General features: G+C 55.9%; 235 protein-coding genes, 1 tRNA gene and 1 pseudogene. 130 read left to right on the forward strand and 107 right to left on the reverse strand.

The features are described from left to right. Window positions 1-184: 184 nt before the first annotated feature. The gene (locus tag RA28_RS00005; protein ID WP_039522281.1) at window positions 185-1,003 is read right to left on the reverse strand and encodes a sulfotransferase family protein; all 819 of its coding nucleotides are present in this window, start codon (window positions 1,001-1,003) and stop codon (window positions 185-187) included. 143 nt (window positions 1,004-1,146) lie between these two features. Here RA28_RS00005 and RA28_RS00010 point away from each other — a divergent pair, with 143 nt between their 5' ends. Then, a complete protein-coding gene (locus RA28_RS00010) occupies window positions 1,147-2,724 on the forward strand; it encodes a DUF5928 domain-containing protein (protein WP_039522283.1) in 1,578 nt (525 codons plus the stop codon). Window positions 2,725-2,730: 6 nt separating this feature from the next. Here RA28_RS00010 and amaB read toward each other — a convergent pair whose 3' ends face one another. From amaB to ilvD, 3 genes are all read right to left on the reverse strand, one after another. Further along, window positions 2,731-4,227, reverse strand: a complete 1,497-nt coding sequence (gene amaB, locus RA28_RS00015; RefSeq protein ID WP_052261328.1) for an L-piperidine-6-carboxylate dehydrogenase — start codon at window positions 4,225-4,227, stop codon at window positions 2,731-2,733. 18 nt (window positions 4,228-4,245) lie between these two features. Beyond that, window positions 4,246-5,352 carry a saccharopine dehydrogenase family protein gene (locus RA28_RS00020; RefSeq protein WP_039522285.1) on the reverse strand — a complete coding sequence of 369 codons (1,107 nt, stop codon included), beginning with the start codon at window positions 5,350-5,352 and terminating at the stop codon, window positions 4,246-4,248. A gap of 310 nt (window positions 5,353-5,662) precedes the next feature. After that, a complete protein-coding gene (ilvD, locus tag RA28_RS00025; protein ID WP_039522287.1) occupies window positions 5,663-7,495 on the reverse strand; it encodes a dihydroxy-acid dehydratase in 1,833 nt (610 codons plus the stop codon). Between the two features lie 106 nt (window positions 7,496-7,601). On the opposite strand from ilvD, the gene RA28_RS00030 reads away from it, so the two are divergent. From RA28_RS00030 to RA28_RS00050, 5 genes are all read left to right on the forward strand, one after another. Then, entirely contained in the window at window positions 7,602-8,156 is a 555-nt protein-coding gene (locus RA28_RS00030) for a helix-turn-helix domain-containing protein (protein ID WP_039525368.1), read from the forward strand. Between the two features lie 27 nt (window positions 8,157-8,183). Then, the gene (locus RA28_RS00035; RefSeq protein ID WP_039522291.1) at window positions 8,184-8,456 is read left to right on the forward strand and encodes a CBU_0592 family membrane protein; all 273 of its coding nucleotides are present in this window, start codon (window positions 8,184-8,186) and stop codon (window positions 8,454-8,456) included. A 67-nt stretch (window positions 8,457-8,523) separates the two neighbouring features. Further along, window positions 8,524-9,378 (forward strand): 3-mercaptopyruvate sulfurtransferase, encoded by an 855-nt coding sequence (sseA, locus tag RA28_RS00040; protein WP_039522295.1) that lies wholly within the window; start codon window positions 8,524-8,526, stop codon window positions 9,376-9,378. Continuing rightward, window positions 9,378-10,562: an amino acid aminotransferase gene (locus RA28_RS00045; RefSeq protein WP_039522298.1), complete on the forward strand. Its 1,185-nt coding sequence runs from the start codon at window positions 9,378-9,380 to the stop codon at window positions 10,560-10,562. Before sseA ends, RA28_RS00045 begins: the two co-directional genes overlap by 1 nt. Window positions 10,563-10,711: 149 nt before the next feature. Beyond that, on the forward strand, window positions 10,712-11,008 hold the full coding sequence (locus tag RA28_RS00050) for a YciI family protein (RefSeq protein ID WP_039522302.1): 297 nt from the start codon (window positions 10,712-10,714) through the stop codon (window positions 11,006-11,008). A 57-nt stretch (window positions 11,009-11,065) separates the two neighbouring features. Here the strand turns inward: RA28_RS00050 and RA28_RS00055 are convergent, their stop codons facing one another. Together RA28_RS00055 and RA28_RS00060 are read right to left on the reverse strand one after the other, a co-directional pair. After that, window positions 11,066-12,391, reverse strand: coding sequence for an ammonium transporter (locus RA28_RS00055; RefSeq protein ID WP_039522305.1), 1,326 nt, complete (start codon window positions 12,389-12,391; stop codon window positions 11,066-11,068). 33 nt (window positions 12,392-12,424) lie between these two features. Beyond that, window positions 12,425-12,763 (reverse strand): P-II family nitrogen regulator, encoded by a 339-nt coding sequence (locus RA28_RS00060; protein WP_039525370.1) that lies wholly within the window; start codon window positions 12,761-12,763, stop codon window positions 12,425-12,427. 259 nt (window positions 12,764-13,022) lie between these two features. Here RA28_RS00060 and RA28_RS00065 point away from each other — a divergent pair, with 259 nt between their 5' ends. Next, the gene (locus RA28_RS00065; RefSeq protein ID WP_039522308.1) at window positions 13,023-15,209 is read left to right on the forward strand and encodes a transglycosylase domain-containing protein; all 2,187 of its coding nucleotides are present in this window, start codon (window positions 13,023-13,025) and stop codon (window positions 15,207-15,209) included. A gap of 50 nt (window positions 15,210-15,259) precedes the next feature. Here the strand turns inward: RA28_RS00065 and leuB are convergent, their stop codons facing one another. The 7 genes from leuB to RA28_RS22590 all read right to left on the reverse strand — a co-directional run bounded on the left by leuB (window position 15,260) and on the right by RA28_RS22590 (window position 21,482). Beyond that, window positions 15,260-16,363 carry a 3-isopropylmalate dehydrogenase gene (gene leuB / locus RA28_RS00070; protein WP_039522311.1) on the reverse strand — a complete coding sequence of 368 codons (1,104 nt, stop codon included), beginning with the start codon at window positions 16,361-16,363 and terminating at the stop codon, window positions 15,260-15,262. A gap of 144 nt (window positions 16,364-16,507) precedes the next feature. After that, window positions 16,508-17,530: an endonuclease/exonuclease/phosphatase family protein gene (locus RA28_RS00075; protein ID WP_039522314.1), complete on the reverse strand. Its 1,023-nt coding sequence runs from the start codon at window positions 17,528-17,530 to the stop codon at window positions 16,508-16,510. Beyond that, window positions 17,527-18,357: a hypothetical protein gene (locus tag RA28_RS00080; protein WP_039522316.1), complete on the reverse strand. Its 831-nt coding sequence runs from the start codon at window positions 18,355-18,357 to the stop codon at window positions 17,527-17,529. The genes RA28_RS00075 and RA28_RS00080 overlap by 4 nt, the downstream gene beginning before the upstream one ends. Window positions 18,358-18,687: 330 nt before the next feature. Continuing rightward, a complete protein-coding gene (gene leuD / locus RA28_RS00085) occupies window positions 18,688-19,293 on the reverse strand; it encodes a 3-isopropylmalate dehydratase small subunit (protein ID WP_039522318.1) in 606 nt (201 codons plus the stop codon). Window positions 19,294-19,335: 42 nt separating this feature from the next. Further along, window positions 19,336-19,890, reverse strand: coding sequence for an HdeD family acid-resistance protein (locus tag RA28_RS00090; RefSeq protein WP_039522321.1), 555 nt, complete (start codon window positions 19,888-19,890; stop codon window positions 19,336-19,338). 37 nt (window positions 19,891-19,927) lie between these two features. Then, window positions 19,928-21,331, reverse strand: a complete 1,404-nt coding sequence (gene leuC, locus RA28_RS00095; RefSeq protein ID WP_039522323.1) for a 3-isopropylmalate dehydratase large subunit — start codon at window positions 21,329-21,331, stop codon at window positions 19,928-19,930. Between the two features lie 43 nt (window positions 21,332-21,374). After that, the gene (locus tag RA28_RS22590) at window positions 21,375-21,482 is read right to left on the reverse strand and encodes an isopropylmalate isomerase (protein WP_152611973.1); all 108 of its coding nucleotides are present in this window, start codon (window positions 21,480-21,482) and stop codon (window positions 21,375-21,377) included. A gap of 232 nt (window positions 21,483-21,714) precedes the next feature. Here RA28_RS22590 and rsfS point away from each other — a divergent pair, with 232 nt between their 5' ends. The 3 genes from rsfS to RA28_RS00110 are packed head-to-tail and all read left to right on the forward strand — an operon-like array spanning window position 21,715 to window position 23,076. Then, complete coding sequence (gene rsfS / locus RA28_RS00100; RefSeq protein WP_039525373.1) at window positions 21,715-22,074, forward strand: ribosome silencing factor; 360 nt, start codon at window positions 21,715-21,717, stop codon at window positions 22,072-22,074. 44 nt (window positions 22,075-22,118) lie between these two features. Further along, complete coding sequence (rlmH, locus tag RA28_RS00105; protein WP_039522326.1) at window positions 22,119-22,589, forward strand: 23S rRNA (pseudouridine(1915)-N(3))-methyltransferase RlmH; 471 nt, start codon at window positions 22,119-22,121, stop codon at window positions 22,587-22,589. A 1-nt stretch (window position 22,590) separates the two neighbouring features. Further along, window positions 22,591-23,076, forward strand: coding sequence for a flavodoxin family protein (locus tag RA28_RS00110; protein ID WP_039522330.1), 486 nt, complete (start codon window positions 22,591-22,593; stop codon window positions 23,074-23,076). A gap of 3 nt (window positions 23,077-23,079) precedes the next feature. On the opposite strand, the gene RA28_RS00115 is transcribed toward RA28_RS00110, so the two are convergent. Together RA28_RS00115 and RA28_RS00120 are read right to left on the reverse strand one after the other, a co-directional pair. Further along, window positions 23,080-23,427 (reverse strand): hypothetical protein, encoded by a 348-nt coding sequence (locus RA28_RS00115; protein WP_039522332.1) that lies wholly within the window; start codon window positions 23,425-23,427, stop codon window positions 23,080-23,082. Between the two features lie 35 nt (window positions 23,428-23,462). After that, a complete protein-coding gene (locus tag RA28_RS00120) occupies window positions 23,463-24,173 on the reverse strand; it encodes a DUF599 domain-containing protein (RefSeq protein ID WP_039522335.1) in 711 nt (236 codons plus the stop codon). An 82-nt stretch (window positions 24,174-24,255) separates the two neighbouring features. Between RA28_RS00120 and RA28_RS00125 the strand changes: the two genes are divergently transcribed. The 6 genes from RA28_RS00125 (at window position 24,256) to RA28_RS00150 (ending at window position 30,493) form a co-directional block, all read left to right on the forward strand. Further along, window positions 24,256-25,692 (forward strand): FAD-linked oxidase C-terminal domain-containing protein, encoded by a 1,437-nt coding sequence (locus RA28_RS00125; RefSeq protein ID WP_039522338.1) that lies wholly within the window; start codon window positions 24,256-24,258, stop codon window positions 25,690-25,692. 63 nt (window positions 25,693-25,755) lie between these two features. Then, the gene (locus RA28_RS00130; protein WP_039522341.1) at window positions 25,756-26,856 is read left to right on the forward strand and encodes an FAD-binding protein; all 1,101 of its coding nucleotides are present in this window, start codon (window positions 25,756-25,758) and stop codon (window positions 26,854-26,856) included. A gap of 4 nt (window positions 26,857-26,860) precedes the next feature. Then, the gene (gene glcF, locus RA28_RS00135; RefSeq protein WP_039522342.1) at window positions 26,861-28,183 is read left to right on the forward strand and encodes a glycolate oxidase subunit GlcF; all 1,323 of its coding nucleotides are present in this window, start codon (window positions 26,861-26,863) and stop codon (window positions 28,181-28,183) included. Between the two features lie 118 nt (window positions 28,184-28,301). Then, window positions 28,302-29,087 (forward strand): trypsin-like serine peptidase, encoded by a 786-nt coding sequence (locus RA28_RS00140; protein ID WP_039522345.1) that lies wholly within the window; start codon window positions 28,302-28,304, stop codon window positions 29,085-29,087. Between the two features lie 29 nt (window positions 29,088-29,116). Beyond that, window positions 29,117-29,902, forward strand: a complete 786-nt coding sequence (locus RA28_RS00145) for a trypsin-like serine peptidase (protein ID WP_241481032.1) — start codon at window positions 29,117-29,119, stop codon at window positions 29,900-29,902. A gap of 123 nt (window positions 29,903-30,025) precedes the next feature. Continuing rightward, on the forward strand, window positions 30,026-30,493 hold the full coding sequence (locus RA28_RS00150; RefSeq protein ID WP_039522351.1) for an Hsp20 family protein: 468 nt from the start codon (window positions 30,026-30,028) through the stop codon (window positions 30,491-30,493). 132 nt (window positions 30,494-30,625) lie between these two features. On the opposite strand, the gene RA28_RS22110 is transcribed toward RA28_RS00150, so the two are convergent. Further along, window positions 30,626-31,324 carry a TetR/AcrR family transcriptional regulator gene (locus RA28_RS22110; protein ID WP_082029681.1) on the reverse strand — a complete coding sequence of 233 codons (699 nt, stop codon included), beginning with the start codon at window positions 31,322-31,324 and terminating at the stop codon, window positions 30,626-30,628. Between RA28_RS22110 and RA28_RS00160 the strand changes: the two genes are divergently transcribed. Next, window positions 31,295-31,771: a cupin domain-containing protein gene (locus tag RA28_RS00160; protein ID WP_039522353.1), complete on the forward strand. Its 477-nt coding sequence runs from the start codon at window positions 31,295-31,297 to the stop codon at window positions 31,769-31,771. The two genes, RA28_RS22110 and RA28_RS00160, sit on opposite strands and share 30 nt — an antisense overlap. A 118-nt stretch (window positions 31,772-31,889) precedes the next feature. Here the strand turns inward: RA28_RS00160 and RA28_RS00165 are convergent, their stop codons facing one another. Continuing rightward, a complete protein-coding gene (locus RA28_RS00165) occupies window positions 31,890-34,073 on the reverse strand; it encodes an esterase-like activity of phytase family protein (protein ID WP_039522356.1) in 2,184 nt (727 codons plus the stop codon). 270 nt (window positions 34,074-34,343) lie between these two features. Between RA28_RS00165 and RA28_RS00170 the strand changes: the two genes are divergently transcribed. From RA28_RS00170 to RA28_RS00205, 8 genes are all read left to right on the forward strand, one after another. Next, a complete protein-coding gene (locus RA28_RS00170; RefSeq protein WP_039522358.1) occupies window positions 34,344-35,423 on the forward strand; it encodes a hypothetical protein in 1,080 nt (359 codons plus the stop codon). Continuing rightward, window positions 35,420-35,701: a hypothetical protein gene (locus RA28_RS22720; protein ID WP_039522360.1), complete on the forward strand. Its 282-nt coding sequence runs from the start codon at window positions 35,420-35,422 to the stop codon at window positions 35,699-35,701. Before RA28_RS00170 ends, RA28_RS22720 begins: the two co-directional genes overlap by 4 nt. After that, entirely contained in the window at window positions 35,694-36,812 is a 1,119-nt protein-coding gene (locus tag RA28_RS00180; RefSeq protein WP_039522362.1) for a hypothetical protein, read from the forward strand. Before RA28_RS22720 ends, RA28_RS00180 begins: the two co-directional genes overlap by 8 nt. An 80-nt stretch (window positions 36,813-36,892) precedes the next feature. Further along, a complete protein-coding gene (locus RA28_RS00185) occupies window positions 36,893-38,821 on the forward strand; it encodes an AAA family ATPase (RefSeq protein ID WP_039522364.1) in 1,929 nt (642 codons plus the stop codon). A 6-nt stretch (window positions 38,822-38,827) separates the two neighbouring features. Continuing rightward, a complete protein-coding gene (locus RA28_RS22725; protein WP_039522366.1) occupies window positions 38,828-39,850 on the forward strand; it encodes an AbiJ-NTD4 domain-containing protein in 1,023 nt (340 codons plus the stop codon). Next, complete coding sequence (locus RA28_RS00195) at window positions 39,847-41,184, forward strand: DUF6638 family protein (RefSeq protein WP_039522368.1); 1,338 nt, start codon at window positions 39,847-39,849, stop codon at window positions 41,182-41,184. The genes RA28_RS22725 and RA28_RS00195 overlap by 4 nt, the downstream gene beginning before the upstream one ends. A gap of 1 nt (window position 41,185) precedes the next feature. Further along, window positions 41,186-41,452, forward strand: a complete 267-nt coding sequence (locus RA28_RS00200; RefSeq protein ID WP_039522369.1) for a hypothetical protein — start codon at window positions 41,186-41,188, stop codon at window positions 41,450-41,452. A gap of 10 nt (window positions 41,453-41,462) precedes the next feature. Further along, window positions 41,463-42,107: a DUF1523 family protein gene (locus RA28_RS00205; RefSeq protein WP_039522372.1), complete on the forward strand. Its 645-nt coding sequence runs from the start codon at window positions 41,463-41,465 to the stop codon at window positions 42,105-42,107. 43 nt (window positions 42,108-42,150) lie between these two features. Here the strand turns inward: RA28_RS00205 and RA28_RS00210 are convergent, their stop codons facing one another. The 6 genes from RA28_RS00210 to RA28_RS00235 form a co-directional block, all read right to left on the reverse strand. Further along, window positions 42,151-43,245 carry a flagellar basal body P-ring protein FlgI gene (locus RA28_RS00210; RefSeq protein ID WP_082029682.1) on the reverse strand — a complete coding sequence of 365 codons (1,095 nt, stop codon included), beginning with the start codon at window positions 43,243-43,245 and terminating at the stop codon, window positions 42,151-42,153. Next, the gene (locus tag RA28_RS00215) at window positions 43,245-44,249 is read right to left on the reverse strand and encodes a flagellin (protein ID WP_039522378.1); all 1,005 of its coding nucleotides are present in this window, start codon (window positions 44,247-44,249) and stop codon (window positions 43,245-43,247) included. The genes RA28_RS00210 and RA28_RS00215 overlap by 1 nt, the downstream gene beginning before the upstream one ends. 2 nt (window positions 44,250-44,251) lie before the next feature. Next, window positions 44,252-45,703: a flagellar hook-associated protein FlgK gene (gene flgK, locus RA28_RS00220; protein ID WP_039522381.1), complete on the reverse strand. Its 1,452-nt coding sequence runs from the start codon at window positions 45,701-45,703 to the stop codon at window positions 44,252-44,254. 32 nt (window positions 45,704-45,735) lie between these two features. After that, complete coding sequence (locus RA28_RS00225) at window positions 45,736-47,031, reverse strand: flagellar hook protein FlgE (protein ID WP_039525379.1); 1,296 nt, start codon at window positions 47,029-47,031, stop codon at window positions 45,736-45,738. Window positions 47,032-47,127: 96 nt separating this feature from the next. Continuing rightward, a complete protein-coding gene (locus RA28_RS00230) occupies window positions 47,128-47,967 on the reverse strand; it encodes an OmpA/MotB family protein (protein WP_039522384.1) in 840 nt (279 codons plus the stop codon). Window positions 47,968-48,055: 88 nt separating this feature from the next. Beyond that, entirely contained in the window at window positions 48,056-49,393 is a 1,338-nt protein-coding gene (locus tag RA28_RS00235; protein ID WP_052261209.1) for a FliI/YscN family ATPase, read from the reverse strand. Between the two features lie 88 nt (window positions 49,394-49,481). On the opposite strand from RA28_RS00235, the gene RA28_RS00240 reads away from it, so the two are divergent. The 9 genes from RA28_RS00240 to RA28_RS00280 are packed head-to-tail and all read left to right on the forward strand — an operon-like array spanning window position 49,482 to window position 54,024. Continuing rightward, a complete protein-coding gene (locus tag RA28_RS00240) occupies window positions 49,482-49,871 on the forward strand; it encodes a FlgB family protein (RefSeq protein WP_039522388.1) in 390 nt (129 codons plus the stop codon). Between the two features lie 11 nt (window positions 49,872-49,882). Then, a complete protein-coding gene (gene flgC, locus RA28_RS00245; RefSeq protein WP_039522390.1) occupies window positions 49,883-50,269 on the forward strand; it encodes a flagellar basal body rod protein FlgC in 387 nt (128 codons plus the stop codon). An 11-nt stretch (window positions 50,270-50,280) separates the two neighbouring features. Continuing rightward, the gene (gene fliE, locus RA28_RS00250; RefSeq protein ID WP_039522394.1) at window positions 50,281-50,571 is read left to right on the forward strand and encodes a flagellar hook-basal body complex protein FliE; all 291 of its coding nucleotides are present in this window, start codon (window positions 50,281-50,283) and stop codon (window positions 50,569-50,571) included. 4 nt (window positions 50,572-50,575) lie between these two features. Next, entirely contained in the window at window positions 50,576-50,848 is a 273-nt protein-coding gene (locus tag RA28_RS00255; protein ID WP_039522399.1) for a flagellar biosynthetic protein FliQ, read from the forward strand. Next, window positions 50,848-51,558 (forward strand): flagellar hook-basal body complex protein, encoded by a 711-nt coding sequence (locus RA28_RS00260; protein ID WP_039522401.1) that lies wholly within the window; start codon window positions 50,848-50,850, stop codon window positions 51,556-51,558. Before RA28_RS00255 ends, RA28_RS00260 begins: the two co-directional genes overlap by 1 nt. Before the next feature lie 20 nt (window positions 51,559-51,578). Beyond that, window positions 51,579-52,364 carry a flagellar basal-body rod protein FlgG gene (gene flgG, locus RA28_RS00265; protein ID WP_039522403.1) on the forward strand — a complete coding sequence of 262 codons (786 nt, stop codon included), beginning with the start codon at window positions 51,579-51,581 and terminating at the stop codon, window positions 52,362-52,364. After that, window positions 52,364-52,777 (forward strand): flagellar basal body P-ring formation chaperone FlgA, encoded by a 414-nt coding sequence (flgA, locus tag RA28_RS00270; RefSeq protein ID WP_039522406.1) that lies wholly within the window; start codon window positions 52,364-52,366, stop codon window positions 52,775-52,777. The genes flgG and flgA overlap by 1 nt, the downstream gene beginning before the upstream one ends. Further along, complete coding sequence (gene flgH, locus RA28_RS00275) at window positions 52,777-53,508, forward strand: flagellar basal body L-ring protein FlgH (protein ID WP_052261210.1); 732 nt, start codon at window positions 52,777-52,779, stop codon at window positions 53,506-53,508. Before flgA ends, flgH begins: the two co-directional genes overlap by 1 nt. A gap of 18 nt (window positions 53,509-53,526) precedes the next feature. Further along, a complete protein-coding gene (locus RA28_RS00280; protein ID WP_342585409.1) occupies window positions 53,527-54,024 on the forward strand; it encodes a flagellar basal body-associated protein FliL in 498 nt (165 codons plus the stop codon). Window positions 54,025-54,042: 18 nt separating this feature from the next. Here the strand turns inward: RA28_RS00280 and RA28_RS00285 are convergent, their stop codons facing one another. From RA28_RS00285 to RA28_RS00320, 8 genes are all read right to left on the reverse strand, one after another. Next, on the reverse strand, window positions 54,043-54,330 hold the full coding sequence (locus tag RA28_RS00285) for a hypothetical protein (protein WP_241481033.1): 288 nt from the start codon (window positions 54,328-54,330) through the stop codon (window positions 54,043-54,045). A 77-nt stretch (window positions 54,331-54,407) separates the two neighbouring features. Continuing rightward, window positions 54,408-55,496, reverse strand: coding sequence for a flagellar type III secretion system protein FlhB (gene flhB / locus RA28_RS00290; protein WP_039522415.1), 1,089 nt, complete (start codon window positions 55,494-55,496; stop codon window positions 54,408-54,410). Beyond that, complete coding sequence (locus RA28_RS00295) at window positions 55,493-56,266, reverse strand: flagellar biosynthetic protein FliR (RefSeq protein ID WP_039522417.1); 774 nt, start codon at window positions 56,264-56,266, stop codon at window positions 55,493-55,495. The genes flhB and RA28_RS00295 overlap by 4 nt, the downstream gene beginning before the upstream one ends. Beyond that, window positions 56,263-58,350, reverse strand: a complete 2,088-nt coding sequence (flhA, locus tag RA28_RS00300; protein WP_039522420.1) for a flagellar biosynthesis protein FlhA — start codon at window positions 58,348-58,350, stop codon at window positions 56,263-56,265. Before flhA ends, RA28_RS00295 begins: the two co-directional genes overlap by 4 nt. 9 nt (window positions 58,351-58,359) lie before the next feature. Continuing rightward, entirely contained in the window at window positions 58,360-58,971 is a 612-nt protein-coding gene (locus tag RA28_RS00305) for a transglycosylase SLT domain-containing protein (protein WP_052261211.1), read from the reverse strand. 133 nt (window positions 58,972-59,104) lie between these two features. After that, window positions 59,105-59,533, reverse strand: a complete 429-nt coding sequence (locus RA28_RS00310; RefSeq protein WP_039522426.1) for an Lrp/AsnC family transcriptional regulator — start codon at window positions 59,531-59,533, stop codon at window positions 59,105-59,107. Between the two features lie 35 nt (window positions 59,534-59,568). Then, window positions 59,569-60,792 carry an MFS transporter gene (locus tag RA28_RS00315; RefSeq protein WP_082029683.1) on the reverse strand — a complete coding sequence of 408 codons (1,224 nt, stop codon included), beginning with the start codon at window positions 60,790-60,792 and terminating at the stop codon, window positions 59,569-59,571. A gap of 3 nt (window positions 60,793-60,795) precedes the next feature. Further along, entirely contained in the window at window positions 60,796-61,059 is a 264-nt protein-coding gene (locus RA28_RS00320; protein WP_039522429.1) for a metal-sensing transcriptional repressor, read from the reverse strand. Between the two features lie 133 nt (window positions 61,060-61,192). On the opposite strand from RA28_RS00320, the gene RA28_RS00325 reads away from it, so the two are divergent. The 8 genes from RA28_RS00325 (at window position 61,193) to RA28_RS00360 (ending at window position 67,279) form a co-directional block, all read left to right on the forward strand. Further along, window positions 61,193-61,807, forward strand: coding sequence for a ribonuclease D (locus RA28_RS00325; RefSeq protein WP_039522432.1), 615 nt, complete (start codon window positions 61,193-61,195; stop codon window positions 61,805-61,807). After that, entirely contained in the window at window positions 61,804-62,772 is a 969-nt protein-coding gene (locus tag RA28_RS00330; protein ID WP_039522435.1) for a KpsF/GutQ family sugar-phosphate isomerase, read from the forward strand. Before RA28_RS00325 ends, RA28_RS00330 begins: the two co-directional genes overlap by 4 nt. An 11-nt stretch (window positions 62,773-62,783) precedes the next feature. After that, complete coding sequence (gene lptC / locus RA28_RS00335) at window positions 62,784-63,383, forward strand: LPS export ABC transporter periplasmic protein LptC (RefSeq protein WP_039525385.1); 600 nt, start codon at window positions 62,784-62,786, stop codon at window positions 63,381-63,383. 3 nt (window positions 63,384-63,386) lie between these two features. Beyond that, window positions 63,387-63,878, forward strand: coding sequence for an LptA/OstA family protein (locus tag RA28_RS00340; protein WP_039522438.1), 492 nt, complete (start codon window positions 63,387-63,389; stop codon window positions 63,876-63,878). After that, complete coding sequence (gene lptB, locus RA28_RS00345) at window positions 63,878-64,636, forward strand: LPS export ABC transporter ATP-binding protein (protein WP_039522441.1); 759 nt, start codon at window positions 63,878-63,880, stop codon at window positions 64,634-64,636. Before RA28_RS00340 ends, lptB begins: the two co-directional genes overlap by 1 nt. A 253-nt stretch (window positions 64,637-64,889) precedes the next feature. Continuing rightward, window positions 64,890-65,453 (forward strand): ribosome hibernation-promoting factor, HPF/YfiA family, encoded by a 564-nt coding sequence (gene hpf / locus RA28_RS00350; RefSeq protein ID WP_039525387.1) that lies wholly within the window; start codon window positions 64,890-64,892, stop codon window positions 65,451-65,453. 58 nt (window positions 65,454-65,511) lie between these two features. Beyond that, window positions 65,512-65,976 carry a PTS sugar transporter subunit IIA gene (locus RA28_RS00355; RefSeq protein WP_039525389.1) on the forward strand — a complete coding sequence of 155 codons (465 nt, stop codon included), beginning with the start codon at window positions 65,512-65,514 and terminating at the stop codon, window positions 65,974-65,976. A 271-nt stretch (window positions 65,977-66,247) separates the two neighbouring features. Then, entirely contained in the window at window positions 66,248-67,279 is a 1,032-nt protein-coding gene (locus RA28_RS00360; RefSeq protein WP_039522444.1) for a hypothetical protein, read from the forward strand. Here RA28_RS00360 and RA28_RS00365 read toward each other — a convergent pair. Continuing rightward, window positions 67,276-67,791 (reverse strand): CAP domain-containing protein, encoded by a 516-nt coding sequence (locus tag RA28_RS00365; RefSeq protein ID WP_039525392.1) that lies wholly within the window; start codon window positions 67,789-67,791, stop codon window positions 67,276-67,278. The genes RA28_RS00360 and RA28_RS00365 overlap by 4 nt on opposite strands. Before the next feature lie 168 nt (window positions 67,792-67,959). On the opposite strand from RA28_RS00365, the gene RA28_RS00370 reads away from it, so the two are divergent. Together RA28_RS00370 and RA28_RS00375 are read left to right on the forward strand one after the other, a co-directional pair. Then, entirely contained in the window at window positions 67,960-68,559 is a 600-nt protein-coding gene (locus RA28_RS00370) for a L,D-transpeptidase (protein WP_039522447.1), read from the forward strand. Between the two features lie 140 nt (window positions 68,560-68,699). Beyond that, the gene (locus RA28_RS00375; RefSeq protein ID WP_010442520.1) at window positions 68,700-68,882 is read left to right on the forward strand and encodes a hypothetical protein; all 183 of its coding nucleotides are present in this window, start codon (window positions 68,700-68,702) and stop codon (window positions 68,880-68,882) included. An 80-nt stretch (window positions 68,883-68,962) separates the two neighbouring features. Here RA28_RS00375 and hemH read toward each other — a convergent pair whose 3' ends face one another. Together hemH and RA28_RS00385 are read right to left on the reverse strand one after the other, a co-directional pair. After that, window positions 68,963-70,012: a ferrochelatase gene (hemH, locus tag RA28_RS00380; protein ID WP_039522452.1), complete on the reverse strand. Its 1,050-nt coding sequence runs from the start codon at window positions 70,010-70,012 to the stop codon at window positions 68,963-68,965. 54 nt (window positions 70,013-70,066) lie between these two features. Further along, window positions 70,067-70,897: a methyltransferase domain-containing protein gene (locus tag RA28_RS00385; protein ID WP_039522455.1), complete on the reverse strand. Its 831-nt coding sequence runs from the start codon at window positions 70,895-70,897 to the stop codon at window positions 70,067-70,069. Between RA28_RS00385 and RA28_RS00390 the strand changes: the two genes are divergently transcribed. The 4 genes from RA28_RS00390 to RA28_RS00405 are packed head-to-tail and all read left to right on the forward strand — an operon-like array spanning window position 70,878 to window position 73,222. Next, window positions 70,878-71,642, forward strand: coding sequence for a ComF family protein (locus RA28_RS00390; protein ID WP_275041360.1), 765 nt, complete (start codon window positions 70,878-70,880; stop codon window positions 71,640-71,642). The genes RA28_RS00385 and RA28_RS00390 overlap by 20 nt on opposite strands. A 37-nt stretch (window positions 71,643-71,679) precedes the next feature. Next, the gene (grxC, locus tag RA28_RS00395) at window positions 71,680-71,937 is read left to right on the forward strand and encodes a glutaredoxin 3 (RefSeq protein ID WP_039525397.1); all 258 of its coding nucleotides are present in this window, start codon (window positions 71,680-71,682) and stop codon (window positions 71,935-71,937) included. Then, entirely contained in the window at window positions 71,937-72,767 is an 831-nt protein-coding gene (locus RA28_RS00400) for a carbon-nitrogen hydrolase family protein (protein ID WP_039522459.1), read from the forward strand. Before grxC ends, RA28_RS00400 begins: the two co-directional genes overlap by 1 nt. Window positions 72,768-72,781: 14 nt before the next feature. Continuing rightward, the gene (locus RA28_RS00405) at window positions 72,782-73,222 is read left to right on the forward strand and encodes a MarR family winged helix-turn-helix transcriptional regulator (protein WP_037313149.1); all 441 of its coding nucleotides are present in this window, start codon (window positions 72,782-72,784) and stop codon (window positions 73,220-73,222) included. Between the two features lie 59 nt (window positions 73,223-73,281). Here the strand turns inward: RA28_RS00405 and RA28_RS00410 are convergent, their stop codons facing one another. Both RA28_RS00410 and ubiG read right to left on the reverse strand, forming a co-directional pair. Further along, complete coding sequence (locus RA28_RS00410; protein WP_039522473.1) at window positions 73,282-73,644, reverse strand: hypothetical protein; 363 nt, start codon at window positions 73,642-73,644, stop codon at window positions 73,282-73,284. Window positions 73,645-73,751: 107 nt separating this feature from the next. Further along, entirely contained in the window at window positions 73,752-74,498 is a 747-nt protein-coding gene (ubiG, locus tag RA28_RS00415) for a bifunctional 2-polyprenyl-6-hydroxyphenol methylase/3-demethylubiquinol 3-O-methyltransferase UbiG (RefSeq protein ID WP_039522476.1), read from the reverse strand. A 48-nt stretch (window positions 74,499-74,546) separates the two neighbouring features. Here ubiG and pip point away from each other — a divergent pair, with 48 nt between their 5' ends. From pip to RA28_RS00450, 7 genes are all read left to right on the forward strand, one after another. Next, entirely contained in the window at window positions 74,547-75,524 is a 978-nt protein-coding gene (pip, locus tag RA28_RS00420) for a prolyl aminopeptidase (RefSeq protein ID WP_039522477.1), read from the forward strand. After that, the gene (locus tag RA28_RS00425; RefSeq protein WP_039522480.1) at window positions 75,521-76,342 is read left to right on the forward strand and encodes an ABC transporter substrate-binding protein; all 822 of its coding nucleotides are present in this window, start codon (window positions 75,521-75,523) and stop codon (window positions 76,340-76,342) included. Before pip ends, RA28_RS00425 begins: the two co-directional genes overlap by 4 nt. A 159-nt stretch (window positions 76,343-76,501) precedes the next feature. Beyond that, window positions 76,502-77,092 carry a ribosome maturation factor RimP gene (gene rimP, locus RA28_RS00430; RefSeq protein WP_039522483.1) on the forward strand — a complete coding sequence of 197 codons (591 nt, stop codon included), beginning with the start codon at window positions 76,502-76,504 and terminating at the stop codon, window positions 77,090-77,092. Beyond that, window positions 77,092-78,702, forward strand: coding sequence for a transcription termination factor NusA (nusA, locus tag RA28_RS00435; protein ID WP_039522486.1), 1,611 nt, complete (start codon window positions 77,092-77,094; stop codon window positions 78,700-78,702). Before rimP ends, nusA begins: the two co-directional genes overlap by 1 nt. 22 nt (window positions 78,703-78,724) lie before the next feature. After that, window positions 78,725-79,348, forward strand: a complete 624-nt coding sequence (locus RA28_RS00440) for an RNA-binding protein (RefSeq protein ID WP_039525398.1) — start codon at window positions 78,725-78,727, stop codon at window positions 79,346-79,348. An 8-nt stretch (window positions 79,349-79,356) separates the two neighbouring features. Further along, window positions 79,357-81,831 (forward strand): translation initiation factor IF-2, encoded by a 2,475-nt coding sequence (gene infB, locus RA28_RS00445; RefSeq protein WP_039522489.1) that lies wholly within the window; start codon window positions 79,357-79,359, stop codon window positions 81,829-81,831. Window positions 81,832-82,089: 258 nt separating this feature from the next. Further along, window positions 82,090-82,800: a hypothetical protein gene (locus RA28_RS00450; RefSeq protein ID WP_039522493.1), complete on the forward strand. Its 711-nt coding sequence runs from the start codon at window positions 82,090-82,092 to the stop codon at window positions 82,798-82,800. Between the two features lie 358 nt (window positions 82,801-83,158). Here the strand turns inward: RA28_RS00450 and RA28_RS00460 are convergent, their stop codons facing one another. The 6 genes from RA28_RS00460 to RA28_RS00485 all read right to left on the reverse strand — a co-directional run bounded on the left by RA28_RS00460 (window position 83,159) and on the right by RA28_RS00485 (window position 89,047). Beyond that, window positions 83,159-84,097: a hypothetical protein gene (locus RA28_RS00460; RefSeq protein ID WP_152611975.1), complete on the reverse strand. Its 939-nt coding sequence runs from the start codon at window positions 84,095-84,097 to the stop codon at window positions 83,159-83,161. A 274-nt stretch (window positions 84,098-84,371) separates the two neighbouring features. Continuing rightward, window positions 84,372-85,199, reverse strand: a complete 828-nt coding sequence (locus RA28_RS00465) for an alpha/beta hydrolase (RefSeq protein WP_039522502.1) — start codon at window positions 85,197-85,199, stop codon at window positions 84,372-84,374. Between the two features lie 2 nt (window positions 85,200-85,201). Then, a complete protein-coding gene (locus RA28_RS00470) occupies window positions 85,202-86,083 on the reverse strand; it encodes a tryptophan 2,3-dioxygenase (RefSeq protein WP_039522503.1) in 882 nt (293 codons plus the stop codon). Window positions 86,084-86,145: 62 nt separating this feature from the next. Beyond that, window positions 86,146-87,174, reverse strand: coding sequence for an L-threonine 3-dehydrogenase (tdh, locus tag RA28_RS00475; protein ID WP_039525401.1), 1,029 nt, complete (start codon window positions 87,172-87,174; stop codon window positions 86,146-86,148). Window positions 87,175-87,188: 14 nt separating this feature from the next. Beyond that, window positions 87,189-88,373: a glycine C-acetyltransferase gene (locus tag RA28_RS00480; protein ID WP_039525403.1), complete on the reverse strand. Its 1,185-nt coding sequence runs from the start codon at window positions 88,371-88,373 to the stop codon at window positions 87,189-87,191. A 110-nt stretch (window positions 88,374-88,483) separates the two neighbouring features. Next, a complete protein-coding gene (locus tag RA28_RS00485; protein ID WP_039522505.1) occupies window positions 88,484-89,047 on the reverse strand; it encodes a helix-turn-helix domain-containing protein in 564 nt (187 codons plus the stop codon). 118 nt (window positions 89,048-89,165) lie between these two features. Here RA28_RS00485 and RA28_RS00490 point away from each other — a divergent pair, with 118 nt between their 5' ends. After that, on the forward strand, window positions 89,166-90,341 hold the full coding sequence (locus RA28_RS00490; RefSeq protein ID WP_039522508.1) for an acetyl-CoA C-acyltransferase family protein: 1,176 nt from the start codon (window positions 89,166-89,168) through the stop codon (window positions 90,339-90,341). A gap of 97 nt (window positions 90,342-90,438) precedes the next feature. Here RA28_RS00490 and ubiB read toward each other — a convergent pair whose 3' ends face one another. Together ubiB and ubiE are read right to left on the reverse strand one after the other, a co-directional pair. After that, window positions 90,439-91,968 carry a 2-polyprenylphenol 6-hydroxylase gene (ubiB, locus tag RA28_RS00495; RefSeq protein ID WP_039522511.1) on the reverse strand — a complete coding sequence of 510 codons (1,530 nt, stop codon included), beginning with the start codon at window positions 91,966-91,968 and terminating at the stop codon, window positions 90,439-90,441. After that, window positions 91,969-92,721: a bifunctional demethylmenaquinone methyltransferase/2-methoxy-6-polyprenyl-1,4-benzoquinol methylase UbiE gene (gene ubiE / locus RA28_RS00500; RefSeq protein ID WP_039522513.1), complete on the reverse strand. Its 753-nt coding sequence runs from the start codon at window positions 92,719-92,721 to the stop codon at window positions 91,969-91,971. It abuts the gene before it with no gap. An 86-nt stretch (window positions 92,722-92,807) separates the two neighbouring features. Here ubiE and mutM point away from each other — a divergent pair, with 86 nt between their 5' ends. The 6 genes from mutM (at window position 92,808) to recF (ending at window position 99,472) form a co-directional block, all read left to right on the forward strand. Beyond that, entirely contained in the window at window positions 92,808-93,659 is an 852-nt protein-coding gene (gene mutM, locus RA28_RS00505; protein WP_039522516.1) for a bifunctional DNA-formamidopyrimidine glycosylase/DNA-(apurinic or apyrimidinic site) lyase, read from the forward strand. A gap of 66 nt (window positions 93,660-93,725) precedes the next feature. Further along, window positions 93,726-94,502: an enoyl-CoA hydratase gene (locus RA28_RS00510; protein ID WP_039522519.1), complete on the forward strand. Its 777-nt coding sequence runs from the start codon at window positions 93,726-93,728 to the stop codon at window positions 94,500-94,502. A gap of 227 nt (window positions 94,503-94,729) precedes the next feature. Continuing rightward, window positions 94,730-94,993, forward strand: coding sequence for a 30S ribosomal protein S20 (gene rpsT / locus RA28_RS00515; RefSeq protein WP_039522521.1), 264 nt, complete (start codon window positions 94,730-94,732; stop codon window positions 94,991-94,993). A gap of 557 nt (window positions 94,994-95,550) precedes the next feature. Next, window positions 95,551-96,933 (forward strand): chromosomal replication initiator protein DnaA, encoded by a 1,383-nt coding sequence (gene dnaA, locus RA28_RS00525; RefSeq protein WP_039522526.1) that lies wholly within the window; start codon window positions 95,551-95,553, stop codon window positions 96,931-96,933. 226 nt (window positions 96,934-97,159) lie between these two features. After that, entirely contained in the window at window positions 97,160-98,281 is a 1,122-nt protein-coding gene (dnaN, locus tag RA28_RS00530) for a DNA polymerase III subunit beta (protein ID WP_039522529.1), read from the forward strand. Between the two features lie 93 nt (window positions 98,282-98,374). Continuing rightward, a complete protein-coding gene (recF, locus tag RA28_RS00535; RefSeq protein ID WP_193747326.1) occupies window positions 98,375-99,472 on the forward strand; it encodes a DNA replication/repair protein RecF in 1,098 nt (365 codons plus the stop codon). On the opposite strand, the gene RA28_RS00540 is transcribed toward recF, so the two are convergent. Then, the gene (locus tag RA28_RS00540; protein ID WP_039522534.1) at window positions 99,469-100,035 is read right to left on the reverse strand and encodes a carboxymuconolactone decarboxylase family protein; all 567 of its coding nucleotides are present in this window, start codon (window positions 100,033-100,035) and stop codon (window positions 99,469-99,471) included. The genes recF and RA28_RS00540 overlap by 4 nt on opposite strands. 100 nt (window positions 100,036-100,135) lie before the next feature. Between RA28_RS00540 and RA28_RS00545 the strand changes: the two genes are divergently transcribed. Both RA28_RS00545 and gyrB read left to right on the forward strand, forming a co-directional pair. Further along, window positions 100,136-100,708 (forward strand): TetR/AcrR family transcriptional regulator, encoded by a 573-nt coding sequence (locus RA28_RS00545; RefSeq protein ID WP_039522537.1) that lies wholly within the window; start codon window positions 100,136-100,138, stop codon window positions 100,706-100,708. A 102-nt stretch (window positions 100,709-100,810) separates the two neighbouring features. Further along, window positions 100,811-103,228: a DNA topoisomerase (ATP-hydrolyzing) subunit B gene (gene gyrB / locus RA28_RS00550; protein ID WP_039522539.1), complete on the forward strand. Its 2,418-nt coding sequence runs from the start codon at window positions 100,811-100,813 to the stop codon at window positions 103,226-103,228. 335 nt (window positions 103,229-103,563) lie between these two features. Here gyrB and RA28_RS00555 read toward each other — a convergent pair. Further along, window positions 103,564-103,875: pseudogene (locus tag RA28_RS00555) on the reverse strand (integrase core domain-containing protein); the annotation flags it as partial. Window positions 103,876-103,947: 72 nt separating this feature from the next. Between RA28_RS00555 and RA28_RS00560 the strand changes: the two are divergent. After that, the gene (locus RA28_RS00560) at window positions 103,948-104,580 is read left to right on the forward strand and encodes a hypothetical protein (protein WP_039522540.1); all 633 of its coding nucleotides are present in this window, start codon (window positions 103,948-103,950) and stop codon (window positions 104,578-104,580) included. 79 nt (window positions 104,581-104,659) lie between these two features. On the opposite strand, the gene RA28_RS00565 is transcribed toward RA28_RS00560, so the two are convergent. After that, window positions 104,660-105,913, reverse strand: coding sequence for a serine hydrolase domain-containing protein (locus RA28_RS00565; RefSeq protein WP_193747327.1), 1,254 nt, complete (start codon window positions 105,911-105,913; stop codon window positions 104,660-104,662). Between the two features lie 407 nt (window positions 105,914-106,320). Here RA28_RS00565 and RA28_RS00570 point away from each other — a divergent pair, with 407 nt between their 5' ends. Next, complete coding sequence (locus RA28_RS00570) at window positions 106,321-106,614, forward strand: putative quinol monooxygenase (protein WP_039522545.1); 294 nt, start codon at window positions 106,321-106,323, stop codon at window positions 106,612-106,614. Window positions 106,615-106,653: 39 nt separating this feature from the next. Then, a complete protein-coding gene (locus RA28_RS00575; RefSeq protein ID WP_039522548.1) occupies window positions 106,654-107,112 on the forward strand; it encodes a GFA family protein in 459 nt (152 codons plus the stop codon). A 268-nt stretch (window positions 107,113-107,380) separates the two neighbouring features. Here RA28_RS00575 and RA28_RS00580 read toward each other — a convergent pair whose 3' ends face one another. The 10 genes from RA28_RS00580 to RA28_RS00615 all read right to left on the reverse strand — a co-directional run bounded on the left by RA28_RS00580 (window position 107,381) and on the right by RA28_RS00615 (window position 112,533). Then, window positions 107,381-107,977 (reverse strand): hypothetical protein, encoded by a 597-nt coding sequence (locus RA28_RS00580; RefSeq protein WP_039522551.1) that lies wholly within the window; start codon window positions 107,975-107,977, stop codon window positions 107,381-107,383. Window positions 107,978-107,981: 4 nt separating this feature from the next. Further along, window positions 107,982-108,149 (reverse strand): hypothetical protein, encoded by a 168-nt coding sequence (locus tag RA28_RS22730; RefSeq protein ID WP_193747328.1) that lies wholly within the window; start codon window positions 108,147-108,149, stop codon window positions 107,982-107,984. Window positions 108,150-108,261: 112 nt separating this feature from the next. Further along, window positions 108,262-108,657, reverse strand: coding sequence for a hypothetical protein (locus RA28_RS00590; protein ID WP_039522560.1), 396 nt, complete (start codon window positions 108,655-108,657; stop codon window positions 108,262-108,264). Then, window positions 108,650-108,814 carry a hypothetical protein gene (locus RA28_RS22735; RefSeq protein ID WP_193747329.1) on the reverse strand — a complete coding sequence of 55 codons (165 nt, stop codon included), beginning with the start codon at window positions 108,812-108,814 and terminating at the stop codon, window positions 108,650-108,652. Before RA28_RS22735 ends, RA28_RS00590 begins: the two co-directional genes overlap by 8 nt. Then, entirely contained in the window at window positions 108,804-109,865 is a 1,062-nt protein-coding gene (locus RA28_RS00595) for a hypothetical protein (RefSeq protein ID WP_039522561.1), read from the reverse strand. The genes RA28_RS22735 and RA28_RS00595 overlap by 11 nt, the downstream gene beginning before the upstream one ends. Window positions 109,866-109,868: 3 nt before the next feature. Continuing rightward, window positions 109,869-110,048 (reverse strand): hypothetical protein, encoded by a 180-nt coding sequence (locus RA28_RS00600; protein WP_039522562.1) that lies wholly within the window; start codon window positions 110,046-110,048, stop codon window positions 109,869-109,871. After that, on the reverse strand, window positions 110,048-110,554 hold the full coding sequence (locus RA28_RS00605) for a hypothetical protein (RefSeq protein ID WP_039522563.1): 507 nt from the start codon (window positions 110,552-110,554) through the stop codon (window positions 110,048-110,050). Before RA28_RS00605 ends, RA28_RS00600 begins: the two co-directional genes overlap by 1 nt. Before the next feature lie 19 nt (window positions 110,555-110,573). Continuing rightward, window positions 110,574-110,667, reverse strand: a tRNA-OTHER gene (locus RA28_RS22600). A 556-nt stretch (window positions 110,668-111,223) separates the two neighbouring features. Next, a complete protein-coding gene (locus RA28_RS00610; protein WP_241481035.1) occupies window positions 111,224-111,658 on the reverse strand; it encodes a methylglyoxal synthase in 435 nt (144 codons plus the stop codon). Continuing rightward, window positions 111,613-112,533, reverse strand: coding sequence for a GntR family transcriptional regulator (locus RA28_RS00615; RefSeq protein WP_052261214.1), 921 nt, complete (start codon window positions 112,531-112,533; stop codon window positions 111,613-111,615). Before RA28_RS00615 ends, RA28_RS00610 begins: the two co-directional genes overlap by 46 nt. Window positions 112,534-112,676: 143 nt before the next feature. Between RA28_RS00615 and RA28_RS00620 the strand changes: the two genes are divergently transcribed. The 9 genes from RA28_RS00620 (at window position 112,677) to RA28_RS00660 (ending at window position 121,305) form a co-directional block, all read left to right on the forward strand. Next, the gene (locus tag RA28_RS00620) at window positions 112,677-113,903 is read left to right on the forward strand and encodes a Bug family tripartite tricarboxylate transporter substrate binding protein (RefSeq protein WP_241481036.1); all 1,227 of its coding nucleotides are present in this window, start codon (window positions 112,677-112,679) and stop codon (window positions 113,901-113,903) included. Between the two features lie 72 nt (window positions 113,904-113,975). Then, a complete protein-coding gene (locus RA28_RS00625) occupies window positions 113,976-114,407 on the forward strand; it encodes a tripartite tricarboxylate transporter TctB family protein (RefSeq protein WP_039522583.1) in 432 nt (143 codons plus the stop codon). A 9-nt stretch (window positions 114,408-114,416) separates the two neighbouring features. Continuing rightward, complete coding sequence (locus RA28_RS00630) at window positions 114,417-115,961, forward strand: tripartite tricarboxylate transporter permease (protein WP_039522586.1); 1,545 nt, start codon at window positions 114,417-114,419, stop codon at window positions 115,959-115,961. 50 nt (window positions 115,962-116,011) lie between these two features. Continuing rightward, complete coding sequence (locus RA28_RS00635; RefSeq protein WP_039522588.1) at window positions 116,012-117,097, forward strand: isocitrate/isopropylmalate dehydrogenase family protein; 1,086 nt, start codon at window positions 116,012-116,014, stop codon at window positions 117,095-117,097. Between the two features lie 84 nt (window positions 117,098-117,181). Continuing rightward, window positions 117,182-117,847 (forward strand): aspartate/glutamate racemase family protein, encoded by a 666-nt coding sequence (locus RA28_RS00640; protein WP_039522591.1) that lies wholly within the window; start codon window positions 117,182-117,184, stop codon window positions 117,845-117,847. A 10-nt stretch (window positions 117,848-117,857) separates the two neighbouring features. Then, window positions 117,858-119,135 (forward strand): 3-oxo-tetronate kinase, encoded by a 1,278-nt coding sequence (gene otnK, locus RA28_RS00645; RefSeq protein WP_039522595.1) that lies wholly within the window; start codon window positions 117,858-117,860, stop codon window positions 119,133-119,135. Next, on the forward strand, window positions 119,132-119,773 hold the full coding sequence (gene otnC / locus RA28_RS00650; protein ID WP_039522598.1) for a 3-oxo-tetronate 4-phosphate decarboxylase: 642 nt from the start codon (window positions 119,132-119,134) through the stop codon (window positions 119,771-119,773). The genes otnK (RA28_RS00645) and otnC (RA28_RS00650) overlap by 4 nt, the downstream gene beginning before the upstream one ends. Before the next feature lie 6 nt (window positions 119,774-119,779). Continuing rightward, window positions 119,780-120,253, forward strand: coding sequence for a ribonuclease E activity regulator RraA (rraA, locus tag RA28_RS00655; protein ID WP_039522600.1), 474 nt, complete (start codon window positions 119,780-119,782; stop codon window positions 120,251-120,253). Beyond that, the gene (locus RA28_RS00660; RefSeq protein WP_082029685.1) at window positions 120,199-121,305 is read left to right on the forward strand and encodes an AbrB family transcriptional regulator; all 1,107 of its coding nucleotides are present in this window, start codon (window positions 120,199-120,201) and stop codon (window positions 121,303-121,305) included. Before rraA ends, RA28_RS00660 begins: the two co-directional genes overlap by 55 nt. Window positions 121,306-121,908: 603 nt before the next feature. Here RA28_RS00660 and RA28_RS00665 read toward each other — a convergent pair. Together RA28_RS00665 and RA28_RS00670 are read right to left on the reverse strand one after the other, a co-directional pair. Beyond that, the gene (locus RA28_RS00665; protein ID WP_052261216.1) at window positions 121,909-123,639 is read right to left on the reverse strand and encodes an adenylate/guanylate cyclase domain-containing protein; all 1,731 of its coding nucleotides are present in this window, start codon (window positions 123,637-123,639) and stop codon (window positions 121,909-121,911) included. A 323-nt stretch (window positions 123,640-123,962) separates the two neighbouring features. Beyond that, window positions 123,963-124,775 carry a helix-turn-helix domain-containing protein gene (locus RA28_RS00670; protein WP_193747331.1) on the reverse strand — a complete coding sequence of 271 codons (813 nt, stop codon included), beginning with the start codon at window positions 124,773-124,775 and terminating at the stop codon, window positions 123,963-123,965. A gap of 63 nt (window positions 124,776-124,838) precedes the next feature. On the opposite strand from RA28_RS00670, the gene RA28_RS00675 reads away from it, so the two are divergent. The 3 genes from RA28_RS00675 (at window position 124,839) to RA28_RS00685 (ending at window position 128,462) form a co-directional block, all read left to right on the forward strand. Beyond that, window positions 124,839-125,861 (forward strand): NAD-dependent epimerase/dehydratase family protein, encoded by a 1,023-nt coding sequence (locus RA28_RS00675; RefSeq protein ID WP_039522608.1) that lies wholly within the window; start codon window positions 124,839-124,841, stop codon window positions 125,859-125,861. Window positions 125,862-125,865: 4 nt separating this feature from the next. Further along, window positions 125,866-127,371: an FAD-dependent oxidoreductase gene (locus RA28_RS00680; protein WP_039522611.1), complete on the forward strand. Its 1,506-nt coding sequence runs from the start codon at window positions 125,866-125,868 to the stop codon at window positions 127,369-127,371. 287 nt (window positions 127,372-127,658) lie between these two features. Beyond that, window positions 127,659-128,462, forward strand: coding sequence for a DUF1194 domain-containing protein (locus RA28_RS00685; RefSeq protein ID WP_039522614.1), 804 nt, complete (start codon window positions 127,659-127,661; stop codon window positions 128,460-128,462). Here RA28_RS00685 and RA28_RS23100 read toward each other — a convergent pair. The 5 genes from RA28_RS23100 to RA28_RS00705 form a co-directional block, all read right to left on the reverse strand. Further along, a complete protein-coding gene (locus RA28_RS23100) occupies window positions 128,368-128,658 on the reverse strand; it encodes a VTT domain-containing protein (RefSeq protein ID WP_082029689.1) in 291 nt (96 codons plus the stop codon). The genes RA28_RS00685 and RA28_RS23100 overlap by 95 nt on opposite strands. 400 nt (window positions 128,659-129,058) lie before the next feature. Further along, window positions 129,059-132,187: an efflux RND transporter permease subunit gene (locus RA28_RS00690; RefSeq protein WP_039522615.1), complete on the reverse strand. Its 3,129-nt coding sequence runs from the start codon at window positions 132,185-132,187 to the stop codon at window positions 129,059-129,061. 8 nt (window positions 132,188-132,195) lie between these two features. Continuing rightward, complete coding sequence (locus RA28_RS00695; RefSeq protein ID WP_193747332.1) at window positions 132,196-133,242, reverse strand: efflux RND transporter periplasmic adaptor subunit; 1,047 nt, start codon at window positions 133,240-133,242, stop codon at window positions 132,196-132,198. A gap of 273 nt (window positions 133,243-133,515) precedes the next feature. Continuing rightward, window positions 133,516-134,319, reverse strand: a complete 804-nt coding sequence (locus RA28_RS00700; protein WP_039522617.1) for an alpha/beta fold hydrolase — start codon at window positions 134,317-134,319, stop codon at window positions 133,516-133,518. A 154-nt stretch (window positions 134,320-134,473) separates the two neighbouring features. Next, on the reverse strand, window positions 134,474-134,818 hold the full coding sequence (locus RA28_RS00705) for a hypothetical protein (protein ID WP_152611981.1): 345 nt from the start codon (window positions 134,816-134,818) through the stop codon (window positions 134,474-134,476). 178 nt (window positions 134,819-134,996) lie between these two features. Here RA28_RS00705 and RA28_RS00710 point away from each other — a divergent pair, with 178 nt between their 5' ends. The 4 genes from RA28_RS00710 to RA28_RS22115 all read left to right on the forward strand — a co-directional run bounded on the left by RA28_RS00710 (window position 134,997) and on the right by RA28_RS22115 (window position 140,372). After that, window positions 134,997-137,633 (forward strand): AsmA family protein, encoded by a 2,637-nt coding sequence (locus RA28_RS00710; protein WP_193747333.1) that lies wholly within the window; start codon window positions 134,997-134,999, stop codon window positions 137,631-137,633. Between the two features lie 113 nt (window positions 137,634-137,746). After that, window positions 137,747-138,325 (forward strand): copper resistance D family protein, encoded by a 579-nt coding sequence (locus RA28_RS00715; protein ID WP_193747334.1) that lies wholly within the window; start codon window positions 137,747-137,749, stop codon window positions 138,323-138,325. A 13-nt stretch (window positions 138,326-138,338) separates the two neighbouring features. Continuing rightward, a complete protein-coding gene (locus tag RA28_RS00720; RefSeq protein WP_039522635.1) occupies window positions 138,339-139,766 on the forward strand; it encodes a multicopper oxidase family protein in 1,428 nt (475 codons plus the stop codon). Between the two features lie 156 nt (window positions 139,767-139,922). Beyond that, window positions 139,923-140,372, forward strand: a complete 450-nt coding sequence (locus RA28_RS22115) for a MerR family transcriptional regulator (protein WP_052261219.1) — start codon at window positions 139,923-139,925, stop codon at window positions 140,370-140,372. On the opposite strand, the gene RA28_RS00730 is transcribed toward RA28_RS22115, so the two are convergent. After that, entirely contained in the window at window positions 140,373-141,050 is a 678-nt protein-coding gene (locus RA28_RS00730) for a class I SAM-dependent methyltransferase (RefSeq protein WP_039522636.1), read from the reverse strand. A 3-nt stretch (window positions 141,051-141,053) separates the two neighbouring features. Beyond that, window positions 141,054-141,896 (reverse strand): 3-methyl-2-oxobutanoate hydroxymethyltransferase, encoded by an 843-nt coding sequence (locus RA28_RS00735; protein ID WP_039522639.1) that lies wholly within the window; start codon window positions 141,894-141,896, stop codon window positions 141,054-141,056. 282 nt (window positions 141,897-142,178) lie between these two features. Here RA28_RS00735 and RA28_RS00740 point away from each other — a divergent pair, with 282 nt between their 5' ends. Further along, complete coding sequence (locus tag RA28_RS00740; RefSeq protein ID WP_039522642.1) at window positions 142,179-143,045, forward strand: alpha/beta fold hydrolase; 867 nt, start codon at window positions 142,179-142,181, stop codon at window positions 143,043-143,045. A gap of 133 nt (window positions 143,046-143,178) precedes the next feature. Here the strand turns inward: RA28_RS00740 and RA28_RS00745 are convergent, their stop codons facing one another. Together RA28_RS00745 and RA28_RS00750 are read right to left on the reverse strand one after the other, a co-directional pair. Beyond that, window positions 143,179-143,895: a hypothetical protein gene (locus RA28_RS00745; RefSeq protein ID WP_039522645.1), complete on the reverse strand. Its 717-nt coding sequence runs from the start codon at window positions 143,893-143,895 to the stop codon at window positions 143,179-143,181. Between the two features lie 299 nt (window positions 143,896-144,194). Further along, entirely contained in the window at window positions 144,195-145,847 is a 1,653-nt protein-coding gene (locus RA28_RS00750) for an ABC transporter substrate-binding protein (RefSeq protein ID WP_039522648.1), read from the reverse strand. A 136-nt stretch (window positions 145,848-145,983) separates the two neighbouring features. On the opposite strand from RA28_RS00750, the gene RA28_RS00755 reads away from it, so the two are divergent. The 4 genes from RA28_RS00755 (at window position 145,984) to RA28_RS00770 (ending at window position 149,465) form a co-directional block, all read left to right on the forward strand. Beyond that, window positions 145,984-146,871: a LysR family transcriptional regulator gene (locus tag RA28_RS00755; protein ID WP_193747335.1), complete on the forward strand. Its 888-nt coding sequence runs from the start codon at window positions 145,984-145,986 to the stop codon at window positions 146,869-146,871. A 368-nt stretch (window positions 146,872-147,239) separates the two neighbouring features. Further along, window positions 147,240-147,785, forward strand: coding sequence for a YdeI/OmpD-associated family protein (locus RA28_RS00760; RefSeq protein WP_039522651.1), 546 nt, complete (start codon window positions 147,240-147,242; stop codon window positions 147,783-147,785). A 226-nt stretch (window positions 147,786-148,011) separates the two neighbouring features. Continuing rightward, window positions 148,012-148,470: a YdeI/OmpD-associated family protein gene (locus RA28_RS00765; protein ID WP_152611983.1), complete on the forward strand. Its 459-nt coding sequence runs from the start codon at window positions 148,012-148,014 to the stop codon at window positions 148,468-148,470. Window positions 148,471-148,736: 266 nt separating this feature from the next. Then, window positions 148,737-149,465, forward strand: a complete 729-nt coding sequence (locus RA28_RS00770; RefSeq protein ID WP_039522657.1) for an SDR family NAD(P)-dependent oxidoreductase — start codon at window positions 148,737-148,739, stop codon at window positions 149,463-149,465. A 48-nt stretch (window positions 149,466-149,513) separates the two neighbouring features. Here the strand turns inward: RA28_RS00770 and RA28_RS00775 are convergent, their stop codons facing one another. After that, a complete protein-coding gene (locus RA28_RS00775; RefSeq protein WP_039522660.1) occupies window positions 149,514-150,269 on the reverse strand; it encodes an N-acyl homoserine lactonase family protein in 756 nt (251 codons plus the stop codon). A gap of 41 nt (window positions 150,270-150,310) precedes the next feature. On the opposite strand from RA28_RS00775, the gene RA28_RS00780 reads away from it, so the two are divergent. The 3 genes from RA28_RS00780 (at window position 150,311) to RA28_RS00790 (ending at window position 153,417) form a co-directional block, all read left to right on the forward strand. Continuing rightward, a complete protein-coding gene (locus tag RA28_RS00780) occupies window positions 150,311-151,429 on the forward strand; it encodes a pyridoxal phosphate-dependent aminotransferase (protein WP_039522668.1) in 1,119 nt (372 codons plus the stop codon). Between the two features lie 188 nt (window positions 151,430-151,617). After that, entirely contained in the window at window positions 151,618-152,091 is a 474-nt protein-coding gene (locus RA28_RS00785) for a DUF427 domain-containing protein (RefSeq protein ID WP_039522677.1), read from the forward strand. A gap of 84 nt (window positions 152,092-152,175) precedes the next feature. Beyond that, on the forward strand, window positions 152,176-153,417 hold the full coding sequence (locus tag RA28_RS00790) for an ABC1 kinase family protein (RefSeq protein ID WP_241481038.1): 1,242 nt from the start codon (window positions 152,176-152,178) through the stop codon (window positions 153,415-153,417). Between the two features lie 11 nt (window positions 153,418-153,428). Here RA28_RS00790 and RA28_RS00795 read toward each other — a convergent pair whose 3' ends face one another. The 3 genes from RA28_RS00795 to RA28_RS22355 are packed head-to-tail and all read right to left on the reverse strand — an operon-like array spanning window position 153,429 to window position 155,139. After that, the gene (locus RA28_RS00795) at window positions 153,429-153,827 is read right to left on the reverse strand and encodes a DUF4149 domain-containing protein (RefSeq protein ID WP_039522683.1); all 399 of its coding nucleotides are present in this window, start codon (window positions 153,825-153,827) and stop codon (window positions 153,429-153,431) included. Window positions 153,828-153,844: 17 nt separating this feature from the next. Next, entirely contained in the window at window positions 153,845-154,696 is an 852-nt protein-coding gene (locus tag RA28_RS00800) for a methyltransferase family protein (RefSeq protein ID WP_039522686.1), read from the reverse strand. Next, complete coding sequence (locus tag RA28_RS22355) at window positions 154,693-155,139, reverse strand: DCC1-like thiol-disulfide oxidoreductase family protein (RefSeq protein ID WP_206539606.1); 447 nt, start codon at window positions 155,137-155,139, stop codon at window positions 154,693-154,695. The genes RA28_RS00800 and RA28_RS22355 overlap by 4 nt, the downstream gene beginning before the upstream one ends. Before the next feature lie 364 nt (window positions 155,140-155,503). On the opposite strand from RA28_RS22355, the gene RA28_RS23105 reads away from it, so the two are divergent. Then, on the forward strand, window positions 155,504-155,713 hold the full coding sequence (locus RA28_RS23105; RefSeq protein ID WP_039522688.1) for an AbrB family transcriptional regulator: 210 nt from the start codon (window positions 155,504-155,506) through the stop codon (window positions 155,711-155,713). A gap of 655 nt (window positions 155,714-156,368) precedes the next feature. Here the strand turns inward: RA28_RS23105 and RA28_RS00810 are convergent. Next, the gene (locus tag RA28_RS00810) at window positions 156,369-157,397 is read right to left on the reverse strand and encodes a GlxA family transcriptional regulator (protein ID WP_039522690.1); all 1,029 of its coding nucleotides are present in this window, start codon (window positions 157,395-157,397) and stop codon (window positions 156,369-156,371) included. A 114-nt stretch (window positions 157,398-157,511) separates the two neighbouring features. Here RA28_RS00810 and RA28_RS00815 point away from each other — a divergent pair, with 114 nt between their 5' ends. From RA28_RS00815 to RA28_RS00825, 3 genes are all read left to right on the forward strand, one after another. Then, on the forward strand, window positions 157,512-158,594 hold the full coding sequence (locus RA28_RS00815) for a class I SAM-dependent methyltransferase (RefSeq protein ID WP_052261221.1): 1,083 nt from the start codon (window positions 157,512-157,514) through the stop codon (window positions 158,592-158,594). A gap of 174 nt (window positions 158,595-158,768) precedes the next feature. Continuing rightward, window positions 158,769-159,950 (forward strand): flavin-containing monooxygenase, encoded by a 1,182-nt coding sequence (locus RA28_RS00820; protein WP_039522691.1) that lies wholly within the window; start codon window positions 158,769-158,771, stop codon window positions 159,948-159,950. A 112-nt stretch (window positions 159,951-160,062) separates the two neighbouring features. Next, window positions 160,063-160,518, forward strand: coding sequence for a DUF6653 family protein (locus tag RA28_RS00825; protein WP_241481039.1), 456 nt, complete (start codon window positions 160,063-160,065; stop codon window positions 160,516-160,518). Here RA28_RS00825 and RA28_RS00830 read toward each other — a convergent pair whose 3' ends face one another. The 3 genes from RA28_RS00830 to RA28_RS00840 all read right to left on the reverse strand — a co-directional run bounded on the left by RA28_RS00830 (window position 160,519) and on the right by RA28_RS00840 (window position 163,649). Further along, window positions 160,519-161,043: a GNAT family N-acetyltransferase gene (locus RA28_RS00830; RefSeq protein WP_039522695.1), complete on the reverse strand. Its 525-nt coding sequence runs from the start codon at window positions 161,041-161,043 to the stop codon at window positions 160,519-160,521. 65 nt (window positions 161,044-161,108) lie between these two features. Beyond that, window positions 161,109-162,302, reverse strand: a complete 1,194-nt coding sequence (locus tag RA28_RS00835; RefSeq protein ID WP_342585410.1) for an oxidoreductase — start codon at window positions 162,300-162,302, stop codon at window positions 161,109-161,111. 435 nt (window positions 162,303-162,737) lie between these two features. After that, window positions 162,738-163,649, reverse strand: coding sequence for a LysR family transcriptional regulator (locus RA28_RS00840; protein ID WP_039522696.1), 912 nt, complete (start codon window positions 163,647-163,649; stop codon window positions 162,738-162,740). A gap of 104 nt (window positions 163,650-163,753) precedes the next feature. Here RA28_RS00840 and RA28_RS00845 point away from each other — a divergent pair, with 104 nt between their 5' ends. The 3 genes from RA28_RS00845 to RA28_RS00855 are packed head-to-tail and all read left to right on the forward strand — an operon-like array spanning window position 163,754 to window position 165,223. Then, window positions 163,754-164,521, forward strand: coding sequence for an aldo/keto reductase (locus tag RA28_RS00845; protein ID WP_152611984.1), 768 nt, complete (start codon window positions 163,754-163,756; stop codon window positions 164,519-164,521). Between the two features lie 25 nt (window positions 164,522-164,546). Next, window positions 164,547-165,017, forward strand: a complete 471-nt coding sequence (locus tag RA28_RS00850; RefSeq protein WP_039522700.1) for a VOC family protein — start codon at window positions 164,547-164,549, stop codon at window positions 165,015-165,017. Then, a complete protein-coding gene (locus tag RA28_RS00855) occupies window positions 165,014-165,223 on the forward strand; it encodes a hypothetical protein (protein ID WP_039522702.1) in 210 nt (69 codons plus the stop codon). Before RA28_RS00850 ends, RA28_RS00855 begins: the two co-directional genes overlap by 4 nt. 276 nt (window positions 165,224-165,499) lie before the next feature. On the opposite strand, the gene RA28_RS00860 is transcribed toward RA28_RS00855, so the two are convergent. The 4 genes from RA28_RS00860 to RA28_RS00875 all read right to left on the reverse strand — a co-directional run bounded on the left by RA28_RS00860 (window position 165,500) and on the right by RA28_RS00875 (window position 168,085). Then, on the reverse strand, window positions 165,500-165,766 hold the full coding sequence (locus tag RA28_RS00860) for a hypothetical protein (RefSeq protein WP_039522705.1): 267 nt from the start codon (window positions 165,764-165,766) through the stop codon (window positions 165,500-165,502). A 226-nt stretch (window positions 165,767-165,992) separates the two neighbouring features. After that, window positions 165,993-166,235 (reverse strand): glycine zipper 2TM domain-containing protein, encoded by a 243-nt coding sequence (locus RA28_RS23030; protein ID WP_039525435.1) that lies wholly within the window; start codon window positions 166,233-166,235, stop codon window positions 165,993-165,995. A gap of 44 nt (window positions 166,236-166,279) precedes the next feature. Continuing rightward, a complete protein-coding gene (locus RA28_RS00870) occupies window positions 166,280-166,504 on the reverse strand; it encodes a hypothetical protein (RefSeq protein WP_039522708.1) in 225 nt (74 codons plus the stop codon). A gap of 693 nt (window positions 166,505-167,197) precedes the next feature. After that, window positions 167,198-168,085, reverse strand: a complete 888-nt coding sequence (locus tag RA28_RS00875; RefSeq protein ID WP_039522710.1) for a LysR family transcriptional regulator — start codon at window positions 168,083-168,085, stop codon at window positions 167,198-167,200. A gap of 104 nt (window positions 168,086-168,189) precedes the next feature. Here RA28_RS00875 and RA28_RS00880 point away from each other — a divergent pair, with 104 nt between their 5' ends. From RA28_RS00880 to RA28_RS00890, 3 genes are read left to right on the forward strand one after another with little or no spacing between them, the layout of a single operon-like run. Beyond that, entirely contained in the window at window positions 168,190-168,480 is a 291-nt protein-coding gene (locus RA28_RS00880) for a putative quinol monooxygenase (protein ID WP_039522712.1), read from the forward strand. 25 nt (window positions 168,481-168,505) lie between these two features. Next, window positions 168,506-169,519: a zinc-binding alcohol dehydrogenase family protein gene (locus tag RA28_RS00885; RefSeq protein WP_039522714.1), complete on the forward strand. Its 1,014-nt coding sequence runs from the start codon at window positions 168,506-168,508 to the stop codon at window positions 169,517-169,519. Further along, on the forward strand, window positions 169,520-169,900 hold the full coding sequence (locus RA28_RS00890) for a VOC family protein (protein WP_039522716.1): 381 nt from the start codon (window positions 169,520-169,522) through the stop codon (window positions 169,898-169,900). Window positions 169,901-170,192: 292 nt separating this feature from the next. Here RA28_RS00890 and RA28_RS00895 read toward each other — a convergent pair whose 3' ends face one another. Beyond that, on the reverse strand, window positions 170,193-170,969 hold the full coding sequence (locus tag RA28_RS00895) for an alpha/beta hydrolase (protein ID WP_039522718.1): 777 nt from the start codon (window positions 170,967-170,969) through the stop codon (window positions 170,193-170,195). A 254-nt stretch (window positions 170,970-171,223) separates the two neighbouring features. Here RA28_RS00895 and RA28_RS00900 point away from each other — a divergent pair, with 254 nt between their 5' ends. From RA28_RS00900 to RA28_RS00910, 3 genes are all read left to right on the forward strand, one after another. Continuing rightward, window positions 171,224-172,129, forward strand: a complete 906-nt coding sequence (locus tag RA28_RS00900; protein WP_039522721.1) for a haloalkane dehalogenase — start codon at window positions 171,224-171,226, stop codon at window positions 172,127-172,129. 187 nt (window positions 172,130-172,316) lie between these two features. Further along, window positions 172,317-173,240: an MBL fold metallo-hydrolase gene (locus tag RA28_RS00905; RefSeq protein ID WP_241481041.1), complete on the forward strand. Its 924-nt coding sequence runs from the start codon at window positions 172,317-172,319 to the stop codon at window positions 173,238-173,240. Between the two features lie 303 nt (window positions 173,241-173,543). Beyond that, a complete protein-coding gene (locus RA28_RS00910) occupies window positions 173,544-174,818 on the forward strand; it encodes a TAXI family TRAP transporter solute-binding subunit (protein WP_082029691.1) in 1,275 nt (424 codons plus the stop codon). 144 nt (window positions 174,819-174,962) lie between these two features. On the opposite strand, the gene RA28_RS00915 is transcribed toward RA28_RS00910, so the two are convergent. After that, complete coding sequence (locus RA28_RS00915; protein ID WP_039522726.1) at window positions 174,963-175,739, reverse strand: SDR family NAD(P)-dependent oxidoreductase; 777 nt, start codon at window positions 175,737-175,739, stop codon at window positions 174,963-174,965. 118 nt (window positions 175,740-175,857) lie between these two features. Further along, on the reverse strand, window positions 175,858-176,514 hold the full coding sequence (locus tag RA28_RS23110; protein ID WP_446737309.1) for a GNAT family N-acetyltransferase: 657 nt from the start codon (window positions 176,512-176,514) through the stop codon (window positions 175,858-175,860). On the opposite strand from RA28_RS23110, the gene RA28_RS00925 reads away from it, so the two are divergent. Beyond that, window positions 176,499-178,388 (forward strand): SLC13 family permease, encoded by a 1,890-nt coding sequence (locus tag RA28_RS00925; RefSeq protein WP_039522730.1) that lies wholly within the window; start codon window positions 176,499-176,501, stop codon window positions 178,386-178,388. The genes RA28_RS23110 and RA28_RS00925 overlap by 16 nt on opposite strands. Before the next feature lie 248 nt (window positions 178,389-178,636). Further along, a complete protein-coding gene (locus RA28_RS00930) occupies window positions 178,637-179,026 on the forward strand; it encodes an SHOCT domain-containing protein (RefSeq protein ID WP_039522735.1) in 390 nt (129 codons plus the stop codon). 86 nt (window positions 179,027-179,112) lie between these two features. Here RA28_RS00930 and RA28_RS00935 read toward each other — a convergent pair whose 3' ends face one another. Then, complete coding sequence (locus RA28_RS00935; protein ID WP_039525439.1) at window positions 179,113-179,427, reverse strand: bactofilin family protein; 315 nt, start codon at window positions 179,425-179,427, stop codon at window positions 179,113-179,115. Window positions 179,428-179,755: 328 nt separating this feature from the next. Here RA28_RS00935 and RA28_RS00945 point away from each other — a divergent pair, with 328 nt between their 5' ends. Then, window positions 179,756-180,382, forward strand: coding sequence for a LysE family translocator (locus RA28_RS00945; RefSeq protein WP_039522738.1), 627 nt, complete (start codon window positions 179,756-179,758; stop codon window positions 180,380-180,382). 7 nt (window positions 180,383-180,389) lie between these two features. Here the strand turns inward: RA28_RS00945 and RA28_RS00950 are convergent, their stop codons facing one another. Beyond that, a complete protein-coding gene (locus RA28_RS00950; protein ID WP_039522740.1) occupies window positions 180,390-181,376 on the reverse strand; it encodes a DMT family transporter in 987 nt (328 codons plus the stop codon). 188 nt (window positions 181,377-181,564) lie between these two features. Next, on the reverse strand, window positions 181,565-182,224 hold the full coding sequence (locus RA28_RS00955; protein WP_052261223.1) for a TetR/AcrR family transcriptional regulator: 660 nt from the start codon (window positions 182,222-182,224) through the stop codon (window positions 181,565-181,567). 74 nt (window positions 182,225-182,298) lie between these two features. Between RA28_RS00955 and RA28_RS00960 the strand changes: the two genes are divergently transcribed. Beyond that, window positions 182,299-183,216 (forward strand): haloalkane dehalogenase, encoded by a 918-nt coding sequence (locus tag RA28_RS00960; protein ID WP_039522742.1) that lies wholly within the window; start codon window positions 182,299-182,301, stop codon window positions 183,214-183,216. 123 nt (window positions 183,217-183,339) lie between these two features. Further along, complete coding sequence (locus tag RA28_RS00965) at window positions 183,340-184,041, forward strand: vWA domain-containing protein (protein ID WP_039522743.1); 702 nt, start codon at window positions 183,340-183,342, stop codon at window positions 184,039-184,041. A gap of 227 nt (window positions 184,042-184,268) precedes the next feature. On the opposite strand, the gene RA28_RS00970 is transcribed toward RA28_RS00965, so the two are convergent. Both RA28_RS00970 and RA28_RS00975 read right to left on the reverse strand, forming a co-directional pair. Continuing rightward, on the reverse strand, window positions 184,269-184,736 hold the full coding sequence (locus RA28_RS00970) for a lytic transglycosylase domain-containing protein (RefSeq protein WP_039522745.1): 468 nt from the start codon (window positions 184,734-184,736) through the stop codon (window positions 184,269-184,271). 87 nt (window positions 184,737-184,823) lie between these two features. Further along, window positions 184,824-185,300, reverse strand: a complete 477-nt coding sequence (locus tag RA28_RS00975; protein ID WP_052261224.1) for an Lrp/AsnC family transcriptional regulator — start codon at window positions 185,298-185,300, stop codon at window positions 184,824-184,826. 82 nt (window positions 185,301-185,382) lie between these two features. Here RA28_RS00975 and RA28_RS00980 point away from each other — a divergent pair, with 82 nt between their 5' ends. The 3 genes from RA28_RS00980 to RA28_RS00990 are packed head-to-tail and all read left to right on the forward strand — an operon-like array spanning window position 185,383 to window position 187,183. Beyond that, the gene (locus RA28_RS00980; RefSeq protein ID WP_039522747.1) at window positions 185,383-186,186 is read left to right on the forward strand and encodes an alpha/beta fold hydrolase; all 804 of its coding nucleotides are present in this window, start codon (window positions 185,383-185,385) and stop codon (window positions 186,184-186,186) included. Beyond that, a complete protein-coding gene (locus RA28_RS00985; RefSeq protein WP_039522748.1) occupies window positions 186,183-186,785 on the forward strand; it encodes an RraA family protein in 603 nt (200 codons plus the stop codon). The genes RA28_RS00980 and RA28_RS00985 overlap by 4 nt, the downstream gene beginning before the upstream one ends. 26 nt (window positions 186,786-186,811) lie before the next feature. Further along, on the forward strand, window positions 186,812-187,183 hold the full coding sequence (locus RA28_RS00990; RefSeq protein WP_039522750.1) for a cupin domain-containing protein: 372 nt from the start codon (window positions 186,812-186,814) through the stop codon (window positions 187,181-187,183). A gap of 87 nt (window positions 187,184-187,270) precedes the next feature. Here RA28_RS00990 and RA28_RS00995 read toward each other — a convergent pair whose 3' ends face one another. The 3 genes from RA28_RS00995 to RA28_RS01005 form a co-directional block, all read right to left on the reverse strand. Next, complete coding sequence (locus RA28_RS00995) at window positions 187,271-188,251, reverse strand: hypothetical protein (protein WP_039522752.1); 981 nt, start codon at window positions 188,249-188,251, stop codon at window positions 187,271-187,273. Between the two features lie 71 nt (window positions 188,252-188,322). Then, window positions 188,323-188,772 (reverse strand): MarR family winged helix-turn-helix transcriptional regulator, encoded by a 450-nt coding sequence (locus RA28_RS01000; protein WP_039522753.1) that lies wholly within the window; start codon window positions 188,770-188,772, stop codon window positions 188,323-188,325. Then, complete coding sequence (locus RA28_RS01005; RefSeq protein ID WP_039522755.1) at window positions 188,762-189,862, reverse strand: Acg family FMN-binding oxidoreductase; 1,101 nt, start codon at window positions 189,860-189,862, stop codon at window positions 188,762-188,764. The genes RA28_RS01000 and RA28_RS01005 overlap by 11 nt, the downstream gene beginning before the upstream one ends. A 219-nt stretch (window positions 189,863-190,081) precedes the next feature. On the opposite strand from RA28_RS01005, the gene RA28_RS01010 reads away from it, so the two are divergent. Then, window positions 190,082-192,583, forward strand: coding sequence for a cation:proton antiporter (locus RA28_RS01010; protein ID WP_039522758.1), 2,502 nt, complete (start codon window positions 190,082-190,084; stop codon window positions 192,581-192,583). Between the two features lie 19 nt (window positions 192,584-192,602). Here the strand turns inward: RA28_RS01010 and RA28_RS01015 are convergent, their stop codons facing one another. From RA28_RS01015 to RA28_RS01025, 3 genes are all read right to left on the reverse strand, one after another. After that, window positions 192,603-193,097, reverse strand: a complete 495-nt coding sequence (locus tag RA28_RS01015) for an AAA family ATPase (RefSeq protein WP_039525449.1) — start codon at window positions 193,095-193,097, stop codon at window positions 192,603-192,605. A gap of 121 nt (window positions 193,098-193,218) precedes the next feature. Next, window positions 193,219-193,638 carry an antitoxin Xre/MbcA/ParS toxin-binding domain-containing protein gene (locus RA28_RS01020; protein ID WP_039522761.1) on the reverse strand — a complete coding sequence of 140 codons (420 nt, stop codon included), beginning with the start codon at window positions 193,636-193,638 and terminating at the stop codon, window positions 193,219-193,221. Window positions 193,639-193,872: 234 nt separating this feature from the next. Beyond that, window positions 193,873-195,405, reverse strand: coding sequence for a phospholipase D family protein (locus RA28_RS01025; protein ID WP_039522764.1), 1,533 nt, complete (start codon window positions 195,403-195,405; stop codon window positions 193,873-193,875). A 179-nt stretch (window positions 195,406-195,584) separates the two neighbouring features. Here RA28_RS01025 and RA28_RS01030 point away from each other — a divergent pair, with 179 nt between their 5' ends. The 3 genes from RA28_RS01030 (at window position 195,585) to RA28_RS01040 (ending at window position 198,985) form a co-directional block, all read left to right on the forward strand. Next, entirely contained in the window at window positions 195,585-196,766 is a 1,182-nt protein-coding gene (locus RA28_RS01030; protein ID WP_052261225.1) for an adenylate/guanylate cyclase domain-containing protein, read from the forward strand. 92 nt (window positions 196,767-196,858) lie between these two features. Further along, window positions 196,859-197,626, forward strand: coding sequence for a hypothetical protein (locus RA28_RS01035; RefSeq protein WP_039522767.1), 768 nt, complete (start codon window positions 196,859-196,861; stop codon window positions 197,624-197,626). Window positions 197,627-197,818: 192 nt separating this feature from the next. Continuing rightward, window positions 197,819-198,985, forward strand: coding sequence for an iron-containing alcohol dehydrogenase (locus RA28_RS01040; protein WP_039522769.1), 1,167 nt, complete (start codon window positions 197,819-197,821; stop codon window positions 198,983-198,985). Window positions 198,986-199,153: 168 nt separating this feature from the next. On the opposite strand, the gene RA28_RS01045 is transcribed toward RA28_RS01040, so the two are convergent. The 7 genes from RA28_RS01045 to RA28_RS01075 form a co-directional block, all read right to left on the reverse strand. Then, window positions 199,154-200,320, reverse strand: coding sequence for an adenylate/guanylate cyclase domain-containing protein (locus tag RA28_RS01045; RefSeq protein ID WP_039522772.1), 1,167 nt, complete (start codon window positions 200,318-200,320; stop codon window positions 199,154-199,156). A 124-nt stretch (window positions 200,321-200,444) separates the two neighbouring features. Next, the gene (locus tag RA28_RS01050; protein ID WP_039522775.1) at window positions 200,445-201,047 is read right to left on the reverse strand and encodes an NAD(P)H-dependent oxidoreductase; all 603 of its coding nucleotides are present in this window, start codon (window positions 201,045-201,047) and stop codon (window positions 200,445-200,447) included. Between the two features lie 26 nt (window positions 201,048-201,073). Continuing rightward, complete coding sequence (locus RA28_RS01055; RefSeq protein ID WP_039522778.1) at window positions 201,074-201,322, reverse strand: hypothetical protein; 249 nt, start codon at window positions 201,320-201,322, stop codon at window positions 201,074-201,076. A 119-nt stretch (window positions 201,323-201,441) separates the two neighbouring features. Further along, window positions 201,442-202,098: an SDR family NAD(P)-dependent oxidoreductase gene (locus RA28_RS01060; protein ID WP_039522781.1), complete on the reverse strand. Its 657-nt coding sequence runs from the start codon at window positions 202,096-202,098 to the stop codon at window positions 201,442-201,444. A gap of 25 nt (window positions 202,099-202,123) precedes the next feature. Then, complete coding sequence (locus RA28_RS22120) at window positions 202,124-202,666, reverse strand: nuclear transport factor 2 family protein (protein ID WP_052261227.1); 543 nt, start codon at window positions 202,664-202,666, stop codon at window positions 202,124-202,126. 35 nt (window positions 202,667-202,701) lie between these two features. Next, entirely contained in the window at window positions 202,702-203,196 is a 495-nt protein-coding gene (locus RA28_RS01070) for a nuclear transport factor 2 family protein (protein WP_039522784.1), read from the reverse strand. A gap of 11 nt (window positions 203,197-203,207) precedes the next feature. Further along, on the reverse strand, window positions 203,208-204,122 hold the full coding sequence (locus RA28_RS01075) for an alpha/beta hydrolase (protein WP_206539608.1): 915 nt from the start codon (window positions 204,120-204,122) through the stop codon (window positions 203,208-203,210). 133 nt (window positions 204,123-204,255) lie between these two features. Here RA28_RS01075 and RA28_RS01080 point away from each other — a divergent pair, with 133 nt between their 5' ends. Continuing rightward, window positions 204,256-205,158 (forward strand): LysR family transcriptional regulator, encoded by a 903-nt coding sequence (locus tag RA28_RS01080; RefSeq protein ID WP_039522786.1) that lies wholly within the window; start codon window positions 204,256-204,258, stop codon window positions 205,156-205,158. 44 nt (window positions 205,159-205,202) lie between these two features. On the opposite strand, the gene RA28_RS01085 is transcribed toward RA28_RS01080, so the two are convergent. Both RA28_RS01085 and RA28_RS01090 read right to left on the reverse strand, forming a co-directional pair. After that, complete coding sequence (locus RA28_RS01085; RefSeq protein ID WP_039522788.1) at window positions 205,203-206,513, reverse strand: GH1 family beta-glucosidase; 1,311 nt, start codon at window positions 206,511-206,513, stop codon at window positions 205,203-205,205. A 1-nt stretch (window position 206,514) separates the two neighbouring features. Further along, complete coding sequence (locus tag RA28_RS01090) at window positions 206,515-207,546, reverse strand: LacI family DNA-binding transcriptional regulator (RefSeq protein ID WP_039522790.1); 1,032 nt, start codon at window positions 207,544-207,546, stop codon at window positions 206,515-206,517. A 218-nt stretch (window positions 207,547-207,764) separates the two neighbouring features. Between RA28_RS01090 and RA28_RS01095 the strand changes: the two genes are divergently transcribed. Genes RA28_RS01095 through RA28_RS01115 form a run of 5 tightly spaced genes read left to right on the forward strand, consistent with a single transcriptional unit; the run spans window position 207,765 to window position 214,096 of the window. Further along, window positions 207,765-209,123: an ABC transporter substrate-binding protein gene (locus RA28_RS01095; protein WP_039525461.1), complete on the forward strand. Its 1,359-nt coding sequence runs from the start codon at window positions 207,765-207,767 to the stop codon at window positions 209,121-209,123. Window positions 209,124-209,177: 54 nt separating this feature from the next. Beyond that, on the forward strand, window positions 209,178-210,185 hold the full coding sequence (locus tag RA28_RS01100; RefSeq protein WP_039522792.1) for a carbohydrate ABC transporter permease: 1,008 nt from the start codon (window positions 209,178-209,180) through the stop codon (window positions 210,183-210,185). A 5-nt stretch (window positions 210,186-210,190) separates the two neighbouring features. Further along, the gene (locus RA28_RS01105) at window positions 210,191-211,339 is read left to right on the forward strand and encodes a carbohydrate ABC transporter permease (protein ID WP_039522794.1); all 1,149 of its coding nucleotides are present in this window, start codon (window positions 210,191-210,193) and stop codon (window positions 211,337-211,339) included. Between the two features lie 9 nt (window positions 211,340-211,348). Further along, the gene (locus RA28_RS01110) at window positions 211,349-213,004 is read left to right on the forward strand and encodes an alpha-glucosidase (RefSeq protein WP_039522803.1); all 1,656 of its coding nucleotides are present in this window, start codon (window positions 211,349-211,351) and stop codon (window positions 213,002-213,004) included. A 3-nt stretch (window positions 213,005-213,007) separates the two neighbouring features. Further along, the gene (locus tag RA28_RS01115; RefSeq protein ID WP_039522807.1) at window positions 213,008-214,096 is read left to right on the forward strand and encodes an ABC transporter ATP-binding protein; all 1,089 of its coding nucleotides are present in this window, start codon (window positions 213,008-213,010) and stop codon (window positions 214,094-214,096) included. Between the two features lie 85 nt (window positions 214,097-214,181). Here the strand turns inward: RA28_RS01115 and RA28_RS01120 are convergent, their stop codons facing one another. Beyond that, window positions 214,182-215,159 carry a serine hydrolase domain-containing protein gene (locus tag RA28_RS01120; RefSeq protein ID WP_039525464.1) on the reverse strand — a complete coding sequence of 326 codons (978 nt, stop codon included), beginning with the start codon at window positions 215,157-215,159 and terminating at the stop codon, window positions 214,182-214,184. Between the two features lie 245 nt (window positions 215,160-215,404). Here RA28_RS01120 and RA28_RS01125 point away from each other — a divergent pair, with 245 nt between their 5' ends. Beyond that, window positions 215,405-216,349: a murein L,D-transpeptidase catalytic domain family protein gene (locus RA28_RS01125; protein WP_039522810.1), complete on the forward strand. Its 945-nt coding sequence runs from the start codon at window positions 215,405-215,407 to the stop codon at window positions 216,347-216,349. Window positions 216,350-216,424: 75 nt separating this feature from the next. On the opposite strand, the gene RA28_RS01130 is transcribed toward RA28_RS01125, so the two are convergent. The 3 genes from RA28_RS01130 to RA28_RS01140 are packed head-to-tail and all read right to left on the reverse strand — an operon-like array spanning window position 216,425 to window position 219,215. Beyond that, window positions 216,425-217,102, reverse strand: a complete 678-nt coding sequence (locus tag RA28_RS01130; protein WP_039522812.1) for a GntR family transcriptional regulator — start codon at window positions 217,100-217,102, stop codon at window positions 216,425-216,427. Then, window positions 217,099-218,130, reverse strand: a complete 1,032-nt coding sequence (locus RA28_RS01135) for a Gfo/Idh/MocA family protein (protein ID WP_039522815.1) — start codon at window positions 218,128-218,130, stop codon at window positions 217,099-217,101. The genes RA28_RS01130 and RA28_RS01135 overlap by 4 nt, the downstream gene beginning before the upstream one ends. Continuing rightward, complete coding sequence (locus tag RA28_RS01140; RefSeq protein ID WP_039525468.1) at window positions 218,127-219,215, reverse strand: isocitrate/isopropylmalate dehydrogenase family protein; 1,089 nt, start codon at window positions 219,213-219,215, stop codon at window positions 218,127-218,129. The genes RA28_RS01135 and RA28_RS01140 overlap by 4 nt, the downstream gene beginning before the upstream one ends. A 136-nt stretch (window positions 219,216-219,351) precedes the next feature. On the opposite strand from RA28_RS01140, the gene RA28_RS01145 reads away from it, so the two are divergent. Genes RA28_RS01145 through otnC (RA28_RS01175) form a run of 7 tightly spaced genes read left to right on the forward strand, consistent with a single transcriptional unit; the run spans window position 219,352 to window position 225,618 of the window. Next, window positions 219,352-220,359 carry a Bug family tripartite tricarboxylate transporter substrate binding protein gene (locus RA28_RS01145; protein ID WP_039522817.1) on the forward strand — a complete coding sequence of 336 codons (1,008 nt, stop codon included), beginning with the start codon at window positions 219,352-219,354 and terminating at the stop codon, window positions 220,357-220,359. 57 nt (window positions 220,360-220,416) lie between these two features. Then, window positions 220,417-221,166, forward strand: a complete 750-nt coding sequence (locus tag RA28_RS01150; protein ID WP_039522820.1) for a hypothetical protein — start codon at window positions 220,417-220,419, stop codon at window positions 221,164-221,166. Between the two features lie 4 nt (window positions 221,167-221,170). Then, window positions 221,171-222,682 carry a tripartite tricarboxylate transporter permease gene (locus tag RA28_RS01155; RefSeq protein WP_039522823.1) on the forward strand — a complete coding sequence of 504 codons (1,512 nt, stop codon included), beginning with the start codon at window positions 221,171-221,173 and terminating at the stop codon, window positions 222,680-222,682. Next, entirely contained in the window at window positions 222,682-222,969 is a 288-nt protein-coding gene (locus RA28_RS01160) for a putative quinol monooxygenase (protein WP_039522825.1), read from the forward strand. The genes RA28_RS01155 and RA28_RS01160 overlap by 1 nt, the downstream gene beginning before the upstream one ends. Further along, window positions 222,966-223,763, forward strand: a complete 798-nt coding sequence (locus tag RA28_RS01165; RefSeq protein WP_039522828.1) for an N-acyl homoserine lactonase family protein — start codon at window positions 222,966-222,968, stop codon at window positions 223,761-223,763. Before RA28_RS01160 ends, RA28_RS01165 begins: the two co-directional genes overlap by 4 nt. Next, on the forward strand, window positions 223,760-224,989 hold the full coding sequence (otnK, locus tag RA28_RS01170; protein ID WP_039522830.1) for a 3-oxo-tetronate kinase: 1,230 nt from the start codon (window positions 223,760-223,762) through the stop codon (window positions 224,987-224,989). The genes RA28_RS01165 and otnK (RA28_RS01170) overlap by 4 nt, the downstream gene beginning before the upstream one ends. Beyond that, a complete protein-coding gene (gene otnC, locus RA28_RS01175; protein ID WP_039522833.1) occupies window positions 224,986-225,618 on the forward strand; it encodes a 3-oxo-tetronate 4-phosphate decarboxylase in 633 nt (210 codons plus the stop codon). The genes otnK (RA28_RS01170) and otnC (RA28_RS01175) overlap by 4 nt, the downstream gene beginning before the upstream one ends.

A 225,618-nucleotide genomic window follows, 5' to 3' on the forward strand; every position in this document is an offset into this window, starting at 1 on the left:
CTCTCCCCGCAACCAAAATCCAAACAGCCCGTTCGATCTACAAACAATCCACCGGACTGTTTGCTTAACGATCAAACCTCGTCAGGCTCATTACCTGATGGTCACAGGCTCAAATCATCCCCACGTAAACAAAATCACAAAAACGCCCAAGTCAGCCCGTCAAATCTACAAACGATCCCGCGGATCAATCGCCCAGCTTTGCGTGTACCTCGTCCAGGTCGATCTCTCCGATCGGCATCTTGTTGGAAGGGTTTTCAAAGTCGTATTTGAAAAGCTCGAAATCCTGTTTGTAGATTTCATAAACCAAGTGCATTGAAAGATCGTCGAAATAGTCTTCTACCGGATGCGCCCGTTTCGGCCCATGCCCTTCGGATTCGTTGAAGCGTGGAATTTGGGACAGCGTCACGGGATGCTTTGTCTCGAGACTGTCCAGAACACCCTGCATGCCGTCGTTGAACTTTTCGGTCCAGAAAATACGGTCATAGCGACCGCCATTGACGATCAGGGTCGAAACATGCCCGGACATTGCGGACCAGTGAATATCCGGGTCCATTGGCCGGCGCCAGCGGATCGTATCGCGCGCAAACAACAGGAATCGTCGAAAGCTGGCGATCTGGTCGAACTCGCCCTTGCCGTCGTTGCCGCCAACCTCGATCCCGTAGTTGTAGACCAATGTCGGAACAAGGTTGCCGCGATAGCGTTTTCCATTCCGTTGAATGCCGCAAATCTTGTCGAAAAACGAACTGAGGATACGCGTATAGGGATTGCGGACACAGGTGAAAGTGTATGAGGCGTGCGACTGAACATTCGCCGAGATTTCGCCCTTGCTTTGATCAAAGGCCCATTTGTGCATTCCATTGGTGGCGTCATGAATGTCGCCATCAAAAAAAGCGCCGTGATCAGAATAGTACATGATCTGGCCAATGGTGGAGCAGGCGCATTTCGGAACGACACGATACACCATGCTTTGGCTCTCGGTCATCCATGTACCAGGAAAACCCATTTACAACACCTCCTACGCTGGTTTCGCTCCATCCCGACACCCCAGCGTTTGAAATCAAAGAACCAAAAATATTCTGTTTATTCAATCGTTCATCCTCAGTATCACGGATGCAAACGGGCAGAAACGGGAATTAGGGACCAGATATGGCAAGGATTGCCTTTATCCTATTGTGTCACAAAGACCCCGACGCCATCATCGCCCAGGCGCAGCAACTGACGGCTGCCGGCGATTGCATGGCAATCCATTTCGATGCCCGGGCACATTCCGAAGACTACGCGCGTATTCAGCAAGCTCTGGCCGACAATCCTAACGTGACCTTTGCCGCGAAACGGATCAAATGCGGCTGGGGAGAATGGTCCTTGGTGCAGGCGACGCTGCACGCGCTAGATGCCGCGACCGAGGCGTTTCCGCGCGCGACTCATTTCTACATGCTGTCCGGCGACTGCATGGCCATAAAGACCGCCGAATACGCTCATCACTTCCTGGATGAAAACGACGTCGATTTCATCGAAAGCCATGATTTCTTTGAAAGCGACTGGATCAAAACCGGGATGAAGGAAGACCGTTTGATCTATCGGCATTACTTCAATGAACGCACTCAGGCCAGTCGGTTTTACACAAGTTACGAGGTTCAAAAGAAGCTTCGCCTGACCCGAGAGATTCCACATGACATACAGGTCATGATCGGCAGCCAATGGTGGTGCCTGCGCCGGCGGACGGTCGAATTGATACAGGTCTTCCTGCGCGAACGGCGCGATGTGATCCGGTTTTTTTCGACCACATGGATCCCGGATGAGACATTCTTTCAAACGCTCGTGCGTCATCTTATCCGGAAGGAAGAGATTGAAAGCCGTACCCTGACCTTTCTGATGTTTTCGGATTATGGGATGCCGGTCACGTTCTACAACGACCATTACGATATGTTGCTGGGACAGGACTATCTGTTTGCCCGAAAAATCAGCCCCGAAGCGCATGAGTTGAAGAAACGGCTGGGGCACCTCTATGCCAGCGAGGGGGTGGTCTTTCACATTTCGAATGAGGGGCGCAATCTGCATCGGTTCCTAACCGGTCGCGGGCGCGTCGGAAGGCGATTTGCACAACGGTTTTGGGAAGCATCAAACACCCTTGGACCGGACCGCGACCTTCTGCTGATAACCTGCAAAAAATGGCATGTCGCCAAGCGGTTGGTGGACCAGATCGTGTCGGAAACCCAGCTGCCATGTATCGAGTATCTGTTCAATGAAGAGGACACGCGATTCCCCGACTTGGGCGGCATCGAAACAACTCTTTTGAAGCGCTCGCGCCATCGTCGCGCGATTGTCGGGATGCTTTATGACGAGTTCGGGTCTGACAAGCTGGTGCTATGCATCGATCCCGGCAGCACCGATATCATTCGCGATTTTCAGGCCGATCAGGTTCGCCTGCGGGTATTGGATATCGAATGCCGCTATTCCGACGCGTATCTGGCCGGGCACGCACAGCGAGTCGGCCTAGTCGGCCAAAACAGTCCATCAGAGTCGGTGGACCGATTGCTGCCGACGCTGCGCAGCGAGATTGCGCATGAATCCGAACTGATAAGGACGGCCGCGGGCGAAGGTTATTATCGTATTCGAGAAACGGCAGACAGGACCCAGAACGCGGCAGAGTTGGCTCGGTTTCTGTCTGTCTCGTTACAAAAGGCTGCGGACATTCTGCAGCTTGATTACCTGTTCACGGACTGACCTTTATCAGATGTCAAATTTCACACCTTGCGCCAGCGGCAGCGCGTCTGAGTAGTTCACGGTATTGGTCTGGCGGCGCATATAGGATTTCCACGCGTCAGAGCCGCTTTCGCGCCCTCCGCCGGTTTCTTTTTCGCCACCAAAAGCACCACCGATTTCTGCGCCTGAGGGGCCGATGTTGACGTTGGCGATTCCGCAATCGGACCCTGCTGCGGCCAGGAATTGTTCGGCCTCGCGCATGTTCAAAGTGAAAACGCACGAAGACAGTCCCTGCGGAACATCATTCTGGATCTGGATCGCCTGGTCAAAGTCATCATAACCCATCACATACAAGATTGGCGCGAAGGTCTCGGCCTTGACCGTGCCGGTTTGACCCGGCATCTCGACAATCGCGGGCTGCATGTAAACACCTTCCGGTACGCCTTCGGTCACCCGCGTTCCGCCAAAGACGACCCCTCCTTCGGCCTCGGCCGCTTGCAAGGCAGTCGTCATCGCTGCGCCTGCCGCTTCGTCAACCAGAGGTCCGACCAAAGTTCCTTCGGCCAAAGGGTTTCCGATTGGCAGACCGGCATAGGCTTTCTTCAATCGAGTGACCAGTTCGTCTTTGATCGAAGTGTGTACGATCAGACGCCGCAGCGTGGTGCACCGCTGGCCCGCTGTGCCGACGGCTGAGAACACAATGGCCCGTACCGCCATTTCCAGATCGGCAGAGGCGCCCACGATCATGGCGTTGTTGCCGCCAAGTTCCAGAATACACTTGCCAAACCGTTGCGCCACTATGGGCGCGACAGCGCGCCCCATACGCGTTGATCCTGTGGCCGAGATGACGGGTACGGCTTCGCTGGCGACCAACGCCTCTCCGATGTCGGACCCGCCGATCAGGGTTTGCAAGAGACCATCTGGGGCGTCCCCGAACCGGGCAAGCGCCCGCTCGAATACCTTCTGACACGCCATCGCCGTCAGCGGCGTCTTCTCGGACGGTTTCCAGATCACCGGGTCGCCGCACACCAGCGCCAGCGCCGCGTTCCATGACCAAACGGCAACCGGAAAGTTGAACGCCGAAATGACACCGACCGGACCCGCCGGGTGCCAGGTTTCCATCATCCTGTGACCCGGTCGTTCTGATGCGATGGTCAAACCGTAAAGCTGGCGCGACAGTCCAACGGCAAAGTCGCAGATGTCGATCATCTCTTGCACTTCGCCCAGACCTTCGGACGTGATCTTGCCTGCCTCCCAACTGACCAGAGCCCCCAGATCGTCCTTGGCGGCACGCAGCTCTTCGCACAGAAGGCGGATCAACTCGCCACGACGGGGCGCCGGAATCACACGCCATGCCTTGAACGCCTTTTGGGCGCGGTCAAAGACAGCGTCCATCTCGGTCAACGGCGTCTCATGCACTTCGGCCAGAAGGCTGCCGTCAATTGGCGATGTCACTTTAAGCGTTCCGCCTGTCAGTTCCGCCGCACGCAGGTCCAAGTTTTCAAGCGTGGTTTGCGCGGTCATTAGAATGTCTTTCATGTCTCAGGCTGCCTTGTTCTGTTCGGTAACGTCCCCGGCGCGATAAAGCCGGCCAAATTCGGTGTTCAGAAAATCGGACAGGCTGACCTGTTCCTGACGAACAAACCCGCGACCCGGCAGGGCACCCTGCCGCATCAAATCGACGACGCCCAGAACCCCGGCGGCTGTCGTGACCTGTATCGCGCTCCAAACCTGGCCGCCAATCGTGCGGGCAAAGGACTTGTTGATCAGCGACCTTTCACGCAACTCGCCACCGATTGATCCGCGTGCGGTGCAATACACCAACACAACGTCCTGATCCGTGCGTGGCAGAGCGGTTTCAAAGATCTCTTTCAAAAGATCGCGCCGCCGTTCCAGCCCGAGATCGTTCAGCAGCAGTCGAAGAATGTCACGATGCCCCGGATAGCGAATGGACCGGTACGACACCGCCTGTGCTTTACCCTCAAGTGTCTCGGGCAGCGTTCCAAGACCGCCGGACGTGTTGAAGCACTCGTATTCGACACCGTCGTGACCGATGACCTCATAATCCTCAAGCGGTGCCGTTTTGACCCGTTCGCCGTTCACGATTGCATCGCAAGGATTGCAATACTCGTTGATCAACCCATCGGTCGACCAGGTGAGGTTGTATTTCAGCGCGTTTGTCGGAAACAACGGAAGCGCACCAACTCGCATGTGCAGACTGTCGATCCGATCGAATTCCGCCGCCAGGGACGCACCGGCAATGCCGACAAATCCCGGTGCCAGCCCACATTGTGGCATGAACGCGGTCTGGCCGCCCTTCGCCAGTTCGCGCACCGCCTCGGTGGCTGCGACATCCTCGGTCAGGTCGAAATAGTGTGCACCGGCTTTCTGTGCCGCTTCGGCAATCACCGGTGTCAGAAAAAACGGTGCTGCCGAGATCACGGCGTCGAAGCCGTTCAGGCCCTTGGACAGGGCAATGACGTCCGTGGCATCAATCTGCCGGGTCGCGACGCCCAGTGCTTTGAGGTCAGCCAGGGCGGACAGGTCGTGATCTGCCACCGTCACAGAATAATGGGCTGACGTCTTTAGCAAAGCCGCGATCATGCGACCAATCTTTCCAGCCCCAACCACACAAACATTCCAGTTCAAAACGTGCCTCCATTGCCTGCTACTTTCAGTATGGAAGGCGGATTGTCTGTGCGGCAGACCGTATCTTGACGAAAATGACGGTATTCCCGTCAAAAAGACGGGAAAATCGTTATATTGACGGGCCGCTGCAGATTGGCAGCGACCTAAAGGAATAGCGGAATAAAGGAGAATTATATGTCAGAAGGGGTTTGTCGCGAAACGGAGCACTCAGTGCGGCATAGCCCGGTGAAAGCAAACCAGACCCGCTCGCAACCATCCGACCTAGTGTGCGTCGGGTTGGCCAGCGCCACGCACCAGCCAACCTGCGGACTTAAACCTGACGCACGGCGCCCTTTGCCGCGCTGGTCGTCAGCTTTGCATAAGCCTTGAGCGCGGTCGAAACTTTCCGCTTGCGCGGTGCGACCGGTGCCCAACCCTTTTCGTCCTGCGCCTCGCGCCGTGCTGCAAGCTCTTCGTCCGAGACAGCCAAGTGAATGGTGCGGTTCGGGATATCGATTTCGATCTTGTCGCCGTTCTGGACCAAACCGATTTCGCCACCCTCAGCAGCCTCGGGCGAGACGTGCCCGATGGAAAGGCCCGACGTGCCGCCCGAGAAGCGGCCATCGGTCAGCAAAGCGCAGGCTTTGCCCAGACCTTTGGATTTGAGGTACGAGGTCGGATACAGCATTTCCTGCATCCCCGGTCCACCGCGCGGACCTTCATAGCGGATCACGACAACATCACCTGCAATGACTTTGCCGGTCAGAATGTCATTTACCGCCTGATCCTGACTTTCGCAGACATAGGCCGAGCCGGTGAACTTAAGAATGTTCTCATCCACACCCGCCGTTTTCACGATGCAACCATCCCGGGCGATGTTGCCGAACAGTACGGCCAGACCGCCATCCTGGCTGAATGCGTGTTCCTTGGACCGGATCACGCCGCCTTCGCGGTCGGTATCCAGCTCTTTGTAGCGGTTGGACTGGCTGAACGCCTGCGTCGTGCGCACGCCGCCCGGCGCGGCTTTGAAAAGGTCTTGCGCTGCCGGGTTGTTGGCAATCTTGATGTCCCAGTTTGCAATCGCTTCGCCCATCGTGGCCGAATGAACCGTGTTGCAATGTTCGTGGAGCAGCCCGGCGCGGCTGAGTTCGCCAAGGATCGAGAAAATCCCGCCGGCCCGATGCACGTCTTCCATATGGACGTTTTCGGTGTTGGGCGCGACCTTGCACAGACAGGGCACCTGGCGACTGAGACGATCCATGTCGGACATGGTGAAATGCACTTCGCCTTCGTGTGCGATGGCCAGCAGATGCAGAACGGTGTTTGTTGATCCGCCCATCGCGATATCCAGGCTCATCGCATTCTCGAACGCGTCGAATGTCGCAATCTCGCGCGGCAGAAAGCCCTTTTCGTTCAGATCGTAATGCCGCTTGGTGATCTCGACGATCCGGCGACCTGCTTCGAGAAACAGCTGTTTGCGGTCGGCATGAGTGGCCAGTGTCGAGCCATTGCCCGGCAATGCCAGCCCCAAAGCCTCGGCCAGACAATTCATCGAGTTCGCCGTGAACATGCCCGAGCAGGACCCGCAGGTCGGGCAGGCGTTTTCTTCGATGTGCTGGACCTGCTCGTCGGTGTAGTTTTCGTTGGCCGCGGCGACCATCGCATCCACGAGGTCGATTTTCTTGACGTCCAGATCGGCGATGTCGATTTTTCCCGCTTCCATCGGGCCGCCCGAAACGAAGATGGCCGGAATGTTCAGCCGCATCGCGGCCATCAGCATACCCGGAGTGATTTTGTCACAATTCGAGATACAGACCATCGCATCAGCACAATGCGCGTTGACCATGTATTCGACCGAATCCGCAATCACTTCGCGCGACGGGAGCGAATACAGCATCCCGTCATGACCCATGGCGATGCCGTCATCCACGGCGATGGTATTGAACTCTTTGGCGACGCCGCCCGCGGCTTCGACTTCGCGTGCAACCATCTGGCCCAGGTCTTTGAGGTGTACGTGGCCCGGCACAAACTGGGTGAACGAGTTGACGATTGCGATGATCGGTTTGCCGAAGTCATCGTCGCCCATACCGGTGGCGCGCCAAAGGCCGCGGGCACCGGCCATGTTGCGGCCATGGGTAGAGGTTCTGGATCGGTACATTGGCATGATGCTGTTTCCCTTTTGCCCCGGTTGCGATAATCAGGGTGCGTGCGTTATAGCGTACGTATCATATGTGCGTTATAACGTACAAGGCAAATCGCAGGGCGCGGAAATGGAATCGGACGAAATCACCCTGAAACTAAAGGACGTGCGGGCGGCGTCGGGCTTGAGCCTGTCCAAAGTTGCCGATTTGACCGGTGTCAGCAAGGCCATGTTGGGCCAAATCGAACGCGGCGAATCAAGTCCGACCATTGCGACTCTGTGGAAAATCGCCAAGGGGTTTCAGGTTCCGCTTAGCGCGTTGATCGGCACGGACGACCTGCGCAAACCGGGCGTATTTCGCACGGTGACGTTTCCGGGCAGCATTCAGGTGAAGATCGTGTTCCCTTTTGATCCCGCGATCGGCGCTGAAACCTTCCATGTTGAACTGTCTTCGAACCAAAGCCACGAATCTCCGGCCCATGCTGCTGGCGTAACCGAAGAGGTTTTTGTGCTGAACGGCCCGCTGGACGTATTGCAGAATGGCGAATGGGTCTCGCTTGAGGCCGGTGAGGGGCTGCGCTTTCCCGCGGATGTGCCGCATGGCTATCGCGCCGGTGCCGGAGGAGCCACGTTCCTGAACATGCACCACTATATGCAGCCGACCGCCCTGGCCTCGGTCGGATAAAGGCCTCCGGAAAAAGGATGTAGAACCATGGCGGCTTTCATCAGCAGTCTTACAGTTGCGGATGCAATTGGATCATTCGGCGCGTTGCTGGTCGTTGCGGCGTATTTCGCAACTCAGATGCGAATGATGAATTCGGACGATCTGGCCTTTCCGGTGATCAACCTGCTGGGATCGGCGCTGATCGTCTATTCGCTGCTGCAAAACTTCAATCTGGCGTCGATGCTGATCGAAGGGTTCTGGATCATCATCAGCCTGATCGGGATAATTCAGCACATCCGGCTGCGCCGCAGCCCGGAATAGGCGCATCCAGCCTTGAACCCGTACTTTGCCGCGTATAGGGAATTCCTGCGCGTTAAAGGAGGCTTTGATGCAGGACGATCCGAAAACACTCGTTTCCACCGAATGGCTTGAAACCCATATCAAGGACCCGGATCTGCGGATTTTGGACGGGTCGTGGTATCTGCCGCAGCAGGGGCGGGACGCACAGGCAGAATATGATGCAGGGCATATCCCCGGCGCGCGGTTCTTCGATATTGACGACATTTCGGACCATCGGTCTGATCTGCCGCATATGGCACCCCCGGTCGAGAAATTCATGTCGCGCCTGCGCGCGATGGGGGTGGGCGATGGCCATCAGGTCGTGGTTTACGATGGCGCCGGCCTGATGTCGGCCGCCCGGGTCTGGTGGTTGTTCCGGCTGATGGGACAAGAAAACATCGCCGTTCTGGATGGCGGCCTGCCCAAGTGGCAAGCCGAAGGGCGCGAGATTGAGGATCTGCCGCCCGTGATCCGTGATCGCCATATGACCGTGCGCGTGCAAAACCACCTGGTGCGGGATGTGACCCAAGTTTCTGCCGCCGCCAAGTTGGCGGATCACGAAATCATAGACGCGCGTTCGGCAGGGCGTTTTGCGGGGACCGAGGCCGAGCCCCGCGAAGGATTGCGCGCGGGTCGGATACCGGGGTCGCGCAACGTGCCGTTCGGAACGCTGCTGAACAAGAACGGAACGATGAAATCACCCGAAGAGTGTCGTGCCGTATTCCAGGCCGCAGGCGTCGACCTGGCGAAGCCGGCCATCACCTCATGCGGTTCGGGCGTCACGGCTGCGATCCTCAGCCTTGCACTGGAACGCATGGGCAAGAAAGACCATGCGCTTTATGACGGCTCCTGGGCTGAATGGGGTGCCTTCCCAACCCTGCCCGTCGCAACCGGAGAGACCTGATGTTCGAAAACCTCAAACCGCAGCCTGCCGACAAGATTTTGGCTCTGATGCAGATGTACCGCGAGGACCCGCGCGATCAGAAAATCGACCTTGGTGTCGGCGTCTATAAGAACGCCGACGGTGTGACCCCGGTCATGCGCGCGGTGAAAGCCGCCGAAAAGCGTATTCTGGAAGAACAGGAAAGCAAGGCCTACACCGGCTTGGCAGGCGACCCCGCTTTTGCCGATGCGATGATCGGCTTGGTGCTGGGCACGTCGGTTCCGCGCGACAACATCGCCGCTGTGGCCACGCCCGGTGGCACCGGCGCCTGCCGCCAGGCGTTCGAGATGATCCGGATGGCGAACCCTTCGGCCCGTGTTTTCGTGTCCAACCCGACATGGCCGAACCACCTGTCGATCCTGAACTACCTTGGCATCGAGACGGTCCAATACCGTTACTTCGACGGCGAAACCCGTGGCGTCGATTTCGGCGGCATGATCGAAGACCTGAAATCCGCCAACGCGGGCGACGTGGTATTGCTGCATGGTTGCTGCCACAACCCGACCGGGGCCAACCTGAACATGGTTCAGTGGCAAGAGGTCGTGAATCTGATCAATGAGCGTGGCCTCGTTGCAATGATCGACATTGCCTATCAGGGTTTTGGTGATGGGTTGGAGGAGGACGCGCAGGCAACGCGTTTGGTTGCGTCATCGGTAAAACGCTGCCTGATTGCGGCGTCCTGCTCGAAGAACTTCGGCGTCTACCGTGAGCGCACCGGGCTGCTGATGGCGATCAGTGATGACGCGGCGCAAACGGCTTTGAATCAAGCCACCTTGGCGTTTTTGAACCGCCAGAACTACTCCTTCCCGCCGGATCATGGTGCGCGGGTCGTGACCACGATCCTGAACGACGATGCGCTGCGGGCGGACTGGGCTGCTGAACTGGAAGAGGTTCGCCTGTCCATGCTGGGCCTGCGCCAACATCTGGCGGACGAGCTACAGCGCCTGAGCGGGTCCGACCGGTTCGGATTTGTTGCGCAGCACCGCGGTATGTTCTCGCGTTTGGGTGCGGCACCGGAACTGGTCGAACAGCTTCGCAATGACCACGGTATCTACATGATCGGGGACAGCCGTCTGAACATCGCCGGGCTGAACGCGACGACGGTGCCAATTCTGGCGCAGGCAATTGTAGATGTCGGTGTCTGAACCCTAGCTGATCGAGCTCCCAGGGCCGCGCGTCACCGCGCGGCTTTTTTGTGCCTGCAGCCTTGGACACCATGTTTTGCCAATCTGGCCCTAAGGCTTGTCCGATACCGTTCGTAGCGTGATCGGTAAGCTACAACAGGGAAACGTGCATGCGTTGGGTGGTCATTTTCAAAGACACCGAAGAAATGCTTCGGGTTCGAGCGAGACGCGATTTGCGGGACGCGCATGTGGCCTATGCGAAGGCTCATCCGGAACTGTTGATCGGCGGAGGGCTGAAACCTGATCCGGATGGCACATTTTGTGGCGCATTGTGGATCGTGGAGGCTGAGAGCAAGGCTGCTGTGATTGATTTGATCTCGAAAGACCCGTTCTACGTCCCCGAGCATCGTCGTTTCGAAATATACACATGGGGCAAGTTGCTGGAGGATCAAACAGCGATACTTTGACCGGACAAAGAAAAAGCCGGGCGCGTACGCCCGGCTTTTGGTTTTTTCCCTCAAGCTTTAGCCTTTGGAGAACTCGGGATACGCTTCCATACCCAGTTCGCCCATGTCGAGGCCATTGATCTCTTCTTCCTCGCCAACCCGCAGGCCAACAGTTGCCTTCAGGATCGAGAAGACGATGAAGCTGACCACGAAGACGAAGATGCCGATGGCAGCAAAGCCGATGATCTGGGTGACAAAGTTCGCGTCACCGTTGGTCCATGCCACGATGAATGTACCCCAGAAGCCCGCGATCAGGTGAACCGGGATGGCGCCGACGACGTCGTCGATCTTCATCTTGTCCAGCATTGGGACGGTGAAGACAACGATCACGCCACCGATTGCACCGATGATCAGCGCCTGGAACAGCGACGGAGCCAGGGGTTCAGCGGTGATCGACACCAGACCAGCCAGTGCGCCGTTGAGAACCATGGTCAGGTCGGCCTTGCCGAACATCACCTGCGTCAGGATCAGGGCAGCAACGGCACCGGCTGCAGCGGCCATGTTGGTGTTGGCGAAGATGCGGCTGATGTCGGCGACGTCACCAATGGTGCCCATTGCCAGCTGAGAACCACCGTTGAAGCCGAACCAACCCAGCCACAGGATGAACGTACCCAGAGTGGCAAGCGCCAGGTTCGAGCCGGGGATCGGAACAACCTTGCCGTCCTTGTTGTACTTGCCGATACGCGGGCCAAGCACGATGGCACCAGCCAGCGCCGCAAAACCACCAGCGGCGTGGACAAGGGTCGAACCGGCAAAGTCGCTGAAGCCCATCTCGGACAACCAGCCGCCGCCCCACTGCCATGAGGCTTCGATGGGGTAAATGACGCCGGTCAGGACGATGACGAAGATGAAGAAGGGCCAAAGCTTGATACGCTCGGCCACTGTGCCCGAGACGATCGAAGCGGTCGTGGCGCAGAACATCAGCTGGAAGAAGAAGTCCGAACCAACAGAGGCATAGGACAGATCGGTTTCAACGCCGGCCAAACCAACAGGTTCCAGCGATGTGGGCGCGATCGAGCCTATGAGACCGGGAATGATCCACCCGTCACCCGGGTACATCAGGTTAAAGCCGATCAGCCAATACATGATGGCGGCGAACGAAAACAGGCCCATGTTCTTGACCAGCTGCATGGCGACGTTCTTGGAACGCACCAGTCCGGCCTCAAGCATGGCAAAGCCTGCGGCCATCCAGAATACAAGAAAGCCGCCGATCAGAAACAGCAAAGTCGTCAGGATATATTGCGTATGCTGCGCGGTTTCGCCGGCAGCGGCATCCTGCGCAAAGCCCATCTGCGGCAGCGCGACGATCGCAGCAGCAGGGATGAGAGATTTCATCAGGTTCATTGTCAGTCCTCGAATGTTTGTGAGTGTGGACGCTCAGAGCGCCTCTTCGTTCGTTTCCCCGGTCCGCACGCGCAGGGCCTGCTCGACATCGAGAACGAAAATCTTGCCGTCGCCGATCTTGCCGGTTTTGGCGGTGTTGGTGATCGTCTCTACGATCTGGTCGGCCATCGTGGCGGGCACCACGATCTCCAGCTTGATCTTGGGTACGAAATTCACGGCATATTCGGCACCGCGGTAAATCTCCGTGTGACCGGATTGCGAACCGAAGCCTTTGATTTCCGTCACCATCATTCCGCGCACGCCCGCTTCGGTCAGTGCTTCTCGCACCTCCTCGAGCTTGAACGGCTTGATTGTCGCAATGATAAGTTTCACGTTTGTCCCCTCTACTACTCCGGACCTTGCCGGCTTTTTGCACCTGCAGAAAAAGAGCGTGACCAAGCGCGAGAAGGAACGTTTTTCAGGCGGATTCCCGGGTTTGAAGCGCCTAAAGTTGCACATTTTTTGCACATTTTGGGTAGATTGGCTAAAAAATAGGCGGAATCAGAAGGCGAAATTCGGGAATTTCAGACCTCAACATAGGCGCAGCATCAAGGTAAGGTGACGCAAAAGTATAATCGGGCAGAGTTTGAGCATGACTGAGTCCAAGCGCCGCAAACCAACATTGGTTGCAGATAAAAGGTATCCGTCGAAGGGTCGAAAACCTGCGGCGTCGAAGCGCGCGGCGAAACCTGCGGGCAAGAAATCCGCGGCCCGCAAAACGACGGCGCGTAAGACCGCGCGGCGTAAAACCCGGAAAACCGGCGGCGGAAAAGGTGGCGGTGTCTTTCGTCGCATGTTCCGCTGGGTGTTCCGCCTGATCTGGGGCCTGACGTGGCGGATGGGGGCGGTCGCGGCGCTGCTTTTGGCCTTGGCCGTCGGCGTTGTCTATTCGACGCTTCCGGATGTTGACGCGTTACTTGATGGGCGGGCACGCGGGTCCGTTACCCTGCTGGATCGCGATGGCAAGGTCTTTGCTTGGCGCGGGGACCAGTTCGGCGGCGTGATCACGGCGGACACCGTTTCTCCGCATCTGAAGCACGCGGTAATCGCAACCGAGGACAAACGATTTTACCGTCATTTTGGCGTCAGCCCGCGCGGTATCGCCAGCGCCGTCCGCATCAACCTGAGCGAAGGACGCGGCCCCCTGTCCGGTCACGGCGGTTCGACGATTACTCAGCAGACAGCGAAGCTGTTGTGCCTTGGCGTGCCCTATGTACCAGAAGACTGGGACTCCGAGGCGGCCTATGAAGCGGATTGTCGTCAGGGGTCTTTGTGGCGCAAGGCGAAAGAGGCGATCTATGCCATCGCGATGGAGGTCAAGTATTCCAAGGACGAGATCCTGACGATCTATCTGAACCGGGCGTTTCTGGGTGCAGGAGCCCGGGGTTTTGAGGCCGCCAGTCAGCGCTATTTCGGGATTTCCGCGGCCGAGGTCAGCCCGTCAGAAGCGGCCATGCTTGCGGGCCTGCTGGTCGCGCCCTCGCGATATGCGCCAACCAACAACCTGAAACGCTCTCAAGATCGCGCGCGACTGGTTGTGGGGCTGATGGAAACCCAAGGTTATCTTTCGTCCGCCCAAGCCAGCGAAGCCCGAAGCAGACCCGCAGAATTGTCCGAGGCTGCCGCGGCCCGCGCTGGCGGTTATTTCGCCGATTGGGTCATGGCCAGCGGGCCTGAATTCTTTACCCGCAACACCACCGAAGATGTTGTGATCCGCACCACGCTGGATCAGCGCATTCAGCAATCCGCTGAAGAGGCGCTGAAATTCATCTTTCAGGAAAAAGTGCGCGAAGGCTCCAAGGCTCAGGCAGCAATCGTCGTGATGTCGGCTGATGGTGCCGTGCGGGGCATGGTCGGCGGACGCAAGACGCGGGTGTCCGGCGCGTTCAACCGGGCCACGCAGGCATTGCGGCAGACAGGATCATCCTTCAAGCCCTTTGTCTACGCCACCGCGCTGGAACTGGGCTATTCGCCGTTGGATACGGTCATGGATGAACCCACCTGCTGGAGCATTCCGGGATCGGGCCAGTGGTGCCCCAAAAACTATACGAACAAGTACTATGGTCGCGTGACACTTGCGGATGCACTGAAAAACTCGCTGAATATTCCGGCTGTAAAAGTCGCTGAAATTGCCGGGCTGGACAACGTACGCACAGTTGCAAGCGGTTTTGGTATCGAAAGCGACCTCGCTCAAGGTCCTGCGCTGGCGCTGGGGGCTTCTGAAAGCACCTTGATCGAAATGACTGGGGCATATGCGGGCATCCTGAACGGAGGTTCAGCCGTCGAACCCTATGGGTTGACCGAGTTGAAGTTGCTGGGCGACGACACGCCGGTAATGGTGACAACAACCGGGATCGGGGAACGGGTGATCAACGACAAGGCGGCCAAACAGCTGACCTGGATGATGGAACGCGTGGTGTCCGAGGGCACCGGCGGGCGTGCCAAACTGCCGGGCTGGCAGGTTGCAGGTAAAACCGGAACGACCCAGGCCGCGCGGGATGCGTGGTTCATCGGGTTCACCGCAGATTACGTGGCGGGCGTCTGGATGGGCTATGACGACAACACCCCGCTGTCTGGGGTGACGGGCGGCGGTCTGCCTGCCGAGATCTGGAAAGAAACAATGCTGCGGGTGACCGACGGTATGACGCCAACGCCGCTGCCGCTGATGGCGCCGGAGCCGCCGGTTCAGGTCGCACAACCACAGCGCCAACCGCGCCGACAACAGAACGGCTTTGAGCGCGCCGTGAACAAGTTGTTGAGTGACATTTTCGGCAATTAATTGATGCCGGGAAAAGCGGGCGGCGTCCGTGACGCCGCCCTAACGGCCCTTTAAAGGCTCGCGTCCAGCGCGGCGACGATCTTGTCGCCCATTTCACTGGTCGAAACAGGCTCGACACCTTCTTCCGACAGCAGGTCCGCCGTACGTACACCGTCGGCCAATACCTTTTCGATTGCGGCCTCAAGGCGGTCCGCCTCTGCGCCTTGATCAAAGCTGTAGCGCAGCGCCATCGCGAAGCTGAGGATACAGGCAATCGGGTTGGCTTTGCCGTGTCCAGTGATGTCCGGTGCCGAGCCGTGCACGGGCTCATACATCGCTTTCGGGCGACCATTGGCCATCGGCGCACCCAAGCTGGCCGAGGGCAGCATGCCCAGCGATCCGGTCAGCATGGCGGCGGTATCGGACAGTATGTCGCCAAACAGGTTGTCTGTCAGGATCACATCGAACTGCTTTGGCGCGCGCACCAGCTGCATGGACCCGTTGTCGGCATACATGTGGGTCAGTTCGACTTCGGGGTAATCCTTGGCCACGCGGTCAACGACCTCGCGCCACAGGATACCCGATTCCATCACGTTGGCCTTCTCCATCGAGCAGAGTTTCTTGTTCCGGCGCATCGCCAGCTCAAAGGCGGAACGCGCGGCCCGTTCGATCTCGGACTCGGTATAGCGCTGCGTATTGATACCGACACGCTCGTTGCCTTCCTCGAAGATGCCGCGCGGCTCACCAAAATAGACACCCGAGGTCAGTTCGCGCACGATCATGATGTCGAGCCCGGCAACAACGTCTTTTTTCAGCGACGAGAAGTCAGCCAGCGCGTCAAAGCACTGCGCCGGACGCAGATTGGAATACAGGTCCATCTCTTTGCGCAGTCGCAGCAAGCCGCGCTCGGGCTTCAGGCTGAAGTCCAGATCGTCATACTTCGGACCACCAACCGCGCCCAGCAGAACCGCATCAACCTCAAGCGCTTTCGCCATCGTCTCATCTGATAGTGGCTTGCCATGCGCGTCATACGCCGCGCCGCCGACCAGATCCTCGCTCACGTCGAATTCCAGGCCGCGATTGGCACCAAACCAATCAATGATCTTGCGCACTTCGGTCATGACTTCGGGGCCAATTCCATCTCCGGGCAAAATGAGGAGCGAGGGTTTGGACATGAAGGATCTCCTTGCGTTTCGTCGCAATGGCCCTATCGCCTGCGCCGCAGCGGGTCAATGAGACGATCACGTCAAATCAACGCGAAAGCGGCAGCCCCATTGGAAAACCTTGCTTCATGGACGGGCCCGAGGGAGATTGACTGCCTATTCCACGTCCAGATCGACCCAAACCAAGCGATGACGGCTGGCCATCGCCGCAACGTCGTTCAAAGGATGATTTGGCCAATGGACACCAGAACCCACGACGGACCAATCCGCAGAGGGCAGAACATAGTCCACTCGTCTGTCGCCAACGCCTTTCCAAGATACGGTTGTCGTCGCCCCGTTTTCGTCGCGGGGCTTGGTGTCTTGCAGCCTGGGGTCGGACAGAAGAGAGCGGATCGCAACGTTCAACCCCTCGCCTTGGGTTGGGTCCAGATTTGCATCGCCTGCAATGATGAACCGATCTTTGGGCGCAGGGCCAAGCTCGCCGTCCATAAGCAGTTGCCAAAGCCGTATCTCATCGCGGTTTCGCAGCCCATTGCGATCCTCTGGGCCGTCGAACACCGGTGGTGTCGCGTGAAACGTCATCAGGTTCAGCCGTTCGCCCGGTAAATCAATCGGGATCATCCAATGCGCGGTCGAGGAAAGCCGCTGAATGGAGTGCGCCTCTGCCGACGGGAACGGGGTCTCGTCAAACTTCGGCAGTTCAGCGCCGGGCAGGTCCCGCCAAAGGAGCTTTGAGTAACTGACAACGCTTTGCGTCACGATGGGATAGCGCGACAACACTGCCAGGCCATTATGACCCGTGAACCTGCCCCAACCTTGTGCGTCGGCAGGATCGTTGGTTTTCCCGTTTCCATCCAGATCAAGATGCGTTTCCATTCCGGAATTCGGTTGTTCCGAAAACCAATAGGGATAGTCCACGCCTGCTTCGCTCAGCGCTTGCACCAGGGCCGACAGGGCAAGCCCGTCCAGATCCCAGTCGATGCTTTGCAACGCGACAATGTCCGGGTTGACGGACGAAATCACATCGACGACCGCCAAGACTTGCGGATCACCGCGCTGAATATCGCGTAACAAAAGGCCGGGACCATCGCGGCTGAGCTCGGTGTTGTATGTGGCCACACGAATCGAATCCGCCTGCGCCGCGAACGGCAGCAGCAACAACACTAACGCGCGGATCATGCGGCCTGGGTTGTCTCGGATGTTGAGTAAGCGCGGCGTTTTTCGACGATCAATCCCGCAATGCGCAGCGTGGCCATCCCGCGCATGATCATACTGGCGGGCAGAAAGGCCCAAGCGCTAAGCGTCCAGATCAGGGTTTGCGGATTGCTGAGTGCGATGGGGTCAATGACCGCCGCCAACAGCTTGATCAAGGCCGGGATCAGGAAAGGCAAAAGGACGCCGATGCAGATGTTCAAACGCCCGTCGCGCTGAAGACGCGACACGACATCTCCGCCTTTCGTCGGGTCGAACAAGGGCAAATTGGTCCATACATTGAAAGCACCGTTGCCGGTCGGCCAGCCGCGCCACTTCACCGCATAGGCGAAGCTTGCGATTGTCACCAGCGCAACGACATAGGCCACACCTGCTGCAATGCGCACCAATTCCACCAGCGGCGCCGCCGCGTCTGACGGCAGCATCAAGACCACAAGGCGCACGGGCGAATATGGGAAATCGGCAACGTTGGCGATCATCAGGCCCATCGAATAGACCAGACCGGACACCTCGGTCGGCGCATAGGCGTTCTTGCAGATCAGGGTCAGGAACATCACCATCGACATCAAGCCGACAAAGCGCAGCCGGTTCACCGGTGGTGCGTCACGAAATTCGATCAGGCTGGGAAAGGCTGAGTTGTATTCAGAAAAGGTCAGAATGAACGCAAGGATCGCCAGAAAAACGACGATCTCTGTTCCATTTTGAGTGGATGCTGGCAGATACAGTGCAGGGGTGAGCACCAGAAGTGCCACCAATAGTCCACGTATCGCCGCCCCCGTTGTGCGTGCAATCACTATCCGAACCCTTTTCCAAACCGGACCAGTCGATTCTTTGCCGACTTAGTTCCAACTTGTGCCCGCCGCTCTTTTTTTGACGGATGCCTCTCGTCCATCAACAGTGGCGACATTGAACTGACTGCTCAAGCCAAGGTGCAGAAAACACTGTGTTTCGGGCAAAAAGATGGCAAAACTGGTGCGGCATTGCATCATTTCCGACGCAAATCCGACGTGTATTAAAATCAGTGCCCTACATGTTGTGGTTGCGGAGGTTTTGACCCCAAGAATGCGAACGGGGCCGCCAAGGCGACCCCGTATGGTTGAGTGTCCACAGAATCATCCCCAGGTTCATACCCAAGGGCGCGCCTGACCTGCGTGATTCTCGAATTTGTCGATGTGATGGTCTTTCTCCATCGTCAGGCCGATATCGTCCAATCCGTTCAACAGGCAGTGCTTGCGATGCGGGTCGATGTCAAACTCGATTACCACGCCGTCCGAGGTGGTGATCTGCTGATCTTCCAGGTGCACAGTCATGCGCGCGTTCTCGCCCTTGTGCGCATCCTCCATCAGGATCACATGATGCTCTTCCTCGACCACGATCGGCAGGATGCCGTTCTTGAAGCAGTTGTTGAAGAAGATGTCGGCGAAGCTGGTCGAAATCACGACCTTGATGCCGAAATCCTTGATCGCCCAGGGCGCGTGCTCGCGGGATGAGCCGCAGCCAAAGTTGTCACCCGCGACAAGAATCTCCGCCTCGCGATAGGCGGGCTTGTTCAAAACGAAATCCTCGTTCTCCTGCCCGTCATCGTGGTAGCGCATCTCGTCGAACAGCACGACGCCAAGGCCGGACCGTTTGATCGTTTTCAGGTGCACTTTAGGGATGATCATATCTGTGTCGATATTGATCAGTGGCATTGGGGCGGCCACGCCGTGGACTTTGTCAAACTTTTCCATGTTCACACTCCTGCGGAATAGGGCCGCGCCCGAATCCCGCGCTTAAGCTTCTTTCGCTTCCGTTGTTTCGTCTTTGGGTGCGTTCTTGACGAAGAACGCCATGAAGACCAATCCGAACCCATTGAACAGCATCTCGATGCCCAGCAGGATGCCCAGCAGGCTCAGCAAGGCCGCCGGTTCTGCTGCCGCATAAGACCAGATGATACCGGCCAGTACGATCGACAAGATGCCCGAGATCAGCGTGGGCCAGAAGAACTGCGTTCCGCGCATCTGGAACGACAGGATGACCCGCGCGATGCCACCTGCCATGAACAGGATCAGCATCACGGTCGCCAGGGTGACCGTTCCCTGCAGCGGATGATCCAGGAAGGACCAGCCCAGGAACAGCATGACGACGCCCATGATAAGTGACAGAATCTTGTTGCCCGTGCCTTCGACCGTAAAGCCGCCGACCACCTGCACTGCGCCGGCAATCAGCAGCAAAACACCCGTCACGACCGTTACGGCAACCGAAGCCGCAATGGCATTGCCCAGCGCAAAGATGCCGAACGCAATGGACAGAAGCCCCAGCAGGAGCCATTTGATCCAGTCACTCATGTCTTCAATCCCTCAAATATCTAGATATGAGGGCAGCTTACATCAATTCGCGGACGTCTGTCAGCCGTCCTGTGATTGCCGCTGCGGCAGCCATTGCCGGGCTCAGCAGATGGGTGCGACCACCCCGTCCCTGACGGCCTTCGAAGTTGCGGTTCGAGGTCGCGGCACAGCGTTCGCCCGGTTGCAATTGGTCCGGGTTCATCGCGAGGCACATCGAACATCCGGCCAGACGCCATTCGAAACCGGCGTCTTTGAAGATATCGGCCAGGCCTTCTTCCTCGGCCTGCGCCCGAACCAGACCCGAGCCCGGCACGACCATGGCGCGCATACCATCCTTGATCTTCTTGCCTTTCAGGATCTCGGCCGCCGCGCGAAGATCTTCGATCCGCCCGTTGGTGCACGAACCGATAAAGACCGTATCGATCTCAACGTCGCTCAGCTTCTGACCGGCTTCCAGACCCATATACTCGATCGAACGGCGCGCCGCGTCGACCTTGCCGCCTTCGAAGTCGTTCGGATGGGGGACGGTCGCGGTAATCGGCAAAACGTCCTCGGGGCTGGTGCCCCAGGTGACAACCGGCGCGATGTCTTCGCCGCGCAGCGTGATGACCTTGTCGAAATGCGCACCTTCATCGGTATAAAGCGTCTTCCACCAATCCATCGCGGCTTCCCACTGGGCACCTTTTGGTGCATGGGGTCGGCCTTTGACATATTCAAATGTGGTGTCATCCGGCGCGATCAAGCCCGCGCGCGCGCCACCCTCGATCGCCATGTTGCAGACGGTCATGCGGCCCTCCATCGACAGGTTGCGGATCGCTTCGCCGCAATATTCGATGACATAGCCGGTGCCGCCTGCGGTTCCGGTCTCGCCGATCACGGCCAGCGTGATGTCCTTGGCGGTCACACCCGGCTGCAACTTACCAGTGATCTCGACTTTCATGTTTTTGGACTTCTTCTGAATCAGCGTCTGCGTGGCCAGAACGTGTTCAACTTCGGACGTGCCGATACCATGGGCCAGCGCTCCAAAGGCCCCATGCGTGGCGGTGTGGCTGTCGCCACAAACGACGGTCATGCCGGGCAGGGTCCACCCCTGTTCCGGGCCGACGATATGAACGATGCCTTGGCGAACATCATGCACGGGGTAGTAGTGAATGCCGAAGTCTTTGGCGTTCTTGTCCAGTGCTTCGACCTGAATGCGCGATTCCGGGTTTTCGATTCCGTGCACGCGGTCCGGCGTGGTTGGTACGTTATGGTCGGGCACGGCGATGGTCTTTTCAGGCGCACGCACATTGCGACCTGCCATGCGCAGCCCCTCAAAGGCCTGCGGGCTGGTCACTTCGTGCACCAGGTGGCGGTCGATATAGAGCAGGCAGGTGCCATCATCGGCTTCGTGCGCGACATGGGCATCCCAGATCTTGTCATAGAGTGTTTTGGGGGACATCGGTCCTCTCCCGTATGTAATGAGAAATAGCTGGCGAGTTGGCTCAGGCCGCGGATAGGCGGGCCAGGACCGTGCGGGCAGCCCCGTAGAACCGTTCACGCAGGCGTGCGCGATCTTCGAGGTTCTGAAGTTGGGCCACATTGAGTCTCATGACGGGTCAGATATAGATACTGGCCGAGTCTATCAAGGTCCTGAATGACCCCGCAGATGCCGCGGGGGCACAATCCTGCGAGCGATCCAGGGGCCTTCATTGAAATGTCATGGGGTGCTTGTTACCTTATATGCACCCCAGCGCCGGGGATTTGCGGCGCGTTGCAAAGGAGGACTATGTCCTGTCTCTACATACTCAGGCGGGTTTGCCCGCCGATGAAGGGGCCAGCGTGATGGCCCACTCTCAGTCAATCAGCGACAAGCTGCTTGAACGTATCCTTTCCTCACTTTCCGATGACAAGGCCGAAGACGTCGTGCAGATCAACCTGCAAGGCAAGTCTTCTGTAGCGGATCACATGGTGATTGCCTCGGGTCGGTCGACCCGTCAGGTCTCGGCCATGGCGGAAAAGCTGACGGATCGCATCAAGCAGGAATTCGGTTTCACCTCGAAGGTCGAAGGCAAGGATGCCGGCGACTGGGTGTTGATCGATACGGGCGACGTGATCGTCCATATCTTCCGCCCCGAAGTGCGCGAATTCTATCAGCTGGAAAAGATGTGGCTGCCTGCGGGCGGCAGCGCCTCGGCGAACTGAGGCGCCATCCCGGCCTGTATTGAGGGGCCGGAGGCGAGAGAGACATGCGTATCAGCATCGTTGCGGTCGGGCGATTGCGTGCCGGACCGGAGAAGACCCTGCTTGACGATTACCTGACCCGATTTGACCGAACCGGCCGTGCGCTGGGCCTTGGCCCCGCACGTGTGATCGAGGTTGAAGACAAGAAAAACGCAGGTCAGGGGGCTGAGGCGGCGCTGCTGCGCAAAGCGCTGCCAAAGGGCGCTATTATCTGCGCGCTGGACGAGCGAGGGCGGGTGATGTCCTCGCCCGATTTTGCTGAGAAGCTAGGCAGTTGGCGCGATGCCGGGCGGCAGGACCTGGCCCTGATCATCGGCGGCGCGGACGGAATAGACCCTGATCTGCGCGCCGAGGCCGATTTTTCCATTTCCTTCGGGTCGATGGTCTGGCCTCATATGCTGGTCCGTGTGATGTTGGCTGAGCAACTTTACCGGGCCGCGACCATTCTGTCGGGCGGCCCCTACCACCGGGTCTGACATGGCGCAGCTATTAATCGTTTTTCATTCCCGCACGGGCGGGGCCCGGCAAATGGCAGAGGCCGCAGCAGAGGCCGGACGGGATGAGGCGGATGTTGTTCTGAAATTCGCTGACCAAGCCGGGCCTGACGATCTGTTGGCCGCTGATGGCTATATCTTCTGCGCACCCGAGAATCTGGCGGCGATGTCGGGTCTGATGAAAGAGTTCTTTGATCGTTGTTATTATCCGGTGCTGGGTAAGATCGAAGGCCGACCCTATGCTCAGATGGTTTGTGCGGGGTCCGACGGAGAAAACGCCGCCCGCCAAACCGCGCGCATCGCCACCGGCTGGCGTCTGAAAGAGGTGCAGCCGCCGTTGATCCTTTGTACGCACGCACAGACGCCAGAGGCGATCCTGGCAGAAAAAACCATCCCGGAAGAACAGCTGGATCAATGCCGTGAGATCGGCGCGGCCATGGCGGCGGGTCTGAGCCTGGGAGTGTTTTGAGCCTCAGTTCAGGTCTATGACCGTGGTGTCTTTGGCCCAACCACCGACATTGTCGCGCGGCTGAATCTGCACCTGCGTCACGCCTTCGGGTATCGCCACGCCACTCAGCGAACGGGTAAAGGGCTGCTCATCCACATGCGGATGATGCAACACGCGCAGTCCCAGTTCGTTTCCGTCCATATCCAGCACGCGCCAACCGTCGGCGTAGTCATCCCAACCGGTGTCGGGATGCCGGATCGTCACGTCAAAGCGCCACGTGTCGCCGTTTTGGCTGGCTGAAACTTTCTCGACCGTTGGCGGATCGGCCAGCGCAGGGCTGGCAAGCAGCAGGCTGAGAATCAGGTATCGCATGGATCGACTGTAAGGTCTGTTGTGCGGCATTTGGTTCACGTCTCTGTGTTGGGTGGCCGGGTCATGAGTACCGCGCGGGAGTGTGATGCGAACTCGCGGCGGTAAAGAACGCCCAAAGTTATCAGCGAACTCAGGATGAGTGCGACAGGCCCAAGTATCCAGGCGACTGCGGCCAGTGCAAAATACGTTGCACGCAATCCCCGATTGAAGCTGCGCGCGGCGGTGACGCATATTTCAGCAGCCTGCGCCGCGCGTGGGTAGGCCTGCACGTCTTCTGGCTCGTTGGGCACGGCGGCCATCAGAACCGCGCAATAGCCGAACAAGCGATGGGCCCAGACGTATTTCAGAAACGCATTCGCCAGCAAAACGATCACGATCAATATCTTGATCTCCCACACCAGCGCCGGGGCGCTGCCAATGGCAAGATCGTTTGCGACACCGGCCAACCGTTCGGTGTTTCCCAGCAAGGCAAGCCCGCCACCGATGGCAATCATTGTTGTCGAGGCGAAAAACGTGCTGCCCTGGCGCATGGCCGCCACGACCTGTGCATCGAACATTCGCGGTTGCCGCGTTACCATCTCGCGCATCCAGGCCCGGCGGTAATCGTCCATCATCATCGCGACCGAAGGTTTCGTGTGCGCCGGATTCTCAATCCGCCATCCAATCCAGAGCCATACCGTCAGCAAGAGCAGGATGGCGGCGTAGTCCAATGGTGAAAACAAAAGTGCTCGGTCGATCCACGTCATGTCCGCGACAGTACGTCCAGCAATGAAAACTTGCCAGATCACAAAATTGGTAATATTATTTTACCAAATTGGAGGATCAGCGATGGAAATGCCCCGGCCAAATCCCGATGTACTGGCGCGCAAGCAAAGCGTGATGTCTCGGTTGCTTCAGGTGTTGCCGGCAGATGCCGTCATTCATGATCCCGCCGAAACCCGGGCCTATGAATGCGACGCACTGACCGCTTACAGGTGCCCGCCCATGCTGGCGGTTCTTCCCGCCAGCACACAGGAAGTCTCGGACGTTCTACGCATTTGCCGCGAGGAAGGCGTGCCGGTCGTGCCCCGCGGATCAGGAACCTCGTTGGCTGGCGGCGCATTGCCGACGGCCGATTGCGTGATCCTTGGCGTCGCGCGCATGACAGAGGTTCTGGAGACGGATTACGACAATCGGTTCATCCGGGTGCAGACAGGACGCACCAATCTGAGCGTAACAGGCGCAGTCGAAGAGGAAGATTTCTTCTACGCACCCGACCCTTCGTCGCAATTGGCCTGCGCAATTGCCGGGAATATTGCGATGAACTCGGGCGGGGCGCATTGCCTGAAATACGGTGTGACGACCAACAATCTGTTGGGGGTCACGATGGTCCTGATGGACGGCACCGTGGTCGAGGTCGGTGGCGCGCATCTGGATTCCGGCGGGCTGGACCTGTTGGGTGTCATCTGCGGCTCAGAGGGGCAACTGGGTGTCGTGACCGAGGCCACATTGCGTATTCTGCGCAAACCCGAAGGCGCACGGCCCGTGTTGTTGGGGTTTGATGACACAGCTGTCGCAGGGCGCTGTGTGTCCGACATCATCAAGTCCGGCATTTTGCCGGTGGCCATCGAGTTCATGGATGCGCTGTGCATCCAGGTTTGCGAGAACTTTGCGCATGCGGGCTATCCCGATTGCGCGGCCCTGCTGATAGTCGAGGTCGAAGGCTCGGAGGCTGAGATTGACCATCAACTGTCGAAGATCATCGAGATTGCCAAACGCCACAAGCCGGTTGAAATCCGTGAAAGCCAATCCGCTGAAGAGAGCGCGAAAATCTGGCTGGGCCGGAAATCGGCTTTTGGCGCGATGGGTCAGGTCAACGACTATATGTGTCTGGACGGAACGATCCCGGTCTCGTCCCTGCCAGATGTGTTGCGCCGAATTGGCGAGTTGAGCGAAGATTACGGCCTGCCCGTAGGCAACGTGTTTCATGCGGGCGACGGCAATATGCATCCGCTGATCCTGTTTGATGCAAACAAACCGGGTGACCTTGAAAAATGCGAGGCGTTTGGGGCCGATATCCTGAAGCTTTGCGTGGATGCAGGCGGTTGTCTGACCGGCGAGCATGGGGTCGGTATCGAAAAACGGGACCTGATGACCCATCAATATGCACCACAGGACCTTGAGGCGCAGATGGCGATCAAGGATGTGTTCGACCCCGATTGGTTGCTGAACCCGGCCAAGGTCTTTCCGCTGGACGTATCCGAGGCGCGACGGGCCGCTGCATGAAGAGATGTACCGCGTGGCATGACGCGTGGTCTTCTGTGAGTATTTCCAAAAAGATGAAGTGTTATGAGACCTGAAACAGAAGCCGAGCTTGCCGAGATTGTAGTTGGGTTGAACGGGCCGGTCCGAGTTTCGGGCGGCAGTACACGGGGTGTGACTGGCCCTGAGGACGTTCTGGAAACCACAGGCCTTTCCGGGATAACGTTGTACGAGCCGGGCGCGTTGACGTTGGTAGCCAAAGCCGGAACGCCGGTTGCAGAGATCGAAGCGGCATTGGAAGCAGAGGGCCAGCAACTGGCTTTTGAGCCATCTGATTACCGCGAATTGCTCGGCACAACCGGAGAGCCCACAATAGGCGGCGTCGTTGCCGCCAACATCTCGGGACCGCGCAGGATACAGGCCGGTGCATGCCGGGACTTTCTTTTGGGCGTGCGCTATGTCGACGGCCATGGGCATGTCATCAAGAATGGTGGCCGCGTCATGAAGAATGTCACCGGCTATGATCTGGTCAAACTGATGGCCGGGTCCTGGGGCACTCTTGGTGTTCTGACCGAAGTGTCGTTGAAGGTTTTGCCAAAGCCTGAGACAAGCACAACCTTGTCCGTATCGGTGCCGGATGCCGATGTTGCCGTCCAAGTGCTGTCGAAAGCGTTGCAGTCGCCTTACGAGGTCACCGGTGCCGCCTATGATCCCCAGAAAGGGTCAGCGTATCTGAGGCTTGAGGGGTTCGCGGGCTCGGTCAAGTACCGTAGCCGCAAATTGAAATCCGAACTGGCCCCGTTTGGCGCGCTGTCTGACCACGGCACAACCGATGGGCTGTGGCAAGGCATTCGTGATGCGCATTCGCTTGCAGATCAAACCGGCGACGTGTGGCGGATTTCGGTCAAACCAGGCGACGCGCCAAGGGTTGCCGAAAAAGTTGGCGCAAAACAGTATGTACTGGATTGGGGCGGAGGCCTGATCTGGGCGCTGGTGCCCGAAGGCGCAGATGCGCGCGCAAATCTGGATATTTTCACGGGACATGCCACAATCGTAAGGGCGGGTACCGACACGGTTGAGGCGCTGGGCAGGTTCCAGCCGGTAAATGCGGCTCTTTCGGCTCTGTCAAACGGGATTCGGCGGCAATTCGATCCGCGCGACGTTTTTAATCCGGGACTGATGGGGTAAGCCGATGCAGACGACATTTACCGACAGACAGTTGCAGGATCCGGCCATTCAGCGGTCAAATGAAATTCTGCGCAGTTGCGTGCATTGCGGGTTCTGCACCGCGACATGCCCGACCTATCAGGTGCTAGGCGATGAACTCGACAGCCCGCGCGGCCGCATCTACCTGATCAAGGATATGCTGGAAAACGAGCGTGTGCCCGACGAGAAAACCGTCAAACATATCGATCGGTGTCTGTCCTGTCTGGCTTGCATGACGACTTGTCCATCCGGCGTACACTACATGCATCTGGTTGATCACGCGCGTGAGTACATTGAACAGACATACAAACGCGCGTGGTCGGATCGTGCGCTGCGTTGGATCCTTGCGCGCATTCTGCCCTATCCAATGCGGTTCCGGTGGGCATTGATCGGTGCCAAACTGGGTCGCCCTTTTCGGCATCTGATGCCCGATGCGCGACTGCGCGCGATGTTGGACATGGCCCCCAAGCATATCCCGCCGGTCAGTCGCAACGACGACCCGCAGAGCTTTGCTGCGACAAGCCCACGTCGAAAGCGGGTCGCGTTGATGACGGGCTGTGCGCAAAAGGCTCTGAATACAGATATCAACGACGCAACAATCCGCCTGTTAACGCGGCTGGGGTGCGAAGTTGTCGTGGCCGAGGGCGCCGGGTGTTGTGGCGCGCTGACACATCACATGGGTAAAACGCAGGAAAGTCATGCGGCAGCCGCTGCCAACATCCGGGCCTGGGCCCGGGAAATGGATGGAAACGGACTGGACGCGATTGTTATCAATACGTCCGGTTGCGGAACGACCATCAAGGATTATGGTCACATGTTTCGCAATGATCCGCTGGCCAACGATGCCGCGCGGGTCGCAGCGGCGGCGATGGATATCAGCGAACTGTTGGTGCAGTTGGATATCCCGCAAGGCGACGACAAAGGATTGAACGTCGCCTATCACGCCGCGTGTTCCTTGCAACATGGGCAGCAGATCAAAACTCACCCGAAGAGCCTGTTAAAACAGGCCGGATTCACTGTGTTAGAGCCTGCTGACAGCCATTTGTGCTGCGGCTCTGCCGGAACCTACAACCTGATGCAGCCACAGATTTCGGCCAAGCTCAAACAGCGCAAGGTTCAATCGCTGGAAGCCAAGGCACCGGACGTGATTGCCGCAGGAAATATCGGATGCATGATGCAGATCGGGTCCGGAACAGACATTCCGATCGTACATACGGTCCAATTGCTGGACTGGGCCACCGGGGGGCCAAAGCCGGGTGCATTGCAGGCCGGTCGCACGCAATCGAACCCCATTCCGATCTTAAGGTAACGCGCAGTGCGGCTCTGTTGCATCGACCTCCGCCAAATCCTGTGGATGCTGATCCTGCCCTATTTTCGCCCCACGGGCCAGCTATGACCGTTCTTCGAAAATTCGACCGGAGACGCGCGTGCGCAAATGGATCACAGCCATCGCCCTAGGGATGCTGCCACTGGCAGCTGTCGCGCAGGATTCCGGGCTCAAGAGCCTGAACACAACCGATTCAGGCCGACAATGGATGGCTGTCGGTCGTCTGAACATCGACGGGACGGGGTTTTGCACCGGGGCTTTGATTTCACCCACTCTGGTCCTGACAGCGGCGCATTGTCTTTATGACAAGGTCTCGCGCCAGCGTGTTGATCCTGCGCGGATCGAGTTTTTGGCCGGTTGGCGCTTGGGTCATGCGTCGGCATACCGCGCGGCGCGTCAAACGGTGATCCACCCGAATTACGACTTTGACGCAGGCACGACGGCGGATCGCGTGCGCCATGACATCGCCCTGATCGAACTGTGGCAACCCATCAGAAACACATCGGTCATTCCGTTCGAAACGGGGGACCGACCATCACAGGGTGAAGACGTTGGCGTCGTTTCCTACGCCGAGGATCGCGCCGAAGCGCCGTCTTTGCAGGAAGTCTGTTCCATCGTTGCCCGTCAATCAGGTGTGCTTGTCATGTCCTGTAATGTCGATTTCGGCGCATCCGGTGCGCCGGTCTTTTCATTCGCATATGAACGGCCGCGCATTGTCTCGGTCGTGGCGGCAAAGGCTGAGATGGGCGGCAGCCGCGTGGCTTTGGGCACAGCATTGGAGGAGTCTCTGGAGCTGCTTCATGCGGAACTGGCCGAGGGGCGCGGACATGCGTCCTCATCCAGAGATATTGGTAAGAATATTGGTGCGAGGTTTCTGAAACCATGATGCGGAATTTGTTTAAATTATCGGTTTGTTTGGCTTTTCTTTGCACGGCGGCGCAGGCTCAACTCAGCAACCAGCGCCGTTTGACCGACCGCGATGACCTTTATGGATGGGAGGCCATCGGGCGCCTGGATATCGGGGATCAAGGGTTTTGCACCGGAACACTGATCGCGCGGGATTTGGTGCTGACTGCGGCCCATTGCGCGTTGGACAAGGCCACCGGAAAGCACTATCCGCCCGGAAAGGTAACTTTTCGGGCCGGACTGAGCGACGGAGAGTCCCTTGCCGACCGCAAGGTTATTCAGATCGCGTCTCATCCGGATTTCGTGGCCAACGCACCGGTTTCCGCGCCGCGCGTTCGGGTCGATGTCGCGCTGATGCGCCTGGAAGAGCCGATACCTTATTCAATTGCCGATCCCTTTGCCCTGTACAACGGTCGGGTTTCGGGCAGCGAGATCAGTGTTGCCTCTTATGGCCGGGGACGGGCCGATGCAATCACGCGTCAGCGGTCCTGTCGTATCCTGCAGCGCGGTCAGGGTTTGATCAGCTTCGACTGCGATGTGACCTTTGGGTCCTCTGGATCGGCCATCCTGGCGAAGAAAGGCCCGCGCTGGCAGATCTTTTCCGTTGTGTCCGCCGGGGTTTCGGATGGTCGCAGAACAATCGGATATGGTATGGAATTGCCTGAGATCGTGTCAGAACTCAAAGCAATCCTGCATCGGGACGCGCCAAGGCCAACGGCGACAATACGGCGGCTGCAGCCCGGCACGGACAGGTCCAGTTCGGGCGCCAAATTCATCAGCGCCGGCGGGTCTTGAACTCCAGCCAACTGCTACCCATGTCAACTGTATCGGGTCGCCGCGAGCGGGGCCCGACACACTCCACCGCCCGTCCGAACGGAGGGCAAATTTGTAGATCGCTCTGACATGAGGATACGACACATGCGAACATTTGACTTTGCACCGCTGCATCGCGCGACCATTGGCTTTGACCAAATCGCCGACATGATGGACCGGGTTCTGACCAACGATGGTGCCCAGCCCACCTATCCACCGTACAACATTGAAAAAACAGATGCCGACACCTATCGGATTTCGGTTGCTGTTGCTGGTTTTTCTGACGCCGACCTGTCGGTCGAAGTAAAGGAAAACGCGCTGATCGTTGCCGGCAAAAAAGCGACTGAGGACAAGGACCGCAGCTATCTGCATCGCGGTATTGCCACGCGCGCGTTCGAGCGTCGTTTTGCCCTGGCTGATCACGTTCGCGTCACCGGCGCGAGCCATGAAAACGGCATGCTGAACATCGACCTGAAACGTGAAGTCCCCGAGGCGCTGAAGCCGCGCCGGATCGAGATTGCCTCGGCCAATGCTATCGAAAAAGACGTGGTTGACGCCAAGGCCGTAAACTAAGGCAATTGGTCACCACGACGCGATAATCGTTCCTCTCTGGATTATCGCACCATACGCCCCGCGATCCTCCAGACGCGGGGCGTTTCGCGTTTTGCGTCCGTTTCAGATGCCACCGGTTGAGACACTTCTGTATCAGAGTGTTGGCAAGTACCGATCCAACAGCGCATCGACCAGGCCATCCTGCAGGTGGTTTCCGGTGGGTTGATCCACCCTCAGTATGTCCTTGAGAATGACGAGTTGCTCCATCCCTGTTGTCATGGACAGTCGGTGCGCCAAGTCTTCGATATCTGCCGGTCTCATGGATGAACGCACAGGTTCGAGTGCTTCGGCGAATGCCGCGACCCTTCTGCCGCCTCTCATGCTTGTTGTTCCGGCTTCCAGCGAAGCCTTGAGCGACTCGGCCAGGAATTGGCGGAAGAAAGCCTCGTGATCGCGCGAGAAATCCAGATAGTAACGCGCTATCGCATGAACCCTTAGCCGGACGTCGTCTATGCCTTCCAGCAATTCAGATGTGGGCGTGACGTCAAGGTCCAATGTGGCGTCGAGTGCAAGGACGGTTGGGTCGGAGAAGTAGCGATACACCGTCGCACGGCTGGTTTTTGCACGCTCGGCCACCTGCGCAAGCGTAACTTCTTTGCCTTCCGACATGAGGTCACGCGTTGCTGACAACAGCGCTTCGCGGGTGCGGTTTTTTTGATTCGTGCGGGGCGCCAATTCACTGCCTTTTTGTGATACACTTGTCTCATAAAGAGATTTCTGTATTATAAAGATGTGTTCTTTTGAGTAAAGGGAGTCAGGAAAATGGCCCAACCGCGCCCTCGAATTTATCATCTTCTCGGGAACTTGTTGACCTTCCACGCTTTTCCAGCTGAAACCGGCGACCGGTATACGATCGTTGAAATCAAAACGGCACCCGGGGCGGGCGCGCCCCCAAACCACCACGCTGGTGAAGACGAGAGCTTTTTCGTGCTTGATGGCGAGTTTGAGTTCTTTGTCGGGGGAGAGACGGTTTCAGCCAAAACAGGCGAATTTGTCAAAATACCGGATGGTGCGGTTCACGCGTTCACCTGCACAGGAGATCAGCCCGGTCGGTTGCTGTGCATTAATTCACCGGGCGCGATGCACGATACATTTTTTACTGAAGCGGGCCAAGCAATGCCCGATGGAACAACAGAAATTCCCGTCCCGGATGGACCACCGGATATTCCTGCGATCATGGCGGTTGCGGACAAGGCCGGAATGACAATTCTGGCGCCAGCTGACGCCACTGCAGATTGAAGTGGATCTTCAGCGGCGACGCTGCGCCCAGACTGTTTTGGTTGCTATTGCTACGGCCGGTATTCGCGAAAAAGCCCCGCGCGTTTCCGCGCGAGGCCTTTTTCTGTGTGAATTGATCTCAGTTGCCGGCCGTTACCGACCCGATAGACCAGAACATCGTCTCGCCCGAGGCATCGTCGACACCGTCATTGTCGGTCATCACAAAAGCCTCGCCCGAGGGCAGGATCGCCAGGCCTTCGATCTTGTCCAGAACATATCCGCCGGTCGATGTCAGGTCGGGCAGCAAGTCACGGACTTCTTCTTTGCTGACCACGGGCAGCGTGCCGCCCAGCGGAGCCGGGGACATTTCTGACAGCGGGATGCGATAGACCTTTTTGGTCACAGCGCGATGGTCGTGTTGATTGTCGCGTTCGATGACATAGACATGATCGCCGAAGGCCACAATCTCGGACAGTCCCACCCAGCCTGTTTCGGGCTGCGCTTTGGGATAGTGAACCGCGCCCCATTCCTCTGTCTCCAGATTATAGGCGACGAGTTTGACATGATTATCAGGGTCGTCCTTCCACTCGCGCTGAACGGCCATCCACAGGGTGTCGCCAACTTTGGTGATGCCCTCAAAGCCAAACCGCTTTTCGACGGCCATCAATTCCGGCGGCAGGCCGATTTCGCCGCTGTTGGTCTTGATCAGACCTTCCGCGTTGACGTGATAGATCGCATGGGGAATGACCCGATCGGTCCGGCCTTCCGAGGCGACATAGAAACCACCCTCACCGTCCAGCGTGATGCCTTCCAGATCCAGTTTCTGCGCCGGTTGGCCATTTGCCCGGTGAATGCGGATCACGTCGACAATTCGGGCAGGCTGCTGGCTTGGGTCGATCTTGAAAATCGAAGGCTGGAAGCCGTAAAAGCTGTCATTGACCGCATAGATCATGCCGTCTTGGTCAGCCACCAGACCGGACAGGGCACCCCATCCGATCAGCTCATCGGCACCTGCCGAGGTCAAATGCGGATAAGCGGCGGGCGCGTCTTGGTATTCGAAGATCATGACATGCGCGCGCGGGCCACCATCTTCGATCAGGTCCTTTTCGTTGGCCGAGATCAGCAAGTTGCGTTCCGGGATCGCGACATAGCCTTCCGGGCCAACGCCCGAGGGCAGCAACTGTTTCAGAACCGGGTTCGCCGGATCGGTGGCGTCATAGACACCCACGACCGACGCACGCTCGGCCCCCACGAAGATCATAGGCGTGCCGCCAAAGGTGGCCGCAGTCACGCTTTCCGGCTCAACGCCCTTGGCGTCAGAGCGTTTGTCGGGGTAGTGGCCGATCTGGATGATCGCCTTTTCGAATTCGGTGCCGTTCTCGTAAACGACCGTGCCGTCCTTGTTGAAGATCGTCCAACCGCGCGAACCGCCATTGTAATCGCCTTCGTTGGCGGTGGCGAAGTGGTTCTCGTCGATCCATTTCACCGCATCCGGCTCGCGCAGGCGGCCCGGCTGGCTTTCGGTGAAGATCAGTGCGCCGCGTTCGTCGGTGGCGTCGATGCCTTCCAGATCAACTGCACCTGCCGAGAAATGGCTGACCACGTTGCCATCCTTATCAACAACAGCGATGTGGTTGTTTTCCTGTAAGGTAACGACGGTTTCACCCAAAGCGTTGATGTCGACGAACTCAGGCTCGGGATCGGTCGGTGCGACTTCCGCCAGACCGGTCAGTGTGGCCATTTTCATACCCGCGCAATCCAACGCGCCGTCTTTCAGCGGCACCAGAGCCAGCGACCCGGCAGGCAATTGCGGGATGATGCCGTCGTTGAGGTCTTCGTCCCGTTCGTTCTCGATCGCCACGGCGACAAAGCTGCCATCGAGGGCAACCGCGACGCTGTCGGGCTGACCACCCAGATCACAGGCGCCTGTCTCTGACTTGCCCGCGATATCGACCGAGATCAGCTTGCCCGACGGAGCGGTATAGCTTTCGGATGTGTTCACCCCAACAAAAGCCGTCGTGCCGACGATTCCAACTGCCGTCGGCTCACCACCCACTTCCATCGCGCCCAGCGGGGAAGGGTTTGTAGGGTCTGTGATATCGACCATACCGATCATGCCCAGCGGGCTGTCAGTATAGACCAGCGTCATGCCGTCCGCCGTCGCCGCGATAATCTCGGGCGAAGTTTCGCGGGTCGTATCAGCCCCCTCGGCCATGTTCTTGACCACAGGGAAGGACGCAATTCGGTTGAAATTCATCTCTGCCACGGCCTGACCGGCAGTCAGGGCAAGGGCAGATGTCAGGCAGACAAAGCGCAATGACATCGTTTGGTATCCTCTCTCGCTTGGATGCGGGTGGGATGACCGGGGTTTGTTTCGGGACTGTGACGGTTTTGATTCAGTTTGATGACAACATGGACCAGAGCGTTGCATCGGTGTCGTTTAACGCTGCTTGCAATCATCCCAGAGTTGTCGCACCTATCTTTTCCCGTTTGAATTTGCCAATCTTTGCGGGATTTTAGCGTCCTGAGGGATGTAAATAGGCGTAACATTACCTATCTTATTGGGTAGATAAGAAAAACAGGGATAGCACAGATGTCGAACCAGCAATTTGAAGCGTTGATTCAAGAGACCCAGCAGAAAGTGCGCGAAAGCCAGTCGCAGATCGAAGGGCTTACCTCGCGCATCGAAGCGGCCCGCGCCAAGATCGGCACCGCCGAGGCCGATATCGACATCGAAAACGCCACGCTTGAGGATGTGCATGCCCATACCGAGGTGATGAATGCCAACATTGCCGAGCTGATCATGGGGCTGGACGATGTCACCAGCGCCTTTTCCAAAGATTTCGACGAAATGCGCTCGAAAACCGGATGGGAATCGTTTGTGGGCATCTTCTCGAAAGGCAAATCCGAGTCGATGCGGCAGGAACGCATGCGCACAGCCAATATCGACGACAAGCTGCAGGATCTGATTGCCAAATCCGACGTGATCGTGAAGCTGCTGGAAGGGCAGCTCTCTGTACTGGAAGAACAGCGCGTGAAGGTCGAAGAAAACCTGACCGTCACGCTGGACGACCGTGAGGCCACCGTAGCCGAGCTGGAATCCCTGCGTACCGAAATTCAGGGCATGGACCCGACGATTATCACGTTGGAAAACAAGATCAGCGTCGAACAGGACGCCGCCGCGCGCACCCAGTTGGAAACCGAACTGGCCGAGCTGAATAAGCAGTACAACGCCAAGGTTCAGGAAGAGCAGGTCAAGCTGGCCAAGTCGCAAACGCTCGAACGCTATATCGAAAAGGGCAAGACCTGGGTCGATTCACTGCAAAACCAGGCAGCGACGCAGATGGTGCTGATCAACAAGCTGCGGACAGACACCCAGCAGCGCGTGGTGCTGTATGACGCCCTGACCAAATCGCTGAAAACCGCGCAGCAGCAGGACGTGGCCCACCGCATCAACGAGATCGGTGTGCAAACGGATCAAGAGGCGCAAACCGCCATGGCCGCCATCGGCACAGCGACCAACCAGAAAATGGCTGACATGCTTGAGGCGCATGAGGACCACATGGTCTTTGCCCGCGACGTGCTGGAGAAAAAGGCCAAGGCGGATGAACGCTTTGCCCGCCGGTTCGCCTCAATTGTCGAGAAGCATGATAAGAATTTGTATGGCGGATGAAGTGGTTTAGCCAAAAAGATGTACGGCTGCTCAGGGTTGGCCTCGTTCTCGTAGTTTGGCCTATCCCGATTTTTGGTCTGCTTGCTGTACTGAACGAATTAAGTGCAGAAGGTGGGGCCTACAAACTGTTGGGCTTCATCGCACTTTATGTCGGGCCGGGTAGCGTAGTCTTCGGGCTTATCACCTTCGCCCTATATCTGATTTCAGAAGTTTTTCTTCTGCCTTGGCGGATTAGTCACTGTCGAGGAACTGGTTATAGAAATTCCCAGAATGACTGACCCCACCCAAGACCATGTCGGCCTGACCGACACCTTCGCCTCGCGCCGCTATTTCCGCAAATTCGAGGTGATCACCGTCCACCTCCTGCGCGTGGCCGCGACGATGGAGGCGGAGGGCGCGATCAGCAAGCAAGAGGTGCGGATCGTGTCGCGGTATCTCTCGGGGCTGCTCTACACCTTCCGCGCGCTGAGCATGAAATATCTGTTGGTCGGGCGCGATACGGGGCGGTTCTTTGGCAGTCTCGCCATGGACAAGCGCGACAGCGGATTTCCGGTGGCGGCCGAGTTGCTGACCATGGCCAATGACGCGCAGCAGGCGCAGGTGCATCTGGCGAACATGCCCTCGGAAGACGACCTGAAAACCGAGATGGTACGGACAATCATTGGCGATCAGGACATCCCCACCAAACTGCAATTCGCGCTGTCCCAAAGGCTCTATTACGAGGAATTGCTGAAGGGTCAGCTGTTCTGGTCGCGCAACGATCCTGAATGCCACTGGATCGGGAATGAGGGCGAGCGGCGCAAATTCATGATCCACTGGGCGGTTTATGACAGCCAGATCAACCTGCCGGTCATCTACCTGATGCAGTTGGAGGATAGCGGCAAGACGGCGTTGCCAAAGGATCAGCGCCGATGGCCAGAGGTTCAGGCCCATCTGATGGCGCAGGCTTTGGGCGGATTGAAGCTGGTGACAATTGCCAAAGGCTTTGATCAGGATTTCGATGATCTGCATCCCAAGCATATGCGCCGCATCCATGTGGGGCCGATGTATTCCTCGGCCTATACCGAGCAATCTGGCCCTCTGCGGCAGGTACTGGAGAATGCGCAGGCACCGGAAGGTCAGGACTGGGCCTTGGCCTGGACGACGGAAGAGCTGGAGAGCGAACATGTGATCGAGGAACGCGCGGGCTGGTTTTCGACGGTCGAGCGTGAGGTTTTTGCCTTGGATCCGTTCGGTGGGCAGGGGGCGGAGACCGGAGCAACGCGCACCCAACGGTCGATCATCCTGCCCCAGCGTCCGTTTCAGGTGTTGGCCGAGCGCAACCCGCCGGGGTTTGCCGATGTGCGCAAGTTTGTGGTCAGCAAGACGGGGCAAGTGTTGCGGTATTAGTTTCGCCTTCCCTAACGGACGCTTTCAGGGTTCAGACGGGACGAGAGTATTTAGAAAAGATGAAGCAAGGGCGGTTTTAGATGAGTTTGACGTCAGATCAGATGGAATTGCGAGAAGCGGATATTCGTAAGCATTATCCGGCGGCGACCGCCTTGCTGAACGGGTTTGAACATGCGCCGCGGATTGCGAAGGCGGTTGAAGCAGCGGTCGAACGCTCGCCGGGGGTATCAACCGGGCGGCGGTTTCGGTCGACGACTCCGGGGCTGGTGACACGGCGCACCGCCCGTGCCGACGGCGTTCATCTGGTCGAGCGGATCGAAGCCGCGGACGATGGCGATGCACTGGTCTCGCCGTCTCAAGCCACCACGCAACAGGCGATCCGGAGGGCGATTGCCATCGCTTTGGCCGTGGCAGAAGCCTACGCGGAGCAGACCCCACTGGCCGATCTGAAACGCGCCAATTTGGCCGGGGATTTGCCTGCTGCGCGCAAAGCTGAGTTCTCAGAATTGCTGACGGCTGAGGCGCTGATTACCTTGCACAGTTTCGGCAATGCGTTGGCCTATCTGATGTCGTCGCATCTGGGTGAAACCACCGTTGATATTGGTGAGATCGAAGAGGTCCTGACCGACAATGGCCAGCTTGCCCTGCATGGTGCGCTGTGGGAGCTGGACCAAACGTTCGCCAAGCACGCGGCAGAAGACGCGCACCTGATCGCAGCGGCCAGTGCCTATGCTGAACAACTGATGGATAAGGCCGCATTGCGCGCCCAGTCGGCGAACCATTTGGCGCCATTCCAGAATGCGGCTTGGCATATTGAAGCTGACGATCTGACGATACGGGGGTTTGAGCCGGCCTCAAGGGCCAAATCCACCACCCTGACCATGACGTTCAAGAAGCCGAACGAGGTGGTCGGCAACCATATCGCCAAATATCAGGCGATGAAGCTGGCCAAGATGTTGATGGCCTATGACTTTGACCGCCGCCTGAACCCCTTTGCGGAACTTGGTGGGTTCATCTTTACCTTCATGGGCGACGGCAAGCCGGGCACCGGCAAGACCACCCTGATCCAGATGATGGCCGGGCTGATCAATGATTATTGCCAGAACGCGGGCTACCCGTTCCGTTATCAGAACCTGAGCACCGACAATATTGACAGCTATCAGGGCAAATCCGGCCAGAACGCCAAGGCGTTTATCAACACGATCATTGACCCCTCGGTCATCGGCTTTGGCACCATTGACGATATCGACCAACTGGCGGGCAAGCGCGGTGACCGGCAGTCCTCAGCCGGGCAGCTGGAAATCACTGCTGTTCTGATGGAGAGCTTTGCCGGTGCCAACACCGTCGTGCGCGGCAACTGCACCTTTGGCATGTTCTCGAACTACCCCGAGAATGTGGACGACGCCCTTCGCCAGCGTGCGGGAGCGCGGTTTCTGGTGGACGGCCCGCAGACGTGCGAGGATTACATTGACATCCTGCACCTGCTGATGGGCCGCAACCACGACATCCCGCTGGGTGAACACGAAGCCTATGCCGCGCAAGAGATCAAGAAAGCCGTCGCCGCCAGTTTCGAAAGCCATTCCCGCCCGCATGAGGACGCTCTGCTGCAGGTCTATGACCGGGTGTCCGGCGAGATCGGCCAGATGGACACGATCGCCAAGCTGGGTACCTACCTCAAGGCGATCCAAGCCGCAGATGAGAGCTTCACCGGTCGCGCGATCAAGAACATCACCGACGCGGTCAAGGTTCGCGCGATGGATTTCGAGTTGCCCGACGAGTGGATGGAAAACCCCGACCTGTTCCTGTTCCGCGACTACGACACCAAGAAGGCCATGATCCAGGACCTGCGCCAGCCGATCACGGTGGACATGGTGGTGCAAGAGATCAACCGCTACGCCGACAGCGAGTTCCGCTATGCCGACAAGAGCGACGAGGTCGCCATCGAGAACGCCGTCCGCGAGATGGGCCGGATGGAAGAGGCCAAGCGGCGGTATCTGGAGGGGAAGTAGAAGCAAGTGCTAACGGACGTATTTTTTGTCAGATACGAAGAAACCCCGCTATTCAGGAGCTTCCTTAGGCGGGAAAAACGAGCTCTTCATCAGTGCTTTACTGTCCTCGAAGAATTCCACCCCTATTGGGGCGAAACTGACGATGCTCAAAAAGCGAGTGGCAAGTTTTGGGAAGAGATCCACAAAAGGCTAGCAAATGAACTCGGTGTTCGTTGGCTGTCTGACGCATGGTACGAAACCCACGTTGGACTAGGGGAGTACAGGCGCAAAGAACATAGAAAGAGAGCGTTTATCGAAATCTGCCGAAACTGGTATAATAATCACGCACTTCAAAGTGCCGATATTGATGAGTTTCTGAAAGAACGGCTTAGCCTTATCGAAGTCGGGTTACGCATAAAGTACGATAGAGCGGATTCTTGCAGAAAGTCTCTAGAAGCTAGCAGGCCTTCAAGTTCTTTGCTGGCTAAGGCATATAAGAAAACGGTCGACGAATACGAAACCGCGTCGGCAGAAATAAACGAGAGATTTCGCTCGGCAAGGTTTCCGCTCAACTATCACAATGGTTTTTTCCAGATTGAAGCTGATCTTTTGGTTTCAAATGAAATCGAGCAACCTTTTTGGAGCCTTGTATCCGAACCTGTTTGGCAAAACGTGGACCTCGACATGAAGGAAGCGGTTGACCAACGCGACAATGGTGGCAAAGACCCAGCACTTTTTGCGGCAAAAGCGCTCGAAAGTACGGTTAAAATAATATCTGACAAACTCGGTGTTACGCACGGCGGCGAGAAGGGAGCGCATAACTACATCGATAACCTTTCGAAGAAATCAGTAGTTTTCTTGGGTGATTGGGAAAAGGAACTGTTGAAGGCCTACTTTACTAAGGTGCGCAACCAATTGGGTCACGGCCCCGGAAGTGAACCCATGCCACAGCTTTCGCCAGATCAGACTTCATGGGCAATTGAAAATGCTATGTCATGGATAAAGTTGCTCATTCTCAAGTTTGAAACTCAAAAGGCGAAGGCCCCATGATTCGCCTCATCGAAAAAGGCCTGATGTTTGGCAACCTCGTCCACATCTCCAGCCCGGCCTTAGTCGAGCGGTATAACCGCGCGCTGCAGCACCTGGCGGGCAAGACCACGGCGCTGACGGATTTCCATGTCGATATCTCGGGCTATTCGCCCGAGGTGGGGATTGAGCTGGAGGACGAGCTTTACCTCAATCCCAACGGCGTGAACCGGCAGTTCATCCTGCTGACGACCGAGCAGAAACGCGCGCCTTTGCTGAACGTCAAATTCTCGACCTCGCGCGATATCCTGCGTGAATTCATCGAGATGAACGAGGCGCAGTTGTTTGCCCTGACCGCCACCGATGCGGTGGCCGGAGAGCTGGTGAACTCGGTCATCAAACTCACCACGCCGCGCGATCTGTTCAATATCAAGACGATCGAGATTGAGGCCGATACCGCCGGTGGCACTCTGCGCAAGTCTGAACAGCTCGCGGGCATGGTCGAGCGGTTCAAAACCGAAGAGGATGCGTGGTTCGACGATGTGTTGATCGCCCGGATGATCGAAACGGCGAAAGAAACCGGCGACGTCACGCGCAACCCGGTTCGCCTGCGCCACACGGCGTTCGAGCAGCGCAATTTCTGGACGTCGCATTTCGGGGGTCTCTACCTGTTTCCGGATGTGGACCATCCGGCGGCGATCTGCATGGCGGACAGACCCCACGATCTGCCGGTCGATTTTGTTTTTGATCTCGGCCAGCGCAACCAGATCGCAAAATTCCTTGGCCTGAACGGGCTGGTCGAGACCATCATCGAAGCGCGCGGCGTGGATTCTGCGGGCATCCTGCAACAAAAGATGGATTTCCTGACCATCGCGGCCGCAGCGGAATCCGATATCGACCTGACCGGTCTTGACCGCCGTGACATGCGGCGGCTGGCGCGCAATCACGCGGACCAATTGCCCGAGGCGTATCACGGTTTGGCGCAACTGCTGCGCTGGGCAACGGATGGCGGGCCTTGGCCGCGCATCACCTCGGACCATCCGGCGTATTTCTACACGCTGCGTGCGACCGACACGCCGAACCGCGATCTGGTCAATATGTTGTTGACCGAACTGGCCCCGCTGGACCCGCGCCAGATGTTCATCTGCAATAAAGAGCTGTTCTATCGCACCTATGCGACCTGGCCCGAGGCCAAGAAGGCGTATGTTGCCGACTTCCTTGCGCGCGAGTATCAGGTGGACAAGGCCGGTGCCCGCGCCGCGCTGTTTGGACATGAGCCGGATATGAGCGGCGAGGATCGGGTCAGCGATGCGGTGATCGCGCGGGTTGGTCCTTGGGGTTCGGTCAGGAGGGATTGAGATGTTCGGAGCGATGCGCCTGTTTCTGATCCTGCTGGTTCTGCAGACGGTTGCCTACTTTGTGTTGTCCATCTATTCGCGCGGGGTTCGCCGCCGAAAGCTCGAGACCTGGTGGGATGAAAAGGGCAAGAAGGGAAACAAAGAGGCTTTTGTCGAACGTGGGCTGCACGTCTATGACAACTCATTCCGGCGCAGACTGATCCTGGGTGTTTACGTTGTACCTTGGGTGGCGATTGGTGCGCTGATCTATATTGTGAACTACATGTGAGGGTTAAGGCATGGCCTATGTGAAATGGGCGTTCATCATCATCTTTTGGGGCACGATTGCCACAATCCTGCAGTATTCGCTGCCGCAACATGATGTGGTGCGGATCGTCAACACCTATGAAGAACGGCAGGACCTGAATGACTGGACGCGGATTTTCTGGTCCGAGCCGGAAGACCAGTCTGCCAGCCTGTCCAATCGCGATGTTCAGTTCATTCAGGCGGTCCGCGCCAACGGTAAGCCCATTGTCTACCGGAACGAAGATACCGGCTGGGGCTGGCCCCCCTATTTCAAGTTCGACACGGCCAATTTGTATACCGAGGCAAATGACGCGAAATCGACCAAGGAGAACCCTGATTGGGTGGTGGTGACCCACTATGGGTGGCGGAACGAGTTCATGTCGATTTTCCCCAACGCGATTTTCATCCGGCATGTGGAAGGCCCCGACACCCGCATTATTCCCTGGTTCAACATCATTTTCCTGACCGTGTTTGCCGCTGTTGTCTGGGCGCTTTGGGTGCGCTGGCGTCGGTTTCGGCAGCGCCGGATTGATCCGATGTTGGAAAGCGTCGAAGACGGCATTTACGCGGCGGGCGACGCCATTGAAGAAAAGCGTGGCAGTTTCCGACGCTGGCTCGATAGCTGGAAGTCGAAGTAGCGGGGTTGGGGGCGGCGTGAATACCCGTCTTTGATGCCAACACCTACCGCACGACAAACTCGGCATGCAGGGCGCCGGCTGCCTTGATGGTTTTCAATATGTCGATCATGTCGCGCGGAGACACGCCTAGGGCGTTCAAGCCTGCGACGACTTCTGACAGTGTGGCCGCTTCGGGCAGTTCGGCGAGGCCGGTGCCTTCTTCCTCTTCTATTCCGGCGACCGTTCTGGGGACTACTACGGTTTCGCCGCGTGCAAAAGGATTGGGCTGCACCACGATTGGGGCCTCTTCGACGGTCAGGGTCAGGTTGCCTTGCGAGACAGCGACTCGTGATATCCGGACGTCCTGCCCCATCACGATGGTGCCTGATCTTTGGTCCACAACCACCCGCGCCTTGGTTTCCGGCTGTACAAGAATGTTTTCGATGCGGCCAATGGCATGCGCCGTCGAAACCGACCGTGTGGCGGCGACGTTCAACTCGACTGTGCCGGAATCCCGCATGATCGCGACCGCCTGATTGAATTCGGTGTTGATCGCCGATTCGATGCGGCCCGCGGTTGTAAAATCGGGTTCACGAAGAGCCAGACGCAACTGTGTCAGCGCCGAAAGTTCAAAGTCGATTTCCCGTTCGACCCGCGCCCCCGCTGGTATGACGCCCGACGTTGGCACGCCGGTCACGACCGAGGCGGCCTCTCCTTCTGCCACCGCACCGCCCGCCAGGACTGTCCCTTGAGCGACTGCATAGATCTGACCATCCGCTGCATTCAGCGGTGTCATGATCAGAGTTCCGCCCAGCAGGCTTTTGCTGTCGCCGATTGCGGAAACCGTGATGTCGATTTGACTGCCCACACGTGAAAACGGCGGCAGGCTGGCTGTGACCAGTACGGCAGCGACGTTCTTCGGGCGAAAATCCTCTCCCGTGACGTTCACGCCCAGGCGTTCAAGAATATTCGACATGATTTCTTCGGTGAATGGCGAGTTTCGCAATCCATCACCTGTGCCATTCAGCCCAACGACAAGGCCGTAGCCCACCAAATCGTTGCCGCGTACGCCATCAAAATCCACCAGATCTTTCAGGCGAATTGCCCCCGCTCTGGTCAATCCGGGCAGCAGGATAAGGAGGAGTGCAAGCAGCTTCATCACAGGAAATTCACCAACGATAAGGACGAGTTGCGAACCGTTACGGAATAAAGGCTTTCCAATTGAAACTGAACGGCATTCAATTGCGTTGCCGTTTCGGTCGGATCGGCCGCGATCAGGTTGTTCCGGCTGATTTCCAGGCTGGTCCGCGCAGCGGCATCGCGGGTTGTGGCCTGTTCAATGCGGGCTTCGGCTGCGCCGACCTTGGCCCTGAGCGCAACAATATCGCTGTCGTTATTCGCCAAATCCAACCCGAGCTGCCCAAACAATGCGGTTCTGGCACCGGGTTCGAGGCTCAATGCCGTGTCCGACGCAAGAGCAGCCACCGCGACATCGCGCAATGCGGCCCGAAACTCTGGATCGTTTGCCTTTATCGGGACGTCGATCCGTTCGTTTTCTGAGATTTGCATTGGGGACAAGTCGGTATCAGACCCTTGATAGATCACAGCATCAAACCCAGCGGGGTCGTTGAACCAGTCCTCGGCAGCCTGGCGGATGTCGATGATTGTGGTCAATCCCGTAAGCTCTGTCGCTAGCGCGCTGAGCAACGTTTCCGACGAAGGCAGCGGCGAGACATCCGTGGCGGTACCCGAAAAAAGACTTCGGCCGCCCGCGCGGGTGTTCAGGGCCGAAATCATCGTATCAAGCTCGTTGCGCGCCAGTTCCGAGGCATGCTCGTGGGTTGTGGTCTGATTTGCCGTCGCAAAGGACAACAAAGACGCCGACACTTCGCTGATGGACTCGTTAAACGTGCCCAAACTCAACTGCATCGCGTCTGTAAACAACCGCGCCTCGGATGTGGCTATCCGGAACGCGTCCAACCTTTCGAGGTTCCGTTCAAGATCCAGCAATTGCGAATAGTCACCGCCCAACCGTTGGGCGACGTTCTTGACCTTCCCGGATGACAGTTCATAGGTCAGGGTATCAAGCTGATTTCTTATGTCTGCACTGCGCGTGCGCAAGGTCATGTTGCGGGCCAGATCGCCAATGGAATTCAGTGTCATAATCACAACCTCAGCAGTGTTTCCATCAATTCGTCGACAACCGAGATGACACGGGCATTTGCCGCGTAGACGTTTTGAATCTGCATCATGTTTTGCAGTTCGGTGTCGGTGTCGACGCCTTGTTCGGCTTCGATCCGCGCCATCTCGGATTGTGCATTGCGCGCAAAGATGCGGCGCGTCTCGGCGCTGTGAGCGTCTGCACCGGCGCTGGACATCAACGCCTCGGTGACTTCCGCCGCCCGCATGTCGCTGGTGCCAAACACGGTCGACGCCATCGGGCGAGCGGTGTCCAATATCGCACCAAACGCTTGCAATTGCGCTGCGTTTCCGGGGTCGCCCGGAGCGGCCGCCCCTAATCCCCCGCGCAAGCGCCAACTGGCGCCGCCGGCGTCGGGGTCAACCGTTGAATTCAGACTGATCCGCGCCGCCAGACCAACCTCAGCCAACGCGTCAAAGCGGTTCCCGTCGTCGGTAAATAGCCCGGGGTCAGTCGGGACGGCAGTCGGATCGAGACCTGGCGTTTCGAATCGTTCAATCAGATCACGGGCCACGGCATCCAGTTGAACCTGCGCCTCAACCGCAAGATTATCGCGGATCTCAAATTGAGCGGCCAGCGCGCCGTCGCGAATCTGTGCAGTGCCGCCTTGCGTGCGAACGGGGTTTCCGTTCATTTCAAGGCCGGACAGCAAGCCGTTTGCCACGGTCATACGAGGTTGGGTATCGCCGGTGGTCGTAAAGCTGAATTGAGCCGCCGACCCTTCCAGCAGAATCAACCCGCCTTCTGCGTAGAGCGAAACGCGATCGTTTTCGCGGGCAACGACGTTCACCGGTATAAGTTCGTTGACGCGATCAATCAGCACCTGCCGCTGGTCCAGAAAGGCGCCGATGTCCCCACCGCCGTTTCGTATTGCAGGAAGCTTGCCGTTCAGGTCTTCGATATCCTGAAGGGTCTGGTTAAGCGTCTCTACATACGATCCAATTTTTCGGTCGGCGTCCGACCGCACCTGTCGCAGGTTTTCCGACGCCGTGTTCAACCCGTCTGACAATGCCCGCGCGCTGCTTGCCGCCTGATCCAACCGTTCTGCCGAATCGGGCAGGCTGGATGCAGTTATCAGGCTGTTCTCAAAATCCGAGAGCCGGGCAGCCAGGGATGTGGCCTCGCCGGGTGGCCCGACAAATCGCTCAAACTGTGAATAGAACTCTGCAATGGCCGTCCGCTGCGCAAATTCCGCATCAGTTGCACGGCGGTTCGCTGTCAAAACCGGATCTTGATGCCGAGTGATTCCTGCGATCCGAACGCCATTGCCCGATATCTGGCTTGTGGTCAGTTCCAGCGACCGACGGGCAAAGCCGGGCGTCAACGCGTTGGCGATATTGCCGGACACAACGGCGGCCCCGCGGCTGGCCGCGGTCAGGCCACCCAAGGCATTGTTCAAAGCGGTCGACATGTTCATGAGACAGGTCCCTTCCCGTGGTCAGTCCCGGATCAGCGTTTGATGTTCGTGGTTTCCTGCAGCATTTCATCAACGGTCTGAATGACCTTGGCGCTGGAGGAATAGGCGCGTTGTGTCTGGATCATCGAGGTCAATTCGGTGGCCACATCCGTGGTCGACTCCTCGCGTGCGAATGAAACGAGATCACCGGTTGGTCCTTCGCCCGCGTTCCAAAGAAAGAACGTGCCGCTTTCCCGGGATGGCGCGTAGGTTTGACTGTCCAAGGCTGTCAGCCCATTCGGATTAGGGACGTCCACCAATGGGATTTGGAACATTCGACGACTGACGCCGGTGTCGTAGAACGCATAAACGTACCCGTTTTCGTCAACCTGCACACTGGTCATTGTGCCAACGGCGGAGCCATCCCGCGTGATCGAAACTGGGGCGAACGTGTCCGACAATTGGGTGATACCGTCTGCATCGCCAATTTGGCCGATGTTGATCTCCATCGGGCCGCCGGCCACGTTCACAACGAAGCTGCCGGTTGCAGGGTCATAGGGACCACCTGAAATGGTTGTGACACTGGCCAGTGTTCCGCCGGCGGTGCGGCTGTCTGTAAATGTCAAAGTGTATTCGCCAATGACCGCGCCGCCGGATGCGGAATCGCGCAACGTCAAAGTCCATTCATTGCTGGATCCGGCGGCGGGAACCGTCGGCACAAGTTCGATGTCAACGCTTTCGGACTTACCAAGATTGTCGAAGTATTCGACGGAAAGAGGTTGCGTGTCTCCGGGGGCGCCCGCGTCGGTCGCGGTGGCGGGCAGGTTCATGCGCAGGTTCATCTCTGTTGTCGGTGCGCCGGACAATTGGTTGACGCTCAATTGAATGGGCTCCAAAGCCGCAGGTGTATCACGCGGAACGCTGGGAATCGTTCCGTCGGGCGCGGCTCGCCAGCCAAGCAGGACGAGGCCGGATTTCGTGACAAGATACCCCTCATCATTGGTGCGGAACGAACCGGTTGTCGTCAGCAGCATCTCATTCGAGCCCGCAGCGATCTGAGAACTTGGGCGCACCGGCAGCATGCCGCGCCCCCGCACGGCAAGGTCGGTCGAGTTGTCCGTTGTGACCAGCGGTCCCCTCTGATCAATAAGACGCTGGCTGGTGGTTCTGACGCCGCCGGCAGAGTAGCTGCCGCCTTGGCCTGAGGTGACCATCGAATGAAAGTCCGTCTCAACGCGCTTGTAGCCGAAAGTCGAGGCATTCGAGATATTGTCGGAAATGGTCGCCAACTTGCTGGCATTGGCTTTCAATGCTGCCACACCGGCATTCAGCGAGGAGGAAATGGTCATCGGCACGCCCTTCTGTTGCGTCTGTCGTTGAAGCAACAGGTAACGCACACCCCCTTAACAGCGCGCTAACAGATAAAATGCGCCCTATCCTTGAGGTCAGGGCCTACGCAGAAATATGATCTCGATTCGGTTGTTGCGCACGGCCATGGGGTTGTCGTCGGTAAGATTTCGGTCGGCGTGGCCTGTGACGCGTTCAAGCCGCTCGGGGTCAACTCCGTTGTTCTGCAACAGTCGACGAACGATCTGGGCCCTGGATGTCGACAGATCCCAGACCGGGTTTTGGGCGAGAACCAGTGGGGCCGATCGCACATGACCTTCAACCGCGATCGAATTGGTCACAAGGTCAGATGACCGGGCCACCAAAAGCGCAAGTGCCCGCATCATGTCGGTTGGCTTGTCGGTTTCGGGCTCGAACAAAGCTTGCGATTCGGTGTCGAACAGTTCGACAACCAGCCCTTCGTCCGTGACGCGCGTGACGATGTGCTGCAATTGCTTGCGCGAGACCATGCTTTCGCCCGTACGCCCCAGCAATTGGGCTTCGAGCGTCGAAAAATCCTCGAACGCGCCTTTTCCCCCGCCTTGCGCATCGACGCCGGTAGAGCCGCGCGCCTGTTTCGCTTCGGTCGGGTTGCGATTGCTGGCACCGGAGCCATCCATCACCAAGGTCTTTTCCGAAAACATGTTATCACCGCCAAAGGCGCCGTCACCGCCGCCGGACACCGGGTTCACCGGGATCGTGGGCGAGAAGTAATCCGCCAAACCTTTGCGTTGCTTTTCAGTCGTTGCGTTTAGCAGCCACATCAACATGAAGAAGGCCATCATGGCCGTGACAAAGTCGGCATATGCGACTTTCCATGCGCCGCCATGGTGGCCACCGCCGCCGGACACGCGCTTCTTCTTGATGATGATTGGCACCGCATTTGATTGCGCACCCATCTCCACCACCTTTTTCACCCAATGACCGGGGTAGCAGCGCCAGTCTTAAGGTGGCCTTAATACATAAAAATTTCAGGAAATGACCGGTCTACCTTGGACCCCCGACAGTGGCACGCCGTAGAATCAACGACAGGCGATTAAAGCTGTTTTCGATACCTTCCGGGTCGGATAAAGCAAAAAACCTGTCCAGTTCCTCGTGGACCCGTACCGCCTGATCCAGCAGCGGGTCCGCGCCTTCGGAATAAAGGCCTGCCTTGATCATGACCTCGGACTGCTCGTAACTGCCGACCAGCTTGCGCGTTTCTGAAATCATACGATTTTCATCATCGCTGGCGGCGCCGGGCAGACTGCGCGACACCGAGCGGCTGAGGTCTATGGCAGGGAACCTTCCACGCTCTGCAATTTCTCGGCTGAGAACGATATGCCCGTCCAGCACGCCGCGCAGAATGTCGGCTATCGGCTCGTCCATGTCCGAACCGGCGACCAGAACGCTGAAAACTGCCGTGATGTCGCCTTGATCCAAATCGCCGGGTCCCGCCCGTTCACAAAGATTGGCGATCAGGGGTGTGACCGACGGTGGGAACCCGCGCAGGGTCGGCGCCTCTCCCATTGCGACGGCAATCTCGCGGTGCGCCTCGGCGAACCGTGTTACTGAATCCGCCAGAAACAGCACGTTCAGGCCTTGGTCGCGCAGATATTCGGCCACAGACATAGCTGACCAGGCGCAACGCCGTCGGGCCAAAGCCGATTGATCCGACGTGGCAGCAACAACAACCGCACGCTTCATCCCTTCAGTTCCGAGTGTTGTGGCGACAAACTCGTTCACCTCGCGCCCGCGTTCGCCAATCAAAGCGACCACAACCGCGTCGGCGTTCATTGCGCGCGCCAGTGTTGCCAGCAGCGTCGATTTGCCGACGCCGGACCCTGCAAACAGACCAACGCGTTGTCCGCGCACGATGGGAAGCACCGTGTTCAACATCGCCAGCCCGGTTGCCAGCCGACCACCCAGTGGTTTGCGACTGACAGCTGGGGGCGGGGCCTGCATTATGTCGCGTTCCTGTAGACCGCCCAGCAGAGGTTTGCCGTCCAAAGGATTGCCGAACGGATCCACGACGCGTCCCAGCCAATACATACCGGGTGTAAACGCGCGCGAATCCTCCAGAACGACGTCATCGCCGAGGCTGACACCATCTGACGTTGCGCCCGGCAGCATATGGATTTGATCCGTGTCGACATGCAGCACCTCGCCCAGCAGAACCGGGCCAAAGCGGCGCTGCAGGGTCAGATGATCGCCGATTCGGGCGGTGTCGCTAAGACCGCCGACCATGACCACCCCGTTTGCAACACCAGTGACCTTACCCACATGGCGCTGGGCTGACAGCCGATCGAACTCATGTTTCAGAAGCATCGGGTCCAGTTCGGTCATTGCGGCGTCTCCAACTTGTGCGTCGAAAACGGTTTCTAAACGAATCGGGGTTAAGCCTTGATTGAAATTGATCGAGGGAGAAACCCCGATGTTCTCTGATTTGAACGTCTTTAAGACAGCGTACGCAATGGCAACCCATGCCGGGCAACGGCAGGCGGTCATCGCGCGCAACATGGCAAATGCCGATACACCGGGATACCAGGCCCGCGATATTCAGACCTTTCAGACCGCTTTCGAAAACACTGGTCCGCGCACTCGGATGGTTGCGACGCGCCCAGCGCATATTCAGAGTGCCGAAGCCGGGGATCAGCCATGGACCGAACGGACGTCGCGCGCGGTGGGCGATCCAAACGGTAACGGTGTTTCGCTGGAAGAAGAGATGCTGAAAGCCGTGGAGGTCAAGCGCCAACATGATCGCGCACTGGCGATCTATCGCTCTTCCATTGGCATCCTGCGAACCAGTCTCGGCAAGGCATAAGGGGCAAACGCATGAGTGATTTTTCCCATTCCTTAAGCGCCTCGGCCAGTGCGCTGCGGGCGCAGGCTGTGCGGTTGCGGCACGTGTCCGAGAATATCTCAAACGCGGACACGCCTGGCTACCGACGCAAAACAGTGCCTTTTGAAACCGTCGAAAACGCGGGTCGGGATGTCGTACAGGCCGGACGTGTCAAACTCGACCGCCGCGCCTTGAGCAGGATTTACGACCCCGGACATCCCTTGGCGGACGAGACTGGGCACTATCGCGGGTCAAACGTCGATCTGATGATCGAAATCGCCGACGCGCGCGAGGCGCAACGCAGCTATGAGGCCAACCTGAAGATGTTCGACCAGACACGACAGATGTCGTCGTCGCTAATGGATTTACTTCGCAAATAAGGACACCCAGAATGGATATCCGATCCCTGACCGCCGCACAGAACTATGCAGGTGCACGCCCGGCCACGCAGGCCGACCCCGATCACGCAGGTCTTGCACAAGGACTGCAATCCAGTTTTCGCGACTTTGCAGCAACGCTGAAACACAGCGAGCATGTGGCGCAATCTGCAATGGTCGGACAGGCCGACCCGCATGCGCTTGTCCAAGCCCTGGCCCAAACAGAGTTGGCAGTCGAAACAGCGGTGATCGTTCGCAACAAAGTCGTTGAAGCCTATCAGGAAATCCTGCGGATGCCGGTCTGATACCATGCTGAGCGAGGGTTTGTTCTATGACATCGTGCGTCAATCGCTCTGGGTCGCGGTCATCACATCGGTGCCGATTTTGGCGGTTGCGCTGATCTCGGGACTGGCCGTTGGCTTGTTTCAGGCTTTGACCTCGGTGCAGGAGATGACGCTGACCTTCGTTCCCAAACTGATCGCCATCGTCGTCGTTTACTGGATCTCGATGGGGTTCATGACCCAGACGCTGGTCACTTTCTTTACCGGAACGCTTGTTCCGCTGATCGCAGGAGGTCGTTGATGGACACTGCCTATGTCACCCTATCCCGGCAATCCGGTTTGATGAACGAGATGCGATTGGTTGCGAACAATATCGCCAACGCGAACACGACGGGATACCGCCAGCAAGGTCTGGTTTTCTCCGAGTTCATTCACGACGCGCGCGACGCGCGGTCCCTGTCCATGAGCCGGGCCGAGGTGCGCAATACGGCGCTGCACCAAGGCGTGCTGACCGAGACCGGAGGTCAGTTCGACTTTGCCATCGAAGGCGATGGGTTTTTTCTGATCGAATCGCCGGACGGCAATCGCCTGACCCGAGCGGGCAGTTTTTCACCCAACGCCGATGGCGATTTGGTGACGCCGGACGGATTCCGGGTTTTGGACAGCAATGGTGCGCCGGTCTTTGTTCCGCCCGATGCCGCAACAATTGATGTTGGCGGGGACGGAACGCTGAGCGTGGACGGGCAATTGCTTGGGCAAATTGGCGTCTTTCGCGTCGATGATCCTCAGAACCTGGAGCGGGAAGGCAGCACACTGTTCCGACCGGCCGGAGTTACTGAACCGGTCGAGAATCCGGTCGTCCTGCACCGGTTTCTGGAAGGTTCGAACGTCAACGCCATCGAACAGGTAACGCGTCTGGTTGAAATTCAACGCGCGTACGAGCTGGGGCAGAGCTTTCTGGATTCGGAAGACGAGCGTGTTCGAAGTGCGCTCAAAGCCTTGATGCGCTGAACAGAGCAAGGAGAAACGAAATGCGTGCACTCAAGATTGCGGCCACCGGTATGACGGCGCAGCAGATGCGGGTCGAGACGATCTCGAACAACCTCGCGAACATGAACACCACAGGCTACAACGCGCGCCGCGCCGAGTTTGCGGATTTGCATTATCAACAGATGGCGCGCGCGGGCACGGTGAATGCCTCCGACGGCACTGTGCTGCCCACAGGCGTTCAACTGGGGCTGGGGGTGCGTCCATCGGCAGTTACCGTGCAGCTGGAGCAGGGTGCATTGTCCCAAACCGGTGGCAATCTTGACGTGGCCATCGAAGGGCGCGGATACCTGGAAGTGACCCTGCCCAACGGTCAGTCCGCGTTTACGCGAGACGGAAGCCTGAAACGATCGGCTGAAGGGCTCATCGTGACTTCGGACGGGTTCGCCGTGGCGCCCGAAATCACGATCCCGGATGACGCCAGATCCATCTCGATCAATGCGGATGGCGAGGTCTATGCCTATTTCGACAACACCCCGGAGGGTCAGCTTTTGGGCGAGTTCACGCTGGCCAGTTTCTCCAACGCCAAAGGGTTGGAGGCGATCGGGAGCAACCTGTTCAAGGAGACCGAAGCCTCCGGCGCGCCAGTGGTCGGCGAGCCAGGTGAAGATGGCCTGGGGACCTTGCGACAGGGCTATCTGGAAGACAGCTCGGTCGACGCTGTGCGTGAAGTCACGGAATTGATCGAGGCGCAGCGCGGGTATGAAATGAACGCCAAGGTCATCTCGGCTGTTGACCAGATGATGGGCGCGACGACGCAGGTTCGGTGATGCGCGTATTGCTCATAGTGTTGGCCTTCTGGCCTCTGGCGGCTGTGGCTGAAATCATAGTGCCGACCCGTACGATCAGCGCCAAAGAGGTCATCGTCGCCGAAGACCTTGAGATCAAGGCATCGAACATGGCAGGCGCGGTTACAAGCGCTGCCGCCCTGATAGGGCAGGAGGCTCGGGTCGCGTTGTATCCCGGCCGACCAATTCGGCAAACCGATGTTGGCCCGCCTGCAATCGTCGATCGCAACGATCTGGTGACGCTGGTTTTTGGCCGTACGTTTCTATTGATCACGACTGAAGGCCGCGCTTTAGGTCGCGGCGCTGTGGGTGAACGCATTCGCGTCATGAACCTGTCGTCGCGTACAACGGTGTCCGGCGTAGTCCGTCCGGACGGAACAATTGAGGTGAATTGATGTCGCGCTTAACCAAACCCCTTCTGATGGTTGCACTGACCGTTGCGGCCTGTGGTCGGTTGGATCACTTGGGCAAACCACCAAGCCTGACGCCAACAAACGAGTCCCCGGAACACGTGGCAATGCTATGGCCCGGGCTTCCGCTGCACACTCAGCCGCAAAGAACGGTTGACCAGTCATCACTGTGGAGCGGGGGGCAGCATTCCTTGTTGGGAGATCAGAGGGCCATGAAGAAGGGTGATATCCTGACGGTCGTGATCGAACTTGACGAAAAGGCAGAGATTTCCAACGACACCAACCGCTCGCGTGCGGGCAAAGAAAGCCTGGCCGTGCCGGGCCTGTTGGGTTTCCCTCAACGTGCGACGCGAAACTGGCCCGAGGGTGCCTCGTTGGATGAGGTTGTCGAGATTGACTCGTCTTCGTCCTCCAAAGGCAAAGGGGCCGTCAAGCGGAAGGAGAAGTTGACTTTGCGTGTCGCGGCGACGGTGGTGGACGTTCTGCCCAACGGGGTTTTGTCGATTTCGGGCACGCAAGAGCTGCGGGTGAATTTTGAACTGCGCGAACTGTTGGTCTCGGGCTACGTTCGCCCCGAGGACATCTCGCGCCAGAACGAGATCACGTATGACAAGATCGCGTCGGCGCGCGTTTCCTACGGTGGTCGCGGACAAATTACTGACGTCCAGCAGCCGCGATACGGTCAGCAAGTCCTAGATACGCTTTTGCCGTTCTGAGGTGCCAAAGTGATCAGAATGCTGCTGCCGATTGTCTTTTTGCTTGTTGGTTTGGCTGGAGGTATTGGGGCCAGCCTTTTGCTGACACCGTCCACCGAAAGTACGGAACAAACGAAAGCTGAGGCCGAAACTGAATACGTCCAGGACAGCAAGTCGAAGACATCAAAAGAGGCCAAGAACAAAGGTTCCGACGCGTACGAATACCTCAAACTGACAAAGCAATTCGTGGTTCCCGTTGTCGCAGACGACGAGATTACGGCGTTGGTGACAATGTCCCTGAGCCTGGAAACCAATCCGGGGATTACAGAAGTGTTTTATGACATGGAACCCAAACTGCGGGATGGGTTCCTGCAAGTGCTGTTCGATCACGCGAACACCGGTGGGTTCGATGGCGCGTTTACGACCTCGGATAACCTTTTGACGCTGCGCAGGTCCCTGTTGGAAGTCGCTCGCAAAGAGCTGGGCCAAGATGTCTCAGCCGTATTGATCATGAGCGTCAGCCGGCAAGATACATGACGAGGCTTGTTTCGCAGCCTACTCGGCCCGTCGCCGCGCCTGGTTCAGCAATTGTGCCTTCAATTCCCCGACCGCCTGCTTTCGGCCGAAAGCTGTACGAAGGTCTTTCATCGCGTCCATTTTTTGTGCGCGCAGCCTTGCAAGTTCCAAGTTCAGTTGGCGCCGCGTGGTCGATTCCCATCGGTGCCACAAGACATCCGTTCCGGTAACGCGGTACCCTTCCGATTCAGAGCTGTCTGTTCGCGCCTCGGCAAGCTGATTGTCCAATCGGGCCAATTGCTGCAGGATCCGTGCCTCCGCTTGCAACAGGGGGCGAAGCCGCTGATTTTCTTTTTGAAAGATAGCTTCAGATACGGCGGATAAATCAGAAATTTGTGCGGGCTTCATCGAATTTGCCCCTTGGCGCGTTTTCGCATGGCCTCGGCAAATCGTATTGCAGCAGCGACTGGGTGGTAGTGTTCCTGGGCAATCTCTTGCCCGACTTTTACCGTTGCATGGATTGCGCGGGCCGTGGGCGGGTCGGAATGGATCGGAACCGCGGCGTCGGTCGCTGCAGAGCGGATCGCGGCTGCCACCTCATCCACACCCTTGGCCACGCAGACCGGAGCGGACCCCGCGGCCCGCGACCATTTCAAGGCAACCGCATAGTGCGTTGGATTGACGATGACCACGTCTGCTTTGGGCACGTCGGCCATCATCTGATTGGTGGCAATGTCCTGCGCTCTTTGCCGGCGGTGCTGTTTGACGTGCGGGTCGCCTTCGGCATCCTTGGTTTCGTCCTCCAACTCCTTGCGCGACATGCGGTTCTTGCGGATGTGTTCAGCGTGCTGCCACAGAAAATCGACCACCCCGATCGCCAGGGCGACCATGACGACGATGGATAGAAACCGGACCAGCAGGTTCATCATCAACTGGACTGATGCCCGCGCAGGGGCGGCGCTGGCGGCCAGTATCTCATCCAAATTCACGTGCAGAAACACCGCCAGGCAAGTGCTGTAGATCACCAGTTTGACAAAGCTTTTGGCGAACTCGAACAAACCGCCGCGCCCGAATTTGTTTTTGGCATTGGAAACCAGGGAAACTCGAGACAACTTGGGTCGCAGCTTGTCAGGCGCAAAAACAAGCGCGCGCTGGGCAATCAGGTTGAGCAAAACCGCTGCAGCGGGCAACAAGAACAGCATCGCAACCGGCGCGATGCCGGACTTTAGCAAACCGGCAACCGGGGCCGTCGCCGGGCCAGCCGTGATCAGGTCGGCAATCTGATCCGGTTGATCGATCAAGACGACCAACGCTGTGCCGAGATGGTCTGCGACATACTGGCCCGTGGTCAACATTGCGATCAGCAGGCCGATGTATGCGGATACAACAGACAGATCGTTGGACTTGGCAACCTCACCTTTTTCCCGAGCCTTTTGGAGCTTTTGTGGCGTCGGCTCGTAGGACTTGTCGCTGTCGTCGCTCTGCCCGCTCATGGCTGGTTGCCAAGCGGATCATGCAGGAATGCGAACAACGCGTCTGACCAAACCCCTTGGATCAGCGGCGCGCCTGCAAAAAGCAGAAACAAGCCCGCGAATGTGATCGCGGGCGCCCCGACAAAGGCGACCATCAGCTGGGGCATCGCCCGGTTGATCACGCCCAACGCCAGATTGTAGACCAACGAGGCAATGACAAAAGGTGTCGCCAGCGCGAAAGCCAACCCGAAACTGCGCGAGACCTGAGCAACGCCCCACTGCGACAGATCCGGGGCCGACAGCGGGGTATTCACAGGAAACAGAGTGTAGCTCTGGATCATGAATTGGGCCGCGCGGACATGCAGCCCAAGTAGAACCGCAAGCGTCAAACTGGCCAGGGTCAGAAAAAAACCCATCGCCGGGACAGGCTCGATAGCGGCCCCTCCCAAAATCTGTGACAGAGAGGTGGCCTGCGCGGCAATCGACCCTGCCGTTTGGATCGCCAACACAAAAAGCCGCAACCCGATCCCGAGTGCCAGCCCGATCAGAACTTCGGTCCAAACAAGCACCGTCAGGTCCAATAACCCGGACCCTGCCGGGAACTCGGGAATGGCGGGTGAGACGATCAAGGTGAACGCGACGGCTATTCCCAACTTCATTCGTACCGGGATGCTGCGTTCGCCAAATGCAGGCAGCAGCGAAACCAGAGCCGAAACGCGCAGGAACACGGCAAAGACATGCCACAGGTTGTCCCCAAATGAGGACAGAACGTCAGGCGGCAAGGCGATCATGCGGGCACGGTTCCAACAAGGGCTGGACGGGCTTCGAGACCGATCTCCTCGAACGAAAACACCGGGTTCGCGATCCCGCGCGCCTGCATGATTGTGCGCAGCAGTCGACGGCGGCGTGTCGAGGTCACAAGTGCGGGGAACAAACCATGCTCAGTCGTTTTTGAGACGGTTTGGGTCACGCCATCCGCCAGTTTGTTGAACAGATTGGGTGGCAATGCCACATCTGGCCCCGCCCCCGGCGCGTCGATCTGATAGCTTGCAAAGGTGTCTTCCCACTCGGGGGCCAGTTGGATCAGCGGGATTGAACCGTCCTCGCGTTTCATATCTGCAACCAGTTGAAACCCAAGCTGTTGGCGAACAAACTCGCAGATACCTTCGGGCTGCGTCGTGGTCAGGCGCGCCTCGGCAATGCTCTCCAGGATCAAAGCCATATTGCGAATAGAAACGCGCTCGTCCAAAAGCAGCCGCAGAACCGAATGCAGTGTGTCCATCGGCACCTTGTCGGGGATAAGGTCATCCAGCAGTTTTCGGTTAGCTTCCGCGCGAACCGGGTCGCTGAGGCGCGTCATCTCCGACAACAAACGCCGCAAGGACTTGAGCGTCAAAAGGCGCGGGAAGTTCTGCTTGATGATTTCCAGCAGATGCGTCGCAAGAATTTCGGGCGGTGTAACGATGGTGGCACCGCTAAGGGCCGCAGTCTCTTGATCCTTTGGAAGAATCCAGCGGGCGGGGGCACCGTAAACCGGTTCGGTTACGTCGGTGCCGTCCGGCAAAAGATCTGCGCCGTCCTGAACGAGCGCCAGCACCAGATCCGAATTCAGCACCCCGCGTGCCTGTTCGACGCCGTGCACCTTGATTACATAGGTTCCGGTCGGCAGATCCGCCCGGTCGGTCAGGCGAATTTCGGGCAGGATCAGGCCGAAACTGGACGCGACATAGGTCCGCATGTTGGCAATACGCGCATCCAGGCCCGTGCCGGGATTCAGAACCATGCTGACAAGATCCGCGGCAAACTCCAGATGCAGGTCGTCGAGGTCGAGAATATCGCCGATGGCCTGCGAAACCGGGGCCTCGGGTCCGACGGGCTGAGGTTGGGACGCCTCGGCTAGGGCTGATTGGGACTTGAAAACGGTATAAGCTGCAAACCCCAATACGCCTGCTCCGAGGATGAAGGGCAGGAACGGAAGGCCGGGAACCAACGCGAATAGCACCATCAATACGGCGACGGTTCCCAGGGCGGCCGGATGCCGCCCCAGCTGAGAAAAAATCGCGTTGTCCGTGGCGCCTTGTGTGCCACCGCGGGCCAGCAACAGGGCGGACGCGATGGATATGATCACCGCAGGTATCTGCGATACCAGCCCATCGCCAACAGTGAGTATTGCGTAGGTTTCAAAAGCGGCAGCAACCGGCATTCCGTGGACGATCACGCCCATTACCAGACCCATGACAAGGTTCAACAACGTGATAAGCAGGCCAGCAATAGCGTCACCCTTGACGAACTTCGATGCGCCATCGAGCGAGCCGAAAAACGTTGTCTCCTGCTGCTCTCTCTCACGTCTTTCTTTGGCTTGCTGGTGGTCGATAGCCCCGGCGGACATGTCACTGTCGATGGCCAATTGCTTGCCCGGCATTCCGTCCAATGCAAAACGCGCACCCACTTCCGCCATGCGGGCCGCGCCTTTGGTGATGACCATGAAATTCACGATCAGCAGCACACCAAAAACCACGAGCCCCAGAAATATGCTGCCGCTCATGACGAATTGTGCGAACCCCTCGATCACATCGCCTGCAGCGTTTGTGCCGGTGTGCCCCTGACCGATGATCAGCTTTGTCGATGAAACGTTCAGCGACAGCCTCAGCATGAGCGATGCCAGAAGAATCGTGGGGAAGGATGAGAAATCCAGCGGACGCTCGATGAAAAGTGTGAGCGTGAAGATCAGGATTGCCAATGCGAAGGATGCGGCCAATCCGACATCCAAGACCCAGGCCGGCATTGGAAGGATCATCATGACAATCACCGTCATGAGTGCCAAGGCCAGTAGGACAGTCGGAGAGAACAGGGCGCGAATGTCGATCCGAGGCATGGCTTTCCCCTAGTTGAACGCGATAAATGCCACATCGGCGTCGGATGCGGGCATCAAGGACCCCAGAACGCCTGGTCGTTCGTCGCCGTGCGCGCGCGGGATCAGAGGTCCGTTTGCGCTGGCGAAGGGATTAACCGGTCTGTCTTGGTTTGGTTCACCGAGGTCCGCCAGTACGGCCTGAAACCGTTCTTGATAAGCGTGCGCCAGGTCCGGTGTCCGCGAGTGATAGGCGCCTGCCGCGGCTTGCCACGAGCCAAGCTCAGCGTGCAGTTTTCTCAGAAAACCTGCTGCATAACGGGCATTTTCATCCGGGTCGAACATGGCATCAATCGACCGGAAGGCTTTGCCATGCCACCGGTAGTTGATCTGGAAGCATCCAATGTCGAAACTGCGACGGCCCGCCTTGAAGATATTGAAAACATAGGATTTCGCCTCACGCTCGGTGGCAAACCAATACCCTTGCCCTTCAACGTTGATGGTCCATGGCCAGGGCTCGATCCGTCCTTTGTGGCGGCGACCGGTTTCCACCCGTGAAATCGCCTTCAGCACATTAATTGGAACGTCTTCGCTTTGCGCGGCTCGCTGGGCCGCCCGGTCGCATGCGTTCGTGAAACCAGCCATGGCTTCGGTCGCAAGTACAGATGCGAAAATGAGGAAAACTGCAATTGTCGGTTGGGGCATTCTGCCTGTTCGCGATTCTGTTCGATCGCGGGCACGCTAGCAGGTTGCAAGTTTACAGAGCGTTATCGACTATTCAATTTCGATCAATTCGCCGGCCGAAAACCACACTGGTATTGGTTCGCAAAACGCCGGGAACCTTCGCCAGCTCGTCCACCAGAATATCCAGATCCTCTATCCTTGGCGCTTCGGCGGACAACAGCAGATCGAACTCGCCATTGATCGAGAGGCAGAGTTTGACTTCGGGATACGCTTCCAGGCGTTTGATGATGCGGGTCGTTTCCTTTTGCTGGACCTCCAGCAAAACTATGACCTGAACCTTGGGCGCGTCTTCTGCGTGATGCAGGATGACAGAATAACCGGTAATGACACCGCGTTCCTGCATTCGATTGATGCGTTCGTGGACCGTTGTGCGCGCCACGCCCAGTTTCGCGGCAATGCGCGAGGTCGAATCCCGGGCATTGTGTTGAAGGGCGGCGATAATGCGACGGTCAAGCTGGTCCATGGTTCTATTGGTCTAGTGCAGAAGGCGACCCAATCTCAAGTCGTGTCGGTCTGGACGACCGCCTGGCCTTCACGCGGCCATAACACAAAGGCCAGACCAAGGCCGAAAACAGCCGCAGTCGCCATATAGGACAAGGCCGCTGTTGCACCGAGCCGTGTCATCAGCCAACCAGCCAGCGGATAGAGAAACAGCCAGCACGCATGAGACAGCGTGAACTGCGCGGCAAACACCGCCGGGCGATCCTCGGGCCGTGCCGAGCGGGTCAGCAATCGCCCGGATGGGGTCAGGGTCGCTGAATAGCCAAAACCGACGCAGGCCCAGAAGCAGGTCAAAAGACCCAGCGACAAAGGGGCAAATCCCGACAATATGGCCAGAATCGCCATGGCTGATGTGCCCATAAAGGCCCCGCTCAGCATGACCGTTCGGTCCGCAAAACGGTTCAGAATTGACGGTAACAGAAACGCGGCGACCATTGATCCGCCACCAAATCCGCCCAACGCAATCGCAACCGCATTCTCAGGAAGGCCGAGGTCCGCGCGGACGATGACCACAGTGTTTACGATGACCATCGAGCTGAGCGCAGCGGCATTCCAACTCAGAGCCAGCAGCCCGCGCAGGCGTGGGGTTCTCAGATAGATTCTGATGCCACGAGTCGTGCGATCATAGATGCCGCGGCGACCAGATGGTTTTGGAGAGGGCAAAACCACCGAAACAACCAGCAACGCTGACGCCATGAAGCCAAGGCTTGTGCCCCAAAACAGGGTGTCGAAAGTTATGAAGGTCAGCAATAGCGCCGCCAGCATCGGGCTGAGCAGGCTTTCCATGTCAACGGCGAGGCGCGACAAGGACAGGGCGTTCGTATAGTCTTTTTCGTCGGTCAGAACGTCCGGGATTGTCGCCTGAAAGGCAGGGGTAAACCCGGCCGAGGCGGATTGAAGGACGAAAATCAGCACGTAGACCTGCCAAACTTCGGTGACGAAAGGCAGGCCGATGGCGACAGTTGCGCGAACAAGATCCAGAACCACCAGCATCCTGCGGCGATCAACCTGCTCGGCGAATGCCGCGGCCAAAGGCGCAACGACGACATAGGCCACCATCTTGATGGTCAGTGCCGCACCCAAGACCAACCCGGCCTCGTCCCCGGCCAGATCGTAGGCCAGTAGGCCAAGCGCGATTGTCGCCAAACCGGTTCCGGTCAGCGCGACGATCTGCGCTGCGAACAGATGACGGTAGACCCGGTTTCGAAGGACACCCAGCATTTTCTAGAGGTACTTGGTTATGGTTTTGAAGTCTTCGACATTGGACTGTGCGCTGTTCTGATCCGCGGATAGGCAATGGTCGATGTGATCGTGGATCAGAACCCGTTTTGCGTTGGTGATCGCCTTTTCCACGGCAAACAATTGCTGCGCAATATCTGCGCAGGGGGCGTGGTCATCCATCATGGCAATTACCTTGGCAAGATGCCCGTGCGCCCGCTTCAGCCGCGCCTTTATGTCGGGGTGGGATTCGTGCATGTGATTGGACATGATGTATCCCTATCCCCCCCATGAGGATAAAGTCAACACATCGACCCCGTACATTGGGCTCTCGAACCGAGAGCGTTGAGTTTGCCTGACAAACCTCCTATCTCGGGGACGATACGAGACAAAGGAACACCGCGTGGCGAACCACTTGTACAAAAACGACCTGCCGGATGGGTTGGACCTGGGCCCCGTTGTGGCCATTGATTGCGAAACAATGGGCCTGAACCCCCATCGCGACCGCCTGTGCGTAATCCAAATGTCAGGTGGCGACGGCAACAGCCATATCATTCAGGTCGAACAGGGCCAGACAGAGGCCCCGAACCTGTGCGCTATGCTGGAAAACCCGGACATTCTGAAACTGTTCCATTTCGGGCGGTTCGATATTGCAGCCATGTACCATACATTTGGCGCACTGGCCGCACCTGTGTACTGCACCAAGATCGCCAGCCGCCTTGTGCGCACCTACACGGATCGCCACGGGTTGAAAAACCTGTGTCAGGAGCTGATCGGCGTCGATATCTCAAAACAACAGCAGATGAGCGACTGGGGCGCGGAAACGCTGACCGAGGCACAACTGGAGTATGCCGCGTCAGACGTTCTTTATCTGCACCAGTTGCGCGACGCGTTGGATGGCCGTTTGTTGCGCGAAGGGCGGACCGAGATGGCCCAGGCCTGTTTTGATTTTCTGCCGATGCGTGCGAAACTCGATCTCGCAGGCTGGCCCGAAACGGATATCTTTGCGCACTCATGACCGATAACGAGTCCTTTCTTGAAACCGCGCGACAGGTCGTGACGGACGAGGCACGGGCGTTGGACGTTCTGTCAGAAGGTCTGAATGATGACTTCGCCGAAGCGGTGCAGTTGATTCTGAACGCCACGGGTCGGATCATTGTCAGCGGCATCGGCAAGTCAGGCCATATCGGGCACAAGATTGCAGCAACTCTGGCCAGCACAGGTACGCCAGCCTATTTCGTCCACCCCGCCGAGGCCAGCCACGGCGATTTGGGTATGGTGTCGAAAGGTGATGTGGTTCTTGCAATTTCGAACTCGGGCGAGGCGCCGGAGTTGGCAAACCTTCTGACATTTACCCGGCGCTTTGGTATTCCGTTGATCGGACTTTCCAGCAAACCGGAAAGCACGTTGATGAAGCAAGCGGATGTGCACCTTCTGATCCCGTCTTTGGGCGAGGCCTGCGGCTTTGGCATGGTCCCCTCAATTTCGACGACGCTGACGCTGGCGATGGGGGACGCGCTGGCCATCGCCCTGATGAAATACAGGGATTTCCGGCCCGAACACTTTCGTGATTTCCATCCGGGCGGCAAACTGGGTGCGCAGCTGAGCAAGGTCAGCGACCTGATGCATACGGATACGCCGATTGTCGCCTCGGGCACAGCGATGAGCGAAGCACTGCTTGTGATGAGCCAAAAGGGCTTTGGCGTTGTCGGCGTTGTCGATGCGGACAGCCGCCTTCTTGGGATTGTGACAGACGGGGACCTGCGGCGACATATGAAAGGTCTGCTGGAACTGACCGTCGATGAGGTCATGACGGCGAACCCACGCACCATCGGGCCGGATGAACTGGCCGAAAGTGCGGTGGCGTTGATGACGATGCAAAAGCCCAAGATCACCTGTCTGTTTGTTGTCGACCCGCAAACCGAAGGCCGCGCACAAGGCATCCTGCACATTCATGACTGTTTGCGTGTCGGGCTGGGCTAAGGAGGCTTGTGGTGGATCGCTATTCCCAAATGGTACAGTTCTTCAAAGTGCTGTTGCCGTTGGCGGCGATCTTTCTGTTGGCGACCGTTTTCCTGCTGTCGCGCAGTATCGAAACCAACGGAACCGGGCCTTTCAGTGACGACGCCATCGACCAACGGATGTCGGACCAGGTGGTCACCTTGCCGGACTACAAGGGCGTGACGCGCAAAGGCGAAGAAGTTCGGATCGAAGCGCGCCAAGCCAGACAGGGCCAACCCGGCGACGATCCGACCGCGTCCGAAATTCATGGGCAATATGACCTGAGCAACGGGCGCGAGATAACGATGGTGTCCAACGAAGGCACGATCCGCCCCGACAAGGGCACAGCCACTTTTGTGGGTGACGTCGTGATTACCACAGCGGATGGTATCCAGGTGACCACTGACCTGTTGAACACATCACTGGACGAAATTCGCGGGAATACGCCGGGACAGGTTGATGGAACCGGCCCGATCGGTGACTTTACGGCAGGGCGCATGACGTTTGGAACGGAAAAAAAGGACGGACCTGTCCATATTCTTTTTACAGATGGCGTGAAGCTGATATACGAGCCACAAAAAGCCGAAAGATAACCTGTGTTTGATTTACGCGTAGTCTCTGTTTCCCTTGTCGTGACGTTAGGTGGTTTGCCGGCGTGGGCACAGGAGGCACAGGTCGCTTTCGGATCTCCGAACGCAGACCCGACCTTACCGGTCGAGGTTACGTCCGAAACGCTGAATGTGAATCAGGAAAACGGGTCGGCAGAGTTTCTGGGAAACGTTATCGTCATTCAGGGCGAAATGCGCCTGACCGCCGAACGCGTTCTGGTCATCTACAACGAAGCGCAATCCGCCATCGAACGGATGGAAGCCACGGAAAATGTGGTTCTTGTCAGCCCGCCGGACGCGGCTGAAGGGGATTGGGCGGAATACACCATCGACTCAGGCGTGATCGAAATGAAGGGCAACGTGCTGCTGACGCAGGGGCCAAGTGTCATCAGCGGCGACGAGATGATTGCAAATCTGAACACAGGGCTGGCCACGATGACGGGCCGGGTCAAAACCATCCTGCAGCCGAGTGGAAACTGATGAACAGCCCTAAGTTGTCCGTTGCCGAGGGCTCTTCCGGTCTGAAGATCGAAAAGCTGCGCAAGTCTTATCGAAAAAAGACGGTGATCCGGGATGTGTCCATGACACTGAACCGGTCCGAAGTTGTCGCGTTGCTGGGGCCAAACGGGTCTGGCAAGACAACAACCTTTTATTCGGTGGCCGGGCTGGTGTTTCCCGAGGCCGGCACCGTCACGATTGATGGCCAAAATGTCACGACCTTGCCGATGTACCGACGCGCACGGCTGGGGATCGGGTATCTTCCGCAGGAAATGTCGATTTTTCGGGGCATGAGCGTCGAGGACAACATCTCGGCCGTTCTCGACATCACCGTTGAACATGCTCATCGCCGAAAAGAGCGTTTGGAAGAACTGCTTTCGGACTTCTCGATTGAACATCTGCGGCGTGCGCCGGCGCTTGCGCTATCCGGCGGTGAGCGTCGCCGGGTCGAGATTGCCCGTTGTTTGGCGGCCGATCCAAAGTACCTGCTGCTGGATGAGCCCTTTGCTGGCGTTGACCCCATCAGCGTGGGCGATATCCGCCATCTGGTCGCTGATCTGAAGAAACGCGGCATCGGCGTTTTGATCACGGATCATAACGTTCGGGAAACGCTGGAGATCGTGGACCGAGCCTACATCCTTCATGACGGGCAGGTGCTGATGTCCGGCACGCCAGACGAAGTTGTCGAGAATGAAAACGTCCGACGCGTCTACTTGGGTGAAAACTTCCGAATTTCATGATGTTGCGTGAAAAAAGCACCGGAAGGTGATCAGAAATCGCGTATATACACGCCTGTTTTGATTGACTCTTCCTTCGTCTCTTGCCTCAATTGGTTTATGGCATTTATTCGGTTCCAGACTGGATCTCGGTCTCCCTTCGTCGAAGGGCCGGGCCAGCGGCAACCGCAGAAAATGCCGATACCCCCCACCCGATAAAAACAAGTTCGTTGCGTTACGTTACGTCAGAATGGGTGTGAATTGCGAAGGAGATCACATGCGTTACCAAATTAGCGGAAAACAGATCGACATCGGTGCGGCCCTGCAAACTCATGTGCAGACCGAACTGGGCGAGGTTGTGGGCAAATATGCCCAGCGACCAACCGACGCCAACGTCGTCTTTTCCCGTTCAGCGCATGAATATGTATGCGAAACGACAGTACATTTATCCACCGGCCTGACGGCGCAGGCCAAGGCCCATGCAACCGAGATTTACGCAGCGTTCGAGGCGTGCTGCGACAAGATGGAGACCCAGCTTCGCCGCTATAAACGTCGCCTCAAGGACCATCACAAGGATCGGTCTGAACCGGTTGAACTCTTTGGCGCGTCCTCCTATATCCTCGCTTCTGACGAATCGGAGACGGCCGCGGAGCCAGAATCGCTGCAGCCCATGATTGTGGCTGAGATGGAAACCAAGATCCCATCGCTGAGTGTAGGTGAGGCCGTAATGCAGATGGAACTCGCCGGTGCACCGGTGCTGGTGTTCCGCAATGAGAACAAGGACGGGTTGAACGTCGTGTATCGCCGGGATGACGGCAACATCGGCTGGATCGATCCGTAACAGGCAAGGATAGTGAGGTGCCCCCTGCTCGCACAGGGGGTCGCCATGGAGCATGATCATGGAGCTTTCGAGCATTCTGAAGCCCGAAGCAGTACGCGTGTTGTCGTCTGCTTCCAGTAAGAAGCGACTGTTTCAGGAAATCGGCGACGTTGCCGCCGGCACGCTTGGGCTGGACGCGCAGGCAATTGTCGAGAATTTGCTGGAACGTGAGAGTCTGGGACCGACAGGTGTTGGCCATGGGGTCGCTTTGCCTCATGCCCGTCTGACCGAAATCGAGGCGGTCGCTGGTGTTTTTGTTTTGCTGGAAAAGCCGATCGATTTTGGCTCGGTCGATCGTCAGCCCGTCGATTTGGCCTTTTCGTTGTTCGCGCCGGAAGAAGCGGGCGTTGAGCATCTGAAGGCGCTTGCCCTGGTATCACGAACGCTGCGAGAGCCGACGGTCTGTGCCAAACTTCGGGCCAATCCCGATCCGGTCAAACTATACGCCATCCTGACCGAAGCGCAGTCGATGCAGGCCGCCTAAGGCAAAAGCGTGCGCCCAAAGCTCGGGCGGTGCTTGAGCAACGCAAGTGTGGAAGCGCTGGCCTCGCCGAAATTTTGACTGCGAAGCAGACGAAGAATCCGCTGACTGGCCTTGGGGCGACTGAGCGTCGGCGCCATGTGTTTCGCGTTGTTTTGCGGCAAAGTTGTATTAATCGTTGTGCGTTTGACGGTCCGGTGCCTTTCAAATCCAGCGTCGATGTGCGTCGCATCCGATCTTGTGGTATGAGTTCGATTGATTATCGAATGAATTCATGAGGATTGTTGTGGCCGAACGCCGAGTAGATCTGCGCTATTTCGCCATTGCCTTCGTTCCAATTACTATTTTCAGCCTGAATGCGGTCATTACCGGTCACTTGATTGCAGCGGATTTGAACGTGCCGGTCGACATTCTGCAGACGGATCGCCCCTGGCTGGAGGCCGTTGGGCGATATCGGTTCCTCGCTGCGACGTGGTTTTTCGTAGCGCTGGCGGTGTTACCGGTCGCCTTGCTTGCACGCAACCTTTCGCGCCCGATGGCCCGCGAAACGCGGATGGTGTCAATCGCCACGGTGATCGTGATCTCGCTGCTGGCGCTCACGCCCGTGCTGCAACAAAACGCGGATCCCGAAGCAACCCGTATCTACCACCGGCTTGGCGCTGATGTGTTTGAGGCTGCCCTGTCCATGGGCACGCTACCGGGATGCGCCGGGCCGGAACGTATTTGGTTGATGGGCGCATGTGGAGATGTGCCTGTTGTAACCCTGTTCCACCGCACTTTGGACATCGTGACCGTCGTCGCCGGGCTTGCTGTGGGTGCTTTGATTGTCGGAATGATCTTGTGTCTCGAGGCGCGGGACAGCGAAGATGTCGAGGACGTGGCCGCCCAGCTGGCCAGGAACTTCCAGCAGATGCGGCAGCAGCTTTATCTGTCCAGCCTGATACTCACCTTTGGGATGTTCTTCGCCACCAGTTGGATGCACTGGCCGTTGCCTTTGATCACGGAAACGGAAAAACCGGCTTACAGCGCTCTTGTGCTGGCCTCGGCGTTATTCACTGGCACCTATTTCAGCTTGCTGCTGCTTAGTTTTTACCTGCCCGTCGCCCTGATCCTGGATGGTCGGGTCAAACAACTTGCGGATGCTGCCGCCCGAGCCCCGCAATCCGGCGAAGCGCTGGACATCAACGATTGGAAAACGTCACATGGGCTGAAAGAGGGGGCCAGCGATTACATCCGCGCGGGATTTGCACTGACCGCGCCGATCCTGGCGGCGTTCACGGGCGGTATATCACCGATCGCGTTCTAACCGCCGCTTCCCATTTCCAGGGTCCACCAGATTTTCCCGCCACCTTCCTGATGCCAGGCGAAACCCATTTGCGTGGCTTTGGGGTCCATGATGACCGCCCGCGGACCGGGCTCTTGCATCCACGCGGCGAGAGTTTCCGTCTCCGTCTCGTACGTCTCGGAAATCGCTTCGCCCAGGAATGTGCCAAAGTACCCCGCCCGTGATGCGCGGTCGATCGGTGAAGAGCCGTCCGAGCCGAAGTGCCACGGGCGATTCTGGCGCGCCATGTCCTTTGAGTGCGTCGCGGCTGCGGCGTTCAGGCTCGAGTTCAGTTGAACGGGTTGCAGCCCTTGTGCCTGTCGCAGCGCGTTTACCGAATCCAGCATGCGGAACTGCAGCTTTTCCGGGTTCCCCCGAATCTTGTAGACCGTCGGTAAGGGCCTGCCGTCCGCACCGATGGCAGTCGTGCCCGAATCGGTACAGGCCGCCAATGCGACCAAACAAATCACAAGAAAGGAAAGAATACGCGTCATGATGGGCCCGGTTTTTGTGTCGAACACGGAAATAGCCTGCCTGAAGCCTTGGGGCAAATGCACAATGCCATTGGCCTGCATGATTCTGCCGGTTTGATTTGCGACTGAAGCATTCTGGCCATAGAATGCGTCAGATTTTCTGCATTCCTGTACAGAAGGGCCGCCATCATGGTCAAAAAGAACATTTCAAAAACCTCGCGCCGCGCCTTCATCGCCGGTGCCGCTGCCGGCATCGCGTCGCCTGCGATTGCGCAGTATATTCCCGGCGATCCTTTGCGTCCGGCGCCCGAGCCGGAACCGTCCGTCCGTCGAAACGTATCGGGTTTCCGGGCGTTGGACTGGCAACCCTATTTTTCCAACACCAATAACGGCGCGATTCTGGTCGACACGGTCTCACGCGCCTTGCACTACTGGTCGGATGATCAGACCGTCTACAAACTATACCCTTCCTCCGTACCGCTGACCGAGGAATTGACCCGGCGCGGGCGTACCAGCGTAATCCGGAAAGTCGAAGGCCCCAGCTGGTCACCCACACCTTCGATGAAAAAGCGCAACCCGGAATGGCCGGATTATATCCCGCCGGGTCCCGATAACCCGTTGGGAACGCACGCTTTGTACCTGAGCTGGAAATATTACCGCATTCACGGTACACACGACACGCGTAAAATCGGACGACGCTCGTCGAATGGTTGTATCGGCCTGTTCAACGAGGACATCGCCGAGCTGTTTGGAATGGCGAAGGTTGGCACGCAAGTGTTGCTAATTTGACGACATTTTGGCGCACGAACCCGCTTGTCTGGTAAGTTGCAATTGCAATCCATCTGCATTGCTGATTAGAAAAAACCACGAGGTAAGTCTTGGATGCGCGGTCCAGATCAATGGATTCGCGCAAATTCTGGAGGTTAATTATGAAGAAACTCGTTCTCGCTGCTGCACTGACCGCTGCTGCTTCGACCGCATATGCCGGTAACCTGGAAGAGCCGGTTGTTGAAGCACCTGTAGTTGTCGAAGAAACCCAGGGTTCGTCGCAGGGCATCATCCTGCCTCTGATCCTGCTGGTTGTTGTTGCCGCAGCGGTTGCAGCAAGCTAAGTCGACGAGACTCATCAATCTAAAAGGCGGTGGAGTATTCCACCGCCTTTTTTCGTTGTCAGATCATCAGTGTCAGACCATCAGTCCAGCCAACCGCGCAGATTGTCCTGGATCACCTTGCTCAGGGCCCTAATGTGCGTGTCATCGTCGTTGAGGCAGGGAATGTAGGTGAATTGTTCGCCACCGGCCTCTTCAAAGCTTTCCTTGATCTCTTCGTTAATCTCTTCCAGCGTTTCGATGCAGTCGGCGGAAAAGGCGGGCGCAATTACGGCGATTTTCTTTTTGCCCTGCCGTGCCAGATCTGCAACGTGATCAACTGTGTAGGGTTTCAACCACTCTTCGGGACCAAAGCGGGACTGGAACGTTGAAATCAACTGGTCGTCCGACCAACCCAGGCGCTCTTTCAGCAGTCTTGAGGTTTTGACGCACTGACAGTGATAGGGATCGCCTTGCTGTAGGTAGCGTTCGGGCATGCCGTGGTACGAGCACACCAGAATGTCCGGCTTGGTTTCCATTGCCGCATAGGCGTTTTCCACGGATACAGCCAACGCATCTATGTAGGCGGGTTCGTCGTAGTAGGATGGGACCGTGCGGCTGGCCGGTTGCCAGGTTTCTTCCATCAATGCGCGAAAGAACTGGTCGTTTGCCGTCGCGGTCGTTGCTCCGGCGTAGTGCGGGTAAAGCGGGAAAAACAGAATACGATCGCATCCTTCGGACACCATCTGCCGCATCTTGGACTTGGTCGACGGGTTTCCGTAGCGCATGCAGAAGTCGACCATCACCTGATCGCCATATCTATCCTGCATGGCTTGCTTAATTTTGGCGGTCTGGTCCTTTGTGATCGTCATAAGCGGGCTTTCGCCCTTATCGTGGTTCCAGATCGATTTATATGCTTCACCGGAGCTGAAAGGGCGCTTGGACAGAATGATACCTTGCAAGATCGGCTGCCATTTCCATGCAGGGTAATCAATGACCCGGCGGTCCGACAGGAACTCGTTCAGGTACCGCCTCATCGGCCAATACGTGTAGTCGTCCGGCGTGCCCAGATTGGCCAGCAGAACGCCAACACGGCCCATTTTGACCTTCGGGTGATCCGCGGGTGCATGCGCGGGGCGAGTGGCATCAAACATCTGAGGCTTCCTGATTTGGTGTTCCGGCCTGAGATAAAGGGAAAAACCCGGTCGTCAATCAGGCAGTTTGCGTTCTTCTGTCCTTAGTGCCTCGGCCAAACGTGTTTTGGCTGATCCGGGGCGCAGGGGTTTGGGCTGGCTGTCATCCGGCGACCACGCCGTCAGGCAGATCAATTCAAAGGTGGCCTTCAAACGACCCGACGGACTAGAGAAATGCTTTGCATAGAGCTTTTGGGCGGCATCAAACACTGCACGGCGCGTCGGATTCTTCAGCCGCTCCGTAAGGGCATTGGTTTCGCCCATCGCCCGCAAATCCTGCATCAGGTGATAGATGTCCCGGTATTCCGCCTGCAACGGCAAACTGTCTGCCACAGGCAGTGTCAACCCGGCCCTTTGAAGAAGACTGCCCAAATCGCGCAGTTCCGGCATCGGAATCACACGGGGGCTGAGGCCCTGAGTCACAGCAATTTCCGACTGTCCCAATGCGGCACGCAATTCTGTCAGGGTCTCTCCGCCCAGGCAAATGGCCAGCAACAGCCCGTCGGGCCGCAAGGCTCGGCGGCACTGAATCAACTGTCCGACCGGGTCATTGGCCCAGTGAAGCGCCATCGCGTGAATTACCAGATCATGCGCCTCGGGCGCCAGCGCCAGAACCTCATCATCGGCCACAATTTTCGCATTTGGCAGGCGATTGGCCCACACGGATGCAAACGGGGTAACGATCGCCGGGTCTGTAAAGGTTCTATTAACCATCGAGAGGCGATCCTGAACCTCGTCCACGGAGGCGTGGTGCAGGAACAAAGCGTCATCTCGCGCGCGGGCGCGGTGCAGGGCAAGAGCCCGCCGGTCGAACAATGAGGGTGTGTTGGACTCTGGCAGTTTCATAAAGCGCAGGTATCGCATCCGGCGGAGGATTCAAACCGTTGTCGAGTTGGTTTACCCGCCACGCTGCATGGGATGCGGCGTCCTTACCGAAGCGGATTTCGGTCTTTGTGGTGCGTGTTGGCGTGATACGCCGTTTATCGGCGGTGCAGTCTGTGAAAGCTGCGGTGTCCCTGTGCCGGGGGCAACAGACGGGTTTCGCATCGAGTGCGACGATTGCCTGACGTCACCGCGCCCTTGGAGCGATGGGCGCGCTGCGCTGATGTACCAGGGCAAGGCTCGATCATTGGTCTTGGCGCTAAAACACGGCGACCGCCCCGAACTGGCACGTCCTGCCGCGGGTTGGATGGCCCGGGCGGGACGTGACCTGGTAAAGTCGAACATGCTGATCGCGCCGGTTCCGCTGCATTGGACGCGTCTGATCAAACGGCGATACAACCAGTCAGCCCTTTTGGCACAGCATCTGGGCCGCGAGGTTGGCCTTGAATGTTGCCCGGATCTGCTGATCCGAAACCGACGCACGCCGGTTCTGGACGGGAAAACAGCCCGGGAACGGGACGAGACGCTGATGGGTGCTATCGATGTCCACCCCCGGCGATCTGAACGTCTGCGCGGGCGCGACGTGTTGTTGATCGACGATGTAATGACGTCAGGGGCGACCCTATCGGCCTGTGCCCGCGCTTGCCTTGCATCAGGGGCAAATCATATTTTCGTGTTGGTACTGGCGCGCGTTGCCAAGGATGCCTAATTCGCCCAAGATTGCGCGAAACCCGAAGGAACGGAATATGAAACCGGTTGAAATCTATACCTCGCCCTTGTGCGGCTACTGCCACGCAGCCAAGCGCCTGCTGAAACAGAAAGGCGTCGAATTTCAAGAGGTCGATGTGCTGATGCATCCCAAACGCAAGCCCGAGATGATCAAGCGAGCCGGCGGAAAGCGCACCGTTCCGCAGATTTTCATTGGCACACAGCATGTGGGCGGATGCGACGACCTTTATGAACTGGATCGTCAGGGCAAGCTGGATCAACTGCTGGCGGCTTGATGAAGACCGCGCTTCTACAAATCACATCTTCGGATGATCCGGTCAGCAACCTCGAAATGCTGCGATCCATGATGATTGATGCCGCCGGTCAGGGGGCTAAGTTCATCCTGACGCCGGAAGTCTCGAACTGTGTCTCGACCAGTAACACGCGGCAGCGCGAGGTTTTGCAGCATGAAGAAGATGACCAGACCCTGACCGGCCTGCAAGAGCAGGCCGCTGCATTGGGTGTCTGGTTGCTGATCGGGTCGCTGGCGATCAGGACCCACGACTCGGACGGGAGATTTGCCAATCGGTCGTTCATGATTGACCCACAAGGTCAGATCGTGGCGCGATATGACAAGATCCACATGTTTGACGTGCAGGTCACCGAGACTGAGACGTTCCACGAATCAAAAAACTACCGTCCCGGAACGAAGGCAGTCATCGCAGAAACCGATTTCGGAAAAGTCGGTCTGACAATCTGCTATGACATCCGCTTTCCGCATCTTTATGCCACGCTGGCGCAGGCCGGCGCGCGCATTCTGACGGTGCCCGCCGCGTTTTCCCCGGTCACCGGGGCGGCGCACTGGGAATCGTTGCTGCGCGCCCGCGCCATTGAAACCGGTTGTTGGGTGCTGGCCCCGGCGCAAACGGGCGAGCATCCGAAAACGCGCGGAAAAACCCGTTACACCCATGGCCACAGCATGGTCGTGGCCCCATGGGGAGAGGTGCTGATCGACGCAGGGACCGATCCGGGCATTCACATTTTCGATTTGGATGATAGTTCTGTGACAGAGGCACGCCGCCGCGTGCCCTCTTTGTCTCACGTGCGGCCCTTCGACGGGCCCTGATCCAGAACCGGACCATGACTGACGAACATAATGCCCTGGCGGTCACGCTGTTCAGCGAGATTTTGACTGCAGATCAATTGTTGCGCAATCGGCTGAGCCGGGTGCTGCCCAAGGGCATGGAAATCTCGCATTTCTCGGTTCTGAATCATCTGGTCTTTGTCGGGGATGAGCGCAGCCCGGCCCAGTTGGCCAATACGTTTCACGTCACCCGTGGCGCGATGACGAACACGCTCGCCAAGCTGGAATGGGCCGGCTATATCCACATCCGCCCCGACTGGGACGACGCCCGCCGCAAGATGGTCGCGATCAGCCCCGCAGGCCGCCGCGCGCGGGATCAGGCGATTTCTTCGATTGCGCCCCTGATCAATCGGGTCGTAGGGGAATTGGGGTTGGAGCGTGTCCGCAGCACCCTGCCCGTGCTGCGGGATTTGCGGTTGCAGTTGGAGGGTGAGTGAGTCAACCACAACTGTTCCAAAATTTCAAAGTTCTTAAAACCAAACGGATGCACGACAGGTCAATCCTCCCTAGATTGCAGTAGGATGCGATTGACAAATGCGCAGTTGTTAGTCTCGGACTTTACCATGCAGTTCAGCTTGGCCGCTTCCGAGCCTGAGATTTCTTCGCTGTCACGCAAAACGGCGAATTCACTCTCTGCGGAGCCGTCCTGAAGGACGCGAACATGAAATACCCAACGTGTGTTTTCGGCGTCGTATTCCTGCATTTCATAGCTAGCGTTGCCACAAATCCGTATGAGAGATGCATCCTTGCAATTGCCTTCCACACATAATGAAATTTTGCGCTGAGCATTCGCAAAGGTCGGATTACCCAAGTCAATGCATGCTGCATTTGCTGGTAGCGAAAACGCAAACATCGACATTGATATAGCAATTCATGTGCGTTTCAATGCGGGCGATAGCAATGTGCTTACTCGTGCTTACACCAATAGGAGCTTATGCCTGAGGTTGGTTACGGTAAACACCGATTCTACCCCGGCTTCACACTCGCCGTCACGTAATTCACGCTCAGATCCCGGTCCGAGATCGACCAGCTCCACAGGATCGGGTTAAAGACAAAGCCCTTGCGGTCCACCGGCTCGAGCCCAGCCTGCCGCAACAGGTCGAACAACTCATCCGGGGTGATGAACTTGTTCCACTCATGTGTGCCGCGGGGTAGCCAGCGCATCACAACCTCGGCCCCGAAAATGGCCATGGCGTAGGATTTCGGGTTGCGGTTGATGGTCGAACAAACCTGCAACCCGCCGGGTTTCAACAACTGCTGTGTTGCGGTCAGATAGCCAAGCGGGTCCGCCACGTGTTCAACGACTTCCATGTTCAGAACCACGTCGAACTGTTCACCGGCGGCGGCCATATCCTCGGCAGTGGTGTGGCGATAGTCGATCTCAAGCCCGGATTGCTCGGCATGAATACGTGCGACCGGCAGGTTACGCTCTGCCGCGTCCGCGCCGACCACTTCGGCGCCAAGGCGGGCCATGGGCTCGCTCAGCAATCCACCACCGCAGCCAATATCCAGCAGGCGCAGGCCTGCGAAGGGTTTGGGTGACGCGAGGTTGCGATCGAATTCGCCCGCAATCTGCTGTGTGATATAGTCCAGACGACACGGATTCAGCATGTGCAGGGGTTTGAATTTTCCATGGGGATCCCACCATTCCGCAGCCATCGCCTCGAATTTTGCGATCTCGGACGGGTCGACCGTGTTCGGATGCGCTTGCATTCCTGTCTCCGTGTGCTCTTTTACGCTTAAGGACTATATAGGGCCATAATGGACAAGTACCCGGACCAAAAGCGCGCAGTTCAATATCTGTACCCGCCGATCGACCCGTTTGATCAGCGCATGGTCGATGTGGGCGATGGGCATCGCATCTATGTTGAACAATCGGGCAATCCCAATGGTATCCCGGTTGTCGTGCTGCACGGTGGCCCCGGTGGTGGATGCAGCCCCGCGATGCGGCGGTATTTCGACCCGAATTCCTATCGGGTGATTCTGTTTGATCAGCGCGGATGTGGACGCTCGCGACCTATTGCTTCGGTTCAGGACAACACCACGTGGCATTTGGTGAAGGATATCGAGCGTCTGCGCGTGCTGTTCGACATTGATGACTGGATCGCGTTTGGCGGCAGCTGGGGTGCGACACTGGCGCTTGCCTATGCGCAAACCCATCCGGATCGCGTCAATCGGTTGGTTCTGCGCGGCGTATTCCTGATGACGCAGGCCGAGCTTGATTGGTTCTATGGCGGCGGTGCCGGGAAATTCTGGCCCGAGCAATGGGCCAAATTCACCTCTCTGCTGTCCGAGGCTGAACAAAAAGACGCGATCAAAGCCTATAACAAACGTCTGTTTTCCGGGGATCGCGCGACGGAAATTCTGTACGCCCGCGCGTGGTCACATTGGGAAAACGCGCTGGCCTCGATCCACACCAACGGATCGGTTGGTGAAAGCCCGGGGGAATACGCGCGCACCTTTGCACGGCTCGAGAACCACTATTTCATCAATGGTGGGTTCATGGAATTTGACGGCCAGATCCTTGCCAATATGGACCGGATCAAGCACATCCCCGGCCATATCGTGCAGGGCCGGTATGATATGATCTGCCCGCCCCAGGCCGCCTGGAACCTGTCCGAGCGCTGGCCCAATGCAGAGCTTCGGATGGTGCGCAACGCCGGTCATGCCTTGTCAGAACCCGGCATCAGCGCCGAGCTTGTCCGGATCATGGACCGCGTGGCAGAGGGGGTGACATGACCCGGATCGACCGTCGTGCATTATTCGCATCAGGTGCAGCCGCTGCGTTGTTGGCGGCCACAGGTGCGTCTTTGGCCAGCACGCCCAAAAAGGGCGGAACACTGCGGTTGGCCGTACCGCGCGACGACAGCCTCGAACGCGTGGCCCGCGGCGCAGTGTTCGACACGCTGACCGAGATTGCGCCGGACGGAACGCTGCGCGCAGAGCTGGCGACGGGATGGCAGACGGACGCCGATGCCCGCATCTGGACGTTTGATCTGCGAGAAGATGCGGTGTTCCACGATGGCGATCCGTTGCGGGCGGAGGATGTGCTTGCCTCGCTGGGCGACGTTGCCCGGGCCGAGGCCATGTCTGGAAACAAGGTGCGGCTGGAGCTATCGGAGGCAAACCCTGGCCTGCCGTTCCTTTTGGCAGACAGCAGGTTTGTCATCACGCGCAACGGGCAGGCTGTGACGCCCTTGAACGCCGCAAACGGCACCGGGTGTTATCGGGTGGAGCGGGCGGACGATGATCGTCATTTTCTGGGCCGCCGGGTGGCCGGGCATTACAAGGATGATGTGGCGGGCTGGGCCGACGCCATCGAGATCATCGTTGTGCCGGACGCAAATGTGCGCGCCGAAGCGTTGCGCGATGGTTATGTCGACGTCGCGGTCTTGCCGGAACGCGATCTGCTGAAGGACCAGCGCGGCTTGCGGTTCCACCCCGACCAGACAGATATGGCGCTGGCTGTGGCTGGGCATGTCGGCCTCCCCCGAACGATCGGGCAGGGCGGTGCTTTGGATGATGGCCGCATCGCTGAACGGTGGTGGTTGGCGTAATTCCGACTTCCTGCGCACCGGGGGGTTGCAGACTCGGTCATCCCTGCGTATATGCAGTTTCAACAGCGGCGTGTCGGGCTAAGGTCCGGGGCTCCACCGGAAAATTCGACGGGCCGCGCGCCCGTTTTTTTGTGCCCGACTGACAGGGTAGAGAACCAGATGACAAACGACCTGATAGCCAAAGCAGCCATCGACCGGCGACTGGCCGAGATCATCACGCCCGTGATCGAGGATCTGGGCTACGAGTTGGTGCGCGTGCGCCTGATGAGCGGCAAGCAGACGACGCTGCAGATCATGGCTGACAAGCCCGATGGTGGTATTGAGGTGGATGACTGCGCCGAGATTTCAAACGCGGTCAGCGCCACGCTGGATGTTGAGGATCCCATCCTTGACGCATATACGCTCGAGGTTTCCAGCCCCGGCATCGACCGCCCTCTGACCCGTCTCAAGGATTTTGAGATGTTCGAGGGGTATGAGGCCAAGATCGAAACCGCCGAACTGATCGACGGACGTCGTCGCTTCAAGGGTGAGCTGGCCGGGATCGAAGGCGACGAGGTTCTGATCAACATCCCCGAAGGCGGCGAGACCATCACCATCGGCCTGCAATTCGATTGGCTGAGCGATGCGAAGCTGGTTCTGACTGATGATCTGATCAAGGAAATGCTGCGCCAGCGCAAAGACGCCGGTGCCCTGAACGAAAACGCTTTCGACGAGATTGAGACCGAAGGGTCCGAAGAGGAGACGAACTGATGGCAATCACCTCAGCCAACCAGCTGGAGCTGCTGCAGACCGCCGAGGCCGTGGCCCGCGAAAAGATGATCGACCCCGGTCTGGTTGTCGAAGCGATGGAGGAATCGCTCGCCCGTGCCGCCAAGAGCCGCTACGGTGCCGAGATGGACATTCGCGTGTCGATCGACCGCAAAACCGGTAAGGCGACCTTTACTCGGGTTCGTACAGTCGTCGAGGATGAAGAGCTTGAGAATTATCAGGCTGAGATGACCGTCGAGCAGGCCAAGCAATACATGGAAAACCCCGAAGTCGGTGACGTCTTTGTCGAAGAAGTACCGCCGGTTGAAATGGGCCGGATCGCGGCGCAATCCGCCAAGCAGGTGATCTTGCAGAAGGTCCGCGAAGCCGAGCGTGATCGTCAGTACGAAGAATTCAAGGATCGTGCGGGCACCATCATCAACGGTGCGGTCAAGCGCGAGGAATTTGGCAATGTCATCGTCGATCTGGGCGGGGCCGAGGCTGTTCTGCGCCGCAACGACAAGATCGGCCGCGAAAGCTATCGCCCGAATGACCGGGTGCGCGCCTATATCAAGGAAGTGCGCCGCGAAGTGCGCGGCCACCAGATCTTCCTGTCGCGCACCGCGCCGGAGTTCATGGCCGAGCTGTTCAAGATGGAAGTGCCGGAAATCTATGACGGCATCATCGAGGTCAAGGCCGTGGCCCGTGACCCCGGCTCGCGGGCCAAGATTGCCGTGATTTCGTATGATGGCTCGATCGATCCCGTCGGGGCTTGTGTTGGTATGCGCGGCAGCCGTGTGCAGGCCGTTGTAAACGAACTGCAGGGTGAAAAGATCGACATCATCCCGTGGAACGAAGACCAGCCGACCTTCCTCGTGAACGCGCTGCAGCCCGCCGAGGTTTCCAAGGTGGTTCTGGATGAAGAAGCGGGCAAGATCGAGGTTGTGGTTCCCGAGGAACAACTGTCCCTCGCCATCGGTCGTCGCGGTCAGAACGTGCGTCTGGCCAGCCAACTGACCGGTCTGGACATCGACATCATGACCGAGGCTGAGGAATCCGCGCGTCGCCAGAAGGAATTCGAGGCACGGACCCAGCTGTTCATGGAAACGCTCGATCTGGACGAGTTCTTCGCCCAGTTGCTGGTCTCGGAAGGCTTTACCAACCTCGAAGAGGTGGCCTATGTCGAGATCGAAGAACTGCTGGTCATCGACGGTGTTGACGAAGGCACCGCGCAGGAATTGCAGACCCGCGCCCGCGAGTTCCTCGAAGCCCAGGCCAAGGCTGCGTTGGATGCAGCCCGCGCGCTGGGTGCCGAGGACAGCCTTATTGAATTCGAAGGCCTGACACCCCAGATGGTAGAGGCGCTGGCCAAGGACGATGTGAAGACGCTGGAAGACTTCGCAACCTGTGCCGACTGGGAACTTGCCGGTGGCTGGACCACTGTCGACGGCGAGCGCATCAAGGATGATGGTGTTCTGGAGCCCTTCGGTGTCACGCTGGAAGAAGCGCAGGATATGGTCATGACGGCGCGCATCATGCTGGGCTGGGTTGATCCGGCCGAGCTTGAGCAAGCCGAGGAAGAAGCCGAAGTTGCTGAGGAGGCCGAGGCCTGATCTCAGGCCTCGGATGGCGCACATGGGTCGCGGTGGCGTCCATAAGGATCGGTCGGAAGGCCCCGAGCGCAAGTGCATCGCCACGGGCGAGGTTCAGCCAAAATATGGCTTGATCCGCTTTGTGACGGGGCCGGATGGCCAGGTCTTTCCGGACGTTGCGGCAAAGCTGCCGGGGCGCGGCGTCTATGTGGCGGCAGATCGCAGCGCGCTGGATATGGCGGTGAGCAAAAAGTTGTTCTCACGCGGGTTCAAGGCGCAGGTGAAGGCGACCAAAGAGCTGACCGACGAGGTCGAAAAGCAGGTGGCGCGGCGCGTGATCGAGTTGATCAGCCTCGCGCGCAAGTCCGGCGATGCGGTCGCCGGGTACGAAAAGGTCAAGTCGTGGCTGGACCGGGAAGAGGCGAGTGTGCTGATTCAGGCCTCGGACGGATCGGGGCGCGGCAAGTCGAAACTCAGCACGCCGCACTTTGGAAAATACATCGGTTGGCTGACCGCAGACGAGCTTGGGGCGGCATTTGGGCGCCAAACCGTGATTCATGCGGCCTTGGCCTCTGGCGGACTCGCCAAACGTGTTGTAGAGGAAGCGCAGCGCCTGCGTGGCTTGCGCGAAACGGATGACGGCGGCAGGGGCCGCGCGGAAGGGTAAGAAGCTTTATGAGCGAGAATGACGGCAAAAAGACATTGGGTCTTCGTGGCGGGGCGCGCCCCGGAAACGTGAAACAGAGTTTCAGCCACGGACGGACCAAGAATGTCGTGGTGGAAACCAAGCGCAAGCGCGTTGTGGTTCCCAAGCCGGGTGCCAGCAAGCCGGGTGGCAGCGCTGCGCCATCGGGTGATCCTTCGCGTCGTCCTGCGGGAATTTCCGACGCCGAAATGGCAAGACGGATGAAGGCATTGCAGGCCGCCAAGGCCCGCGAAGCCGAAGAGACCGCTGCCCGCGAGGCCGAAGAAAAAGCTCGCGAGGAAGAGCGCGCCCGCCGCCGTGCCGAGCAAGAGGCCAAGGAACGCGAACAGCGCGAAGCCGAAGAAAAAGCGCGCGCCAAAGCCGAGGAAGAAGAACGCAAGCGTCAGGAGGCAGAAGAAGCGGCCAAACGCGCGGCGTCCGCCCCGGCACCGGAAGAACCGAAAGCGGCACGTGGCCCGGCCAGCAAGCCTGCGCCTGCGGCGACACCGCGCAAACAGGATCGCGAACGCGAACAACGCGGGTCGCGCAAGGGTCGTGATGACAACCGCCGCTCGGGCAAGCTGACACTGGGTCAGGCCACCGGGGGCGAGGGCAACCGACAGCGCTCGATGGCATCCATGAAGCGCAAGCAAGAGCGTGCGCGCCAAAAGGCGATGGGTGCCCCGGTCGAACGCGAAAAGGTAATCCGCGACGTGCAGTTGCCCGAGGCGATCATGGTCTCGGAACTGGCCAACCGGATGGCGGAACGTGTCGCTGATGTGGTCAAGTCGTTGATGCAAATGGGCATGATGGTCACGCAGAATCAGACCATTGATGCCGATACCGCTGAACTGATCATCGAAGAGTTTGGCCACAAGGTCACGCGCGTATCCGACTCGGATGTCGAGGACGTCATCAAAGAGGCGGAAGACAGCGAAGACGATCTGCAGCCGCGCCCACCCGTGATCACGATCATGGGTCACGTCGACCACGGCAAAACCTCGTTGCTGGATGCGATCCGCGACGCGCGGGTTGTGGCAGGCGAGGCCGGTGGCATCACCCAGCATATCGGTGCCTATCAGGTGAAAACCGATGGCGGCACGACGCTGACGTTCCTGGATACACCGGGCCACGCGGCCTTTACCTCGATGCGGTCACGCGGGGCGCAGGTCACGGATATCGTGGTTCTTGTTGTTGCCGCCGACGATGCGGTGATGCCGCAGACGATTGAGGCGATCAACCACGCCAAGGCGGCCGGAGTGCCGATGATCGTGGCGATCAACAAGGTCGACAAGCCCGAGGCAAACCCGGACAAGGTCCGCACCGATCTCCTTCAGCACGAGGTGATCGTCGAGAAGATGTCTGGTGAAGTACAGGACGTCGAGGTTTCGGCCATGACCGGTCAGGGTCTGGACGAACTGCTGGAAGCCATCGCGCTGCAGGCCGAGATTCTGGAACTGAAAGCCAACCCCGACCGCGCCGCCCAAGGTGCCGTGATCGAGGCGCAGCTTGACGTGGGCCGTGGTCCCGTGGCCACTGTTCTGGTTCAGAACGGCACGCTGCATCAGGGTGATATCTTTGTTGTGGGTGAGCAATACGGTAAGGTCCGCGCGCTGATCAACGACAAGGGCGAGCGCGTCAAGGAAGCTGGTCCTTCGGTTCCGGTCGAGGTTCTGGGCCTGAACGGTACGCCTGAGGCCGGTGACGTTCTGAACGTCACCGAGACCGAAGCGCAGGCCCGTGAGATCGCCGCCTATCGTGAGCAAGCCGCCAAGGACAAACGCGCCGCCGCTGGTGCCGCGACCACCCTTGAGCAGCTGATGCAGAAGGCCAAGGAAGACGAGAACGTGGCCGAGCTGCCGATCCTCGTCAAAGCTGACGTGCAGGGGTCTGCCGAAGCCATCGTTCAGGCGATGGAGAAAATCGGGAACGACGAAGTGCGCGTACGTGTTCTGCACTCGGGCGTTGGCGCGATTACCGAGACGGATATCGGCCTCGCCGAAGCGTCTGGTGCGCCAGTCATGGGCTTCAACGTCCGTGCCAACGCATCGGCGCGGAACACCGCGAACCAGAAGGGTGTCGAGATCCGCTATTACTCGGTGATCTACGACCTTGTGGACGACGTGAAAGCCGCCGCATCCGGCCTGCTGAGCGCCGAGATCCGCGAGAAGTTCATCGGTTACGCTGAGATCCGCGAAGTCTTCAAGGTTACCGGCGTCGGCAAGGTTGCAGGCTGTCTGGTGACCGAAGGCGTTGCCCGCCGTTCGGCAGGCGTGCGCCTGCTGCGCGACAACGTGGTGATCCACGAAGGCACGCTGAAAACGCTCAAGCGCTTCAAGGACGAGGTGGCCGAGGTCCAGTCGGGTCAGGAATGCGGTATGGCGTTCGAGAACTACGACGATATCCGGCAGGGCGACGTGATCGAAATCTTCGAGCGTGAAGAGGTTACTCGGACGCTGGATTGATCCAGGTTTGAAGTGAAATATTTAGCGGCGACCTTTTGGGTCGCCGTTTTTTTGTCCTGCCAGAAGTTCTTCGACCCCATGGACAATCGCGGTTGGTTTAATCGGTTTCCGGCTTCAAAAGAAAATTACCGAACGTCTGCTCTGCGGGACAAAGTTGTCATCTAGCTCTTTTTGTTAAACGTCCGCAATCTGACTTCAGAAGTATCTCTCTGCGAGATAAACATCGTTGGGTTAGTAAATTTTCTTGGAGACATCACGATGGGTACAGGAGATCTGGACAAAAAATTCTGGCTAGGAATCATACTTTCAACCGCCGCGACTTTCGTTGGGGTATTTCTTGCCCTGTTCGCAAGCAACGTTAACGAAGACTGGCAGGCAACAGAAAATTTTGAAGCTCTCAGAACAATTGCAATTGACGAGTGTTACCAAACGCGGGATTTGGCGGAAAACCTTATCTTTTTTTGGGAAGATGATGGGCCGAATTTCTCGTCATCACCTGAAGAGTTTTCCTTTCTACTTCAGGGATTACCCCATCCCGGCATCTTGTATGATGCTATCGAAAAAGATTTGAATTTTGCGACGAAGCTTGAACCTGAAACGTATAGACTATTGTTGAATTCTCGACATGAAGTCGGAGGCTCGATCCATGAATACAATAGATTGGTTAGCGAAACCGCTTCAATGCTGAAATTTGCAAAATTTTCAGGTCTTTCTGGAGATGACAAGCGACGATTAGATAGCACGTTAAGTGATGTTTCTAAGCAGGCGAATGAAGTTCTAATATCCTCATCACGCAGTATCTTCTTTAGCTGCATTGCATTGGTTATCGATCAGTGCGGGGCGACAATCGAGTTTAAGAAGTTTCATGCGGCTTGGGAGGATTTCAATACTATAGATCTAGGGGACCTTGACGACCGAAAGTCATGCTCTGATATTTACTCGACAGTAAAATACGAAACTGCTGAGTGACATGTCGATCTCCGTCTCTGGACGATTTGGCCGTAGAACTGACGTTCGATCAGGTCGCAGCATTTGACGCTCTGGGCTCAAAGCGGACATTCTTGACGCCGCAGAAAATACCGTTGCTTATTTCGATCCCGCCAAAAACGTCCCCGGATGCATGATGATATCGAAATGCTGCATGCCCTATTGCAATTCGAAATTGACCGAATGCCCACCTTTGCGAAGCAATTCAGCATAGTCGCGGCTCTGGCGGATAAACTCGGGCGTGTCATTTTCGGCCACTGTGACGTGACCGACTTTGCCAGGGCGCGAAGTTCTAATTTGTTTAACGCTGCTCTCCAATTCTGATTTCGAACGAAACTCGCTAGGTATTCACCGTAGTTGTTGGAATGCAGATTTCTGCATCGAGGATTGACGCGAAGGGTACCATCTCAAGTGAATGGTTTCCCTCTTTCCCTTGCGGCGAGACATCCCGCCGAACCGGGCTGGAAGTAACCGCCCGAGTAAGAGCAGACGCATCGACAGGCGAACAAGATACAGCTTGAGGTGCTCTACTATCTTGAGAAAACCATTCAGCATACACCTCTCTGAATTCTTCAAAAAGAAGGACGTCCACCTTCGGCCTCTTACGACGAAACCAGCCTGCGGAGGGTGCGGTCTCGTTTCGATAGGCCACAACGATATCGACTTGTGGACAAATCATCGGGACACCGTCACCCCAAACGACGCCTGTCTTCAACTCACCATCAAATTGAAAGAAGTCAATCTTCGGGACGAATAAATCTTCGTCCAAATCGAAGGTGAATTCGTCTCGATTGAAATTCCACTTCCATGCGGCATCAAGGACGTGTTTGGGAAGACTCTCCGGCTTTGAAAGAACCGCATCAGAGTTCAGGAGCGCAGATACGGCCTTTTGCGCATGCTCGCGGTAGGGAAGCGTAAGTTGGTCTGCCGCGGAGAATTTTTCGTAGACCAATTGTTGCTGAGGGTCAAAAAACTGGACAGGCAGTTCATCTGACAAGGCCATCAGCTCAGTCGCGGCTTCATTCGCGAAAGCGGTCGGACGACAAAAATTCAAGCGGAGAAAGCCAATTTGACTTGGCTGAACCGGCGGATCTTCAACAGCTATTTCGTCTGATCCAGGAGGCATAAAGCTCCACTGAAAATGAACTCCGGTTTCGGAATTTTCGTACATGACATCGTCGCCAGAAGATTCGTAATTTGGACGGGTCGCAAGGAAGTCGCAGACTTGCTTGCGCATCTCGTCACCAAAATCTGACGTTAGGAATAAATCGTAGCTCAATTTCTGTCTTTCACTGTTTAGGGTTGGAACCACGGTTACTTCATAGATTTCAATGCAATGAGAGAACAGATGCGTATCATCAAAAGTAGAAGTAAATCGGATTCGACCGGTATGTGTGGTAATCAGCGAAAGCCATCGCTGGCCGCAAGACGCATTGGAATCAGATTTCGGCCTCGAATTAGGCGTTCGAGGCGTTGCCCTACAATCCAGTCTGTCTTTTTAGCATTGGTTTGCGATGCAAAGTTCGAATCTGCCGGATGCTTGGTACCCTTGACTACCGAAGCACAGGCAAAAACGTCCCCGGATGCATGATGATATCGAAATGCTGCATGCCCATTTGCAATTCGAAATTTACCGAATGCCCGCTTTTGCGAAGCAATTCGGCATAGTCACGGCTCTGGCGGATAAACTCGGGCGTGTCATTTTCGGCCACTGTGACGTGATAGCGCGGACCGGGTCGGGGCAGGTGCCGGATCGGGGACAGGTCGTTCACCTCAACCGGGGTCAGTTGCAACGGGTCATTCGCCGTCGTCAGGCTAATCGGTTCAAGATCGTAAACGCCGCTGATCAGGATCACGTCCCGCACCCGCAGTCTTGCCCGTGCCAGCGCATCGGCCGAGGTCGCCATAATCATGCTGGCCAGATGTGCGCCAGCGCTGTGCCCCGACAGCGTAACGCGGGACGGGTCGAACCCAAGGCTATGCGCGTTGGCGGAAAGCCACAAAAGGGCATTGCGGCATTCCGCGACCATATCGCCAATCCGCGCATCGGGCGCGAGCGTGTAGTTCAACGTCGCAAAAGACTGCTCGGCTTCGATCAATGCCGGAGCCATCATGGCCGATTCGCGCTGGCTCAGCGCTTGCCAATAGCCACCGTGAATAAAGACATGCAGCGGCGCACCCGCGCCCTTGGCCGGAAAGAAATCCAGAACCTGTGCCGCGCCATCGCCGTAGGAGAGGTTCTCATTCACCACCATCTTCGCGCGATGCTGTGCGCTCAGCGCGGCATAGCTGTCGATGTAGGGTGTCAGATCTCCGCCGATCATTGAACTGGGCGAATATTCCTGCTCCAGTTCTTGCTGAGAAAAACCCCGGTACAGCACGTCTACTCCTGCCCTGTGTACATCAGTTCCGTTCGCACGTCGTAGAGATCATGAAAAAAGCGCAGGTCCAAGGCCTTGCGCAGAAATGAAACACCGCTTGACCCACCCGTTCCCGGTTGGTTTCCGATCACCCTTTCGACGGCCGTGACATGGTCGAACCGCCAACGTTGGAACAACGACTCCACATCCATCAATTTTTCGGCCAACGCGTAGAGATCCCAGTGATTTTCGGGGTCGCGAAACACCTGGTACCAGATTTTCACCACGCGGGCATCGCCGGAATAGGGCTTTGTGTAGTCGCGATCCAACAGGTCCCTTGGCACGTCAAAACCCTGACGCGCCAACATATGCAGCACTTCGTCATAGAGAGATGGTTTTGTCAGGGCCGCATTGAGCATCTCCATCACGTCTTGATCATGGGCATGCACCTTCAACGTCGAAGCGTCCTTGTTGCCCAGAATGAACTCGATTTGACGGTAGCCATAGCTTTGGAAGCCGGAGGAGCTGCCCAAGGCCTGCCGAAACGTCATGTAGTCTGAAGGGGTCATTGTCAGCAGGGTTTCCCATGCCGCAATCAGTTGCCGTTGAATTGCTTTTACCCGATCGAGGTTCTTCATCGCCGGCCCGAACTGGTCCTGCTGAAGGAAACGGCGCACTTCGACCAATTGGTGGTGCATCAGTTTCAGCCACAACTCGCTGACCTGATGAATGATGATGAACAGCATTTCGTCCGGTTGTGCCGGATCCTGAAAGGTCTTTTGGAGGTTCAGCAGGGTTTTTAGTTGCAGGAAGTCGCCATAGCTTTTCCGATGGGTTCGCGCGAAGTCTGTGACCAGCGTGTCCTCGACCCCGCGCTCAAGATAACGATCATCCTTATCGCCCATTTGCTCCTCCAAACGCTCAAGTCCCCCTTGTTTAGGGTTTGAACTCGCCAAGCGCCAGAGGATCAGGTCCAGTCCAGAACCACCTTGCCCGACCGGCCTGATTTCATCGCGGCAAACCCTTCGGCGAAATCATCCACGCCAAAGTGGTGCGTGATCACCCGGCTGACGTCCAATCCGTTTTGTAACATGGCGATCATCTTGTACCATGTCTCGAACATCTCGCGCCCGTAGACGCCCTTGATTGTTATGGCCTTGAACACGATGCGCGACCAGTCGACCGGAGATTTTCCCGGCGGTATGCCCAACAGCGCGATCTTGCCGCCCATCACAAGCGCCTCGACCATCTGGTCCAGTGCAATCTGCGAGCCGGACATTTCCAGCCCTACGTCAAAGCCCTCTTTCATACCAAGTTCTGAAATGACGTCCTGCAGATCCTCTTTCGACACATCGACGGTGCGGATGGTCGGAACCACATGCTCGGCCAGTTGCAGCCGGTCGGGGTTGATGTCCGTAATGACCACATTCCGCGCACCGGCATGTCTTGCAACTGCGGCGGCCATGATGCCGATGGGACCTGCGCCAGTGATCAAGACATCCTCGCCCAGCAGATCAAAGCTGAGCGCCGTGTGAACGGCATTTCCAAGCGGGTCGAGGATCGCGCCGATTTCATCCGGAACATCCTCGGGCAAGGGAACCACGTTGAAGGCGGGCAGTTTCAGGTATTGCGCAAAGGCCCCCTGTTCATTCACGCCGATTCCCCGAGTGCCGGGATCAAGGTGGAACTTGCCTGCGCGGCTTTGACGGCTGTCGGTCGTGATCAGATGGCCCTCGCCCGAGCAGCGTTGACCGATTTCAAGGCCGGTGACGTTGCGACCCATCTCGACAATCTCGCCCGCGAATTCGTGACCCGTAATCATCGGGATCGGCACGGTTGCCGCGGCCCAGTCGTCCCAGTTCCAGATATGGATGTCGGTTCCGCAGATACCGGTTTTATTCACCCGGATCAGAACCTCTTCCGGTCCGATTTCGGGCACTGGCGCCTGCACCATCCAAAGCCCTTCCTCGGGCTTTGATTTCTCCAAAGCTTTCATCGTATTGGGCCGCATCAGATCACTCCCAACTCTTTGCCAACCTTGCCGAAGGCCGCCAAGGCGCGATCCAGTTCATCTTTTGTCAGGGCCGCATTCATCTGCGTTCTGATCCTGGCTTGGCCGCGCGGGACAACCGGGAAGAAGAAGCCGGTGACAAAGACGCCTTCCTCGAACAGTCGCGATGCCATCTGTTGCGCCAGCGTCGCCTCGCCCAGCATGACGGGGACGATGGGATGTTCCCCGGGCAGAAGATCAAAGCCGAGCTTTTCCAACCCGGCGCGCCAGTACTTGGTATTGCCGAACAGTTGCGCCCGCAGCATGTCGCCGTCTTCGACCAGTCGGATGGATTCGAGCCCGGCCGCGACAATGGATGGGGGCAGCGAGTTCGAGAACAAGTATGGACGTGCGCGCTGCCGCAACAGGTCGATCACAGGCTGCGGTCCGGCAATATAGCCGCCGATTGCCCCGCCAAGGGCTTTGCCCAGCGTTCCTGTCAGGATGTCTACATCAACGTCGAAGTGATCAGGCGTTCCGGCCCCGTTTGGCCCCATGAACCCGGTGGCGTGGCAATCATCGACCATCACGATTGCGTCGTACTTGTCTGCCAGTTCGCGGATCTCGGGAAGGTTCGCCAGGTATCCGTCCATTGAGAACACGCCATCCGTGGCGATCATGATATGCCGAGCGCCATCCGCCCGCGCCTGTTGCAATCGGGCTTCCAGATCGGCCAAGTCGTTGTTCTGATAGCGATAGCGCTTCGCCTTGCACAGCCGGACACCATCGATGATCGAGGCATGATTCAAACTGTCCGAGACGATGGCGTCCTCGGGCCCCAGAAGGGGTTCGAACAGGCCGCCATTGGCATCGAAACACGCGGCGAACAGGATCGCGTCATCCTTGTTCAGAAATTCTGCCAGCTTCTGTTCCAACTCTCGGTGAATGTCCTGTGTTCCGCAAATGAACCGGACCGAGGCCATACCGTACCCTTTAGGGTCCATCGCGCCCTTGGCGGCGTCGATCAGCGCGGGATGATCAGCGAGACCCAGATAGTTGTTGGCGCACAGATTGATCACCTGTTTGTCGCCAACTGTAATCTCACCGCCCTGCGGCGAGGTGATCATGCGCTCGCGTTTATACAGACCTTCGGATTCGATCTGGGCGAGGGTATCGGTTACGTGGGACAGGAATGCGTCTGCCATGGCGGTCTCCGTTTCAGCGAGTCGCGTATCTAACATAACGGATGTAGTTCCCAAATGGGGGAATTACAATATAAAAGACAAAAATCCGTAAAGATGGATTTTGATCAGAGTCAGGCGTTCTTGACGATCAGGAACACGCGGGCTGGTCCGTCCGCGACAATCGAATGCACCACATCCGCCGCGTAGCGGGCGGTGTCGCCCTTTTGCAGGTCGCGCGACGCTGCACCGGAAGTAACACGGATTGCGCCTTCAAGCACGGTCAGCTGTTCGCGAGCGCCACGGGCATGGGGTTGGCTGGTCAGGCTGCCATCGGCATCAAAATCGATATCATAAACCTCGTGTCCGCCAGCCTCTTCCGGAGGCGACAGGATGCGGATACGACAGTTTTGGCCCATATTGTCGATGCTGGGCACTTCGGCTTTGCGCAGCACTTCCACCTGATCCGATGTGTTCGCCTCTTCCAGAAGACCGGCAAAATCCACCTGCAAAGCACGGGTCAGATTCCAAAGGGTCGAGATCGTCGGGCTGGATTCACCCCGTTCGATCTGGCTGACCATCGAGCGGGACACACCGCTGAGATTGGCCACCGCCTCAAGCGACAGTCCCTTGGCCCGTCGCGCCTCTTTCAAGCGGGCGGGCAGGCGTGTCAGGATATCGTCTGTTTTGTCCGTCATCACGGAATTTGATGGGCCCTGAGCAGGCTTTTGTCAATCGCACCTGTGACGGGACGTCCCAGGGGACAGGTCCGCCCGGCGGGTGCATACTGTGGCCAAATTCAGGAGGAACACGCCCATGAGTGAGATCGTAATTCTGGACGGCGCCCGCACCGCAATCGGCACGTTTGGCGGCGCACTGGCATCAACCGCACCGATTGATCTGGCGACCGTGGCCACCGAAGCCGCGCTGGAGCGGTCTGGGGTCGAGGGCGCACAGATAGGCCATGTGGTCTTTGGTCACGTGATCAACACCGAGCCGCGCGACATGTACCTGTCGCGCGTTGCGGCGATGCAGGCAGGTATCCCGAACGGAACGCCCGCGATGAACGTGAATCGGCTTTGCGGCTCCGGGGCGCAGGCGATTGTTTCCGCGGTTCAGTCTCTGATGCTGGGGGATGCGGATTTCGCCGTCGCGGGTGGCGCGGAAAGCATGTCGCGCAGCCCCTACATTGTACCGCAGGCCCGGTGGGGCGCGAAGATGGGCGATGTCACGTCCTTGGACATGATGCTGGGCGCCCTGAACTGCCCCTTTGGAACAGGGCATATGGGGGTGACGGCCGAGAATGTAGCCGACGAACACCAGATCAGTCGCGAGCAGATGGACGGCTTTGCGATGGCCAGCCAGACCCGCGCGGCTGCGGCCATCGAATCGGGTTTTTTCGACAGTCAGATCACGCCGGTTCAGATCAAAGTGAAACGCGAGATGGTGGACTTTAAGGTCGACGAACACCCCAAGGCAACGACGACCGAAGCGCTGGCGGGTTTGCGACCGGTCTTCAAGAAAGACGGTCGGGTCACGGCGGGCAATGCCTCGGGCATCAATGACGGGGCGGCGGCGATGGTTCTGGCAACAGCGGATGCGGCAGAGAAGGCCGGGCTTAAGCCCAAGGCGCGCATACTTGGGTATGCCCATGCCGGTGTCAGGCCCGAAGTCATGGGAATCGGTCCGGTGCCTGTAGTGCGAAACCTGATGGACAGGACCGGCTTGGCGGTAAGTGACTTCGATGTGATCGAAAGCAATGAAGCTTTTGCCGCGCAGGCGCTGGCGGTGAACCAGGAACTGGGGCTGGATGCGTCGAAGGTGAACCCAAACGGTGGCGCAATTGCCCTGGGGCATCCGGTCGGGGCAACCGGGGCGATCATAACGCTGAAGGCGCTTTATGAACTGGAACGCACAGGCGGGACCAAAGGCCTGATCACCATGTGTATCGGTGGCGGCCAGGGAATCGCCATCGCCATCGAACGGCTTTGATCCGAGAGACAGAAGGGGGGGCTGTCTGCCCCCCATCGCGCAGCAGGCGCGATTCCCCCCGAGGATATTTATGGCCAGATGAAGGGGCGGATCGGCGTCAGCTGAGCGCGTTGATCAGCAGAACCAATGCTGCGCCTGCCGCGGCACCGAGTGTGGCCGGCAAGACAGCGGACCATAGCGGCGATTTCTGCGGGTCGTCCTTTTGTGTCTGTGCTATCAGCGCGTTTTCGACCAGCCCCGGAAGGCGCGGACCGAACCGGGCCAGAACCAGCGCGGTTTTGCCCAGATCGCGCAATGCCGCGCGGGGACCAATGGATTGTTTGATGTAATCCTCGACCACAGGGCGCGCGACCTCCCATATGTTCATATGCGGGTCCAACGAACGCGCCACCCCTTCGACCACGACCATGGTGCGTTGCAACAGGATCAGCTCGGTCCGGGTTTCCATGCCGAACCGTTCGGTGACTTCGAACAGGTAATTCAGCAGGCGACCCATCGAGATATGCGAAGCATCCATGCCAAAAATCGGCTCGCCCACGGCACGCAGCGCGCGGGCGAATTCATCGACATCCCGATCGGCGGGGACGTATCCGGCCTCGAAGTGAACTTCGGCCACACGCTTGTAGTCGCGACGAATGAAGCCGAAGAGGATCTCGGCATAGACCCGGCGGGTGTATTCGTCGATATGGCCCATGATGCCGTAATCATAGGCGATGATGTCTCCGTTCGCGGCGACCTTGAGGTTGCCTTGATGCATGTCTGCGTGAAAGTAGCCGTCCCGAAGGGCGTGCAAAAGGAACATGCGCAGGACGCGTTCGGCCAGATCGCGGCGGTTATGGCCCGCAGAATCCAGCGCGTCGTTGTCCCCCAGCGGTATTCCGTCGGCCCAACTGAGGGTCATCACGCGGCGGGCGGACAGCGACCAGACAACGGGCGGCAACCAGAACCCGGCGTCGTTCTTGGTATTGGCTGCATATTCGGATGCCGCAGCACTTTCCAACCGCAAATCCAGCTCGCCGCGGACCACCCCGTCGAAGTGTTCGATCACTTCCATGGGGCGCAACCGACGCGCACCGGGGGCGCACAGCTGAACAATTCGGGCGGCGAAATAGAAGGCATCGACATCTTTGCGAAAGGCGCGTTCGATACCCGGGCGCAGGACTTTGACGGCAACATCCTCTCCGGTGCTGACGAGTTTGGCCTTGTGGACCTGTGCGATAGAGGCAGCCGCAATCGGATCGCTGAATTCACTGAAAATCTCGGCCACCGGCTGGCCGAGTTCCTTTTCGACTTCCGCGAGCGCCTCGTCCTGCGAAAAGGGTGGCAGTTTGTCTTGCAGGACACGCAGCTGCTCGGCCAGTTCGTTGCCGACCACGTCCGGACGTGTCGACAACACTTGGCCAAATTTGATGTAAGCTGGGCCGAGCGCCGTCAGCGCGCGGGTTGCGGGCGGCATGTCGGGGTCGCCTTTGTACCCGAGCCATTGGAATGGTTTGCCCAGCGCGTGCGCAACAATCCTCAGAGTGCGGGGGGCTTCGAAGGCGTCCAGCACCACGCTCATTGCGCCGGTGCGTTCCAGCGTGGCGCCTGTACGGATCAGGCGGATGATGTTGTGCGGGCCGCGCATCTAGATTTTCCAGCCGGAATGCAGCGCGGCGATGCCCATGCTCAGGTTGCGGTACTTGGCATTCTCAAAGCCAGCGGTGCGCACCATGCCCAGAAATGTCTCCTGATCGGGGAACTTGCGGATCGATTCCACCAGGTATTGATAGCTGTCGTGATCATTGGCGATCAGCTTGCCCATCCGGGGGATCACGTTGAAGCTGTAGAGGTCATAAAGCTTTTGCAGCCCGTCATTGGGCAACTGGCTGAATTCCAGCACCATAAGGCGGCCGCCGGGTTTCAGAACGCGGAACGCCTCGCTCAGAGCGTCCTGTGGGCGGGTGACGTTCCGGATGCCGAACGAGATCGTGTAGACGTCGAAACTGTTATCCTCGAAGGGCAGGGCCATCGCGTCGCCGACCAACCAGTTCAGGCTGTCAGCCATCTGCGCGGCCTCGGCACGTTGGCGGCCTTCGATCAGCATCGGCTCGGTCAGGTCAAGAACGGTCGCATGGCCGTGGCCCGCGCGTTTGAGGAAGCGGAAAGAAATGTCTCCGGTACCACCCGCCACATCCAGTAGCCGCTGACCGGGACGCGGGGCCAGCCAATCCATCATCGCGTCTTTCCACAGGCGGTGGATGCCCATCGACATGACATCATTCATCACGTCATACTTCGATGCGACCGAGTTGAACACGCCCTGTACGCGCCCGGCTTTTTCGGCCTCGGGGACGGTTTCAAACCCGAAATGAGTGGTCTTGTCGCTGCTGTCGGACATTTGCCTTGCCGTTTGTCGAATTTCGTCTCTGTTATAGGGCCATAAGAGGCGGGCACAATGCGGCCCATTGGAATAGGAGCCATCTAATGCCCGAATTGCCCGAGGTCGAGACAGTAAGACGCGGCCTCGCCCCAGCGATGGAGGGGGTTACGATCGCGCAGGCCGATGTAAATCGCCCCGATCTGCGCTGGCCCTTTCCTGACCGAATGGCGCAAAGGCTGATGGGACAGCGCGTGGACAGGTTGCGGCGGCGGTCAAAATACATTCTGGCGGATCTGAGCAGCGGTGAGACGCTGCTGATCCATCTCGGCATGTCCGGGCGCATGACGGTGTCGGGCGATCCTTTGGGGCATTTTCTGCACGACCATCCAATGCCCGAGAAACATGATCACGTCGTTTTTCATATGGCCAACGGTGCGCGCATCACTTTCAACGATCCGCGCCGGTTCGGGGCGATGGATCTGTTGCCGACCGCGACGGCCGAGGACCACAAGCTGTTGTCGGTGCTGGGGCCAGAGCCGTTGGGCAACGATTTTCACGAACAGCACCTGATCGATGCCTTCAAGGGCAAGAACACGCCGGTGAAATCCGCGCTGCTGGATCAGGGAATCGTTGCCGGATTAGGCAATATCTACGTCTGCGAGGCGCTTTTTCGCGGTCGAGTGTCGCCACGTCGCAAAGCTGGACAGATTTCTGCGCCCCGGGTTGCGGCGCTGGTGCCGATCATCCGGCAGGTGCTGCAAGAAGCCATAGACGCTGGCGGATCATCCCTGCGCGATTTTCGCCAAGCCGATGGAGAACTTGGATATTTTCAGCATAACTTTGATGTTTATGGCCGCGAAGGTGACCCCTGTCGCACCGCCGGATGCGCCGCGCCGATCAAGAGAATCACCCAGTCCGGTCGCTCATCCTTCTACTGTGCGCAATGCCAAAGATAACTTGATCCAGCGAAATCGCGTGATAAGGAATCGTATCTGAACGGAACAACCGGAAGCTTACACCTCATGGCTTTTGAGACGATCATCGTCGAAATCGAAGACCACGTCGCCCTAATCAAACTCGACAGACCCGATGCTTTGAACGCACTGAACACCCAGTTGCTGGATGAGCTGTGTGCTGCGCTGGAGGAGGCGGACAGAAACGACAAGGTGCGCTGCATCGTCATCACAGGCTCGGACAAGGCGTTTGCCGCGGGCGCGGATATCAAAGAGATGTCCGGCATGAGCTATGTCGACGTGTTCAATGTGAACCTCTTTGCGGATGCGAATGACCGGATCACAAGCATACGCAAACCGATCATAGCGGCGGTTGCAGGCTATGCGCTGGGCGGCGGTTGCGAACTGGCGATGGCATGCGATTTCATCATTGCGGCAGACAATGCAAAGTTCGGTCAGCCTGAAATCAACCTTGGCGTCATCGCGGGCCTTGGCGGCACACAACGCCTGACGCGCTTTGTCGGCAAATCGAAATCGATGGATATGAATCTGACAGGCCGCTTCATGGATGCCGAAGAGGCCGAACGTGCCGGTCTGGTCAGCCGGGTTGTTCCGGCCAAAAAACTGATCGAAGAAGCGACCGGCATCGCCCAGAAGATAGCCGAGAAGTCTCTGGTAACGGCGATTGCGGCCAAAGAGGCGGTAAACCGCAGCTATGAGCTGCCGCTGAGTGAAGGCATGCTGTTCGAACGGCGGGTATTTCATTCGATGTTCGCGACAGAAGACCAGAAAGAGGGCATGGCAGCGTTTCTTGAAAAACGTGCGGCCCAATTCCGCGACAAGTAGCTTCCGGCGGAGCGACTTGAAACGGGCGGGCCAGCGGCCCGCCTTTTTTGTTGAAAGTTGGGGAAAAGAATCAGCTTGGCAATACTGTGAAACTTGGCTATTGACCGCCGTCATACATGCGCGTGCGGCCCGCTTGGCCCGACTCACACTCGTGATCGATGACCCGGTGCGGAATTTTCCGTGACGCGCAAACTTGGAAAACCGTACCGAACAAAGGTCAAAGACACATGGCAAATTCGCCCCAGGCAAAGAAACGCGCCCGTCAGAACGAAAAGCGTTTCGCCGTAAATAAAGCGCGTCGTTCGCGTATCCGCACCTATCTGCGCAAAGTTGAAGAAGCAATCGAATCCGGTGACAAGGAAGCTGCGGCAGCGGCACTGCGCGCGGCACAGCCTGAACTGATGCGCGGCGTGACCAAAGGCGTCTTTCACAAGAACACCGCGTCCCGCAAAATGTCGCGCCTGTCTGCCCGCGTCAACGCGCTGGGTTAATGGCTGTATTGACCTAGGGTCACGTCAGTATTGCTGATACAGTTTGAAAGGCGTCGCGGGTTGCGACGCCTTTCGTGCTGTTGCCAGAATACCGCGCCTTCACAAATCTGAGAGATTCTTTCCGTCCGAACCCCGAGTCAATATCAGAGTTTCATTGCCGCGACCCGTACCCTCTTGCTACCACTGATACAGCGATTCACTCGCTTGGGGGGACAGGCTGCTCCGGCGATCGACCTGACGGGCATCAGGACGATCAATGGGGCGAATGTTCGAAAACCGGCCTCGGTCGGACGGACGATCTGCTGCGGATCTCGGTGTTGCCAAAGATCCTGGCCCTGTCGAAAATTTGAGGTGTGATGCGCCACCCGGAAACCGGGTGCGGCTCCGATATGGGGTTGGCTGAAATAATGGCCGCACTGATCATCGAATTGACTACCCGCCAAACCGTTTCGGTTTGGCGCAGCGGTAGCCTTGTGCGTGAACGCAATAAACCGGGAAACCGGTCCATAGTAATAAGGCCGACAGGCCAATAAAGAATGGGATGCGTGAGGCGCCGTATGACACAAGAGAAATGGGGGCAGCTGCGTAGCAAGTTGCTCAAGGCCGTTGGTCGGAACAATTTCACCACCTGGATCGAACCGCTCGAGTTTCAGGAGTTGCAAGATGGTGTGGCCATCTTTTCCGTGCCGACCAATTTTATGGGCAATTATGTCAGCCAGAATTTCGCCGACCTGATTCTGTATGAATTGAATACGTCGGGCGAAACCGTTCAAAGGCTTGCATTTCAAACGGCCGCCAATTCTTCGACCCGTCCGGTGCAAACAACAGACACTCAGCCCAAAGCAGAAGCGCCGGTCGCCGCCCCCATCGCCGGTCCGTCCGGCGAGGCCTTGGAAGCCTTGCAGGCCGCGCCGCTGGACGCGCGCTTTACTTTCGACAGTTTTGTTGTTGGCAAGCCGAACGAACTGGCCCACGCCGCCGCGCGTCGCGTGTCCGAGGGCGGGCCGGTTACGTTCAATCCGCTGGTTTTGTACGGTGGCGTAGGCCTTGGTAAAACGCACCTGATGCATGCAATCGCGTGGGAGCTGAAAACCCGCCATCCCGAACTCAACGTGCTGTATCTGTCCGCTGAACAGTTCATGTACCGGTTTGTTCAGGCACTGCGTGAACGTCGGATGATGGATTTCAAGCATCTGTTCCGCTCGGTCGATGTGCTGATGGTCGATGACGTGCAGTTTATTGCCGGCAAGGATTCGACGCAGGAAGAGTTTTTTCACACGTTCAACGCGCTGGTGGACCAGAACAAGCAGATCATCATCTCGGCCGACCGCGCGCCGGGTGAGATCAAGGATCTTGAGGATCGTGTGAAGTCCCGTCTGCAATGCGGGCTGGTTGTCGACCTGCACCCCACCGATTATGAATTGCGGCTGGGCATTTTGCAGAACAAGGTGCAGCAATACAGCAGCACCTATCCTGATCTGACCATCTCGGACGGGGTGCTGGAGTTTCTGGCGCACCGGATTTCGACCAATGTGCGTGTGCTTGAGGGGGCTTTGACCCGTCTCTTCGCCTTCGCCTCGCTGGTGGGGCGTGAGATTGACATGGAGCTGACTCAGGATTGTCTGGCAGATGTTCTGCGCGCGTCCGAGCGCAAAATCACCGTCGAGGAGATTCAGCGCAAAGTATCCGAGTACTACAACATTCGCATGTCGGACATTATCGGACCGAAACGTTTGCGGTCTTATGCACGGCCCCGCCAGGTCGCAATGTACCTGTGCAAACAATTGACCAGCCGGTCCCTTCCGGAAATCGGGCGTCGGTTTGGGGGCCGGGATCACACCACGGTCATGCACGGCGTCAAGCGCATTGAAGAGCTGAAGCTGACCGATGGGCAGATTGCCGAAGACGTCGAAATGCTGCGTCGATCGCTCGAAGCCTGAGACCTTACAGAATTTCAGAAAGCGCCCCGGAGACTTTCGTCCGGGGCGTTTTCTTGTGAGGTATTGTCCACGGTCAAACCTGAACTGTGCTTCGCTGGGCACGGCCCCCTTGACGGTTTGGGTATTCCGACCCAGAAATCCGTAAAAAATCCTTGTGCCTCAGGGCTGAGACGCTAACGTGCCAGTCCCGCCTGTTTTCGGCACGCAAGTCAAAGGAACCGAGGGTATGAAGATCAGCATCGAACGCGGCACCCTTCTCAAGGCCGTTTCGCAGGCTCAATCTGTTGTCGAACGGCGCAACACTATTCCGATACTCGCCAATGTGCTGATCGAAGCCGAAGGGGATCAGGTTTTGTTCCGCGCCACCGATCTGGATATCGAAGTTGTCGACAAGGCCCCGGCGCAGGTGGAAAAGGCGGGCGCAACAACGGTCGCGGCGACCACTTTGCATGAAATCGTGCGCAAACTGCCCGATGGCGCACTGGTGACGCTGACGGCGGACAGCGCAGCGGGCCGTCTGACGGTTGACGCGGGGCGGTCTAACTTCTCTCTGGCGACGCTGCCGAAAGAGGATTTTCCGGTTATGGCGTCCTCGGAATACGCGTCGAACTTCACCGCCTCGGCGGCTCTGCTGCGGCGGTTGTTCGACAAATCCAAGTTCGCGATTTCCACCGAAGAAACCCGGTATTACCTGAACGGCGTGTATATGCATGTGGCAGAGGGTTCGGACGGCGGCAAGGTGCTGCGCTGCGTTGCCACGGATGGCCACCGTCTGGCCCGGATCGACGCGGATCTGCCCGACGGCGCGGCAGATATGCCCGGGGTGATTGTGCCGCGCAAAACCGTTGGCGAATTGCGCAAGCTGCTGGAAGATGACGAGATGGATATCGCCGTGTCGGTCAGCGAAACCAAGGTGCGCTTCGCTACGCCCGATATCACCCTGACCTCGAAAGTGATCGACGGCACGTTCCCCGACTACACGCGGGTCATTCCGCAAGGCAACACCCGCAAGCTTGAGGTGGATGCCGCCGAGTTCGCGCAAGCCGTGGATCGTGTGGCAACTGTGTCGTCCGAGCGGTCTCGCGCCGTCAAGCTACAGCTGGACGGTGATAAACTGGTGTTGTCGGTCAACGCGCCGGACAGCGGGGCCGCCGAAGAAGAGCTGGCCGTGGCCTATGGCGACGAGCGGCTGGAGATCGGGTTCAACGCCAAGTATCTGCTGGAAATTGCGTCACAGGTGGATCGCGAGAACGCGGTATTCATGTTCAACTCGGCCGGTGATCCGACCCTGATGCGCGAGGGAAATGACCAAAGCGCGGTCTATGTTGTCATGCCGATGCGCGTCTGATCGCGCTTGCGCGCGATGCCTCCCCTCACGGCGGCAAAGCCGCCTGTCGGGCAGAGGGACGGGAGTATTTTTGAAAAGATGAAGGGAGGGGTCATGGGATTGGCCCTGACCGAGCTTACGGTCTCGCATTTTCGGTCTCATAAGCTGGCGCGGCTGGCGCTGGATGGGCGTCCAGTGGCAATTCATGGACCGAACGGGGCGGGCAAGACCAACATTCTGGAAGCGGTCTCCCTGTTTTCACCCGGCCGCGGGATGCGGCGGGCAAGTGCAGCTGAGATGACGCGGCGACCCGAGTCGCTGGGGTGGAAGCTGTCCGGTGTTCTGAATGTGCAGGGCCGGAACCATGAGATCGAGACATGGTCCGAGGGTGGCGCGGCGCGGCTGGTGCGGATTGACGGTAAGGCCGGCAGCCAAATTGAACTGGGAAAACTGGCGCGGGTGGTCTGGTTGATCCCTTCAATGGACCGGCTGTGGATCGAAGGGGCCGAGGGGCGGCGGCGGTTTTTGGATCGGATCGCGTTGAGCTTTGATCCGGCCCATGCCGAGGCATCTCTGACCTATGAAAAGGCAATGCGCGAGCGGAACCGGCTGTTGAAGGAACAGGTGCGAGATGCCCATTGGTACGCGGCGCTAGAGGGGCAGATGGCGGAGACTGGACATCGCATCCATACGGCGCGCTTGATGGCGCTGGACCATCTGCGGGCCGCGCAGGATCAGGCGGAAACGGCGTTTCCTTCAGCCGATCTGGAGTTGGTACAGACCGAGGGTGCGATGCCCGCGACGGCGGAAGACATGCGAGACGCCCTGAACGAAAGCCGGTTTCGCGATCTGGCCGCAGGTCGTACACTGGTCGGGCCGCATCGGTCGGACCTTTATGGTGTCTTTGCAGCGAAGGGCGTGCCCGCCAAGGATTGTTCCACCGGTGAGCAAAAGGCGCTGCTGGTCTCGCTGATCCTGTCGAACGCGCGGGCCTTGGCAGGGATGGTTGGGGCGCCCCCGATCGTTTTGCTGGATGAAGTGGCGGCGCATCTGGACGCAGCCCGACGCGCGGCGCTTTATGATGAGATTTGTGCGCTGGGCGCTCAGGCCTGGATGACGGGCACCGGGCCTGAGCTGTTCTCGGAATTGGGCGACCGGGCCCAGACGCTGATCGTCAGCGAGAGTGACGAGGGCTCGGTCGTGAGCGCTTAGGCTGGTTCGCCGACCTTACGCTCCCAAAGGAAACCACGCATGACTTCGTCAACCGGCGTTTTGGCCATGTGGTTGACGTAGTTCGACATGGTTTTCTGCGCCAGACCCAGCACAACATCCAGCACCGCGCGGTGGGAATAGCCTGCGTCAAAGAATGCCTGTAGCTGCGCCTCGGTCGGGTTGCCGCGGGTTTCCATGACTTGCAGGGTGAAGGTGCGCAGCGCCTCAAGTTTGGGCGAGGGCAGCGGCGTTTCGTTGCGCAGTGCCTCGGTGATGTCGTCCGAGACCTTCATCATCTTTGCGATGCCGGTATGGGCGGGCACGCAGTAATGGCATTCGTTTTCGACGTTGATGGTCTGCCAGACAACGGTTTTTTCATCATTGTCGAAATCGGTCTGCAGGAAAAGACCGTGAAGAACCTGATAGCCTTCCAGATGCTGCGGACTTTCTGCCATTACCTTGTGCAGGCCGGGCAGGCGGCCAAACGCGGCCTGAGATTTCTCGAGCAGCGGTTTGGACCCTTCAGGGGCGGATTCGAGGTCATGAGAGGGGAAGTTTGCCATGTCAAAACTCCTGTTTCTGGCGCGATGAGTCGTATTTAGGCTTTATTGAGCGATCACTCAAGTATATATTTGAGCGAACGTTCAAGAATTGGTGATCACGATGCCACGCAAACCCTCATATGATCGCGACGCGCTGATCGCACAGGCCCGGGATATATTCTGGCGTCAGGGTTGGGCGGGAACGTCATTGAAAGATCTGGAACGTGAACTGAAGCTGAAGCCAGGCAGCTTTTATGCGGCTTTTGGCTCCAAGGATGCGCTCTATGCACTGGCGTTACAGCGTTATGCGCAGGACGGGGTCAGCAACATGATGGCTCTGGCGCAAGAGCTGGGGCCGCTGGGTGCGCTCAAGGCGCAACCGCGTCGCGTGATCGAGGCATCGGAACTGCCGACCAAAGCTTGCATGCTGTCCAAAACCTATGCTGAGTTGCAGGCCAAGGATCATGATCTGGCCGATCAGGCCCGGACGCATATGATCGTGATGAAAACCTGTTTTGCAGACCTGTTTCGGCAGGCGCAGAACGCCGGAGAGATCGGCGCAGACCACGATCCCGACCGTCTTGCAGCACGGTATCAATCCGATCTTTTGGGGCTGCGCCTGTCAGCGGAACGCGACGACATAAATGCGGTGGAAATTGCCGAAGACATCGCAACCGATCTCGACCGGCTTTGAGCCCAAGATAAAGTGCATTCAGACCACAAAATGTTGGGGGATCGCGTGACATTCCCCACCAGAAAACGTATAAGTTACCAAAATAATATAGGTACTAACGGCATGTCCGAAGACGCACAGGCACCCCAGGAATACGGCGCGGATTCCATCAAAGTTCTCAAAGGGTTAGAAGCAGTACGCAAACGTCCCGGTATGTATATCGGTGACACGGACGATGGCTCGGGCCTGCACCATATGGTGTATGAGGTCGTGGATAACGGAATTGACGAGGCGCTGGCCGGACATGCCGACCATGTGACCGTCAAAATTCACGCGGATTCCAGCGTATCGGTCAGCGACAACGGGCGCGGAATTCCGGTGGATATCCACCCGGAAGAAGGCGTTTCAGCGGCTGAGGTCATCATGACACAACTGCATGCGGGCGGTAAGTTCGACAGCAACTCGTACAAAGTGTCAGGTGGTCTGCACGGCGTGGGTGTTTCGGTCGTAAACGCGCTTTCGGATTGGTTGGAACTGCGTATCTGGCGCAATGGCAATGAGCATGTGGCGCGGTTTGAAGGCGGCGAGACGGCAGAACACCTGAAAACCGTCGGCGAATGCGGGGATCGCACCGGAACCGAGGTCCGCTTCCTTGCCTCGACCAATACGTTTTCGAACCTCGAATACTCGTTTGAGACGCTGGAAAAACGTCTGCGCGAGCTGGCCTTCCTGAACTCGGGCGTGCGGATCATTCTGATTGACGAGCGCCCTGCCGAACGGCTTGAGACCGAGTTGTTCTATGAAGGTGGCGTCAAGGAATTCGTCAAGTATCTCGACCGGTCCAAGACCCCGGCCATGCCGGAGCCGATCTATATCAAGGGGGAACGCGACGATATCGGTGTCGAAATCGCGATGTGGTGGAATGACAGCTATCACGAAACGGTGCTGCCCTTCACCAACAACATCCCCCAGCGCGATGGCGGGACCCATGTGGCCGGATTCCGGGGCGCCCTGACCCGCACGATCAACAATTACGCCCAGTCCAGCGGGATCGCGAAAAAGGAAAAGGTCAGCTTCACGGGTGATGACGCGCGCGAAGGTCTGACCTGCGTTCTGTCGGTGAAAGTGCCCGATCCGAAATTCTCATCCCAGACCAAGGACAAACTGGTGTCGTCCGAGGTGCGTCCGGCGGTCGAAAGCCTGATGAACGAGAAACTGGCCGAGTGGTTTGAAGAGAACCCGAACGAGGCCAAGACCATCGTTGGCAAGATCATTGAGGCCGCGCTGGCCCGCGAGGCCGCCCGCAAGGCGCGTGAACTGACGCGGCGCAAAACGGCGATGGACGTGAATTATCTGGCGGGCAAGCTGAAAGACTGTTCCGAAAAAGACCCGTCCAAGACCGAGGTTTTCCTGGTCGAGGGAGACTCGGCCGGTGGCTCTGCCCAGACCGGGCGGGATCGCCTGACCCAAGCGGTGCTGCCCCTGCGCGGCAAAATCCTGAACGTCGAACGGGCGCGGTTTGACCGGATGCTGTCCTCGCAGGAAATCGGCAACCTCGTGATGGCGCTGGGTACCGGTATTGGCCGGGATGAGTTCAACATCGAAAAGCTGCGCTACCACAAGATCGTTATCATGACCGATGCGGATGTGGACGGTGCGCATATCCGTACGTTGCTGCTCACCTTCTTCTATCGGCAGATGCCGGAGCTGATCGAGGGCGGGTATCTCTATATCGCGCAGCCGCCGCTGTACAAAGTGTCGCGCGGCAAGTCCGAAGTCTATTTGAAAGATCAGGCGGCGCTGGATGATTACCTGATCAATCAGGGTGTCGAAGGCGCGGTGCTGAAACTGGGCTCGGGCGAGGAAATCATCGGGCAGGACCTGACCCGCGTGGTCGACGAGGCGCGTCAGCTCAAGCGCGTGCTTGACGCGTTCCCGACGCATTATCCGCGTCACATTCTGGAACAGGCCGCCGTTGCCGGGGCTTTTGTGCCGGGCGCGGTCGATGCCGACCTGCAAGGCGTCGCCGACAAGGTCGCGGCGCGCCTCGACCTGATCGCCTTGGAGTACGAGCGCGGCTGGCAGGGCCGGATCACCCAGGATCACGGCATCCGTCTGGCTCGCATCCTGCGCGGGGTCGAGGAGGTGCGCACTCTGGATGGTCCGATGCTGCGCTCGGGCGAAGCCCGCAAAACCGGTAGCTTCACCCAAAGCCTGCAAGAGGTTTACAACACGCCCGCGACACTGGTGCGGCGCGATCGCATGCAGGTCATCCACGGCCCGCTGGACCTGTTGCGCGCCATTCTGGAAGAAGGCGAAAAAGGCCTGTCTTTGCAACGCTATAAGGGATTGGGCGAGATGAACCCGGACCAGCTGTGGGAAACCACGCTGGACCCCGATGCACGCACCTTGCTTCAGGTCCGCGTCGACGACATGGTGGAGGCCGACGATTTGTTCACCAAGCTGATGGGCGACGTGGTAGAACCCCGCCGCGAGTTCATCCAGCAAAATGCGCTGAGCGTGGAGAATCTGGATTTTTGAGGGGCTGTAGGGACGCGCACAAACCTACACGCGCCGCATAAGTTTGCAGGATTCCCCCATAAGCCTGCATGCTTTCCTGCATTTTGAGAAATATCTGGGCGATTTCCATTTAAAGTTGATTAAGGATAGTGTGTCAAAGGCGCGCTATTGCTTTAGCGACCCAATGAGGCAACCATCGGTAAGCGTTTGGCGCCTAGCCGTACGTATTTCGGCTAGGCTTCTCTTCTGTTATTCGATCTTTTTGTCAATGAAACCTAACGTATTCGCATTTTCTAAAAGCGTTCGAACCTTTGCGCGATCCTGGGTAGCCTGATCTGACTGGTCCGATGTGATTGTTAGTGCATGATTGGCCTGTTTTCCACCGAGACGATGGTTTCCGGTGCCGGCGGGCGGTAGCCCAATGCACTGTGCGGTCGCTTCGTGTTGTAGTGTTTCCTCCACCCTTCGATGATGATCTGTGCCTCTCTCAGGGAGTAGAAGATTTCCCGGTTCAGCAGTTCGTCCCGGAACCGCGCGTTGAAGCTCTCGACATAGCCGTTCTCCCAAGGCGATCCTGGCTCAATGTAAGCCGTCTCGGCCCCGACAGCTGCGATCCAGTCTCTGACCGCCTGAGCGACGAACTCGGGACCGTTGTCACTACGCACATAGCCGTGTTCGACGCGTCGACATACCTCGCGATAACATCGATTGCAGTCATCGGCACTGTTCACGTCTTCTGCGTGTCTTTTTACCGGAGTTTCCCCGCCCTGGCAGGCTGGCTTTCTGATTTTTCATCTGGGATCGGACTTGGCTATGCTTTCCTTTTCTTACTACCAAAAATCGGTGAATTGTCGGCCGATTTGGCTGCAAATGGGAAATGGGAAAACTCGCTGTTCGGTTATTCGCTCCTAGGATTTCTCATTTACTACTTGCTGGAAGCCAGTCGCGACACGGGGGCTGACAACAGGTTGTCGCTTGGCTTGGACACAGTGGCACTTGGAACCTATAACTGCTTGCTGGCCATTACAGTCATGCAAACGGCGGGAACATCGCCTGAGCTGTACGCTGTTGGAACGTTGGCCTATTCATTGCATTTGTTTGGGGTGAATATCTTTCTCTATAAGACCCACCCCGGACACATGTCTGGATGGCTACGCGCATACTTTGTCGCGTCTCTTGCAGTCGGCATATTGATCGGCCTCCACGCGGACAAAAGTAGCATGATCTATTCAGTTGCGACTGGGTTGACAGGGGGCGTGATCATAGCCCTGTCTCTTCGGGTCAAACTGCCCAGCCTTTCGGCAGTGAATACAAAAGCTCTGTTGATTGGTGTGGTGTTTGCTGCGGTCGCAGTCGAGGTCACCCGGTACTAACCCGACGACACGGTTAAGTCTTTCCGTAGTATAAGCCGAGCCATTTGGCTCAGCTTACTAGATTAAGATAATCTGAAATTCATTTACTCAAAGTCTCTGCAATGCCTTTCATCGCAACCATAGAGTCCAGGTACATAGGTGTGTTCTGAACTTCTGGCTGGCTTGATAGCTTCACCATAACCACATTGGCTTTCTGGTTCACATACAATAGCTGCCCATAGACACCAATGCCGTAGAACGCACCATTTTCTATATCTTTGACCCAGACTTGGTTACGGTAGTGGAATCCTTCAAACACCTCTGCATATGCGCTTTTCTCATAAGCTGCGATAACGTCATCATTTGCCTGAATCGTGTCAGCTATCCAATCTGGAGGAATAACTTGAGTGTCGTTAACTTTACCGTTGTCCAGCATCATTATGCCAAATCGCAATAGGTCACGAGAGCTGGTGAACATCCCACCACTGGTTTGCACAATCCTTTTGGGCCCTAGTTCGCTATATGCAGGGTCCTGAGCACCGATGCCCTGCCATAATTCGGCTAGTACATCCAAATAGCTCTCGCCAGTTGCCGACTCGATAACCATACCAAGTAGTGCAGATAGAACTGAACGGTAACTATATACCTCACCGTCCTCTACCAATGTCTCGCGATCACTCAGAGAGATCATGTACTCTTTGACGCCAGACTCGGTATCGCAAATTTCAACTTTTTCTGAGAGGTCCTGACCAAACGCACAGAACAGATCACCAGCATCGTCTAAGTAGCCACTGGACGCATCTTTCCAATCAACAGCAGCGGTCATATCAAGTAGATGTCTAACCGTTGTATTTTTGAATGCTGGGCCTTCCAACTCTGGCAGGTATTCGGTGATCAGCTTTTTAGGATCTAATTCTCCCGCCTCAACCGCCAGCCCTGCTGCCATACCCAACACTGTCTTGGTGATCGAGTGAATGCGGTGAGGCGTATCAGCTCTCATGCCATTGAAGTACTTTTCAGCGACCAATTTGCCATCGTGATAAATCAAAAAGCTATCGGTATGCGTTTGATGCAACCAGTCGTTGATGTTCTGTTCTTCATTATTGCTAGCTGTGAAAACAAAAGTCTCAAGCTCAGTTGGGTATGCCGCTTTTTCCAAAGTACGTACCCAATCTGACGGTGGAACTCGTGCTAATTCGCCAAATACATTTGTGCCTTCAAATATCCATGGGCTTCTATCTACAGACTCAACGGTTTCGTCCCAGAAATAACCAGCCTCTGCGCTTGCTGGTTGTGTAGAAGCAGTAAATACCGCACCGGAGGCCAAAAGAGCGATAGCAATAGCGGAAGTCACTAACAGCTTGTTTGCATTTCTTTTCAATTTTGGGGATCTCCGTCCGACTAGACAATCTCTAAGCAATCCAGCCACGCTTCAGCTCTGGTGTCTAGCCCCTTGTGTTTGGGCCAAAGGCTGTCAAACGACTGCGAACTAGTTTCTGGAAGGACAGCTTAGTAGTCGCAAGCGACGGATGGCAGATACTGTGCATTAGTCGCCTTGGGCAATGCCCGCTTCGTACGCATCACGGAAGTTGCAAAGTCCAGTTTTGAAGGTCTGCTTTGGGCTGCGACCAGCTATTCATGCAGGCAGCGGAGAATGGCCACGTCGGAGCCCAAAGCAGACACACCCGTAGCAAAATGATATGATCATAGAACCAGAGGCGCTCATACATTCAGGAACCGTACTTTACGGAGGTCGGATGAATGATCATGCGCATCTTTCAGGTCGTGACTCGGCCAGGCAAAGAGGAAGAGTTCAGCAAGTTCTTCCATGAAACAGCTATACCCTTGATGAGAGGTACTAAGGGCATCGTTCAAGTGTTTCCTGGTGCCGCACGTGCTGACACACCACGAGAATTCAGCTTTGTCATGGTGTGGGAAAACCTAGAGGCACTAAAGGCTTTTGTCGGCGAAAACTACCAGAGCCCGCATATCGATCCGGCGGAGGCGGAATTGGTCGAGTCGCGTTCTATCAAGCATTATGAGCTGGTCCAATAAGGGCCATGGCTGAACACAAGGAAACAACTCGGGGGAAAAATGATCAAAGGGAAATGCGGCTGCGGAGCCGTAACGTATCAGATGACATCACAACCCATGTTCGTGCATTGCTGCCACTGTAGCGAATGTCAGCGACAAACCGGAGCAGCCTACGTCTTGAACGCCATCATTGAGGCTGATCGCGTGACGTGCAAAGGGCCGATCACCGAAAATGAGCTCTCCACTCCAAGCGGGAAAGGTCAGATTATTACGCGCTGTGGGGATTGCGGCGTCGCCGTTTTTAGCAGCTACATGATCCGCCTTGGAAAGCTAAGGTACGTGCGCGTCGGAACACTGGACAACCCGGATCAATGTCCTCCGGATGCACAGATTTTCACGAGCAGCAAACAGGCCTGGGTGCCACTCAGCGAGGACATTCCTATCTTCGAGGAATTTTACAAGTTCGATGAGGTGTGGCCGCAGAATTCGTTGGAACGTTTGGAGACTGCTTTATCCTGACGGATCAGTCGCTGAGGCTGAATGGCGGCGTTTGTCCGCAAATAGGCGTTTGCAAAGCCCGACGAGCAAGGTCCGTTTTGGGCTGGTTGGTTTTGCTCTGATTTGGTGGACACCTATAATAGACGCAGAGCAGTGTTGGGGAAATGCTTATCCGGGGCGCTATGGTTCCTAGCAGGCGAGGCGCTTATAAGAAGCGCGCACTACTACAGCGACAGTCGCCATAGCCTTCTTATGTTTAATTTTGGGTAATGGCGGCAGGTAATTTGTACTAGCGGTCTGGGTCTGTATCGAGTTTGCCCCAGAGATCATCAACCATATCTGAGAAGCCATCATTCGAGGCCTCCTTGGGCATTAGACCAGCTCTTCGCCGGCGTTCGACCTCGGCCATTAGTTCTTCCTCTGTGGCTGTCTCAAACACATCGCATCGGAGAGCTTCAATCTCGTCCGCTGTCCACGACTCAAATTTGTCAGCGTAGAAGCCCAGAGAACACGGCTCGTCATCAGAAATCTGTTTAACCACCGCATTCCAATCATCACTCTGATTCGGTTCATTTTCGACCCTCTCATCTAGTTCGCGGATAGACTTGCGGATCATCGGCAGCAGCTCTGCCTGAACGCTTTCTTCACCTACACCAGTCCCTGCAAGCCAAAGGTTCGCAATCTTGCGGACGAGCGCCCAAGCCGTCAAATTTCGAGGGTGACCTTTAATCCGGCCGCCAAGGCCTTTTTCTTTAATGCCCAGCTGTTTAGCGGCCCGTTCGTTCATTCGGATATTGTAATCGGACACGTCCGCGAGTTCTGAATCGTTCTCAGCAATGGCTCGAGCGACCTCGTTTTCGCCGACATAGACAACCACCTTCAACATCCCGCTACCCCTTCCTTCGCCGGTTCATCACTCGGTCCAGGTGGCTGTAGTCCAGATCTCGCATGATCCTTTGCACTTGCTCTGGATCGACTTTGCGATCTTTTCCAGCGGTGTAGACGATGTGTCTGACGTAGATCGCCAACGCGACAATGATCACGGCGGATAAGATCAAGCTGAAATGCTCCGCCCCCATCACTAAGTCTTCTTCCTTGGGTCTTCGATCCCGAGGTCGTCGAACACGTTGCCGCTACCATCAGTGATCTCGACATCATCGTCGTCAGTCACTAGGTCCCAGGTGTTCTCTTTGACCCATTCATCCCGCCATTTGGGCGCATCGGCCGACGCTGTGCAAAATCGGCGATTTGCTCGAGAATCATCTTGCGCAATGCTAGCCAGACTTCCGGACCCTCTTTGCGACGAGCTTGAAGCTCTGCGATCAAGTCATTCAGAGGAACATCCTGCAACGGGCGCCCGAAGATTTCTTTTACTGAATAAACTTCGCCTCTTTTGTTCTCAGCGATCCACTCGTCTGTCCACTCCGGAACCTCGTCGGGCTTTGGCACGACTTCCACCACGTACTCTTGTACAACCTCCAGCAATGCTGGCCAAAACTCTTCATCCGCTTTCAAGCGCGCTCGAACCTTGGTAATCAGGTCATCGCTAGAAAGTTCGTCACTCATCTGTCTTGTCCTTCGGCACAGTAACCTTTCGCGCCCGGATCTCATCCGCTGAGATCGGCTTGGTTAGTTTTGCTCGACCAGCCGCAATTTCAGCTTCCACGAGCCGAAGCAAACGCATCGTCTCATCGTCCACCTCAACGTCGTCATCATCGCCCATCAGACTTCTCCCGGGAACAATAACAGTGCGCAAAGAGCACTTGAGACCTATCGGCTGTCCGAACGATGTCACCAACGTGGCCACACTCTTCACACGTCACACCGCATCGAAATTCCATCCAGTCAGCGTACTCCTGAATGAGATCGTGGTATCGACTGAAACCGATGGAAATCTTGCCATCCTGGCCTTTCTCAATATCCGAGATCTGAATAGTTCCAGGGTCCAGTGCCCTGAAATCCTGACTGAAGGAAAGCTTGTGGAGTGCTTGCGAAATCATGACGAGCCAGCCCTTTCCGACAGCAGGAACAAGAGATGCGCAATCCGGAGAAACGAGGTCTGGATAGTTTTCCACAATGTCCAGTCTCAGGCCGTCGGGCCAGGATTCTTCGGCGCCCTCAAATCGCCGCCGCAGAGCATCATTGTAGCACCAGCTGCAAAGCGTCGTCACAAACCCAAGGATGCTCTGGCGTTGGGCAGAATTAGAACAACCTTCACAGGTTTGCTCAATCTGATCGACACGCCATTGAATCTCTTCACTCGTAGCCTGGTTGCAGCCCGGGCCCTCATAGACGCGCAAGCCTCCCCATTTCTGTTTGATCTGAACGATGGACGGGCGTTCATCACCAAACAGGTCGGGCTGCTCGTCGATCAACCTCTTCACTTTCTCAAGTGCAAGCGTAAGCTGCTTCGCCCACCCGGCACGATGCTCACCAAGCTGCTTGAAGACGCTTCCATGAATATCGTTCCAGTCGACAACGCTGCTCATCACTGACCTCCGGGCGCGCGCCTCTTCGAGATCGTTTGAAACCTCCGCCATAGCAGTCATCATGGGGTCGACCACTTCGCGGTCATCACACTCGACATGCAGACCCTCGGTCGACCATGTGACATTAGAGACATGCGGAGCTGGGTAGTTGTACGCCATCACCAAACGCATCTCTTCGGCGTACCAGGCGTCAAATGAGCGGAGATCATCTGGAGCTCCATGGTCCTCGATCACACCTCGAACCTTTTCCCGGAATTCCTCCCAGCTCTTTTCGACATCATCCATCAGTCACATTCTCCAGAACTTGGTCTTGATGAGATGGAAGACCCCTGCCGAGATCTGACAAAGGGCAATCGGCGGGACATGACCGGTGGCCAGCGAGCCCGTATTCATGGGCTTCCGGGCGTAGTCCTCATCATCGTAGTCTTCCATAATCTTATTAAAGATCACTTGTTGTTCGGCGGTCATCACCAGTCCTTCTTCACGCACGCGGGGCACCGATTACGGTCATCCGTTCGGTCAATCTGGCCGTAGTATCCGCAGACACCGCACGTCATTTGATCTCGGACAGGCTTCTTCCGAACGCCAAAAAGCCTCTTCCTTTTAGGGTGGCGCTTGCTCGCGACGTCATGCGCGCACCAGCAACAAAGTGTCGTGTACCAGCCGTCCAGAAGTTGGGTCTCGGCAGCGTTTGAGCATCGCTCACAAGTACGGTTTGCTCGTGCAATTGTGGCGGTGATCATCGACTGGATGTGTCGATCATCACACCTGTGGTAGATGCGGAGTTTTCCCAGCTTCTCCTTGATCTGGACGACAAAGGGGTAGGTGGCACGCTTCTGATCGCAGTATTCCTTAACCTCTGTGAAGAGCTTTGTGGTCAAGCCGGACCAGCCTTCGGGTGTGCGTCCGAGGCTCTTCTCGACCGATTGCTTGATGTCGTCGAAATCAATTGCGTTCGAAACGTCGTCCGCCATGTCGGACACCTCCTGAAGATGGTAGGAGGCGTCGGAATCGAACCGACTCGTGCACTCTAATCTGGAGCAATTACAAGGATATAAGCCTCGCCCGCATACCAATGCTGCCTCCCACGGATTTCGCGTGGGTTATCGACCTCAGGTCGATATTCGATGGCAGTGGATGCGTGTATACGTCATGACCAGAAGCTGAACCAGTTAGGGCCACCGTGTCAAGTCGGAGTGCGCGGCAGCCCGAGATGCACCGCGTAGTTCTGGGAACCTTCTAGCATAACGTGTGCCCAAATGACTGAAGCAACATATTTGGAGGGTTGGTCAACATGCTGTAGGCCTCACATAGTGAAGCGATTCGACACTCAATGTTCAGGGTTCGAACTTAGAAACTACGCTGAAGATGAAACTACGACAGATCAAATCTCGCGAAAGTGACCGAGTCTCTCGGGCTAGCTCAAACACTGCGGCTGGGCTGTATCCGACTGCCTGACGCTGGTCCAATACAGGATTCCATTCAGCTGCCATGGGTTGATGGTTCGCATCAACCCCTCCACGGTCTCCGGGTTTAGCGTTCTGTTTCGACTGCCATGTTTACGGCGAGACCCACCAGCCGAATGCATCTGCCGGTATGAAGAAACGATACGGCGAACGAGCTATCGTTACGCTTTGACCAAACTAAGCCTCGCTTAATACTTTCGACGCAGTCGCTTCATTGATAGCCAGAACAGTGTTGTACAGCGTAGCTAGCCGAAGAAGTGATTTTACGTCGACGTCGTGTGGCAACGCCGATAGTGGATCAATGAAAAAGATCAGTGCGTCGAGCTTCCCTTCGGCAATCATAGCGCCGATTTGAGCGTCGCCTCCCAACGGGCCACTTTTGAGACTCTTGATAGGCACGCCAACTTCATCCGCAATTCGCCCGCCGGTTGTGCCAGTCCCAAAAAGCTCCATTTTGCTCAGTGCGGTTTTGTGGGATTTGGCCCATTCGACCATTGTGTCTTTCATCTGATCATGCGCCACAAGCGCGACTCGTTTGCGGCCGTTTAGGACGTCGCTCCCATTGCTCATGGTGCTTTCCTCGGTGTTGAAGTGTCCGTAGCCCAACTCCATGCCAGCGGAGACTTACGCTTAAGTGCGCCACTCAAATGCTGTCGCATTCTGTAGGAGGCATCCACGGTATTGCCGGATTCCAGGAGTGTAAGGATCTCAAGATGCTCAGTACATTGCTCTATCAATCGTTGATGGTTCACCTCGGCTCGGTACTCCATGAGGCGTCGCATTCTATTCACGCGTTGGAGTGCCATGAGAAAGAACGGGTTTCCGGACAACTTGATGAGCTCCTCATGGAACAAAGCCCCACTTTCTAGCAGCGCTTCTCCATTCACGGCGTCCATATCCATATCAAGCATTCCCTGCTGAATACGCCGCTGTTCATCCAGGACTTTGTGATCGAGTTCAAACGAGGGCTCCAGCATGGCGGCTGGCTCTATCGCCATTCTAAACCGGTAAATCTCATCAAATGCCTCGGGTGTTTTTGCAACCGGAAGAAATCGCCAGCCGTAGCCTTCTTTGCGCTCAGCCCAACCCTCTCGAGAAGCGCGGATCAACAGTTCTCCGACCTTAGCTTTAGTCCAGCCGTATTTCTGCTTTAAGAACTGCTCAGTAACTTCTTCCGGAATTTCATTTGTTAGCCAATCGTTTGCAAGCAGTTGGTATTCGTCTAGCTCGCTCGGGTCGACAGTATCCAGGTTTTCTTTAATGGCTGGAGGCAACTTGTCGGCCACAAAGTACCCGCGGTTTTCCAGGCGGATGAGAACATCTTTTTCCTCTAAGGATATCAGCGCCTCGCGCACTGGGGTTCTGGATACGCCATACCTGTCGGCGACTTGCTGAGCGCTAATATGCTGGCCACCTTCAAGTGAACCCGCAACGATATCATGCAAGAGACGATTTGATATCTTCTTTGACAATTCGCTGGCTCGCATCGGTATGCCTGACTCCTCTTGCCGCTCTCACCTACGTAGATTGCATCTGACGGCCAGCATACAACCAAATTTTAGGTTTTCTATACGTAAAAAGCCAAAGATGGGTGGATTTTACACTGCTGAGACGATGATGTTCGCGTAAATTGGATTGGTTTTTTGGCTATTTCAGTGAAGTTCTTTCATTTCAGGTGAGTGTCAATTCTTCGAAAACACATAAAAAAACAAATATTTGTAAGGTCTGGGGAAATAGCCGTTCGATCATTTTGGTTTTTGCGATTAAAAAAAGCAAAATAAGATTGGCTTTTAGCGCGTCAATATGCAATCAAAATAGCCAGTGCGGGATTCGCGCTGAAAAACACTTGGAAAACTGGGGAGGATTACCCGTGTTCATGAAATTTACTCGCATCGGCGCCATTGCTGCTGCGGCAGCCGTTGCCGGCGTGACTGGCGCGTCCGCCGAATTCAAAGCTGAAAGCCCGCAATGCATTGCGCCCTCAAATCCCGGTGGTGGATGGGACTTCATCTGTCGCACAACGGCAAAGTATCTTTTCGATCTCGGGATTATCGAAGACTCGATGCAGGTTACCAATATGAGTGGTGGCGGCGGCGGAGTTGCGTTCGCGCATGTCACGAAAGAGCGCAACGAAGACAACAACCTTATCGTTGCGGCTTCTATGAGTACCAGCGCTCGAATTGCGCAGGGCATTTACGAAGGCGCCCAACAAGATGACGTGCACTTTCTTGCCACTTTCGGAGCTGAATATGGAGCCATCGCTGTTCCCGCAGACTCCAAGTACACCTCTCTGTCTCAGATGATGGAGGACATTGTCGCTGATCCAAAATCAGTTGGGATCGCGGGTGGTTCGTCTGTGGGCAGTTTTGACCACATCAAGCCTATGTTGGTCGCCCGCGAAGCTGGCCTCGAAGATGTTACCCAGATGAAATATGTATCGTTCGATGGTGGCGGTGAAGCCATGACCGGCCTGCTTTCTGGTTCGGTCGAGGCGCTGTCTGGAGATTTCTCCGAGATGCTGGGCTTCCTGGAGTCGGGTGATATCCGGGTAATCTCGATCCTGGCTCCTGAGCGTCTGAAGAATTATCCGGATATTCCTACTGCAAAGGAGGAAGGCTTCGACGTCGTTGGCGCGAACTGGCGCGGCCTTTACATGCCGGCTGGTGCAACTGACGAAGCTAAAGAGTTCTGGAAGAACGCGATCATTACGCTGACCGAGGATCCTGGCTTTCAGGCAGAGCTCGAAGCAGCTGCTATTGAGCCGTTCAACAACTTTGGCGACGACATGTACACCTTTGTTGAGGGCAGTATTGCGGACGTGACCAAGCTCTCGAAAGAGATCGGTATCATCCAATAAATGTCATGCGTGCCCAACCGGTCGCATCTGGTTGGGCACCTAAAATAAATTCTGGAAATCTGGGAGGAAACTATGAGTGACCGCATCTTCGGCGGTTTCGGGCTGGCCCTTGCGATATTCTATATTTGGGCCGCATCGATCATCAAAGACAGTTTCATGGTCGATGTCGTGGGTCCGCGCGCCTTTCCTTACATCGTGGGCACCGTGTTAGGCCTTACGTCGCTCTACTTCATAATCCGCCCGGATGAAGAGCCAAAATGGCCGGGGTTGCGCGACTTTGCCGAGATATTGTTCGCCACTGCTGTGATGTTTCTGTACGCATGGTCTCTTTCCGAGATTGGGTTTGTTATCGCGACAACCTTTGCAACTGCCTACCTAACCTGGCGACTGGGAACCACTCCGCTTTGGTCGCTCGTCGTAGGCCTCCTGACAGCCATCGGTATCTACGTCGTTTTTCACCTAATCCTAGGCCTTGCTTTGGCCGAAGGACCATTGGGGTTCTGAGGGGTCGCTATGGAAACGCTTGCACTTCTTGTTGATGGATTCTCGGTTGCGTTGTCACCGCAAAATCTGTTCCTTGCTGTCGTTGGATGCTTCCTCGGCACTTTGATGGGAGCATTGCCTGGCTTGGGCCCGGCAAATGGGGTTGCTATCCTTATTCCGATTGCCTTCTCGCTCGGGCTTGGGCCCATCCCATCTCTCATCCTTCTTACAAGTGTCTACTACGGCGCCATGTACGGAGGCCGAATTAGTTCGATCTTGCTAAACATCCCGGGCGATGAACCCGCGATGATGACGTGCCTCGATGGATATCCGATGGCAAAGAACGGTCAGGCCGGCGAAGCCCTGTCTTTAGGTGGCATCGCATCTTTCTTTGGGGCGTTTGTCGCTACAATTGGCCTGGTGATTTTGGCACCGCAGTTGGTCAAAATCGCGCTGCTTTTCGGACCAGCAGAGTACTTTGTCCTCTTTACAGTCGCATTTGCGACACTGGGTGGTGTGTCCTCTACGAACCAAGCCAAATCTGCTTTCGCAGCTGCACTAGGGCTGGGTATCGCGATGATTGGCAGTGATAGTCAAACAGGGTCGCAGCGCTTCACCTTTGGTGAAATCCACCTCTTCGATGGCATCGACTTCTTGATCGCTATCGTTGGCTTGTTCGCCTTGAGTGAAGTGTTGATTTTTCTCGAACATCATCGTGGCGGTGCCGTTGGATCAGCTGGCGCGACGAAAGTTGGGCGCATCTTGCCAGACTTCGGCATGATCAAGCGCTGCTTGCCTTCAATCGCTCGCGGCACTGGTCTTGGTTTCTTCTCAGGCGTCTTGCCAGGTGCCGGCGCATCGTTGGGGTCATTTCTTGCGTACTCACTGGAGAAACAAAGCGTCGACCGAGATGGGAAATCCTTTGGAAAGGGCGATCCACGCGGTGTTGCGGCTCCGGAGGCAGGCAATAATGCGGCCGCTGGAGGCGCGTTGGTGCCGATGCTTTCGTTGGGCGTACCGGGCTCGGGGACGACCGCCGTTCTGCTGGCTGTTTTGCTGCAACTTAACATTACCCCGGGACCACTGCTCTTCACAAAGAATCCGGACGTGGTTTGGGGGCTGATCGCAGCCTTGTTCATCGGCAACATCATTCTGCTTTTGATGAACGTTCCGTTGGTCGGGTTGTTCACGCGCGTGTTGCTGGTGCCGACGCGCATTCTGATGCCTGTCGTCGCCATGATCTCGTTCGTTGGGATTTACTCGATAACGGGCTCCACCTTCGATGTAATGCTCATGGTTGGTTTCGGCTTTGCAGGCTGGCTTCTACGCAAGCTCGACGTGCCGCTGGTGCCAGTCATCTTGGGCATCCTTCTTGGCAACCAGATGGAAGTGAACCTTCGCCGCGCAATGACGATTTCGGACGGGGATTGGTTGGCGCTGGTGGGAAGCCCCCTCGCAATAATCCTCTGGCTTATCGCAATCGCTGGATTCGTATTGCCCATGTTTGTTGGCCGTCGGGTTAAGGACCGCATGGATGCGCAGCGCCATGACGAAGAGGCATCGGTGGGGGATTAAACCCACCGGATTTCAAGAATGACTGGCTTCGGCCAACAAGGAGACAGAAGATGCGTATCATGACATTGCCCTGCGATGGCATCGGACCTGAAATCATGGCGGCGACTTTGGAAGTCGTTGAGGCCGCCAACAAGAAGTACGATCTGGGATTAACGTTTGAAGAAGAAGAGTCCGGTTTTATCAGCCTCAGGAACCACGGTATCACTCTGCGTGACGACGTGTTGGAACGTGCACGAACTGAATTCGACGGAGTCATTTTGGGGACGCAGTCCCATATGGACTACCCGCCAGTCGTTGAAGGTGGTCGCAACGTTTCGGCCGGATTCCGTATCGGGCTCGATCTTTATGCGAATGTGCGGCCGGCCCGCAGCCGTGACTTTCTACCGAACAAAGCGCCCGGAATGGACCTTGTGATCATGCGTGAGGCGACGGAGGGATTCTATCCTGACCGCAACATGTACAAAGGCGTCGGAGAAATGATGCCCGATCCGGACATGGCGTTGTCGGTTCGCAAAATTACGCGACACGGATCAATGCGGATTTGCAGAGAGGCTTTCAAACTGGCCATGCAACGGAAGAAGAAAGTCGCCGCGATACACAAGGCCAACTCTTTTCTCATGACCGACGGCCTGTTTCTGGAATGTTTCCGCGAGGTGGCGAAGGACTACCCTGAAGTCGAAACCGAAGAGTTGATTGTCGACGCATTTGCAGCGCTGCTGGTTCGAAAACCGCACGAATATGATGTTATCGTCGCGACTAACTTCTACGGCGATATTCTCTCGGACCTTGCCTCTGAACTTTCAGGGTCTTTGGGGCTCGCTGGGTCGATCAATGCAAACGCTGAAACGGGCTTATGCTGCGCACAAGCACAGCACGGTTCTGCCCCGGACATCCAAGGGCAAAACGTTGCGAACCCGACATCACTTATTCTCTCCGCCGCTATGATGCTCATCTGGCTCGGCGAGCAGAAGGGTAGTCCGAAGCTTATGGAGGCTGGGCGAGCCATTGCGGATGCAGTTGATGCCGTCATCGATGATCCTGCAAAGCGCACCCGTGACCTTGGTGGCACCGTAAACACCGACACCTTCGGGACGCTTGTGGCCGAAATGGTCTCCAAGGAAACGATCCCGGCGTGATTGGATCTCCCGGTGGGCAAACGTGCCCACATCAACTGGTGACGTCGCTCCTTGCGGCGTCACCCGTCTTGAGCTGGAGCCATTATGAGACGACCAAGATTAGCGTTGATCCATGCAACCCGCGTTGCGATTGATCCAATCGAAGCTGCGGCACGCGAGCACTGGCCGGAAGCGGAAACCATTTCGATCCTGGAAGAGGGGTTGTCTTTAGACAGGTCTAAGCAAGTCGAATTGTCCGCCGGTCTTTTCCGGCGCATCGTAGACCTTTGCCGGTATGCGGAAGGCGCTGACGCAGATGGTGTACTGTTCACGTGCTCAGCATTCGGAGCCGCAATCGAAAGAGCAAATTTCGAGGCGCTAATCCCAGTCATGAAGCCGAATGAAGCGATGTTCGATGCGGCTTTCTCATACGGAGATCGCATCGCAATGATTTATACGTTTCCTCCAGCTGCGGCAGGTATGGAAGAGGAATTTCTAGATGCTGCTAGGGCGCGCGGCAGCAATGCGGAGATTACGTCATACTATTGCTCTGGCGCGTTGGCTGCAAAGCAAGCGGGTGATGATGGAAAACACAATCGCCTGATTGCGGAAACCGCATCAAGTATCGACGACGCTGACGTTATTCTTCTAGCCCAGTTTTCGATGTCTGACGCCGTTGAGGATGTCCGTAAGACAGCACAGATTCCAGTGTTGACCAGTCCACAGGCGGCGATTCACGAAATCCGACGGCGCGTCGAAGGCAATCAGTGAGGGCGGTTCAATGTTAATCGGTGTCATAGCGGACGATTTTACCGGGGCGAGTGATATTGCGAACACCTTGGCCAAGGGCGTTGAGCCGGAAGGTGGATTACGTACGGCTCAGTTCCCGGGTATTCCCACGATTCCGGCCAACGAAGAGATCGAAGCGGGAGTGATCTCGCTCAAAAGCCGCACCGCACCTGTCGAGGAAGCTGTTGCGGATAGCCTGCGGGCCCTGCGATGGCTCGCGGACCAAGGATGCCAGCAGTTCATCTTCAAATATTGCTCGACATTCGATTCCACAATGGAGGGAAACATCGGCCCCGTCGCGGAAGCGTTGGCCAATGAACTAAGTGCGCAAAAGGTGGTTTTCTGTCCGGCCTTTCCCACCACGGGGCGTACGGTTTATCAGGGCCATCTATTTGTGCTCGGCAAGCTGTTGAACGAGTCCGGGATGGAAAATCACCCTCTTACTCCGATGATGGATGCGAACATCAAGCGCTGGTTGCAACATCAGACCGAAGAAGCGGTTGGATTGGTGCCAAATGACACAGTGAAGCAAGGGCCAGAGGCGATTGCTGATGCGTTGCAGAACGCAAACGAACGCTTTGTAATCGGTGATGCGATTTCGGATGAAGATTTGCTGGCCTGGGGCGAGGCGCTGAAGGATGCCAAGCTCATTACCGGGGGATCCGGGATAGCATTGGGTCTACCCAGAAACTTCGTCAGAAAAGCTTCCTCCAAAAGTGTTGGCATTGCGTTCACTGGTATCGCAGGGTCCGCCGCTATCCTTGCAGGGTCTTGTTCAGGTGCGACACGCGGGCAGATCAATGTTCATGCGGAATCCAATCCGACGTTCGCCATTGATGTTCCAGGTGTCATGTCCGGGGATGTGACCACGCAAACGCTTCTGGATTTCTTTGAAACGCATCCGGGTCAGGCGCCGCTCGCGTATTCATCAGGAAGCCCGGATGATGTGCGCGCGATCCAAAAACAATTCGGTCAAGAAGCTGTGGCGGAAAAGCTGGATAATCTCTTTGCTGAAACTGCATGGGAACTTGTCCAGAAGGGCTACAAGCGATTGGTGGTGGCTGGGGGGGAGACCTCGGGAGCCGTTGCCAAGGCCGTATCCGAGGCACTGGGGTCTCCAGCCATGTCAATTGGGCCAGAGATCGACCCGGGCGTGCCAGTCCTGAGCGTTGGAAAAACTGAACCCATTGCGCTGGCTCTAAAGTCTGGAAACTTCGGCGCTCCGGACTTTTTCGCGAAGGCCCTCAGAATGATGGAGGCCGGTAAATGAGTTCTGAAGAACTGGCGCTACGACAGCAGATGTCGGAACTGTGCGCCTCGCTGTTTGCGCGTGGCTTTTCCGTCGGCACTGCGGGCAATGTCTCCGCACGTCTTGATGACGGGATCCTCATGACACCAACCAATTCCACCTTGGGCGATATCGACCCCGAGCGCATCGCCAAGATTAGTTTGGATGGGAACCATGTCTCCGGCGACAAGCCGACCAAGGAAGTTTTTCTGCATCAAGCCTTCTATGAGACGAGGCCACAGGCTGGTGCAGTGGTGCATCTACATTCGACCTGGGCAACTGCACTGTCGTGTCTGGAAGACACCGATCCCAATGACTGTATTCCACCGCTAACACCATACGTGGTGATGCGCGTTGGCTCGGTCAAACTGGTTCCATACGTCAAGCCGGGTGACCCGAAATCCGGTGATTTGATCCGCGAACTGGGCGGCGAATGTAGCGCGGTTCTGTTGGCCAATCACGGTCCCGTCGTCTCGGGAAAGGATCTGTTCTCAGCCGTCTGTGCAGCGGAAGAGTTAGAAGAAACAGCCAAGCTGCTCGTGGCTTTGCGCGGCCTGCCTACCCGGTTGCTGGATGCTAAAAAAGTCGCAGAACTCAAAGAGACTTTCGGAAGGATGTAATCCATCATGAAAACCGCTGACCTTATCGATCACCATGCGCCAGAGCTTACTCTTGTCCATCTACCGCTTCGGCAATTCGGGATAAAACAGTTCTTTGCGGCGCAAATACAGACAGTGAAGTGCTTCGAAGATAACACGGAACTTAGGGCGCAACTGGAAACACCGGGTGAGGGGCGCGTTTTGGTTGTCGACGGCGGAGCATCAACGCGAATTGCAATCCTTGGCGATATGTTGGCTGATCTTGCAATCCAAAATGGATGGGCTGGTCTTATCCTGAATGCCGCAATTCGAGACAGTGCCGAAATCAACCAAATGAACACTCTGGTATTTGCCTTAGCAACCAGCCCCGTCAAAAGCGCGAAACGTGGATGGGGCGTAATCGGGGAGCCGGTGACTTTCGGTGGCGTTAAGTTCCATCCTGGTGATTGGGTTTACGGCGATGCGGACGGCGTGTTGCACAGCAAGAAGCGATTGGTCTGATTTCAAGTTTAGCCAAGTTCTCACAGCATGGCGCTATCATAGTCACGGCAGCTGTTGCTGGCTGGCTTGTATCGCTCACAGGCATTCCACTGGGGTGGATGATCGGGTCTATGTTGGTGACCATCGCCGGGTCGTTGAAGCAGTTTCCTGTCAAACTACCGGGCCCTATGTTGGACCTGGTAAGAGCAACTGTCGGTGTGATGTTAGGAGCATCCTTTACGCATGAGTTGCTTTCCTCTTTTGGTGCTTGGTGGGTGTCACTGGCCTTCTTACTGTTAGCCCTTGGAATAATGTACGTCCTTGGTTTCTACCTTTTACGACGTATTTCGCGCTTTGATGCATTGACAGCTTCTCTGTGCGCAATGCCGGGTGGCATTGCCGAAATGGTGTTGCTGTCCGAGCAAAAGGGTGCGGATCAGGCTCGTGTCGCTATCGTTCATGCGTTGCGCATTGCATTAGCAATTTTGCTGATTCCGCTACTAATCAACCTGATTGCAGACTTCGAAGTCATTCCACCCGAAGCTCAAACACAGCTGGCTTCGATCACGTTCACCGATTGGATTTGGATCATCGGATGTATTGTTGTGGGAATGCTAGCACGGGGTAGGGTGAAGCTGCCGGCACCTATTGTGGTAGTGCCGATGATATTCAGCGCGGCCGTCCACTTGCTGGGATGGACAGAATTCGAGGTTCCGGTTTCTGTGACTGCGTTGGTGCAAATCTTCATAGGCATTAATGTTGGTGCACGGTTTTCCGGAGTGCCCATCAACGCGTTGATCGCGGCTCTAGGTGCAGCGGCCATGGTTGTCGCTCTCCAGATTTCTGTGGCCTTCTCAGGCGCACTGGCTGTTGCGAACGTGTTGGAGACAGACCCGGTCGCACTCGTCTTAGCCTATTCACCTGGAGGCTTGGCGGAGATGTCAATCATAGCGGTGAGCGTTGGTCGCGATGTTGCGTTCGTCGGCGTGCATCACGTCTTTAGGGTCTTGGCGGCGCTTGTTTTGGCACCTGTCCTCGTAGCGGCTCTGTCAAAGCGGGATATCAAGCACTGAGGAATCCGATGGAGTTCACTCGCTAAGCAATCGATGCCGCCTTTGCCGCAAAAGCTTGTATGTCGCCAAAATACAAGTTGGCTGACTGGAGAAGGCCAACCGAGCCGCGCTACATTGAAAGGGATCTACCACAACCTCGCAATTGAGTTGTGTTGTTCGGTTTTGGGTTGAATTATTCCAGTTGAAATGCACTGTTTCACGATAATAGTGCGGAGGAGAGCGAGTAAATCGCCTTATGCGGGTGCCGAAGGATAGGTTTCAGTTGCTCGAGGATTGAACACCTGATCGCGATGCCAGATCAGGTTCTCCTTGTGCCTGGCAGTTTGACCAGAGATCTGCTTGGAATGTCCAGAAAACGAGCTCATTGCCGGTGCGGACAATTCGCTCGAAAACCTAGGTGTCACGTCGTCCTTGAAAGTCACCAGCCCCTTGTCAAATGCTGTATCCCATAATGCTGACAGCAAATAGCTTTATTCGGTTACCCAATTATGCAAACCACAGAGTACGGCGGCACAGAGCCCAAAGTCTCAATTTCTGCGCAGCACATGAATGGCGGCTTATGAACGTAGCCGAACAAGTACGCCTTCTTCAAATTCTTCGATGTCAGATAGTTTTTTGCAAATTGGGCAATCCGGCGCGTGACAGTCCATCAATCAGCAGGGGTTCCCATGCGCCGCTGACATTGGAAGATTTTGCCAAAAACTCTGATGTTGAAAAATCCGGCTTGATGGCCAAAATCTCGTCCCAGACGGCTCGGGCTTCGGTGATACGGTCTGTCAGCCCCAAAATGCCTGCCAGATACAGGCGCGCGGCATCCGAATGAGGCATCTGGACCAGCCTCTCGCGAAAGAGATTTTCGGCCTCATCAAAACGTTTCATCCCCAACAGCGCCCGACCCTTGAATTGCAAAACAAGCAAGTATTTGGGGTCTAGCCGCAAGGCCCTGTCAAAATACTCGATTGCCTGTTCGTGGCGCCCGTTCACGTCTTCGACGATCCCCAGCATATTCATCGCATTGGCACTGTTAGGTTCCAGCTTCAGCGCCATTTGAGCGTCGTATCTGGACGATTCCATGGCTCCTTTGCGCAAGTTTGCGATGGCGCGGGCGAGATAGGCAGAAATTTCCGTCGGATCGGCGGCCACGGCCCGATTTGCGTCCTCGAACGCTTTATGCAACTGATCCGGCCCTGCCCCGTTCCAATCGTTGAAATACTCGGTTGTCCCAACCATCGACAGCCCGGCGTAAGCCTTGGCAGCCAGTCCCGAATCCAGTTTCAGCGCCCGTTCGAAACAGGCTCGTGCCCGAACGAAGTGTTCCGGCTGAAACTCGTAAATCAGGGTACGGCCCTGTATGATTGCCTCGTAGGCGTCTGGGTCGACACGCTCGCGGGTGCCGCTCCGGTCCTTTTCCTCGCTGTTGGTTAGTGTCACCCGTAAGGCCTGAACAATCTGCAGGGTAATGTTTTCCTGCAGGTCAAAAATATCCTCCAGCTGCCCGTCAAACCGGTCGGCCCAAATGTTGGATTCCGATTCTGTGGCTACCAACTGTGCATTTATCCGCACCCGTTTACCGGCACGGCGAACTGAGCCTGTCAGCACATGGCTAACCTTCAACTCGCGCACAATTCGTTGCAGGTCTTGCGCGTGTTCCCGATAGGCAAAAGCGGAGTTTCGGGCGATGACCAGAATGCCCGAAACCTTGGACAAATCGGTAGTCAGATCGTCGGCAATCCCGTCTGCCAGGAACACCTGTTCCGGGTCGCCTGAGCTGTTGGCGAAGGGTAGAACCGCGATTGCTGGCTGGTTGCTGCGGGTTTTGGTGATAGTCATCGCGGCGGGCCAGCCCCAGACCGCAACCTCGCGATCAATGTTCTTCAGGGATTGCCCGCCGCCGGGTTTGAACTGGGCCGATGTTTTGCCGTCAAGACTATGGAACGCACTATCGGACATCAGCAGCTGGCCGGGTTGGGCCATGGCTTCCAGGCGGGCTGAAATATTGATGCCGTCGCCAAAAATGTCGTCACCAACCTGCGTACGCTCGCCCACATGCAGGCCCATGCGCAATTGGATTCTGGCACCTGTTGCATGTTCCGTTTCAAGGCCCGTCTGGATGGCGATGGCACAGGCTACCGCATCTGTTGCATTGGCAAATTCCACGATCCAGCCATCACCCATTTGTTTCATTATCCGACCGTGATGCTGCAAGACCAGAGGGTCAAACACTAAGGTCCGCAATTCGCTCAGTTTAGCGAGCGTCTGCGATTCATCCGATCCCATCATACGGGAATAACCCACCACATCGGCGGTAAGGATCGCTGCAAGTTTTCGGTCCACGATGCACGCTCCACATGCGTTGACACTATTTGTTCATATCAGGATCTGATTTGATAGCTAAATTGGAGAGCGCCAATCGGCGCAGTCGCAGCGAAAACCAACTTTTCCCGCGATCCGAAATTGCAAGTCTACGTCGTGAATGTCCGGTTGGCGTTGCGACCCGTCAACCACGCAAACCGCAGAGAACGGCGGCGCTGAGCCCTTTGTTCCGAATGCTGCACTGAGAATGAATGACCGTTTTGATATAGGTTGGGTTTTATCGAATGTTCATTATGTGCGAGATAATATGGCCATGGGCGGGCCCCGAGACCAAGACTATGGTCTCACCCCCTCGCACCAGGAACTGAAATAAACCTACGCAAACCAGAAAGACCTTGCGTAGGTGTAATACCAAAAACCTCGCCAGCTGTTCTGGCCAAATGCGCTCCGTCAGAGAAGCCACTTTCGATACCTGCAATGCCAAATTTTTCTCCATTGAAGCCTGCATGTGCCGCGGCCAGGATCCCTGCCCAAATCTTAAATTTCCGGAACGTCTGCCCCGTGGTTGCCTTAAAATGACGCAAGGCTTGTGTGCGTTCGAGCCCAATCTCATTTGCGAGTTCATTTTGGGATAAGCGTAAGAAGGGATCATCATACAACCGCTGAACGACGGCCATAACAGCTGGATCTGAAGGTGTATCTTTGCCTTCGAGTTTTCTCCGAAACTCCAATAGCGCCTCATGGTTCCGGCTCTCAAAGAACTCCGGAAGAGCTTTCCAGTCCTGAGACAAAGCCCCGACTTCAGGGAGGGTGGTGTCAAATCCAACACCATCAAGATACATGATTTCCGCGCCGCCCTGTCCAAAGGAAACGCGATGGGGCACACCCGGTCTTATCCAGGTCACTTCTGCATTGGAACTGTCGTTGTCAGTTACCACGACTACTGGGTTCCGTATACCAACAATCACACACGGCATTAAGTTTTCGTGCCTTTGCAATTCACCTTCGTCAAAGGTGAAGAGGTGATTGCGGAACGCATTCCTGATTGCGGTCAAATGCTCGAGCTCTCTGAGAGAATTACCGCTATCAGCTTGCCACGCAAAGTAGTGCCATTGCAATGTGCGCAGCAGGCGGCGTGTTTTTGCACGTTTCTTCAAAGCCCGCGTCCTACGGCATGTCAATCTTGGTTGATAAAGCGGTGCAGGGTTAAGGAGTTTCGAATGAACAAAGATGCAAAAATCCTCGTTACTGGAGGCAACGGGCATGTCGGTTTCAACCTCGTTCGCATGTTGCTGGACGATGGCTATGTCAACCTGCGCGTCTCTGTTCGCGACAAGGATGATCCTCAGAAAACTGCGGCGCTCAAAGCTCTTGGAGTATCTGATATCGTCTCACTCGAAATCCGAGATGCTGCCAGATTTGAGGAAGTCTGCCGGGGCATCGATTACCTATTTCATGTTGCGGCGACTTATCGGTTTCATACGGACAGTGCGACCGCAGATGCTGAAATGATCAAGGACAGCTTGGAAGGCGTTCGATCTGCGATGAGTGCCGCTGCGAAGTGTGGGGTTCGCAAAGTGATCCTGACCTCGTCGATTGTTACGTTGCCAATCGCCAAGAACGGCGAGTCAATTCCGGATGAAACACGCTGGGTTGAGAACCCTCAGATTCCATACCTGAAGGCGAAATCCGAGGCAGAGAGGTTGGCTTGGTCTATGGCAGATAATCTAGGCATCAACCTAGTGTCGTTGCTGCTTGGCGCTGTATTGGGTCCGGGATTTGGTCGTGGAACACAATCCACCGATTATGTGCTGGCAATAACAAAGGGCTCCATGCGCATGGGAACGATTGCGGCCAAGTTTCCCGTGATTGATGTTCGAGACATCGTGCGGGGGCATATCTTGGCAGCAGAAAAAGACGCGAAAGGTCGTTACATTCTCGCGACCGACAATGCACCGTCATTTGTTGAATTGATTAAAATTATGCGCAAGATTGATCCCAAGGTTCCAGGCGCGTTGATGATCATACCGAGATTATTCTATGGGGTTCTGCCTGCCTTCGATTGGCTAACCAGCAGAATTTTAGACGCCCCAAGAACCGCCACGCGAGCCATGGTTAGCCCAATGAGATCAGGTGATATGCTGGCAGATAACTCTAAGTCAAAAAGGGACCTCGGCTGGTCACAACAGTATACTCTTGAGCAAACGTTGCGGGACACAATGCGCGAACTGAAGGCCGCGTGAATCGATGGATAGCAATACTTCGAAACAGACCGAACCCCTAAAAAACGAGCGCTCCGGACGGGCTACCTACGACCTTGCTGTTGTTGGCGCAGGCGTTGCCGGGCTGAACGCGCTTAATGCGGCAACAGACTACCTGCCTCGAGGCGCACGTGTGTTGTTGGTCGATCAAAAAGATGCTGCGGGTGGGATGTGGAACACGGCTTATGACTATGTGAGGCTTCATCAACCGCACCCGATGTTTACCGTCGGCGACCTACGCTGGAACTGGCGAAAGCCACGTCAATATCTCGCCGCGCGCGACGAAGTCCGCTCTCACTTAAGTTCGTCACTTGGTCCTATTGCCGATAAAGTAAGTCTTTTAACGCAATTTGGACACACCGTTGAACGCTGTGCTGAGGTTGAAACAACTAATGGCGCAATGGCAGAACTCGTCATCCATCCAAACGGAAATCCTAACCAGCAAAGATCGATACTGGCCAAGCGCGCTGTATATGCCACTGGCCTAAACTACAGCCTTGCAGACCCCCTTGTATTCTCAAGCCAAAAGGTTCTTTCGATTGTCCCGCAGGACTTACTTCAAACGCTGAAAGACAATCCAGATGCGCCGGTCTTTGTCATAGGGGGCGGCAAAACAGGGATGGACACTATCCTAGCGACTCTAGCAGCGGAGGCGAAACGCAGTGTAACGCTTATCAACGGAGGTGGGACAAACTTCTTGAACCGCACACGTTACCTACCAACCGGGCTTAAGCGTTGGATATCCGGGCAGTTGGCCTCTCGTGTGTTCAAAGAATTAGCGACAGAATTCAATGGTGAAAACGAAGATCAATTGATCGAATACATACGACTGAACCTGTCAACCGATCCGGATGCTAAAAGTAGAACTTTCCTGTACGGTCTACAGTCTCAAGAAGAACACGCACAGGTTCAATCCGGGCTTGCAAACACAATATCAGATTACTTGACAGATGTAGTTGATAATGCGGGCGGACCAATTCTTTTCACTAGGAATGGAACAGAAACACCAGTCCCAACAGGATCAATTTTCGTAAATTGCACGGGCAGCTTCTTCAGGTCTGAGACCCTGTCTGAACCACGCGAAATATTGAGCGAAAACAACAAGATGCTGAGCCTCACGTCTCGAGATTCCTTTCATTTCTTAACCAGTGTCGCTGGCTTTTTCACATGTCACTTATTTTTTCGAGGTCAGTTGCGCGGTTATGGGTTTTACACCATGGATCTTGAAGACCTGTTTCGAAAAAACCGAAATGCATGGGTAGGAGCAACTGCCGCACAGGCATATCTCAATCAGGTGATGGCGCTTAAGATACTGCCTCTCACACTTCTGAATCGATGTGGTCTAGACATGGACCGCTGGTATCCCCTGCCAAGACGCCTCGCTGCGTTGGTCTCGATGAAAAGGAACGCCGAGTGCGATGTGGCACACTGTCGTAAGGTTCTGGACAGCATAGCCAGACGATTCGAAACTCATTCAAAGCAGCTCACTTAAGGACACAGTATGCTTTAGCTTATGAAACAGTCTACTGCCCCCCCGCATTGAACAAGCAGACATTCACCTGTGCACCTTGGAAGCCGGCTTTGTCCCGCATGTCGGAGTTTGCAAAGGCCGACGATGAAGGTCCGGTTTGGGCTGAGATCGTTGTTTCGCCGTGATTGGCTTTGATGCTTGTTATGGCAGGCGGCCTCCCTCGAGTTTTGAATCTACTTTTCCTAATCAACTACGTCCTCATACGTTTGTGGCTTGACTTAAAGATCCAGCGCACCACTCGTTGAGAGATGCTACGAAAGACATTCCTGACGATTTTCACTTCTGCATTTCTCTTAGCCGCGCCTGCTGTCTCAAAGGCGACGGAAGTTGATTTAGAACTTGTTCTTCTTGTCGACGTTTCGCGGTCTATGACCGAGCGAGAACTCGAGATTCAGAGACAGGGCTATGCGGCAGCTTTGCAGTCTGATGAGGTTTTCGCGGCCGTTCAGTCGGGCCTTTTGCAAAGGATCGCTTTGACATATGTCGAGTGGGCCGGCACGCAAGAAGTGGTCGTTGACTGGCGACTTGTGGAAACGCAAGCTGACCTTGAAGGGTTTGCGCGCGTGCTTACCACGCGTTTCGATCCCGCACTGCGCCGAACTTCAATCTCTGAAGCGCTGATCTTTGGTGCTGCGATGATTGAAGAGAACGAATTCCAAGGCCTGCGCAGGGTGATCGACGTTTCAGGCGACGGGCCTAACAATCAAGGACGACCGATACTCCGTGCCCGTGAAACAGTGCTATCAAAATCGATCACCATAAACGGATTGCCACTAATGACCCGGGAGGGTTTGGGCAGTCAATGGCATCTCGACGACCTCGATGTCTACTACGAGAATTGCGTGATAGGAGGGCCAGGTTCTTTTGTCATTCCGGTGCTTGACTGGCAAGATTTCGCAGAGGCTGTACGCCGAAAACTGGTGCTGGAAATCGCGTCAGCGCCTGCGCTCGAATACGTCAGATCTGCGCAGTATAATTCGGCCAATGCTTATGACTGTTTGATAGGTGAGAAAATTTGGGAACGAAACCGACAAATCTGGAGCGAACCCTAATGGTGGGTACTTTGACACAAAAGCTTACCCAAAGCAGTGATCCGATTGCATTGGCCAGAACAAATGTTTGCCAAGGCATTCCCGTGGCGCCGGCCACGAGACCGTTTAGCTGACGCAGTAAGATAAAGAACCGAGCAACGACAACAACATAAGCACCGAAGCGCTCGGTTATCCGAGGCGCTTTGGTTCTTAGCAGTAGAGGCGCTTAGAAGAAGCACGCACCACTACAACGACAGTCGCCATAGGCTTTTTGTGTTAAATTTTGGGTAATGGCGGCAGGTAAGCTGTACTGAGGCTCCCCAACTGAACTGGTCCACCGTTATGCTCAGGAAACGGAGGACCACGTACGGCGCAACTCGACCTGCTTTCTCGATACGGGTCAAGACTATCAGACGCGCGGCTCCGATAAAACTAATCTGGACAGCAGGGCGGTTTACTGAGCAATCCGGTTCGCAGCGATCATAGCGCAAATCTGACAGATCGTGGCACAACGCGACACATCTATTGGTGTTTTAGCAGCGTTCTATTCCGCGCTTACGCGATCAATTTTCTCAATCGCTAGCATCCAAGGAGAAACCCAAAAGGCTTCACTAGTTTCAAAGATTGCGAACAGTACGACCCAGCCCAACCAACCGTTCTCGAAAACTCTGGAACGCCGCATAGAGTACAGGAATCATAATCAGCCCAAGAGTGCTGTCGAGGATCATTCCGAACAGTACTGGATAGCCCACTGATATTCTTGCAGCTGCTCCTGCTCCGCTGGACAATACCAAAGGCAAAACACCAACTATGAAACACAGGCCTGTCATCGTAACCGGCCGGAACCTGATCTCAGCTGCTTTTAGGGCCGCATCTTGAATGCCTAAACCATTGGATCGCTGCTGATTGGCGAATTCAACCACCAAGATTGCTTTCTTGGCTGCCAAACCAATCAGTAAAACCATCCCAACCTGCGCAAAAATATTGCTGGTAAGGAAAGGCAACAGCGCCAGCGGGATCAATGCCCCCAACAGTGCGAAAACAACAGATGAGATTATCGACAGCGGTAAAATCCAGCTTTCGTATAAAACCACAAGAAAAAGGTAGGCCAGCACCAGTGCTGAAAGCATGATATACGGCACAAGACCCTTTGCCTTCACTTCTTGCTGGGTCACACCGGACCACTCGATCTGAAATCCATCGGGAAGGGTTTCGTAGGCAATCGTTTGAACAGCAGCGATCCCATCGCCTGAACTGACTCCGTCAGCCAGCTGAGCGCTGACGGAGGCTGCTGTAAAAAGGTTGTAACGTGGGACAGTGTCCGGTGCGAGGATCGGTTCACTACTAACGAAGTTTCGAACCCGCAGAGAGTCTCCAGAACTGTTTTTTACGTAGATATTGTCGACGTCATCCAATGTCTGCCGGAATTGAGCATCGGCGGATATTACCACCCAGTAAACCCTTTCATTTAACACAAAGTTGTCGACGAAGTACGAGCTTAGGTTGGATTGCAAAGCCGTAAAGATATCGGCCACACTTACGCCGAGGGTCTCTGCTCGGTCGCGGTCAATCGACAGTTTATACTGAGGGCTCTGGGCTGAAAAATTGCCATGCGCCCGCGAAAACTGAGGAGCCGCATTCAAAGCAGTTACAAAACCTTTCATCACCGAGTCCAACTTTGCCCCGTCGCCGTTTCCGAGATCTAACAATTCCAGAGAGATTCCCCCGGTTGATCCAAGCCCATGAATGGTCGGGAAAGGAAAGACGTATGAAACCCCCTCAGGCAGTGTCGCGAGTTGGCTTTCCAATCGATGCATGATCGCGAACCATTGCAAGTCCCTGCTAGTCCGCTGATCCCATGGCGCTAAAGTGACGATTGCCATCCCTGCATTCGAGCGACCTCCGGCCAGCATCGAATGACCCGAAACAATTGTGACTGACTCAACTCCCGGTGTCTGCTCGATTAGCGCACCTGCTTCATCCATAAACGCTTGTGTGCGTTGTAGTGAGGCGCCGTCGGGCAACTCCATTGATGCCATTAAAACGCCGTTGTCTTCTTGCGGGATCAGGCCAGTCGGAACAGAAACAAAGAAGTAAATAGTCAAACCTACGGCCCCTGCGAAAGCCAGTAGCGACATCGCCATGTAACGAAGCATGAAAGCGACAAGGCGCAGATACTGACGCCGCAACCAGGAAAGCCCAGCCGGTACTAACGCCAAAGGTCCAAACGGCTTTCTGCCTGTCTTGAGCATTATTGCACACAAAACCGGCGACAGAGTTAGCGCATTAACTGCGGATAAGACAAAAGCGAAAATGATAGTGAGCGCGAACTGGAAATAGATTGTGCCGGTTACACCAGGGAAGAAGCAAACCGGCACAAAAACAGCCGCCAAAACAAATGTGGTCGCAATGATTGGGCGGTTCACTTGAGACATCGCTTTTAACGTGGCTTCTCGAGGATCCAATTCCTCCTCGCGCAGAATTCGCTCTGCGTTTTCGACAATGATGATTGCATCGTCCACAACCAACGTTATTGCCAGCACGAGAGCAAATAGCGTTATCATGTTTGCGCTGAAACCGATGCCATAGATCAGCGCTACCGTCCCCAAAAGCGAGACGGGAATAGCAATGGCTGGTACGATGGTGCCGCGCACGCTGGCCAGAAACAAGAAGGTCACCGTGACAACAAGTCCGGCTGTCAAAGCCAAAGTTTTCAAGATGTCCCGGATTGAAACACGCACTGCATCCGTGACGTCATACGTAACTTCATAGGACACGCCCGGCGGAAACTTTTTTGACAAGTCCTTCATTAATGCTTGCAGGTTGTTCGAGATTTCTAGCGCATTGGCTGAGCTTTCTTGATATACGGCGACGGTTGCAGAGTCTTTTCCGTTCAATTTAGTCGAACCGGAATAGGTGGCGGAACCTAACTCGACCCGAGCGATATCCTCTAGTCGAGTTACTGACCCATTTGCGTCCGAAGCGACGATAATTCGCCCGAATTCCTCTGCATCCCGCAGCAAACCCTCCGCCCGCAGCTTGAACTGAAAGTCCGTTTGGCCATCTGCGAACGGTGGTGCTCCAACTTGTCCAGCGGCCGCGATGACGTTCTGATCCTTGATCGCGTCGGCTACCTCGGCCGCAGTAATACCTAGCGCAGCCATACGCACCGGATTGATCCAGACCCGCATGCTATATTCCAGCTGGCCGAACTGCCGAACTGCGCCTACCCCTGGCAACCTTTGCAAAGGATCGTGAAGGAAATCAGCGGCATAGTTGCTAAGATACAATTCATCTCGCGATCCGTTTGGCGAGGTCAGGTTAATGACAACGATCATATTTCCAGACCGCTTGGTTACCTCAATTCCCTGCTGCAAAACGGCCGATGGCAGTTCGGAGCTGGCCAGCGCGATACGGTTTTGAACCTCAACAGCGGCTACGTCGGGATCAGTGCCCAGTTCAAAGGACACATTCAGCATGTAGGTGCCATCGTTCGCGCTTTTGGACGCCAAAGACAACATACCCGGTATACCGTTTACGCGCTCTTCAATGGGAGTAGCCACAGACTCCAAAATGACTTGTGCATCCGCGCCCGGATAAGAGGTATCAACATAGATCTGTGGAGGCGTGATGTGCGGATATTCGGTGATCGGGATGAGACGGACACAGACCGCTCCGAATATAACCATCAATATCGCTATAACTGCTGCAAAATGCGGCCTGTTGATGAAGTAGCGCGCGATCAAGCCGGACCCTAACCTTGACTTTCGACCGCTTTCACGACCAAACCATCATGAATTTTTTGAAGACCCTGGACTACCACACGGTCACCTTGGGTCAGACCATTTGTGACCTCGGTTTTGGTAGACGTTTGGGTGCCGATCTCAATATTCCGTCGGTTCGCTTTACTCTGATCATCGACTAAAAACACAAAGTATCCTTGCTTATCAAATTGCACAGCGTTACGCGGCACGGTCAGCACCTTCAGGTCGTCGGATCCAGTCAGACCAACACTCACGAACTGGCCTGGAATCAAAACTCCTTCCGGGTTGTCAAAGCTAGCGCGTAGTTCAATGGTGTCAGTATCCTGATTGACGCTGTCGCCGACAAAAATGACCTTACCCTCCGCTGGATAGGTCTCTCCATCTGCCAATATAATTTGGGTCGTCAGTTTGATATTGCCTTTGTCAATGAGCCCTTTCCGACGCTCCTGTTGTAGAACAGGCTCAGAGATAAAAAAGCTAACTAGCATCGGATCAATACTGTTTACAGTCGCCAGAACACCGGTGTCCGAACTCACAAGATTGCCTGCATCAACAACAGACAACCCGATGCGTCCATCAATCGGGCTGACGATTTCGGTATAATTCAGATCAATCTGCGCAATCTTGAGATTTGCATGTGCTTCATCTACCGCCGCTTGCTCTGATGCGTAATCTGCTAACGCTGTGTCCAGCACCGACTGCGGTATATCTCCCTTATCGAACAAGGCCTTTTGCCGATCCAATTCGGTCTTGCCCGCCTGAGCGCTGGCTTTTGCGCTTTTAAGCGCGGCCGAAGCCCTATCCACGCTGGCAGCATATTTATTCTTTTCTATGCGGAATAGAACATCGCCTTTCGACACCGTTCCACCCTCGACAAAATTGACCTCCTCTAAAAAACCTTCCACCCTTGCTTGCAGATCGACGCTTTGATCTGCAACTACGCGACCGACGAACTGATCTTGTTTTTGCAAATCCTCTAGCGTCGCTGACGCCACCATCACGCTGGGAACAGTCGCTTCGGACTGAGCCGCTGCCATTGCCGGCAGAAACAAGTAAAAGAGTATTGAACCAAGCAGATCAGAAGGTTTCAAAAGGCCGCCCTTTTGCTAGATTCATTCGACTATCTCCGCATCAGTACGGCGGCGCAACGGTTTTCTCCTGCGGCGAGGCTAGCCCAGTTTTAAGTGCTCTACTCATCCCTTTACGGGAACTCTCGCTATCGCGAACGACTTGGTCTCAAGGGATCCGCCTAACGAAATTCAGGCGACGCTATAGGTGATATCACGCTGTTTTTGCAATCGTTGCTCTGTTCAAAATCTGCGCAAGAAGCTTGATAGAACACTTTGAAAATCTACTCGATATTGGTCCACATCATCAAACTTTGAGGTAATAACTGCCAATTCTGCGTTAGGGATCATTTTTGAAAGCGACGATGCATAATCAAGCGGGTGAATGATGTCATTGTCAGTTCCAACCACCAGGGTCGGCACATTTATCGAAGCAACATCGTTGACACTCAAACTTGGTCCGTCCATGGAAATCCGCGCAAGCAGTTCCGCAGTGATATCGAGCGGTTGTCTGTCGAAAAGCTCGAGAAGTGCACTCAAATTGTGAGAAAAATGCTCCGATAACATGCTGTAGAGTTCACTTTTTTGAAATTTGCTTAGCGCTGTGTGGGGATCTTGACGAAGAGATCGCCCGATAAGAAGTAGTGGAAGCAAGTTTGATGGTGCTTGAGACATCAGCCAGGCTGGACGACCCACCACCAATGCTCTGATAAGCTCAGGTCGCTGAACGGCCACACGCAGAGCAACGGCAGAACCCATTGAAATACCGCCGATTACGACAGGCCGGGAAGCTTTTGCCTCTATGAGCGCAATCACGTCGTCTGTGAATTGTCTGATCGAGAAGTCATCAGCAGGCCCGGCTTCTGAGTCGCCATGTCCGCGAAACTCCATCGCTACAACACTTGTAGCTGTATCTTGCGGAAAAGCCTCAATTGGATATTCAGCGGTGTCGCACAAGCCGTGTTGAAACACCATGGTGTCATCTGTGAACTCGCCGTGCACAGCTAGTTTTACACCATCGCAATCAAATTTCGATCTCACAACCATCTGACATTCCTAAGTGGAGCTCTCGGTCGATAGCCAAAGCTTAAAACACAATTTATTCTTTTCGTAGTGCCGTATCACTGTTTTGAATCAGGATTGCGTTGTCAGTTCGAAGAGCAAACGAACCCAATCTCAGTGGAATTTGTCCATACTTGTTTCAAGCAGAGATCTTTCCTGTTGAAACCGTGGCGGCAAAAACAGCGATCCAAGCAATAAGCCAGATTGCAAAATGGATTTTCTTCGGCTGATTTTGTACTCGGACAGCAACGGATGACGCAAGAACCGCGATTATCGGTATCAAGGCGACCCAAGGCACAATGACGAAAAACAGCGGCAAAAAGAGGGGTGCCGAAAGGGCCAACACTAGGGCTGTGAATAACGCAAAAAGCAACCCTGAAGTCGAATAGTCTTCCAACTCAAGCACAGTTGTGAAAGCGCCAGACAAAGCAAGCCCAACGCAAACGGGAAGGCCAGCAAGGATGAGGTCAAAACGACTTTCCAAAGGCCCATCGCTCTTTCTCGTCTTCCGATTGATGTATTATCCAAAAAACATGCACGTTGTTTGATTTGGAAAAAATAAATTTGGCATTTCAATGAACGTTTTCGCGACTCCAAAGGCAGTGTCTCTTTGAGCAGACGTTTGTTAGCGTAGGCGATGTGAGGCGATGGTGTTGGGTTCTATGAAACTGATTTTGCGGATAGCTGGACATGCCGCGCTGCTCATTGTTGTCGTGACTACGCTTTTCTGGACGGCCTTAGCGTTGCCTGTTTTCTCCGGCTTACGAACGCCGGTTCTTGAAAAGATGCTTTCAGAACAAATCGGACAGACAGTGCATATTAGAGGGGATGTGAGCGTCGTTCTTGGAGCAACAACTCACGTCCGCGCAACCAAAGTGGAAGTGCCCAGCGAGACCATAGAAAACGTGAATTTGGCAGCTCTAGAAGTCCTGGAACTTGAACTAAACCTGCCAGCCTTGATTTCAGGTCAGATCGACATCGACAACTTGATCATCGATGGACTGAAAGTTCGACTACTGACCGACGCAGACGGGATGCAAAGCTGGGTTGCGACCAATCGGCCTCAGGTTAATACGACAGCATTGGGGATACAGAATGATACGGGTGGTATTTTAGATTTCCTGAGCGACAAGACGGCAGCTTTCACGTCTGTTTCTCTGATCGCGGACAATGAGACAACTGGTTTCGAATTCGATTTCGAATTGGAAAATCTGCATTTGGATCAAATCGGTAACAATTCCGGTGCAACAGTGACAAGCCATGGCACCGTGAACGGGCAGAGCTTTCAGATCAAAGGTGATTATCCACGAGGCCAGCCATTCACAACAAACGCGAACTTCGGAGCGATGCAGCTTGACTTCAACGGCAGCCCTATCTCGATGGAGAATGGTGGCGGTTTCAAAGGCAAACTGACCTTGGATACAGGTGAAATCGGCGATCTTCTGGAACTTCTCCGACTGGATCGCGATATAGAAGGTCGTGCAAATCTAGCGGCCGACATAGAAAGCCAGAACCCAAAGCTAAAAGTCTCAGATCTCAGCACGGGCTTAAACCTTTCAAAAGGCCAATTGCTGACAGTAGAAGGCTCTATCGAAAATCTGATCGGCTTTGAAGGTATCGATCTTGCAGTTGACGGACGCCTCTATCCGCAGGGTCATCCACCTGAAACGGCCACGGATTTAAAGGACTTAAAGCTCACCGACGTTTCAACGCACGTTGTTGGCACTGAAAACGCGCTGGAGTTTCAGGATCTGACTCTGACGACCAATGCGTTTGACAATGAATTAAAACAGATAGGTCCGGTTCGCTTTGGCCGCCTGTTTCGCGCTGACAATGGTAATCTGATGCTGGAAAAAATTAGCTTGCAGGCGGGACCACAGGATCGCCCCTACTTTTTGGCCAAAGGCAACGTTAAAGACCTGTTGCGCCTGAAAGAGGTCGACTTTAGCGGTACGATGTCGATACCGTCATCGCTGTTTTTCCAAGGACTTAGCGCAAAATCGCTTGGCAGCTTCGAAGGCAGTTTTTCGGTGGACGATCTAAAGGGGTTCCTAAGCCTCAACAAATTCGATGCGCAGACCGTTGATACGGAATTATGGATGCTCAGAACCCAGGCCAAACTAGGGAATGTAAACGAATTTGAAAACCTGTCCTTCGATTTCAATCTGGATGTCAGGGACAGCGCCCGTTTCCTAGCGGCCATTGGACAGAAAACAATCAAAGTCGGACAATTAAAGGTCAGCCTGTCCGCAAACGGAAAACAAGACAACTTCTCAAGCGTACTTGCGCTTAGATCCGGAAAGTCGCAACTGAGTGCCAAACTTGAGACATCCACGTCTGGCGCGCGTCCACTGACGCAAGGCATGGTTTCCAGTCAGAGTATCGAACTTCAAGACGTTAGAAACGCTTTTGCTTTTGTCTCACGCATTGCAACAAGCTTTCGCCAACCCGGAACCAGTGGCGTAAAGCACAAGGTGCCAAAAGGCAAAGTCAGTGATCTTGTCGAGGTAGAAGATTTTCTGCTCGATCAGGATGTCGATGTGTCCATTGACATCAAAAAAATTGAGGGCCAACAGGGAATAACCAGCCTGTCCAGCCATCTGAAGGCAAATAACGGCCTTGCCCAGCTTGGGCCCGTCGATGTTGCCTATGATGGAGGTCATTTCTCCGCTACGGCAAAAATGAATATCGTGAAGAGCCCGCAGTTGCTTTCACTTCAAGGCACAATAAAGGACTGGAACCTGGCGACCTTGTTCAACGAGTTTAATACCAAATACTCGGCAGTCGGACAGCTTCATGGAAATTTTGATTTTATTGGAAATAGGCGCTCGATAGAGGCCTATACTAACTCGATGAGAGGCTCCGCATCTATCCTGATGACAAATGGTGGAATATCAACCAGTCTTCTCGAACTATCCGGACTTGGCATTTTTCCTTGGTTGATTTCTGAAGAACTGAGAAAAGGTTACAGCAAGATTACCTGCCTGGCAGCTCCTGTTAAAATCGATGCTGGCGACGTTTCATTCAGCTCGTTTGTCGCGGAAACCAAAAAGGTACAGCTTGTTGCCCACGGCGATTTGGATTGGATAAAGAACACGATTTCAATTCAGGCCGAGGCCCGAAAACTCGGCAGGCCCTTGTCGCGGAGCGCGTGGCCGTTCGAGGTCGTTGGGACGCTGACGCATCCGAAAATCAAGCTTCTTCACCACAACGTTTTCCAGAAACGCGCGGACGGAGCGACAGAGTTCCCCGAAAACCGAAGATCCTGTGTTCCGGATATAGATCAACTGAGGCAATAGGATAAGACTAACTTTGTGTTGCACAGAATTGGCGGGTTATGCGGCATTTGATATTGTCCTCTATTTGTTTGACATGGGTAGTGTTCGGGCCGTTCTTGGAGAGGCACTGGCTCTTGGGATTTGGACGAGTTGGTGCGTGGCTCATTCTGGCAATAGCTTTTCTTGGCGCCATCGCTTCTGTCATCGCCCTGATTGGCTCGCTATTGATCGCGGTCTCGTACACGCAAGTCGGCCACGTGCTCGGTGATCCACGCTGGGTACTTACCTGCCCAATTACGGTGCATTTGCTGGCCGTTGGGTTTTGGGTTGCGGCTTTAGCACCGCTTCATAAGTTCGCGCTACAAGACTCTGACTACGCGATCCTTCGGCGCTTCGGTGAAATCGCGGGCGTAACGGTGCCGGTCCTTGTTCTTGTCGGGCTTGCATTTGCCTGGTTCATGAGTGGGTCTCTCACGGTGGTACTCTCCACGTCTTATGGCCAAGCACTTCTTATCACGGTGACCTTCTTTTCCGGGTTGCTGAGCCTTGCTGCCTTGAACAAGCTGAGGCTCGTTCCCGCATTAGAACAAGGTGGCGCAGATGCGGCGCCTAAGCCGCGCCGTTCAATCAAGATTGAGGGCTTCGTCGTCCTCTTGATACTGATTACGACAGCAACACTTACTTCTGTAACCACCCCGCCTGTGAACCTTTGAGAAGAGTAGGCTCATGACATCGCTTTCACGTCGCTCGTTTGTAACTGGTCTTTCTGCGGTTGGAGCAATTCCCTTTCTACCAAAAAACAGCCATGCCAACGGAACTCGGACGGTACTTCGAGCAACGACATCATCAGCGCAACTCACCCCTGAAGGATATCCACGAACGAATGTTTGGGCCTATGCCCAAAATGGTGCCGGATCAGTTCCAGGCCCTGAGATAAGGGTCAAGGCAGGGGAGCGGGTGTCGCGCACGCTGTTGAACGAACTGCCACAGCCTACAGCTGTACACTGGCACGGCATACGTATCGACAATGCAATGGATGGTGCCGCTCCACTCACTCAAGCACCTGTGCCAACTGGAGGTGAGTTCGATTACGATTTTGTCTGCCCCGATCCTGGAACATACTGGTATCACTCCCACAACCGGAGCCGGGAGCAGGTGGCACGCGGGCTCGCAGGACCATTGATCGTGGAAGACACTGAACCCTGGCTGGGCCTACCCGGCGCGGCCACTCGCGAATTGATCCTTATGCTAGATGATTGGTTGCTCAATGAAGATGGATCGATTGTAGAAGATAGATGGGACGATCTTCATGCGGCGGCCCATGCAGGACGGATAGGTAATACAGGGACAGTAAATGGACAGTCATACCCGGAGTTTGCACTTCGCCCGGGGGAGCGTGTGCGCCTGAGGATGATCAACTTCGCAACCGACCGGATCATGCCAATTCGCTTGCCGGACCTATCCCCGACCCTGATAGCGCTGGACGGCCATCCCGTTGCACCGCGCAGCTTGGAAGTCTTGGAACTGGCGCCAGCGCAGCGGGCCGACATAGTCGTTGACGCACCGGCGACCCATCCAGAAAAGACCAGTCTCTTGCTCGACATTGGAAGAGGAAATCAAGTGGAGTTTGCCTCGTTCCATATTGAGGGCGAACCAGTACGGCCTTCAGAAGAAAACGTCCGACCATTACCATCGTGGAAAACGCTGCCAGAAATTGATCTAGCATCTGCGCAAAACCAACCTCTGCGAATGGATGGTGGAGCTATGCGGGGTATTGATCAAGCCACTTATCAAGGCGAGACGATGGATTTCCGCGAACTGACATCTCGCGGCATGGCATGGACATTCAATGGGGTCGCCCATGGTATGGACGAACCATTGTTTGTGGCCGACCTTGGTAGAACGGTACGCATGGAGTTAGTCAATCGCTCAGCGTTCCCACACGGTATACATATCCACGGACATCATTTTACGGTTCTTTCTCGCGGCGGTGTTCCTTCCCCCTACAAAGACGTTCGGGACACTGTTCTCATCGGCGCTGATGAAACGGTCGAACTAGCTTTTGTCGCGGACAATCCTGGCAAATGGATGATCCACTGCCATATGTTGTCGCATCAGGTGAGTGGGATGATGGGTTGGTTCAAAGTCGCTTAATCAAATGAACCATTGGTCCGCTTAGAAGTCGCTCACGCTTAGTGCAGTGAATGACCGCAACGTGCCCAAAGTTACGTATTTCATCGAAGTCGCAAAGGCACTGGTTTTCTGACGCTACGTTAGATACACAAGTCCAAGTTTACGAGATGAGTTGCTATGAAGATCGGTGAAATTGTCGAGAAATCTGGTTTGACGGAGCGGATGCTGCGCCATTACGAGAGTCTTGGGATCATTGCACCAATAAAGTCGGCAAAGGGTACGCGACTTTATAGCGATGCCGACTTGTCGGTTGCGCGCTTGATTCATCGGTTGCGATTGCTGGATATCGGATTGGATAGCCTCTCTGAAATAGCACAAGAGCGTCTGAAACATCAGACCGGTGATGAGTCGGCATCATCTGTTGGGGGGTTGTTGGATAACCTTGCCGAGCTGCTTTCTGAGAAAGCGCAACAGGCTTTGGAACTCAGGTCTGAAATTGTCGAAGCATCCAAGACAGTCAGTAAGTGCCAAGGTTGCAAGAACGTCCCGGCTCCGGAAACTTGCCCGGATTGCCCGATGAATGATGTGGTCCATCACAATTCAGTGGCCGCGATGGTCTGGAAGTAGTCAGTAACGAAACACCTGACCGATAATACGCCACCGGCATTCAAATTTTGTGTTTTCGTGCAAGCCCCAAGACGCGAGGCGTGGTTCTGGAAACTCAATGCCACACCTGGAGGCCGCTTGGACCGCAGACCATGACGCCATTTCGGTCTCAAGACCTTCTGGTGTAAGCCACTTTGTGAGGTGGAAGTGTGGGACCTCAATGCGCAGTCCTGGGAACTTGAAACCTTTATATCCGCTGACAACCCACTTTCGCTCCGTCTCCCAAAATGGGGAAATCGCTTCAAAGACGGGCGCATAGGCCTGAGTTACCTGATTTGGTAACTCTGCCTCTCCCCACGAAAAGGTTCCAAATATCCCTCCCGGCCGCAGAACCCTTTTTACCTCTTGAGTGTATTCATAAAAGTCGAAGTGGTGCGCTGCTTGCATAGAAAACATGAGGTCTACACTGCTTGCCGAGAATGGCAACGCCTCTGCATGGCACTTTTGCACGGGACAGTATTGCAGCGATTTATGTGGTGGCGCCGCATCGGTGGCAATGACTTGGTTGAACATCGGTTGCAGGTAAGCGGAGAGTTCGGCTCGACCGGCTCCGCATTCCACACATAGGTCACGCTTGAACGGTAAAGCAGCAAGCCACCGCAGAAACACTGCGGGGCCTCGCTGCATGCTGAAATCCATATCCTAATTGATCATTGTAAGAAACTTCTGATGTTCACCGTCGTGCATCGTGTGACTTAGATCAGGCTTGGGAAACTGCCCGTTTGTGGCAGCAGTAAAGTAAGCGCCGTAGGCGCGCTGCATCTCGCCCCAAACATCACCAAAAACTTCGCGCTTGGGCGGGATAGGAAAGACCGAGCACCCGATGATATCGCTCGATACGTGGAAAATTCCGTGTGCATGGGGACCAGACCCCAAGCTGGCCACGGCCACAGGCAAGTTTTCATAGCACCACCTCGTAAGCTCTACAGATGTATGTTCGAAAAGGGCCGCAAAAATGCCAGCGTCAATCGAAGCCTTCACCAATTCGACAATCTGGGCGGCTTCTTCGGCCGTTCGTCCTGCGGGCGAATGGCCAGAGTTCATGACGGCACGTTCACCTTGAACACCAAAATGACCCACAACAGGTATCCCGGCATCTACGATTGCTCGGATGTGATCTACAGTTCCAAGAGAGGGTTCGATATGAACCCCGTCAGCGCCAAGTTTCACCACTTTTGCTGCGTTGCGTACTGACTCTTCAATCGAGATACAGGCCGTTGTGTTTGGCATATTGCAAATGATGAAAGGAGACGACGCGCCCCTGAGAACACCTTCAAGCATGTAGAGTTGTTCTTCGAAGTCGACCGTTGCCATGGACGGATGGCCCATAAGTCCCATGGGTCCTGGACTGCCGCAGCACAGAAGGTCCATTCCAAGCTCTTCTGCCATAATTGCACTTGGCGTGTCATGACACTCCATGCCGACGATACGCTCGCCCTTTTGTACTTTTTCTGCGAGGTGCTTCAGTCTTGTCTTTCTGCGCATTGTCTTGGTTCCTCCCACTGCGTCTCTATAGCTGGCGGGATCATTATCTTACATTGATGTTAGATTCGCAATCCTAGTTTAGACGGCAGCTTTGTTCGCAAAGTGGACATACATGGCGATTTTGCGAATGACCGAGTGGAACCCAAACTGACATCTGGGTTTCCTTGTGCGGATCAAGAGTTATTGTACAAAAAAAGAGTGCGGCGCGTATCCTCGTATCAAATCTATGCCAGCAACCAAATGAAATCGTGACACAATGATGTTTCGCTTTAGGAGGGCAATTTGACCGAACGCATAACTCTCAGAGATGGCAGAGCACTCACTTTTAGCACTTACGGCGATCCAAACGGAACACCCGTGATTTTTAGCCATGGTTTTTCCGACTCTCACGTCATTCGTCACCCCGACGACAATCTGACTGCTTCTCTGGGAGTGCGATGGATTTCAGCCGACGAGCCCGGGGTTGGAGGGTCGAGCCCAAAGGAGGATCGGCAAATGGTCAACTGGGGCGCTGATATGGAAGATCTGGCCAACCATCTCGACCTTGATACCTTCAACGTAGCGGGCCATTCCGGAGGCGGCCCCCATGCTTTGGCGGTGGCATTTCATATGCCCGAACGTGTGCGCAAGGTCGCGCTCGCTTCGCCTGTTGCACCATTCGATGAGCCCGGTGTCACCAAAATGCTGGTGCTAAAGGACCTGAAGACCATCGCGAAACTGCGCCACCTGACCTTCCTGATCCGCTGGGCCGAGCGTTCGGGCGCCAAAAGTGCCCTCAAAGACATTCCATCCTATGTGGAGTCTGTCGTTGACCAAATGCCTAACGAAGCCAAAACAATACTTCGCAATCCAGAGCAGCAAGCCTTGTTCGAAGAGAACTTTCGCCTTGGTTACCAACAACACGAGGAAGGTGTTTTTGAAATGACCATGGCACTTTGGGACTGGGGTTTCTCACCGAATGAAGTCCGGCAACCAGTGAATCTATTTTATGGTTCTGCGGATGACATTATTTCACCGGAAATGCCAAGACACCTTTGCTCCGAGCTTCCCAACTGCGCAGCCCATGAGTGGCCGGACGCTGGACATTACGGGTTTGTGGATCGCGAGCGGTGGATCGAATTTGTCGGCGCGGTCGCTAGTCTGTCTTAGCAAGCCAAAGGCGGAATTGTCCCGCGTTGCCGCCATTTGGTTCCGGCAACAGCCGTGTTTTGTCATGCTTCGCTAGCGAAGGTCTGATTTGAGCCCAACGTGCTCAATGCTTCGGCTTGCACGAACGGCCGCTTCACGCAAACCCTGGGTCAATCATTTGTTCGTGCACCTGAAATTCGTGCAAGAAGTCCTCCTCCAAGAAATGAGCAGGCCGACGCTTATATTTCTTCCGGATTTGATTGATGCGTGACTGAAGACCCATTTCTTCTATTAGCTTGCGCAATGCGCCAACTTTAAGGCCTAGCGCGTTAGCTGTGGGCTTACTGATAGAGCCGGATGCCTTGTCGATTTGGTTTAGAATAGCTTTCTCGCTAAATTCAAACCCGTCGAATTCGAAATTCGATTGCCAATTGCGGTTCACATAAAGCGCCATGATGTCACTTCGAGCCGCAACAAAGGTGGGGTGACCGGGATAGGGAAAGCCTACATCGGTCTCAGCAACAACCGATATCGTCGGTGCCGTGTCCTCATAGAGATACAGCCGATATCCCCGGTTTTGATACGGGGCCATACCCTTGAGTCTGCCTCGCCAATGTTTGAATATTTCCTCGACGAACTCGACACGGTATCCAAGGTCAATCCAAGGATGATAATCTGCCCACCATTCAAGCGCCCAAAGGTGAATGTGGTTATGGCTTGAGTGCCGTATAGGCTGATCGCCTTCGAATTTAAGGGAAGCGTTGCAACAGCCTTCAAAGAACTCAGCAAGTTCGGGACACTTCTTTTGAGTCCAATCAAAGACGCTCACAGGAACTCCAGCTACTTTAAGCCCAACAAAAACTGCCTTCAAATTCAGTGCAAATAGCGTTGCTAGACTCGACACAAAATTCCTAGAGACGCAATAACAGACATTTGTGCGTCAAGAAACAACGGCAGCTTTGGTCCGCATAGCGGGCGTTCAAGCAAGATGCAGCGAATGTCTGCAACGCAGACGCAAATGAAATGATGATCTAGTCGGCGAAACAAGGCAATTCTATCGATGCATTACGACTTTCAGTCGTTTTCTTGGAAAACCAATGAGACTGACAATGCAGGTGAATCGCATCGCCAATCTCATTGGGTCCGGGGAGTTAAGAATCGCCAGGATATTCAGCTTGCCAGAGCCAACTTGTGCACGTGGATTTCGTTGATCGGGTGACTTTCCGCGCCTATGACGCCGGGACGCGAATGCCGATAGAGTGACCGCCAGTAAGGTTGAATAATAGTGCCGTCGTCCCGCATGAACTGCTCGATTTTTTCCATATGGCCGCGACGCGTTTCTGCATCCGCGATTGCTGAGGCTTCTTCCAGCATGGCATCAAATTCGCTGCTGGCCAGACCGGTTTCGTTCCAGGCCACACCCGATTTGTATGCCAAGGTCAGTACTTGTACACCCAGTGGCCGATGCCCCCAGTCGGTCGAACTAAACGGGTACTTATTCCAATCGTTCCAAAATGTGTTACCCGGCAGTACAGTGCGCGTTACCTTGAGCCCTGCGTCACGCAATTGCGCTGAGAGCGCATCGGTCGTGTTCCTGCGCCAATCATCGTCAATGGAGAAGATTTCGTGCTCATAATCGAGCATGCCGGCTTCCTCCAACAATGCACGTGCACCCTCGACATCCCTTTTTGGTGCTCCAATGTCTGCATATTCGGGATGAATGGGGCACACGTGGTGGTTTTCACCCAGAGTTCCGCGATTTGCGTATCCCAATTCTAGCAATACGGCATTGTCACAAGCCATCGCCAGGGCACGGCGTACGCGCGCGTCCTCGTAGGGTTTTACTCCTTCCACTTCGGCGTCCCGGTTTGTTCGTAAAACCATAGTGTTGGCCGAAACGGACTCGCTCTGGTTCCAACCGATACTTTCGTAGATATCGACAAATTCTCCGACCGTTTCATAGGTCATGTCGATTTCTTCGGACTCTGCCGCAGCCAAATGCGCCGCCCCGTCAGTGCCGTAGTCGATAAACTCGATACGATCCAAGTAGGCGCCTTCGCCCCACCATTGGTGATCCGTGTTTTTCTCCAGAACGACTTTTTCACCAACCAGATATTCAACCAGTTTGTATGGTCCCGTGCCGACCGGGTCATTTGCTGGATCGCCAGACCAACCGTCGGGCACGATTGCTGCCGGGTATTCCGTGACAGCGGGGATAATGGTGATGTCAGGGCGCGTCAGCTTCAGTCTCAACGTTAGATCGTCGACCACCTCCAATGCCCCCTCCGCGGGGCCATCACCGGCCTCGTTCTGTAAAGAACCCATACGCGCAGCCATGGAGTTGCCTTCCCAAGTGCCGTCACACCATCGACCAAAGTTATACGCCACATCCTTTGCTGTCAGCGTTCCACGCCCGTCATTCCAGTTCACGCCTGGCCGGATACGCAGAACATACTCCGTCGCGTCGTCGTTCACGTCCCAGCTTTCAAGCAACCGGGGCTCGAACGTACCGTCAGCATTATATTGAACCAGATATTCCAGAAATCCTCGGACAACGTTTCCGAGCTGTGGCCAGTTGTAAAGCGGCGGATCAAGCTGTGCGCGAACAACTTGCTGGATACGAATTGTCCCACCAGGCTGAATATCGGTCGCAGCCTGCGCAGGCTGCGGCAAGCCAATCATCGAATAGGCAGCCGATGCCGACAGCCCCAGCGCGGTGACGCGTGTCAAAAACTCGCGACGACTAAGGGTTCCCTCAGCAACTTCTTTGGCATGCATGCCAATCGCTGGATGAATGGATTGATCTTGGCTATGATGGCTCATCTTTTGCTCCCATGTTGCTCTTAAGCTGCTTGCTAGCCCTTTTTGACATTTTTGATGCATATACTGTCCGATTTGCAGTAGTTGAGTAGTTATGAATGACATTAACAGAATTAATACTAACCTTAGTCGCAATCTGGTGGCGCTCTATGCTTTTGAGGTAGTCGCGCAATATGGAACGTTTACCAGCGCAGGTCAGGCGCTTGGCCTGACACAGTCCTCTGTCTCACAACGGATTAAGGGTCTGGAAGCCGATTTGGGCGTCGTTTTGTTCCATCGCGAGCATCGCGGTGTCTCGTTGACCAATGAAGGCCTACGGCTTTTTAACGTGGTCAGTCCGGCAATGCGGCAAATGGGCTATGCCGTTGGTGCTCTGATCGAACGCAAATCGAAACCAAGGGTACGGATTTCTGCCGATTTTGCGTTCTCGACGTTCTGGTTGCTACCGCGTTTGGGTTATCTTCGAGAGGAAATCGGGGATGAGATCGAGATTCAGATTTTGGCCTCAACCGTGCCACCCGGTCTGGGTGATACCGATTGCGATATTCAAATCCATGTTGCGCCCAAAGACAGCATCAAACCCGACGAAGTACTACTTTTGGAAGAGGTTGTGGCCGCAGTTTGTAGCCCGCAGCTTTTGGAGAAGATTGGACCAATCCGATCCGCAGCGGATCTCCTGAATGTTCAACTTCTCAGCTTGGCAAAACCCGCAACCGCTGCATGGCAAACCTGGCAAGGGTGGTTTGACGGGTTGGGTATAACGGGCGAACGCAAGAAAAATTACATCAGCTTCAACAACTATGACATGGTGACCCAGGCTGCTTTGTCAGGTGAAGGTGTCGCTTTGGGTTGGATTGGTTTGATTGATGATCTGCTCGGCAAGGGCTCTCTGGTGACCCTCACGGACGATTTGGTCGCCAGCGATGCGGGTTACGTGATGTCGCGGAGCAATAGCAACTCGGGCCGGGGTCCCAGGCTTGTGTTCGATTGGATCACGGAACAAGTTCTCGCAGCATCTTCGAAATAGTGTGTTGTTGAGCTGTTCGGTGGACCTCATCACTGGGTCAGGCTGATACGAACAACGAGTTCTTTTTTGACACATTGAAACAACGTTGAAGACCTACATCTGTGCGATCATTGGAACTGTAAATCCCGGTTTGGGCCGCGAGCGGCCACTTCCGCGAAGCGCGGGAAACGTGACAGTGAGCCAAAAGTGGCGGATGCTGTATCGATTGAAATGGCCAACTATTGCGTAAAGCTGACATTCCCACAATGAAAGTGGACTTGGTTTCGTTCCAACGCCGTTTGGCCTTTGTTCGTATTTGAGCAACTGTAATTAGATCTTTTTAGCGCCGCTCGTAGTGAAATTAGGTAAGACGCGACTACTTGTTCTTCATGGATCATCTCGAAGTAAAGTCTGCAATTGATCTCTGGGCGTGGTTGGAACGAAACCACTCGTCTAGTGACAGCATTCTGCTCGTTACGTGGAAAGCGGCGCATCAAGATAAATATGTCAGTCGCGAAGAAGTCCTTGACGCTTTGATTGCGTATGGCTGGATTGATGGCAGAAGGTTTGCTGTTGATGACAACAGAACATCACAACTGATATCGCCGCGCAAACAACAGGCGTGGTCGAAGAGTTACAAGGACCGCGTTGAGAGGTTGCGGAGCGAAGGCAAAATGAAGCCTGCTGGTGAAGCTGCGGTCGAGGCAGGACAGGCATCTGGCCTTTGGGAGTTCTACGCCGAAGTGGATGCGCTTACTGTTCCGGTTGATCTTGCGGCCAGTATTGATATTGGCAAATGGCAGAGTTTTCCTCCATCTTACCAAAGGAACGTCCTTCGTTGGCTTCACCTGGCAAAGACTGAAGAAACGCGAGAAAAACGAATAATCGAAATCGCACATGCGACGAGCATGGAAGAGAGACTTCCGCAGATGTAGCGAATTCACCGCTGGGAAACTTTCACACCTTTCCTAGCGTTAGTTTTGACCGCAGTGTAGCAATTGGAACAGCGTGGCCACTGATCAGCAGTTAGACACCCCTCTGGGTGCGAAGAAGCGCGAGAACATTTCGACGGTTGCTTAATGTGCGATAACTCGCCTCCAATTAACCAACTTGAACCCATCAGCGACCAAACCATCAATACGAAAGGCGAGGGAGACACAAGTGGCTGATTGGTTTTTGTTTACAGGCCGCATCGAGCCAATGGAATGGGGCAAGAGCACCTATACGGTCTTGCCCATCCCGGATGAAATTGCCGCTGCGCTCAAACAATTGGGTACGAAACGCGTGGAAATCGAGTTGAATGATCATCCTTTCAATATGGCTCTCACGAATTCCCCAGCCATTTCTGAGACCTTTGTTTACACCGGGAAGACTATTCTTCGTTCGGCTGGTATTTCACCCGGTGAGAGCATCGACGTCCGCCTACGCAAAGCTGATCCAAAGGTCGTGGAAGTGCCAAACGACGTGATATCGGCCATTCGCACCGCAGCTCTCAGTGACACGTGGTCTGCGTTGACACCAGGCAAGCAACGCGGTCTTCTTCATACCGTTAACACTGCGAAGCGAGCAGAAACGCGCGTGAAACGCATCGCGCAGTTGATCAGGTTTTTACGCGAGTAATGCAATAGATGCGCCTCAACAACGTGCTGTCGAGTGTTGAGGTGCGTTGGTCGCGTAAGCCGACATTTGTTCGACCGTTTTGAACGACAGCTATTTTCCACATTGCAGTCGTTGGCTACATTTCGGCCAACATCCGCTATGAGCCCAAAACGGATGTGCACTGAACTCAAGCAGAATTGACTTTCGCGGCTTTCATAAAAAAGGGTTGAGAGTCTCCTTCTATAATTCGAAGAATCCCAAATCATACCAAGGTGGGAGGAGTTTCTATGAAGACAGCGGTTGTGACTGGTGCCGTGGGAGGCATGGGGCAGGCCATCTGCCGCCAATTGCAGACAAACGGGTTGCATGTGATTGGTCTGGACCTCAAAGAAGAGCGTCTAAGCGAACTGGCATCAGAACTAAGTTCGGACTTCACACCTATTTCAGTTGACCTAACGGATCCTTTGGCCGTGGATCAAACGTTCGAGCGCATTAAGACAGCCCATGGCGGTCTGGATGCTTTGGTAAACAACGCTGGCACTTGCTTCATGTCTGACTTTCCGAACATTCCGCCCGAGGAACTCAAAAAACAGATGGCAATCAACTTTAACTCGGCATTCTATTGTTGCCAGCAGGCGGTCCAATTGATGTTGGAACGCGAAGGTATCAAGAAGATTGTAAATATCTCATCGAACGGTGCTTATAATTTTGATGTGTTCGACCCTCCCCATTACCGGGCTTCAAAAGCGGCGATGGATACCCTTACAAAAGACCTTGCCCGTCGATACGCACGGGAAAAAATTTGTGTGAATTCTCTGGCACCTGCCATGACTGAAACGCCGCTATTCAATGTGTTGACTGAGGACGTCCTGGAGAAAGCTGTTAATGCCATGCCTCATGGACGCGCGATGCTACCCGAGCAAATCGCCTCTTGGGTCGGTTTTCTCATTTCGCCGGCTGGCGATGCTTCCAGTGGGAACGTGATTATTCTGAACCAAGGACGCGACGTCAGATAACTCTGTGGTGCGACATCACTTTTCGGGAAAGTGGTCCAAGGGGTGGGATCAACTGTAGACTTCTGGTGCTTTTTTCAGAACAGGCCACTGCTTTGGACAATGCCCATAGATTACAAAGGCATCGCGCTCGGATGCCAAACGCATCAACCTGTCTGCGCTGGCAATTGCTGCATCTTCGTCCCAAGACCCGGCAAACTTCTCGTCGATTTCTGCTGGTCGTGAGATCGCATCACTGGTCAATAAAACCGTTCCAGACGGAAGATCGACCATTACCGCGATCTGGCCAGGCGCATGACCAGGTGCCATCAAAACGAAGATACCCGGCCCAATCTCTACGTCGCCATCAACCAAGAGATAATCCTGATCGGGCCATTCCAAAGGCCTTATGTCGCCCCAATACAAGGGGCGAGGTAAGGCTCGCTCCGCAGAAGAGACAAGAATTGGACTGCTTGGAAAGTCGCCCAATGCACCGATATGGTCGATATGGGTGTGCGTACAAATCTGTAGTGTAATATCTGACGGAATAAGCCCAAGTTTTGCCAGCTGTGCGCGTGGCAGATTATCTGGTTCGCACTTCAGAACCTCGCCAAACTCGAACAATCGATCTTCTTTGACCGCGGCGTCGGTATCAATGACGTATTTTTCAGGAAATCCAGTGTCGATGAGTATTGCTTCTCCCAAATCTGTCCGGATCAGAAACCCGCAGATCCCTATGATACGGCCAGTGGAATGGACCTTGAACAGCCCGTAGTCCAAAACCACAAGGTCAATCGGTCGCCCTTTGACAAATCCCTCTGCTTGCACAGACTATCTCCCTGATTGGCTACAAAGATTTTGAGTAGAGCATGAAAGTCAAGATACACACACTTTTTCAATACCTACTGGATACCACGGAAGCAGATCCAGAAGCTTTCGTTGGGTTTTCCTTGTCCGAGTCGCCGCGCTTGGGTGAGTTCATGGATGCGCTGGATCCAGCGCTGCCGTTGGATTGGAACCAAAAGAGCTTTCGGGGTCTGCCTGCTTTACGACGGCATGTTTTGGACCGCGCTGGCTTGTCTGATGTTTGCGAACCAGACGACGTCCTGATCACCGCCGGCGCCGCGGAAGCCAATTATCTTGCATTCATGCAATTGGTCCAACCGGGCGACGAAGTCGTAACGGAACGCCCAGGCTGGCCACAGGCGGGCGTATTGGCAGAGGCAGTTGGCGCGACGCTAAAAGTTGTCGACCGCGAAGAGAGTGCTGGTTGGGTATTGCCGCTAGACGAAGTTGAGGCCGCAGTAACGGAGCGCACTCGGCTCATCTTTATAACCAACCCCAATAACCCCACCGGGCAGTTGATGACCCGAGCAGAGTTGGAAAGGCTTGTTCAGATTGCAGATCGCGTCGGAGCATGGCTGGTTGTTGACGAGGTTTACGCAGGATTGGAGTGGGTCGGATCCCGCGCCCCTTCGATTGCCGGTTTGTATCCCAGGGGTATCACGACGGGCAGCGTTTCCAAGGCACTGGGGCTCCAGGGGCTGCGCACCGGCTGGATGATATGCCGTGATCCAGATCTAATTTGGGACGCTATTATTCTGCGGGAAAACTCGAGCGAAATTATGAATATTCTCGGCGAAGTCATCGCCGAAATCGCCTTGAGGTCTGACCGATATAATCAGGCTTTGAAAACTGCACGGGCAGCTGGGATGAAAACGTTGGAACGCCTGGATGGATTTGTTGCCGATCAGCCCAACCTCGATTGGGTCAAACCTCAGGCTGGATTAATTGGTTTGGCACGGCTCGATGGGATTGATGGCGACGTGTTCGCCAAACGCTTGCTCGCCGATCCCTATCGGACATTTCTACTACCGGGTTCGTCTTACGGGATGCAGAACCACATCCGACTGGGTGTGGGGGGAGGTGCTGCTGCCAACCTCGACCTTGGCCTAGAGCGCATGGGCGAACTATTGGCAAACTGGTAGATTTAGGACACTCATTTCGACGGTTCGGGCTGCAAAGTCGGTCAAATAACGTTGCCCGTCCCAAGCTGACACTACGCCCAATTTTGGTGCAAGTTCACCTGCCATACGCTGAAAGCTCTATCGCTAGAATAACGCTGTCGGTGCGCTAGTTCGAAGATGGAATAACTGATTCATAACCAAGGTTCGAAATGACAGGTTGGACAACTGAAAACGTCCACGACTATCCGCGACCACCTGCGCTGCGGGCAGTTCCTCATCGAGTGCGGATCGAGCTCGGCGGTCAAACAATCGTGGAAACCGATCAGGCGTTTCAGGTTCTCGAAACCCATCACGCCCCCACGTATTATATTCCGCCGCAAGACATTGATGCCGTTCTGACAAAGGCCTCGGGTAGATCATTCTGCGAGTGGAAGGGTGTTGCGAGCTACTGGGACGTTCAGAGCGGTGCAGCTGCGGCTAAGAAAGCTGCGTGGAGTTATGCTGCACCAACCATCAAATTTGAACAGATTAAGGGCTATCTCGCCTTTTACGCCGGACTTATGGACGCTTGTTTTGTTGGTGAGTACCGGGTGATCCCGCAACCCGGGGACTTCTATGGAGGTTGGGTCACTGAGAACTTGAAGGGTCGTATAAAAGGCGCTCCGGGTACGGAATTTTGGTGAGGATAGATGACGGACCCTAAATCCTCGCCAATCCCTATGGCCGTTCCTACAAGCCGTTTGTTCCGTGTTGCCGGTTTGAGCAGCATGACAGCTGGCATTGCGGGGAACGTGGCAGTACGCGCCCTAAGTGAGATCGGTCGCGGTGCGCGACCCGACATGCGTGGTTTATTGATGACACCGGGCAACGTGACACGCGTTGCGGATCAGCTTGCGCGTATGCGAGGCGCCGCGATGAAGGTGGGTCAGTTGTTTTCGATGGATGCAGGTGAGGTCTTGCCGCCTGAACTGGCTGACATCATGGCGCGTTTACGAGATCAGGCGCATTTCATGCCAACGAAACAATTGCGTGACGTCCTGAACCGAGCTTGGGGTGCAGATTGGCGAAAATCCTTCAAAGCTTTCAACGTTAGGCCCATAGCGGCAGCGAGCATTGGGCAAGTACATCGTGCGACACTGAAAGACGGACGCGATGTGGCGATCAAAGTGCAATATCCCGGTATCGCGCGCAGTATTGACAGCGACGTGGCCAATGTTGCCACTCTGGTTCGCATGTCAGGTCTGCTTCCCCAAAGCTTCGATATGGCTCCGTATATCGAAGAGGCGCGCAGTCAATTACATGAAGAAACGGACTATGAACGCGAGGGGCAATATCTGCGCTGTTTTGCTGACCTATTGCAGGGCGATGAAGCGTTTAAAATCCCAGAGTTCTATCCAGATTGGAGCACGCAAGAAGTTCTAACGATGTCCTTTCTGGAAGGTCACCCTATCGAGGCCGTGAGTGATGCGACAAGCGAGGAACGCAATCGAGTCTCAGAGGCCTTGGTCAATCTCACGCTGCGCGAGGTTTTCGAGTTCGGTATGATGCAGAGCGATCCAAACTTTGCCAATTACCGATACAACCCATCCAATGGAAAAATCAGTCTCTTGGATTTTGGCGCGGCACGCGCACTGCAACCATCTGCAATAGATGGATACGTGGATCTTTTGCGCGCCGGTTTGCTTGAAGACAGCGCGGCGCTTCGTAGGGCTGCCATACAACTAAAGCTTATTGAAGGTGATGGCCCATTTGACGACCGGATCCTCGGAATGATCCGCAGCGTTTTCGAAGCAATTCTATCGGCGAAGGAATTTGATTTCTCTGACCGAACGCTTTCCCAACGCCTGAACAATGACGGCATGGCCTTGGCTGAGGCCGGCTATATCCCACCCCAGGTGCCAATGGACGTTCTTTACCTCCAGCGAAAGATTGGGGGAATGTTCCTGTTGGCCACTCGATTGAGGGCCTCGCTACCCGTGAAGACGCTTCTTGAAAAGTACGTCATCTGAACGGCCACGATTCACGCCAAACCAGCAAGTCGAACAATTACAAAACCCGCGGCTCCGATATGAACCAGCGTGATAAGGACAGATAGCGTGTGCAACCGCTTGAAACGGCGAGTATCGCCCGTGTCAGTAGCGCTATTGATTGCGGGCATCAGAACCTGCCGTGCGAACACCGTTGTTACAGCGATAATTCCCATTATTGCGCTCGACACTGAATCTCTGGCGATGAGCAGAATAGTAGCGGCGCCTGCTGTGGCCATAACAAACAGGTAAAAGTGGGGGAAGGCCCTCCTTATAAGCGGTCCTGCCGCCTCCGCTGGGAGCGCGTTAAAAACAAACGCCGCGAATCCGAACGAATAGAGTACCGTTCCACCAAACATAAGCGCGGTAGTGAGCAAAGCGAATTCAAGCATTTGTCTTCATTCCTTGTTTAGTCACGGGCAATAAATCGCCCCGACTCCCCAGCCGAATGATGCACGCTGCTGGCGCGTCGTGGGATCGCATAGGGAACGTCGTCTCTATAGTCTCGGAAACGCTGGCCAAATCGCTTTTCAAATCGTCGCTCTTTGAGCATCGGCGCGGCAAGACAATAACTTGTCAGCGCGACGGCGAGGGTAAGCTGGTCCGGGGTCCATACTGGCACCGTCCACAGTGTCAAAGCAAAGGCGACGTAGATTGGCTGACGTATCACGCGGAACAATCCAGTTGTGGGCATGTCCGGGAAAACGGGTTTGGCGTTTCGCATTAATGACATCCAACCCAATGCGCCGGATTGAACCTCGCCCCCGGCATCCCAGCTGGCTTTAATCAGTAACCCCCAAGACGCTGCATAGAGCGCGGTGATCAGGTGGAATGTCCAACCATTCGCCTGCCACCAGATGACTCCTGTGGGGGTCCAAAGCGCAAAGAGCGCGAGCAGTTGAAGCGAGGCTATGATTGCGTACGTGGACGTGCTCAATGTCGCCCTATGGGGACTTGGGACGAGGCCAGAGAGCCATTTCTTACCGGAGTTCGACAATAGGAACGAATGCGTCACCGGAAATTGCAGAAGCAAAGTGGCGTTGGCGAACGCGGCGGTTGGCCAAGGCACGGCTCCAAGGCTTTTGCTCATACCAAAAAACATGGCCACCACCATTGCAAGAACGGCGGCGGCAAAGATGGTGTGCGTAAGGAACCCAAAACAAATTGCGAGTATGATGCGACCGGTGCCAGGAGCAGGCTCAAAAACCCCTCTTACGAGCCGGACCAGTCGTTCGAAATGACGGTCGCCCGGGCTGATCATGACAGCGTATCTGTCTGGTTGACCGGCTTTGCTCCAACCCAAGACGCGATCCGCGAGATCATCGGCCTAAGCGGCAGGAAACACCGATACGCAAGCTCTAGCAAAGGCAAAATCCCCGGTAACCTTGCGACACGCGCTAACCAACGCCATTTGGGTAAAGCGCCCCAAAGCTCTGTGAAGCCGCGCGCGCCCGAAACAAGTTTTCCATCCGCTAGGCGTACATGAAACCGACCCATTGCCTCTTGCCGCGTTAGATCGTCACCAAGACGCACATCAGAATTTGAGACGTCGACAAAATGCAAACCATCAGAGCCCTCACAGGCGGCATAGTGCCCGATTTCAACTGAGCAAAGCGGGCAAGATCCGTCGTAGTACACCGTAGTGCACGCTTGATCGGCTTTAGCCGATTTGACTGCAACCTTAACTCGTTCCGTTTTGAGCACTGTGTTTGACCTCTACCAGTGGGGTGCGCCCGATCTTTTCCAGGAGTTAGCGCATATGCTTAAGAAACGAGGGTTCAGCAGCGAAAACCAGATGTGGTACAAGGACGCAACTTGCGTAGCAGCTCGCTAAATTCAACGGTAGAATTGTCCGCATCTGGAGACCGCAATGCCTATTTGAGAATGTCTGCTTTTGGCCGCCTCAAATCACTTATGTGAAAGACAGCGAAAAAGGCTCCAAGCCCATAGGTATAAATTGCTGCACCGTGTTTACACAACCCCGTCATAGCTCACTCTGGTGTCTAGCCTCTTATGCAGGCTCCACGGTTCTGCTAGACGAATGCGAACTCGTCTCTGGTAGGGCAGCTTGGCTGTTGCGAACGTGTTGGAGACAGACCCGGTCGCACTTGTCTTGGCCTATTCACCTGGAGGCTTGGCGGAGATGTCAATCATAGCGGTGAGCGTTGGTCGCGATGTTGCGTTCGTCGGCGTGCATCATATTTTTAGGGTCTTGGCGGCGCTTGTTTTGGCACCTGTTCTCGTAGCGGCTCTGTCAAAGCGGGATATCAAGCACTGAGGAATCCGATGGAGTTCACTTGCTCAGCAATCGATGCCGCCTTTACTGCAAAGCTTGTATATCGCCAAAGTACTAGTTGGCTGCTTGCGAGAAGGCCGACCGAGCCGCGCTTCATTGAAAGGGATCTACCAAAACCTCGCAATTGAGTTGTGTTGTTCGGTTTTGGGTTGAATTATTCCAGTCAAAATGCACTTTTGATTGAGTTTTGGTGCGTTCAAGTTGATCGAGCTACGCTAAGACAATCGACAATTGAGCGCGTATGGTGAACAGTGCAAACTTATGGGTAAATCGTGCAAACTTATGCGCAATTACTGTGCAAAATTATGGGCGAAGACACCCAGATTTTCTGAATAAAATCAATGATAGGAATGCAGCTTTATGCGCGTACCGACAGGGGCTGTAGGTTTGCCCATGACACTTCGCGCACCCCATAAATTTGCGTAGTTCGCCCATAGTTTTGCGCTGTGCGTTTGTCCGCATTAGCGACGAATTCAATCAGTTTATGGCTTAGTCGTCGCAGTTATGGCCCTTTGCATTGCTCAATCCCGCAAAAGGCCTCCCTAAGGAACCTTGGATTCTCGCGAAGGTCTGCGATGCGCAGGAAGCCGACTTTGCAAAATTCAGTGGACGGAATTAAACAAACCTGGAGCAGACGTCAGATTGCGTCTCCAAGCGCATGGTTCAGTTTTGCCTGCCACTTTCGGCGGTATTCGCTGGCGCTCAATCCAACACGTTTCTTGAACGCTGTCCGAAACGCCGACGGCTCGGCGTACCCGACCTCGCCCGCGATCTCGTCAATCGGCGTGTCGGAGGTCTCGAGAGCCTGCTTTGCCTCTTCAACGCGCACGGTTTGTACGTAATCACTCGGCGTCTGACCGGTTGCAGCACGAAAGCGACGCAGTAACGTTCGCTCGGTCATTCCAGCCTTACGTGCCATTTCTTGTACCGGATTGGAGTGCTCGTAGTTGACGGCGATCCAGCTTTGCAGACCACCGACCACGGCGTCCGAATGTTGTCGACTGGCAGACAAGGATGCAAAGCCCATCTGACCCTGGGAATGTGGTTCGATGAGATAGAGCTTAGCAATGCGACGGGCTTCTTCGCACCCAACAAGATGCGCGATGAGGTACAGGACAAGGTCGGCCCAGGCTGAGGCTCCGCCAGCAGTCACAATGCGATGCCCGTCCCCAGCCGGTATCAAAACCCGCTCACGGTGAACACGCACTCCCTCAAATTCTTTGGCAAGCCGTTCCGAGTAAGCCCAGTGGGTTGTCGCATCAACGCCATTGAGTAGCCCACTCAATCCGAGCAACAACGCGCCGGAGCAAACTGAAGTCACAATACCACCCGCTTCATGCACTTGAGCGGCCCAATCCGCTATTGGCTTCAACTCCTCTGGAAGAGGCTTCCACGGGTCGAGATGCAGGTCGGGCACGATGACAAGATCGGTTTGTGAGGGATTGGGCAGCACGGATTCCGGGGTGATCAAGCGGCCATTCAAGTCGCGGTAAGCAGTGCCATCTGGGGTGCAAAGACGCGCACGGAATGGGGACGGATGCATCTGCTCACCATGTAACATGGCCCAATCCCGGCCCACGGACGCAAGCACATCCAGGATGGCGTAGACGGTCGAAGTTCCGGCCCAAGGAAGACCTACAACAACTGTTTCGAATGATTTTGGCATTACAGATGTCCGATTTAAGCCGTTTTTGTCGAAGTGAAGGCTAAACCGACTCGTCGGTATCATGCAACTGGTCTCTAGCTGAGCGCTTTTGCGCATTCAAATACGGAGACACAAATGAACGATCTTTCCTTGCCCGCCGACTTTGACGCGGAGCGTGCTGAAGCCTTCGCAGGTCAACTTGTCGGTACAATCACCAACGCTGCGACCTCGATCATGATTTCACTCGGACACCGCGTCGGCCTATTCGATGCTATGGCGGCTCTACCTCCGAGCCGTTCTGAGGCTCTGGCTGCGTCCGCAGGTCTTTCCGAGCGCTACGTGCGGGAGTGGCTGGCTGTCATGGTGACCTCGCGCATCGTTGACTATCAGCCAGAGGTGCAAACCTACTCGCTTCCTGTCGAACACGCCGCATTCCTGACGCGCGCTGCCGCTCCAAACAACATAGCGGTAACCAGCCAGTTCGTCGGTGTGGCGGCTTCGGTTGAAGAGCAAATGATCGAGCGTTTTGTGAGCGGTGACGGACTTCACTACGACCACTTTCTACGCTTCCACGAAGTTATGGCGGAAGACAGCTACCAAACCACTGTCATGTCTCTGACCGACAACATCCTGCCCATTGTTTCCGGTCTGATCGAACGCTTGGAAGACGGCATCGATGTTGTTGATGTCGCATGTGGCGGTGGTCGTGCTCTCCTCAAAATGGCCGAAGCATTTCCGAACAGCACATTCACTGGGATAGACCTTTGTGAGGATGCCTTTGCCGAGGCGCGGGTTCAGGCAATCAAGGATGGGATGGACAACCTGTCCTTCAAAACGCTGGACCTGAGTACGGTTGCAACGCTTGGCGCGTTTGATCTCGTAACCGGCTTTGATGCCGTTCACGATCAAAAAGACCCGCTTGGACTCGTGAAGACCATCTACAATTCGTTGAACGAAGGCGGCGTATTTCTGATGCAGGACATTGGCGGTTCCCGCGACCTTGTCACTAACATGGAAAACCCACTCGCGCCGTTATTGTTCACCATCTCGCTGATGCACTGCACGCCGATTTCCATAGGCCAGGGTGGTCCGGGCCTTGGGACGATGTGGGGTGTTGAAACCGCTCAGGAGTTTCTCGCAGAAGCTGGGTTTGCGGATGTGCAGATGCACCGGCTTCCTCATGATCAGGTCAACGCTTACTTCGTCGCGCGACGCTAGGAATGATCGATTCATCTAAGGAACATCTTATGATTATGCGCATTATTCAGCGTCTCTTCGACGCGAGCAAGAAACCCATCGTCACAAATCTTCCAAGAAGCATCCAACGGGACATCGGCTTGATCGACGGCCTGCCCGATGGGGTGTTGCACCGATCTCGATAGGACATGGGTAATGAAACACTTCGACAAACACACACTCATAATAGGGGCCGGTTTGACCGGCCTCGCCACGGCGCATGTCTTGCAGAACCGGGGCATCCCTGTAACCGTCTTGGATGCATCTGACCGCATCGCATGGAACTGGCGGCAGCGTCACCCGGCGCTTCGGCTGAATGTTCATCGCAAATTCGCTGCACTGCCGGGCAAACCCGCACCACGTATTGATGGGGCTTATTTGAAGCGAGACACGCTCGTTCGGCACCTCGAAGATTTTGCGTTTGATCTTCGGGATTGCATCGAGACCGGAGTTCTTGTGTCGGGCATTGATCAGACACCCAATGGGTGGCGCGTGACGGCTGGCAGCCGCATCTTTGATGCTCCAAACATGGTGATTGCCACTGGACGTGACCGAAGTCCGCATATTCCCAGCTGGCGCGGTTTGCAGCGTTTCAAAGGAAAAGTCATCCATGCCGCCAACCTTGGCGACATCTCACAATATGATGGAAAGAAAGTCCTTGTTGTTGGTGCCGGCAACTCTGGCGGTGACGTCCTGAACCATCTCGCTCGGCACAAGCCCAAAGATGTTCGTATCTCTGTTCGCCATGGCCCTTCCATTGTACCGCAACGTGTCTTTGGCTTCCCGCTGCACCGCGCGGCCCATCTTTTTGCGGCCATGCCGCTTTGGATGGTTGATCCGGCCATTGCATTGACCCAGCGTTTGTTCTTTGGCGATTTGAGGAAGTATGGCCTGACTTCGCATTCAATGGGCGGGGGAACACGGTTGGCCACCGACGGCACTGCCTTCGCAATCGACGATGGCTTCGTGGCGGCGATCAAAAATGGTCGGTTCAAGGTTGTCGGCGAAGTCACGGAGTTTTGGGATGACCGTGTCTCATTTGATTGCTATCGCACATTTGAACCGGATGTTGTGATTTGCGCCACGGGCTACAAAACTGCATTGGAACCATTGCTTGGTCATCTGGGCGTTCTGAACGAGGTCGGTATTCCCAAGTATCCGACGGGTGAACATGTTCCCGCCTTGTCGGGGCTTTGGTTCAACGGCTTTAGGCCCGAGTTCCAAGGTTACTTCTTTTCAGCCGCAAAAGGTGCCCAACGGATTGGAAACGGTATTTTGTCCGAGGCCGAGACGTTGGTACGCGATCAGCCTTCGCGTCAGGCCAAGCTTGTTGCATAGTCGCAAGCGATGGACGCGTTGGCGGTGAACGCGAAATCATCGCCGCCATCGCTCATTCGCTTTTCGAGGTATCAATATGACCCGGAACACTTTTTCTGAGCGCCTTATGTCCATGTCGAATGAGGTGTGGGAGCGTCATGCAAACCCCTGGAGCGGATGGAGCCGCATCACGATCCCTCCGCTCTTTGTTGTTGCCATCTGGAGCCGCGCTTGGCTTGGGTGGTGGTCCCTTTTACCTCTGGCGCTGGTTTGTTTTTGGACATGGTGGAACCCGCGCGCTTTCCCAAAACCGAAAAGTCTCGACAATTGGATGTCCAAGGGTGTCTTGGGCGAACGCATATGGATCGCCCGCAAAACCGACCCTATCCCAAAACGTCACAGGCGGATGCCCCATATTCTTGCAGCTGCTAGTGGTCTTGGTCTGCTCCCACTCACATGGGGGCTCTGGGTCTTGGAGCCATGGCCAGTTGTTGCTGGCCTCATTGCAGTGATGGGCGGTAAGCTCTGGTTCCTGGATCGAATGGTCTGGCTTTTCGAGGACATGGGTGGGTTTGGCGCGACGCGTTAGCTATTCCTTTGGGTGAACATAGACCAGTGTTGGATCATCATCGGGCGTCGGGGCACTCGCATCCAACACGCATCCGATCCGCTCAGCCAATCGAATTGATGCTGTGTTGTCCGGGTCAATATAGCTTACAGCCCGCGACCATTTCAGGAATTTACAAGCATGAGTTCCAAGCGCGGTCACAGCCTCAGCAGCAAAACCTTGGCCCTCGTCTTCAGTCGACCAAATAGACCATGTGAGCTCTTTCTCGGGCCATCCGTTTGGATACCACGGACCAGCTATACCAATAGCTTTTTGAGAGTCTTTGCGGCAGATCACAAAGGGCCCCGTTTGGTGAAGCGCCCAATGCCCAAGAAAAACTGCATAGACACGCCAGGCAAGATCGGTCTTGCCTTTGCCGCCACCGACGAACCGAGCGCGTTCTGAGGTAAAGAAGGTGGTCCAGCCAGCTAGGTCATCAGATTGCGGTTTGCGAAGGAACAGGCGTTCAGTTTCAATCATAGCGATCACTTCGATAAGTTCATTCATTCAGTCAAAGGCACCAGCCATCGTTGTTCGTAAGCTCGATACCCAACACGGTTGATGTGTGTCAGTCAAACATTGAAGCGGGCGTTCCAGGTTTGCACGCGCGCGGCATCTCGCTCCTCGTAGGCGCGCATCGCCTCAGGCAGGCATTCAGGGCCGGATAAATTCCGAGCTTCGGCAAGTTCAGTCAACCGCATGGTGTACCAGGCCGTCACGCCGCCTTCCGGTGGATTTTGGAACCTTGGGAAAGTGGGGGCTTGATTGTCGCCTTCGAGCCAACGGGTTGGGAGTGATGGATCAAGAACAAGCGCGCGCGCCAGCCCGATTAAATCGACACCAACGGAAAGGGCATTCAAAGCCTGCTCGTAGGTCTTGAACCCACCTGTGAGCATCAGGGGCTTTGATGTCAAACAGCGAGCGCGGCGTGCGAAGTCGACAAAGTAAGGGCCTTTTCCGGCGGCATCAGAAGCGGCCCGCGCACCGGGAAAGTAAGTACCGCCACTGATGTCGACGAGATCAAGGCTTGTTTCGTTCAGCGCAGCGACGACCTTCAGAGCGTCCTCTTCGCTGAGCCCACCTTGTAACTGGTCTGAGGCGTTGAGCTTGATCCCGATAGGAAAACCTGGGCCAACTTGCTGGCGGACTTCGGAGATAACTTCGATAATCAGACGCATTCGGTTTTCGATGGGACCGCCATACTCATCCTCTCTTTTGTTGAAAAGCGGGGACAGGAATTGGCTGAGCAGGAACCCGTGCGCGGCGTGTATTTGAACCCCGCCAAACCCAGTCTGCTTAGCCAAAAGAGCTGTGCGGGCAAAGTTTGATGGGTATCGTTTGATCTCTTCCAGAGAAAGCGCACCACATTTCAGTGCGCCCACTTCAAGCGCGCTCGGGCCTTTTGGCGTACTGATTGGGGAATGCGCCATTGCGCCAGCGTCACCAAGCTGAAGCCAAAGTTGTGCACTTTTGTTTGATCCCGCCTCGGCAAGGCGTCGAAACTGAGGCAGGTCTGCATCGTCCCTCAACACCAAGTTGCCCGGCTTCTCAGCTTTGCTGGGATTGCCTTGAACCTCACCAATGATCGCCAATGCCAACCCACCATCGGCCCATTGCCTGTACAGGCTGATCTGTGGATCTGTTGGATTACCTCGCCCATCTCCGAGGGAGTCCGACATCGCGGACTTGGCAATTCGGTTCTTCAGCACCACGCCGCAAGGCAGTTCCAAATTGCTCGCCAGGGGATGGTGATATCGCATGCTCATACCGGTGCCCGTCTATCCATCAGTGAGGAAAGTCGATCAAATGGATCGCTTTATTGATAGAGATTCAATGCCTCTATCAGAAAGAACCGAGGTGAATCGGACAACTTTGAAGTTTCGGGATTAGGACACCAGGTTCACTACTGAGATAGACATAGGGTAAACAGAGTCTTCAAAACAGAACTGCTGAATTCTTGCGCTGCTTGGGTATTGCAAAGCTCACAGTTGAACGTCCGGTTTTGACTGCCACCGGTCGCTGGCGCAAGTTGCAGATAAATTTGGTCTTGAACCCATAACGCGATTTTGCGGCTGTACGGAGAACAGCAACAAATTCCCTATATTCACAATGCAGGCCATTTCTTGGCTCAGTTTCACTAGGTCACGACGGCTGGATTCTGAAACGCTTTCGGCCACCTAACAATCCGGTCAACGGATTTTTCACACAATAATACCTGGGATGTTGCCAAAACCCTCTTCAAGCGCGTCGATGAATGCAGAAAGCCGACGCGGTTGGCGCCTCGCAGGGAGATACGCGAGGTTCACGTCCAGCATTGCTGCCCGCCAATCAGGAAGTAAGTCAATCAGATCGCCTGATGCAAGTTCCGACGCAACGAACCATCTGGGCAGAACTGCCGCCCCAAGCCCCGATAGCGCTGCATTTTTTAGTGACATGATGTTGTTTGTCGACAACTTGGCAGCAACATTCAGATCGCATTGCTCACCATCTGAATGAGATAGCCCGACATTTGCCCCTTCAAACGGCGTCAGGGACACGAATGGAAGCTCTTTTGCGCCATCCGGTCTGGAGCCCTTGATTTGTTTCGCAATCGATGGAGTGCCGACAACCAACCTTTCAACCCGCCCTAGACGACGCACGATAAGTGTGTCGTCAGGGACAGGTCCAACCTTGATCCAGCAATCGCATCCAATTTCTGCAAAGCGAATTGGCTCATCCTGCAAATGCCAGTTTAACGTGACGTTGGGATGTGCGGCCTGAAATCCGATTGCGATTTCCGCAAGATGCAATTGACCGAGCGCGACGGGCGCAACGATCCTCAGCGGACCTCTCAAGGTCTCAGGATCAGGCGCATGTTGCTCCTCTAATGTATCCCATCCGGCAAGCAACTCGCGGGCATCGGCAAGCACGTCAAGTCCTGTCTCCGTCAACGCCAATGAATGCGTTGTGCGACGCGCAAGCTGGACCCCAAGGCGCTCTTCCAGGTCTTTCAATTGACGACTGGCGGAGCCTTGAGAAATGCCCAGATCACGTGCGGCACCACTGATTGTGCCCTTTTCGGCGATGCGCACAAAAGTTTCGAGAAGGGCGAGGCGGTCTAATGGTTTGCTCATGCATAATGCAGATAACAGATACCCTTATAAACTGTCTACAGAGTATCCTCGGCTTCAATCATCTTACTCCTCAACAGCAACGACTTGTCATGAGGAAAACTCAGATGACCAAAAGAACCTTCAAAATAACCAACGATCTGACCGTGAACCGCCTCGGTTACGGCGCCATGCGTCTTACAGATCAGCCCAGCAATTTTGGCCCCTATCCCAAGTGGGACCAGGGACTTGCCCTGCTGCGCCGTGCAGCCGATCTTGGCGTGAACTTCTTCGACAGTGCCTGGGCCTACGGGCCAGAACATGCTGACCGCATTGTGGGTGAGGCGCTTGAGGGTCGGGATGTCGTTCTGGCCACAAAGGGCGGTGTCGATAAACCAGAACCAGGCAAGATCATAACCGACGGTAGCCGTGACGCATTACTTAATCAGGTTGATCGAGCCCTCGTCAATCTGCGCCGCGACCGCATTGATCTGTTCCAGCTTCACCGTGTCGACCCAGAAACACCCATCGAAACCTCGATTGCTGCTCTCGCGGAAGCACAAGCGGACGGGCGTATTGGCCATATCGGCCTGTCCAACGTATCGCGCGAACAGCTCGACCGAGCCCTTTCGGTGACTCCAATCGCAAGTGTTCAGAACCGCTTCAATATGAACGAAGCCGACGAAGATAACCTTGTCGACTATACAGCGAACAAAGGCATTGCCTTTATCCCTTACGGGCCGCTCGGCGCGCATCCAATGCGTCAGGGTGCCAAGCTCGAACCCAAAGAGGCCATCGCTTGGCTTCTGAAGCGCTCGCCAAACATCGTTGTCATCCCCGGAACGACGTCGATCCAGCATCTCGAAGAGAACTGGTCGGCATGGGATCTCGCTTAATCGCCTCGATAAAGGAGCAAAAAAGATGGCCGCATCAGCACAAAGCACAACCAACCTCGGAAAACTCACCATGGAGCATGTGATGATCTCCACAGACGACTACGCCGAGACGATTTCCTGGTATGTCGACAAGCTCGATTTCGACATTCACCACGAATGGACGGTTCCAGACCTTCCAGGCATCAAGCTGGCCTACCTGAAGCGTGGTGACTTCTTGATCGAAGTTGTCGAAACGCCAGATGCACTTCAGGTTCGCAAGACTCCCCAGGACCTTGGCGAAGCGCTTGCTGACCGCGGCATTGGCCACCTCGCGTTTCTAACGCCGGATGTCGACGGTGTTGCGTCAATCCTAACTGAGCGCGGCGTTGAAATGGTGGTTCCTCCGACAAGTTTCCCTGATGCCGGTCGGCGACTGATCTTCATTCAGGACAACAATGGCAACTTCATAGAGTTCCTGACGCCGCTGTCAGAATTGGAGGGAGAACACGACAAATGACCCAGAACATTCACAAGCTGGCATTGCTGACCTGGGCCGTCGTCTACCCGATGATCACGCTTCTTCTGACAGGGTTGGAGCCCTTTGTCAGCGATCTCGCAACACCGCTTCGCACCCTCATCCTGACTGCATTGATGGTGCCGGCGATGGTCTACGTGGCCATGCCATTTGCAAAATCACGCTTGAAAAGCTGGCTTGAACACTGAACGCAAGAAAGGACCTCAAAATGCTAGATCAGACCCAAACCAACCCCGTAACTACACAGGCGAAGTCTTGTTGCTTATGAAGTCTCTCTCAACCGGCACTGCCTAAACCGCCAGAAAATCCAAAAGATACTGCGATGTCCTCCTATTGGCTCATATTATCGGCCGCTGGTGTCAGCTTCACGTTGGGCAGCGTGCTTCTCAAACAGTTTGCGGTCACCGGTCTGGGTTATGTCCTGCTTTTCGCCGTTCTTGCATTGGGGCTTGGCAATCTGGCCTCTATTCGTCTGCTGGCACCCGGTCTCGGGCAGCCGGTTTCGTGGGGTCCAGTCTTCCTTCGCACGCCCATTTCTTGATGCAGACTTCGGTCTCCTTGGGTTTTGCGAATTCGTCGTCTTTGGCCATAATCACCACAGCGGCTTCACAAGGCGTGAGTCCCATGGTTTCACATACGCCCATTGCGTAAAGTTGGTCATCTCTTTCCTGAACTGCTGAAGAAACCTTCATGGCCGAAAGCGCCATATCTACACTGATTTCATAAACCATTGCCTTTCCAGTGCCTTTCTTTATTCAACACCATATCGCGTGACAAACTTGATGCTCATGAATTTGGTAATGATTAACCGAGTATTAGGTCTTCTTTAGCCAGTTCAGGGCCGCCTTCTTCATGGGACTTTCCTTGAAATTCGTGACGTCCAGGCGTCCCCAATCTGGCATGTGGTTTCCGCGTAAAGCGGGGCGTCGTCCTCAACCAATCGGCTTGGGCATGTCCTCAATTGCAAACTGATTGCCCGGCATACATTCCCAGACCGGCACCCGCTGCCGTAGCCAGGGTTTTGCCCGATCCGCCACCAAAACGGTTGCCAACCACCCCACCGAGAGCTGCGCCACCCAGAATGCCAGCGGCACAGCGCGCATCGTGCTGAACTTGCGCTTGCGTCGGCGTGCTGGGCGCTCCACATGCTGCCAAAACGAATGTGCCGCCAAGCAGGCAGGCCAAAACTGTCTTCTTCATTCTTGCTTCCTTCCGTTTGTGATTGCTGCGCTTTGATGTTCCGTTCACTTCTCGCTCCAGTTCCCACAGGTTGGAGGGGTCAATTCAACGGGTTCGCGTGACACGACCAATTCAGGATTCACACGACACATCCGCAACTGTCCGGTTTCGGTATCGGTTTGAACCAGCAATATGCCGGACAGCATTAACGTTTCGAATTTGCCTTCATCCCCAAGGGCGCTTGTTGCGGCGAACAGCGCTGCGGCTACGGGAAGCGCAAGTTTTTTCAAGACAAAACTCCTTTTGGGGCAATAGCAACAGCCTCGGCTGCGCTTCATTCGGGGGCAAAAGACATCCTGTTCGCTGAAGTGCGAAGCCTAGGTTGCGACGATACTTCTTGGATATGAATTTGAACTCACGGAGTTTAAGTGAGTCCGCTAGATTAGCGGTGCGCTTTAAGAAACATTAAGACTTTTTCAGAAACAGGTGATGTCATCTGTATTATGCCGGGAAACAGCCATCGACATCGCTGGATTGATCATAGCTAAACTCCGCCATTTGATTGTGACACTTTAGGGGGCGAACTCTGGGTGTGAATTTATCGAGTGGGGTCTGTTTTCTGGCGTGGTGAATTGCGTCGGTTTGATTGGGCAAGCAGGGATGACTGCGTAACCTACATGGTCCATGTTCCAGATGATCCATCAGGATTTCACTTGGTCGGACTTGTTGGCCAAAGGGCCAGCATGAGGTTAGCCACAAGTTGAGCGCATTTTCTGGGTTGCGCGAATTAACAGGCAGTAAATTCAGACTTACGCGTAAATGTTGCACAGAATTATGGGCGCTGATCCAGTAGTTTTCTCAATGAAATCTATCTTTTAGGAGCAGTGTTTATAGCGCACCTGCAGGGTTCGTGGAGACGCGACTGAATCCTCTGGCAATCAATTTTTGCGCTGTAGTCACCCGTGAATCTGCGCTGCTTCGCCTCAGCTTGCGCCAAACTTGCGGCGCAAGTGTTCGGCCAAGGCCGTAATGCGTCGTGGTTGGGCCCGACTGGGCGGGAACATCATTTGCAACGGCTTTGGAGGTGGGAGGAACTCTTCCAAAACTGAAACCAGCCTACCAGATCGAATATCATCGCCCACGTCCAGCTCCGATTTCAAGACAATCCCATGGCCAGCAATCGCCCAATCGCGGATGAGGGCACCGTCATTGACTATTCGATTTCCTTTTACCGAGATGCGCCGGGCACTTGGTCCTGACCCAAACTCCCAAACACTGTCGATCGTGTCCCCAAACCTCATGACCAGGCAGTTATGCTCCAATAGGTCTTCTGGCTGCTTGGGCATTCCGAAATTGGCCAGGTATTCCGGGGATGCACAGACGAACCGATAGTAGCTTCCTAGATTCCGCAACCTGAGCGAGCTGTCCGTGATGTTGCCGAAGCGAACGGCAAGGTCAAAACCCTGCCCTACCAGGTCGACGTAGCCGTCCGATAGCGACAGCTCAATGGAGACAGCAGGGTTCGTTTTGGTGAATTCAACAATGACGTCGGATACGATGCTCCGTCCCAGGTCGATGGGCGCACTTATACGAATTGGACCAGACAGCGTTTCAGCGCCATGCCGAACAAGTGTGTCCAGATCCGCAACCTCACTGAGAACGTTTTTTGCACCATCGGCGAGGACCCGGCCTTCGTCGGTCAGGCTGATGGAACGGGTTGTGCGGTTGAACAAAACCACTCCGTAATACGCTTCCAGAGCTGCGAGGCGTTCGGACACCGTCGTAGTCGACACCCCCGTCTCTCGCGCCGCGGCCACAAGACTGCCCTTCTCGGCTATGGTCAGAAACAAGCGAAGATTGTCCAAAAGCATTATACGGATTTTCCGGATTATATGTTTGATTTTGTCCTGTTTATCCCGGAATGGCCGCGGCGTAAATCTCGCCCATCGCGTATGAGAACAAGGAACCTGCTCCAATGTCCAAGCTGACAATCGTCGCCAACATCAAAGCCAACCCCGATAAGATTGACCTTGTAAAGGCTGAGCTTTTCAAGCTCATCGACATTACCCGCGCCGAAGAGGGTTGCATCAACTATGACCTGCATCAGGATAACGACAATCCGGCACATTTCCTGTTTTACGAAAATTGGGAAAGCCGAGAGCTATGGCAGACCCACATGGGCGCTCAGCATCTGGCTGCGTATCTGGAAGCAACCGAAGGCGCCGTTGCAGAATTCACTTTGAATGAAATGACCATCATCGGTTGATAAAGAAGGGACAAAGGAACGCGTTATGAAAGCCGTGGGATACCGTGAGACAGGATCGATTGATCGGGAAGGCGCACTGGTCGATTTCGAGGCCGACAAGCCTACGCCGAAAGGGCATGACTTGTTGGTGAAAGTACTGGCCGTGTCCGTCAATCCGGTGGATACGAAAATTCGGCAAAACCGCGCACCGGAAGGACCAGCACCCGAGATCTTGGGGTGGGATGCCGTAGGGATTGTCGAAGCCGTTGGCGAAGCGGTAACAACTTTCAATGCGGGTGATACCGTTTGGTATGCAGGCGCAATCAATCGACCTGGAACCAACGCCGAGTTTCATCTGGTGGACGAGCGCATTGTCGGAGTGGCTCCAAAATCCATAAAGGCATCAGCGGCTGCGGCCATGCCACTCACCACTCTGACCGCATATGAAATGCTGTTCGACCGGTTGCGAGTCCAAGACGCCATTATTGGTGGCGCCGACACCTTGCTGATTATTGGTGGCGCGGGCGGTGTTGGGTCAATTACCATTCAATTGGCGCGGGCACTCACCAATTTGACCGTGATAGCCACAGCTTCCCGACCCGAGACACAAGAGTGGGTTAAGGAATTGGGCGCGCAACTGGTCATTGATCATACGAAACCCTTTGCGCCGCAGCTCAAGGCACTCGGTGTCCAAAGCGTTGATTTCATCTATTCGACAAACCATTCCCAGCTTTATTCAACTCAGGCCGGGGAAGTCATGACGCCCCAAGGTCGTTTTGGGTTGATCGACGATCCAGAAAGTTTCGACATTGCGCCATTCAAACCCAAGTCGATATCAATACACTGGGAGTTCATGTATACGCGGTCGCTTTTTGAGACAGGTGATATGAACCACCAAAGCGAAATCCTGAATCAGGTGGCCGGGTTGATAGACGAAGGAAAGATAAGGTCCACGGCAACCGAAACACTTGGTACAATCAATGCCAGCAACTTAATGAAGGCGCATGCGGTACTTGAAAGCGGAAAGGCCAAAGGTAAGCTTGTGCTTGAGGGCTTCTAGATGAGAATAGAACGGCTGGATCATGTAAATATCGTGACGAACGCGTTGCCTGACATGGTGGCGTGGTATGAAGAGGTCCTGGGTTTAAGTCCCGGGGCCCGTCCCGATTTCCCGTTTCCCGGAGCCTGGATGTATGCGGGTGATCACGCCGTTGTCCATCTTGTTGGCCGGGAAGGACCGCCCAGCGTCGGCTCTGAAGTGAAGCTTAAACTTGAGCATTTTGCGCTTTCGGCCACAGGATTGACGGCATTCGAAGAAAGGCTGACCTCGCGTCAGATTCAGTACGACAGGACCGAAGTCCCGGGAACCCGCTTGATCCAAATCCATTTGGCTGATCCTGACGGAAATCATATTCATATCGACTTTGATGAGGCGGATTAAATCGTCCTACTTCGACCCAATAGCCTTTTAAAAAACAGTGTTATAATGTCTTTCTCATCAAAGGCTGGAATCCTTGGCGGAATGTGTCGAAAGACTTTGAAGCAAACAGCTTTGTGCAGGGTAAACGTTTGTCCGGATATCAGCCTAAAGAACCTTAAAACCAACAGGAATACGTCTTTGCCTTCTACCAAATGATGTCAAACTCGTGTCGACTTGCCTAAGAAATTGCCTAAACGGGTTCTCGAATTTACGTGTTTACAAGGCGCAGGTTGACCGCGCGAAGAAAAACCCATCACGTATTGCGGCCAAGCCAATCCAGTACTTTCTGCGCCGTCACGGGCCAGGATTCGTCGAACTGTAAATAGTGACAAGCCCCGTCAACAGTCAGGAAATCGGCAGTCTCATAGCGGTTTGCCATTTTTTTTGCAGTGCTTGTCGCAACTGCCTTGTCTTCTGTTCCCGAAACGAAAAGCAAAGGACATGAGATTTTGGCAGGGTCAACGCGGGTCGTTTGGTGCGTGTCGAACATCCAAAAGACAAACTCAAACAGAACACGACCGGACTCGGTGCCGAGACGCGCGTGAATATCGCGCTGCACGTTTTTTGGTAGAGTGTTAAGTCCGTATTTTGCGAGAAGATCCAGATCCTGCCCCAAGGCCCGTTCCCAGAACGCACCTGAAGAAATGAATAGCTTTGCCAGATCACGCTCTCCGTCGGTGGTTGCCAAAACGCCATTCATCACGCTGCTGTTGAGAAGAACGGCGGCTTTGACAAGATCTTCAGCCGACAAAAGTTGTGCAACGACGCCACCAAGCGAGTGGCCGACGACCACCGGAGACTCCCCCATTTCTGTGATCGTTTGCCGGGCATCGTCGACGTAATCTGAGATACTCAATCCAATCAGCTTTCGGTCGCGTTCGGGACCGTTTGGAAGATCGTGATGGCGGTAAGTCAGGCTGTGGCAGGTATATCCAGCTGCTTCAAAGTAAGCTTGCACATTGGCCATCGTCCACGCAGCTGCATTTGTCCCCGTCAAAAGCAAAACCGGCGGCTTAGGCTCTTTCGACATTCGAGTCTCCAATTTCTTTTCAAGTCAGTCGAACCTACTGTCGGCGGAACGTCCTGCCGAGTACAACGAAATCTTGCTTTGCCGGAAGTTGGATAATTGCTGACCGGTTGGCAAAGCGGAGCCTCGCCACGCTTTGCCAACCAACCACTACGTGCCGTGATGATCCTAAAACCGAATACGCAGGAACTGGACCACCTTGGTTTTATCGATCACTTTTGGTGGGCAATGACCGTCAGCATTTTGGAGAGTTCATAATGAAGTTCCTTCGCACACCTGACCACCGTTTTGAGGGTTTGCCGGATTTTGCGTTTTCCCCGAATTACCTTGACGTGGATGATACTGAGGGGGGCCGTCTCAGGATTCACTATTTGGACGAAGGGCCCGCAGACGCACCGCCAGTATTGCTGATGCATGGGGAACCGACCTGGTGTTTCCTGTATCGGCACATGATCCCAATATTCAAAGAGGCGGGTCATCGCGTTCTCGTTCCCGACTTGATCGGTTTTGGGCGGTCCGACAAGCCAACCGAGCGGTCCGACTACACATACCAACGCCACGTAGACTGGATGTCCGAATGGCTAAGACAGGTTGATCCAATGGGCATCACCCTGGTTTGTCAGGATTGGGGCGGGCTCATAGGCTTGCGGTTGGTTGCGAGCATGCCGGAACGGTTCGCTCGTGTTGTTGTGGCAAACACGGCTTTACCAACCGGAGACAGGCCTTTGGGCGAAGCGTTTTCTTCATGGCGGGCGTTTTCACAATCGGTGCCCGACTTCAACTCGGGTCGTATCGTTTTCGGTGGCACCACATCCAAGATTTCCGAGGACGAGGTCGCTGCGTACAATGCGCCATTTCCTGACCCGGGGTTTCTGGCAGGCGCCAGGCAGTTTCCGATGCTGGTGCCTGATACGCCCGACAGCCCCGCGTCTGAAGCCAATCGTGACGCATGGAAAACCCTGAAGACCCTGAACACCCCGTTCCTGACTGTCTTTGGAGAAGATGATAAAATCATGGCTGGAGTGGACAAAGTGTTTCAGAAGTCAATCCCGGGGGCGGCTGGTCGAAATCATGAAGTAATCCCAAATGCAGGGCATTTCATTCAAGAAGATGCTGGCCCGGAGTTGGCACGAGCGACACTGAAATTCATCGGGGAAACCTAGCGGTTATCAGAAACCAATCCTGCCGCTTTGCCAAAGGGCGAAGATCTTATGTATGATGAGCCAACGTCTTTCCGACGCCGCGTAACCTGCCAGCAGTCCACTCCATAGTGTCACAAGGCGTTGGTGTATTTGGTCGCGACTTTGGTGACCGCTTCGAAAACCTTGTTTCAATTGCCCGAAAAGCCGATTGTCTTTCAATATTCGGGCAACCAAGGGATTGAAGACGATGCTTTGCAAGATTGGCGATGTCGAGGTTTGGCGAATTCTTGAAATTCATGCCCCTTTCATGAATCCGGAAGAGTTGTTTCCAACCGCAGGACCAGATGTCAGAGCCATAATTGAAAACCTTGTCCCGGGCAGTATTGATCCCAACTCTGGTCGTCTGATTTTGCCCATACAGGGTTTCCTTCTGAAAACGCCTTCACATAACATTTTGGTGGACAGCTGTGTCGGCAATGACAAGACCAACCAAAATCATGCGGCCTGGCATCAACGCTCTGACGGTCGGTTTATGGCAGCCCTGAAAGCCGCTGACGTGGGCACTCATGAAATCGACTACGTGCTGTGCACGCATCTTCACGTCGACCACATAGGCTGGAACACGCAGCTGGAAGATGGCCGTTGGGTGCCCACCTTTCCAAATGCGCGCTATCTGATGCCCAAGGATGACGAGGAAACTCAGCGTTTGCAAAACAGCAATGCCTACGTCGAAAGCGTTTTGCCTGTTGTTGAAGCTGGTCAGGTTGAACTGGTGGAGGCGGGACACAAGCTGGGGGATCACGTTACGTTGTTTCCAACGCCGGGACATACGCCGGGTCATGTTTCTGTACTTGTGAAAAGCGGTGGCAAAGAGGCGGTGATTACTGGCGACGCACTTCATACGACCGCGCAATGTCAGCATCCCGATTGGCATTTCAAATTCGATGCCGATGCAGATCTGGCGGTTAAATCTCGTAGATCACTGCTTGAGCATTGCTCGGAAACCAGCAGCCTTGTTTTGGGGTCCCACTTCGCGTTGCCCTCAATAGGGCATGTGAAAGCCGATAACGGTAAATTCCGCTGGGAAGAACGAGATTTAGTATCCCGTATAGTTTCGGGCTTTGACCGTTAAAGTCTGCCTCTGACCAAAATTGACGATGTTTAAGTCCGTAACGAGGCTTTCGAATTCAGCCGTTTTAGCCTTCGGTAAGCAGACGCAATATGACAACACAGACGCAATCAACGGCGTTTTAAACAATGGCGCAGAACCAATACGCGAAGCCTGATTTCATACCAAGGAAGCCACGGCTACGCGACCCAAGGGCGGGCGGGACGTTGGTTGGGACGCGTTGTGGGAAGAAATGGTTCAATTATTGACTAAAGGCAGCCGCAAAACAGATCATTGGCGGGATTTCGTTAACCTCAAAGAGGATCAATGCGACTTTTCTTTACCCTTCTCATACCCGTCTTCGTCGTTGTTATGGTTGTTCTGCTCATAAGCAGTCTTGTTCCGCCCGACAGCATCCGGCTAGCGACGGGGCCAAAAGACGGCGGATATTGGCGGATCGGAGAGGAGTATCGATCAAAGCTCGCCAAAGACGAAATCACGGTCGAGTTGGTTGAGACTGCCGGTTCTGTTGAGAACATTCAAAGGTTAATTGACGGCGACGTCGACGTCGCTTTCGTACAGGGCGGAATACCGATACCCGGCGGTGACGGCTTGGAGTCTCTCGGCGCTCTGTTTCCGGAGCCGCTTGTGGTTTTCAAGCATACAGGTGCACAGGTCAGCCGGTATCCCGGAGATTGGCGTGGGATCCGTCTGGCAGCGGGTCAGGTCGGGTCAGGTACACGTGCTGCGGCTCTGGCTCTCATACAGGCAGCGGGTCTGCAAAACTCAGGCATCGAACTGCTGGAAATTGGTGGTCTCGATGCCATTTCCGCACTGCGGGTCGGTGACGCGGACGCGGCCTTGTTTGTGTCGCCTTTGGATGCCCCCTACCTGACTGAGGCTATCGTCGATCCCGAACTGGATTTGATCCAAATGGCCTTGATCGATGCTTTATCTTTCAAATTTGTCAGCGGTCATTCCGTGGTTGTGCCGGCAGGGTCAACGTCGCTGGCTCCGCCGCGACCTGCGCAGGATGTCAAAATACTCACCCTGACGGCATCGATGATCGCTACAAGCGACCTTCATCCGGCGGTGATCGACCGCCTTGCCCACAGCGCAAACAAAATTCATGGAGATCGGTCAGTCCTGCAAGCGGCCAAAGAGTTTCCAAATACCAATTCACCTCCGGCGCCGATCAATGATGTCGCCTGGCACATGATCAATTCCGGGCCAAACATTCTTCATGACATCTTCCCATTCTGGGTCGCGGCGCAGTTTGGGCGCGTTCTGCTGTTTCTCTTGCCATTGTTGTTTCTTGCACCGTTGTTGCGCCTCGTTCCCGCGCTTTACGTATGGTTTCAAAACCGAAGGGTTTGGCGTCACTACCAGAACATTGCTTCGCTGGAGGCAGAAATCGAGGATGCAGTGACGGTTGACGAGATCGAAACCGTCGCGAAGAAACTCAATGACGTCGCCGCGACCCTCGCGAATTTGAACTTGCCTCTGGCATACCGTCAGAAGGCATACGACGCGCGCCTGCATATAGAGCTGATCGCTCAGGAAATCGAACGCCGCCGCTCGGGCGGAAGCACAGAATCGTAATTCAGTCTTTTGCGCATATTGAGACGGGTTTGGCGCAAACCCGGTTCCGTATAATCTGCGACCATCCGAAACCAGGTTGAGTGATTTTTGCGGCAGGAATGCAGTGCCGTTGGCGGACCTGTTGAGTGTATCCGGGCCCAACTTCTACTTCTCTTGCATTTTTCGCACCATCGACAGTTTGGCCTTCTGCGGAAGGAATGGCAGAACCCAGTTCAACATGAAACTCAACCGGCCCTCGTTGATTATGGTCAATTTGCCCATCTCCATTGCGTCATAGCCAATTCTGGCGGTTTCGGCGGCCGTTTTTCCCTTTTGGGCAACAAGACCTGTTCCCGCCAAATCCGCAGCGTCGGCAAAGCCCGTTTCGACATAACCCGGCTCCAGCGCCGTTACCGTCACCCGGTCGTTCTTCAGCTCCTCGGCCAGTGCGAGGCTGAAGCTTGAAACAAAGGCCTTTGTGGCAAAATACGTGGCTTGCAACGGTCCAGGCATGTGCGCCGCCGTCGATGAGACATTGAGGATCCTGCCGCCGCCTTGCGCCACCATATCCTTGCCAAACAAGTGACAAAGCGCGACCAGCGCGTCGACATTGAGATCGATCATCGCCTGATCAGCCTCCAATTCGCGCTCGATGAATTTCCCATGCCCACCGAAGCCTGCATTGTTGATCAGGACCTCGACCTGATTGCCCGCCGTCTTCACGGCATCATAGAGCTTTTGCGCGCCGCCCTGAGCACCAAGGTCCAGTGGGATTGTTGTGACCGCCACCCGGTGCTCGGCCTCCAGCTCTGTTTTGAGCGCCTCCAACTCTTCTGCGCGCCGCGCTGTGATGATGACATCACCCCCCTTGCTGGCATGCAGTCGCGCGAATTCCCGGCCTATGCCGGAGGATGCACCGGTAATCAGGGCAGTATTGGGCATGGGCGATCTCCTCAGCTTTGGCTTCGACGTTCGCAGTGATGCCCGGATTTTTCAACTCGCATTTTCTTACGCGGAAAGCTGGGTTCGCGATGGACGACCGTTGTCCCTTTGCCCGGCGCTAACCCAGTTTCTTTCTGAACCCGCGATGGACCCCGGAGTACCCCGCCGTTTCATAGAACCTGTGTGCGTCACTTCGACTGTCATGAACAAAAAGTTCTATCATGCTGCATCCCAGATCAGCCGCCCGGGCCTCGGCAAAGGAAAGCAGATGACTGCCGATACCCTGTCCCCGACTGGATTTCGCAACCCTTACGTCTTCAATCAGCGCCCGCGTGGTGCCCCGATAGGACAATCCGGGAAGGATCGTGAGTTGCAGACACCCGACAACGACATCATCCAACGTTGCCACAAACACGTGGCTATTGGGATCGCGCTCAATCTGTTCGAAGGCGGAAAGATAGGTGCCGGCGTTCTCTGGCAAAGTGCTTTCGCGGCGACGGCCCTGTTCATCATCCCAAAGCATATGAACGATGCGAGCGACGTCCGCAGCTTTCGCCTGTCGCACTGCTACGGCGTTTGAAGATCTGGAATAGCGGGCAGTCATCCCAGGACTGCACCACGAAAGCGCCCGGACATCAATGCTGGGAAGACATGCCGGTACGCGAGGCTTGGGCAATCCTTTTTTTGGCCTTATCCGCACCGCAGAGGTGGTTATTCGAATTTGCGACCAGTCAGGTAACGTCAGGTTGGGGGTAAACCATGGAACTACCAACATTAACCTACGAAATGATGGCCGTACTGGGCCTGCTGTCCTTTACGGTCATTCTTTTTGTTACCGAGGTTATTCGCATCGACGTCGCGGCTATTCTGGTAATGGTGCTGCTTGGTGCGTTGAGCTATTTGCCGGGGCTGGGCAATCTGGCTGACATATCCAAACTCTTTGAAGGGTTCTCATCGAATGCCGTGATGTCCGTCATCGCGGTGATGGTGATCGGGGCAGGGTTGGATAAGACAGGGCTGATGTCAAAAGTAGCGGCTGCAATTCTCAAACATGGCGGCACGACCGAGACGCGGATCATCCCAATTGTATCAACGACCGTCGGTGTCATCAGCTCCTTCATGCAGAATGTCGGGGCCGCCGCGCTTTTCCTGCCGGTCGTAAGCCGCATTTCCGCCCGTACGGAAATCCCGATGAGCAGATTGCTGATGCCGATGGGGTTCTGTGCGATATTGGGCGGCACGATCACGTTGGTCGGGTCTTCGCCTCTCATCCTATTGAATGACCTGATCGTTTCGGCAAACGCCTCCCTTCCGGCTGACCAAAAAATGGAAACATTCGGTTTGTTCTCGGTCACGCCTATTGGCGTGATGCTGGTGCTTACGGGGGTGCTGTATTTCGTGCTCTTTGGTCGTTGGGTCCTTCCGGCGCAGCGAGAGCGGGGTGAGGACGCAAGTTCAGCGCGGTCCATGCAGACCTATGTTGAAAATACCTATGGGCTGCGGGCGGACATGTTCGAAATTCGGGTTCCAGAAGGCTCGATCATCATCGGGCAGACGCTTGCGGATCTGATGGTCGCCCATAACATGTACATACTTGGCACATCCTATCGTGGCCATAAAGTCATCGCGCCCATGGCGGACACCAAGATCGAAGCGCCGGCACGGCTTGCAGTGCTGGGTCTGCGTCGCGTCGTTCAGCAGCAGTTTGCCGAGCCTTACGGGCTGGAGATCCTTCCCCAACTGGATGTCTTTGCGGATGACTTCGCAGCAACGCAATCGGGGGTGGCAGAGGTTGTTATCCCACCGGGGTCTTCGGTTATCGGCCAGACCCCGATTGATTTGCGTCTTCGTCAGACACACGGGCTGTCTTTATTGGCCATTCAGCGAGGCGAAGAAACTTTGAGCCATGTGGAAACCGAAGATCATTCTGCCACGCATATCGGGCAAGTCCCTTTGCAGGCCGGCGACACATGTGTCGTGCACGTGCAGTGGGACCGCCTGACCCAACTAAAGTCAGACAGGGATTTTGTTGTTGTTACCTCGGATTTTCCGCAGGAAGAACTGCGGCCACACAAGGTGGGATGGGCGCTTGCTTTCTTTCTGATTGCGTTGAGCTTGATCCTGTTTTCCGATTTGCGCTTGTCGCTATGCCTGTTGATCGGAGCTGTTGGCATGGTGCTGAGCAGGGTTCTGTCCATTGACGAGGCCTATGAGTCGATCAGTTGGAGCACCGTTTTTCTGCTCGCTTCATTGATCCCACTGGGCCAGGCGGTTCAGAACACCGGGACAGCGGATTGGATAGCCTCGCACGTGCTGGCACTTCTGAAAGGGTGGCCGGTCTGGTCGCTGCAAGCGGGGATCGCTGTTTTGGCAACCGCGTTCACACTGGTCATGTCCAATGTCGGTGCAACTGTCCTGTTGGTCCCGCTTGCCGTTTCAATTGCGATATCGGCTGGCGGCAACCCGGCGGTGTTTGCTTTGACGGTGGCAATATCAACGTCCAACTCATTTCTGATACCGACACATCAGGTCAACGCGCTGATCATGGGTCCTGCGGGGTACCGGGTGGCGGATTTTGTTCGCTCTGGCGGGATCATGACACTCTTGTTCTTGGTTGTCTCGATGACCGGACTCGCGTTGTTCTTCTGAGCCGGCAGCGAGCAGTCCTGTTTGACGGAACCGGATCGCGCAGCTTGCGCCCCGAAACAGGCGTCAGCGAGAACGAAGAAGTCGAATTTCTCGCGACACATCTGTCGAGGTCGACGTAAACCAGCGGCCACCCCACGCCCCAGGTCTGGGCCAGTTCGGCGATTTCCGCTTGGCGAAATCACTATAACCGACTTAGGCTTAGACCAAGGTGAGCCTGTAGCGCGAAGTCAATCGAGAGGTCGTTTGGAATGGAAAATGGAATAGGTTTCTTTCACATTATTTGGTCGATTTTCTGGCTGTTCCTGATGGTGGCCTGGTTCTGGGTGATGATCTCGGTCGTCGCGGATGTTTTTCGGTCCAAGGATCTGAACGGGTTCACAAAGGCAATTTGGATCGCTTTTGTGATCATCGTTCCCTGGCTTGGCGTTCTTGCCTACCTGATTGTTCGCGGTGACAAGATGCAGGAACACAATGTTGAGGCGCTGAACAAGATGGAGGCAGCCCAACGGGACTATGTTCGATCGGTTGCCAACGTTTCTGCGGCGGATGAACTTGAGCGACTGGCGGCCCTGAAAGACAAGGGCGTCCTGACCGATGAAGAATTCGCCGCGCAGAAGGCCAAGTTGCTCAGCGCTTAGGCACCCAAACCCGAATTCAGGAGTGGCCGCGCTGCACCAAATGGTGAACGGCGCGGTGACTTACTGCAAACGCCAATCAGTTGGTATTAAGCGCCGCTGGCTTCGACGCGTCCGCTGATTTTCGCTCCGGAACTCATTTTCATGGTTCCTGCGGTCACGTCCGCTTTCAGTTCGCTCTTCTCCTCCAACGTCAGGGCGCGGCATTTCACACTGCCCTGAACACGACCTGCGATCTTGATTTCCTCGGCGTTAATGCCACCGTTCACTTTTCCCGGCGCCAGGATTTCGACGGATTTTGCGTCGACATCACCGGTTACGTTCCCGGCGACCGAGATAGCGCCTTCCTTGGCAACCAGGTCACCTTGAATTGTCAGGTCTTCTTGAATCACTGTAGCTGCCAAGACATCTTCCTCGCTGTTGGTTCCCAATCAGGAATACGTGCTGCCATTGGGAAATGCGAACAACGGTTACAACAAAGGCAGATTTCTGCCGACGGTGTCGTACCTGTGTTGGTTTTTCGTGCGCCATGTACGGGTGTTCGAGCGGCGATTTGTTGCGTGTCCCGGAAACCGCGCAAGCCGATTTTTGAATCTGGCGAAGTTTGCTGAAAAACAAAACACGCGGTTGATGGCCCGATGCCCGAAACGGCACAAACGCAGGATTGATCTTTCCAAGCGTGCGACTTTTCGATCTTATCGAATTCGACGGTGCACTTGGTGAGGGCTGCAAATGGCTTATGAGACTTGGCTGGCATTTACCATAGCAAGCGCAATTGTTGTCCTTATTCCCGGGCCCAACATCGTGCTGACGGTCAACTATGCAATCCGAGATGGCAGGCGCTCGGGTATGGCAACAATTCCCGGCGTCGTCCTTGGTGCGTTCATTGCAATGTCGCTGTCCCTGCTGGGCGCGGGCGCGGTATTGGCAACCTCTGCGTTTCTCTTCACGCTGCTAAAGCTTGCAGGCGCGGTTTATCTGATTTGGCTAGCGTATTCTCTTTGGACCGCTCCTGTCGAGACCATGCCGCTTGGAGGCGCGAAGAAGTCCCAGCCGCTGGTGAGCCTGTTTTGGCAATCATTGCTTATAAGCGTTCTGAATCCCAAGGGGCCTGCGTTCTACGTCGCGTTCGTGCCTCAGTTCGTCAGCGCCGATGGTCCAATTTTCCAGCAGTTCGCGATTCTAATCGCGACATTCTTGGCTGTCGCCACGTTGAACAGTCTGTTCTGGCTCTACTTTGCCAGCGGGCTAAGGTCGCAGTTCCAAAAGCCCCGGGCATTGCGTCTTCTCAACCGAATTGGGGCCAGCTGTCTTTTTGCGGCGGGGGTCTTCACGGCGCGGGCGACAAGGTCCGCTTAGATGCGCTTCAGTATCGGCGGTGTACTCTCTTTTCAGAGATGACGCTCCGCTTTTTTTGACGTTCACGCACAAAGACAAACAGGCCAGATCCCAGGATCAGCGCGATGCCAACTGCCACAGGCAGATTTGGGAGTTCTCCCCAGATCACCCATCCCCAGAAAATGGCCATTGGCAGACCGACATATTCGAATGGCGCGACGGTTGCCGCGTCCGCCAATCGGTAGGCTTGCCCAAGGCAATACCCGATTATGGCCGCGTTGAATCCCAATCCAACGAATAACCAGCGGTCTGCGCCCTCTGGCCAAACCCAAGCACGCAGCAGGAAGATCAAGCTTTCATTTTCAAATTGGTCTGCAAAGCGCCCGTCCCCTGCGACCGACCAGAACAGCAGACTGACGACGATAAAGCAGGCCTGAATGTAAACCGCCATTGCCGACGCCTTGGATTTTGCCCCAAGAAAGCGCGTCAGCACGTTGTTGAGCGCATAGGTGAATGCGGCAAGAACCGGCAGGGCATACATCAGCAGACTAACGTCACGTTCGCCACCGACCTCCCACGGGCGGGTCATGATGACAACGCCCAGGAAGCCAACCAGCACAGCGCCAATTCGCATGGGGCCGACCTTTTCGCCCAGCAATGGGATGCTGAGCAAAGTGATCATCAAAGGGGCGACGAAGAACACCGCCGTGGCCTCTGCCAGAGGCATGATTGCCAGAGCCGTAAAGAACGTCAGGTTCGCAACAACAATCAGTAAGCCGCGCAAAAGGTGCAGACCCGGCTGATCGGTTTTAAGAATTCGCCAGCCGCCCTCCATCTGAACGAGGGCAAAACTGAACCCGATACCGATCAGGGACCTCGTAAAGACCATCTGATGCAAGGGGTAGCCGCCAGACAGGAATTTGATCAGCATATCGTTGACAGATATCGACAACATCCCGATCAGCACGAACGCAATACCTGCCGTTGGATTTTGCAGATTCTGTTGTGATGTCATGGAGCGCCCTTTCAATGGGCCACTATCACGGACGACCCGACTGGTCACGCCACTTTGCGCATTCTCTTTGGAATGGAGGTTTCGACCAGATTCCGGTTGGGAAACAGTGTCGCCAACAGAATCTCTTGATCGGAAAGGGATGACCCTCTCCGAGTTGTTAATGGTGGATAACTGCGCGGCTGTTAAAGCTATCGCCCCAGAGGCGGGCGCGGCAAACTCAAGACGATGTCGGTAAGCATTTCCGCAATAACGCTGGTATCCAACGTCAGCGCGCGCGCGGTAACCGAATAACCTTCAAAGTAGGGAACCAAAAGCGCTTTCAGACCATCGCGATCAGCCGCTTCCAAGTCTTCTCCAAAGGCGTAATCCGCCATGACGTCGGCAAATCGGCGGTAATAGCCCGTCAAACAGGTGTCGATGATGGCGTTTCGGCTGGAGATCGCCCAAATCTCGCGAAACGCGCGGCACATGTCGCTGATCTCGAGGCCGTGCGACAAGCCCGCGCTCACCAGAAATCTGACGCGCTCACGCCGGGTTTGAGCTTTGCTTTCTTCTGTCAGTTTCAGCAAATTCTCTGCACATGCGTCGAAGTACTGTTCAACCATTGCGATCAGAACATCGTCCCGAGACTTAAAGTAATACTGCACATTGCTTAGCCGCATGTCGGCACAGTCAGCGATCCTGCGCATCGTGAGCCCTGCATCGCCCGCTTCAATCAATAGTTTGAGCGCACAATCCAGAATCCGCGCTTCTTTGACCGACCGTTGGTTCTTGAATGTAATTATCTGATCCTCTTTGATTTTTACGCTGGCGCCCGATGCTGCAACGGTTCCTTTTTCAGGTGTCACAAATTAGGGGATTGAAAATCTTGGTCAAGTGACCTATTTCAGTTTAGGTCAAGTGACCAAACTGGGAGATTCCAATGATCGAAGCCCTGCGCACGCCTGATGACCGCTTTGACGGTTTGCCGGATTACCCGTTTCAACCGCACTACGTCGATGACCTTCTGGGATATCAAGGGCTTCGCGGGCACTATGTCGACGAAGGCGATAACGACGCCAACGAAGTCTTTCTGTGCCTGCATGGCGAGCCGAGTTGGAGTTACATTTACCGCAAGATGATCCCCGTTTTCGTCAAAACTGGCGCCCGCGTGGTCGCACCAGACTGGCTGGGATTTGGCAAGTCAGACAAGCCGATTGATGACGAAGCTTATTCCTTCCATTTCCACCGCAACTACATGCTGGCCCTGATCGAACGCCTCGACCTGCGAAACATCACACTTGTTGTGCAGGATTGGGGCGGTGTTCTTGGGCTGACGCTTCCGATGGAAATGCCAGAGCGCTTCAAACGACTTATCATCATGAACACAGGCCTCATGGCAGGCCCGGTAGACATGCCTGCCTTTGATGAATGGCAGGCTGACATCGACTCTGATCCGGATGTTCCGATCGAGTACATCATGCAGAAGAACGAGCCGAGCATTTCGGCCGTCGGCGCAGCAGCCTATGCAGCGCCGTTTCCGGATCAAGCCTACAAGGCAGGCGTTCGAAAGTTCCCTCATCTGATCGCGCGTACTATGGACGCCCCCGGAGTCGACATCTCGCAGCAAGCGGCTCAGTTCTGGTCGAACGAATGGGACGGGCAGAGTTTTATGGCCATTGGTATGAAGGACGAGATGCTTGGTCCGACCGTCATGAACCACCTGCGCACGTTCATCAAAGGCTGCCCGCAACCTCTTGAGATCGCAGAGGGCGGACATTTCGTTCAGGAAGCCGCGGGACCCTTGATCGCCGAACGTGCCTTGGCGCATTTTGGCATGACCAGAATGACGTCGGATTGATTGAAACGGGGTGAAATCTGAACAACGGGGGCCCGAAGGCATGCGCCATGACGGTGCGGTTGTCGCTGCCGATCGGCAGTTTTGTCATTGGACAGTCGCAGAACCCAGTGCCAGACTGAACGAATGAAACGTCTCGTCCAAACGGGTTTTCTGGCAGCCATGGCGCTTGCGTCTGGCATCGAAACCTCTTTGGCACAAATCGGTGAATGCTCAGCCGATGCAATGCTGGTTTTCGATGGCTCTACGTCGATGGACGAGATCAGCTTTGAGACCGGGGCCAACACGCGCATTGTCGAGGCGCGGCAGGCGATCCGACGCGCAATGCCGGACATCGCGCCATACCGCCGCGTGGGGCTGCTGATCTATGGGCCCGGGCCTAATGGCCCCTGCCAAAACCTGGACCTGCGCTTTGACCCGATAGCAGATGCGGCAGGGCCGGTCATAAATGCCGTTGATGCCCTGCGACCCGAAGGTTTGACGCCGCTGACCGAGGCTGTTCGGCAAGCCGCAGAAGCATTGGATTATCGCAACGGCCCCGGTGTTGTGGTGCTGGTGACTGACGGCAACGAAACCTGTGGTGGGCGACCCTGTGAAATGGCCCGCGCGTTAAACGCTGGTGCCCATGACCTTACAATCCACGTGATCGGGTTTCGTGCTGTTGTTGACTTTTTCACATGGAACAACCCCGAGCAGGATCCGCTAAACGCTACAACTGTGGCCCAGTGCCTTTCGGATGAGACAGGTGGCCTTTTCGTTAAGACAGAAACTGTAGATGAATTGGTCGCGGCATTGCAAAGAACGCTCGGGTGTCCGGTCATCGGATGAATTCTGCCGTCGTATTTGTCGCAGGATGCGGCAAAGAACGAAGCGCAGCTTGTGTTGCGTTGTCAGTAAACAAGGTGCCAGCAACCAATAAGGTCAGTTTAGGGTGCAGAGCTTTTGGTCAGCGCTGTCGGAACTTGGGCCGCAATCGTCGCGTCGGTGGTTGCCCAAAACACGACGGCAAGAAAGCCCGCCTGCTCTTCATTCCATTGCCGCGCCTCGATCAAGCCTCAGCCGCAGTACTTACGAACCTCGGTATCCCTGAGCCCTGTCGCCACAAGCATGCATCTGTTTCGCGCTTCGTAATAGTACCCCCGCGCGTACCACATCACCGCTTCGGGTTCGTTGCCGTCTGACACCATCCACGCGCCTCGCAAGTATTTGACCGCGTAGGTCAGATTGGTCTGGGCGTCCAAAAGATCCGAGGGTTCGCCGCGAAAACCCATCTGGCGCGCAGTGGCGGGCAGAATCTGCATCAGTCCGTAATAGGGACCGTTTCGGGCATGGGGACGATAATCGCTCTCGCGTTGGATCACGCGGTGAACCAGGCTGCGGGGAACATCATACGCATCCGCGGTTTCGTTGATCATCACGCGAAGTTCCGGTGTCTCTCCGGGATAGAGACGGGTAAGCGGCTCGGCGGGTTCACGTCCACACGCGGCCAGATACAGCGCAGCAAACAGGGCTATGTATCGCATCGGGATTCTCGTCTAACTTCGTAATGGGCTTTATCAGAGCCCGGCGGCGCGTGTTATTCAATAGCCATGTGAATCTGATCGCGAGTTTTACCTCAGAGGCGCCGCGTGGAGATCGTGCCCGGCAAGGCAAGCCCTTTCAGCAACAGATTTCAGAACTATCGTTGTCCGAACGCGGGTCACTGACTGAACCGGGTTGATCTGCTTTTCGATGATTGCATTCAGTTCGTCCGTATCTGCAGCGCGGATTTTGAGAAGGTAACAGTCCTCTCCCGCGATTTTATGAAGTTCCTCCAACCCGGTTATGCCTTCCAGCGCTGCCGCTGTGTCAAAACCCTGACTCGGTTTGGCGTCGGTAACGAAAACAAAGGCGAGCAAGGGTTTGTCCAGCGCGCGTGGATCAATCCTGACTTCGTAACCTTGCACGATATTTTCCGCTTCCATGCGGCGTATCCGCTCCGAGACCGCCGAGGCGGCAAGGCCGACGCGCCGGGCTATTTCGGCCTTTGACACGGCCGCGTCGTCCAGAAGGATCGACAGTATCTCACGATCTTTTATGTCAATCATACGGTAATTATATCAATTCAACGGCGAATCGTCTATGAAAATCCACATTGGACGCGAATCTGCATGACGAAAGCGGTACAGTATGGAAAGCGGATCTCTGGATTTGAATGTTCAGGGCGTGGCGATCAGCCTTGCCTACCTGCGTCGTCGCGGACCGTTGCCGACGCTCTTGTGCCTTCACGGGTTTGGCTCCACCAAGGAAGACTATGCTGATCTGACGCTCCGAGAGGATTTTCAGGATCGGGACTTGGTTTTCTGGGATGCACCGGGCTGTGGTGCGTCGTCCATCAGCGATCCGGATGCCCTGTCGATACCGTTTCTGGTCGAGGTCGCGCAATCCGCTTGCGTCGCACTGGAACTGGATCGGTTTCATCTGTCCGGCCATTCCATGGGCGGGCTTACGGCGTTGATGTTGGCGCGGGACCAATCGGACAGGGTGCTCAGCTTTTTCGACATCGAAGGCAATGTTGCACCCGAGGACTGCTTTTTGTCGCGTCAGATCATCGACTACCCGACTGAAGCCGCGGATGACTTTCTGGCTGGTTTCAAACAGCGGGTGCGTCTGCGCTCTGAATATTCATCGGCGCTGTATGCAATCGCGTTGGAGGCCAAGGTGCGCGCGACGAGTGTCGCGCCGATCTTCCGTTCGATGGTCGACCTGTCGGACAACACCGACCTGATGGGTATCATGGCGAACCTCAGTTGCCCCCGCGCCTTTGTTCACGGCGTGCAGAACCGACATCTTTCGTACCTTGACCACTTGCCAAAGATAGGGGTCGAGGTGATCGAAATTCCGGATTCTGGTCACTTCCCGATGTATTCCAATCCGCCGGCCCTATGGAGGGCGATGGCGGAGTTTCTCTCCCGAAACGAGGCTCAATCATGATCCCCTCGGACTTCATTGCCTTTCCCACGGGAAATCTGTGCAATGCGGACGCCGCAGTCCGGCCTCTCATCTCGCAAATCAAACCGCTCCTTCCCGGGCGACGCATTGCCGGAAGGGCTCGGACCGTTCGGATCACACCCGGTCAGAACGGCGCCATTCATCGCGCTGTGCATGTGGCTAATCCGGGCGATGTGTTGGTTGTTGATGGTGGTGCATCCGACCGCTTTGGCCCGTTTGGGGACCTTTTGGCGGATGGTTGCAAAGCCAAAGAAATCAGCGGCGCGGTTTTCGATTGCACCATCCGGGACAGCGCAGATATCGCCGCTTTGGGATTTCAAGTGTTCTGTCGGGGCTATCATCCGGAACCTACCGCAAAAGACGATCCGGGTGAGATCGATGTCGCGGTCAACGTCGGCGGTGTATCCGTATCGCCGGGTGACATCATCGTTGGCGATGATGACGGCGTCGTGGTTATCCCCGCGCAAAGTGCCGAGAATGTCTTGCGCAAAGTCGCTCAGGTTGCCGAGCGCGAGGACGCCATTCGAGCCCGAATTCTGGCCGGTGAAACCACCTATGACATTTTCGAGCTTGACCACTGAACCCCCTTCAAATTGGAAGCACATTCATGAGCAGACCAGATACGTTCTTCAATTTCGCCGACCTCAGCAAAGGCATCGCCCGGACGCTCGCACCCGGTATAGAAACGCGCGTTTTTCCGGGGGAACAGGCCATGTTCTCGGTCGTGAGCTTTGAGCCATTTAGCGAAGGATCAATCCACGCACATCCGGAAGAACAATGGGGTGTCCTTCTCGAAGGAAGCGGCGTTCGCCTGCAGGATGGTGTCGAGGTTCCGGTTGAAAGCGGTGACTTCTGGCTCACGCCAGGTGGGATTGCGCATGGATTTCGCGCAGGGGCAGATGGCGCGAGAGTGCTGGATGTTTTTGCGCCCCCACGTGCGGCCTATCGCAAGGCCGGGTCCGGTTTTGCCGCCGAATAGCGTGGCGACAGAGAAACGCTGGATGTGCGGAACAAACTGAATTGCTCCGGGGGAACAAGGCCATTCAAACGGAGCCTATTCGGCGCTTCACCAGCGGTGATACCTATCAGAGCCCTCATTGGCTGCACTGTTTCGGTTGTTGTCAGCACGGTTTTCGATCCGCTCCCAGCACCAGCTGATCAAAAACGCCAAACAACCAACAATTGCGATAACGATTGCCGCTGCCTCAATCCGAAACACGGCTGACTCGATTGTGGGTGCCGTGACCAAAAGCGTGGCGATTGTAAAGAACATCGCTGTCCAGATTGTGTTGCCGCCTATTCTGTGAACCCCGAATACAGCGGCAGCAAAACCCAGTACGACCAGAAATTTGTGTGACAGTCCGCTGAATTCCAGCCCGATGGCGATGAAGGAACCAAGCGCGACGCCCACCCCGAACCGCGCTGCAGCATCGGGAACCTTTTGTAAGGGAGCCAATACGCGGAACACGAAGAGAAAAGACAGCCAGTAGGATTTTTGGTTTCCGATCAAATGCGCAAGGAATGATGTCAAAGCCAGGCCTGCAAGTAAAAACACCCAGACCGACAGCGCCCCCTTCAACGACATCGGTGGCCGGTTTGCTGCCCCGGCCAAATTCAGTCGCACACTTAGAAGGCCCCCGACGACGGCAGTCACGACGAACATCAGGACCAGAAAGGCCGTCCGTTCATCCGGGGCGATCAACAGGTACAGAAGCAACCCGTTCAACGCCGGGATTGTAGCAAAACCTCCGTTTGTGTGACCTTCAATCGCAGCCCAGCTGATCAGAACGAAGCCGCACAGGAACCCAATCCAATGAAAGGGATACAGGGTGCAGACCAGAACGCAGCCCGCGACCAGAACCAATGTTCGCGCGGTAGATCTGCGTGTTGAAAAAACGGACCCCAAAAAGCCAGCTGAAAACCCTGCGACAGCAGCGACCCCGCCCGATGGTGCCAATTCTTGGCCTAACAGCGTGACAATTGCTGCCGCCGCACAAATCGTAATCGTCACGCGCCAGGAGAGTAATCCGCCAGTTTGCGTCGACACGGTTGTTTCTCCCTGGTGGCAAAGACGCACGCGCGTTCCAGCGTGCTCGCGAGGGGGTTGTCTTACACCTGTTAGTCTCTTTCGCGGTCCAAAGCTTCGCGTATGCGCGCCAGATTGGGAAGTGACTTGGCAAACGGTTCTGATCCAAGATCGGCGAAGACAGGGCCCAGAGCTTTGGACATTTTTTCCATGCTCTGCTCTAAGAATGTTCTCCCTTGCAGTGTGGAACGCGCAATTTTGGAGCGTTTGTCGCTGGGATTGGTCTGCAAGGTGATCAAAGCATGGCTTTCGAGGCTCGCCAGCATGTGGGTCATCGAAGTTTTGGGAACCTGAAATGCGCTGGACAGTTGCAGCGGGGTCTCTCCGTCCGGGCGTCGGACAAGATGGCCCAGAATTCCGAACTGAGTGGCCGTCATTCGACCAGGCAACAACGCCTCCAGTTTGGTCGAGATTAACTGATTGATAATCCCGACCTCGGTGAAGAACCGATAGATTTCATCGATGTCGTCTTCAGGCGTCATTCAGAATACGGGTCTCCAACGGCCAGCGGGGCGTGGCAATTGGCTCTGGCCCGTACCCCAAGCGCAGCAACATTTGCACTGTGTGGCCTGGTGACGCAAGAAGCTCATGTGCCAAGGCGTATTCAGTTTCCATTTCCGGATACTCCTGAAGCGCTTGGCTGACCGGGTGGAGCCCCAGGCCCATTTCCGTTGTTTTCAGATACAGACGCATAAGCTGACGTCCGGCGTCAAGTTGGTCCCGACGGGTATTTCTTGCGGTTGTGATAACGGCATAGTGCGGCGTTGCATCCAGAATTTCGAAATATCCCCGCAGGAAAGCCTTATTGCCGGGGTGATCGACATCCATCAGTGTCTCATTGTCCAGAAGGCCTGTCAGGCGCAGAGTCTCGAGCATCGGATCGCGCATTTCAATTCCGTCCGGATTGGCGTTGATCTCAGCCTTGCCGATGCGCATCAAATCGACCGATTCTTTCAGGGTGCGGGGTGTTCGCATCTCAATCTCGAACGCACGCTTTGTAAGTTCTTTGACCTGCGCCACGTCCCCGGCATCGGCAATCAGATCGGCGTAGTCACCGAGGGTCGACATGTCGGTGTCCGAAAGGCGCTGAGCGGTAAAAGCTTCCTTGTTGGAGTGTCGCTTGAGTATCTGATCCGAGAGTGGATCGGCATTTCCACCAGACACAAAAACCGCTTCGGCGACGGACCCGCCTTCTCCGTCCGGCAAATACTCTATTCGGACTTGAAACCCCTGAGCGCCCGCCGCCAAAACCATCGTTTCGATAAAGGCACCAAGACCAATGTAAAGCTGGCGATGGTAGGGGTCCGTTGCTGGCAGTTCGCGGTCCGTGTCGCGGTGGATGCGAACAGTGTTTTGGCCGATCAGTTCAACCAACCAAGGTTGCAGGTTGTGCGGATTGGGGGCGAGAATTGCGTAAGACAAGGCGGCTTTGCGCGGATCGCCATACGGCTCTGGCCGCCATGGCGCCAAGGCGCGGTGCGGGGTGCGTGTGGCCAGAAAGCCCGCGACACCTGTCGCCGCCAGAATCGTGCCGCCGCCGACGATTTTGAGGAAACGTCTTCTGTTTGGCATGTGGAATCTCCTTTAGTACGATATCGAACTAAAATAATACGAAATCGTACTAAATCAACCCATCCCATCGTTCATTGCCGTTTGACCATGCCCGGGGCCGTTCGGGATCGTGGGTGGCGCGATTGTCGCGCCTTATACATCAAGCATTTGGTGGCCATTCAGTGATAGTGCTGCGACACTAACCCAATGTCGTAGCTCAAGTTTGCCCAGAGAATTGTAATGGACATCGTTCTTGTAACCACAGTCGTTGCATCGCTATTCGTTGTGATCGGGCTTGCAGAGCCAGTCGCGGCGCGTCTTCGCATTCCCTACAGCGTCGTCCTCGCAGTTCTCGGCATAATCATTGGCGTGGCCGCCACGTTCTTTCTTCAAACCGATCTCACCGAAGTAATGAACCCCGTGGCAGAGGCGATCCTTGGCTTCCCAATCCGCGCAAATGTGTTCCTTTACATCTTTCTGCCGACACTTTTGTTTCAAGCGACGTTAGGCATGAACCTGAGGCGCATGCTGGATGATTGGGTTCCGATTTTCGTCCTCGCCATTGTCGCGGTTTTTGTCGCGACCTTCACCGTTGGGTTCGCGCTTGCAGCCGTTAGTTCGCTGCCGGTTGTCGCATGTCTCCTTTTGGGCGCCATCATCTCGACGACAGACCCTTCGGCCGTTGTTAGTATCTTTCGGTCAATATCCGCCCCGCAAAGACTGGCCCGGATAATCGAAGGTGAAAGCCTTTTGAATGATGCGGCTGCGATCGCCTTGTTTGGGCTGTTTATTGGATTTGTCATGGTTGGAGCGCCGGACCCGAGGCCCCAGGACGCCCTGTTCCAGTTTCCGATGCTTTTGGTTGGCGGGGCAATAACAGGTTGGGTTCTGGCGCGCGCGGGCCTGTGGCTGATGACGCTGATCGAAGGTTTCGAACTTGCGCAAATCTCAATCTCGATCGCGTTGCCGTATCTGGCCTACATCATTGCAGAGCAAAGTATCGGTGCGTCCGGCGTGATCGCGGTCGTTGTTTCCGGCATCACGCTGAACTTGTCTGCACCCGGACGCCTGACGCCGCAAGCGTGGGCTGTTCTTTCTGATATTTGGGGCGTCCTCGCACATTGGGCCGGAGCGCTGATCTTTATCCTTGCAGCACTTTTGATACCAAAACTCCTGAGCGACGTTCAGTGGACGGACTTTGGCCTGATCTTTGTGGTGATCGTCGCCGCCGTCGCCGCCCGTGTCTTTATCCTGTTCGGCTTCCTGCCGTTTTTGACGATGGTTCGCCTCTCTCCACCCGTGAACCGACCGTTTCGCTATGCGATTCTCTGGGGCGGGATGCGGGGGGCGGTGACTCTGGCGCTGGCACTGGCCGTAACCGAGAACGCACAGGTCGCCGCCGAAACGCAACGCGCCGTTGGCATCTTGGCGACAGGGTTTACGTTGTTCACCCTGATCGTGCAGGGGCCAACCCTTCGACCGTTCATTCGTCGGCTGGGACTTGAAGAATTGTCTTCGGTGGATGATGCGTTGTCACAACAGGTGATCGCCGTTTCGCTTCAAACGGTTCGGGAAGACGTTGAAAAAAACACCGCCAGCTATGAGCTGAATCCGGACATCGTTCGATCAGAAGCTGTCACGTTCGGGCAAAGGCTTGATGCCGCAGTGCGCTTGGCGGAAGAGCGTAAAGACATTCTGGACCGGGACCGCGTGACTCTGGGTCTGATCGCCCTGGCTGCGGCAGAGCGGAACTTTGTCCTGAGCCACATGCGCGACAGGTCCCTTTCAACGCGGTTGGCAGAGCGGGCGATTTTGGACATCGACCGACTGATCGAGGCAACGCGCCTGCGCGGGCGCACCGGGTACCTGCGAGCAGCGCGCCGAACGGTGGACTACGGTCGCCTGTTCAGGATAGCGGCGTTTCTGAACAACAGGTTGCGGTTGCGCAGACCCCTGGCCCGCGTCACAGCGCATCGGTTTGAAGTTTTGCTTGCCCAAAGGTTGGTGCTTCGTGATGTCAACCGCTTCATAGATCATCGCATTCGCCGGATACACGGGCGCAGAGTTGCGGGTATTCTCAGAGAGCTAATAGATCGACGTTCGGAATACGTGGACACGGCCCTGGACGGGCTTCAACTTCAATACCCCGGGTTTGCCGAAGAAGTTCAGCGTCGATTCATTCGTAGAATTGCCTTACGGCTGGAAGAGCGTGAATACGCCGAAATGTTCGACGAAGGCCTCATAGGTTCCGAGCTTTATTCGGTGTTGTTACACGATGTCTCTGAAAAGCGCGCCGAGGCCGAACAACGTCCGATGATTGATATCGCGCCACGCGCAGCCGAATTGGTAAAACAACTGCCAGTCTTCGCGGACATGGATTCTGCCGGGCTGCGACGGTTGGCTCGCGCCCTGAAAACCCGCTACGTCGAGGCGGGAGAGGTCATCATTCGAAAGAACGCACAGGCGCGCAGCGCGTATTTTATTGCCTCGGGCGCGGTCGAATTGCAGATGGCGGGGCAAAGTTGGCGGTTGGGTCGAGGCGACATTTTCGGCCAGACCGAACTGCTGCTGCGCCAAAAACGCAGGGCGTCGGTCCGGGCAATCGTGCCGACGACCCTGTTGGTTTTGGACGAGGACAAGTTCCGCAGACTTGTTCGGCGCAGCAAATCGTTGCGAAAGGCCGTAATTGCAAGTGCCGAAAACCAAGGCGTTGAGCTGGGGCAACTACTTGAACAGAAGTGAATCAGGACAGGGCTTCTGTTCATTCCACGCGATGCACCACAAGTAAGAAGCCTTCTTCGTCAGACGGGGCAACAAAATGCCGGGAAAGCTGATCGAACTGATCTTCCGAAAGCTGAAACGGGTGCAGACCGGATTGATTTCGGTCCCGTAATCGCGCCTTGCAAACGTCATCGGGTAAATCGAAATAGTGAAGCTGCCCATTCGCACCCGACTTTTGCAGGATGTCACTCATCCAAGCGCGGGCTTCAACGGTGTTTGCGTGAAAATCCAGAACAACGGATGTTCCCGCTTTCAACACTGAAACGATATGCGGTCCCATGATGTCGCGCAGCTTTTTGGAGCACCGGACGAAATCCGCGATGGAGGACATTTCTTTGCCAAAAAGGGCCGCCAACCACTCGTCTTCTGCAATCAGGACGGTACGCTCTGACTGGCTGAGTTTTCGGGCATGTGTTGACTTGCCAGAGGCGGGCTTGCCGCAGAAAACAAAAAGCGTCGGTTTGGCTTCGTTCATGACCTTGCGCTTCGCACATGTGAACCTTGCCGCAACGATTGCCGGGCGCGTCGCAACGGTCAATAGCCATAAGTATCGGTGCCGGAATTCAGGTATTAGTTTGTTTTAAAGCGCAGGTGGCCTAGTTCAGCCTGTTGGCCCGAACATGGCTGGCGACTTCGACCACACGGTCGTCGCCAGCCTGGATGCAGCTTGCGGGGTTTTCGCCACCAAGCCCTGCGTTGGGCGAGGTCATCCAGAGCGCGCGTTGCCACGGGGTCATGTCTTTCGGCAGCGCAAAAAGAACATCCTCCATCAACGGAAACGGTGTTCCGTCTTGGTCAAACTGGAACGATGGGTACGCCTCGGCACCTTCATAGGGAACCGAGAAAATCTTGCCGGTCCGCTTCCAGATGTCACCGATCCGTGTGATTTGCCACGAGCCTTTCTTCCACTGCGCATGCACGGCGCTGGTGTCCAATAGTGGGAATTTCTGAGCGAACTCATCCTTGAGGATGTCGTTGACCGCACAAAACTGCTTTTCAAACTTGGCCAGATACATCAGCTACACAACACTCGTTAACAACACACGCAACAATATTGCCAGAGTAATGCGGGCTTGGAAGTAATATAATTCACACTTGGCAAATTTAGATTGCGAAAGAGTGTGAATTGCACACCAATAGCCCGCGTTCCGTGGGATTGTACAAAGATCGACTTCGTTGTCGGCCCCAAACGTTTCTTCTGTTTGGACAAAATCGGATGAAATTGGTTCGGCTCAAAACGGGTTGCGATCCTAAAGCTGTGAGCCAATCGGCAAAATGCTTAGAAATCCCGCGACGATATGATCCCAGGTCGATCCCGTCGGTTCAGAGCCATATTCAAGGATTGCGCCATCCTCGCCCCGCGTCGTCCACTTCAACTGCCCAGTATCCTCCAGCGTCACCTGGTAGGTGTAGGCTGGCAGCGCCTCGTCCAAAGCGCCAAGGGTTTGGATCGCCAGTGCGGGCGAGTCGATCAGGATGCCCATCTCGGTATTGATGTTGACCGAGCGCGGATCCCAGTTGAACGACCCGACAAAGAGATAGCGGTCGTCCACGGCAAAGGCCTTGGAATGCAAACCTGACCGCGACTGCGCCCAGTTGATGCCCCGTTGCTGAACTTGATAGGCGTCGGGCCGCAGCTCAAAAAGCTCGACCCCGCCTCGCAAAAGCGCACGTCGTTTCTTGGCGTAATGCGCGTAGACCGGCGCAACATCGTTCGAGGCCAGCGAGTTGGTCACAACCTTGACGTCGACGCCGCGATTTTCCAACTCAGTCATCCATTGCACACCCTTGTTTCGCGGCACGAAATAGGCCGACACGATGTTCACCTCGCTGTCGGCATTCTCGAAATACGGCAGCAATTGCGAGGCAAGAACGGGCCCTGAATTCTCAAGCCCTGCAGCCTTGGAAGGCGGATCGGCGTAGAGTCTTGCCGGCACCCATTCCAGTGAGAGCCGACCATCTGCAAAATTCTCTTGCGCGGACCGTCTAAGCGCCGCGCCGTATTGCGTTTGCTTTGCCTCCTCGACCAGTTCGTTCAGTCGACCTCGGGCCTCGCTTAAGCTGAACTCTTCCGGCTCACCCACAACCGCGCGGGCAGGAACCGCAAATTCGCTGTTCCAGTAGGCGTCAAAGCTTTGTGAAACTTCGTTTACGACCGGCCCAGCTGCCAGAACATCCAGATCGGCATAGTTCATTTCTTCGCGCGCCAGAAAGTACTCGGCCCCGATGTTGCGCCCGCCAACGATTGTGAATGCGTTATCCGCCGTCATGGATTTGTTGTGCATTCGGCGATTGATGCGTTTGAAATCCGTCAGGCCCGCGATCAGCAGGCTCTGATTTCGCCAGAACGGATTGAACAGCCGGATTTCGATATTCTCGTGATAATCCAGCGCAGCGGTCATTGCGTCGTAGCTGGAGGTATCCATGTCATCCAGCAACAGCCGAACGCGCACGCCCCGATCTGCGGCCTGCAAAAGGCTGGCCGCAAACAAGTGACCTGTCGGATCATTGTGCAGAAGGTAGTATTGCGCATCAATCGTCTGCTCAGCCTCCGCTGCCAACAAAAGCCGAGAGACGAGCGCCTGTTCCCCATCGCTGACGAGCCTAACACCGGATCGACCATCGTTAGGGTCGCCCAGCCGATTGGCAGCTTGCGCAAGTGTTGTGTTTGGATTTGCGGGCACCGACGCCGTGACCGTCTTTTCATAGGTGCGCGTTTTGGGCGCACAAGCGGTCAAACCCAACGCGCAACTCACACAAACCACGACGGCGCAAGGCTTCATCGACGTCCTCCATCCACCATGTCTCAGGTGACTACGCCATGGCGTACGATTGCAAGTTGTTCTGAAACACGAGGCGCAGTTTCGTGCGGTGGTGTGCTGTTCGCCAGACTGTTGGTCCGTGATTTTGACGCAACCACATTTCAAACGTACTCTGGTCGCGACCCAAGCAAACGGATACGATGTCTGATCCAGACGAGACCAACAGCCCCGGTTCCAAATCCACGCCTCGAGCGGTGGCGGACGGTTTTGGGGTGACGACGGAAGAGTTCCGAATTTCCATGCCAATCGGGATTGGAGCCGTGGTCGCCGCGCTGGCTTCGTTGGCGACGTGTTATTCGGGGATTTTGTCGACCTATATCCTTGGCTATCAGGCCCTGTCGATCAACCCCCACGCACAGGCGGTTCTGATGTGGGTGTTTGCACTTCTGGCGGTCACCTTCTTGTGGCGGGACAGAAAACGGCATTCCAAAGAACTGCCCCTTGTGCTGGGCGGGATTGCGGCGCTGATCCTGATCGTCACGCTCTATTTCGGCTATGACGAACGGGTCGAGGCGCTTGCCTATGTGCTTTTGGTGATCGCGGCATTGCTCAACCAGAATTTCATTTTGGACACGCTGAACCACACGGTTCGCAACCAAACACATGAGATCGAGGCATTGAACGACCGGCTGACCGAGAAAGTGAAGCTGCAAGAGGGCGAAATCGACCGGCTTGGGCGGCTGAAACAGTTCCTTGCGCCCCAGGTGGCAGAACTGGTCGTCGAGAAGGACAGCGACGCGCTTCTCGAGACGCATCGCCGATACATTGCCTGTCTGTTTTGCGATATTCGAAACTTCACCGCTGTTTCCGAGGCGATTGAGCCAGAGGATGTCATAACGCTGCTTCAGCAATTCCATGACGAGGTTGGCAGTCTTGTCGCGATGCACAAAGGCACGATCGGCTATCGTGCCGGGGATGGGCTGATGGTCTTTTTCAATGATCCGGTTCCCTGCGATCATCCGGTGCTGGAAGCGGTGCGATTGGGACAAGCAATCCGTAAAGCGTTCGAAGGAATACGCGCGCCGTGGCAAAAGCTTGGGCATTCATTGGGGTTGGGTATCGGAATCAGCAGCGGCTATGCGACCCTCGGGCTGATCGGGTTTCACGGTCGTGCCGATTACACCGCAATCGGCGGCGTTGTGAACACGGCTTCGAGGCTATGTGATTTTGCAACCGATGGGCAGATTTTGATCAACCAAAGGGCGCTTCTGGATATCGAGGAGATCGTGGAAACTGAAGCACTTGGGGAAATGGAGTTGAAGGGCATCACCAGCCCGGTGCAGGTTTATCGGGTCCTGAAACTCTCTGATCGTGCCGAATGATGGATGCGGGCCGGGGTCGCGCGCGCAACCTCGGTGTTGACCCACGACGAACCCGCTACAGTTCTTTACCGCAAAGCTTAGGAGCATCCCTGATGTTTGCGAGGACCATTGTCTTGTTGATCTGCGCCGCGTCCGCGCCCGCCATGGCTCTGGAGCTTCGTGAAACCGGGCGCTATGAACTGAACCAACCCGCAAGCCTCGATTATGATCCCACGTTCTGCGGGTTGTGGATCGCTAACGAAGGGCCCGAGGCGGTGCTTGTCACGCTTCAGGGCGACGAACTCCGCCGCATTTCCAGCGATCTTTTCCGGATCAAAGCTATTGCGATTGAAGGCGATCACCTCTTGCTGGGGGATGGTTTTGGCGGCCTACAGCGCGTGACCAAGGATGGAATCCCGATGGGTGGACCATTCACGCTGGAGGGTGGTTTTGCGGATACTGAAGGGATCGCGATCAATGCCAAGGGCCAGATCGTAACTGTCGAGGATGATCCGGAACGGTTGTCGTGGTTCGAGTCTGACGGTGCTCTGACCGCCCGGATCGATACCATGACCCTTTCGCCGCCGCTGAGCGAAGCGCAGGGCATCGCGATTGATCCGCGCACCGGGCACATGCTGATCGTGGATGACTGGGAAGGGTCAAATAGCCTTTATGAATTCACCGCCGAGGGTGACCTGCTGGCCCAGCAGAGCCTGTTGGAGTTTGGAACCGATCCCGAGGGCATCGCCATTCGGCCCGGCTCGAACCAGCTTTTTGTGGCTTTCGATGGCGGGGCGAAGATCGTGACTTTTGATTACACGCCCACCCTGCCCGAGGGGAGCCCGCCGCTGCCTCCGGGCGCAGATTGTATGATGTTCTAGCACGTGCCGATTTCTGGCCGGGCATGCGGGATCGAAGATATCGGTGCGGCGGCCTCCGCCGAATTTGGTCAATCTGGAAAAACACAATTTCACTGCAAGAATGCGACTTGATTGCCGCAAATCTGCATGCTCTACAAATTGGGCTGAGATATTCGACGCAAGCACGCGGGTACAAGACAGGGAAGTAATCGGATGCAGACATTCAACATGGGGCGCGTGCCACCTGTGACCTTTGGGGCTGGGCGGATCGCAAAGGTGCCGGACATTGTCTCAGAACTGGGTGGCGGGCCTGTTCTGGTGATTGCCGACGCTTTTCTTGCACAGATCGGGGTAACGGAAAGACTGACCGAAGATCTGACAGAGCGGGGGCTGGGATACGAACTTGCCGCGTGTATTGAGGGTGAGCCCAAAGACACTTTGATAGATGATCTTTGCGCCCGTGCCCGGTCAGTTGGTGCCAACACGGTCATCGGGATTGGCGGTGGCGCGGCAATGGATGCGGCAAAACTCGTCGCGGCCATCGCCCGGGCGAACGAACCCTGCCGGGAATTTGCGCTGGCTGTCCGACCATTGCCGTCGAATGGCATCCCCGCGATCGCGATTCCGACAACCGCAGGCACCGGGTCAGAGGTCACTCGCACATCCGTCGTCTCAACGCCGGAGGGTTCAAAGAACTGGTATTGGGGCGAAAACCTGATGTTCTCCCAAGCCATTTTGGATCCGGAACTGACAGTCAGCCTGCCACCGCACCTGACAGCGTGGACCGGGATTGACGCCGTGGCCCACGCGCTGGAAGGGTCCACGGCGCGCACGACCAGCCCTGCGGGGCGGCTTTACGGGCTGGAAGCCTTGCGCATTCTTTCAGATGCCCTTCCAAAAGCGGTTGCGAACGGGTCAGATGTGGAATTGCGGGGCCGGGTTTTGTGGGGCAGCATGATCGCCGGGCTCGCGCTGCATAACTGCAACACGCATATGGGGCACAACATAAGCCATGCGCTGGGGTCTTTGTCGCGTATACATCATGGCCTTGCCACCGGTCTGGCGCTTGAAGTCACATTGCCTTGGCTGGTGGCGCGTGACGACGGAGCAGCGCTATACGCATCCGCATCCGAAGCCATCGGCGGCAATCGAACAGCTGGCGATCTGCCGAAAGCCTTTGAGTCGTTGATCCGGTCCTGCGAAATCGCGCGCGCATTGCCTCAGGTTTGCGCTGGAGTTTCTGCGGACGCTTTGGCGTTGGCCATGAAAAATCCGGCCAATCGGCCGATGTCGCAGAATTCGGCCTGTGTTGTTGAGGATTCCGATCTGGATGAAATGGCTTCGATGATGTTGGCATTGCCGCTTGAACAAGCCGCGTAGTCGAGGTTTCGGCGAACCCTGAAAAACCCAGAGCGGCTTCGGGCCATTGGCCCTTTGGTCGCTCTGTTTCGAAATTGTCGTGATAAGCGGTTTCAAAAGTGCCATTTTTGCGGGGGGTGTCGGTATAGGAAAAAAACAGACCGCATTGGTGGCGGCATCCCTCCTATTTCACTGTAGTGTGGAAGTGGCCCTGAAGACTTCGATGTCCTGGGGCAATCCGCGAATACTGTGGAAGCCGACCGACTGAAACGCGCCGCCCAAATGCCGGGCAACCCTTGCCGTCACCAGCGTCTGTTCACCCAGGGTTTTGCACAGATCCTGAACACGGCTGGCAACGTTTACGGCTTGGCCCACAACCGTAAAGTCCAGCCGATCAGGGCTGCCGATATTTCCAAAAGTCACGGGTCCGAAATCAATGCCGATCACGAATTCTATCGGCTCCTTGCCCGCGCCCGTCGCTTTGACGTTGTAATCCTTGAGATTTGCCAACGCCTGATCCGCCGCATCAACGGCCGATTTGCATGATTTTCTGGCGCTGTCTTCGACGTTGAATGTCGCGAGGATCCCATCGCCCATGAATTTCAGCACATCTCCGCCATGTTCCTGAATGGGCGAAACGACCATTTCGAAATATTGCCCCATCATGTCCAGCAACTGAGCTTCGGGCCAGGCTTGCCCTTTTTCGGTAAAGCCACGCAGATCAGCAAACAGGATCGCGGCGGAAACAGTCTTTTGCTCGCCTCGCTTTATGTGGCCCTGTCCGATTTCCTCGGCGGGTCCATGGCCCAGATAGGTTTGCAACAAGCTCTTTTGTGAATGGCGCATGGCGATCGGTTCCAGTGCCGCCGCCAGCGCATAGCGCGTCTCTTCCAGATATCGAATGTGCGTGTCCGAAAACCCGGTTTCCGCATCAGAGGTAAAGCTGGTGCCTTGAACCGACCCGTTGCCATGTTCCAGTGGCATCGCGAGAAAATCTGTGGCCCCCGTTGCAGCGAGTTCAGCGTAAACGGGGTGTTCGCCATCCAGGTCAACGTCAATCAACCGTTTGCGCAATGGTTGGCGTTTCGTGACAACGTATTCAAACGGGCTCCCATGCCAGGAATCGGTCGACAGAATCGTTGTTGGAACGGTGTAGCGGTGCGTGTCTTCAGGCGTCCAGATTATTCCCCATGCACTGAGCAGCGGGTTCGAATAGTTCTGGGCAATGCGGGCACGCGCCAGTGGAACGCCAAGCTGAACAAGCCCCTCGCAATAGCTTTTGACAATCTGAACTTCATCACCAAGCAGGCGACCTTCGGAAATCAGCCAGCGGTTCAGTCGATCAATCTCGGACACGGGCTTCTCGCGGAATATTGGTTCATCGACATTCTACATATCGATGCAGCGGAAAAAACCCACGCGCAAATAGGCGCGAACGGGCTTTTGTTGCACGCCGCGCCAAGTGCCTAAACGCGTTGGATCAACTCACAGCCGCAGCCTTGGTTGGATCATCCTCCAATTGCTGCAAAAGGCGGGCTTGTTTGACCTTGGGGTCCAGATCGGGATCGGTCAGATACGCCAGCATTTCCGGCACGTTTGCGTCTATCTGGTCTTTGTTGGCCAATGCCATTCCGTGCGCCACGAAAGGACGCAAATAGGTCAGACCCGCCAGATTGGCCGTTTGCTGAAAAGGTTTCAAAAACTCGGCCATCGAGTAATTGTTGTACCCGCCGGCGTGGTAGCTGTGTTCCGGGCCGCCGGTCGAGACCATGATCAGAAACTCGCGCCCTTTCAGCAGGTCTCCGCCCGGGCCATACGCAAATCCATAGCTTAAAACCTGATCCATCCAGGCTTTCATGACCGGTGGCGCGGAGTACCAATAAAACGGAAATTGGAAAACGATCCGATCATGGGCCAATAGCAAGGCTTGTTCGACTTTGATGTCAAATCGCATCTCGGTCCCACCGATTGCCGTCAGATCGCGCGTGGTCACATTTTCAGCTTCTGAAAGGGCCTCAAACCAGGCGCGGTTTATACGCGATTTCGCCAAATCAGGATGCGCCGTAAGGACAAGAGTTTTCATGTTTCTGCCTCTTGCAAGAGTTTAACCTAATAGGCGGCTTTGAGCGGTCGCCCATCTGATCGGATCGCAAACTGCCAGTCCACGCTCACAGGTGCCTCGACGCGTTTGACAGTTTTGGTTTTCGCCTGAAACAGAACTTCGAACGATGCCGTGCCGGGCGTGACGTCGACCTTTCTGACATGGTGTTCTGTAGGTTTCCGGGGCGTTTCAAGCACACCAGCGTACCAGAGGCGCACGCGGTCGTGACCGGTCAGGTCGGTGTCCAAATCGGGCATGTTCTATTCGACATCAGGATGTGAATCAGGAAGGAAAGCCGCAATCGGATCCAATCTGTCGAACCTTGCAAACCAATCAGCGATGAAGGCGCGGATGTTCGTGTCGTCAGGCATGGGTGTCACCAATCGATCGGTTTTCGATCCCGAAAGAAGCCACCGGTCGGGCCGTCGCCATCCAAAGTGGCCAACCAGATCGCCGTATCAGCGCCTTCCTCGACCGAACGGTTGGCGCCCGCGCCGCCCATTCGTGTGCGGACCCAGCCCGGGCACATCGCGTTCACCTTGACTGTCTGAGGCAAAGTCCGCGCCGAGGCAACGGTCAGCGCGTTCAGGGCGGCCTTGGCAACGCCATAGGCTGCAGGGCCCTCGACTCCGTCAGAAAACGCACCCCAGCCAGAGGAGACGTTCACGACCCGGCCAAAACCTTGGGCCACCATGTTCGGAGTAAGGTAATGCATCAGCAGGTAGGGACCGCGCACCATAACGGCCAGAGATGACTCAAAATCATCCGGGTCGCTCAGGAGGTTCCCGGATCCCAGAATTCCGGCATTGTTGACCAGAATATCGACCGGCCCCGCGTCCTTCACGGCCCGCTGAATAGACGCGGGATTGCTTACGTCCAGTTCTATGGCCTGTGCTCCGATTTCGGATGCAACGCGTTCTCCGGCGGCCAAGTCACGTGACCCCAGCAGGACATCGCAACCTTTGTCCGAAAGACCGCGGGCTATGGCCAAGCCGATCCCGCGATTTGCTCCGGTTATGAGGGCACGTTTCATGGGCCCCTCCTTGATGTGATCAGATTTAGTTTCCAGCGTTTTTCACGCGTTCAGCCGCAAGCGCCGGCAGGTTTTCGTTGCCCAACTGCGCCCGAAGGTTGGCGCGCATGAAGGTGATTTTCCAGCCATCCTTGGTTTTTTCCAGCTCATGCTGATAGTCGCCAATGAAAACCCAAGTGCTTTCGCCCTCGTTTTCGAGAATATGTGTTGCGTAGATATTCGACGTCGTGGTCGCATTGTCGCCTTCGACAAGCACGCTCTCGGTGCCCATAAGATGGTGTGTGCGATCATATCCGGGCAGAACGGTTTGCCACGCCGCTACGATGTCCGCTGGCAACAGCGTCGGAAGCGCGGCCGATGTTCCGGCGGCGGCATTTGCATAAGACGTATAGTCCAAGACCGCACCCTCGGGGTGAAACTGCGCGGCAACCATGTCCCACTCACCCTGATCGGCAAAGTAGCCGACGTTGTTGATGGTGTTCAGGACCTGTTGTTCATCTGAAATCTCGGCGACAACGGTTGCGGATGTGCCTGCGAACGCAAGGATTGCTGTTAGGATGGTTTTCATTGCTGAGCCTCCTGAGGGCTGTCGGATAATAGATGTCATTTGGCCAGTCGCTCGGGCACCGGGGCCAGCTGATACTGCGACCAGAAAAAGGTATTGGCCGCATCCTGATCGGCAGAAAGATTTGTGGCCTCTACGATCTTTCCCTCCTCGATCCGATAAACCAGCGCCCAAGTGGTATCGACATTCGGTTTGCCTTCGGCATTTGACCATCCGCGATGGATATCAACCACCCGGGTTTCATCCGCGCCAAAAAAGATCGGTTCCGCCTGAAACCCGGCGACGCCCAGCGCGGCAAAAAAGGCCAGTACTTCGTCGCGCCCGTTCTTGGTTCCGGACAGGGGATGACGACCAGGGATATGCCATTTCACCTTTTCATCCATGACGGCGGCGATGCCCTCCAGATCGTTTGCGCCGTAGGCGGCAAAGAAATCCTGCACGACCTTGATATTGTCTTCAGGCGATGCAGCCATTGCGAATTCTCCTGCGATCAGCGCGGCGGCAAACGCGGCCGCATTCGAAAAAGCTCTCATTTTGTGTCCTTTCAGGTGGCCAGGAAATCTGCGACTGCATCCGAGGCTGCCGTCACAACGTCCTCGCGGTCGTAGAAATCAAATTGGGTAACGTCCTCGCCCAACCAAAGTTTCTCCAACGGTGCTTTGGTGCGCGCCTCGTATGCTGCAGCACCAGCCGGAAGCGCAATGGATGGCGAGCCGACCATCAGCAATGGTTTGGTCAATCGGTCCGCGCTGGCCTGCGCGTCATAAGTCAGCCAGGGTTTCCACGATGCAACCGAGAATTTGTTGTCGTATTCGGGGATCAGTCCGCGATCTTCCTCGGTATAATAAGGTGCCTGATACATTACCGAGTTTTCGTCGGTTGTACTGGCGCCCAGCAAAACCGTGTCGGCAGCATTGTTTTCTTCGGATGCGGCGATCAAGCTGGCGGTCATCTCGGGCCCGCCATAGATGCCCTCGGCCATCTCGGCATCGTGCAACCAGGGTGCAACCAACGCGACTTTTTGCAGATTATTATCATCTGCTACGGCTGCGGCCATATAGCCCGAAGACGCGCATACGCCCAAACCAAAGATACGGTTGCTGTCGACCTCATCCAATGCAGACAGGAATGCGGCAGCCGCGTGTATATCGGCGGTCTTGACCGTCGGGTCCTCTACATAGCGCGGGGCACCTTCGCTTTCTCCCCAACCCGTAAAGTCGAATGCCAATGCGACATATCCGCGTGCAGCCAACTCTCGCGCGTAGGTGCCGGGCATCTGCTCTTTTACGGTCGTCCATGCTCCGGTCACGATAACTGCGGGCAAGGCACGCGCCGCGTTTTCGGGCGAAAAGAGCTTTCCTTTCAACGCATTCCCGTTGCTTTCGAAGGACACAGCACGTTCGGACACGCCGGATCGGTTCGGCATATTCTGCAAAGAGATACGGGTCGGGTTCGTCATGGTGTATTCGTCCTCATCAATCGGGTTGCGCGGTTATGAGACGATAATAGGAAGTTTGGTTGAATCAGATAATCACCTAACTTTTCACTTCTTTCATGTATAGTATCGAATAATAATTCTGATCGGACCGAAAATGCGACTGCCCCTGAACACGCTTGAGATTTTTGCGGCGATTGCGCGCCACGGGTCATTGCGCGCGGCGGCCGAGGCGCTGGGCATCAAACCCTCGACGGTGAGCCATCAGCTGAAAACTCTGGAAGATCAGCTTGGCACTGCGCTTTTCATACGAACCACCAGATCAATCAGCCTGACCGAAGCCGGACGTGCCTTGATCCGTGGCGCAGGGCCCGCCTTTGATCAACTCGCCGAGGCGGTTGAAAGCGCACGCAGCACAGGGCATGCGGCCCGAGGAACCCTGAAACTGGCGATGCCCGAATTTGCCTATCATCTTTATGTGGGTCCGATAATCAAGCGCTTTTGTGCCGACTATCCCGAGATCGAGTTGGAGCTATCACTGACCGATGCGCTTTCCGATCTTCTGGGCGAAGAACTTCATGCGGGCTTTCGTTTGGGTGACCGCGTCGCGCAGGACATGGTGGCGGTTCGGTTGACCCCATCATTGCCGCTTACGGTCGTTGCAAGCCCGGACTATCTGGATACCTGCGGAACGCCGCATACCCCGCGCGATCTATTGAATCACAATTGCATTCGCTACAGATTCCAGTCTGCGGGCAGGATCGCGCCCTGGGCCTTTCTTGGCGAAAACGGTGAGTATTCCGTCGAAGTTGGGGGCAATTTGATAACCAATACGCTGCCAGCGTCGATCGATCTGGCCAGGAAAGCCTTGGGGCTGGTCTATACGTTTCGCGACTATGTTAAGGCTGAAATAGAGGCTGGCGCACTTGTCCCCGTACTCGAGAAACACATCGGTACTACCCCGGGCATCCATCTGTACTTTCCGCGTGAATACAGATCCATGATGCCTCTAAGGCTGTTTATGGATCACTTGAATGCGTCGTCTCAAACCCGAACCTGAAGTCTGTCCCGACTTTGGCGCACCGTGTTGAACGATCGCCGTTTTCAACCTGCGGCCAGCGCCTCTTGCAACGCAAAATAAGACGCTTTGGGCGTTCGCGTCATGGTTTCGAAATCGACATCAACCAGCCCAAAACGTTTTTCATATCCCAAGGCCCATTCATAGTTGTCCAGCAACGACCAGACAAAGTACCCCTTGACCGGAACACCCTGTTTCAGCGCCACCTGAACTGCGTTCAGGTGCTGATCCAAATAGTCGATCCGGTCATTGTCTTGTCGCCGCTCTGGGCTGGCCATGCCATTCTCGGTCACGTAGATCGGCAGATCGCCGGTGTATTCTCTGGCCGCACGTATCAGGAAACGGGATAATGCGTCGGGATCAATCTCCCACCCCATCTGCGTTTTTGGCAGCGGACCGGGAATTTCCTGCACGCTGGGCCACGGCGTGTCAGCCGGCGCAATCAGTTTGCGGGTATAATAATTCAGACCGCACCAGTCGACAGGTACACCAATCGCATCGAAGTCGTCCTGCCACCCGTCCGGCAAATAAGGCGCAAGTCCTTCTAAGACGTTGTCGGGGTAGGCTTTGTTGAAAACGCCACCGAGAAAGAAGCGGTTATAGATTCCGTCATACAACGCGGCGGCCTCTTGCGCGCCCGGGCTGTCATCCGCCGGCTCGGCCCATTCCAGATTGAACACCGCGCCCAGATTGGACATCCCCAATCCCCGCATCGCTTGAACGGCGTGGCCGTGCGCCAGCAAGACGTGGTGCATCGCGCGGGCTGTCGCGCGTACGTCGCGCAGACCCGGGGCGTGGTGGCCTTCGAAGTGGCTTAACCAGCTGACACACCACGGCTCATTGATCGTGGCGACGCTGAACATGCGATCGCCTATCCGGCCCATGATGATCTCGGTGAAGTCGGCGAACCAGCCTGCGATGTCACGATTGCGCCACCCCCCCAGATCCGCGAGCGGCGATGGCAGTTCCCAGTGATACAACGTCGCGCAAGGGCGGATGCCCCGCTCGAGCAGGGCGTCCGTCAGGCGGTCATAGAAATCCAACCCCTCTTGGTTGATCGGGCCGCGACCCTCTGGCAACACGCGGGCCCAACTGGTCGAGAAGCGGTAGCAGTCAAAACCGGCATCTTTGATCAGGTCCAGATCTTGCTCGAAACGGTTGTAATGATCGCAGGCCAAATCGCCGTTTTCCGCATTGACCACATTGCCGGGCGTGGCTGCAAAAGTGTCCCAATGCGTGCCGCCAGCACCACCCTGCGCATGTCCTTCGATCTGATAGGCCGAGGTCGCAATGCCAAACAGGAAGTCCTGCGGAAAATCACTTCGTTTGTATTTCATTTCAAGACCTTTGCAATACCGGACCGGTAGAGTTTCCGACCACGAGTTCCGCCTCGAGAAGGCGCGATTTGGGAGGGTCGTTCGGTGCGTTGATCCGTTCGATCAGCATTTCCGCGGCCAGTTCACCGGCATGACGTACAGACGATCGGGTGGCGGTGAAGATAGGCACATCCTGACCGTTTCGCATGTAAGACAGCTCGTCATCATGCGCGATCACGGAGATGTCGCGCCCCATCTTCAGCCCGTTTTCTTCCAAAGCGCGGCGCACGCCGATGGCCGAGATGATGGACGAGGCGAGAATGGCCGTGGGTGGATTTTCCAAGCTCAGCATGTCGCAGGCCGTTTGATACCCGTAAATTTCCGTCATCTCGGAGCTGCGCATGAGAGTTGGATCCGGGTCAATCCCGGCTTTTTGCAACGCGGTGAGGTATCCGTTGAGGCGCCGTTGAGCAAAGTCCATCTCTTCCAGGCCGTTGATCAACGCAATGCGCCGATGCCCAAGATCGATCAGGTGCTGCGTTGCGCGCTCGAAGGAGCGCTGGTTGTTCACGTCGATCCAATCATAAGGCTCATCTATCCCGGTCGAGCGACCGTGCACGATAAAGGGAACATCCATTTCCGCCAGAACAGTAATACGTGGCTCGTTGACCTTTGGACCCTGCAACACAACGCCATCAACGGCGCCACGGGTGAACAAGCTGCGGTATGATTCTTCAATCGACGTGTCGGGGGCATGGGTGAACATCATGTCATAATTGTTCTCGGCGTAGGTTCGTGCAGCACCTGCCACGAAATCACCAAAGATCGGGTTCACCATTTCATGCCGGGACGACGTTGGGATCACATGTCCGATCACCATGGAGCGCCCTGTTGCCAAGCCCTTCGCACGGATATTCGGGCGGTATCCGTACTTGTCAGCTGCCGTCTGCACGCGAATACGCGTACCCTCGTTCACCTCGGGATATCCGTTAAGCGCGCGGCTTACCGTGGTTTGCGACAGGCCCAGGATTTCCGAGAGCTGTTTGAGGTTCATGGCTTTCAAAGCGCCTTCAAATTTGTGCCCATCTGTTTTTGTTTCGATTTTTCGCTTGCGTCAACCTGTTTTGAACTTCGCGCAAAGTTAGCAAGTAAATTAAGTTTCTGATTCCGATTATTGACAGAAGTGGAATGTTAGCGGATAAAGCAGATCATCCAAAGCGCTTTGAAAATTCGAATCTGATGAGGCGCGCGGTAATGTTGGGAGGAGAATTTATGAAACACTCGCTATACGCAGGCGCGGCTGCGATCGCCCTGATGGCCGGGTCAGTTCAGGCGCAAGGCGAATTGCTGCACGCTGTCGGAGATGGCAGTTTCGATTGGGACGGGTTTCAGGCATTTGCCGATGCGCACGACCTGAGCGGCGAAAGCCTGACGATCTTCGGTCCCTGGCTTGCGGGTGAAGGGCAGTCCTTCGAAAATCTGGTGGCGTATTTTGACGAAGCGACGGGGGCGGACTCCAGCTATGTCGGCTCGGATTCGCTGGAACAGCAGATCCTGATCGACGCCGCTGCAGGTTCGGCCCCGAACCTGACCGTGTTCCCCCAGCCGGGCCTTGCCGCGAACATGGCGAAGAACGGATACCTGACACCATTGGCCGAAGGTTCGGCTGACTGGATCAAGGACAATTTCGCAGCGGGTCAATCCTGGGTCGATCTGGGCACATTCGAAAACGCCGAAGGCAACCGCGACTTCTACGGCTTCTTCTTCAACGTCAATGTGAAATCTCTGGTCTGGTATATCCCCGAGAACTTTGAAGACTTCGGATACGAGGTTCCTCAGACCATGGAGGACTTCAAAGCCTTGATGGAGCAGATGGTTGCTGATGGAGAAACGCCGCTGTGCGTTGGGCTGGCTTCGGGCGGTGCCACCGGGTGGCCTGCGACCGACTGGGTCGAAGATCTGATGCTGCGCACGCAACCGCCTGAGGTCTATGACCAGTGGGTTTCAAACGAGATGAAATTTGACGACCCTCGGGTGATTGAGGTGATCGAGGAATATGGCAGCTTCACCCGCAATGACGATTACGTGGTCGGCGATGCGGATGACACGGCCGCGATTGATTTCCGTGACAGCCCGAAGGGTTTGTTTGACAGCCCGCCAGCCTGCATGATGCACCGTCAGGCATCGTTCATTCCGGCATACTTCCCGGAAGGAACCGAATTGGGCGTGGATGCCGACTTCTTCTACTTCCCGGCTTACGCGGAAAAAGATCTGGGAACACCGGTTCTTGGTGCGGGAACGCTGTTCACCGTGACCAACCCAAATCCGGCGGCTGAAGCCTTCATGGAGTTCCTTCAGACCCCATTCGCGCATGAGATCATGATGTCTCAGGATGGATTCCTGACCCCGCATCTTGGAGCGAACCCCGAGAACTACGCGAACGACACCCAGCGCGGGCAGGGCGAGATTCTGACCAACGCGACAACCTTCCGGTTTGACGGCTCTGACCTGATGCCGGGTGCCGTCGGCGCGGGTACGTTCTGGACCGGCATGGTCGACTATTCCTCGGGTGCCAAGGATGCGGCCACCGTTGCGGGTGAAATCCAGTCCTCTTGGGACGCGGCAAAGTAAGACCGGGCACGGGGCAATCCACGGATTGCCCCATCTCCAGCGAACGAGGGCATCATGTCACCTGCACTTCAGGGCCTTCTGACCATCGCCATCGGCGTGTCGGGTTGTGTGGGCTACTTCTATCTATCCAATCAGTTTCTGGACAAAGTCCTGTTCCCGCCGCGCGGGCCGAATGCAGGGCGCAACATCAACCGGGCCAACATGATCCGGCCCTGGCTGTTTCTGTTCCCGGCCCTTGCGGCCCTTGGCTTGTACCTGGCCTACCCGGTTGTAGAAACCTTGCGCCTTTCACTCACGGAACGCGTGCCCGGCGGCGGGTACAGATGGGTCGGACTGGACAACTACACCCAGATGGCGGCCGAGCCGAAATTCTGGGAAGCGATGCGGAACAACATGTTCTGGCTGATTGTCGTGCCCGCCATGTCTACCGCTTTTGGCTTGCTGGTGGCGCAGTTGACGGACCGCATCCGTTGGGGAAACTTCGCCAAATCACTGATCTTCATGCCGATGGCCATCTCGTTCGTCGGCGCGTCGGTAATCTGGAAACTCGTCTATGATTCACGTCCAGCAGAACAAGACCAGATCGGCATACTGAACGCGCTGTACATCTTTTTTGGCGGGGCCGAGCCGCAAACCTGGCTGACGGTTCCTTTCTGGAACAGTTTCTTTTTGATGATCGTTCTGATCTGGATTCAAACGGGCTTTGCCATGGTGATCCTGTCGGCGGCCCTGCGCGGCATCCCCGAGGAAACGATCGAGGCGGCCATTCTGGACGGGGCCAACCCGTTTCAGATTTTCTTTCGCATCAAGGTGCCGCAGATCAAGACCACGATCCTTGTGGTGTGGACCACGATCACGATCACCGTTCTCAAGGTCTTTGACATCGTTTTTGCCATGACCAACGGACAATGGGAAACGCAGGTTCTGGCAAATTACATGTATGACAAGCTGTTCCGCGGCGATGACTGGGGTGTCGGGTCAGCCTCGGCCATGGTGATCATGCTGCTGGTGACCCCAATTCTGATCTGGAACGTGCGCAATGCGCGCAAGGAAATGGAGTAGCGGGTATGAGCGATATTGCAGGTACCAAACCCGCCTTACGCTGGGTCGTCCAGGCCTCGGTCGTGCTTTTGGTGGCGCTGTGGGTGATCCCTACGGTGGGGCTGTTGGTCTCATCGTTCCGGACGGCAGATCAGATTTCCGGCAGCGGCTGGTGGCGGTCGATGTTCCCGTCAGAGCAGAACCTGACACTGCGCAGCGCCGCACCCGAGACGCAGGTACAGCAGGGTGATCTGTATGTGATTGAGGGCACGCTGTTTGATGATGACCAACAAGCGGCGATTTCAAGGTGGGGGATCAGCGCGCGTGAGGTCGATGCCTATGCGCCGGGTGAGACAGCGGAACTGCGCCGGGGTGGGACGATCACCGTGGACGCGGATGGCACCTACCGGATGGAAAACGCCGAGGAATTCAGCGGCAATCGCGGCGTGCGCGTGTTCGTGACGGCCACGCAATCGCCGGAATTCACGCTGGATAATTATCGAAAGGTGTTGTTCAGCAGCAGTGGCGACGACAGTATGGGCCGGGCCTTCTTCAGTACGCTGACCGTCACCATCCCGGCAACGATCATTCCGATCCTTGTTGCGGCCTTTGCGGCCTACGCGCTTGCATGGATGGAATTTCCGGGCCGCGCGTTGCTGATCGCGGCTGTCGTGGGTCTGCTGGTGGTGCCGCTGCAACTGGCACTGATACCATTGCTGAAATTCCACCTGAATATCGGGATTGGCAAAGGCTATCTGGGCGTCTGGCTGGCCCATACCGGCTTTGGGATGCCGCTGGCGATCTACCTATTGCGAAACTACATGGCCGGATTGCCGCGCGACCTGATCGAAAACGCGCGCGTTGATGGCGCGACAGAGTTTCAGATTTTCACAAAACTGATCCTGCCGCTCAGCTTCCCGGCGTTGGCATCTTTTGCGATCTTCCAGTTCCTGTGGACGTGGAACGATCTTCTGGTCGCCAAAGTGTTCCTGATCGACGCCACAGGCCAGACCACCGTCATGACCAACCGCATTGTCGAGCTGTTGGGCACGCGCGGCGGCAATTGGGAAATTCTGGCCACGGCGGCGTTTGTTTCGATTGCCGTGCCGCTGGTCGTCTTCTTTGCAATGCAGAAATATCTGGTCCGCGGTCTGCTGGCCGGGTCTGTCAAATAAAGGCGTGTTATGAACGTGCAGAACAACGCAAACCTGAAAACCGCAACCGAAGTTTCGCCAGATTGGTGGCGGGGCGGGGTCATCTACCAGATTTATCCGCGCAGCTTTCAAGACAGCACCGGCGACGGAATCGGGGACTTGAAAGGTATAGCGCAGCGTCTTCCCTACATCGCGTCGCTTGGCGTCGATGCGATCTGGATTTCGCCGTTCTTCAAGTCTCCGATGAAAGACTTCGGCTATGATGTCAGCGACTATCGCGCCATTGATCCGATGTTCGGAACGATGGATGACTTTGGCGCGCTGTTGGAGCAGGCCCATGCGCTGGGATTGAAGGTGATGATCGATCTGGTGCTGTCGCACACATCGGACCAGCACCCGTGGTTCAGTGAAAGCCGCGCCAACCGGGACAATCCCCGGTCTGATTGGTATGTCTGGGCCGATGCAAAACCGGATGGCACACCGCCCAACAACTGGCTGTCGATCTTTGGCGGGTCGGCATGGCAGTGGGATTCCCGTCGCCAGCAATACTATTTGCATAACTTCCTGACATCGCAGCCAGATTTGAACTTTCATTGTACCGACGTTCAGGACGCGTTGCTGGATGTTGCACGGTTCTGGTTGGACATGGGGGTCGACGGGTTTCGGCTGGATACGATCAACTTTTATTTCCACGACAGCCAGTTGCGCGACAACCCCGCCTTGCCGATGGATCAGCGCAATGCATCCATCGCGCCGCAGGTGAATCCCTATAACCATCAGGATCACCTGTATTCGAAAAGCCAGCCGGAAAACATCGCGTTCCTCGAACGGCTCAGGGCACTGACGGATGAGTACGAAGGCCGCGCGTGTTTGGGAGAGGTGGGCGATGCCCAGCGCGGGCTCGAGATCATGGGGGAATACACCAGCGGCGATAAACGCATGCATACGTGTTACGCGTTTGAGTTTCTGGAAAAGCGTGCGCTGACAGCAGCTTATGCCAAGCAGGTCTTTGATCAACTGGAGGACAAAGCAGGTGATGCATGGCCCTGCTGGGCGTTTTCCAACCACGATGTGCAACGCCACGCCTCGCGTTGGGGCCTGAACGATGCAGCGATGCGTCAGTATGCGGTTCTGATGATGTGCCTGCGTGGTTCGGCATGTTTGTACCAGGGCGAAGAGTTGGGTTTGCCAGAGGCTGATGTGCCCTTTGAGGACCTCCAGGATCCTTACGGCATCGAATTCTGGCCCGAATTCAAGGGTCGCGACGGGTGCCGCACGCCAATGGTCTGGACGGCACAGGATGAGCAGTCGGGTTTCAGCACCGGCAAACCATGGTTGCCCGTCAGCTCCGCGCAAGCTGAGCGTGCCGTGGACCAGTCCGAGCGGGACACACAATCGATGCTGCACCACTATCGCCGTGCGATCGCCCTGCGGCATGCGCACCCCGCATTGATGTCGGGCGCGCAGGTTGACATGGCGCAACAAGGCTCGGTGCTGACGTTCCTGCGGGAAGACGCGACAGAACAGGTGTACTGCGCCTTCAATCTCGGAACAGATGCCGCCGAGATCACTCTGCCAAAAGGAAACTGGCGCGTCATTGGCGAAGACCTGGGCAGTGTGCATGCGGCAGAAACTGTGGTGCTTGATGCCGCCCAGTTCTGTCTTTTGACCAGAGAAAAGAGGTAAGTCATGTCGGAACTCAAACTCACGGATGTGGCCAAAACCTATGGTTCGATCGATGTTCTGAAACATATCGATCTCGACATTGATACCGGCGAACTGATCGTCTTCGTCGGGCCCTCGGGCTGCGGCAAGTCCACTTTGCTGCGCATGATTGCAGGGTTGGAAAAGATCTCGGGCGGTACGCTGGAGATCGAGGGGCAAGTCATGAACGATGTCCCGCCTGCGCAACGCGGGATTGCGATGGTGTTCCAGTCCTATGCGCTTTACCCGCACATGACGGTGCGGGAAAATATGGCTTTCGCGCTGAAGATCGCAAAAATGCCGACGGCCGAGGTCGATGCGGCCGTTGAGCGAGCAGCCAGGATTCTTCAGTTGGAACCCTTCCTGGACCGTCTTCCAAAGGCGCTGTCAGGTGGTCAGCGTCAGCGTGTCGCCATCGGGCGCGCCATCGTGCGCGACCCAAAAGTATATCTGTTTGACGAACCTCTCTCAAACCTCGACGCAGCGCTGCGCGTCGCGACCCGGATCGAAATCGCGCGCCTGAAAGAAGCGATGCCGGACAGCACGATGATCTATGTTACCCATGACCAGGTCGAGGCGATGACACTGGCCAGCCGGATCGTCGTTCTGGCCAACAAGGGGGTCGCGCAGGTTGGTACGCCCTTGGAACTTTACGAGACACCTGACAACGAATTCGTCGCGCAGTTCATTGGATCACCTGCGATGAATCTGCTGCCCGGTGTCATATCCGGTACTGGCGAGCAGACATCGATCAAACTCGATTCTGGCGGTACGGCCGTTTCGTCCATTGCAACCGACCCGGACCAAATGGGTCTGAAGGTGAACATCGGCGTGCGCCCGGAGGACTTCTTTGCCGATGAAGCCTCTGGTTTTTTTGAGGGCGACGTCGATTTCATTGAAGCTTTGGGCGAGGTGACGTTGCTGTATTTCGCAAGCGCGTCCGACGCAGATGGCGTTGTCGCAAAGTTCCCGGGTATCGAAAAAAACCTGCGGGGGCACAAGGTCAAGCTGAACGCTGATCCGGCCAAGGTTCATTTGTTTCACAACGGCGTTTCGATCCGGAAGCGGTCATAAGTCAGTGCCGTCAGGCCAGGACACTTGTTTTCGCGCTTGTACACCGATGATGTTTGCCCCCTGATCGGTTCAGTTTTGAACGCACCTAGGTGACGTTCAAAACGGGCCCGTTCAAAAGCTGGATTAAATCTCCGAAATAGCCACCGGAACGCGCTGGTCGCGTCGGGTCAGACGTGATTGCCACAGCAAGGTTGCGACGCGGATGGGCAGCAATGATCTGCCCGCCGTAGCCGCGCGCCAGTGCGAAACCGGACGGGGTAAGAAACCAGCCGTACCCATAGGCCAGGCCCGAGAATTGCGACCGGCCATGGGGCTGCGTAGATGCGGAGATCCAGTTTTCCGGCACGACCTGTTGGCTACCGAACGCGCCCCTGTCCCTGAGCATGATTGCAATCTTCAGCATTGCCCTTGGCGTCAGGGCCATTTCGTTTCCACCCAGATAGTACCCCTGCGGGTCACGCACCCATGCGGGCACCTCAATCCCAAGCGGTTCGCCCAATCGTGCGCGGGTCATCTGTAGCAGGTTTTGACCTGCCGCCTCCGTCAATGCCGCGCCCAACACATGAGTCGAGCCTGTGGAATAGAGCATCCGCGTTCCCGGTTCTGCGATCATCGGTCGGCTGAGAGCGTCGGCAATCCAGTTTGGGGAACTGATCCATGCTCCGTAATTGCCGCCGGAGGTGCGTTCCAGACCTGCGCGGAGGGTGACCAGATCTTCCATAGTGATGTTTTCCGCACCGGGCGTGGCGTCTGCCGGCAGCAATTGCGGCGCAACTTCCCGCAGGGTCGCATCTATCGATGGAATTTCCTGACTGTTTATTGCAGTTCCCAGCAACAGGGCGACGATGCTCTTGGAACAGGACTTTATGTTCGCCGGTCGATCCAGCCCTGGCCCGTTGGGGGCCGACGCAAAGACGACCTCGTCTCCGCGCTGGACCTGCATTGAATGCAACTGCGGCAGGTTTTGGATCGCAGACGCCAGAGCATCTGTTTGGCCGACTGCAAGGCGCGGTGCGGTCAGGGAGATTGCAGAGCCAACAAAAAAGGGCCGGCGGGTAATCATGCCTTTCATTTGGCGAATGATTTGCGAATTTCCAGTCCGGTTCTCAAGCGGAGTCGTCTTCTTCGTGTTACAAGCAGCCGAAAGTGGCGGAATGAACGAAACGTGGGTTCACGGCCACAGTCGAACTGCCTCGTGCAAAACTCCACCAAGGAGGTCAGCGCTCTCTGTGCTAGACTGGTGCCGAGGATATTCTAGCAGGAGCAGTCCCGTTGCTACCGAATTCACTCCGATTTTCTTTTTTCGTCATGACCTTAACCGCCTTGGTCGGATCAATGCCAAATAGCGCCCATGCGTTGTCGAAAGACATTCCATCCTGGTTGCAAAAGCATGTTGGCACCGCTGACGGCCAGATTGCGCCCATCGTCCTGAAAAGGGCGCGCGCGCTATATCAAAAGAAGGTCCGTCAGGGTGAAGTTCGAAATCCCTGCTATCTTGCCAAAGACGCCACGCGCCCCAGCACCTCACCAAATGGGAACCCGGGGCGGCGGTTTTATGTGATTTGCGAGTCGCAAAAGTCGTTCCGGGCGGTGTCATCTGGTTACGGGAACGGCAGAAAGCTCCAACGTGCCAATTTCGCGAACGGGCGGCAATGCGCAAAGAATTTCAGCAATGCCGAGGGATCGAAACTGACGGCGGGCGGTGCCTATCTAACGGCAGAATCCCGAACGTCTTTCAAGGGCTATTATAACCAGTCCGGAAAACGCACCCCGTTTTACCGGACCTTCCTGTTGTTCGACGGAGAGGGAGAGACGAGCAACGCCAGAGAGCGTGCCATCGGCGGGCACACAGCGGTTTTTCTGAAGTGGCAGTGCCGGTTCAAAAACCCGCAAAGCTCACATGCTGACAAGGATGGATATGTTCCTTACGGAAGGCTTGTGAACTACACCGGTGGGCGCAGCAACGGGTGCACGACATGGTCGCAATCGGCTTCGAAAGAGATTTTGGCACTGGTGGAGCGGAACCCGACGACTCTCTACATTTACCCGGAATCGAAAGACATCAACGCCGTTGCCAAAGCCGTCAAAAAGGGGAAATCGCTGACGCGCGCGGGCGTCTACTGGAATGCAACCTGCCTAAACGCAATCGGCGCGCCAAAGTTCTGGCCAAAAAGCACTCTTCAGCCGATCATCAATCAGTGGCGGGACTCGCTGCCAAAACAACCGCCCCTCGAATTGCCGATCTGCAAGTGATCGCTGGCCGCTTGGGCAGTTGATCTTTGCAATACTGGTCGGTTTTGATCCAGCGGCTTGAGGTGTGGCGCGGGTTCACAGGCTGTTAAGCCGGTGTTTTTCCAAGATCCCGCACAGGATCGCCTTCGCCTGCAGCCTGTGCTCGCGATGGCGGTCATGCGCCTCATCAGGGCGGCCCTCACAGATTGCCTGAAAAACCGCACGGTGATCTTCGTTGGATTTGACGGGCAGGGGCCTGATAAACAGCGTCGTCGCACGCGCGCGCCGCACCTGATCGCTCATCATCGCGACGATCGCTTCGATGCGTTTGTTTCCACCCAGACGCACAAGCTCCTGATGGAACAGCTCATCGGCCTTGGCCCAAGCCTCCAGATCTTCGGTCTCTATCGCTTTGTCCATCTGCGCAATGGATGCGGCCAGAACGGCAAGATCCTCTTTCGAATAACCCGCCTCGGCGGCGCGTTGTGCGGCGAGACTCTCGAGTTCGGTCAGGATGTCGTAAATTTCGCGCATATCTTCCGAGGAAACCGGCAGAATTCGAACGCCTTTACGCGGGCGCATTTCCAGCAAGCCCTTGCTTTCCAACATCAGTGCGGCCTCGCGCACTGGGGTGCGTGACATGCCCAAAGTAGCGGCCAGTTCCGATTCCAGATGATCGGTTCCGGCAGCCAGTTCGCCGGACACGATCATCTGGCGAAGGTCACGGACGGCGCGTTGTGTGTTGGAAAGCGTTTTGTTGTCCTGATCCTTCACGGCGTCTCCAGATTGATCTTCCGTCCCTCCGCTGCCGAGCGGTAGATGGCCTCTTCGATGCGGATCACGTCCAAATAGTCCCGGGCCGTGTTCTCAAGCGGTGTGCCCTTTAAAAGGCCTGAAATGACGTGACTTTGCAAGGCGTGGACGCAATCGCCCCCAAATCCGTCATGTGTGCTTGGGGGAAGAACTTGCTGGCTTGTCTGTTTCCCAAAAGGTCGGAGTTCAACCGACCCATCCCCATTCAAAACCAGCGACCCTTCTGTTCCTTCAATCAACGCCTCGCCCATTGTTTGACGCAGGTTTTCTGCACTGTGATCAAGGCATCTGTTGCCATCGAACAGGGCCTTCAGCCCGTTTGGGTGGTCAAAAAGAATATACCCCGCGTCCTCGCCCGAGATAACCGGATTGACCCGGCGCAGGTCGGCATAAACAGCGCTGGGCGCATCGAAAAGAAAGCGGAACGTATCAATCCAATGAACGGCTGTCTCGTGCACCAGAAACCGCGGCATTTCCTGAAAGTAGGGCTGCCGGTCCAAATAGGCGCGCGGTCCTTGTCCGTCACCCGGGCGCAGTCGGAATGTCGCTTGTTGCGGTGTGCCAATTCGGCCTTCTGACATCGCGTTTCTGATCGTGCGATACCAAGGTTGAAAGCGAAAGTTCTCGTGCACGATGATCGTGGTGCCTATCGCTTCTGCTTCGGCAACCACAGCTTCTGCTTCTTCCAGCGACTGGCAGAACGGTTTTTGGCAAATCAGCCACTTGATGCCAGAGCGCAACGCAGTTCGGATGGCATCGGCCTGCGCAATGGGGGGCAGGATGATGTCCACGAGATCCGGCTTTTCTGTCCGAAGCATCTCCGAAAGGTCATCATAGGCCGATAATCCGGTTGCATTCGCCTTGCTGATGTCTCGGTTGCACGCGGCGACCGGAACCGCGCCGGGCATGCGAGACCAGCTTTCATAGTGGAACTTGCTGAAATATCCCGCGCCGACGCAAGCGACCCTGATCTCTTGCTTTATCGTCATGCCCGCAGCGCTTTCATCACGGAATTGGCGGCATCCGCTGTGCCTGCCGTGCCGCCCAGATCGCGCGTCAGGTTGCTCCCGTTGGCTGTCACTTTCTCCACGGCTTCGCGCAAACGTTGACCGTCGTTGGACAGCGCCGCGTGATCGTGAGTGATACCCAACCATTCAAGCATCATGGCCGCGGACAGGATCATCGCAAATGGGTTGGCTATACCTTGACCGGCGATATCGGGGGCAGATCCGTGGCAGGGTTGAAACACCGCATGATCCAATCCGATATCCGCCGATGGGGCCAGTCCAAGCCCGCCCATCAGGCCCGCGCCAAGGTCCGACAGGATGTCGCCAAACATATTTTCGGTCACCAGAACGTCGAATTCCCAAGGCTTCTGAACCATCCAAAGCGCGGTTGCATCCACATAGGCATGATCGGCTTTCAAATCAGGGTGACGCGCGGCCTCGGCATTGAACAAGGACCGGAAGAAGGCGAAGGCGCGGAACACATTGGCTTTGTCCACGCAGGTGACGCGCCCGGTTCCACGCCCCGAAGCCCTGCGGTTTCTGGCCAGATCAAACGCAAAGCGGAACAGCTTTTCCGACACGTCGCGGGTGATCAACAAGGTCTCACGCGCCTCGTCCTGGGTCACTTCACCCGCGCCTTGGGTGAAAAACAGCCCTTCGGTGCTTTCGCGGATGAGGACGAAATCGATCTCTTTGCCATTCGGGAGCGCCAAGGGTGTCGTTTGGCCGTTGCTCACCTTCACCGGGCGCACGCCAGCAAACAGGCCGAGTTGTTTTCGCAGGTCGATCTGCGGTGAGATTTCTGTTCCATCCTCATACCGCACATCCGGCAGGCCCATCGCTGACAGCAGAATCGCATCGGCCGCGCGCGCGGTTTCCAGTGACTCTGCGGGGAAGGACTCTCCGGTTGCCGCGTAATGGGCCGCACCGGCTGGGGCGTCTTTGAAGGTCAGGCTATAGCCGGGGTTTTCTTCGGAAAGTCGGCGCAGAATATCAAGTGTTGGCGCCATGATTTCCGGGCCAATTCCGTCCCCCTGAAAAACTGCAACTTCGTAATTTTTGTTCATTTGGACCCGCTTCCTTCCCGTTGCGCCTTCATAGCGCGATTGCAGCCTTAACCACAGTCCGTTGACAATGCATTCTTTAACGTATACGTAAAAAAATGCAATAACAAACACACAGATGTTTTGGGAGGACTAGGAAATGAGAGTTAAGCTTGGGCGCCTTGCAGCCGCAGCCATCGTGGCAACCGGTATTGCGGGCACTGCCGCAGCGCAGGACTACCCTTACAGAGATATCACCACTGCAGTGGTCTGGGGGGCTGGCGGAGGCACCGACACCATCAACCGCATGATCATGGCCGAGATGGAAAAGCACCTGCCTGTCTCGATCAATGTGATCAATCAAACCGGTGGCGTCGCAGGGTCCAACGGGATGGTCTATGTGATGAACCAGCCGGATGATGGCTACACCTTGGTTGGTCTGTCCGAGTCGAACGTCACCGCAGCCGTGCAGGGTGGCTGGGACAAGAAGTTTGATTTCTGGTACCCGTTCGTAGTGGGTGGCTCACCTGACCTGATCTCGGTGCCAGCCGACAGCCCGTATAATAGTCTTGAAGAGCTTGTTGACGCCGCAAAGGCGGCACCCGGCACAATCCCTGCAGCCGCCTCTGGTGCGGGGTCCATTCATCACCTGAACCTGCTGGCGATCGAAAAAGGGTCGGGGGCCGAGTTCAAGTTTGTGCCCTATAAGGGCTCAGCGCCGGGGCAGGAAGCAGCCCTGGCAGGCGAAGTGGCGCTTGTTGTGACGTCGCTGGCTGAACAGGCCCCGCTGATCGAGGGCGGCCAACTCAAGCCGCTTGCGATGCTGACGCCGGACGATGCGGAAATCGCTGGGATGACAGTGCCATCGGCTTTCGGCATCTATGACGGGCTGGATCAATACCTGCCGCTGAAACAGGCGATTGGGTTTGCGGTGCACAACTCTGCCGGCGATGACGTCAAGGCGGCGTTGGGCGACGCGTTTGAGCAGGCGATCGCGTCAGAAACGGTTGCCGAATGGGCCGCAGCAAACAATTATGATGTTGGCGGCCAGCATGGCGCAGAGGCACAAGAGTTGTTTGCCAACCTTGAGGCCACGTTTGCCTATACACTCAAGGACTTGGGTGCGGCCACGGTCGATCCTGCCTCGCTGGGTATCGAAAAGCCCTGAGTTTGAGCTTTCCGAAAGGGCGCGCATTCCCGCGCCCTTTCCCTTCGGAGGCGGGACATGGATAAGGTTGACGAAACACTGGTCATGCGGGCGCGTGACTTCTGGGCATCGCTTGTTTTGATTGCGGTGTCCCTGTTCTTTCTTTGGAAAACCTCTGACATTCCGCTTTGGGGCGAAAACCGTGCAGGCGTCAGCGGGTCTGATTGGTATAACTCGGCCGCAATCGTACCGCTCTTCATCTTTGGTGGGATGCTCATCCTGTCCCTGGTCCTGCTGGCCAATTCCATCCGGTCCGGGGGCGCACGGAACGCGTTGGATGCTGCCGGGATCGGGTGGTACAAAATCGAAGTGTTCCGCACCTCAACGATCGGTCTGATCTTGCTGGCCTTTGTGGTTGGTTTGGTGCCCAGAGTGGATTTCATTTTGTGTTCAGGGTTGCTGATCACCGCTTTGACCTACGGAAATTACGGCGGACATGCGCGGCGCGCTTTGGTGGCTTGCGTCATGGTCGTGGCCGCAGGGCTCTTTGCGCTGATCAGCTTTCCTGCGCAGGCGGATTGGAACGCGCATGTCGATGATTGGGTCACATTGGTCCTGTGGGCCGTCCTGACCATTTTGGTGCTGGCCAAGGCGGGATCCGAGCGCGTTTTGCGGGTTGTCCCATTCGTCGCAATATTGGCTCCGCTGATCCTCGTTTGCGCGATGGCCTTTGTGTTTCGACAGAACGTCCCAGCGCGGAGCGGGCTGATCTTCAAGCAGATCGAATACCACTACTACGTCACGCTTCGTCCGATGTGGAAAGGCTGAGAGGATGGAATTTATCCTTTCGCAACTCGCCGGATTTGGAAGCGCCTTCGTCGGTCTGGCCGGTGACCCGCTGACCTATCTATACCTGATCGCCTCGGTTTTCCTCGGGATCACATTTGGTGCCTTGCCGGGCTTGACTGCGACGCTGGCTGTCACGATCCTGACCGGGTTTTTCGGCAATAAGATACCGCTGGATTACTCGCTGATCGCATTGCTTGGGGCGTATGTCGGCGCAATCTACGGGGGGTCTTATCCGTCGATCCTGCTGAACATCCCCGGCACAGCGGCCAGCGCGGCCACGGCGATGGACGGTTATCCTTTGGCCAAGGCCGGGCGGGGCGGTGAAGCGCTGGGACTGACAACAACGGCAAGTTTCCTTGGCACGGTTATCGGTACAATCACGCTGTTGATCTTTGTCTGGGCGCTGCTGCTGGTGTCCAAGAACATCGCAAGCCCGGAAAAGGCGCTGCTGGCGCTGTTCGGCATTCTTCTGTCCGGCACTTTGATGAGCGAGGACCTTGTGATTAAAGGTTGGATCGCGGGGTTGATCGGGCTTGCCATGTCGATGGTTGGGCTTGACCCGCTGCTGTCGGAACCGCGCTATACCTTTGGCTGGTCATATCTGATGAGCGGGTTTCAGGTGGTGCCGGTATTGATGGGTGCATTTGCCATTCCGCAAATCATCGAGGGGCTTCGGCACATAGAAGCGGGAAAAGTTCTGGCGCTGAAGGGGCGCATCCTGCCCAATCTACGCTCTGTCCGCCGCTACCTGCCCACGATTGGGCGGTCCGGGGTCATAGGCACTGGGGTCGGCGCGCTGCCGGGGGTAGGGGAGGATGTTGCGGGTTGGGTCAGCTATGGGGTTGGCAAGACCGTATCCTCGGAGGGAGAGAAGTTTGGGCGTGGCTCCTTGGAAGGGCTTTTGTGCTCCGAAACCGCGAACAACGCCTGTATCGGCGGCGCTTTGATCCCGCTTTTGGTTCTGGGCATTCCGGGCTCACCACCCGCTGCGGCCTTGATGGGGGCGTTCAAGATCAACAACGTGATCCCCGGACCGACCATCGAACCCGAGATCATCTTGCGCGTGGTTGCAATCCTCGTTCTGGCCTCGCTGACGATGTTTCTGATGGGCCTGTTCACGGCGCGGGTGTTTATCAAGATACTCGCAATCCCGCAGACGGTGTTCCTGCCGGTCGTGATGGTCCTGACAACAATTGGGTCCTTCAGTGTCGGGGGAGGCATCAATGACCTCTACCTGATGCTCGGTGTTGGTGCCGTTGCCTATTTCATGAACCTGATGAAATACCCTATCGCGCCGCTTGTGATCGGGGTCATCCTCGGTGGATTGTTTGATGAGACGTTCCGGCGTTCATTGTTTTTGTCCGACGGCGACCTCTCGGTCTTTTTCTCACGCCCCGGCGCTGCCATTCTGCTTTTGCTCAATATTGGCCTGATCCTCAGCCAATTGCCGATTGCCAAGCGCGCTTTTTCACGCCTGAAAGGATTATCCGCCTGATGTTTGCCGTTACTGTCACCTTCACTCTGAAATCCGGAATGCGGGAGGCGTTCATACCGTTGATTACCGAAAATGCGTCCACTTCGCTGCGCGAGGAAGCCGGGTGCCACCAGTTCGACATATGCTTGGGTGACGACCCGCAAGCGGTATTCCTGTACGAGATTTATGATGACAGTGCTGCGTTCGGCATTCACCTTGAAAGCCCGCATTTTAAGTCGTTCGATGCCGCCGTGGCAGATATGATTGACGCCAAGACCGTTCACACGTTTTCCGAGGTCATCCGATGAGCGACTGGGAAATCCACGCCGTTAAATACGCAGATCGCAACGCCCGAACGCGTGCCGACAGTTTCATCATCGACGACAACCATGATGCACCCCACGCGATGGATTATTTCATCTGGGTGCTCAAGCGCGGAGATGAGGTGCTGCTGGTTGACACTGGATATGACTCGGAAGAAGCCACATTGCGCGGCAGGCCCATCGCCATGGACCCGCGAGAGGCCTTGCGCCCGCTAGGGATAACCCCGGAGGCGGTGCGCCAGGTGATCGTCACCCATCTGCACTATGATCACGCGGGCGGGCTGCATCTGTTCCCGAACGCGACGCTGCATATGCAATCAACTGAAATGGCTTTTGCAACCGGTCCCTGCATGTGCGACGACCATCTTCGCGCGCCTTTCACGGCGGGCCATGTCTGCGAGGCGGTAAAGCGGCTCTATTCCGGTAAAATCATCTTCCACGATGGCGATGCCGAGATTGCCGAAGGCGTGACAGTTCACTGCATTGGCGGGCACTCGCGCGGGCTGCAATGCGTGCGCGTGCGAACGCCCGGCGGTTGGATGGTGCTGGCTTCGGACGCGTCGCACTATTACGAGAATTTCATGGCACGCAAGGCGTTTCCCATCGTGGTCGACATGCAGGACATGATGGACGGTTTTGCGACCTTGGAGAGGCTGGCATCGCATCCCCGACTGATCGTGCCCGGTCATGACCCCCTTGTGCGCGAAGTTTTTCCGGTGGGAACCGCGCCGCATATCCATCGATTGGACCCGGGGCCGATGAGGGAGATCGAGTTATGAAGATCGGCGTCATTGCTGACGATTTCACCGGCGCATCTGACATCGCTCTGACATTGGCCGAGGCCGGGATGCGGGCGTGTTTGTTCGTGGGCGTGCCAGCGGAGCCTGCAAGCCCCAACCTTGACGCTGGTGTTGTGGCCCTGAAGTCGAGAACGGCACCGGCCAAAACGGCAGTCCAGGACAGTCTTGCAGCCTGTGAATGGTTGTTGGGTCAGGGTGCGCAACAAATCGTCTTCAAGGTGTGTTCGACTTTTGACAGCACATGCAAAGGCAACATAGGGCCCGTTCTTGACGCGCTTTCGGACAGATTGAATGCCGAAGGCGTTATTGTTTGCCCGGCCTTCCCCGAAAATGGTCGCAGCGTTTATCAGGGGCATCTGTTCGTCCGGGATAAGCTGTTGAACGAAAGTGGTATGCAGGACCATCCGCTTACGCCCATGCGCGACGCAGATCTCAGACGGGTGCTGGCGTCCCAGTCCAACAGGCCGGTTTCCCATGTCGATGCACGAACCGTATCGCGCGGCGCGACCGCAGTTCGCGCAGCTTTGCCGACCAGTGGCCACGCAATCGTTGATGCAATCAGCGATTTGGACTTGATCGAAATTGGTCAGGCTGCCGCAGGCGCGCCGCTGCTTTGCGGAGGGTCCGGAATCGCACTGGGTCTGCCCGCGAACTTTGGTATCGCGGCGACCAAACCGACTTGGGACCCGGTAAACGGTCCCGGGGTCGTATTGTCCGGGTCGTGCAGCCGTGCGACGCGGCAGCAGGTCGAAGTCTACAAAGAGCTGGCACCTTACCGAGAGGTCAGTGCCGAAGATGCTGTGACCGGTAATGCAGACCCGAAAGAGCTTGCAGATTGGGCTTTGGCGCAGCCGGTTGCGCCTTTGATTTATTCATCCGCAGAACCCGCTTTGGTCAAAGCTGCGCAGGATCGGTACGGGACAAATCGGGCGGCAACCGCAATTGAGTCGCTATTTGCAGAATTGTCGGGGCACTTGCTGGCCAAAGGTGCGGCCAAAATAGTTGTGGCTGGCGGCGAAACCTCTGGCGCGGTGGTTGAAGGGATGAAAGCCAAGGCGCTGGAGATCGGCCCACGTCTTACGGCGGGCGTCCCGGTATTGTGTCTTCAACATACACGCCCGATTGCGCTGGCACTGAAATCCGGCAATTTCGGGGGCCGAGACTTTTTCTCTGATGCGCTGGCGAAAATGGAGCGATCTGCGTGAGCGAAGAAACCAAACTGCGCGAGGAGATCTGCCTTATCGCCAAGTCGCTTTTTGACCGGGGGCTGACCTATGGCGCATCCGGCAATATTTCGGCACGCCTGTCGGATGGCACCGTACTGATGACACCCACGGGCAGTTCGTTGGGATTTTTGGACCCGTCCCGGATCAGTCACCTGGATGCCGACTTCAAACTCTTGAGCGGCGACACGCCAACCAAGGAAATCCACTTGCATACAGCGTTCTATGAGACCCGAGAAAGGACAGGCGCTGTTGTTCACCTTCACTCGACTTACTCGGTTGCGCTGTCGATGCTCCCAGACATCAATTCAGACGACGCACTGCCTGCGCTGACACCTTACACGGTGATGAGAGTTGGGAAGGTGAAGCTGCTTCCTTTCTTCTTGCCCGGAGATGCCGCAATGGGCGACGCGGTCAAGGGTTTGGCAGGTCGGTACGCAGCAGTTCTGCTGGCCAATCACGGACCGGTCGTGGCAGGTCGCGACCTCTGGTCCGCCGTTTTCGCGATGGAAGAACTGGAAGAAACCGCAAAGCTTGCCGTGCTGACCCGAGGTTTGAACCCGCGTATGTTGACGGCGGACGAGATCCGTCAATTGAACGCTATGAGCTGA

Origin of the sequence: Ruegeria sp. ANG-S4, assembly GCF_000814005.1 — a bacterium.
Lineage (GTDB): Bacteria > Pseudomonadota > Alphaproteobacteria > Rhodobacterales > Rhodobacteraceae > Ruegeria.

Excerpts from the sequence above, each read along its gene's own strand:
- RA28_RS00005 (WP_039522281.1), bottom strand. The coding sequence starts at position 1,003 with ATGGGTTTTCCTGGTACATGGATGACCGAGAGCCAAAGCATGGTGTAT.
- RA28_RS00010 (WP_039522283.1), top strand. The coding sequence starts at position 1,147 with ATGGCAAGGATTGCCTTTATCCTATTGTGTCACAAAGACCCCGACGCC.
- amaB (WP_052261328.1), bottom strand. The coding sequence starts at position 4,227 with ATGACCGCGCAAACCACGCTTGAAAACTTGGACCTGCGTGCGGCGGAA.
- ilvD (WP_039522287.1), bottom strand. The coding sequence starts at position 7,495 with ATGCCAATGTACCGATCCAGAACCTCTACCCATGGCCGCAACATGGCC.
- RA28_RS00030 (WP_039525368.1), top strand. The coding sequence starts at position 7,602 with ATGGAATCGGACGAAATCACCCTGAAACTAAAGGACGTGCGGGCGGCG.
- RA28_RS00035 (WP_039522291.1), top strand. The coding sequence starts at position 8,184 with ATGGCGGCTTTCATCAGCAGTCTTACAGTTGCGGATGCAATTGGATCA.
- sseA (WP_039522295.1), top strand. The coding sequence starts at position 8,524 with ATGCAGGACGATCCGAAAACACTCGTTTCCACCGAATGGCTTGAAACC.
- RA28_RS00045 (WP_039522298.1), top strand. The coding sequence starts at position 9,378 with ATGTTCGAAAACCTCAAACCGCAGCCTGCCGACAAGATTTTGGCTCTG.
- RA28_RS00050 (WP_039522302.1), top strand. The coding sequence starts at position 10,712 with ATGCGTTGGGTGGTCATTTTCAAAGACACCGAAGAAATGCTTCGGGTT.
- RA28_RS00055 (WP_039522305.1), bottom strand. The coding sequence starts at position 12,391 with ATGAACCTGATGAAATCTCTCATCCCTGCTGCTGCGATCGTCGCGCTG.
- RA28_RS00065 (WP_039522308.1), top strand. The coding sequence starts at position 13,023 with ATGACTGAGTCCAAGCGCCGCAAACCAACATTGGTTGCAGATAAAAGG.
- leuB (WP_039522311.1), bottom strand. The coding sequence starts at position 16,363 with ATGTCCAAACCCTCGCTCCTCATTTTGCCCGGAGATGGAATTGGCCCC.
- RA28_RS00075 (WP_039522314.1), bottom strand. The coding sequence starts at position 17,530 with ATGATCCGCGCGTTAGTGTTGTTGCTGCTGCCGTTCGCGGCGCAGGCG.
- leuD (WP_039522318.1), bottom strand. The coding sequence starts at position 19,293 with ATGGAAAAGTTTGACAAAGTCCACGGCGTGGCCGCCCCAATGCCACTG.
- RA28_RS00090 (WP_039522321.1), bottom strand. The coding sequence starts at position 19,890 with ATGAGTGACTGGATCAAATGGCTCCTGCTGGGGCTTCTGTCCATTGCG.
- leuC (WP_039522323.1), bottom strand. The coding sequence starts at position 21,331 with ATGTCCCCCAAAACACTCTATGACAAGATCTGGGATGCCCATGTCGCG.
- RA28_RS22590 (WP_152611973.1), bottom strand. The coding sequence starts at position 21,482 with ATGAGACTCAATGTGGCCCAACTTCAGAACCTCGAAGATCGCGCACGC.
- rsfS (WP_039525373.1), top strand. The coding sequence starts at position 21,715 with ATGGCCCACTCTCAGTCAATCAGCGACAAGCTGCTTGAACGTATCCTT.
- rlmH (WP_039522326.1), top strand. The coding sequence starts at position 22,119 with ATGCGTATCAGCATCGTTGCGGTCGGGCGATTGCGTGCCGGACCGGAG.
- RA28_RS00110 (WP_039522330.1), top strand. The coding sequence starts at position 22,591 with ATGGCGCAGCTATTAATCGTTTTTCATTCCCGCACGGGCGGGGCCCGG.
- RA28_RS00115 (WP_039522332.1), bottom strand. The coding sequence starts at position 23,427 with ATGCGATACCTGATTCTCAGCCTGCTGCTTGCCAGCCCTGCGCTGGCC.
- RA28_RS00120 (WP_039522335.1), bottom strand. The coding sequence starts at position 24,173 with ATGACGTGGATCGACCGAGCACTTTTGTTTTCACCATTGGACTACGCC.
- RA28_RS00125 (WP_039522338.1), top strand. The coding sequence starts at position 24,256 with ATGGAAATGCCCCGGCCAAATCCCGATGTACTGGCGCGCAAGCAAAGC.
- RA28_RS00130 (WP_039522341.1), top strand. The coding sequence starts at position 25,756 with ATGAGACCTGAAACAGAAGCCGAGCTTGCCGAGATTGTAGTTGGGTTG.
- glcF (WP_039522342.1), top strand. The coding sequence starts at position 26,861 with ATGCAGACGACATTTACCGACAGACAGTTGCAGGATCCGGCCATTCAG.
- RA28_RS00150 (WP_039522351.1), top strand. The coding sequence starts at position 30,026 with ATGCGAACATTTGACTTTGCACCGCTGCATCGCGCGACCATTGGCTTT.
- RA28_RS00160 (WP_039522353.1), top strand. The coding sequence starts at position 31,295 with ATGGCCCAACCGCGCCCTCGAATTTATCATCTTCTCGGGAACTTGTTG.
- RA28_RS22110 (WP_082029681.1), bottom strand. The coding sequence starts at position 31,324 with ATGATAAATTCGAGGGCGCGGTTGGGCCATTTTCCTGACTCCCTTTAC.
- RA28_RS00165 (WP_039522356.1), bottom strand. The coding sequence starts at position 34,073 with ATGTCATTGCGCTTTGTCTGCCTGACATCTGCCCTTGCCCTGACTGCC.
- RA28_RS00170 (WP_039522358.1), top strand. The coding sequence starts at position 34,344 with ATGTCGAACCAGCAATTTGAAGCGTTGATTCAAGAGACCCAGCAGAAA.
- RA28_RS22720 (WP_039522360.1), top strand. The coding sequence starts at position 35,420 with ATGAAGTGGTTTAGCCAAAAAGATGTACGGCTGCTCAGGGTTGGCCTC.
- RA28_RS00180 (WP_039522362.1), top strand. The coding sequence starts at position 35,694 with ATGACTGACCCCACCCAAGACCATGTCGGCCTGACCGACACCTTCGCC.
- RA28_RS00185 (WP_039522364.1), top strand. The coding sequence starts at position 36,893 with ATGAGTTTGACGTCAGATCAGATGGAATTGCGAGAAGCGGATATTCGT.
- RA28_RS00195 (WP_039522368.1), top strand. The coding sequence starts at position 39,847 with ATGATTCGCCTCATCGAAAAAGGCCTGATGTTTGGCAACCTCGTCCAC.
- RA28_RS00200 (WP_039522369.1), top strand. The coding sequence starts at position 41,186 with ATGTTCGGAGCGATGCGCCTGTTTCTGATCCTGCTGGTTCTGCAGACG.
- RA28_RS00205 (WP_039522372.1), top strand. The coding sequence starts at position 41,463 with ATGGCCTATGTGAAATGGGCGTTCATCATCATCTTTTGGGGCACGATT.
- RA28_RS00210 (WP_082029682.1), bottom strand. The coding sequence starts at position 43,245 with ATGAAGCTGCTTGCACTCCTCCTTATCCTGCTGCCCGGATTGACCAGA.
- RA28_RS00215 (WP_039522378.1), bottom strand. The coding sequence starts at position 44,249 with ATGACACTGAATTCCATTGGCGATCTGGCCCGCAACATGACCTTGCGC.
- flgK (WP_039522381.1), bottom strand. The coding sequence starts at position 45,703 with ATGAACATGTCGACCGCTTTGAACAATGCCTTGGGTGGCCTGACCGCG.
- RA28_RS00225 (WP_039525379.1), bottom strand. The coding sequence starts at position 47,031 with ATGACCATTTCCTCCTCGCTGAATGCCGGTGTGGCAGCATTGAAAGCC.
- RA28_RS00230 (WP_039522384.1), bottom strand. The coding sequence starts at position 47,967 with ATGGGTGCGCAATCAAATGCGGTGCCAATCATCATCAAGAAGAAGCGC.
- RA28_RS00235 (WP_052261209.1), bottom strand. The coding sequence starts at position 49,393 with ATGACCGAACTGGACCCGATGCTTCTGAAACATGAGTTCGATCGGCTG.
- RA28_RS00240 (WP_039522388.1), top strand. The coding sequence starts at position 49,482 with ATGTTCTCTGATTTGAACGTCTTTAAGACAGCGTACGCAATGGCAACC.
- flgC (WP_039522390.1), top strand. The coding sequence starts at position 49,883 with ATGAGTGATTTTTCCCATTCCTTAAGCGCCTCGGCCAGTGCGCTGCGG.
- fliE (WP_039522394.1), top strand. The coding sequence starts at position 50,281 with ATGGATATCCGATCCCTGACCGCCGCACAGAACTATGCAGGTGCACGC.
- RA28_RS00255 (WP_039522399.1), top strand. The coding sequence starts at position 50,576 with ATGCTGAGCGAGGGTTTGTTCTATGACATCGTGCGTCAATCGCTCTGG.
- RA28_RS00260 (WP_039522401.1), top strand. The coding sequence starts at position 50,848 with ATGGACACTGCCTATGTCACCCTATCCCGGCAATCCGGTTTGATGAAC.
- flgG (WP_039522403.1), top strand. The coding sequence starts at position 51,579 with ATGCGTGCACTCAAGATTGCGGCCACCGGTATGACGGCGCAGCAGATG.
- flgA (WP_039522406.1), top strand. The coding sequence starts at position 52,364 with ATGCGCGTATTGCTCATAGTGTTGGCCTTCTGGCCTCTGGCGGCTGTG.
- flgH (WP_052261210.1), top strand. The coding sequence starts at position 52,777 with ATGTCGCGCTTAACCAAACCCCTTCTGATGGTTGCACTGACCGTTGCG.
- RA28_RS00280 (WP_342585409.1), top strand. The coding sequence starts at position 53,527 with ATGCTGCTGCCGATTGTCTTTTTGCTTGTTGGTTTGGCTGGAGGTATT.
- flhB (WP_039522415.1), bottom strand. The coding sequence starts at position 55,496 with ATGAGCGGGCAGAGCGACGACAGCGACAAGTCCTACGAGCCGACGCCA.
- RA28_RS00295 (WP_039522417.1), bottom strand. The coding sequence starts at position 56,266 with ATGATCGCCTTGCCGCCTGACGTTCTGTCCTCATTTGGGGACAACCTG.
- flhA (WP_039522420.1), bottom strand. The coding sequence starts at position 58,350 with ATGCCTCGGATCGACATTCGCGCCCTGTTCTCTCCGACTGTCCTACTG.
- RA28_RS00305 (WP_052261211.1), bottom strand. The coding sequence starts at position 58,971 with ATGGCTGGTTTCACGAACGCATGCGACCGGGCGGCCCAGCGAGCCGCG.
- RA28_RS00310 (WP_039522426.1), bottom strand. The coding sequence starts at position 59,533 with ATGGACCAGCTTGACCGTCGCATTATCGCCGCCCTTCAACACAATGCC.
- RA28_RS00315 (WP_082029683.1), bottom strand. The coding sequence starts at position 60,792 with ATGCTGGGTGTCCTTCGAAACCGGGTCTACCGTCATCTGTTCGCAGCG.
- RA28_RS00320 (WP_039522429.1), bottom strand. The coding sequence starts at position 61,059 with ATGTCCAATCACATGCACGAATCCCACCCCGACATAAAGGCGCGGCTG.
- RA28_RS00330 (WP_039522435.1), top strand. The coding sequence starts at position 61,804 with ATGACCGATAACGAGTCCTTTCTTGAAACCGCGCGACAGGTCGTGACG.
- lptB (WP_039522441.1), top strand. The coding sequence starts at position 63,878 with ATGAACAGCCCTAAGTTGTCCGTTGCCGAGGGCTCTTCCGGTCTGAAG.
- hpf (WP_039525387.1), top strand. The coding sequence starts at position 64,890 with ATGCGTTACCAAATTAGCGGAAAACAGATCGACATCGGTGCGGCCCTG.
- RA28_RS00355 (WP_039525389.1), top strand. The coding sequence starts at position 65,512 with ATGGAGCTTTCGAGCATTCTGAAGCCCGAAGCAGTACGCGTGTTGTCG.
- RA28_RS00360 (WP_039522444.1), top strand. The coding sequence starts at position 66,248 with ATGAGGATTGTTGTGGCCGAACGCCGAGTAGATCTGCGCTATTTCGCC.
- RA28_RS00365 (WP_039525392.1), bottom strand. The coding sequence starts at position 67,791 with ATGACGCGTATTCTTTCCTTTCTTGTGATTTGTTTGGTCGCATTGGCG.
- RA28_RS00370 (WP_039522447.1), top strand. The coding sequence starts at position 67,960 with ATGGTCAAAAAGAACATTTCAAAAACCTCGCGCCGCGCCTTCATCGCC.
- RA28_RS00375 (WP_010442520.1), top strand. The coding sequence starts at position 68,700 with ATGAAGAAACTCGTTCTCGCTGCTGCACTGACCGCTGCTGCTTCGACC.
- hemH (WP_039522452.1), bottom strand. The coding sequence starts at position 70,012 with ATGTTTGATGCCACTCGCCCCGCGCATGCACCCGCGGATCACCCGAAG.
- RA28_RS00385 (WP_039522455.1), bottom strand. The coding sequence starts at position 70,897 with ATGAAACTGCCAGAGTCCAACACACCCTCATTGTTCGACCGGCGGGCT.
- grxC (WP_039525397.1), top strand. The coding sequence starts at position 71,680 with ATGAAACCGGTTGAAATCTATACCTCGCCCTTGTGCGGCTACTGCCAC.
- RA28_RS00400 (WP_039522459.1), top strand. The coding sequence starts at position 71,937 with ATGAAGACCGCGCTTCTACAAATCACATCTTCGGATGATCCGGTCAGC.
- RA28_RS00405 (WP_037313149.1), top strand. The coding sequence starts at position 72,782 with ATGACTGACGAACATAATGCCCTGGCGGTCACGCTGTTCAGCGAGATT.
- RA28_RS00410 (WP_039522473.1), bottom strand. The coding sequence starts at position 73,644 with ATGTCGATGTTTGCGTTTTCGCTACCAGCAAATGCAGCATGCATTGAC.
- ubiG (WP_039522476.1), bottom strand. The coding sequence starts at position 74,498 with ATGCAAGCGCATCCGAACACGGTCGACCCGTCCGAGATCGCAAAATTC.
- pip (WP_039522477.1), top strand. The coding sequence starts at position 74,547 with ATGGACAAGTACCCGGACCAAAAGCGCGCAGTTCAATATCTGTACCCG.
- RA28_RS00425 (WP_039522480.1), top strand. The coding sequence starts at position 75,521 with ATGACCCGGATCGACCGTCGTGCATTATTCGCATCAGGTGCAGCCGCT.
- rimP (WP_039522483.1), top strand. The coding sequence starts at position 76,502 with ATGACAAACGACCTGATAGCCAAAGCAGCCATCGACCGGCGACTGGCC.
- nusA (WP_039522486.1), top strand. The coding sequence starts at position 77,092 with ATGGCAATCACCTCAGCCAACCAGCTGGAGCTGCTGCAGACCGCCGAG.
- RA28_RS00440 (WP_039525398.1), top strand. The coding sequence starts at position 78,725 with ATGGGTCGCGGTGGCGTCCATAAGGATCGGTCGGAAGGCCCCGAGCGC.
- infB (WP_039522489.1), top strand. The coding sequence starts at position 79,357 with ATGAGCGAGAATGACGGCAAAAAGACATTGGGTCTTCGTGGCGGGGCG.
- RA28_RS00450 (WP_039522493.1), top strand. The coding sequence starts at position 82,090 with ATGGGTACAGGAGATCTGGACAAAAAATTCTGGCTAGGAATCATACTT.
- RA28_RS00470 (WP_039522503.1), bottom strand. The coding sequence starts at position 86,083 with ATGGGCGATAAGGATGATCGTTATCTTGAGCGCGGGGTCGAGGACACG.
- tdh (WP_039525401.1), bottom strand. The coding sequence starts at position 87,174 with ATGAAAGCTTTGGAGAAATCAAAGCCCGAGGAAGGGCTTTGGATGGTG.
- RA28_RS00480 (WP_039525403.1), bottom strand. The coding sequence starts at position 88,373 with ATGGCAGACGCATTCCTGTCCCACGTAACCGATACCCTCGCCCAGATC.
- RA28_RS00485 (WP_039522505.1), bottom strand. The coding sequence starts at position 89,047 with ATGACGGACAAAACAGACGATATCCTGACACGCCTGCCCGCCCGCTTG.
- RA28_RS00490 (WP_039522508.1), top strand. The coding sequence starts at position 89,166 with ATGAGTGAGATCGTAATTCTGGACGGCGCCCGCACCGCAATCGGCACG.
- ubiB (WP_039522511.1), bottom strand. The coding sequence starts at position 91,968 with ATGCGCGGCCCGCACAACATCATCCGCCTGATCCGTACAGGCGCCACG.
- ubiE (WP_039522513.1), bottom strand. The coding sequence starts at position 92,721 with ATGTCCGACAGCAGCGACAAGACCACTCATTTCGGGTTTGAAACCGTC.
- mutM (WP_039522516.1), top strand. The coding sequence starts at position 92,808 with ATGCCCGAATTGCCCGAGGTCGAGACAGTAAGACGCGGCCTCGCCCCA.
- RA28_RS00510 (WP_039522519.1), top strand. The coding sequence starts at position 93,726 with ATGGCTTTTGAGACGATCATCGTCGAAATCGAAGACCACGTCGCCCTA.
- rpsT (WP_039522521.1), top strand. The coding sequence starts at position 94,730 with ATGGCAAATTCGCCCCAGGCAAAGAAACGCGCCCGTCAGAACGAAAAG.
- dnaA (WP_039522526.1), top strand. The coding sequence starts at position 95,551 with ATGACACAAGAGAAATGGGGGCAGCTGCGTAGCAAGTTGCTCAAGGCC.
- dnaN (WP_039522529.1), top strand. The coding sequence starts at position 97,160 with ATGAAGATCAGCATCGAACGCGGCACCCTTCTCAAGGCCGTTTCGCAG.
- recF (WP_193747326.1), top strand. The coding sequence starts at position 98,375 with ATGGGATTGGCCCTGACCGAGCTTACGGTCTCGCATTTTCGGTCTCAT.
- RA28_RS00540 (WP_039522534.1), bottom strand. The coding sequence starts at position 100,035 with ATGGCAAACTTCCCCTCTCATGACCTCGAATCCGCCCCTGAAGGGTCC.
- RA28_RS00545 (WP_039522537.1), top strand. The coding sequence starts at position 100,136 with ATGCCACGCAAACCCTCATATGATCGCGACGCGCTGATCGCACAGGCC.
- gyrB (WP_039522539.1), top strand. The coding sequence starts at position 100,811 with ATGTCCGAAGACGCACAGGCACCCCAGGAATACGGCGCGGATTCCATC.
- RA28_RS00570 (WP_039522545.1), top strand. The coding sequence starts at position 106,321 with ATGATCATGCGCATCTTTCAGGTCGTGACTCGGCCAGGCAAAGAGGAA.
- RA28_RS00575 (WP_039522548.1), top strand. The coding sequence starts at position 106,654 with ATGATCAAAGGGAAATGCGGCTGCGGAGCCGTAACGTATCAGATGACA.
- RA28_RS00580 (WP_039522551.1), bottom strand. The coding sequence starts at position 107,977 with ATGTTGAAGGTGGTTGTCTATGTCGGCGAAAACGAGGTCGCTCGAGCC.
- RA28_RS00590 (WP_039522560.1), bottom strand. The coding sequence starts at position 108,657 with ATGAGTGACGAACTTTCTAGCGATGACCTGATTACCAAGGTTCGAGCG.
- RA28_RS22735 (WP_193747329.1), bottom strand. The coding sequence starts at position 108,814 with ATGGGCGATGATGACGACGTTGAGGTGGACGATGAGACGATGCGTTTG.
- RA28_RS00595 (WP_039522561.1), bottom strand. The coding sequence starts at position 109,865 with ATGGATGATGTCGAAAAGAGCTGGGAGGAATTCCGGGAAAAGGTTCGA.
- RA28_RS00600 (WP_039522562.1), bottom strand. The coding sequence starts at position 110,048 with ATGACCGCCGAACAACAAGTGATCTTTAATAAGATTATGGAAGACTAC.
- RA28_RS00605 (WP_039522563.1), bottom strand. The coding sequence starts at position 110,554 with ATGGCGGACGACGTTTCGAACGCAATTGATTTCGACGACATCAAGCAA.
- RA28_RS00610 (WP_241481035.1), bottom strand. The coding sequence starts at position 111,658 with ATGGAGTTGGGCTACGGACACTTCAACACCGAGGAAAGCACCATGAGC.
- RA28_RS00615 (WP_052261214.1), bottom strand. The coding sequence starts at position 112,533 with ATGCGAGCCAGCGAATTGTCAAAGAAGATATCAAATCGTCTCTTGCAT.
- RA28_RS00625 (WP_039522583.1), top strand. The coding sequence starts at position 113,976 with ATGAGTGACCGCATCTTCGGCGGTTTCGGGCTGGCCCTTGCGATATTC.
- RA28_RS00630 (WP_039522586.1), top strand. The coding sequence starts at position 114,417 with ATGGAAACGCTTGCACTTCTTGTTGATGGATTCTCGGTTGCGTTGTCA.
- RA28_RS00635 (WP_039522588.1), top strand. The coding sequence starts at position 116,012 with ATGCGTATCATGACATTGCCCTGCGATGGCATCGGACCTGAAATCATG.
- RA28_RS00640 (WP_039522591.1), top strand. The coding sequence starts at position 117,182 with ATGAGACGACCAAGATTAGCGTTGATCCATGCAACCCGCGTTGCGATT.
- otnK (WP_039522595.1), top strand. The coding sequence starts at position 117,858 with ATGTTAATCGGTGTCATAGCGGACGATTTTACCGGGGCGAGTGATATT.
- otnC (WP_039522598.1), top strand. The coding sequence starts at position 119,132 with ATGAGTTCTGAAGAACTGGCGCTACGACAGCAGATGTCGGAACTGTGC.
- rraA (WP_039522600.1), top strand. The coding sequence starts at position 119,780 with ATGAAAACCGCTGACCTTATCGATCACCATGCGCCAGAGCTTACTCTT.
- RA28_RS00675 (WP_039522608.1), top strand. The coding sequence starts at position 124,839 with ATGAACAAAGATGCAAAAATCCTCGTTACTGGAGGCAACGGGCATGTC.
- RA28_RS00680 (WP_039522611.1), top strand. The coding sequence starts at position 125,866 with ATGGATAGCAATACTTCGAAACAGACCGAACCCCTAAAAAACGAGCGC.
- RA28_RS00685 (WP_039522614.1), top strand. The coding sequence starts at position 127,659 with ATGCTACGAAAGACATTCCTGACGATTTTCACTTCTGCATTTCTCTTA.
- RA28_RS00695 (WP_193747332.1), bottom strand. The coding sequence starts at position 133,242 with ATGGCAGCGGCTCAGTCCGAAGCGACTGTTCCCAGCGTGATGGTGGCG.
- RA28_RS00700 (WP_039522617.1), bottom strand. The coding sequence starts at position 134,319 with ATGGTTGTGAGATCGAAATTTGATTGCGATGGTGTAAAACTAGCTGTG.
- RA28_RS00710 (WP_193747333.1), top strand. The coding sequence starts at position 134,997 with ATGAAACTGATTTTGCGGATAGCTGGACATGCCGCGCTGCTCATTGTT.
- RA28_RS00720 (WP_039522635.1), top strand. The coding sequence starts at position 138,339 with ATGACATCGCTTTCACGTCGCTCGTTTGTAACTGGTCTTTCTGCGGTT.
- RA28_RS22115 (WP_052261219.1), top strand. The coding sequence starts at position 139,923 with ATGAAGATCGGTGAAATTGTCGAGAAATCTGGTTTGACGGAGCGGATG.
- RA28_RS00730 (WP_039522636.1), bottom strand. The coding sequence starts at position 141,050 with ATGGATTTCAGCATGCAGCGAGGCCCCGCAGTGTTTCTGCGGTGGCTT.
- RA28_RS00735 (WP_039522639.1), bottom strand. The coding sequence starts at position 141,896 with ATGCGCAGAAAGACAAGACTGAAGCACCTCGCAGAAAAAGTACAAAAG.
- RA28_RS00750 (WP_039522648.1), bottom strand. The coding sequence starts at position 145,847 with ATGAGCCATCATAGCCAAGATCAATCCATTCATCCAGCGATTGGCATG.
- RA28_RS00760 (WP_039522651.1), top strand. The coding sequence starts at position 147,240 with ATGGATCATCTCGAAGTAAAGTCTGCAATTGATCTCTGGGCGTGGTTG.
- RA28_RS00770 (WP_039522657.1), top strand. The coding sequence starts at position 148,737 with ATGAAGACAGCGGTTGTGACTGGTGCCGTGGGAGGCATGGGGCAGGCC.
- RA28_RS00780 (WP_039522668.1), top strand. The coding sequence starts at position 150,311 with ATGAAAGTCAAGATACACACACTTTTTCAATACCTACTGGATACCACG.
- RA28_RS00785 (WP_039522677.1), top strand. The coding sequence starts at position 151,618 with ATGACAGGTTGGACAACTGAAAACGTCCACGACTATCCGCGACCACCT.
- RA28_RS00790 (WP_241481038.1), top strand. The coding sequence starts at position 152,176 with ATGACAGCTGGCATTGCGGGGAACGTGGCAGTACGCGCCCTAAGTGAG.
- RA28_RS00795 (WP_039522683.1), bottom strand. The coding sequence starts at position 153,827 with ATGCTTGAATTCGCTTTGCTCACTACCGCGCTTATGTTTGGTGGAACG.
- RA28_RS00800 (WP_039522686.1), bottom strand. The coding sequence starts at position 154,696 with ATGATCAGCCCGGGCGACCGTCATTTCGAACGACTGGTCCGGCTCGTA.
- RA28_RS00810 (WP_039522690.1), bottom strand. The coding sequence starts at position 157,397 with ATGCCAAAATCATTCGAAACAGTTGTTGTAGGTCTTCCTTGGGCCGGA.
- RA28_RS00815 (WP_052261221.1), top strand. The coding sequence starts at position 157,512 with ATGAACGATCTTTCCTTGCCCGCCGACTTTGACGCGGAGCGTGCTGAA.
- RA28_RS00820 (WP_039522691.1), top strand. The coding sequence starts at position 158,769 with ATGAAACACTTCGACAAACACACACTCATAATAGGGGCCGGTTTGACC.
- RA28_RS00825 (WP_241481039.1), top strand. The coding sequence starts at position 160,063 with ATGTCGAATGAGGTGTGGGAGCGTCATGCAAACCCCTGGAGCGGATGG.
- RA28_RS00830 (WP_039522695.1), bottom strand. The coding sequence starts at position 161,043 with ATGAATGAACTTATCGAAGTGATCGCTATGATTGAAACTGAACGCCTG.
- RA28_RS00835 (WP_342585410.1), bottom strand. The coding sequence starts at position 162,302 with ATGAGCATGCGATATCACCATCCCCTGGCGAGCAATTTGGAACTGCCT.
- RA28_RS00840 (WP_039522696.1), bottom strand. The coding sequence starts at position 163,649 with ATGAGCAAACCATTAGACCGCCTCGCCCTTCTCGAAACTTTTGTGCGC.
- RA28_RS00845 (WP_152611984.1), top strand. The coding sequence starts at position 163,754 with ATGACCAAAAGAACCTTCAAAATAACCAACGATCTGACCGTGAACCGC.
- RA28_RS00850 (WP_039522700.1), top strand. The coding sequence starts at position 164,547 with ATGGCCGCATCAGCACAAAGCACAACCAACCTCGGAAAACTCACCATG.
- RA28_RS00855 (WP_039522702.1), top strand. The coding sequence starts at position 165,014 with ATGACCCAGAACATTCACAAGCTGGCATTGCTGACCTGGGCCGTCGTC.
- RA28_RS00860 (WP_039522705.1), bottom strand. The coding sequence starts at position 165,766 with ATGGTTTATGAAATCAGTGTAGATATGGCGCTTTCGGCCATGAAGGTT.
- RA28_RS23030 (WP_039525435.1), bottom strand. The coding sequence starts at position 166,235 with ATGAAGAAGACAGTTTTGGCCTGCCTGCTTGGCGGCACATTCGTTTTG.
- RA28_RS00875 (WP_039522710.1), bottom strand. The coding sequence starts at position 168,085 with ATGCTTTTGGACAATCTTCGCTTGTTTCTGACCATAGCCGAGAAGGGC.
- RA28_RS00880 (WP_039522712.1), top strand. The coding sequence starts at position 168,190 with ATGTCCAAGCTGACAATCGTCGCCAACATCAAAGCCAACCCCGATAAG.
- RA28_RS00885 (WP_039522714.1), top strand. The coding sequence starts at position 168,506 with ATGAAAGCCGTGGGATACCGTGAGACAGGATCGATTGATCGGGAAGGC.
- RA28_RS00890 (WP_039522716.1), top strand. The coding sequence starts at position 169,520 with ATGAGAATAGAACGGCTGGATCATGTAAATATCGTGACGAACGCGTTG.
- RA28_RS00895 (WP_039522718.1), bottom strand. The coding sequence starts at position 170,969 with ATGTCGAAAGAGCCTAAGCCGCCGGTTTTGCTTTTGACGGGGACAAAT.
- RA28_RS00900 (WP_039522721.1), top strand. The coding sequence starts at position 171,224 with ATGAAGTTCCTTCGCACACCTGACCACCGTTTTGAGGGTTTGCCGGAT.
- RA28_RS00910 (WP_082029691.1), top strand. The coding sequence starts at position 173,544 with ATGCGACTTTTCTTTACCCTTCTCATACCCGTCTTCGTCGTTGTTATG.
- RA28_RS00915 (WP_039522726.1), bottom strand. The coding sequence starts at position 175,739 with ATGCCCAATACTGCCCTGATTACCGGTGCATCCTCCGGCATAGGCCGG.
- RA28_RS00925 (WP_039522730.1), top strand. The coding sequence starts at position 176,499 with ATGGAACTACCAACATTAACCTACGAAATGATGGCCGTACTGGGCCTG.
- RA28_RS23110 (WP_446737309.1), bottom strand. The coding sequence starts at position 176,514 with ATGTTGGTAGTTCCATGGTTTACCCCCAACCTGACGTTACCTGACTGG.
- RA28_RS00930 (WP_039522735.1), top strand. The coding sequence starts at position 178,637 with ATGGAAAATGGAATAGGTTTCTTTCACATTATTTGGTCGATTTTCTGG.
- RA28_RS00945 (WP_039522738.1), top strand. The coding sequence starts at position 179,756 with ATGGCTTATGAGACTTGGCTGGCATTTACCATAGCAAGCGCAATTGTT.
- RA28_RS00950 (WP_039522740.1), bottom strand. The coding sequence starts at position 181,376 with ATGACATCACAACAGAATCTGCAAAATCCAACGGCAGGTATTGCGTTC.
- RA28_RS00960 (WP_039522742.1), top strand. The coding sequence starts at position 182,299 with ATGATCGAAGCCCTGCGCACGCCTGATGACCGCTTTGACGGTTTGCCG.
- RA28_RS00965 (WP_039522743.1), top strand. The coding sequence starts at position 183,340 with ATGAAACGTCTCGTCCAAACGGGTTTTCTGGCAGCCATGGCGCTTGCG.
- RA28_RS00970 (WP_039522745.1), bottom strand. The coding sequence starts at position 184,736 with ATGCGATACATAGCCCTGTTTGCTGCGCTGTATCTGGCCGCGTGTGGA.
- RA28_RS00975 (WP_052261224.1), bottom strand. The coding sequence starts at position 185,300 with ATGATTGACATAAAAGATCGTGAGATACTGTCGATCCTTCTGGACGAC.
- RA28_RS00980 (WP_039522747.1), top strand. The coding sequence starts at position 185,383 with ATGGAAAGCGGATCTCTGGATTTGAATGTTCAGGGCGTGGCGATCAGC.
- RA28_RS00985 (WP_039522748.1), top strand. The coding sequence starts at position 186,183 with ATGATCCCCTCGGACTTCATTGCCTTTCCCACGGGAAATCTGTGCAAT.
- RA28_RS00990 (WP_039522750.1), top strand. The coding sequence starts at position 186,812 with ATGAGCAGACCAGATACGTTCTTCAATTTCGCCGACCTCAGCAAAGGC.
- RA28_RS01000 (WP_039522753.1), bottom strand. The coding sequence starts at position 188,772 with ATGACGCCTGAAGACGACATCGATGAAATCTATCGGTTCTTCACCGAG.
- RA28_RS01005 (WP_039522755.1), bottom strand. The coding sequence starts at position 189,862 with ATGCCAAACAGAAGACGTTTCCTCAAAATCGTCGGCGGCGGCACGATT.
- RA28_RS01010 (WP_039522758.1), top strand. The coding sequence starts at position 190,082 with ATGGACATCGTTCTTGTAACCACAGTCGTTGCATCGCTATTCGTTGTG.
- RA28_RS01015 (WP_039525449.1), bottom strand. The coding sequence starts at position 193,097 with ATGAACGAAGCCAAACCGACGCTTTTTGTTTTCTGCGGCAAGCCCGCC.
- RA28_RS01020 (WP_039522761.1), bottom strand. The coding sequence starts at position 193,638 with ATGTATCTGGCCAAGTTTGAAAAGCAGTTTTGTGCGGTCAACGACATC.
- RA28_RS01025 (WP_039522764.1), bottom strand. The coding sequence starts at position 195,405 with ATGAAGCCTTGCGCCGTCGTGGTTTGTGTGAGTTGCGCGTTGGGTTTG.
- RA28_RS01030 (WP_052261225.1), top strand. The coding sequence starts at position 195,585 with ATGTCTGATCCAGACGAGACCAACAGCCCCGGTTCCAAATCCACGCCT.
- RA28_RS01035 (WP_039522767.1), top strand. The coding sequence starts at position 196,859 with ATGTTTGCGAGGACCATTGTCTTGTTGATCTGCGCCGCGTCCGCGCCC.
- RA28_RS01040 (WP_039522769.1), top strand. The coding sequence starts at position 197,819 with ATGCAGACATTCAACATGGGGCGCGTGCCACCTGTGACCTTTGGGGCT.
- RA28_RS01050 (WP_039522775.1), bottom strand. The coding sequence starts at position 201,047 with ATGAAAACTCTTGTCCTTACGGCGCATCCTGATTTGGCGAAATCGCGT.
- RA28_RS01055 (WP_039522778.1), bottom strand. The coding sequence starts at position 201,322 with ATGCCCGATTTGGACACCGACCTGACCGGTCACGACCGCGTGCGCCTC.
- RA28_RS01060 (WP_039522781.1), bottom strand. The coding sequence starts at position 202,098 with ATGAAACGTGCCCTCATAACCGGAGCAAATCGCGGGATCGGCTTGGCC.
- RA28_RS22120 (WP_052261227.1), bottom strand. The coding sequence starts at position 202,666 with ATGAAAACCATCCTAACAGCAATCCTTGCGTTCGCAGGCACATCCGCA.
- RA28_RS01070 (WP_039522784.1), bottom strand. The coding sequence starts at position 203,196 with ATGAGAGCTTTTTCGAATGCGGCCGCGTTTGCCGCCGCGCTGATCGCA.
- RA28_RS01075 (WP_206539608.1), bottom strand. The coding sequence starts at position 204,122 with ATGACGAACCCGACCCGTATCTCTTTGCAGAATATGCCGAACCGATCC.
- RA28_RS01080 (WP_039522786.1), top strand. The coding sequence starts at position 204,256 with ATGCGACTGCCCCTGAACACGCTTGAGATTTTTGCGGCGATTGCGCGC.
- RA28_RS01085 (WP_039522788.1), bottom strand. The coding sequence starts at position 206,513 with ATGAAATACAAACGAAGTGATTTTCCGCAGGACTTCCTGTTTGGCATT.
- RA28_RS01090 (WP_039522790.1), bottom strand. The coding sequence starts at position 207,546 with ATGAACCTCAAACAGCTCTCGGAAATCCTGGGCCTGTCGCAAACCACG.
- RA28_RS01095 (WP_039525461.1), top strand. The coding sequence starts at position 207,765 with ATGAAACACTCGCTATACGCAGGCGCGGCTGCGATCGCCCTGATGGCC.
- RA28_RS01100 (WP_039522792.1), top strand. The coding sequence starts at position 209,178 with ATGTCACCTGCACTTCAGGGCCTTCTGACCATCGCCATCGGCGTGTCG.
- RA28_RS01105 (WP_039522794.1), top strand. The coding sequence starts at position 210,191 with ATGAGCGATATTGCAGGTACCAAACCCGCCTTACGCTGGGTCGTCCAG.
- RA28_RS01110 (WP_039522803.1), top strand. The coding sequence starts at position 211,349 with ATGAACGTGCAGAACAACGCAAACCTGAAAACCGCAACCGAAGTTTCG.
- RA28_RS01115 (WP_039522807.1), top strand. The coding sequence starts at position 213,008 with ATGTCGGAACTCAAACTCACGGATGTGGCCAAAACCTATGGTTCGATC.
- RA28_RS01120 (WP_039525464.1), bottom strand. The coding sequence starts at position 215,159 with ATGATTACCCGCCGGCCCTTTTTTGTTGGCTCTGCAATCTCCCTGACC.
- RA28_RS01125 (WP_039522810.1), top strand. The coding sequence starts at position 215,405 with ATGACCTTAACCGCCTTGGTCGGATCAATGCCAAATAGCGCCCATGCG.
- RA28_RS01135 (WP_039522815.1), bottom strand. The coding sequence starts at position 218,130 with ATGACGATAAAGCAAGAGATCAGGGTCGCTTGCGTCGGCGCGGGATAT.
- RA28_RS01140 (WP_039525468.1), bottom strand. The coding sequence starts at position 219,215 with ATGAACAAAAATTACGAAGTTGCAGTTTTTCAGGGGGACGGAATTGGC.
- RA28_RS01145 (WP_039522817.1), top strand. The coding sequence starts at position 219,352 with ATGAGAGTTAAGCTTGGGCGCCTTGCAGCCGCAGCCATCGTGGCAACC.
- RA28_RS01150 (WP_039522820.1), top strand. The coding sequence starts at position 220,417 with ATGGATAAGGTTGACGAAACACTGGTCATGCGGGCGCGTGACTTCTGG.
- RA28_RS01155 (WP_039522823.1), top strand. The coding sequence starts at position 221,171 with ATGGAATTTATCCTTTCGCAACTCGCCGGATTTGGAAGCGCCTTCGTC.
- RA28_RS01160 (WP_039522825.1), top strand. The coding sequence starts at position 222,682 with ATGTTTGCCGTTACTGTCACCTTCACTCTGAAATCCGGAATGCGGGAG.
- RA28_RS01165 (WP_039522828.1), top strand. The coding sequence starts at position 222,966 with ATGAGCGACTGGGAAATCCACGCCGTTAAATACGCAGATCGCAACGCC.
- otnK (WP_039522830.1), top strand. The coding sequence starts at position 223,760 with ATGAAGATCGGCGTCATTGCTGACGATTTCACCGGCGCATCTGACATC.